We start from the raw sequence: 230686 nt of genomic DNA on the forward strand, positions 1-230686 counted from the left end.
TACTTATTACATAGAAATTTTGTCAATAGGATTTTCAATCCATTAATTAAACACTAGTGAAATTTTATACCATATAACGGTAAATATCAATATATATATAACCTTTTCATATATATGGTATAAAATTAGATAACCATATACAAAACTTCAAATTTATCTTTCACTTTCACGTTTTATGAGGATACAGGTGGATTCAATACCACTACTTAATGCAGAAATGCAGCGTGCATCTGGAAATGCTTTCTTTGCCATATTAGTAAGAGTTTCGCCTGAACCAAGCTCTACAAATAATCTAGCACCACGTTCGAACATTAATGTAGTAGCATCATGCCATCGAACTGGATTTGCAACTCCAATTGAAAGATCTTGCCCAATTTCCTCAGATTTTCTTAACACTCTTGCCCTACAATTACCTACAAATAATATTTTAGGAGATTTCAATTTTATGCTTATCATTTTAGCTTCTATTTCATTAGAAACATCTTTCAGTAATTTACAATGAGATGGTACACTTACCTTTAGGATTTTAGTCTTATGTGCTCCCATAGAAAGTGCCAATTTAAATACTCCTTCAATTGCCGATATGCTGCCTGCAATTGTAATTTGATCCTGCGCATTTAAATTTGCAATAAAAACTGGTGAATTTGCTTTATTTACTTTATCTAGTAATAAGCTTACATGCATTTCATCAAGTCCAAGAATAACTCCCATACCATAACCATTGGGATAACTATTTTCCATAAGTTTTCCTCTAAGTTTAACTAATGACAATGCATCTTTAAAATCTAATGCACCAGATACAACAGCTGCTGCAAAAGATCCAACTGAATGTCCTGCAACTATGTTTGGAACTGCTCCTTCTGATTTCAATACACGAGCTATGGCTACACCAGAAATAAGTAAACATAACTGAACCGAAACAGTAGATAAAAGAGATTCTTTAGAGTCTAATAAGAGTACATCCTTTCCTAATACCAAACTTGCTTCTTCAATAGTTTTTGTAACCATAGGATGTCTAGGAAGTTCATGAAGCATATTTTCTTGTTGTGAACCTTGACCTGGAAATAAAAATGCTACACTCATACTCTATCTTTAGCAAGAAAATACATTACACAGTCATTTAAACTCACTAAAATTCACTTCCTTCTTTTGTAAAATACTTGCTATAAATATTTTTTCATATTTTTGAAAATAACCGAATATGCATTTGCCCACATATGTATTCCTTCTATTGAAAATTCTTCTTTTAAGTTTCCTTCTTTATCCATTAATCCATCATTTACATTAATGAATTCATAATTATGTTTTTTAGTTAATTCTTCAACTGCTTCATTAGCTTCTAAAATAACAGCATTTGTGCGTGTCTTAAATCTATTTTCTTTAAATTCTTTATCTACTCCAGGAAAATCAGCTTTCGAATTTAATGGATAATAAGCCATTACATATACCTTACAATTTGGAAGTTTTTTGCCTATTTCAGTTAAAATCCTATCATAATTTTGGATAAGCTTTTCTTTCTTATAATCTGATGTATTCATATCATTTGTTCCTATATTAATAAATATTTTTGATGGTTCCAATTCAAAAATGCATTCATTCATAGATTTTAATAGTTCTTTTGTTACAACTCCTGCAATTCCACGATTATAAATTATATAGTCTTTTTCTAAGGTTTGCTGCATTTCATCAATTGGGAACCATTCCATTAATGAGGAACCCACAAATAAAATTTCACCTTTTTTAACATATTTATTAAGTATTTTATAATTTTTTAATCTGTTTTTCTTTCTTTTCTGTATATAATTAAATAGTACAACCTTAGCTGCACTTTTAATTTCTGTTTTTTTTAACATCTTCATGTCATTTTCATACATTGATTTAATCCTCCACATTCTCATCGATTATTTACTTAAATTTTTATTCTTCAAACCATGGAGTTTCAACTAACATTGGACCATCAACTGTTCTAATTAAAAAAGGAACATTACCTCTTGCATACTCAGCTAAGGCTACACTTCCTCTTGATGTTTCAAGTTGTGCATCTACTTTAGTAGGCATTCTCAGCAACTCTTTTATAATATCTTCAGCAGTTTTAACTGATAAAAAACTTGGTACTCTAATAATAATATCTAGATCACTAGCATCAGTTACAGTATCTACTCCACTGGATAATTCGAACCCAACACTACCTGTAGGTCCCCAGATCATATTATAACTTTTAAAAATATTATCTACAGCTTCAAGTGTTTCAAATATATGCATTTCCTTTATATGTTTAACATTTGTCCACAATTTATCTTGTACCAATTGCTCAGGTTTTATGATTTCAATTATATTACCACTAAATATAGTTGCAGCTAAACGCTGACTTCTATTATTACCACGTATTCCTACTGGAACCATATCATTTATTATTGGAGCACGGCGCACCACCACAAGTGGTGCCCGTTTTACTGCTTCACTAATCCATGGAGCATCTGTAAAATCTCCAATAAGATCATTTACATCATTAATCTTTAATAAATCATTAACCTTTAATCCCATTCTTCTTTTAATATTCTCCTAACTTTAATTCCAGCTGCTCTTCCTGTAATAGCTTTTTCTGAAGCAAGACGATTACTTAAATCTGTAATTCCAGAAGCACGAGTTACTTTTATAGCCTTAGATAGCTTTTCTTTTATATTTTCAACATCTTCTGCTTTTGGTTTGGCAGCATTAATTCCACTTACTAATTCCTCTAGAGATCCTAATGTAGAATATGAACCTATATCATAAGCCATAGAAGGAACTTTTTTAGCTGCTTCATCTAATTCCTCTATTGTACGCTTAGTAATTCTAGCAGCAGATTGTTTTGACATAGCATGTACCAATACTCCTGGGTCATCTAGTGCAATAATTCTATTTGCTTGATATCCATGCGTTAAAAATGCTCCTGATATAGCAGGACCAACTAGCAGAGAAATAATTGGATGACCAGCATACCTTGCTGTAGCATAAGCATCAACAGCTCCTGCACAAGACTGGAATATACCAAGTAATTCTTCTTTATATCCATAAGCCTGGCTTGGTACGTCTACAACTGCAATTATTGGACGTTTCTTTTCTTTATCTGCATCTTCTTCCATTGCTTCTCTTACATACTTAGCAATAGTCCAACCTTCTTCTAATCCAACCTCTCCTTTGCGAGCCCTTGGAAAACGGTTGTTTGGATTAGGTACTACAGCAATATAACGAACTAGTTCATTGCATAACTTAACATCATTACATAATACTGATGGCACATCTCCTATCATTGGATTCGATATACCTGTCAATTTTTCAAACCAAATTCTTCCTCTACTCATTACATTTTCATTTTGTCCAACTCCCTGTGTTTTTATATTTTCAACTTCTTCTAAAGTACAATCCTTTGACCACATTTCACGAACATCCATTGGAGTTAATGGCTTAGACGGATCAACCTTCTTAATGCGTGATAAAAATAGATCTATTTGCTTACTTCTAAGTTTAGAAGGCCTTCCTTCTTTTACTGCAACTTTAACTGCTGCAATAATATCAGTAATATCATCATCAACAAGTACGTCAGCAAGTCCTATAGCTTGACGTTGCTCTCCACCAATAGTCTTCCATATCATTCTCTTATCACTAGAATCAAATTCGGCTACTCCTGCTTCCTGTTCAATAACTTCAGGTCCATTTAGTGTCATTCTTCCTTCACGAGTAATAATAATTTTACTAAATAAACCTGCTGTCATAGACATTCCACCGAAACATCCTATCTTTCCAGGTATAACACCAATTACAGGTACATAATTACGTAATGCAACAATTGCAGATTGAATTTCAGAAATTGATAAAAGTCCATAGTTAGCTTCCTGAAGCCTAACTCCACCACTATCATGTACTATTAGCGCATTAGTTTTTATGCCTTTTTCATTATCCTTAACAGCTCTTTCTAATGCTCCAGCAATCTTTGCTCCTGAAACTTCACCAATACCGCCGCCCTGGAAGGCACCTTCTATAGAAATAACAACAGCTCTCTCTCCCAAAATTGTTCCACGAGCCACTACAACTCCGTCATCACATTGTGGCACTATACCCTGTGGTTCTAAGTGTGGTGATTCAAATCTTTCAAATGGTCCAAGTAATTCTCTAAATGTTCCTTCATCCAGTAATGCCTTTGCACGACCACGTGCCTTAAGTTCTACAAAGCTATCTTTGAGCTTTATCATCATTGCTCACCTCCAAAGCTTGTAATAATCTCATTGTAACCATACCTGGTGTTGCACCAAAGTCATTAATTTCAATCTTTGCAGCAATATCATTTACCTCAAAGAATTTATCTAATAAGCCTTTCCATACCTTTTGAAATCCATCAAATCTAGTTCTTATTACAACATAAGCCTTTTTTTCTTCTATTGGATCTAATAGAATTTCTAAATCTCCAGAACCCACTACCCCAACATATGCACGTTGAGATACAGACTTTGTTGCAGAATATTCAAAGGTTAATTTTTCCATATCAAGCTACCTCCAAATCTTAATTTATCATTATCTTACCAGCTTTGGAATTTAGCTGGTGGTTCATATAAACCTGAAGACCAATCAACAAGATCATCAATACTTCTTGCTGCAAGTAAAGAACGTTTAGCATCTGTACGTTTTATTTTAAGGTCTTCTGGAATAGCTATTACTCCAGCTTTTCTTAATTTATCCCTGAGTTCTACACTACTTTCTCTTCCAAGCTGAGTTACTCCAGCAACAGCAGCTAATGCCTGTTTACGTTCTTCTAAATTTTGTGCTTTATATAAATAAGCAATTCCTTCTTCAGTTACTACGTGGGTTACATCATCACCGTATATCATAACTGGTGCAATTGGTAACTTAGCATCTTTTCCTACTTTAATTGCATCTAATGACTCTACAAATACAGGCTTATTTCCCTGTTGGAAAGTTTCAACCATTTGAATAACTAACTTTCTACCACGCTGAATTGAACTTTCTCCTGTTATCATATTTAACCATGCATCTGAAGAGTGTCTTCTTCCATGAGGATCTGATCCCATGTTAGGAGCTCCTCCATAACCTGCAAGTCTTCCAAGTGTAACTGTTGATGAGTGACCTTCGGCATCCATTTGAAGTGTAGATCCAACAAATGCATCTACTGCATATTGACCCGCAACCTGACACATTGCACGATTTGAGCGAAGACTTCCATCTCTACCTGTAAAGAATATATCCGGTCTTGCTGCAACATATTTTTCCATGCCTACTTCTCCACCAAAGCAGTGAACACTTTCAACCCATCCACTTTCTATAGCTGGAATTAATGTTGGATGTGGATTAAGAGTCCAGTTTTTGCATATCTTACCCTTTAGTCCAAGCGATTCACCATAAGTAGGAAGAAGTAATTCTATTGCTGCTGTATTAAAACCTACTCCATGATTAAGAGATTGTACATTGTGTTTTTCATATACTCCACGAATAGTCATCATAGCCATGAGAACATGCATTTCAGTAATCTGCCTAGGATCTCTTGTAAATAATGCCTCTAATTGATATGGCTTGTTAGATACTACAACAAAATCTACCCATGAACCTGGTATATCTACTCTAGGTACTTCATCAACCAATTCATTAACTTGAGCAATTACAATTCCATCACGAAAAGCTGTAGCTTCAACAATAGTTGGTGTTTCTTCTGTATTGGCTCCAGTATAAAGGTTACCACTAGCATCTGCCTTATCTGCTGCAACCAAGGCTATGTTTGGTGTAAGATCAACAAATAATCTTCCATATAATTCAAGATAAGTGTGAATTGCTCCAACCTCCACGATACCATCTTCAATGGCTTGAGCCATACGAAGACTTTGAGGTCCTGCATAAGAAAAGTCTAATTTTTTTGCAATTCCTTTTTCAAAAATATCAAGATGCTCTGGCCTAGATACACTTGACATAACCATATGTAAATTATTAATTTTATCAGGATTTACATTATTAAGTGCATTGGAAAGAAAAGATGCTTGTTTTTGATTATCTCCTTCTAAAGCCACACAATCACCTGGTGTTATAAGTGTTTCAAGAACTTCTACAATTTTTTCTGTTGGTATAACCCGCCCATTTACTAAATTTTGTACTTTTGCAATTTGACTTGCCTTTTTGTCACGTCGAGTAGTCCATGAACGTTGTGAACCAACATTTAAACTAAATTGATTCATGATTTATTCCTCCATTTTCTTCTTTCTTTCATTATAAGCTTGATATATATATAACGTCTAATATATAATTATGTATAATATATATACATTTAAATGTATGAAAGGATAAAGTGATGGAATTATTGCAACTTAAATATTTTCAAACAGTAGCTCGTCTTGAACATATGTCAAGAGCAGCAGAACAACTTCGTATTCCTCAGCCATCCCTTAGTAAGACTATCTCTCTTTTAGAAAAAGATTTGGGTGTCTTATTATTTGATAGACGTGGAAAATATATTTTTTTAAATCAATATGGTAGAGCTTTCTTAAGAAGGGTAGATCAAGCACTAGCAGCATTAGAAGATGGAAAACATGAGCTTAACGACTTATCTGGAAAAACATTTGGAGATGTTAAACTAGCAGTTCTTGCAGCCTCCAATATTCTTCCTGATCTTTTAAGTTCATTTCGCAAACAATATCCACATATAAATTTTAATCTTATTCAGCATTTTTCAAACTCAATAGCACGACTTGACTTTGATTTATGCATATCATCTTCACCTGTAAAATTGAATGATATTGACAATATATCTTTAATAACCGAAGAAATTTTTTTAGCAGTACCAATAGAACATCCTTTAGCTAAACGAAACAGTATAAATCTAATTGAAGTTGCTAATGATTATTTTATAAGTTTAAGACGTGGTAAAAAACTTAGAGAAATAACTGACACTTTTTGCAACTATGCAGGGTTTACTCCTCATGTCATTTTCGAAAGTGATGATCCAGCAACTGTACGTGGTTTAATAAGAGCTGGTCAAGGTATAGCATTTATTCCTTCTGTATCCTGGGGAGGTTCCGAAGGTTCTTCTATGATTCTTTTACATATAGAAGAACCTGTATGTGAGCGCACTATATCTCTAACATATAAAGCAGATCGATATCTTTCCAAAGCAGCACGACTATTTCGTCAATTTACCATTGATTATTTTGCTAGACTTGCTTTTAATAATAAAACTCATGACTAGAAATATTCCGTATCTATAAAATAGTAAAAACTGATTCCTATACAATATAGGAATCAGCTTTTACTATTTTAATATTACTTTTTCAATATTCCTCACATGATATCATTTCAGAAATTACACTTTGTTATAAAATTAAATTGCATCAAAAAAGCACATTTGATTACTTTGAGGAAGACCTTTTAAACAACCAAATTTTTTAAGCAACTCTATAGCTGAATTACCAATCTTAGAACGTTTTTTCACATCATCTATAGAGCTAAATGGCTCTTCTTTTGCTGCATTATATATACTTTCTGATGCTACATTTCCCATTCCAGATATACTATTTATAGGTGGCCTTAGACCTTCCTCTTCTACTATAAATTTAGTAGCATTGGATTTATATAAATCAATTGGAAGAAACTTAAAACCTCTCTCATACATTTCCAAAACTATTTCTAAATCATCGTACATATCTTTATCCTTAGGGGTAGCTTGATTGCCCATCATTTCAATTTCCTTCATTTTTTCTCTAACTTTTTCTTTGCCAAATATCATAAATTCACTGTCAAAGGACTTTGCTCTAATGGTAAAGTATGCTGCATAATAAGCCTTAGGTATATGAACCTTAAACCAAGCTATTCTAAAAGCCATCATTACATAAGCTGCAGCATGAGCTTTAGGAAACATATATTTTATCTTTCTACACGAATCTATATACCATTCAGGAACATCATGTTCCCTCATTAAAGCTTCATATTCCGCCCATTTTGCAGGATCTTTTAATGCTTTCCCCTTACGTACAAGCTCCATTATCTTAAAGGCAGTATTGTTTGGTAAACCTTTTTTGATAAGATAAATCATAATATCATCTCTGGTACACACTGCTTCGCTTAAGGTAACTACTCCCTGATCAATTAAGTCCTTTGCATTTCCAAGCCATACATCAGTACCATGTGAAAGTCCTGATATACATATCAAATCTGAAAATGCTTTTGGCATTGTATCTAAAAGCATTCCTCGTACAAACTTAGTACCAAATTCAGGAATACCAAAAGTTCCTACCTTTGAATTTATCTGTTCTGGTGTTACTCCTAAAGCCTCAGTGGATGAGAATATGGACATAGTCTCCTTATCATCCATGGGTATCTCATGTGGATTCACTCCTGTTATATCTTGAAGCATTCTTATAACTGTGGGATCGTCGTGCCCTAGTATATCAAGCTTCAATAGGTTCTGGTCAATGGAATGATAATCAAAATGTGTTGTTATAATATCTGAATTAGAATCATCTGCAGGATGCTGAACAGGGCAAAATTCAAATATTTCACGTCCCTTTGGAACAACTATGATTCCTCCCGGATGCTGTCCTGTAGTTCTCTTTATTCCTGTACATCCTACTGCAATTCTGGTTATTTCCGCCTTATTTACTGAAACATTTTTTTCATCATAATATTTTTTCACATAACCAAAGGCTGTTTTTTCTGCTATAGTACCTATGGTTCCGGCTTTAAAGGTTGTGCCTTTGCCGAAAATAACCTCTGTATATTTATGAGCTTTTGCCTGATATTCTCCTGAAAAGTTTAAATCTATATCTGGCTCCTTATCTCCATTAAAACCTAAAAAAGTTTCAAATGGTATATCTATACCATCCTTAACCAATTTTTCTCCACAAACAGGACAAACTTTATCTGGTAAATCAAAGCCATTTTTAACTCCATAGTCTGAAAAATCCGAATACTTGCAATTAGGACACCTATAGTGTGGAGGCAGTGCATTTACTTCTGTTATACCAGTCATGTTGGCAACAAAAGAAGAACCAACAGATCCTCTGGAGCCTACTAAATAGCCATCGTCATTTGATTTCCATACCAGCTTTTGGGCGATAATATACATTACAGAGAATCCATTTTTTATAATGGATTCTAACTCTTTATCTAATCTAGTCTGAACAATCTCTGGCAGCGGATCTCCATACAACTCATGTGCCTTTTCATAAGCTATATCCTTAATGGTCTGTTCACAACCATCTATATGCGGTGGACATTTTTCTGGTGAAATAGGACTAATCTGTTCACACATATCTGCTATCTTATTAGTGTTTATAACTACCACTTCATAAGCCTTTTCTTCTCCCAAATAGGAGAATTCCTGAAGCATTTCTTCAGTGGTTCTTAAATATAAAGGTGCTTGATTATCTGCATCCTTAAAGCCCTGACCTGCTTCCAGTATACGTCTGTATATCTCATCTTCAGGGTCCATGAAGTGAACATCTCCTGTTGCAACAACAGGTTTATTCAACTTTTCTGCTAATGCTATAATTTTTTTATTAATTTTCTTTAGGTATTCCTTATTTGGTACCTGCTCTTGTCTTACCAAATAGTCATTATTTCCCAAAGGTTGTATTTCCAAATAATCATAATCCTTTGCAATAGCCTCTATTTGTTCATCAGATTTTCCAAGTAATATTGATTGATATAGCTCACCTTCACTACAAGCACTACCTAGAATTAAGCCTTCAGAATACTTTTTATACATACTTTTCAATATACGCGGCTTTTTATAAAAATAATCTAAATGAGAATAAGATACCAACTTATATAAGTTCTTTAAACCTACATAATTCTTTGCCAGTATTATTGCATGGTAGGTTTTTAACTTCTTGTATTCTTCCTTTTTAGCAGCTTCATCAGAACCATATACATCCACATCTTGAAGGGTTTGAGCTCCTCTTTCTTTTAACTTTTCAAGCATTACATTAAATATCTTAACAGTGGTATCTACGTCGTCTAAGGCCCTATGAGCAACCTCTACCTTTATGCCAAGATTTTTAGCAATTCTTCCTAATTTATAAGTTTTAAAATCAGGAAAAAGTTCTTGTGCCAAGGTCAATGTATCTAGATATGTAAAATCAAAATCATATTCTAAAACTCTAGAATTATGCTTTAAGAACCCTATATCAAATTCAGCATTATGTGCAACTAAAACACTATCTTTAATAAAATCAAGCATTTTAGGAAATACCTTATCTATTGTTTCTGCATCTCTTACCATATCATCCGTTATATTGGTAACTTCTACAACCCTTGGCGGAATAGGTTTCTTCGGATTTACAAAGCAGCTAAATTTATCTATTACCTTTCCATCTTTAATTTTCATAATTCCTATTTCAGTAATTTTTTCTATTACTGGAGAAAAGCCTGTAGTTTCCAAATCCAACACACAATATGTAGTATCAATATTCTGTCCCTTTATATTTGTTACAGATGGCTTTTTATCAGGCGCCAAATAAGCTTCCACTCCATATATAATCTTCATGTCTGGATTATCCCTTCCTAAAAGCTTATGTGCTTCTGGAAAAGCCTGCACTACTCCATGGTCTGTTATGGCAATGGATTTCATCCCCCAGCTCATGGCCCTTTTAATCAAATCAGTGGCACTAGTCATAGCATCCATTTGACTCATTTGTGTATGCATATGGAGTTCTACTCTCTTTAACTCTGCATTATCCTTCCTCTTAACCTTTTTCATGCCTTCTGTTTCAATTATAGTATTAGCAATGAGTTCAACTTCTTGAGAAAACTTGCTGTAACCTGAATTTCCAGCAAGCCTAACACCTTTAGCTTTTTTTAGTCTAGATAATACTCCACCCTCTTCACCAGGTTTACAGAATACCTTGCAAGTCATAGAACTTGAACCATCATACAAATCAAAAGAAATTAATGTTTTTCCACTTCTTAATTCCTTTGCTTCTATATTTGATATTTCACCTTCTATAGCTATTCTACCTTCATCAGGCGTGATGTCAGTAATTTTCACTATAGTTTCTTTAATATTAGGATTTCTACCTAATATCAAACATGAAGTTCCTTTTTTTGCAGCAACTTCTACTTTTACTTCCTGTTTCTTTTCTACAACTTTCTTAGGTAATTTAGGGGTTTCTTCATTAGCTATTATGCTGTTATTAATTTCTTTATTAATAAACAACATTTCACTTGCACGTTTATCTTCTGCCATTTTTAACAATTCTTCACTGGTTAATTTATCAACGAAACTTATTTTGTAATCTGTACCATAGAGATTTTTTATTACTTTATGAATCTTTTTATCGTAATCCATAGTTTTTAAAAAGCCTGCTACTGGAATTTTAAAATTAAAATTTATAGTATCCTCTGCAAATTCATATTCACTATTATTCATCACTGCCTTTAAAGCAGGATATCTATTTGCAACAAAAAATACAATATTCTTTAATTCTTTCTCTATAGGCTTTTTATTGGTTCCCTCTGCATACTTCACAGCAATTCTAGAATCATTTAAAGCAAATCTTTGTCTTATAAACTTATTAAGGTGCTCAAATTCTTCTATTTCAATATATTTATCTGAACTAATTTTCATATCCAGAGTTTTAGTTTTTTTGCTTAAAACTACAGATTCTACAATGGCAGTATTTATATTTCCCTCTAATCCACAATCACTAAAAATTTCATTTATTCTCTTCATACTTACTTTTAACCTTCTCCCCAAAATTTTTAGCATGCTATTATTATATAAGATAAACTTATACTTTGTCATGTAATAAAAAAGGTGTTTAATAGAATTGCTTTATAAAAAATTTATCTTTATCTTCTTTATTCAATTGCTATCATCCAATATCATATAAAAGTTAAATATAATTAATATTATTTATCTTCACAAGTTATTCTATGTAAAACTTGCTATTCATTATTCAATATTTCCAATAGCTTTTTCTTCCTAAGTAAAAATACTACTGGTATTAAATATATGAGACAGCCAAATAATTTTATATAACCATAACTGTTTATTTCACTAGCAATTGAATTAGTTCCAAAAAATCCTGAACTTATAAGAGCGCTAAAATCGATAAAGGCATGAAGAATAGCAACTACCCATATATTTTTTGATCTTACATAGATAGCAGCAAGTAATGCTCCTAAAACTCCAGCTCCTATTGCTTGTATAAATGCACTTTTAATCAATACACCAGAAAAAACATTGGTTATATGTGCAATTCCAAATATTGTACTAGATGAAATGATTGCAGCATAGATTCCTTTTGGTGTTCTCCCAAACTTATCAATAAATAAATTTAATATTGTTCCTCTAAAAATAAATTCTTCAGACATCCCCACCCCAGCCATAGCAGCAATAAACATTAAAATTTGTGATAATGGAAGTAACTGACTAACATTTTTGTTGTGAATAATATCTATTACACTTGAAAAAACCGTCAATGAACCTATAAAAACTAAAAATCCACCTATAAAAAGTCCTCTCAGAATTCCTACACCTTTTTCTTTAAAGATATTTTTTTTTCCAACCAAACTAATAATAATTATGGATATAGTAACTCCAATAAACTCTACTATTAATTCTAATCCATATCCATGGGATTTCATTGAAAAACTGATTATCCATCCAATACCTTTAAGTACAGCCAAATAAATAACAGTTATCAATATACATAATATAAATGTATGTTTCTCCTTTAGATAATCAATATTATTTTTCATATGCTTTACCTCTTAATATATCAAGCTTCAATTAAAACCACACTCTTTCACAATATAAATACTATGTAAATTATACCATTTAGCTACACATATTTGAATAAAAATTTGTATAGTTAATTATTGGGGTGTGATCCAGGTTATCTAGAAAACAAATAACAGATTACCAATTTTAACAAAGATTTTATACCCATGATTATTAAATGGATAAGATATAACAAAGAGATCTTATCCATTTATGTGTATAAGAAAAAATCTGATTTTAGCATCGCCCCAACCTAAATCCCAAGGTACATGATATCTGTCTGTAGTATGAGAATTTACTAATGGATAACCATGACTATCAAATCCTGTTATTATTGCAAAGTGATCTATATTCCCTCTACCTTTTTCATAAGCAACTAAATCTCCAAGCTGTAGTTTTCCAACTGCACCACTTGGAAGTCTTTCCGAAGATTTAGTTAAATCTTTAAATGTACCAACACTAATTACACTTCCTCTTCCACTACCTATTAAATAATTTTTTAAACCATCTGCATTAGACCAAGCCCTACTTCCTGGAGTCCAAGAACCACGAATAGGCATACCTCCGCCTTCTTTATCCCCTAATACTTGTGATGCAAAATTACTACAATCTCCACCTATACCATTGTAATCACTATATTTTTTATTATATTTAAAATTATTACTACTTCCCCAAGCAGCACCACAATACTTATCAGCATAAGCAACAGCCTTCTCTCTATCATAAAATGGTCTGCTATAACTTAATGTTTCATAACCATTATTGGGATTATGAATATTAGGGATCATTCTTAAAATGCTTTCAGCAACATTAGAATAACCACGTAGTGCATCTTCAAAACAATCAGTGTACCAATCATTATAAATAACCCATTTATCATTTTTCTTAATCAAACTTGTTGTATGTCTTATTCCAACTCCAAAAGAATTAATTGGAGAATTATCATCATTGTTGTAAACATAATCAAATTTATATGATTCTTGTAAAGCCATTTTTATTATATTGCCACGAGGATATATCTTCTTTATTCTCACTGAAGATGCTACCTTACCAAATGTTATATTTCTTTCATTAGACCAGTCATTAAGATATTTAACACGTTTAATTTCATGCTCCAATGCCCATTTACCATATCTTTGTGAAGTATCAAAAAGTGATTTTAAGGATGATACATCCCCAGATACAAAAGCTGCTGAACGTTGATTATATATTCTTTCAACTTCAGATTTTAATTGGTTCTCATCAATATTTTCAATTAAATTTTGTTTTTTTAAGTCTGTCTTATTTTCTTTCTTGTTATCTGGTTCAATATTACTATACACAATTTTATTTTTTTCTAGATTATTAACCTGTGTACTGCTTTTATTTAATCTACTTTCATTTGATTGTTCCACCTTAATATTCCTAATTTCACCCTTATAACCTAGAATAAAACTAATAATTATAGCTAAAATGGAAAAAATTATATAATTAAGTTTTTTTATCATTATTAACTAATCACACTCCTTTTTAACCTCTTGATATATAATTTTCCCTCCCATGACTAAGAGTTATTCAATTTAACTTAAACTTTATATATATTAAAAGCTGGTAAATAAAGCATATGCAAATAAAAAAGCATTATCAAATTTGACAATGCTTCTTGTAGTGCAAATATTCCTTTATGGATTTACAACTTTGAATAAATAATAATTATATTTTTTTAACTATTGAAGCTTTACTACATTTTTACAAATACTAACTTTTTCCCTATTAACCATCCATATACCTAAACATACCAATATCAGTGCAACAATATTTTTAATTTCAAAAATCGTTTCTCCCAAAAAAATGGCTGAGAGCACTGCTCCAAATATTGGAGTTAAAAAATTAAACATAGATACTGGACCTACCTTGTTGTATTTTAAAAGTAAGTTCCACAATGAAAATGCTACAGAAGATAGTAATGCCAGATAAACAAGCAATAAGGAAGACTCCACTGTAAAATTATAAACTCTTCCTTTAAACAAAATACCAATAAGTGTAAGCATTAATCCTCCTATAAAAAGGCTATAACCTGTTATTATAATTACATCCATACTTTTAGTAAGTTTTTTGCCATAAATAGAAGATGCAGAAAAGATAAAGGCTGCTATTATAACAAATCCTTCTCCCTGAAAACTAAAAGAAAAATTTAATAAATCACTACTAAAATTTACTATCATAACTCCTATAAATCCTGCAGTACATCCAATTATTTTTTGCATATTCAATTTATCATCTACATATATGTAATGTGCTAAAATAACACTAAAAAACGTTACTGTAGAATTCATTATAGAGCTTTTAACACCAGTAGTATTGGCGACTCCAATATAAAAAAATATATATTGTAATGTAGTTTGTGTAACCCCTAATAAAGATAGCTCCAATACGTTCTTCTTTGAAATATTAAATACTTTTTTTCCATACTTTTGAGCAATAATAAGTAATATTATACCAGCTATAGTAAACCTGTATCCTGCAAATACAAGTTCTGATGAAATATTAGATGAAGAAATATTAAACAGTTTATACCCTATTTTTATTGCAGGATAAGCGCTTCCCCATAATAAACAGCATATTGTTGCAATAATAGCAACAAATTTTGAGTTTGTAAAAATATTTTTGTTCTTCAAAATTACCAAGTCCCTTTCTTTATATAAGTCTTTTCAGCGAATATTATTTTTTCAATGTTAAAAGTTTTAATAACTAGTTTTTGTAATTCTTTATTCATTTTAATCAGCTTAACTTTTTCAATTATACTACAATATTAACATTCAATATTATCCCTTGCAAATGAATGGAATTTATATTACAAACCTTTATATATTCTATTACAAATTCTTATAATGCAAAAACAAATCAATAACAATTTTTTATATTTTTTGAATTGTGTGTCATATGCATGTATATTTAAAGTAGATAAGTATATTTTTTCTTATCTAAAAATATTAAGATGTGGGGTATTAAGGTATGGAAAAAAAAGTTTTGACTGTATGTCCTTACTGTGGTGCAGGCTGTAATTTGTACTTAGTAGTTGAAGAGGGAAAGATTAAAAGAGCAGAGCCTGCAAATGGCAGAACAAATGAAGGAGAGTTATGTTTAAAAGGATACTATGGATGGGATTTTCTAAACGATCCTCAACTTTTAACTGCTCGTATAAGAAAACCAATGCTTAGAAAAAATGGCAAACTAGTAGAAGTTACATGGGATGAAGCCATTAAATTTACAGCAGAAAAATTAACAAAAATAAAAAATAAGTATGGTGCAGATTCTATAATGGGTACTGGATGTTCTAGAGGTCCTGGAAATGAAACAAACTATGTAATGCAAAAATTTATGCGTGCTGTAATAGGTACTAATAATGTGGACAACTGTGCTAGAGTTTGTCATGGACCTTCTGTAGCAGGACTAGCTACAGTTCTTGGTAATGGTGCAATGTCAAACACTATTCCTGAAATTGAAAATGCAGATTTATTACTTATTTTTGGATACAATCCTGCTGAATCTCATCCTATAGTTGCTAGAAGGGTAGTTAAAGCAAAAGAAAAAGGTGCAAAAATTATAGTTGTAGACCCTAGAGTTACAGAGAGTGTAAGAATTTCAGATTTGTGGCTTCAACTAAAGGGTGGAACTAACATGGCTCTTGTAAACGGTTTTGCAAATGTACTTCTTAACGAAAACTTATATAATAAAGAATATGTTTCTAAATATACTGAAGGCTTTGAAGAATACAAGGCTATTGTAAATAAATATACTCCTGAATATGTAGAGAAAATAACAAATGTTTCTGTTGAAAATATTAAACAAGCAATGAGAATGTATTCCAGTGCAAAAAATCCAATGATACTTTATGGTATGGGAGTATGTCAATTTGGTCAAGCTGTAGATGTAGTTAAGGGCTTAGCTGGTTTAGCTTTGTTAACAGGAAATTATGGAAGGCCTAGTGTTGGTATAGGACCTGTAAGAGGTCAAAATAATGTACAAGGTTCTTGCGATATGGGAGCTATTCCTAACTGCTTCCCTGGATATCAAAAGGTTACTGATAAAGCTGCTCGTGAAAAATTTGAAAAAGCCTGGAATGTAAAACTTTCTGATAAAGTTGGATATCACTTAACTGAAGTTCCTAGACTGGTTTTAAAAGAAAATAAACTAAAAGCCTACTATATAATGGGAGAAGATACTGTTCAAAGTGATCCAAATTCAAATGAGGTAAAAGACGCTTTGGATAAATTAGAGCTTGTAATAGTTCAAGATATATTTATGAATAAAACAGTTTTACATGCTGATGTAGTACTTCCTGCCACTTCCTGGGGTGAACATGAAGGTGTATACAGCTGCGCAGATAGAGGTTTCCAAATATTCCATAAGGCCATTGAACCAACTGGTGATGTTAAACCTGATTGGGAAATAATTTCTGAAATATCTACTGCCATGGGATATCCAATGCATTACAATAACACAAAAGAAATATGGGATGAAATGAGAAGTCTTTCTCCAAAATTTGCTGGTGCATCCTATGAAAGAATGGAAAAACTAGGAGGAATAGTATGGCCTTGTCCTTCTGAAGATCACCCTGGAACTCCTGTACTTTATGAAAATAATATATTTAGCACACCAAGTGGAAAAGGCATTTTATTTGCTGCTAAATGGAGACCTACTGAAGAATCTCCTGATAATGAATATCCATTAAGCTTATGTACAGTTAGAGAAATAGGACATTATTCTGTAAGGACAATGACTGGAAACTGTCGTACTCTGAAAATGCTAGAAGATGAACCTGGTAAAATTCAAATGAATCCTGAAGATGCTAAGAAACTCAAAATCAAAGATGGAAATTTAGTAAAGGTTACTTCAAGAAGAGGTTCTGTAATGTCTAGAGCATTAGTTACAGATAGAGTTAGAAGTGGTGATACTTATATGACTTATCAATGGTGGATTGGAGCTTGCAACGAACTTACTTGTGACAATTTAGATCCTATATCAAAAACTCCAGAATACAAATATTGTGCTATTAAAGTAGAACCTTTCCCTAATCAAAAATCAGCTGAAAAGGAACTAGTACAAAAATATGCTGAATTACGCAAAAAAATGGGAGTAACAAAAGATATTTACGAAGTAAATGCTTAAATAATTTATATTTTTTTATTTAATACTATACTCCCTGAAAAATCACCATAAATATTTTATTTTTAAACGATGTAATATGAAAAATCGTTATCTTATTATTAGTATAACGCTTTTTCATATTATTGTAAACAGTTAAAATTAAAATTGCTAAAGCTTTTTAACTTCAGCATAAATATATAAACACAAAAAGCTATAAAACATAGGATTAACCTAATTTTATAGCTTTTTAAATTGAAAATGAAACTCACATTATATAAGGTTTTATACTCTTGATTTTATAAACAGAGCATTGAGGCCGCTATTTATTTTTTCCTATCTAAATTTTTTTATTATAGTTAAATTTGATAAAAAATAAATCATAATAAATATAACTGGAAATGCATAGCGCGGCTGTCCCTCAGTAATAAAATACATACAAGAAAACATATAAAAACAAATCAAATTGTAGACGCTGTATGAATTAACTTTTTCTTTATTAAACATGCTGCAAATTATCTTTTTACTATATATGATCATTACTATAATTGATATTGCAGCTACTAATATTGATATGATACTAGAATAAGCAGTCAAAATATTTTCCATAATTTTACTCATACCAGTTCCATTAAAACTATAAGTTATAGAATATCCAATAAGATATGTTTTATATAATCTTTTAAATCCAAGTTCTACAAACTGTATTGGATGTTCCTTTATCCATTTCTTAGCCGCATCACTTAACATCCTGTTTCTTTGTGTCATATTAGCTTTTATATATTCTTTTTTATTTACAATTGAATCCTCAACCTCACTTGCTGGCATCCATGCGCCATAATGATTTTGAGAATTATTATTTATGTATAGTACAATACCACTATTATTTGATACATATGTAAGCTGTCCTATTAACTTTGTATTTCTATATATCCATGGAGATATGACTAAGATACTAGTAACTAAAATTATTAATGAGTGTTTTACTACCTTTATAAATTTAAATTTTAAAATTATCTCTATTACAAATATAGCAAAGAAAAATATCATAAAAAATGGCTTAATCATTGTATTTAGACCTGTTAAAGCTCCAATAATTATATATTTATGCTTAATATTTTTATGATATATTAAAGTTATTAGAAGCAATATAGTTGTAAACAATATTTCTGTTGCTAATATACTATTATAAAAAATGTTATCAGGAAAAAAAACAAATAATGCATATACTAATCTTCTTTTACTTTCTTTTAACTCTACATTTTTTAAAATATTATATATAAGTATATAATTAAAAAATGTCAAAATTAAATTAAATATCTTTGCAATTACCATACTACTTCCAAATATTTTATATATTCCTCCTAAGACAATGGAATATCCAATAGAAGTATATGTATCGCCCCAGGCACCTCCTGCTGCAATATTCCTTGCAACTTCATCATAATATGCAAAATCTGAAAATGGTTTTGTGTCTACTACAGCAACCCATATAATACAGATTAGAATGCCTAACATTGTTATTAATTTGTAATAACTTTTTCCCAAATATAATTTGTTTTTAATGATTTTATATATACTTCTCATTGTAATGTCTCCTTCATTTCAATTTTCAAGGTGATTTCACATTAATTTTAATTTGGCATCTCAATATGTTAAATTATGTAAATGCATTATTGACATCATTGCTATACGTTATATAATTAAATTATATCAACTTATTAACAAAAGAGTAAAAATTATATATGGTAGGGGGGTAAATTATGCAAGCTCATGAAATAATGATTAATGAAGTGTACACAGCCAATGAAAATGACTTAGTAAGATCCGTTATAAAAAAATTCATTAAATATCGCATAAGCGGTGTTCCTATAATAAATGACAAAAATCAAATTATAGCCTATGTAAGCGATGGTGATATTATGAGATACATAGGAAAGCATGAAAACTTAGTTGTAGATTTTCTATATTATGTTTCTGCTGCAAAAGGTGATGATGATGAATTTGAAGACAGACTTCAAAAAATACTTAACTTAAACATCATGGATATAGCTCAACGAAAGGTTATTAAAGTAACTATAAATGAAGATATCGAAAACGTTGCCTCTATATTAGCTAAAAAGAGTATAAAAAAATTACCAGTAGAACATAATGGACTATTAGTTGGTATCATTAGTCGTGGAGATGTCATAAGGAATTGCTTTAAATCTATACTTTAACGTTATTCAAAAGCTAAATAACCGCACACTATTCAAATTTAAGTGTGCGGTTTATAAACAAATCCTTCTAATAATATTAGTTAAATTGAAGCAGCATACTTGTTAATTACATTATATACTCCATTTTTATTATTATTTTCCGCAATAAAATTAGCATGTTTTTTAACGTCCTCTGGAGCATTTTCCATAGCATAGCTGTAATATGCTGCTTTAAACATACTTAAATCATTATAATAATCTCCAAAAACCATTGTATTATTTTGATCTATATCAAACTTTTCTTGAAGTATTTTTATAGCATTTCCTTTGCTAGTACCCTTATTTATTATATCTATCCATTTATCACCTGATACTACAAACTCAAGATTTTCATTTAAATTGTTTTTTAAATGTTCAACAGTTTCTTGTTTTACACCATTTTTTATATAATAAGTTATTCTGTAGATTGGGCATTTTACCTCTTTAAAGGCTTTTACTATTACCCAAGGTACTTCAACGAATTTAAACTCCTCCAATATAACCTCTGATGGATCTATTATATATGCATCCTCTGCAGCTCCTAAAAATAACTCTTCTCCAAAATCTCTTTTTAAACTTGCTACATGCTCTATATCTTCTGGTGAAATACAGCTAGAATAGAGAGTTTCTCCTTTATTATTGTATTTTACTAGTGCCCCATTATGTGATATAAATATCATGCTTGTCTTTATTCTTTTAAAGTTTCTACTAAGCTGTGAATAAAATCTGCCGCTAGCTGCTGCAAATCTTATGTTTTTTTCCTGAAGATGATTTATTAATCCAAACATTTTTTCATTTATCTTTCCTTCGTCATTTACCAAAGTACCATCCATATCACTTGCTATAAGTTTTATCATTCAATTTCCTCCCACATATAACACTATAATTATTTCACTATATTATAATTAATCTTCAACCACTTTATATGTAATTTTCATACATCCAACTATTTATATTATATATATTATGTATAAAAACTCAACTCTTTTTATTCGAAGAAGAGGTAATAATCCTTTCTTCGATTTTAATTTTTTCATACTAGATAGTATTTTATATATTGTTTTAACTAGCTTGTCTTCCTATTACCTCTTCTGTTTTTTAGCTACTTACTAATGTTTTCTTGCTGGAGAATTTTATAATATTCATCCAAAATTGAATCTAACATTTGGCTTGCAATTATTACTTCTGAGTCCAGCAAATCTGATCTTTCTCTTATCAAGTCATTCATATAACTCCTAGTTTCTTCAATTTTCTTCAATAATTGTTCTACTCTATCCATAATATCGCCTCCTTTCATGACCAATATTATCATTTTTAGTAATATTATGGATAGAAATCTGTAATGTTTTATATTTAAAAATACTACATAATTAGTCATTATATTATGTAAAAATAAAAACTTATAATATAAATTTTTATTTTATGCAAATTTATAATAAAAAAGCTGTGGTTGTTTCCACAGCTTAAAAATACATCTTTATTTTCATTATATTCATATATATTACCAACTATTGCTTGACTATAAAAAAATTTTATCTCTAACTTCCATCAAAGCAAATCCTAAAAGATTTAATCCTTTCCAACATAAAGGATTTTCTATATTATGATCATCCTTAGACATACCTATTCCCCAAATTCTATCATATGGACTTGCTTCTACCAAAACTCTATCTTTTGTTTGAATTAAAAATTCTTTAAGATTTTCGTTTTGAGTAAACTTTGCATAATTGCCTTTAACTATGATAGAATATCGTGATTTTATCCACAATTCTTCATCAAAGTTTTTCACCTTTCTGCCTAAAGTCTTCATCTGTTTAGGATGACTACTCTTCATTATTTCATCTAAAGTTTCATTATCTTTAAAAAGTCTAGCCTTTTCTGCCATCATATATTGTTCCATACAGCAATAACTATTTTCATCAACAACAAAATTTGCCTTCCACCACTGGCTTAAACAAGTTTTTGTAATACTACCATCTTTAGAAGGCTGATGTCCCCAAAAAAATAAATATTTAATTCTTTTTCCTTTTTGAAAGTCCTGTTTTAAATTATCAATTGTATATTTCATTTTTATAATTTTCTCCTTTTACATATTTCTTTTCCATCCTGAATTATATTTAAATAATTTTGAAGGTCTATGCCCAGCATCTTTTGTAAACTGATTTGTTTCAATAACCATGTTTGAAACCTTTCTTCTAAAAGCTGCCGCTAAAAGTTCTTTTCCTTGTATGACTTCATAAACCTGCTGAAGTTCAGTTAGCGTAAATAATTCAGGCATAAGGTTAAAGGCTAAACTTGTATATTCAATTTTATTCCTTAGCCTTCTAATAGCATACTCAATAAACTTACCATGATCAAAAGCAATACCTGTAGATTCCATAATTTCTCTACTTACTTTACCATCTGGATTTTCTATAATTTTTATCTTGGCAGACAATTCTTCATTTTCATTCCAAAGTTTTATTTGTACTATCTGTTCGTAAATATATCCCTTTTCCACTACTTCCTTTTTTTCTTGAAGTAAATTATATCTAACATTAAACCAAGCTGCATCCTCTTCATCACTACCAGCTTTAATACTTAATGAACTGCTGTCCACAAGTGCCATATAAGAAGAACTTATTACTCTAGTCCTAGGATCTCTACTAACTTCTCCCCAAGTATATAACTGCTCCATATAAATATCATCAATATTGGTTTCAGCTCTTAATACACGTAAAGCCGCTTCATCTAAGCTTTCATTAACATCTACAAAACCACCAGGTAGTGCCCACTTACCAATACATGGATGATCTCCTCTCTTTACTAAAAGAATTTTTAAAGATTTTTCTGGAAGCTTTCTGTAATTTTCTTTTTCTTCATTCATCACTGTAAAAATCAACATATCCACAGTAAAAGATGGTTTTTGATATATTCCATCATCATATTGTTCTAAAAATTCTTCTTCAGTTAATCCTTGTTTATTTTTAATATTTATATCTTTCATTATCATCACCCTAAACCTATTTTTATACAAATGATATTATCACATTGATATTATCATATTATACTTTATTTTTTCTTTTGTCAATAATTATATTAGTTAAAAATTAAAATTGCAGCTGTTCCTATAACAAGAATCAGCTGCAATTTTATCAATTTGCTTATATACATCATTTAATTTCTAAACAAAAATTATTGCAATATAAACTTTTTAAAATTAGATATTTATAGACCTTAATTAGCTTAATTTTTCTTCCACTGGTTTTTTGAAAATTCCAAGCAATACTGCTGTTATTGCTGATCCGATCAATATTGCTAAAGCATATAATAAAGGGCTTCCTTTAACTATAGCAATTACGAATATTCCACCGTGTGGAGCTGGCAATCCTATATTGAACATCATACTAAGGGCCCCAGCAACTGCTGAACCTATAATCGCTGCTGGTAATACTCTACCTGGATCTGCTGCTGCAAAAGGTATTGCACCTTCTGTTATAAAACTTAATCCCATTACATAACAAGTTTTACCTGCATCTCTTTCTTGTTTTGTAAATTTATTTTTAAATATAGTAGTTGCAATAGCAATTCCTAGTGGTGGAACCATACCACCTGCCATAATAGCAGCGTGTGGATAAAAATTATTTGCACTTATCATTGCCAATCCAAATGTATATGCTGCTTTATTTATTGGGCCACCCATGTCAACAGCCATCATTCCACCTAAAACTAAACCAAGAATAACTTTATTAGTTGTACCCATAGAACCTAACCATGCTGTAAGTCCTGTATTAATTGCCTTAACAGGGCTTGCTATAACAAGTAGCATTATTGCACCAGTAATAAATATTCCAAATAAAGGATATAAAAGTACTGGTTTTATACCTTCTAAAGACTGTGGAAGTCCAACAAATACTTTTTTAAGTAATACTACTACATAACCACCAAGAAAACCTGCAATTAATCCACCTAGGAATCCAGCACCAGAAGTATTGGCAAGTAACCCACCAACCATTGCTGGAGCAAATCCTGGCCTATCAGCTATACTCATACCTATGAATCCAGCAAGTACAGGTATCATTAGTGAGAATGCCCCTGCACCTCCACCAATATCCATTAACAATTTTGCTATTGGGTTGAATGTTGGATCTTTTGGGTCAAAAGCCTTAATTCCAAACATAAAGGATATAGCAATTAATATACCACCGCCTACAACAAAAGGCAGCATGTTTGAAACACCATTCATAAGATGTTTGTAAAAGCCTGTTCTTTCATTTTTAGAAGAAGAACCCTCACCGCTTCCACTATGATGATATACTTGAGCTTCTCCATTTAATCCTTTATTTATAAGCTCTTCTGGTTTTTTTATTCCCTGTACTACAGGAACTTGAATTACCTTCTTGCCTTCAAATCTAGCCATTTCTACTTGCTTATCTGCAGCAACTATTATAGCATCTGCTCTTTCAATTTCATCTTCTGTTAATCTATTTTTCACACCTGTAGAACCATTGGTTTCTACTTTAATGTCAACACCCATTTCTTTTGCTTTATTCTTTAAAGAATCTGCTGCCATATAAGTATGAGCTATACCTGTCGGACAAGCTGTTACCGCCAATATAAATCCTTTTGATTTTGTATGACTTTCTTCTTTTTTTGGTTCTTGTTCTTTTAAATATTCTTTTTCTTGATTATCAATTAAAGTTAAAATTTCATCTTGCGAACTTGCTTCCATAAGTTTTTTTCTAAAGTCTTCATTCATAAGCAAACTTGATAATCTAGATAAAGTATCTAAATGATCATTATGTGCTCCTTCACTAGCTGCTATCATAAAGAATATATGTGCATCACTTTCGTCCAAAGATTCATAGTCTATACCTTGTTTTGATCTTCCAAAACATAATGCTGGAACTTTAACAGCTGAAGTTTTAGCATGAGGGATTGCTATACCGTCACCTATTCCCGTAGAAAATTGTTCTTCTCTTGCTAATATTGCTTTTTTGTATTCTACTTTATCATTTAACTTTCCTGCTTGATTTAACTTATTTACTAATTCGTCAATTACTTCAGATTTTGTATTAGAATTTAAATCTAAAATTATGGTATCTTTTTTCAATAACTCTGTTATTTTCATATGTTTTCCTCCCTCTTTTTTAAAGGTTTTCATCATTCACTTTTAAAATAATATGCATATTTTTATTTAATTATCAGACTTGTTAAATGTCTAAATGGCATTTAACAAGTTTGCTTAAAGATTAAATATATAATCTAAAATTACAACTAGCCTCTATTTTCTATAAGTAAACATCCTCTGAATTAAAAATCATTTTATATTTTTGTTATAATTATTTTCTTTAGCAAAGTTTCTACTTCTTGCTTTTTGCATAAATCCATAGAAAATGCTGTGGCACTTCCTGATGCTGCTCCATATTTTAAAGCTTCAACTAAATTCAAGTTTTGTGAATAACTTGCTAAGAAACCTGCTATCATTGAATCTCCTGCACCTACCGAATTTTTTACAATACCTTTAGGTGCTGATGCTTGATATACACCTTCTTCACATGAAAGTAATGCTCCCTTTGATGCCATAGATATAATTATGTTTTCTGCTCCCATATCTCTAAGTTTTTGTGCATACTTTATAATTTCTTCTCTAGTTTCAATTTCTACCCCAAATATTTCACCCAATTCATGATTATTTGGTTTTATTAAAAATGGTTTATATTTTAATGTTGAAGTTAAAGCTTCTCCAGTGGTATCCACTACTACTTTAACTTTTTTGCCTAAACATTTTTCTTGAATTAATGAATATACATTAGCTGGTAGTGACTTTTGCACATTACCTGCAAGCACTAAATAATCATCAGAATTTAAAGCTTCTATTTTTTCAAATAACTTATTTAAGTCTTCTTGTTTTATAATAGGTCCAGCTCCGTTTATCTCTGTTTCTTCTTTAGATTTAAGTTTTACATTTATTCTTGTGTCTCCATCAACCTCTATAAAATCAGTATAAACCCCTTCATTTTGTAATGAATTTTTTATAAAGTCCCCTGTGAAACCTCCTATAAAACCTAACGCTTTATTTTTTATACCAAAATTATTTAAAACTCTCGATACATTTATACCTTTTCCGCCAGGATATTTATTTTCACTAATCACTCTATTTACTGCTGCTGGTTTAAAATCATCTACTTTAATGACATAGTCTATAGATGGATTAAAAGTTACTGTACATATCATTTGTTATCCACCACCTTTTTTGATATCTATGTAGACATTATAATATAAAAATTTTTGAAAAACAATCATTTTTGTTCAAAAATAATCATTAATTTTTAAATTTCAGTCATAATCAATCATTAGCGGTAATTTTACATAGATAATAACTTTTTTTAGTTTAACTCATAAACTGATATTATAATCACAATTTTTCAACTCACATTAATAAGACCTATAAAAATTTGTATGAAAGGATATGATTTTATGAATGGTATAAACTTAAATCTTATGCCAATTTTACGTTGAGGTTACCAATGTACTTCACCTGTAGGTGATATGACTGGAAATTTTGTTTCACCTCCACCAACCAGTGCACCACCAAATTTTGTTCCTATGAAATCTAAAGGTATTAATAAAATTGATTTAAGTGGTTTAAACGTTCATGGAAATGTCCTAAAACCTCTTATGTTTAAGCATATATACATGTGGCTTAGGGATGGAAGTGAATTTTGGTGCTGGATTTCTTATATATCTGATCCACACCTTGGTGGTTTCAGGTGGGACGGTTCTCATTGGATTAGTTTTGAAGTTGACTTGAGAAAAATAGATGTTTATTCAACTTAAAATGATTTATCATGTATAAAATTTTTGAAAATCAAAAGACCGTATTAAATTCTCTTAAACACGGCCTTTGATTTTCAATAAAAGATTTGATTATATTTTATAGGTTGATAGTTCTTTTAGCTTTTTATAGTAAGTTTCAATTACATCCTTATGAAAGCATTTTAAATAACTTTCACCTTATTAACTAATTTCCCTATTTTCTCGATGGAGCACTCTACTGTATCACCATTTTTTAATACTTTTATAGGTTCAAATCCCAGTCCTACACCACTTGGAGTACCAGTACATATAATATCTCCTGCCTTTAATGTCATTCCTTTTGATAAATCACTTATAATATACGGAATATCAAATATTAGATTTTTAGTATTTGAATTCTGCCTTAATTCTCCATTAATGCTGCATTTAATATTTAATTCTACAGGAAATGGAATATCCTTTTTATGTACTATATAAGGTCCCATAGGACAAAAAGTATCTAAACTCTTACCCTTAAACCATTGTTTATGCTTTCCCTGCAAATCTCTAGCAGACACATCATTAACTATAGTATATCCAAAAATATGTTCTTCAGCGTCTTCTTTTTTTATATTTATCCCGTCTTTTCCTATTATAACTGCAAGTTCTACTTCATAATCAACCTGTTTTGTTACTTCGTATGAAAATTTTATTTCATCTTCATTTCCTATAGCCGGTGCTGCCATTTTTGTAAAATATATAGGTTCTTCAGGTATTCCAGTGCCAGCAATTCTAGTTATTTTTATTTCTCTTGCATGCTCAACATAATTTTTTCCCAAACACAAGACATTTCTTTTAGGATAAGGTATAGGAGCTTTTATTTTTACATTATCTAAAGACAATAGTTTAAAGTCTTCTTTATTTTTCAGTATATTTTCCACCTTATCCAGCATATCCTCACTATACTGTTCTATTAATTCAACCATATTTTTGGGATTTTCCAATGACATATATGTTGCAATATCTTCTATTGGAACTATCTTATCCCCTCTTACAATTCCTATACTCTCTTTTTCTTTAAAATCATATGTTATAAATTTCATGATAATACCCCCTTATTTCTTTACAAAATAATAAAAATACAATACAACCTTTTCAGAGGACAATAAAAATAAATTTTCGTAGTATAACGGAGAAAACTCCTCCTTCATTGTCCCCTGAAAATATTGATTGGCAATATTTTTAAATTACTAAATTAAATCGTTTATATTATTATAATATTTAAAATAATAATTTTCCACAAAGCATATAGTTTTATTATCAGAAAATAAAAATTAAAATATTTTTATTGACAATATCTCAAATTGTGTTACAATAACTTTAAACAATTTTATAAGTCACTATGATAAAGCATAGTAATATTAACTTTCTTTGAAGAGAGGTTGCATTTGCTGCAAGCAACTAAGAATTTATTATGAAGGGAACTTTGGAGTGATAACTGATAAAGCAGGGCTTATGCCAAAAAGGGTGGAACCGCGGAAATGATTTTCGTCTCTTAAGGTATGGTCTTTTTTTATACAATTGAAAATTTAATAATTTGCTATGATAGAGATTAGTAACAATTATTTTCTTTAAAGAGAGGTTGCATTTTGCTGTAAGCAACTATGAATTTATTGTGAATGGAACTTTGGAGCAATATTTTATTGAAAGATGGACTTATGTCAAGAAGGGTGGAACCGCGGAAAATATTTTTCGTCCCTTTACTTGGACACAAGTCTTTTTTTATATATCAAAATATTAAAATAGGAGTGGTGTTATTTATGAAAGGTATTATTACTGTAGTTGGAAAAGATAAGGTAGGTATTGTAGCAGGTATAAGCAGTGAGCTTTTACATCTAAATATAAATATTTTAGATGTTACTCAAACTATTATGGAAGAGTTTTTTACAATGATAATGTTAGTAGATCTGTCCAAAGCTAATGTGTCTTTTGACAAAACCAAAGAAGCTCTTTTATCAAAAGGAAAAGAATTAGGTGTAGATGTAAAAATTCAAAGAGAAGAAATTTTTAATTCAATGCATACACTTTAGGAGGAATAACAATGAATGTAAACAATGTATTAGAAACTATAAAGATGATAGAAGAAGAAAAATTAGATATTCGTACTATAACTATGGGAATATCACTTCTAGATTGCTGCGATTCTGATGGAGAAAAATCTAGAATTAAAATATATGATAAAGTAACTAAATGTGCTGAAAACTTAGTAAAAGTAGGTAAACAAATAGAAAATGAATTTGGCATTCCTATTGTAAATAAAAGAGTTTCTGTAACTCCTATTTCAATGGTTGCAGGTTGCTCAAGTGATACAGATTATGTTAAATATGCTGAAACACTTGATAAAGCCGCTAATACTTTAGGTATAGATTTTATTGGTGGTTTTTCAGCTTTGGTACATAAGGGCTATACCAAAGGTGATAGAATATTAATTCAATCTATTCCTGAAGCCTTAAGCCGTACAAAGCTTGTATGTTCCTCTGTTAATGTCGGTTCTACTAGATGTGGAATAAACATGGATGCTGTAAGGGAAATGGGGATTATAGTTAAAAAAACTGCAGAACTTACAAAGGATTCATCAGGATTAGGATGTGCTAAATTAGTAGTATTTGCAAATGCTGTTGAGGACAATCCTTTTATGGCTGGTGCTTTCCATGGTGTTGGAGAAGCTGACACTATAATAAACGTTGGTGTAAGCGGACCTGGAGTTGTAAAAAGAGCTTTGGAAAAGGTAAAAGGAGAAAGCTTTGACGTAGTCGCTGAAACTATAAAGAAGACTGCTTTCAAAATCACAAGAATGGGTCAATTAGTAGCAAAGGAGGCTTCTAATAGATTAAATGTTCCTTTTGGAATTGTAGATTTATCCTTAGCACCTACTCCTGCAATTGGTGATAGTGTAGCTCATATACTTGAAGAACTTGGACTTGAAAGTTGTGGAACTCATGGAACCACAGCAGCACTTGCTCTATTAAATGATGCTGTAAAAAAAGGCGGTGTAATGGCATGCAGTCATGTTGGAGGTCTTAGTGGTGCTTTCATACCTGTTAGTGAAGATGCTGGTATGATAGATGCTGTTAACAAGGGCTCCTTAAACATAGAAAAACTAGAAGCAATGACTTGTGTATGTTCTGTTGGACTTGATATGATTGCTATTCCTGGAGACACTTCTTCATCAACAATTTCAGCTATAATTGCAGATGAAGCAGCTATTGGTATGATAAATAATAAAACAACTGCTGTAAGGGTTATTCCTGCTCCTGGAACAAAAATAGGTGATGTAGTTGAATTTGGTGGACTTCTAGGCCATGCTCCTGTTATGGCAGTAAGCAAATTTTCTAGTGAAGCATTTGTAGCTAGAGGTGGTAGAATTCCAGCTCCTATCCACAGTTTTAAAAACTAAAATTTTTATACAAAATAAAGTGATTCTTAAACTCAGATGGATTTTGCCTGCGAGGAATACCTCTTATCTGAGCGAGCTCATAAAATGCTATTTAAGCATTTTACTCATCTGAGTCTTAGAAAAACTTATACAGGCACGTAGTAACGATTATCACCCAGTTTTGTTTATATTTCATTTTTACTTTTAACCATATTAATTATATGAATTTAAAAATAATTGTCTTAATTCATCTGCCGTATCACTTGCTTTATTCCCACATAAAACATTTATTAAAGGAAAAACATCTTCATTTAAATTTTCTTTTTCGCCATTACCATTTAAATAATATTCAAAAACTGAAGGAATAAGCATATTATCAGTATTAATCACATTTAAATTAAAATTAGCATAATCAAAAACTGATTCCTGTTTTGAAATCCTTTGATGAACTCTAAGAGCCATATTAAAAGCTACTACAAATTCTTGATAATTACATTTGCAGTACAATTTATTCAACAAAATTTTGTACTTTTCATGTACTACTTTATTCAACATAAAATTCACCTCCTAAGATATCATATATGTTAATTATAATACTTATTACAAAATCTTGAAAAATCCCCTTAAGTTCCAAATATCATTCCATGAACATCAAATATGAAATTATCTTCAATTCTATATTTTTTTCCCATTTTTGCACACATTTACTTAACAAAGTGCTGTATAACAAAAAAATCATTATCAAGCTTTATTGAAATTCAATAAATTTTGACAATGATTTTTAATTATGTATGAATAACTTTTTTTAAATCATAACTTTTGTTTAATTTATCAATCATGACGGTTTGCAATCAATCTTAAATATTCCTTGAGTTGTGTTTGTTGATCATCCGTAAATATTTCTAGAAAATACTTATTTACTTCTTCTATAATTTTTTCTACTGGTACTTGTAATTCTGAACCCCGTTCAGTTAACATTATTTTTAATGTTCTACGATCATCTTGATTAGCAACCCTCTTTACTAATTCCTTACTTTCCATTCTATCGAGAATTCCTGTAATAGTAGAACTATCTAAACTTAAAATTTCTCCAATTTGCTTAGGTGTTTGACAATCTTCAGTCCAAAGACATTTTAATATTCCGTATTGAACTGGTGTTACATCAAGCTCAACAAGATTTGATTTTACATGTTGAAATACTGTTTGATGCGCTCTTGTCAATAAAAAATTTATACATTCATTTAATTCCATAATTATGCCTCCTTTTTTGATACATTTACTTTTAGTGAATATTGTTATATCTTATTTCAACATTCTATTATAAAATGTAATTATATAAATAAGTTAATTGTTTAGAAAGTACTCTAGTACCTTAACCAATCATTTAAACTTTTAATATAATTTTAAAACACATATCCACTTTGAAAATTTATTTAAATAATGATTTTATACTTCAATACATATAAATAAAAAAAGATATAAAATCCACTTATACTCATGATTTAATCAAATACTGCATGTAATTTTTGACATAAAGCTTTACATAATACTTTTTATACACTTTAAATTAAGTAACAAAGCGTTCTTAAGAACGCTTTGTTTATTATGCTCCTAATAATTATAATCTTTATCTTGTAAAATAGTATTTAAACTTGCTTCTTTATATTTTCCATGATATTCCATTTTGAAAAGTAGTAAATCTAATTAACCTATCAGTCTATTCAATTTCCAAATAGTCTATATTTATATTCTATTCTAAATTCATTACTTTGTAAACATAGTTGAACTTAAATATTATATAATTGGTTTTAATAAAAGTAAATAATTACATAAAAATATATAATTATTTTATATTTCTATTAATGCTTTACATTAGATACATTAACTTCTATGTTTTGATCTTTTCAATTTTTGTTTCCATGTCCTTTGTATTGTCACTAAAACTTTGAGCCATGGAAGCTACTTCTCCATTAGATGCACTCATTTCCTCAGCTGATGCTGCAATTTCTTGTGCTGAAGCTGATATTTCTTCAGAAATAGCAGATACTCCTTCTAATTTTCCTAGTACATCATTTTTTTCTTTATTTATATTTGTAGATGAAACACTAACCGCCTCTATTTTAGGATTCATACCTTCTATAGCACTAATTATTTTATTAAATGAATCCATAGCAACTTGTATTATCGAAACCTGACTTTCTAATTCTTTATTCATTACTACTGTAGAATTAGTCATTGTTTCTACGCGACTGGAAATATTATTAATTAGTGTAGAAATATTTTCAGAAGAAACCTTTGATTGTTCTGCAAGCTTTCTTACTTCTTCTGCTACAACTGAAAAACCACCTCCTGCTTCTCCCGCTCTTGCTGCCTCAATAGCTGCATTTAAAGCTAAAAGATTTGTTTGATCAGCTATATTATTTATAAGCTCAGTTATTTCATTAATTTGTTTTATATCACTATGAAGTTCAACTATTTTTAAATTAAAATCATTAAATGATTTACTTATTTCATTAACGGATGTTATAAGTGGTTTCATTTTCTCATTACTTTCGCTTGCTAAGATATTAACATCTCTTGAGTTTAAGGTAACATCATTAATTGCTTTTACTATACTATCTAACTCATTTCCGAAATCATTTAACATATTTGTAATCTCAATCAAATTTTCTGTTTGATCTCCTGTACCATTTGCTACACTCTGTATGGAAGTTGCAACATTTTCTGATGAAGAAGCCATTTCCTTAGATACTAAAGCTAGCTTATCTGATTGCAAACTTATATTTTCTGAGCTTTTTTTAACAGCTCCTATTACATTTTTAATATTTTCAATCATGATATTAAAATTATTTGATAATTTACCAATTTCATCTTTTCTATTAATTTTGCTTTTAATTGATAAGTCTCCTTTTGATGCCTTGTCCATTAGACTCAATAATTTAATAATTGGCTTAGTAATACCTCTTGAAAAAAATATACCTATAGCTACAGAAATTACTACAAATATAATAAGCATAACTAAAATGAAATCACGCAGTGTTCTTGCTGATTCATTTAAATCATTTAACTCTTGATTGATAACAATTGTCCAGTTAACTCCAGATATAACATTGTATTCTTCAATTTGTTTAATACTATTTGAAGAATATTGAGTTACACTTTTTTCAACTTTATCACCTTTTTTAACCTTCGATGCAATTTCTTTTATTATTTCATTTTCAACAGGTTTAGCAATTTTATCTCTATTTGGATTAGATAACATTACACCATCTGAATCTACCATATATGCGTATCCAGTTTTTCCAAATTTCATTGATGATAAATGTTTTGTAAAATACTCAACATATACTGAATTAGCTACTACTGAAATTACCTTTCCATTTTCATCTACTACAGGTGCTGCAAACACTATTATAGGTTTTCCATTAATTTTTGATATAAGAGTATTGCTTATTGATAATTTTCCTTGCATAGCTTCTCTAAAATATGTTCTTTCTTTTAAATCAAATTTTAATGATTTTGGATCACTATCTGCACATATAATACCACTAGTATCTAATAAAAATAAATGTTCATGATTAGACTCTTTTTCAAATCTTTTTTTCAACAATATGTTAGCAGGATCTGTTGAATATATACTAAAAAAGCTTTCTTCCACATTGTGTTGTCTTACTTTTGATATTTCTATAATTTCTTTAGATTTAGCAAGAAGTTCAACTTCCTTTTTTTGATCATCAATTAAACTATAGATATTATCACTGATAATCATCATACTAGAATCTATTTGTTTTTTACCATTTTCTTGCATCATAGTTGAACTATAAAAATAAGCAATGGCACTGCTTAATGCCAATGGAATACAGACAAGCAAAGAAATAATTAATGGTAATTTTCTTTTAATAGACATTTTTTAACCCCCTGAATAATATAGTTAAAACTATAATAACCCTGAGAAAAAACTTATTATAAAATATATTAAATTTCATCTATTCTTTTGTTTATTATGTAAGCAATATAGATTTTTAATTACTTTTTACTTTAATACAAACTTCAACAGTAAATTATAAATTTCTTCAACATGTGTAATTAAACATATTTTGAAATTCTTCTATTAAACTTTCTCTAAAATCAGGATGAGCTATATTTATCAAAGCCCTTGCTCTTTGTTTTAAAGTTTTCCCTTTAAGTTGAGCAATACCATATTCCGTAACTATATAATCAATATCATTTCTTGATGTTGTAATTACAGAACCTTCATCTAATTTAGAAACAATTTTTGAAACTCTTCCATTTGCAGCTGTAGAAGGAATTGCAATTATTGATATACCATCTTCACACATATTTGCACCTCTAATAAAATCTACTTGTCCTCCTACACCGCTAATTTGCTTTTTACCTATACATTCAGAACATACCTGTCCTAATAAATCAACTTGAACACACGAATTTATAGATACCATTTTGTAATTTTTCATAATCACTGCAGGATCATTTACATAATTAACTGGATAGGTTTCAACCATAGGATTGTTATTCACAAAGTCATAAAGTTTTTTTGTTCCCATAAGAAATGTTACTACAATTTTTCCAGGATGAAGAGTTTTATTTTTATTTGTAATAACACCTGCTTCCACAAGTTCTAAAACTCCATCAGAAATCATTTCCGAATGTATACCTAAATCTTTTTTATCCTTTAAAAATAATAATACTGAATCAGGAATAGCTCCTATTCCCAATTGCAAAGTTGAACCATCTTCAACTAACGATGCACAATGCTGACCTATAGCCTTTTCAACTTCTCCAATTTTAGGTGGCGGTAGTTCAATTATTGGATATGATGTTTCTACAATATAATCAATATCAGCTACATGAATAAAAGAATCTCCCATGGTTCTAGGCATTTTATCATTAACTTCCGCTATAACTATTTTTGCACATTCTGCAGCAGGCTTTGTGTAATCATTAGATACCCCAAAGCTACAATATCCACGTTCATCTGGTTTGCTAACCTGAATCAATGCAACGTCTACAGGTAAACATCCTTTTTTAAATAGTTTAGGTACTTCATGAAAAAAGCACGTAGTAAAATCTGCTCTTCCAGATTCAACTGCTTCTCTAGTACTTCCTGCAATAAATATTGAATTATATCTAAAGTGCTTTTCCATACCAGGTTTTGCATATTCGCCTTTTCCCATAGTAAGCATATTGACTAGTTCCACGTCTCTATAATTTTCTTTATTTTTTACCATGGCATCTACTAACATCATAGGCTCTGAAGCTCCAAGTCCAATAACTACTCTATAGCCTGATTTGATATTAACTACAGCTTCTTCTGCTGTAACTACTTTACTTTTATAAATATCTTTCCAATTCATAAAATACATCCTTTCTAAGCAAAATCAAGCATTATGATAATTAAATAAAGTCAATAATATATAATTACTGTTTCTTATAAAAAAAAACATAATAATATTATAGAATTTTTATTCATAATATTATTATGTTTTTATATCTATAATATTAACATTGAAAAAAGGGAATTTTTTAATGTATATTAATTGTTATTCATTACCTTAATTTGAGCTATAAGTTCAGGAATAATCTTTTTATAGTCTCCTACTAATCCAAGATCAGCTGCCTTCATAATTGCTGCATCTGCATCTCTGTTTATAGCTATAATGTAGTCACTATCTTGCATTCCAGCTAAATGCTGTATTGCTCCTGATATACCACACGCTATATAAAGGTTGGGCCTTACTGTTTTTCCAGTTTGTCCAACTTGATATGCTTTATCCAACCATCCATTTTCTATAGCTGCCCTTGATCCTGCTACTGTTCCATCTAAAACATTTGCAAGCTCTTTTACTATTTCAAAGCCTTCTTTACTTCCTATTCCTCTTCCTCCTGCAACTATTACTTTAGCTTCTCCGATGTCCACAATATCTTTAACTGATTTAACTACTTCTATTACTTTTGTTCTAATATCAGACTCTGCTATATTTCCATCAACTTTTTCAATTTCTCCAGCTCTTGATGCATCTTTTGGCAATTTTTCAAATACTCCAGGCCTTACTGTTGACATTTGTGGTCTATTATCTGCGCATTCTATTGTTGCCATTAAGTTTCCTCCAAATGCTGGTCTTGTCATTTGAAGATGTCTTGTTTCTGAATCTATATCAAGTCCTGTACAATCTGCTGTAAGTCCTGTTGATAATCTTGCAGCTATTCTTGGTCCTAAATCTCTTCCTATAAATGTAGCTCCAACTAGTATAGCTTCTGGTTTTTCCTTGTTTACTAAATCACATATAACTTTAGTGTATCCATCTGTTGTAAAATGTTTTAAAAGCGGACTATCTGCATATATTACTTTATCTGCTCCATAAGCTATTAATTCCTTTGCCATATCATCTATATCGCTTCCAAGTAGAAGTGCTGTTAGTTTTACTCCTAATTTGTCTGCTAATTCTCTACCTTCTCCTAATAATTCCAATGATACTTTTTGTAGCTGTCCATCTCTTTGTTCAGCAAATACCCATACGCCCTTGTAATCTGCTATATTCATTATAAATACCTCCTATATTAGATGTAGTGTTTCTCTTTCAATTTTGAAATTGCATGTGCTGCTGCTTCTTTTGGTTGTAAAATTACTATTTCACCTTGTCCCTTTGGTTCTTTTGTTGATGATTTTTTAACTTTTGTTGGTGAACCAGCTAATCCAAGAAGAGCTTTATCTATATCAATGTCATTTGCACTCCATACTTTCACTTCTTTTTCAAATGTTTCAAAAATATTTGCCATATGCATATATCTAGGACTATTTAACTCTTTTATAGCTGTTAGGAGCACTGGTGTTTTAATACTTATTACTTCATATCCATCTTCCCATGCTCTTTGTACTTTTAAAGAACTTCCATTTACATCTACTTTTTCTACATAAGTTATTTGAGGAATTCCTAAATGTTCAGCTATTTCTGGTCCTACTTGTGCCGTATCTCCATCTATTGCTTGTCTTCCTGCAAACACTATATCATAATCTAATTTCTTTATTGCTGCAGCTAATGCATGTGATGTTGCTAATGTATCTGCTCCACCAAAAGCTCTATCTGACAATAATATTGCTTCATCTGCTCCCATAGCTATCGCTTCCCTTAATGCTGCTTCTGCTTGTGGTGGTCCCATACTTATTACAGTAACCTTTGCACCTGAACTTTCTTTTAATACTAATGCTTCTTCTAAAGCATTTTTATCATCTGGGTTTATTATTGATGGAACACCTTCTCTTATAAGAGTTCCTTTTTTTGGATCTATTTTAACTTCTGTTGTATCTGGAACTTGTTTTAAACAAACTACTATGTTCATATCTGTCAACCTCCCTAACTTTTTATCTAAATACATTCCCTGAAATAACCATCTTTTGAACCTGTGAAGTTCCTTCATAGATTTCTGTTATTTTAGCATCTCTCATCATTCTTTCAAGCGGATAATCCTTTGTATATCCATATCCACCTAACAATTGAACAGCCTTAGTTGTTACTTCCATAGCAGTCTCTGCTGCAAATAATTTAGCTGTAGCTGCATCCACAGAGTATGGAAGTCCACTATCTTTAGTCCAAGCCGCTTTATAAACTAAATATCTAGCAGCTTCTATTTTTGCTTTCATTTCAGCTACTGCCCAAGAAAGTCCTTGGAATTTATATAATTGCTTACCAAATTGTTTTCTTTGTTTCATGTAAGCTACTGCTTCATTAAATGCACCTTCAGCTATACCTAAAGCTTGAGCTGCTATTCCTATTCTCCCTCCATCAAGAGTTCCCATAGCAATACCAAAACCTTTTCCTTCTTTTCCAATCATATTTTCAACTGGAACTTTCATATCCTCAAATATAAGTTCAGCAACTGGCGAACCATTTATTCCCATTTTCTTTTCCACTTTACCTATTGAGAATCCTTCATATCCTTTTTCAATTATGAATCCTGAAATTCCTTTTGTTCCCTTACTTTTATCTGTCATTGCAAATATAACAAATGTATCTGCATGAGTACTATTTGTTATAAATATTTTTTGACCATTTATTACATAATGATCTCCTTCAAGAACAGCTATAGTTTGTTGTCCTGCAGCATCTGTTCCTGCGTTTGGTTCAGTTAAGCCAAATGCTCCTATTTTTTCTCCCTTTGCAAGTGGTGTTAAATACTTTTTCTTTTGTTCTTCAGTACCATGTTTATCTATTAATGAAGCACAAAGTGATGTATGAACCGAAAGTATAATTCCAGTACTTGCGCAAACTTTTGATATTTCTTCAACTGCTAATGCATATGAAAGAACATTTCCACCTGCTCCACCGTATTCCTTAGAAAATGGAATTCCCATTATTCCATACTTAGCCATTTTTTTCACAGTTTCTATTGGATACTCTCCAGTTTCATCAATTTCAGCTGCTAATGGCTTAACTTCATTCTCAGCAAACTCTCTTACCATTTGTCTTACTAATTCTTGTTCTTTTGTCAATGCAAAATTCATTTTTTCATCCTCCTATTAAAAAATTTAATTTTAACCATGAGTAAGTTTTTATGCATCTAAATATCATTAGGTCTCCAGCCTATTTATCATAGTGCAGAGCTCGAATGCTTTAGCTATAATATTAAAGTTAATATCCTTAACTTACTCATGGTTTATTATATTAACTAAAGAATTTTAAGTCTCCAGCCCATTTGATCGGTGCAGAGCTTAAATATTACTTTAGTACTTTGACTAACTAAATTGATTTAAAATTATCTTTCAATTATCAATGAAGTACCCATTCCACCACCTATACAAAGAGTGGCTAAACCTCTTTTGGCATCCCTTTTTTTCATTTCATAAAGCAGTGTAGTTAATATTCTTGCTCCTGAGCATCCTATTGGATGTCCAAGTGCTATTGCTCCACCATTTACATTTACTTTTTCCATATTAAACTTTAAATCTTTTGCCACAGCTAAACATTGAGCTGCAAACGCTTCATTAGCTTCTATTAAATCTAAATCATCTACAGTTAAATTGGCTTTTTCTAATGCTGTCTTTGTAGAATAGAATGGTCCATAACCCATTATTGATGGATCTATTCCCTTTGAGCCATAAGAAACTATTTTTGCCATAGGTTTTATTCCAAGCTCTTTTGCTTTATCTGCACTCATAATAATTAATGCTGTTGCTGCATCATTTAGTCCAGAAGCATTACCTGCTGTGACTGTTCCATCTTTCTTAAATGCTGGCTTTAATTTAGATAATACGTCTATATTTGCTTCAAACTTTGGATATTCATCTGTATCAAAAATAACTTCACCTTTTTTAGTTTTAATTACTACAGGAACTATTTCATCTTTAAATTTTCCTGCCTTTATAGCTTTTTCTGCTTTCTGCTGTGATGCTAGACCAAATTCATCCTGCATTTCTCTAGTTATTCCCCATTTTTCTGCTACATTTTCTGCTGTTATACCCATATGGTAATCATAAAATGCATCCCAAAGTCCATCTTTTATCATGGAATCTACAATTTTGCCATCTCCCATTCTTTGTCCCCATCTTGTACTTTGTAATACATATGGTGCTGCTGACATGTTTTCCATTCCGCCTGCTACTATTACATCTGAATCTCCTGCTTTTATCATTTGAGCAGCTAAGCTTACTGCTCTCAACCCTGACCCACATACTTTATTAATTGTAAATGCAGGTATTTCATTAGGTATTCCTGCTTTTATTGATGCTTGTCTGGCTGGATTTTGTCCTAAACCTGATTGCAATACATTACCCATAATAACTTCATCAATTAACTCTGGTTTCAAATTGGCACGATTCAATGCTTCTTTTATAACTAATGCACCTAAATCAACTGCTGGAACATTTTTTAATGTTCCACCAAATTTACCTATTGCTGTTCTTACAGCACTTACTATAACTACTTCTTTCACCATCACAGCCTCCTCCAAAATTATTTATTTCATATGCTATTTTGTATAATCAAAGAAGCCTTTTCCTGTTTTTCTTCCCAGCATTTTTCCTCTCACCATTTTTCTTAATAGAGGATGTGGTCTGTATTTTGAATCAGCAAACTCTTCATATAAAACTTCCATAATAGCTAAACATATGTCATTTCCTATTAGATCTGCTAATGCTAAAGGTCCTATTGGATGATTTGCTCCAAGCTTCATAGCTTTATCAATATGTTCTGCACTTGCAACATTATCAGCTAAAATTCCTATGGCTTCATTTATCATAGGTATTAATATTCTATTTACTACAAATCCTGGCGCTTCCTCTACTTCTATAGGATCTTTTCCTAATCCTTTCGATAATTCAACTATGATATTCTTTGTTTCATCTGAAGTAGCTATTCCTTTTATGACTTCCACTAATTTCATAACGGGAACTGGATTAAAGAAATGCATTCCTATAACTTTCTCAGGTCTATTAGTAGCACTTGCTACATCAGTTATTGATAAAGAAGAAGTGTTTGTTGCAAGTATTGTTTCCACTTTACATATACCATCTAGTTCTTTAAATATTTTCTTTTTTATTTCCATATTTTCTATGGCTGCTTCAATAACTAAATCAACATCTTTTGCTAAATTTATATCTATAGTAGGAGTTATCTTAGATAAAATCTGATTCTTTTCTTCTGCTGTCATCTTACCTTTTTGGACACTCTTTTCTAAATTTCTAGTTATCGTCAACATACCTCTTTCAACAAAACTTTCTTGAATATCTCTCATAATTACATCATTACCAGCCTGTGCAAAGGTTTGAACAATTCCAGACCCCATAGTGCCAGCACCAAGAACAAATATTTTCATATTTTATCCTCCTAAATTTTATGGTTTAATACTTTATATAGCTAAATTCGTCTATATTAAGCATCATGCATTATAGTAGTTATACAGGTTCTAATATACTTAAATCTATCTAAATAAACTTCCACTTATAATCAATTTCTGTATTTCATTTGTTCCTTCATATATCTGAGTTATTTTAGCATCTCTCATCATTCTTTCAACATTATATTCTCTCATATATCCATTCCCACCAAGCATCTGAGCTGCTTCTACAGTTACATGCATAGCTGCATCTGTACAAGCAAGTTTTGCTTTAGCTGCTGGAACTGTGTAAGATCTTCCTTCTTGTTTATCAATTGCTGCTTTATATAGTAAATATTTAGCTTGCTCAATTTCAAGCTGCAATTCAGCCATCTTAAACGCTAAATATTGATTTTTATACAAAGGCTTTCCAAATTGTATTCTTTCTTTCATATATTGTTTTGCTATTTCAAAGGCTCCTTCTGCTATTCCAAGTCCTTGCGCTGCAACTCCTATTCTTCCTCCGTCAAGAGTTTTCATTGCTATACCAAATCCTTTTCCTTCTTCTCCAATTAAATTTTCAGCTGGCACCTTACAATCTTTAAAAATAAGTTCTGAAACTTGAGCTGATCTTATGCCGCACTTGTTTTCAATTTTTCCTATTGAGAAGCCTGGAAAACTTTTTTCAACTATAAATGCTGATAGTCCTTTAGTTCCTTTACTTTTATCAGTTGAAGCAAATACTAAAAACGTTTCTGATAAAGGACCATTTGTAATAAAACATTTTGAACCATTAAGTATATAATAATCTCCTTTTTTCTCTGCTATTGTTACAACACCTGCTGCATCTGATCCTGCATTTGGTTCAGTTAAACCAAATGAACCAAATTTCTTTCCTGAAAGTACATCTGGAAGGTATTTTTTCTTTTGTTCATCAGAAGCACTATTAAATATGCCTCCTGAGCAAAGAGAAGTAGTTACTGAATATGCTATACCAACAGAAGCATCTACTTTTGAGATTTCCTCAACAGCTATAATGTAAGATAGATAATCTCCACCTGAACCACCAAATTCTTTTGGATAAGGAAGTCCTATTAGTCCCAATTCGCCCATTTTTTTATAGGCTTCTATAGGAAAGCTGCTATTTTCATCATTATCAATAACCATAGGTTTAAGTTCTTTTTCAGCAAAATCTCTTGCCATTTTCTTAATCATTTCTTGTTCTTTAGATAAAGTAAAATCCATTAAATACTACCTCCTAATTTATAAAAATTATTTTTACATCTATAAATAAGTAAATTTTAATTTTTACTTATTTATAGACTGTAATTTAGATAAAATTTTAACCTTTTAGACCCATTGCCTTATCATAAAAGATACGTTCATCCATAATTTTAGGCATACCTTCCATTTTAGGTTTAAATTCCATTAGACTTAATATATCCTTTTCCAAATCAATTCCAGGAGCTATTTCTGTAAGATAAAATCCATCTTTTCTAAGTTCAAACACTGCTCTTTCAGTTATGTAAATAGCAGGTTGATTTATTTTCTTTGCATATTCTCCACTAAATGTTATTTGTTCTACATTTTCAATAAACTTTTTGGCCTTACCTTCTTGCAATATTGTCAATTTTCCGTCTTTTATTTGTACTTTTAAACCACCTGCAGTAAATGTTCCACAGAACATTACTTTTTTTGCATTTTGAGTTATATTTATAAATCCACCACATCCTGCAATACGTGGTCCAAATTTACTTACATTTATATTTCCTACTTTATCAACTTGAGCTAAGCCTAAGAATGCTAAATCAACTCCGCCTCCATCATAAAAATCAAATTGATAAGCTTGATCTAAAATAACATCTGGATTTATACACGCTCCAAACGCTGATCCACCTTGTGGCACTCCACCAACAGGTCCTGATTCTACAGTCAATGTCATATACTCTCCAATACCTTCTTCATTTGCTACTAAAGATATTACTTCGGGTATTCCTATTCCTAAATTTACAACAGTATTTGCCTCAAGTTCCATGGCAGCTCTTCTTGCTATTACTTTTCTTTCATTTAATTCAGCTTTATCTATACTATCTAAAGGAACTTTAATCTCGCCTGTTAATGCTGGATTAAATTCACACCCAAAAGATTGTTCATGATCTCCTGGTTTAGCTATAACAACTGCATCTACATATATTCCTGGTATTTTTACAAGACGTGGATCAAGATTACCTGCAGCTACTATTCTCTCAACTTGAACTATAACAATTCCACCACTATTCCTACAAGCTTGAGCAATAGATGTCGCTTCAAGAGTAGCAACTTCTCTTTCTAAAGAAATGTTTCCATTTTCATCAGCCAAGGAACCTCTTATAAAACATATGTTAATTGGAAATGACTTATATAATAACTTTTCTTCACCTTCAATGTCTATAAGTTTTACTATATCTTCTTTTGTTTTCTCATTTAATTTTCCACCTTGAACTCTAGGATCTACAAATGTATTTAATCCTACGTGAGTTATTGTTCCAACTCTTTTTCCAGCAATATCTCTAAATAATTGTGAAATAGTTCCTTGTGGCAGGTTGTAGGCTTCTATCTTATTTTCTACAGCCATTTTTCCAATTGCAGGAGCTAAATTCCAATGTCCTCCAACAACTCTTTTAAGCATGCCTTCATGAGCAAAATGATCCGCTCCTTTTCCTTTTGCATCACCTTGAGCCGCTGCATATACTAAGGTTAAGTTATTAGGATGACCCGTTTCAAGAAAACGTTTTTCCAAAGCCTTGTTAAGTGTTTCTGGACAACAACTTCCAACAAATCCTCCTGTTACTATTAAATCTTCATCTTTAACCATTTCTGCAACTTCATGAGATTCTAAAATTTTAACCTTACCCATGTTAAACCATCCCTTTCAAATCAAAATCACATTTATAGTATTAATAAGGAACTTAACAACCTTTAAAATTAGGTTTTTTCTTTCCAACAAAAGCTTCCATTCCTTCTTTTTGATCTTCTGTTGCAAAACATAATCCAAATAGATCTGCTTCAAAGTTAAATGCTGATTCTGTATCCATATTTAAACCATTATTTATAGATGATTTAGCTAAGCTAACAGCATATATTCCTTTGCTCATTATTTTAGCAGCCATTTCTTTTGCTTTTATTATTAATTCTTCTGGTTCATAAATTTTATTAGCAAGACCTATACGATAAGCTTCTTGAGCATCTATCATATCTGTAGTGAATATAAGTTCTTTTGCAATACCTTTTCCAACTAATCTTGGAAGTCTTTGAGTTCCAGCAAATCCAGGAATTATTCCTAAGCCAACTTCTGGCTGTCCAAATTTTGCTTTAGTTGAAGCTAATCTTATATCACATGCCATTGAAAGTTCACAACCACCACCTAATGCATAACCATTAACAGCAGCTATAACTATTTGTGACATATTTTCAATATCTGAAAATACCTTTTGGGCAAGTCTTGCCATTTCTCGCCCTTCTATTGCATTTTTAGATTTCATTTCAGTTATATCAGCACCAGCAACAAATGATTTTTCTCCTGAACCAGTTATTATTACAACCTTAATATCTTTTCTTTCAGCTATATCTCTTATTACTACACCTAATTCTTTTAAAGTTTGGGTATTTAGAGCATTAAGAGCTTTAGGTCTGTTAATAGTAACCTCTGCTATACCATTTTCTTCTTTGAATAAAATATTTTCCATTATCAATATCCTCCCTATAATAATATTTATTTTGCTATTAATATTTAACAGCTTATTTTGATCATATTTTTTTACAAGTAATACCATCAAACATAGATATAAAAATTTATCAATCTAAAAATTCATAAATATCTTAAAATTAAAAGTATATCTATAATTCCATTTGAAACAATTTATAAATAATCAACTAAACTTCAAACAAAATTCAATTAACTATTCTCCATATAAGAAAAATAACCAGATATATTTTTAAAGTAGTGGATTTTTTTCAATTTATTGATGACTTAATTTAATAATCTACAAACAATATCATTATTTTCAGATAACCTTTTCAATAGTTTTGTTTATTCACCCTACACTTTTTCTCAATCCTTAATTCAATTCTACTTGCTAACAAACTATTTGTCAATAAGTATTTTGTACGCAAGTATTTTTTTAATATACTACTATCCTGTTTTAGACTATGCAATTGCAATTAACCTACTTTTTGAAAAATAATGAAAATTCTAATTAAAAATTAAAATCTGTTCATAGTTATAAAAAAAGAACTAATTTTAAATAATATTTCTATAAAGTTTATAAAAATTAGATACACATATTTTCAACAAAATTTTATTTATTTTTCTACTTATATCTTAATTTAACAAACTTTACACGACAATAATTTTAGATAACGTTTTCAAATTTTCATGATTCTATGTTATTTTTATATCAATATTTAATTTAATTTTAATAGTCAGCAAGTTATTTGTCAACAAGTATTTTGTATGCAAGATATATTTTTTAAAAAAATTTTACTGCAAATCTTAATAACTATGTCCATAAAATGTATATTTTAAGTATAAAAAATATTATTAAAGTTAATAAAAAAAATCTCTTCTCTTATCTAAATATTCTTTAACATTAATTTACGTGAACTTTGTTTCTATATTTTTTTAAAATCAACATTAATCACCATGTTTTGATAATATTTTTATTTTTATTTAGATCTTATAGTATGAAAATGATGATATATTATCAAAAAAAATATTATACAACAAAAAAATTTTTTATTCATATTTGCGATAAAATTCAATTTTTTTACAACAATATCATCTACTTACTTATTATAGAAAACTATGTAATCCTTTATTTTTAAGTGTTTGTAAAAAAATTATTATATAATACACTAAAAATATCTATATCAATTTCAATAAGAACAAATTTTCTCTATTTTCAAAAAAATGTACTTGTACGCAAAATACTTGTTGACAAATATCTGGTATGCTATTAAAATTAAATCAAACATTGATATAAAAGTAACATAAATCTACAAATTTTTGAAAACGTTTTTTACTTTTATTGATAACTTATAACTATTTCATCATTCTTTATAACTACAAACACATTTTTCTTTATTATGAATGTTAACTTTTTTTCACAAACCTAACTTATTTCAATGCTAATATAATTTAATATCTATTAAAAAAATGATTTGATTACACAATACATATTAAATAAGCATGCCATATAAATTCATATTACCATAAGCTAAATTTATATATGTAATTGTAAGATCACATCTAAATTTAAAAATTCACAAAAATAATCTCAAAGATATAATAATAATTTAATACCAAAAACACTTTAACATTAAATTATTTAAAAATGACTTAATTAATCTTTATAAAAATATTTTTGCAAAATATTAAATTCAGGCTGTTGGATAAATAATAATTGCAAAAAATAAAAAAGCCATCGCTTTGTGGGTATAATGTCTTCGCTAAAAAACACAAATAAACACCAACAATAGATGACTTATTATAATCATTATAACATTAAATATATGAAATCCAAAATATTTATTATAAAGTTTAAAATTTACTAACATTATATTTAATAAATTTTAGATCTGTTCTTGTAAAAGTTATTTATTCAACAACTTAATTAAATTATTAAACAAGGAGGATATCGATAATGGAAAATGTTTTATTCAAAGAAGAAAATGGTATAGCAGAGGTTACTATTAACAGGCCTAAAGCTCTTAATGCATTAAATACTCAAACTTTAAAAGAATTAGGTGTAGTAATAAGAGATATAGCTGAAAGAAAAGATATTAAAGTTGTAATACTAACTGGTTCGGGAGAAAAATCATTTGTTGCTGGTGCTGACATAACTGAAATGAAATCTAAAAATGCAATAGAAGGACGAGAAATGGCAAGACTTGCTCAAAAGGTATTTTCAGATATTGAAAATTTGCCACAAACAGTTATAGCTGCTGTTAATGGGTATGCATTAGGTGGTGGTTGCGAACTTTCAATGGCATGTGATATAAGATTAGCTTCAACTAAAGCAAAATTTGGACAACCAGAAGTTGGCTTAGGAATAATTCCTGGATTTGCTGGAACTCAAAGACTTCCAAGATTAGTTGGAAAAGGTATTGCAAAAGAACTTATATTTACTACAGATATGATAGATGCTCAAGAAGCTTATCGTATAGGTCTTGCTAATAAAATTTACGAACCAGAAGAATTAATAATAAAGGCAAAAGAAATGGCTGCTAAAATAATGAGCAAAGGAATATATGCCGTTAGCCTAGCTAAATCATCTATAAATAATGGTTTAAATATGGATACAGAATCAGCATTTAACTTTGAAGCCGATTTATTTGGATTATGCTTTGCAACAGAAGATCAAAAAGAAGGAATGGAAGCTTTTGTTGGAAAGAAAAAACCTAATTTTAAAGGTTGCTAAGTTCCTTATTAATACTATAAATAAAATCATTTAACGGAGGTTTTATAAATGGCAGTTTTGGGAATCGTACTAAGTTTAGTACTACTAATGTTTATGGCATATAAAGGTTACTCAGTTATATTATTTGCTCCTATTTTTGCACTACTAGCAGCTATATTTTCTGGAATGGCTATTATGCCCACCTATACAGAAATATTCCTTCCTAATTTAGGAAACTATGTAAAAGTTTATTTTCCCTTCTTCCTATTAGGCGCTGTATTTGGCAAAGCAATGGAACAATCTGGTGCAGCAAAATCTATTGCTAAGACAATTGTAGAAAAGTTAGGAAAAGAAAGAGCTATGTTATCTGTAGCTTTATCAACAGCAATACTTACATATGGCGGAGTAAGTATGTTTGTTGTAGCTTTTGCAGTATATCCTTTTGCAGCTTCAATATTCAAAGAAGCAGATATACCAAAAAGACTTATCCCAGTAACAATTGGTATAGGATGTTTAACATTTACTATGGATGCTCTTCCAGGAACACCACAGATTCAAAACTCAATTCCAATGAAATTTTTTAACACAGATCTTTATTCTGCCCCTGTTTTTGGCCTTTTAGGAACTATTATTATGTTCTGTGGCAGTATGGCTTATATAGAATGGCGTAAACGTAAAGCTCAAGCAGCTGGCGAAGGATATGGCACAAATCATATTAACGAGCCAGTTATGCTTCCAGATGATAGTTTACCAAATCCTTTCTTAGCAATATTGCCATTAGCCTCAGTACTCATACTTACCCTAATTTTACAAAAAGTAATTTTTCCACATTGGGATGTTATATCTTGGGTAAGTAATGCTCCTTATAAACTAGCTAAGGACAATGTAGTTGGATCTATGAATAACTGGGCACTTATTATTGCACTTATAGTCGGCATACTAATCGCTTTGGCTATTAATCCTAAACGTATGAAAGGTAACATGGCTCAAAGTCTTAATGCTGGTGCTATTGGTTCTTTACTTGCAGTTATGAATACAGCATCTGAAGTTGGTTATGGTAATGTTATAAAAACATTGCCAGGTTTTCAATCCATAGCTCATGCTTTAACAAATATAAATCCACATGGCACTCCATTATTGTCTGAAGCAGTTTCTATAAATGTTATGGCTGGAGTTACAGGTTCTGCTTCTGGTGGAATGAGCATTGCACTAGATATGTTTAGTAAAAAATACTTAGCATGGGCTGCTAGTACTGGTATTAGTCCTGAATTGCTTCACCGTGTCGCTGCTATGGCTGCTGGAGGAATGGACACATTACCTCATAACGGTGCAGTTATCACTCTTTTAGCAATTACAGGTTTAACTCATAAACAATCATATAAAGATATTTTTGTGCTTACTATGCTTAAAACTAGTACTTGCTTTCTTCTTATATTTCTACAAAGTATTTTTCACTTTATTTAATATAAAATTCAAAGAGACATTCTTTTCAAAGTTTGTCTCTTTGTTTATATTTAAAATAAAATTAATGCATTGTATTTTAAATATAATGCTTTTCTTTCAACTTTGCAGCAGCATATACAGCTGCTTCCTTAAATGATTTGTTTATTACCTCACCTTTAGAATTCGTTTCACTTATTACAGATTTCTTAATTTTCGTGAATGATCCTGTAAATCCAACAACTGACTTGTCTTCATTTATATTTTTCATTGTCCATACTTCTATTTTCTTTTTATGTGCTTCTAATATTTTTTCAATTCGCGGATACCTTGGTTCATTTAACTCTTTTACTACCGTTACTAACACTGGCATCTTTACATTTACTATTTCATATTCATTTTCTAAAGCCCTATTTACTTTTAAATATTCTTCATGTATTCTTATTTTTTGTACAAAAGTTACTTGAGGTATTTTTAATCGTTCAGCTATTTTAGGTCCAACTTGAGCTGTTCCACCATCTATTGTTTGTGCTCCAGTTAATATTATATCGTAATTTAACTTTTTTAAAGCACTAGATAACACATTTGCTGTAGCTAATGTATCTGATCCTATAAATGTTTTATCAGAAATTAATACAGCTTCATCTACTCCCATAGCTAAAGCTTCTCTTAAAGCTATTTCAGACTGAGCTGGCCCCATAGTTATTGCAATTACATTAGCCCCTATTTTTTCTTTTAATACTAATGCTTCCTCTAAAGCATTTTTATCATATGGATTTATTACAGCTGGAATTCCTTTCCTTATAATAATTCCATTTTTTTGATCAATTTTAACTTTAGATGTATCTGGCACTTGCTTCATACAAACAATTATATTCATCTACTTATTCCTCCTAATTAAAATTACTATAATTCTTATTTTTTTACATTATATAATTTTAATACCTAATTCAATTTTACTTGCATGCAAGATATTTGTCAACAAGCATTTTTTTATTTTCTAAAATAAACTAACAAAACAAATTCAGAATTATTTATAACTTTTTTGCATACAAATATTTAGAGGTGGTTTTTATATTGTATAATTTATGTTCATTTTATTGTCCATTCACTAATTATATGCGCATTCCAAACAATATCACAATAGATTCACAGCAAATAAATTCTACAGGAAAATATATTAAAGAAGATTTAAAAATACCTGTATTAAAAGGTATGAAAAATAAACATACAGAGAATCAAATCAACAATTCAATTAAAAGTGATATTATGGAGTTTAAAAATCAAATGGAAGAATCCGCTACTGAATATGGTATACAAGCTGAAAAAAATGGTAAAAAATTTATTCCTTTTATTATTTCTACCAATTACAGCATGACTTATAATAAAAATAATATTGCAAGCATTACTATTTTTTATTATGAGTTTATTAATGGGAAACATTCATATATTAAAACCTCTTACAATTTTGACTTAAATTCAGGAAAAATATTATCTCTAAAGGATTTATTCAAGCAAGGAGTTTCTTATAAACAAATCATAAATAAAGAAATAAAAAAATTTTTAATTCAAAACAAAAATCTATATCTTCCTGGTACTGTTACTAATTTTAAAAGCATCTCAGATGACCAGCCCTTTTATTTAGATAACGAAAATATTGTGATATATTTAGGTTTTAACGAAATTGCACCTAATATATCAGAAATACCTATAATTAAAATTCCTTTTAGTACTTTAAAAAATTATATAAAACCTATCTTTTTAAATTGATTTGAAATAATCTGGAAAGTATAAAATCTTTCTGGATTATCTTATTTTGTTATAAAAACTTATTGGTTTAATATTATTAAATGATAGTAAAAATTAACTCTTCCCACACAAATCTTTATGTAAACAAACTTATGAAACATATTCCAATAAATAATTATACACATTTGCATTATATTTACACTCATTTAACCTATAATATTGCACATAATACTTTTATATTTAAATTTGGTTTATACAAAAGAAGGTGAATGTATGCGTATATTAAGTACTGCTCTTGCATCAATACTTACTATTAATAGCTTAACTGGAATTAATTTAAGTAAAAATGCAACCAATTTTTGTTCAAAAGATCCTAACATGTATGCCGAATCAATTTATGAAAATAAAAGACATTCATTATTGGATATACCAAGATTTTTTAAAAATGCTATTAGCCATTCTGAAAATGGTCTTAGCACTAAAGAATATAATTGGTATTTCCAACCACGTAAAGATAAAAATCCACCACTGCCTCCTAAAGAAACATCAAGTTTTTTACCTAAATACTCCTGCTATCATTTAGGAGATACCTCAAAAAAAATTTTGTACTTAACTTTTGATGAAGGTTACGAGAATGGGTATACAGGACCTATTTTAGATGTGCTAAAAAAGCATAAAGTAAAAGCAGCATTTTTTGTTGTTAAACCTTATATTAATTCTAATGAAGATTTAATTAAAAGGATGGTCAATGAAGGTCATCTAGTCTGTAATCACAGTTCACACCACCTTTCCATGGCTTCTATAATAAATACCGAAAAATTCAACAATGAGTTTTCCGAAGTAGAAGAAGCTTTTGAAAAAGTCACTGGTGGCAAAAAAATGCCAAAATATTTCAGGCCACCTATGGGAAAGTACAGCGAATTATCACTATACAATACAAAACAACTTGGTTATAAAACCATATTTTGGAGCTTTGCTTATATGGATTGGGAAATCAATAAACAACCTTCTCATGAATTTGCAAAAAAACGCATAATGGATAAAACCCATAATGGTGCTATCGTACTATTGCATGCCGTTTCAAAAACTAATGCCGAAATATTAGACAATGTAATTACAGAATGGAAAAATCAAGGATATGAACTTAAAAGCTTAAATGAATTACCAAATTAAAAAAAGGAGTTGTTAAAAGATTTTCTATTAACAACTCCTTTATAAAAAAGGCTGTGGTACTAATAAAAATTTATTTTTATTTAAATCAATTTTTAACTACTTCTTCTAATTTATCTATAAATATTTTAGTTTGATCTATAGTCCCTGTACTTACTCTAATCCAATTATTCCAACCCCATAAAAATCCGCCTCTTATTATTACTCCTTTTTCTAATAGCTTTTGGAACACTATCTTTGAATCCATATTTACATTAACAAAAATAAAATTTGCATTTGATTTTATATATTCAAATTCATTTTTGTCAAAATATTCTTCCATTAAAGCTAAAGATTTATAATTCAATTCTACTGTTTTATCTATGTGTTCTTTATCCTCCAATGCTCCCAAAGCTGCTGCTTGAGCAAGTCTATTTACACTAAAAGTTAATTTTATTTTATACATAGCTTCACAGATTTCTTGTGATGTTAAAAGATATCCTAATCTTACAGCAGCTATTCCTGCCACTTTGGAAAATGTTCTCAAAATTATGGTATTAGGTCTTTCTTTTAATACATTTAAAGTTTCAGGATATTCATCATTTTTTATGGCATAATCATAATAAGCTTCATCAAACACAACGACTACATCCTGTGGTAAATTTTTTATTAAATACTCATGTTCTGATTTAGTCATTATATTTCCAGTAGGATTATTAGGATTACATATAAATATTAATTTAGTTTTTTCATTAACACTTTCAATAATCTTTTCAACATCCTGTTTGTACTCTTTATTAAGGGGAATATTAACCACAACTCCTCCTAAAAAGGATACATCTGTAGCATATTTACCAAAAGTAGGAGTAGCTATCATTACTTCATCACCAGGATTTATAAAGGTTTCTGCAATATTTTTTATAAGTTCTTCTCCACCACTTCCAACTACAATATTTTCAATTTTAACACCATGTTTTTCTGCTAATTTTTCTCTTAATTTTATTGCAGCAGAGTCAGGATACATATTAATATTTTTAATTTCCTTTTCAATGTATTCCATTGCCTTAGGTGATGGTCCTAGTGGATTTTCATTTGATGCTAACTTTTCAATTTTATTTATATTTAATTCTCTTTTTAAATCTTCAATTGGCTTTCCTGGAACATAAGCCTTAGCTGCGTATACTTCTTTTCTAAATAACTTTTTTAACATAACATTCTCCCCCCATGTTAAATTTAATCTAAATCATATTCATGTGCTTTTTCTTCTCCTTTTATAACTCTAAGTGCACCTAATGCAAGGGATTCCAATTCATTTTCTCCTGGCAATATTTCTACAGGTGCTATAAATTCTACTCTTTCTTTTACCCATTCTGTCATCATTTTTGAATAGGCAATTCCTCCTGTAATTACTACTGCATCAACCTTTCCTTTTACCACAGTTGCAAGTTCTCCTATTGATTTTGCAATTTGATATGCCATAGCTTCATAAACTAATTTAGCTTCAGCATCTCCATTTTCAATTCTTTTTTCTACATCCAATGCACTATTAGTTCCTAAATAGGAGATTAATCCACCATCTCCTCTTATTTTCTTTTTCATTGTGCGTTCATCATTTTTATAACACATTTCTATTAAGCGCTTACAAGGTACTCTACCTGATCTTTCTGGTGAAAATGGTCCTTCTTCATCAGTAACAGCATCTATCATTTTTCCACCTTTATGTACAGTAAGAGATATTCCACCTCCTAAATGAGCAACAACTAAATTACATTGTTCATAAGGTTTACCTAGTTTTTTTGCTGTTTTTATTGCTGCAGCTCTCATATTCAAAGCATGAATAAAACTCTCTCTTTTTATATCTGCAAGCCCTGATATTCTTGCAATATCCTCAAATTCATCTACAGCTACAGAATCATATATGAAAGCTGGTATATTTAAAGGTTTTGCTATTGCATATGAAATTATAGCTCCTAAATTTGAAGCATGCTCTACTACAGGTCTTTTAGAAAGTCTTTCTACCATAGAATCGTTTACTCTGTAAGCTCCTGACTTAACTGGAGGCAAAATTCCTCCTCTTCCAACTACTGCAGATAAATCTTTAACATCAAAATTTACTTCTTTTAAAAATTTCATTATAGCTTCATATCTCATAGCATATTGATCAGCTATGTTTTCATATTTTTTCACTTCTTCGCTAGAATGTTCTATACTGGTTTTAAATAATTCCTCTGTGTCATCATAAATAGCTATCTTAGTTGAAGTCGAACCTGGATTTATTGCTAGTATTTTGTACATTATTTTACCCTCCTGATTATAGCAATACTTGATAAATATTTTAATTAGCAAGTATCATGCCATATATTAAACATTACTCTTTTTTATTGTTTTTAATATTTTTCTTTCTAATTTAAAAATAAATGGTATTAATTATTTAAAAATTCAATCCCATTGATACCATTTATAATAAATATTTATTTAGAATCTTGCACTTATACTTTTAAATATTTAAGTACTTTTATTCCATACTCTGTTATTACACTTCCTCCTCTTCCTTTATATACTTTTGCCATAAGAAACTTTTCTAAATTAATCAATATTAATCTAGCCTCTTGTTCACTTATAAAAATGCCCTTTTCTCTTGCAGTTTTATATAAAGTTCTTCTTCCTATTCTAGTCTTATTAATATAGCTCTTTTTAAGTTCTTCCATTATAAATATATATTTATCAAGTTTTTCATCAGCTAATTCTAAAAATTCTTCTGCCATTTTTTCTTCATCATGGGTTAAAATATTTTCATGTAGAACAACTTCATCATTAAATGGCAAATCCTTTACATCAATAGAATCCAATTCTAAATTAGCAAGATACTCCACATAATTTTTAAGCTCCCTTATATTTCCTCTCCAATTATGATTAATTAACATTTCCTTTGATGCTTCTGTAAAATGAAAATTACTTTTAAATTCATTTTTCATTTTGTTAATTAGAAATAATATATCTTTTTTCCTATCTCTTAAAGGTGGTATTTTCAAAGGAAGTACATTTAATCTATAGTATAAATCCTCTCTGAATTCACCTTTTCTGACCATTTCCTTTAAATTTCTATTAGTGGCTGCTATTATTCTTATATTTACTTTAATTAGCCTATCACCACCTATTCTCATTACTTCCCTCTCTTGAATAACCCTTAAAAGCCTCATTTGAAGGTTTATTGGCATTTCTCCAATTTCATCAAGAAACAAAGTTCCATTATGAGCTAATTCGAAAAGTCCTGGTTTGCCTCCTTTTCTTGCTCCTGTAAATGCTCCTTCTTCATATCCAAACAATTCACTTTCTAGAAGACTTTCAGGCAAAGCTCCACAGTTTACCGCCACAAATTGATATTTCTTCCTTTGTGAACTATTATGTATAGCTTGTGCAAACATCTCTTTTCCAGTTCCAGTTTCTCCTGTGATCATAACGGAAGAATCTGATTTCGCCATTCTTTTTGCAATATTCTTGCAATTTTTTACAGCTTCACTTTCTCCTATTATATCTTGAAAGTTATATTTAGCTATATGACCTTTTCCGATAAGCTGCTGCCTCAATTTATGCTGATTTTTTTCTATATCACTAAATTTTCTAACTATAGCAACAGCTCCATAAAGCTTCCCTGAATGAATTATAGGATGTACCGATGCTACTATATCATATCCATTTATTTTTATAAGTTTTTCTTTAACTGCTTCTAAATTTTCTAATGCCAACTTAAATGGAATATCAGGCATTATCTCCAAACCATGCTTGTTCATGACTTGATTTTTCTTATAGCCTACTATATTTTCTGCCACTTCGGTATAGGTACGTATTATTCCCTCAGCATCAATTCCTATGATACCATCATCTAAAATTTGAAGTAATATATCCAACTCACTTTCAAATCTATTAGATAATCCCATTACATTGGATAACCCAATATTTGTAGTAACAATTTCCCTATAACTTTCTCTAATATTTTGTCTTTGTAAAATATCACTTAAATTTAGTTTTGTTCCAATATCAATTATAGTATTAAGCTCTAAAAGACTATTACCTACATTAATAACTTTTTTACAAGAATAGCTATTATATATAGATGTGCCTAATACAATAATGTAGTCTTTATTCATCTGATCATTATTCCCAGGATACCCTGGTTCTATATCCAAGTTTCTTATTCCCAATTGATACAATATTGAAATCATCTGCATTGCCATTTCTTTTGTTTCATCAAGAAATAATACAGAAGCTCCTTCCTCTATTTTCATAACTTTTTGTAAACCAGCTTTAGAAATTGTCCTAGTTGCTATGATTATGTCTGTTTTCTTCTGCATATAAGGCCTAATAAATCTAAAAACATCCTGTGATTGAACTAATACTAAATCTGCTTCTATACCATTTTTAATTTTTTCGTTATCAATACAAATCTTCTCCAAAATTATATTATCCGAAAATAAAGTCTTAATCTGTTCATAATAAGTATTTGCACTTGATTCACTGTAACTTATTACCAGTAATTTTTTTTTATCTATTTCTCTAAACATTATTTTCACCCTTTATTTATCATACATTTTATTCTTTACAATTAGTTATTTTACTATAGTTTTATTTAAATTTCTACTATCAGACAATGTTAAAGCATATAATTATATTACTGATATAGCTGCTAATTTATTATAATATATAAATTTGGCTTTAGTTGTAGGAGGTATTTATGAGTGATAACCAGATTGATAAACATATTCCAATAACAAATCCAATATCTGAATCTCCAATTGATGAAGAATCAGAATTTGAAAACATAGAATCATCAAATTCTATAAATAAATGTATTGATAAGACTGAAAATACCTTGAAAGATATAAATTCTATTAAAGATGAATTATGCAAGTTGCCCTTGAATCCATGTGAATCTCAATATATTAATAATAGTATAAATCCCTTATTAAATATTCTATATTTACTTGCACAAACTTCTTCAGGGCTGTCTAATTCAGCAAGATTCTTAACAACTTCCTCTATAGTTCATCCCAAAAATTCTGATATTAAGGATACTGTTCATTTAATATATAAAATTAATGATGAATGTGATGACATATACGATGTGTTGAAGAAAAGATTAGAAATTTTATTAGATAACTGTTAGCAATATCAACTGTTATACAATTTACATAAAAAGCATATTACGACGCAAAGGTGCAGTGGAAGTTTGGATTTTAACTTTTACTCCGTGATATATGATAAGTATTATGAAAGCTACGCTTTTTATTTAGAGTAATATATACACGGAATACAGTTGAAAGTTACTTCGCTTTACATACGCTTGAGTCACATTATTTTTATATCATTAAAATTTATTACTCATTTACTAATGAATACTTTTAGTTTTAAGATTTAAATATCTCACAGAAACTAGTGCTATATATAAATAGAACACTATTTGAATTATAAAAACATATTTAATATTTATTCCACCCGCAAAACCTATTATATAAGTTAAAAATGTGGCTCCAAGATAGTTAAAAATCATTATAATCGCTGAAGCTGAATATACATTTTCTTTTCCAACATGCTGTATAAGATATCCTTGAAGTGCTGGATACATTAATGCTATAGATATACCTATAATTGCAAGGCCCACTAAAGCTTGAATTTTATTTGTTCCAGTTAAAATGACAATCACACCCACAATAGATATTACTGGGGAAATTGCAAGAAATTTCAATTGACCTACTTTTTCCAAAAGCTTATCTCCTATGCTTCTTCCTATAGTAAACAAAATCCAGAAGCCAGAAAGAATATTAGGAACCTCTTCTTTGTTAACCCCATAGCATTTTTCAAGAAACCCACCTGTCCAATTGGTTGTTGATATTTCAGCGCCTACATAAAAGAAGATTGCAATTGAAAAAAACATAACCAATGGATTTTTTATTATATCAAAAGAAACTTTAGCATGATGCTTACTACCAGATGATGATCGAATATCCATTTTTCTTACAAGCATCAACAATAAACACATGCATAATATATGTATAATATATGTATAATTAAATTTTATTTCATTCTTTAATATAAGCCTATCTATTGGCAAAATCAAAATTCCACCTAATCCAAAGCATGCATTGGCAAGACTAAATTTTTGATATTTAGTTGGAAGTATGGATAGAATAGTGCTAAAAAATAAAGACATCATCCCTATTGCTAATCCTGATATGAAATATCCAAATAAAAGTGCATAAAATGACTTTGAAATTATAATTATTAAACTTGCAAATATAGTAAGACAAAAGCCTGTACTCAATCCTTTCTTAAGACCTATTTTTTGCATAAACCTAGCACCCAATATACTCATTCCAAATGATGCAAAATAAACCACTGATGGCAATATAGCAATAGTATTTGATGCTACATTATAATTATTTTTAATAGTAGTTATAAATGGCGATAATGTATTAGAAAATAATGAAGAAAAAAAGTATCCTATAAAAACAATTATCATATTTCTATAATCTTTATTCATGCGTATCCTCCCATTTTAAAATTACAACTTATTATACAACATAAGACATCATGGAGAAAGTATTAAATCTTTATATTTTATAAAAATTTGTCAGTATATTTTGCTTTATATAACTAATACTATATTTTGAAAACAAATAATAATTTTATCATATAAGGAGGATACATTTATGCCAACTCTAACACAAAAGGAAAATATGCTATTAAAGGATGAAAAATCACATGAAGAGTTATGTATAAAAAAGTACAATACATATTCTAATGAGGCACAAGACCCAGAATTAAAACAATTATTCACAACTTTAGGTCAACACGAACAGCAACATTTAAATAGTATAAATAGTATGCTAAATGGTCAAGTGCCAAATGTAAATCAGCAAGGACAACAAAATCAAACCCAAAATGTTAATATGAATACAAATAAATCAAATATGGCCTTTAATCAAAAGGATTGTGATCTTTGTCAAGATGCACTTACTACAGAAAAATATGTGTCTTCAACTTATAACTCAACAATTTTTGAGTTTAAAGACCCTAATGCTCGTCAAGTACTAAACCATATTCAAAAAGAAGAACAAGAACATGGTCAACAAATATTTGATTATATGTATAAAAAAGGATATTATACACCTCAATAAATATTTTTCATCAAAACTTTAACTCTTCATTAAAAGTTAGTAAAGATATTTTCCATTGATCTTTACTAGCTTTTTTTATATCCCTCATAAAATAAATCTACAGTTTAAATTTAAATTTAAATTTAAATAAAAAAAAACGCATAAATAAATTGTTTTTTTTCGTCAAACCTATTTAGAAATATAAAAATATCACGATAAACTATACATATATGTTATATATTACTAATTTAATTAGTAATATTATTAATTTAAATAATATTTTATTTAAATAGAAATTAGTAATATGGGGTGGATTATACTATGCAGAAAACAAAATTGTTATCAATTAATGAATTAAAACCAGGAATGATATCATCTATGGATATAAAAATTGAAGGTACAATATTATTAGCTAAAGGTTTCGTCATCACTCAACCTATTATAGACAAACTGAAAGAAACCTATATTATTGACAAAGTACAAGTTCTATTAGATAAAGATTCTGATGAAACTTTTATTTTCAAAGTAAAAACAGTAAAGGAGCTTCAAACTACCTTTAGCGAATTTTCATCAAATTTAGAACATATTTTCACAGATATATCATCTTTAAAAGTACCTAAGCTATCTGAAATAAAAAATTTCATAGATAAAATTGAAGAAGAATTCAAATCAACAGGTGTGGTTATAAAAAATATACTATTTTATGGCAGTGTAGGTGACCCCGTTTATAGACATACTGTAAACGTAACTGCTATTAGTTTTATATTAGGTAAATGGTTAGGCCTTGATGTACAGGATTTGGCTCTCTTAACTTATGCAGCAATACTACATGATTTTGGTAAAATTCAAATTGATAAGGATATATTGAACAAAGAAGGTTCTTTAACTCCTGAAGAATATGAAACTTATAAAACTCATCCTGTTATAAGTTATCATTTTATAAACCAGATTCCTTGTATAAATCCTTCTATAAGTCGCTCAATAATAATGCATCATGAAAAAATAGATGGATCTGGCTATCCTCTTCAAGTTAAAGGAAATAAGATTCCTAAATTTGCAAAAATAATAGCTATTGCAGATTTATTTGATACAGTTAGTTCCAATAGATATTCTAAAAAAATTACAGGTCCACTTGATGCTCTAAAAGTTATTAAGGAAGAAAGCCTTACAAAGCTTGATTCCAGTTATTGTAATATGTTTTTAAACCATGTAATGAATTTTTTCATGGGCGAAACTGTTCAATTAAATGATAAACGTTTGTGCAAAATTATACAAATTCAAATGGAAGACTTGACAAATCCTTTATTACTTGATGATGGAGAATTCCTTGATTTAAAAAAAGAAAAGGATTTATATGTTGAAAAATTAGTTGTATCATAATTAAAATAGAGCATTACACAATGCTCTATTTTAATTTACTATTTAGAAAGTAATGATTTTAAAATTAAATTTATATATATATTCCTAGTAGGCTTTTCACTATAATCAATGCCAGAAATTCTTTCAGTATAATTTCCAAGTAATAAAGGAATTTCTAAAGCGCCAAGAGCTTGAAAAACTTTCATAAGTAGTACCTCATCGCTTCCTTCTACTCCTACAGCTTTTAATGTATCTAAAATTTTCTTATATCCCGCATCTTTTAAAAACCTCATATAATCAGACTCAATATCACAATTACCTACACCATGATTTACAATATTTCTAAATACATCTGGGCATTCTAAAGTTGTATCTGAATAATTCTGCAAAAAATTTTTTAGTCTCTCCTCTGGTAAGACATCGTTATCTTCTAACAATTCAAAGCATTTAATAATTCTTTTAGAAAACACCTTCATAGCCTCATCAATTACATTGTCTTTACTGCCAAAATGATAATTAACTGCTGCTATATTCACTTCAGCCAAACTTGCTATTTTTTTAATAGTAATATTTTGAAACCCTTCATTACCTATTATATTTAACGTAGCATCTAATATTCTTTCTCTTGTAGACTGCTTACAACCCCATTTGCTATCCATTTATATCACTCCTATTGATAGCTTCTTTTAAACCACATTTATATTTAAAATATTCTTTAGATGTATATTGTTCTTCTGTAGAATCAAGTTCTTTTAAATTTTCAAATGCAGTGGAAAGCATAAGTTTTATTCTATTCAATTGATTTACTTCACTGGCACCAGGATCATAATCTATTGCAACTATGTTTGTTCCTTTATAAACCCTCTTTAATTCTTTCATGATACCCTTACCTGTTACATGGTTAGGTAAACATGCAAATGGCTGCATACAAACAATATTTTTAACTCCGCTTTGTATAAGCTCTACCATTTCTCCTGTCAAAAACCATCCTTCTCCAGTTTGATTGCCTAAAGAAACAATACTTGAAGCACCTTTTGCTATAGATTTTATAGATTCAATAGGAGTAAATCTTTTGCTTTTTCTTATGGCCTTTTTATAAGTCATTCTATAAAATTCCATGACAGCTATAGCTGCTTTTCCTAATAATTTAGGAAGTTTCTTTCCTGCTAAATATTTATATTTATACTCTGAATCACTAGCACAATATAATAGAAAATCCGTAAGATCAGGTACTACCACTTCTACTCCTTCTCTTTCTAATATATCTATTACATTATTATTGGCTGTTGGATGAAATTTTACAAGAATCTCTCCTACTAATCCAACTTTTGGCTTTAATCTATTACTTATCTTTAAATTATCAAATTCTTCTACTATAGATATAATATTATGTTTAAAGGTACTTTTATAAGCCATTTTCAAAGATTTTTTACATACTTCTACCCATTTTTCATAAAGCTGATTAGCTGAACCCTCTTCAATTTCATAAGGTCTAACTCTATATAAAACCCTAGAAAGTAAATCTCCATAAGTAAGCGCCATCATAGATCTATTAATTAAACTTAATGAAATTTTAAACCCAGGATTCTTTTCCATACCTTTAGCATTTAAAGATATTACTGGAATATTTGAAAACCCTGCATCTTTTAATGCTTTACGCAAAAAACCAATGTAATTTGTGGCCCTGCACCCTCCTCCAGTTTGAGATATTATAACCGAAGTATTGTTCAAATCATATTTGCCTGATTTTAAAGCCTCTATAATTTGTCCCACTACTATTATTGCTGGATAACAAGCATCATTATTTACATATTTTAACCCTTCATCCACAGCTTTTTTATCTTGAGATGGAAGTACTACTACATTATAACCAGATTGTCTAAATGCTTCCTCTAAAAATTGAAAATGTATAGGAGACATTTCTGGAATTAAAATCGTATGATTCTTTTTCATTTCTTTAGTAAATATTATTCTTTTATATTTATTTTCAACTTTTTTAAGCTTAAAACCACTATTTTCTCTTTCTTCTGCTGCTGCTTTAAGCGAACGAAGTCTTATTCTTATAGCGCCTAAATTATTTCCTTCATCAATTTTAAGAGATGTATATATCTTTGAGTTACCATTTAATATTTCCTGTACCTGATCTGTTGTAACTGAATCCAATCCACAACCAAAAGAGTTTAACTGAACTAACTCTAAATCCTTCTTCGTAGCAACAAAACTAGCTGCAGCATAAAGTCTAGAATGATATACCCATTGATCTACTACTCTAAGAGGTCTCTCAACATGTCCAAGGTGAGCTACAGAATCCTCTGTAAGCACTGCCATATCAAGTCCATTAATTAAATCTGGTATTCCATGATTTATTTCTGGATCTATATGATAAGGTCTTCCTGAAAGTACTACTCCCTTTATCCCTTTTTCTTTAATAAATTCTAAAGCATTTTCACCAGCTTTTCGAATATCTTCTTTAAAACTTTCCTGTTCTTTACATGCTTTATCTACTGCATAAGTAATCTCTTTTTCACTTAAATCAAATTCTTTAAGTTCCTCTAGTAATCTTTTCGCCAATACCTTTTTATTATGCAAAGGCAAGAAAGGCTTTATAAATTTTATATTTTGCTCTCTTATAGCATCTACATTATTTTTAATTACTTCGGGATATGATATTACAATAGGGCAGTTATAATGGTTGTCTGCTTCCTTTTGCTCTTTGCTTTCATAAGTAATACAAGGATAAAAAATAGTTTTTATACCTTTTTCTATAAGATTCATGATATGTCCATGAACCATTTTTCCAGGGTAACATACTGATTCTGATGGTATAGTCTCAATTCCCTTTTCATATATCCTCTTTGAAGATCTAGCTGATAATTCTACTCTAAAACCAAGTTCAGTAAATAGCGTAAACCAAAATGGATAATCCTCATACATATTAAGAACTCTTGGTATACCCAAAGTTCCCCTTTTAGCTTCTTCTTCTTTTAAAGGCTTATATTGAAAAAGTCTATCATATTTATATTTAAATAAATTTGGAAACAAATTTTTTTTCTTTTCCTTACCTGCTCCTCTTTCACATCTATTTCCTGATACAAATTTTTCTCCATTACCAAATTTATTTATGGTAAGCAAACAGTTATTTGCACATAATCCACATCTTGCCATACTTGTTTCTACACTGAGCTCATTCAATTCATGTATATTTAAAAGTTTAGTTGCATAACTGTCTTTATATTTTTCTTTAGCTATTAAAGCAGCTCCAAAGGCTCCCATTATTCCAGCAATATCTGGTCTAATAACTTCTCTCTCAGATAAAAGCTCAAAACTTCTTAATACTGCATCATTGTAAAAAGTTCCTCCTTGTACTACTATCTTTTCTCCTATTTCCTTAGGATTTCTTATCTTTATTACTTTAAACAAAGCATTTTTAATAACAGAGTAAGATAAACCTGCAGAAATATCTCCTACAGAAGCTCCTTCTTTTTGAGCTTGTTTAACTCTAGAATTCATAAAAACAGTACATCTAGATCCTAAGTCTACAGGCTTTTGTGAAAATATAGCCTCCTTTGCAAAATCCTTTATACCCATACCAAGTGAATTTGCAAAAGTCTCTAAAAATGAACCACATCCAGAAGAACAAGCTTCATTTAAAAGTATGCTTTCAATAACACCATCTTTTGTTTTTAAGCACTTCATATCCTGTCCACCAATATCCAATATAAAATCTACTCCTGGACAGAAAAAAGCTGCTGCTTTATAATGTGCTATAGTTTCAATTTCCCCTATATCAACCTTCAAGGCAGTTTTTAGAAGAGCTTCTCCATAACCTGTTACTGCAGAATTTACAATTTTAGCTTCTTTAGGCATAATTCCATAAAGTTCTTTTAATATTTTAACAGTAGATCTAAGAGGACTTCCTTCATTATTGCAGTAATAGGTATAAAGTATATTTCCTTCATTATCAATAAGTGAAGCTTTTGTTGTAGTTGATCCAGCATCTATTCCTAAAAAACAGTCTCCTTTAAAATCTGATAAATTTTTTCTTTTCACGGAATGGACATCATGTCTTTTTCTAAACTCTTCATATTCCTCATTATCCTTGAAGAGTGGTCTTAATCTATCTGATTCATCTATAGAAATATTCTTTAAATTCTCAAATCTACTCATAAGAGAATTTAAAGATATTTTTCTTTCATCAAATGAAGCTAAAGCTGCTCCTATTGCAATATAGAGCTGTGAATTTTCAGGAAAAACTACCTGATCATCTTTTAAATTAAGCATTTCTATAAATCTTTTTCTAAGTTCAGAAAGAAAGAATAAAGGTCCTCCTAAAAATGCTACATTACCTCTTATTGGTCTTCCACATGCTAGTCCACTTATAGTTTGAATTACAACAGCTTGAAGTATAGATACTGCAATATCTTCCTTTAATGCGCCTTCATTTAAAAGAGGTTGAACATCAGTTTTGGCAAAAACTCCACATCTTGCTGCTATAGGATAAATTGTTTTATAGTTCTTTGCTAATTCATTTAATCCTGAAGCATCAGTTTTAAGTAAAGAAGCCATCTGATCTATAAAAGAACCCGTTCCTCCAGCACAAGTACCATTCATTCTTTGGTCTATTCCATCCTTCAAATAAGTAATCTTGGCATCTTCTCCACCAAGTTCTATTACCACATCTGTTTGTGGATTATAAGTCTGTATAGCTTTTGTACTTGCTATAACCTCCTGAACAAAAGTTATCCCTACTGATTTAGAAAGAGACATTCCTCCAGAACCTGTTATCGTTATTGTTATTTCATTGTCTTTAAATTCTTTATAAACCCCAGCAATGATTTCTTTTACCGTTTTCTTTATATCAGAAAAATGCCTTTCATATTTACCATATACAAGTTCCATGAAGTTATTTAAAACTGCAACTTTAACTGTAGTAGACCCAACATCAATACCTACATGAAACAATTCATTCATAAATATTCCTCCAAATTTTACATATTTAATAACATTTTAAATTCAAATGTCATTTGAAATGCCATTTAAAATGCTATTTTATTCTATTTTAAATCTTAAAAAGCTTGCTGTCAATACAAGGTTTTATACTCAATATAATTAAAACATTTTCTATTTTTATAATTAACTGTAAATTGAAAATTTCTAGTTTTACAAGTTCATCAATGCTATTGTACAATTTTAAATTAACCAGTTATTTTCATATAATTTTTAATTATAACTTTCCTCCCTTGATTTAATAATAAATCTCTATCTATAACAAGCTCATTTACATTAAAGTAAAATTATTCCTATAATATGTATACTTATATTTCTTGAAATATATTAAAACTATAAAAATATATCAAATATATTATTTATAGTTTTAATATTTTTATATATACTATATAATGTTTATTTAATTTTAAAAAAGCCTTTAAAATATCAAGATATTATTTATACAATAAAGCATTTTAAAGTAAAATTTCTCTTGATTATTTATTTTTGTGCTATATAATTTATATTATGAGATTAATATTATGTGAAACTTCAATAACAGATGGGGTTTCAAATCCTATCTGAATTCTTACTTATAAAAATCCATAGATTATCTTCATAAGCATATATATTATGATAAATAATAATAAAATAATAAATGATTTAGAAAGGAATTATTAAATGACTACAAAATTTTTAAACAAGAATGATTTTATTGACTTTTTGTTTATTATACTAGGAAGCCTCGTAGGGGCAATCGGTGTAAATATGTTCTTAATTCATGCTAAACTTTTAAGTGGTGGGGTTACAGGACTAGCACTTATATTTCAATATCTATTTAAAATTCAAGCGGGTTATGTAATCATTATACTCAATATTCCTCTATTTATATTAAGCATTATCAAATTAGACAAAAAATTTACCATATTTTCCTTAATAGGAACATTAGCTTTTTCTTCATCACTAATACTAACTGAGCCCATATCCAATATTTTAAATATAAATGATAGTTTGCTTTTTTGTTTATATGGAGGTGTAGTTAGCGGAATTGGTAGTGGTTTAGTATTTGCTCACAGGGGTTCTACAGGTGGATTAGATATAATTTCTATGTTATTTAAAAGAAAATATACTAATTTTAACATAGGAAGAATATCTTTTTATATTAATTTAGTTATTGTAAGTATTAGTGCTTTTATATTTGGACTGCCTAGTGCTCTATATACTTTAATAGCTATGTATATAACTTCTTTTGTTATCGATAATATAGTAAAAGGTCTTAACCAATCAAAAGCTGTTTTTATTATTACAAAAAAAGAAGAAATAATATCTGAGCTTATAATGGTAAAACTTAATAGAGGTGTTACCTATCTCTATGGAGAAGGTGCTTATAATAAAGATAGTAAAAAAATACTATATTGTGTTGTAACACTTTCCCAATTGCCTGAATTGAAAAATTTAGTTACATCTATAGATGAAAAAGCTTTTATTTCCATTTCAGATACCTCTGAAATTCATGGAAAGGGATTTAAATCTGGCTTATAAATTTCAAATTAAAAGTACATTGCGACACAACTTTTTTAGAGGACAATTGTCTTCTGAAAAGTTGTGTCATATTATTTTTATGCAATGAAAATTCACTAGTTTTTCATATTATTCAAATCTCAATGCATCAATAGGTTTAAGCTTTGATGCCTTATATGCTGGAAATATGCCAAATATAATCCCTACTGCTAAGGAAAATGAAAATGCTACTACAACTACTGGTAAGGAAAAACTCATTGACATTCCCACGGCTTTAACACTCCACCCTAATCCCAATCCAAATAATACACCTGCTACTCCACCTAATGAACTCAAAACTAGAGCTTCAATAAGAAATTGAATTAATATATCCTTTTTCGATCCACCTAAAGCTTTTCTAATTCCTATCTCCTTTGTCCTCTCTGATACTGATACTAACATAACATTCATTACTCCTATACCACCTACAATTAATGATATTGCTGCTATTCCACCTAATAAATATGTCATGGTATTTGTTATTGAACTCATAGTATCTAATAATTGTTTTTGGCTCATAACTCTGTTGTTATTATCAGTAGACTTGAAGAAATTATTGAGATATCCATTTATTTCGTTAGTTAAAGTATCAACATTGTTTTGATCTAATGTCTTAATATATAGATTTTGAACATTTCTAGTTCCTGCCAGTCCTATAGCAGTAGTTGATGGTATAATTACCATATCATCAGTATTACTTCCCATAGAACTTCCCTGTGATTTCAACACTCCTACTACTTCATAAGTATTGCCTTTTATGTCAACACTTTTTCCTATAGGATCTGTAAATCCATAAAGCTCTGCAGCTATATTTGAACCTAAAACAGCTACTTTTCCTCTATAATCCACATCCAAGTCTGCAATAAATCTACCTTCACTAATAGTCATATTTCTTATATCAAGAAAATTGCTAGTTGTTCCAGTTATTGAAGTGTTTTGTGAATTTTTATCTACCTTAACTGTAGTACTTGTAGAAATAATAGGTGCAACCTTATCTATTCCCTGTATAGCTTCTACATTCTTCACATCATCAAGAGTAAACTGCTTAATTCCATTATTGTTAGATGTATTTGCTGAAATAAGATTTGTACCCAAAGATTGAACTTGAGAAGTTATTTGCTTTGTTGAACCACTTCCCATACCTACTAACACTATCACTGAAGAAATTCCTATGATTATGCCTATCATAGTGAGGGCAGACCTTAATTTATTGCTTCGTATGTTTTTAATAGCCAACTTTACCGTTTGAAAAAATCCCATTTAATTTCCCTCCTATGCATACAATTTTCCATCTTCAATAGTAATAACTCTTTCTGCTTGTTTGGCAACATTGGGATCATGAGTTATGATTACTATAGTTTGTCCCATTTTGTGCAGCTCTTTCATAAGTTCTATAATTTCTCTACTGGTTTTACTATCAAGTGCTCCTGTTGGTTCATCTGCCAAAAGAAGTTTTGGCTTACCAACCAAAGCTCTTGCAATAGCCACTCTTTGCTGCTGTCCTCCAGAAAGCTGATTAGGTCTATGATATTCCCTACCTTTTAATCCTACTTTTTCAAGTTGCTCCATTGCCAAATTTCTACATTCTTTTGCATTAATTCCTCTATATAAAAGAGGTACTTCTACATTTTCAACTGAATTTAATTTATTAAGCAAGTTGAAATTTTGAAATATGAAGCCTATTTGTTTATTTCTAATTTTAGTTAATTCAGATTCTTTTGCTTCGTCTACATTGATGTTATCAAATACATAACTTCCAGAATCTGAAACATCCAAGCATCCTAATATATTCATCAGTGTAGATTTACCTGATCCTGAAGGACCTATAATAGAAACAAATTCATTTTCCTTTATATTTAAATTTATATTATCTAAAGCTTTTACTTCTGTATCTCCCATAGTATAAGCTTTGCTCAAACCCTTAATTTCAATCATTAAACTTCTCCTTTCTTCAATCTCTAGTTTTCTTGTCCACTATTCTTCCCATTAACTTGATTATCTGATGATTTATTACTATTTTTTGTTCCTTCGCCTTGCATCATTTGAAAACCACCCATACCTCTCATCTTAGATGAGCTACTATTAGAAGTTTGTACTTGTGGTATTTCAACTTCTTGACCAGTTACTAATCCATTAGTTATTTCTACCATTCTTCCATTACTAATTCCCACTTCAACCTTTTGCAATGTAGTAGATCCATCATTTTTAGGTATAATTACATATTTTTGATTTTTAACATCCTTTACTGCTTCTACAGGCACTGCTATTACATTATCCTTAGATTCAGTTACTATTGTAGCTTCAGTAGACATTCCAACTTTAACATTATCTGCACTGTCAAAAGCTATTATTACATCAAAATTTGACACACCATTAGAATATGTGCCCTGCTGACTGATGTCCTTAATAGTACCTGTAAATTTTTTATCAGAGTAAGCATTAACTTTTATATCTGCCTTTTGACCAATTTTTAAATTTGGTAAATCTGTTTCATCAACTGATATAGTAGTATAAAAATTCTTGTTATCAAACACTGTTATAAGCTGCTGTGATGGATTTATACTATCACCTGCCGCTATACTTACATCACTTACAATACCATCAAAGGGTGCTAATATAGCATCACTTCCATTTTTAAATGTTATAAGTTCTTGCCCTTTAGTTACCACCTGATTTTTGCTTACTAAAACAGAATCTACAGTATCTTTATTAGCAGACTTAATAACTTGCGTTTCTGATGACTGAACACTACCTGACCCTGAAACTGACTTTTTAATACTTTGAATTGATGCTTTTACTTTAGAAAACTGCGAAGTTTTACTTACAGTCGATGCTTTAGCTGTAATATTTTTATACACTCCAACTCCTCCAACTCCTAAAATCGCTACTAACATTATACTAATAGTTATTTTTTTCATAATCATCTATCCTCTCTATACTAATTAATTTAATGTGCTTTACTATGAAATCAATTATGACATTGCAACCTTAACTTTTCCTTAATTTCATTAAATAAATAAAATCTACTTTTGTTATTTAATAGATAATTTGGGTTAAAGTATTAACAATGTCAAACGAAATATTATAGAGTACATATTTTCAAAATTGGTTATATTTAACTTAAATTAACAGCAAAATTATATTAGAAATTTTGCTATACTCTGATAAATTTCTAAATTAAAAGGAGTTGATATTATGATTTCAAAAAAATCATTAGATGATTTAAAGGTATTTACTGAATTTGAAGCAAATTTAATACCTGGAGGTGTTGTATATGGTATTATAGAAGGTGATACCATGACATGGGTAAAATATTCTGACAATCTTGACCTTAATGTATTTTATGTAGGACTTAAATTAGACCATAATAGTACAACTATGACTTCCATTCGCGAAAAAAGGCCCATATCTCAAAACATTCCCCGTTCTGTTTATGGTATGAGATTAACTATTTCTTCTATACCTATCATAGATGAAGAAGGTAATTCTATTGGTGCTTTTTCTATGGCAATTCCAAAATTGCACCCAGTAGTAAAGGCATTTCCAGATTTTGCACCAATGCTATCTGAAATGTTCGCTGAAGGTGTCCAACTTAGATTAACAGATTTAAATAAAATCGTACTTACTCAATCCTCACAAAAATTTGATATACCTTCTTTAAAAGAAGGGGTTTCTCTTAATGAAAATTCCATTGAAATTAAAGCAATAAAATCCAAAAAACCTCAGACAGAAGAAGTTAACTCTCTAGAATACGGAGTTCCAGTTAGATTATCAGCTTATCCATTATTTGATGAAGTTAGCAACGAAGTAGTAGCTGCTTTTAGTGTAACTACACCAAAAGAAATTGCTGTAAACCTGCGCAACATGTCTTCTAATCTTGAAAATAATCTTACTGGAATATCATCTACTATCCAGGAATTAGCCGCATCTGCATCCCAAATACATGCTAACCAGCAAAACCTTAACACCACTATCAACGAGATAACTGCTCTATCAGAAAAAATTAATGATGTATCACATTTTATAAAAGAAATTGCAGATGAAACTAAAATGTTAGGTCTAAATGCTTCCATAGAAGCAGCAAGAGCTGGAGAATTTGGAAGAGGCTTTGGAGTTGTTGCTAATGAAATTAGGAGGCTGTCTGATCAATCAAAGAGTACAATACCTAAAATTGCCAAATTAACAGAGGATATAATAGCAAAAGTGGATGAATCAAATAAAAAAAGTGAAAATTCTTTATCTGCTAGCCAAGAACAAGCTGCTGCTACAGAAGAAATTACAGCAGGCATAGAAGAAATAACCTCTACATGTGAGGAATTAAATAAAATTGCACATAGTCTTTAATACTTTTACTTAATGAAAAAACTTACAAAGCTAATTGAGCATTATCTTTTAACTTTGTAAGTTTTTTATTTTGACTTGTTTAATTATATACACTTTTTTCACATAAGTGTTACTATTAATATAGAAGCAACTATAAATATTAAAATAATACTAGCAATGCAATAAAACTACATTGTAGAAATATAGTTTTATTTCAAGGAGGTCAAAATGAGTTTAATTAAAGATTATAGAAGTGATGCAGCAACATTGCCAACATTAGAAATGCGACAAGCTATGGCAAATGCCGAAGTAGGCGATGATTTTAATGGTGAAGATCCAACAGTAAATCGATTGGAAAAAATGAGTGCTAAAATATTTGGAAAAGAAGATGGGATGTTTGTTATTTCAGCTACTATGGCAAATCAAATAGCTATTATGACATCTACTCATCCTGGTGATGAGGTACTGGTAGGTGAAGAATCTCACATTTATAATATGGAAACTGGAGCACTAGCTGCTCTTTCAGGAGTTCAAACTAGACCTCTTCGCAGCCAAAATGGACAGTTTGATTTTAAAAATGTAGAAAAATCAATTCATAAAAGTGGGTTACAATTTCCTTTAACAAAAGTACTATGTTTAGAAAATACTTACGATTTAAATCGTGGAATTCCACTCTCCCAAGAGTACATGTCTGAACTCTCCTTATTGGCTCACAAAAATGATTTACTGGTGTATTTAGATGGAGCTCGAATGATTAATGCTGCAGTTGCTCTTAAAGTTGATCCTGAAATCCTATGTCAAGGAATTGATATGATGCAATTTTCTCTTTGCAAGGGATTAAGCGCTCCTGTGGGGTGTGTTCTTCTTGGTACGAAAGATTTTATTAAACAAACACGAAGAATGAGGCAAAGAATTGGAGGCGGAATGGCACAAGCAGGACATATGGCAGCCGCAGGTATTGTTGCTCTTAAAACCATGATTCCCCAAATAAAAATTGATCACCTAAATGCTAAACGTTTAGCCGTTGGACTTGCCAATTTAAATAGCAATCTAGTTAATGTGGAAAATACTTTAACTAATATAGTACAATTAAATCTTAAAAATATTAAAAAAGATGCTTACTATGTATCTAGTGATCTGCAAAAACGTGGTATAAAAATAAAAGTAATTGATTCAACAACTTGTCGATTTGTAACCCATAGAGGTATTACAACAGAAGATATTGATGAGACAATTGATGTATTAAAAAATATATTACTGTAAAACATGCAATTATTATTTTAGCAGCTTCTTAGTAATAAACACATTCTAAGCATAAATATAATGTAAAACCTAAATAAAGGACAAAGTTTAAACATCAAACAAAATAATTATGATTTAATATTTTCTAACGTTAGAAAGTAAACTTTTTTATTTGAACTTTGTTCTTTATAATACTGTGTCTCATTCTTTTAATTAACTGGAAGTATTATGTCAATTATTGTTCCCCTAGGAACATTTTTTTCAGCTCTTATAGTTCCTCCATGCTTTAACACTATCCATTTAGCAATAGATAAACCTAATCCTGTTCCACCTGTCTCTCTTGCTCTGCTCTTATCTCCCCTGTAGAATCTTTCAAATACTAATTCTTTTTCTTTTTCTTTTATACCTGCACCATCATCTTTTACAATAATACTGCATTTATTATCCTTCCTTTTAACATTTATCTCAATATTACCCTGTTCACAAGTATACTTTAGTGCATTATCCAAAAGAATTACTAAAAGTTGATGTATTCTCTCTTCATCACAATTTATATTTAAACCTTTCATTCCCTCTATTTTTATATGTTTATGTTCTATTTCAGCTATTTCAATGTATGGTTCAGATACTTTTTTTATTAGTTCTGTTATATCTACAAGTCTTTTTTCTATTTCTATTGCATTGGAATCAGAACGAGCAAGTGTTAATAAATTAGATACTAATTTAGATAATCTTCTTGTTTCAGAAAGAACTGTACCTAAATAACTTGCATTTTCTATTACTCTACTATTTGGTTTTTGGAAAACTAATTGTACTTGAGATTGTATTATAGTTAAAGGCGTTCTCATTTCGTGAGAAGCATCTTCAACAAACTGCCTCTGCTTTTCCCATGCAGTAACTATAGGCACCATAGTTCTTTGAGCTAAAAACCATCCTGCTGATATAGAAACTAAAAATATTATTCCACCACCTAAGATTATAATTTTCAAAATATTATTCATAAACTCTTTCTCTGAGTTTGTGTTTCTAAGCAATTGAACCATAACAGTTTTATCATTTAATTGGTCACTAAAGGCTATTGTTCTAAAATTAAATTTTTTGAACTTAACATCATATAATTCATCTATTTTTACTGGCTTAATGTATTCTTCATTGCTTTTATAAAATATAGGCATATGTGTATCTGAAAGAATATTTCCTTTATTATCTCTTACTATGGAAATCACTCTAGGATCTAACATTGATAAATTAGGATTGTTGTTTTTAAGATTCATTTCAATTATTTTTCTAGAAATAGCTAAACTTCTATCTACTTCTGCATATAAGCTTGATTTTGCATAAAAATATATAACTACATTAAATATTAAAAAAAGTATAAAAAAAACTACAGCATTTATCAATGTAAGTTTAAGTTTTAATTTTTTAAACATTTATTCTCCTCATCTATTTTAAACATATACCCTACTCCTCTTATGGTCTTTATATAATTATGACAGTCATATTGTTCTAATATCTTTCTTAGCTTATGTATATATACTTCTACAATATTTATAGTAGTATCTGATTCAAATCCCCATATTCTATGAAATATTTGTTCTTTTGTGAGAATAGCACCTTTATTATTAATTAAGTACTCTAAAATATCAAATAATTTAGTTTGAAGCTCTATTTTTTCCACATTGATGAATAGTTCCCTAGACTTAATATTAAGCTCTAATATACCGTATTTTAATATATTTTCAGATACCAGTGCTCCAGATCTTCTAAGCAATGCATCTATTCTAATTTTTAATTCTTCTATATAAAAAGGCTTGACAATATAATCGTCAGCTCCCATTTTAAAGCCTTTTATTTTATCCTCTAAAGAATCCTTTGCAGTGAGAAACAATACTGGAGTATATATGCCTTCCTGCCTAATAGTCTTAAGTATTATATCACCACTCAAATTTGGAAGCATTATATCAAGAATTATTGCATCATATATATTTTGCTGTGCCATGTATAAACCCTCTTCGCCATCTGAAGCACTGTCTATAGTATAGTACTTATTTAGACTATTTCTTATAACCTGTAAAATTGATTTATCATCTTCTACCACAAGTATTCTCATAGCATATTACTCCTTCTATTTATTAACCTTCAAAACACTTTACTTATGATAGTTTTTCCTAAGAATGAAACTATATTCTTAACATATTTCTAAATAACTAAAATGCTCACTCTATGATTGACAGTTTAACTATCTTCCATAAAGTGAGCATATATAACTATAAAATACTTTCATTTGTATTTTAAACTATAACATTGAAACCACATAAGCTGTAAAAAGTTCAAAAAGTTCGATAAAATTTCTAGGATCTTTTCCCGAAACTTCCTTAATTCTTTCCAACCTATAATTTAATGTATTTCTATGTACATGTAAAGCTTGTGCAGTTGTTTGCATTTCTCCATTGTTATACACATAAGCTATAAGAGTGTTTAAAAGGTCTGCTTGATTTCCTTCCGATTTTAATATTTTAACTACTTTTTTCAAATTATAATCCTCTTTAATATTAGCAAGCATAGATATAAAGCATAGATCCTTATATAAATAAATACTTTTATCTTTTTGAAGATGCTTTCCTATGTGCAATGCTTTAAAAGCTTGATTCATAGAAACTGAACTATTGTGACCACTAAGTCCAATACCTACTTTTATGTTTCCATACTGCTCTTTTTCTAAAGATTTTCTTAGAATATTTAAAAACGGTTTTTGCAAACTAATAAATGCTACAATAATATTTGGATTAAGCATAAAACAATATTCACCATTTTGTAACAAAGAGTTAAAGTGATTTTTCAAGCTTTTTAAAGATTTTTCCTCAGAATTTATTACTATTGCTATATCAGGAACAGTTATATCTATTCCTAAAGAAAGCCCTCTTTCTATAAAACCTTGAGAATATTCTTCATTTAAATAAGCAAGCTCATATAAAAATTTCTCTTTTTCTTGTTCCTGTATACTTTGATTTTTTAAAACATATTCTTGATTAATTAAAAGTTCAGCAGTCACCCTCACTAGTTCACTAAAGGGCTTAACTATTTCAGGAACTCCAGTAATACCTATAACTCCTAATAGATTTCCTTGAAAAAAAATTGGAGAGTTCACTCCAGGTTTCATTCCTTGAGAATGATCACAATCAATTTCAACTATTTCTTTTATATTTAAAGCTTGCTTTGCACCTGAATGAAACTGATGGATTCTTTCAACATCTCCACTAGCTATAATTATTCCATTCTCATCAGTAATAATAACATTATAGGGTATTACCTTAATCATCCTATCTACAATTTTTTGTGCTAATTCTTCTGATAACTGAATCATGATTTACCCCTCTTACATGTTTGTTCATTTGCAATATAAAATGTATAATAATTAAAATTGTAACTTAATTTGTATAAATAAACATCAGTCAATAGTTTTATTTTTATCATAAATTTATTGTGCAAATGAACAAAGGCTTTAATTCAGACAAAAGATAATGATCTTACTCATGATATATATCCGAAAATTCTATTTTAGCCTTATCTATAAATCTAGAAAAGTTTTTAGATTTAATATTTTGATCCAATTCTTCATTTTCTTTTACAGTTACTGCTGGTAATTCAACAATAAACTCACTTCCATAACCCAATGTACTTTTGACATATATCCTTCCATTTTGCATTTTAACTAATGATTTTACCAAAGCTAAACCTATTCCACTACCTTCTAGCTTTTTTGATAAAGATGTATCTACCTGTGTAAACCTATCAAAAATGCTATCTAACTTATCTTCTGGAATACCTATACCTGTATCCTTAACTGAAATCTTAATCTTATCTTGCAAATCATAAATATTTACAAATATACTCCCACCTTCTTCTGTAAATTTAATTGCATTTGAGAGTAAATTAAGCATGATTCTTTCAATTTTATCTCCATCAAAAGCCATATATTTTTCTTCAACCTCTGTATCAAAAATTAATTCTATTCCTTGTGCTTGAATATAGCTTGCCGCAGATAAAGTTACTTCTTCTATTACATTTATTATGTTTCCATTAGCAAGTCTTAAAGACAAATATCCTCCCTCTATTTTTGTAGTATCAATTAAATTATTTATTAATCTTAAAAGTCTTAAAGTATTCTGGCTCATAATATTGAGGTATTTGTCTATATCATATTCTGTCGTTAACTTATTTTCATTTATAGATTGAATTAACTGTATAGTACTCCATATAACATTTAATGGCGTTCTTAGCTCATGGGACATATTTGTAAAAAATTCTGTTTTAAGCTGATCATTTTTTATTACTTGAGAAAGTATTTTCTTATTTTCTTCAAAATCCTCATTTAACTCCTCAACCTGCTTTGTAGTGCTTTGTACTTTACCTTGAAGGCTAGTTACCTCTCCTGCTAAATGCTTCAAATCTATAAGAGTTTTTACCCTAGCTAATAGTTCAGATTTTTCAAAAGGCTTTCTTAAATAATCATTAGCTCCATTTTTAAAGGATAGTACTAAGCTTTCTGTACGATTATCCCAAGTTGCAATTAAAATAGGTAAATCAAGTAAGGAATATTTGTCTCTTAATATACTGCATACTTCCCATCCTATCATATCTGGCAGCATCACATCCAAGATCACCATATCTATATTTTTATCATTATAAGCTATATTCAATGCTTCCTTTCCGCTTGTAGCAGTAATAATCGTATATTTTTCATCTGACAAAAAATTAACCATTACTTTTATGTTTACAGCCTCATCGTCTACAATAAGAATTTTACCCTTACTTTTACATTGTTCTAATTTTTTATTATACTTTTCATTGCAATAATAATTTTCTAATTCATCTATGGAATCAGCTTTTTCAATATTCATGGATAGTTTAGATAGATTAAAAGTGAATTCAGATCCCTCTCCTAATATGGATTTTACTTCTAATTCACCACCATGAAGTTGAACTAATTTTTTAGTTACATACAATCCCAATCCAGAACCATTATATTGATTGTTTATTCCATCAGCTTGATTGTAAGGTTGAAAAATTTTATAAATATCACTTTCATCTATTCCTATACCTGTATCTTTAATACTAATAAAAACATATTCACCTTTTTCAATAGCAGAGATTTCTATTTCTCCTTCATTTGTAAATTTTACTGCATTTCCTATTAGATTATATAAAATTTGTTGAATTCTATTTTCATCTCCATAAACATAAGAAACACTTTCTTCAACTCTGTTTAATATTTCAACTGATTTATTGCTCATAAATGACTTAAAAGATTTTGTAACCATATTTATAAGCTGTCTTATATCTACAGGTTTCATTATCAAATTTATATCATTACTTTTTATCTTTGAAAAATCCAATATATCATTTACCAGATTTGATAATCTATTAGCACTATTTTTAATTAAAGTCAATGTTTCTCTTTCATCATTCCCCAAATGCTTTGAATTACAATCTATAAGACTTTTGGAAAGCCCAACAATTCCATCTAGAGGTGCCTTCAATTCATGAGATGTAGTGGCAAAAAAATCATCTTTCATTTTGTCAACTGACTTAAGCTTCTCCGTCATTTCTTCTATCTTTGAAAAAGCCATTGAAAATTTATCAGATGCCACATATGACTGAGCAAAAATAAAAATAAGAATTCCTATTGGAGCATAAGACCCTGTATCAATTATCGAATATTCATATAAAATATCATTTATTCTTGTTCCTAAAAATATAATCATAGATATAATAACAATTACATTATTAGATTTTTTTATAAAATGCCCATAAAGCATTTTACTTACAATATATAGAATCATAAAATCTGATATTATTTCAACAGGTAATATTAAATTAATATAATATACTGGAGGTAATATTAATATAAGGAAAAAATAAGCTATACCTAAAATCTTTGAAAATTTAACTACCTTTTTATTTATAAGTTCACTATAAAAATTACTCATAAACAATATAAGTATTGGTATATATAAAAAGAAAGTCCATAAAAGCAATTTCACATTAATAACATAGTTCATATTAGGAAATACCCAATAAACTAGTCTTTCTCCCACCAATAAAGTTCTTAAACAAATTAAAACACAAACCACAGCAAAATATAAAGGAGCTTTGTCCTTTTTTCTTCTCATAAATAAAATAAAGTTATATGCAGCTGCTGCTAAAGTAATTCCAAATAGAAATAAATCAAATCCTACTTTTTTAGCTCTCTCTTCACTAATCTGAGAGTCACTGCCAAGTAATATACTATCAATTTCTGGCACACCATACTGAAAATTACTACTTTGAAGTACTATTTCAAACTCATTTGTATTATTGTAAAATGAACCTAGTCTTGTAGCAAGTTTTCCATTAGTTTCATTCTTAGTCTTTCCTACTTCTCCACACTGTATAACTACCTTATCATTTACCCAAAGCTTATGAGCTGCTTGAATAAACTGAGTTTTAAAAGCATATAAATTTTCTGAATTATTAACAATTACTTTTAATCTATAGGTTGCATATCCTTGAGAATCTAGTTTTTCATTTCCAAATTTATAATTTTTAAAGCTGCCTGGAATGTCAATTAATCCTGTTTTTACAGTCTTATGTTTTTCTTCAAAATCCCTAGGTGTCAACAATTGTTTATAATAAAATTCCCACTGTCCATCCAGTTTAACTATTCCTTGCTTTTTAAAATTCCAATCTCTTAAATCTAATACACCAGATTTAGCTACAGGCCTTTTATTTAGCTCTTCTTTATTTTTGTTAATAAAAGCCCCTAAAAGAACTAAACTTACAATCAATAACATAATCAAAAAAGTTATCCTATGAATAACTAATTTAAAATTTTTCATAAACTTCTCCCTTTGTTATAAATTTAATTTACATTAAAGATAAAAAATAAGTTTAATGCTATATAAATATATTAACAAAATTTTAGTTTTTTTTCCACATTTCGCTGGTATTTTAGCTCGAATTTTGAAGTTTATTTATATATTGATAAAAAAATTGAAAATATAGATAGAATCTTGTTAATAAAATATATTATAAAAAAAGAGGTTCTCACCTCTAATAATTTATAATTATATTTAATATTAAACTAATGTAAAACTTACAAAAATTACTTTTCACTTAACAATTTATCTAAATACACTGATTTCATTTGTTTACTAGCCATAGCTTTCTTTACAGGTGGAAGTTTTAAAATAGCTGATAAAACTGCAGCCATAGCTCTATGACTTAAAAGAGCTTTATTATCAAAAATAAGCTCTTGAAGCTTACCTTTCTCAATAGCTTGAAGTACAATTCTATGAGTTGTATTAGCTGGAGTTATTATCTGTTTTTCCCTATGTTTAAGATATATACTTTTTTTAGGGCAATTTCTAACACAAATACTACATCCAAGGCATATGTTTTCATCACTTCTAGCTTTTTTCGTTATAGGGTCAATTTTTATAGCATCTATAGGACATGCCTTTGCACATTTACCACATCCAACACAACTTTCCTCTATAAATTGTGGAAGAAATGCAGTAGTCTGAATAGGAGTCAAATATCCAAATTTCTTAATTGCCAGCATACCTTCACAGCAACATCCGCAGCAATTACATAGAAATACTGACCCATTTCTAACATTTTCCCCACATTGAACTAGATTATATTCATATGCCATATTTAATATTTCCAAAGCCTCAACTGAGTCTATGGCCCTACCATATTTATTTTTACTTAAAGTATATGCACTATTTCCAAAAGTTAAGCAAGTCTCCATAGGTGCATAACACTGTTTTCCTAAATGCTTCATCTTATGTCTACAAAAACACATACTTACAGTAATAAATCTAGCTTCTTTAATTATATTACTTGCTCTATCATAATCCATTATCTCCAGTTCATTTTCTCTTGAAAGGACTCCTTCTTGCACAAAAACTTTTCCAAATCTTGTTTCTGTCCCTAAGAATAAATCCTTAATAAAGTCTTCTTCCACATTTAAATACTGAAAATACAACTCTGATAATGTTTTTTGATCTATATCGTACCTAGTTCTCATAAGGGAAAATTCAAAAAATCCAATCATAGGTGGTGGAAGACAATATTCCTTTTTTTCATCATAGTCAATATCCATAAGAATAGCCTTTGAAGCAAGCTTTTGAAGTATATTTTCAGCACTAGCTTCACTCATTTTCCAAATTATACTTGCAGTTTTAACAGTAAAAGGCTTTATAGGTAGCATGGCCACCAATTCTGCTTCTTTTTCCGTAAAAAGCATACTCAGTATTTTGTACAATGTTTTTGAAGGGGGTGCACCTTGTGGAAACCTATTAATCCTTTCTTCCAATCTCTTATAAGCTTCTTTATTTGAAATATGAGACATATTTTCACAACCTTTATACACAATTTTATGATTTTATATATTTTAAAACATCAAAAAAATTATCAAAGTTATGGTAAGGTAATTCTTTATTTTGATAATATTCTTTTAAAAAGGACTTAGCAAAAACTACATCTGCATCTTTAGAAGCGCATATATCTGAATGACCATCTCCAATATAATAAACCTTATATCCTCTGTTTTTTAAATCAGCTACTATTCTTTTTTTACAATTTCCACAAAATCCACATTCTTGAGATGTATTTAAAAAAGATAATTTCCAACCATTATCATATTTTGCACTGTTACATACAACTCTCAAACCTTGAAAACTATATATTTTTAATATTTGGTTTATGTAAACATCATAGCCATCAGAAGCTATTATCATTTCATAGGAATTTTTATTTACCTCTTGCACAAACTCTCTAAATCCTTCATTTATAGGAAATTTTCCAACAAAATTTTTTATGTATTCCTCATCATGTTTGATTAAATCCCACTGCATGCTACCACACTGAGCAGTTCCTATTTTTTTGTTTAACCACAAGTTTCCTATTTCTTCCCAACCTTCATCTGCTAATTGTTTTATTATAGAAAATCCTACATCCTGTACTGTTATAGTTCCATCAAAATCAACTACAAAAGCTTTTTTCAATTAAATTCCTCCTTACATTACTAGCATTTTAACTCCAACTAGTAAGAGAATTATTTCAATTAATACTCTTATCCAATTAAATAGGACCAACATTTTTAATACTACTATATTGTTTAAAATTCCCTCCTCTTATACTATAGAAAATATAAAAAGAAATAACAAGTCAATATGCAATCTAGTTGCTATACTGACAAGTTATTTCTATATATCTTATATTTTTTTAACTACTCTACCTGAAAGAGCACTATAAGAGTACATGAGTATTGATATTGCATATGAACTTACAACAGTGAAAACTAATGCTTCTACCATCCTTGGAATCCATAAGATAACAAATCCTTTAGCTGCAACGGCTGGTGTAAAAATTAGTATAAAATAGGTATTTATAGTAGTTACTATAATTCCCGATATCCCTGTAGCAATAACTAACTTAAAGAAATTATCATAAACATAACTATAACTAATACTGCTACGCTTATTTATAATATTGTTTATTATAAGAAGAACAAATGCTACAGCCCCAATTAATATAAATCCAACTCCAAAATATTGTGATTTTTTACCAAAATGCATAAGCATTTTTCCTAAATAAGAATTTTGCATATTCATAATCACTAAAATATTAAACATTCCTAATAATGTCAATACTGCAAAGAAAGCAATATAATATTTCTTTAAACTTTCTATTGGAATATTTTTTATTTTTCTCCAAATTACAGCTGGTAAATAACCTGCTAAAATATTGGTTAAAGTAAGTACTGGTATATATACTCCCATAGGCATTAAAATATAACCAATTATATCTACTATTCCACCTGCTGCTGCACCATATAGTGGACCAAAAAGTAACCCCGGAAGTACATAAAAAATTGCGGCAAAACTTATTCTCATAGTAAGAGCACCACCAGCAGTAATCATTATAGAAAAGAATCTTAAAACTACAGATATACTGATACACAAAGCTGTCATTACAAGAAATTTTGTATTCATTTTACTTTTCATTTCACTTCTCCTATACAAAATATTAATAAAATGTATACGTTTTATTCCGTAAAATACAACACCTCTTTTCTCTTTAATGTATTAGTCACATTAAAGAGAAAAAAGGTATAAAATACAAAATCCCTTTAATGTAACAGCGGAAGCAATATTGTATCATAAGCTAAGCTGCTTTTCGTTTAGAGACAACCTCCCATTCTCTAACACTTGATGCACAATATTTACTCTGCTACTTCAATTATAAGTATACAAAATTTGGATAAACATGTCTATACATTTTTAAATTTTCTATTTTTTATTTTTAACATATAAATATTATTGTAACTCAATTTTTTGAGGAACAATGAATAAAAATCATACTAATACTTTCCGAACTCATTATCACTTAATGCAATCTTAGATTTTGTAACTGAAGCTTCTTCATATGAACTATTTGTAGCAAGTGATCTACTATTCTTCTTTTCAGCCATTTTCTCAATCATTTTTAATATCTCTGGATTTAATTCCTCTAGATCATTATAATATTTAATATTTTTCTTCAAATTAAACTTAGCAACCATCTCTTTAAGAAGTACAGCTTGACTAGAAAGTTCTTCACTTGCTGCTGCAACCTCTTCAGAAGTAGCTGAATTACTTTGAACAACTTGTGATACCTGCATAATTCCTTGATTAACTTGTCCAATACCTACAGCTTGTTCATTTGATGCAATAGCAATATTGTTTACAAGATTAGCTACCTTTTCAACACCATTTACTATTTCATTAAGAGCATCAGCAGTTTCTCTTGCAATCTTTGTACCACCTTCAACCTTATTTATTGAACCTTCAATCATATCTGTTGTTTCCCTAGCTGCATTTGCTGATCGTGCAGCAAGATTTCTTACTTCTTCTGCTACAACAGCAAATCCCTTCCCTTGCTGACCAGCTCTTGCAGCTTCCACAGCTGCGTTAAGTGCAAGGATATTAGTTTGAAACGCTATTTCGTCAATAACTTTAATAATCTTTGAAATATTACTAGAAGCATCATTTATATCCTCCATAGCTTTAAGCATTTCTTTCATCTGTGCATTGCCTTTCACAGCGTTTGCCTTTGCAAATTCAGACAATTCATTAGCTTGATTAGCATTTTCTGCATTTACTTTTGTCTGTGAAGATATTTCCTCAAGAGAAGCTGTCAATTCCTCAACTGAACTTGCCTGTTCTGTAGCACCTTGTGAAAGAGCTATACTTGAATCTGATACCTGCTTTGAACCTGAAGCCACCTGTTCTGCAGCATTGCTGATATTTGTTAAAACTCCATTGTTGCTTTCAACCATTTCAGATAGCTTCCTTCCAAGCAAATCATTTTCTGATTTAACTGAAACTTCAACAGTTAAATCACCTGAAGCTATTCTTTCGACAGCTAAAGCCTGACCTTGAATGCTTGCTATCATTCTTTTAAAGGATTCTGCAAGACTGCCAAGTTCATCTTTTCTATCTAATTCGATATTTACATTTACATCACCAACTGCAAGTTTGTCAGCAGCCTTAGCTATCATGTTTACCGGTTTACTTATAATTCGAGATATGAAGATTCCAAGTCCAATTGCTATAATTACACCAACAAGAATTATAATAATCATCATTACTGCAGCTAAATTAGCTGTAGATTTATTTGTATCTGCACTCTGCTTTGCAAGATTTATTTTATTTATTAGTAAATTGTCGCCAGCTGTTTGCAAATTATTTGCAATACTGACCCCATCAGTATATAAGCTTGCGATTGCCTGATCTACTTGATTTGCATTTACAAGCGTTATTTCTCTATCCCTATAGGATTTAAAATCATCTAATGCTTTCTTTAAATTATTAAAATTTTCAAGAACTTTTGGATCCTTTATTCCTGCTTGTAAAATAGATAGACTATCCGACATTTTTCTGTCTATGTCACTAAACTTACTAATAAATTTTTGTCTTTGCAAATTATCTTTAGCCAAAACTACATCTCTTAAATTCACACGTTCCATCTGATAATATTCTAATATCATTGCCATATCATCCATAGTTGCTGTATGCCTGTTATACATATCCCCATCAAGTGCCTGGATCTTTTTTATATTTACAACACCAACTACTCCAACCATACCTGCAATAATTGCAACAAGTATAAAACCTATCAAAAGCTTTGTAGCAACCTTTAAATTGTAAAACCATTTCATTTATTAATTTCCCCCTTACATTCATAATTATTACTTATGATTTATGATGTTTTTTTCTTAGTATTGGAGTTCATCTTCTGTAAATAACTTTTCACAATCAAGCAGCAGTTTTACATCATTTTCAACCTTAGCAATTCCCTTTATATATCTACTATTAAAACCGTTATTCATTTGTGGTGGTTCAACAATATTTTCATCACAAATTGCCATAACCTCTGCCACACTGTCTACTATGAGTCCTATATATATGTCATTAATATTTATAATAATTACACAGGTTCTATCATTATACTCTTTCGGTTCCTTTTTAAAGCGAATCCTTATATCCATGACGGGAATTATCTTACCACGTAAATTGATTATACCTTTGACATATTGAGGAAGTTCAGGAATTTCTGTTATCGGTTGAATTCCTATAATTTCTGTAACATGCTTGATTTCTATTCCATACGATTCCTTATCAAGCAAAAATATTAAAAACCTACCTTTTTGAGTATCTTCCTCAATTTCTAATCTTTCTTCAATTACATTCGTCATACTATCATCTCACTTTCTTACAAATAATCTCCCTGCAGTTCTTATTCAAATTTTTCAATCAATTTTTAAATATTTTTTCTAAACCGAATATTCTGACATCATTTGTTTCACAACCTTTCTTACAACAAATTCTTTATATAAAATAAAAAAGAAGCACTGCCATCAGTAATCCATGCGTTTTTCATACTATAACATCATTGAGGCCTTAAATTTATATTTATATAATTATACCTCCATTGTTATAATTTTGTCAATTAAAGGCGAAATATGTTAAAACATGTTTAGATAGTAATTTTTTATGTGCAACTATTATCTTCTTCATATACTACATGAAATAAATCATACAAAAAGGTAAAATTGAAATAATTTACAAAAAAATGCTTAGTGTCTCACCACTAAGCCAGTTTGTCCCTATTGATTTATAAACTTTTTAAAAATTCAAAAATAAATTTAATTCATACCATTATTTAAAATACTTCATACTACTCTTTTTAAGTTCTTCAGTACTATATAAAATTTTGTAGTCAGAAATTTTTATGGCATCAGAAATCTTTTTTATAATATCCTCACACTGTTTTTTATTTTGTCCATGAACCATAGTAAAAATATTATATGGCCATTTGCTACTAATGGGCCTTTCATAACAATGAGTTACTTCTTTAAATGAAGCCATAATTTCTCCAAGCCTTTGGACATTATCTTCTGAAATCATCCATACTACCATTGCATTAGCCTCAAACCCTGCTTCTCTATGATTTAAAATCCCACCGATCCTGCGAAGTACACCATTATTTTGAAAATCCTCTATTTTACCTAACAATTCTTCTTCTGCAATACCTATTTCCTCAGCTATTGACTTATAAGGTCTAGGTGTTAATGGAATATCTTCTTGAAGTTTCCTAATTATAGATTTATCAATAGTACTTAGCACTATCCATACCTCCAATTTTAATTATATAAAATTTACCAACTAGTACCTGATTCCTTTACTTCTTTTATAAGTGAATTACATTTATCTACATCACTTTGACTTTCAAACATTATCTTATTATTAATTAACTTGTAGCTTCCTTGTTTAGATTCCATAAATTCAAGATATTTATCCATCTTTTCTCTTAATACTTTCTTTTTGTTAAGATCCTCTATGTTATTATCATATTTTTCTTTTCTCCAAAAATTAAATTCATTTACTAGATTCTTTTCAAATATAGTATCTTGACCTTTATATTCTAACATCTTCTTATCAGAATTTGCTTTGTTATTATTTAAGTCAGATTCATATTTAACAAACAAATTATTCAATTCACTTAGGCTATTCCTAAATTTTTTAATTCTATCTTCACTTCTTAAAACATCATTAGAAGTTATCTGATTTTTTGAAGTTTTTTGTTTAAATTCACTTTTAAAATTTTTATTAATAGAGTAATTCTTATCTGCATATTCCTTTATAATTGCAATTAAAGAATTCAACTTGCCATAGTCACTTTTTTCTTTACTTTTAAATAGTGCAGTATCATCATTTCTACTATTTTCACACACTGCCATAACATACTTTTCAGCTGCTAATTCTTTTGAGTTTTCTGTTGCAGCATTTGTAAAATTACACAATGAAATAAATAAAAGTACAGAAGAAAAAACAAGCAATGAAGAATTTTTCTTCCCTTTAAAAGCTATTTTTTTTCTTATTAAACATACTATCAAAGCTAATAAATAAACTACAATAACTTTAGTAAAAAAAATCTTAATATTTTCATTATATCCTTCTTTACGCTGTGTAACTGTTGGATATAACATTAAAGTTCCCATTAAAATCAAAGCACCTGATAAAATTTTAGAAATGATTTTTTTTGCCTTTTCCTTTTTAATATACATGTTTTTTTGTTCATTAGTATTTTGTTCCAAATTTTTTCCCCCTTAATTTTTCGTTAATAAAAAAAATCAGTACTTAAATTATATTCTCTGATTTTTAAAATTAACTTGTTAAATTTATCCTAACTGTAAAGTATCGTATTTTTTATTAAAAAATGAATACAATTTACAAGCAATTAATGGATAAATGGGAGAAATTAAAGATTACAACTGTGGATTTGTTAATATATTAACTAAATTTTACAAATCATTTCTCAACTAATTATCATATACATTTAAAAATAATTCTTTTAATTCATTAGACACTATACTATCTTTATTCCCTGATAAAATATTTATCATTGGAAAAATATCTTCATTCAAATTTTGTTTTTGTCCATTTCCACTTAAATAATACTCACAAACTATAGAAATAAGTTTGTCCTCACACCTAATCACTCCTAAATAAAAATTGTTACGATAAAATATAAGGTCATTTCTGGAAATTCTTTGATAAGTTCTAACAGCAATATCAAAAGCTATTAGAAATTCGTTATAGGTACATTTACTATATAATTTATCTAATAATTTTTCACATTTATTATATTCTCGTTTATATAACATGGATTTTTCCTCCTAAAACTTACTATTCGATTTGATTTTAATTATAGTACCTTTTATTCAATTTTTAAAAATGCCTTAGTTCTTAAATAGATTATATTCTCTATTAAACCTAATTTAATCTCTATTTTATAGCCTTTTTCTAGTTTTTACTAAAAAAGCCTAAATATAAATTTAAATCACTAAAAAGTTTTGCTGCAACAAAAAATTGGAAAAGTATCGCAATCTTTTTATTTAAATCGCGATACTTTCCCAATTAATTATATATTACTTTTCAATTCAAATGGAATTTAATTATTTAATCATTAACTAAATAAAATGGAAGATACTCTGCATGAATATCAAAAAGAAACAGGTTCCAGCTTTAAGTAAAGTAATGACAAAAATGTCTTTATAAGATTGTTTATGAGTTAAACCAGCAATACCTAAAAGTGTAATAACTGCTCCATTATGAGGTAATGTATCCATACCACCAGAAGCCATAGCAGCTACACGGTGTAATAATTCAGGACTTATTCCAGAAGTCTTAGCCCACTCTAAGTAATGTTTACCAAACATATCTAATACAATACTCATACCTCCTGATGCAGAACCAGTTGTTCCTGCTAAAACATTTACACTAACTGCTTCAGATAAAAGTGGACTACCATGAGGATTAATATTTATTAAAGCATGTGCTATAGATTTAAATCCTGGAAGTGTTTTTATAACGTTTCCAAAGCCAACCTCTGAAGAAGTATTCATAACAGCTAATAGAGATCCTATTGCACCTGCATTAATAGCCTTTGCTACATTTCCCTTTATACGTACTGGGTTAATTACAAACGCAAGGATAGTACCAAAAATAAGTGCAATTATAAGTGCCCAGTTATTCATTGTACCTACGACTCCATCTTTTGCCATGCCATAAGGTTTTTGTGTTACCCAAGAAGTTATATCCCAATGTGGAAAAATAACTTTTTGTAAAATTAAAGTTACAACAAGTACTGAAATTAATGGTAGCGCTGATAAAAATGGATTTGGCAAGCTAGTCTCTTCAACAAGTACAGGTTCATTAGTATGACCTTCACCATATCCTTCTCCTGCTGCTTGGGCTTTTCGCTTACGGAACTCCAAATAAGCTATACCAACAACTAAAATAATTATAGTTCCTAGGCTTCCAAAGACTGGAGCCGCATAAAGGTCTGTATTAAAAAATTTCATTGGTATTGAGTTTTGAATTTGAGGTGTTCCTGGAAGAGCATCCATAGTAAATGAGAAAGCTCCCAAAGCAATAGTTGCTGGAACAAGTCTCTTTGGTATATCTGCTTCTTTAAAAATAGAAGCTGCAAATGGATATACTGCAAAGGCAACAACGAAAAGACTTACACCTCCATAGGTTAGGATTGCTGCTGATAGTACAACTGATAATATAGCATTTTTCTTTCCTAACTTTTCAACAATTGCCTTAGCAATAGATTTTGCTGCACCAGATTCCTCCATTGCTTTACCAAATACAGCTCCTAATAAGAAAAACGGAAAATATACCTTTGCATAATTGGCCAAGTTCGGCAAGAATATTTCTGTATATGTTGGCAAAAGTGCCATTCCAGAAAATAAAGCAGCTAATAATGCAAAAATAGGAGCAAAGAATATAACCGAAAACCCTTTATATGCCATGAACATTAATAATCCTAAGCTTAAGAAAATACCTAAAACTGCCATAAATAAAAAACCTCCATTAATTTATTTTTCTTATTAAATGATAATTTCTTAACTAATTTTCATTCCAATAAGTTCATCTTTAAAAATGTTTTCATCCATAAGTTTTAATCTTTGAGACATTATTGGTTTAAAATCCATATGATCTAGTATATCTTTTTCCAAATCTATTCCTGGAGCAATTTCTTCTAATACTAAGCCTTCCTTAGTTAATTTAAATACTGCTCTTTCAGTAATATACAAAACATTTTGTCCTACGTTTGATGCATATTCACCACTAAATGTAATTTGCTCTACAACATTCAAAAACTTATTAAACTTTCCATCCTTTTCTATTGTTAAATTACCATCTCCAACTTTAACTTTTAAACCACCAGCCGTAAAGGTTCCACAATATACAACCTTTTTAGCATTCTGAGTAATGTTAATAAAACCTCCACAACCTGCAATTTTAGGTCCAAACTTACTAACGTTTACATTGCCAGTTTTATCACATTGAGCTAGTCCTAAGAAAGCTACATCTAATCCACCACCATCATAAAAATCAAATTGAACTGCTTGATCCAATATACTCTCAGGATTTGTTGATGCACCAAAGCTTAATCCACCTGCAGGTACTCCACCTATTCCTCCAGCTTCTACAGTTAAAGTCATTTCATGACCAATTCCTTCTTCATTTGCAACTATAGCAACTCCTTCTGGTACTCCAATTCCTAAATTAGTAACTGAATTAGGTACAAGTTCCATAGCAGCTCTTCTTGCTATTACTTTCCTTTCATCAAGAGGTAATGAATCAATTGAGTCTACTGGTAATTTAACTTCTCCAGAGTAAGATGGATTATAAAATTCTCCAAAAGTCTGCATATGATTTTGAGGCTCTGCCACAACTATAGCATCAACATATACACCTGGAATTTTAACTTTTCTTGGATCTAGAGTACCTTTTGCAACAACTTTTTCAACTTGTAAAATTACTATTCCACCTGAATTCTTTGCTGCTTGAGCCATAGATGTTCCATCAAGTATTGCAGCTTCTTTTTCTAAAGTTGCATTTCCATTTTCATCTGCATAAGTAGCCCTTAAAATTACTACATCTATAGGAAAAGCTTCGTATAGTAGATATTCTTTATCTTCTATATTGACAACCTTTACAATATCCTCAGTAGTAGCTTTATTAAGCTTACCACCTTCAATTCTTGGATCTACAAAAGTTTTTAATCCAACATGAGTAAGTGTACCTGGTTTTCCAGCTGCAATATCCCTATATAAATGCGATATAACTCCTTGAGGCAAGTTATATGCTTTAACTTTGTTATCTAATGCTAACTTTTGAAGTTTTGGTGCTAACCCCCAATGTCCTCCTATTACTTTGCTTACCAATCCTTCATGTCCAAAATGATTTAATCCTTTATCTTGACTATCTCCTTGACCTGCCGCATAAACTAATGTCAAATTTTTAGGAGTTTGTCTTTCTAAATATCTTTTTTCTATTTCCAATGTAATTTCTTCTGGATGACCACATCCTATAAAACCTCCTATGGCAACAGTGTCTCCTTCTTTTATCAAATCAATTGCCTGTTCTTTTGAAACAATCTTTGACTTCATATTTTATCTCCTTTCATACAATCTTTATTTTATATTGTTATATAAAGCAACAATCATGCCAAATCCAAGCAATTTTGATTTATTTTTAATTTTTGAAAACCTTTAAATATCAACTACTTCACGAGTACTTATAGTTGAATTTAAATATGAAAAAAAATCAAATCATATTCAGTGTATATTTAATGTACACATATACGTTTTACTTACTCTAATTGTGGAATTATCTGAATCTTTTTTATGTATATATTTTTTACATGTTCATTTTTTTTACATTATTCTTCAAAAAATTCATTACTATTTTACATTTTTATAAAAATAAAACTTCTACGTACTCTTACATAGAAGTTTATTACAAATTTGAAAGTATGATTTTGTTGATTTAACTAACTTTCCAATTTATATTCTTGCAGCTTTTTATATAATCCAGCTCTACTTATACCAAGTAATTGGGCCGTTTTATTTTTATTCCAATTATTTTTTTCTAAACATTCAGTTATAATTTCCTTTTCCACTTCTTCAACTATATCTTTCAAATATTTTCCATCACTAATATAGCGTTTAAACTTGCATTTTGTCAATTTTTCTGGAAGATGCTCCAATTTTATTATTAAATCTGAGTCCAATAAATTTATTGCTCTTTCAACAACATTTTCAAGTTCTCTAATATTTCCTGGCCAATCATAATTGACTAAACATTGTAGAGCTTCTTTTGATATTCCTTCTACATATATTCCAAACTTTTTAGCAATTTTAATTCTTAAAGAATTTGCCAATATAGGAATATCTTCTTTTCTCTCTCTTAGTGGTGGCAAAACAACTCTCATAACATTAAGTCTGTAATACAAATCTTCCCTAAATTTTCCTTCTTTAACTTTTTCTTCAAGATCTTTATTGGTAGCAGCAATAATTCTAACATCAATTTCCTTTAGAACATTACCTCCTACTCTTTCAATTTCTCTTTCTTGTATTGTTCTCAAAATCTTAACCTGCATATTCATAGGCATATCACCTATTTCGTCCAAAAATATAGTTCCTCCATTAGCTAACTCAAACTTCCCTATTTTTCCACCTTTTTTAGCTCCAGTAAAAGCACCTTCTTCATAACCAAATAGCTCACCCTCTAGCAAATCTGAAGGAATAGCAGCACAATTAACTTTAACAAATGGACCTAACCATCTTTTACTTGTATTATGAATTGCATGAGCAAACAATTCTTTTCCAGTACCACTTTCGCCTGTTATTAAAACATTTGAGCTTGTATTTCCTACTCTTTTTGTTAAGGCTTTTAACTTATTAATTTTATCAGATTCTCCTATAATATTTTTAATAGAATACTTTGCTTTTCTCTCTTTTCCTAGTTGATTTTTATAAAATTCTACCTCTTTTTCTAAACTATTTAGTTTCTTACTCAATGTATAAAAATCACCAATATCTTTAAATATTACTTTTCCTACTGCTCCAATAACTTTACCATCCTTTTTCAATGGCACACGCATTGCAACCATTTTATTTCCATTTATTTCTTGTACATCACCTATTTCTAAATTCCCAGTTTGTATTACTTTATACATTCTTGTATTTTCTATTACATCTTCTACGAATTTTCCTTCAGAATTACTACAACCTAGAAACTCTTTATATGATTCACTCATCATTGTAATAATACCATTTCCATCTATCACAACTATACATTCATTAAGAGTTTCAAGTATTGTATCTAAAATGTCTATATATACCCTATCCTCAGTTAACTCCTTCTGCATCTTTTTATGATCAGTTACATCTCTAAAAATAGCTATTACACCTTCAACTTTTTCATCTATAATTACTGGAATCCTATTTGTTATAAATTCTCTTCCACTTGCTAGAAATTTTTGTGATAATTCAATTTTTCCCATTTGTAAAATTCTAATGAGATTCGTTTCAGGTATAACCTCTTCCACATGTTTCCCAATATCTTTCTCAGCATTAATTCCAAGAGAACATTCTGCCATTTTATTAATAACAATTAAAAGGCCATTATTATCAATTGCTATTACAGCTTCATCTATATTTTCAATTACTGCTTCAAAGCATTTTTGTAAAAACATAAATTTTCCTCCTAAATTAAATTATAGATTAAAATAACCACCTAAACAGAAATATATCATGCCATTTTATATTAAATGATTCATTTACTAAAACATCTGCTAAGTGGTTATTTTTATAGATTATCTACTAATAATAACTTTCCTATATTAAATTATATATAAATATTTGTATAATAACAAATAATTTTATCTTAAGCTATTATATCATCATTACAATTTCAATGTAAACAATAACATTATTTTGTCACTTTAGAAAAATATTATATAAAATAAAAATTTGTAGTATCTAATTTGGTAAAAAACTCAATTTTATTAACAAGTAATTTTAATCATTCATAAAAAAAACATAATAATACTATAAATAAAAATTTTATAATATTACTATGTTTTTATTATTTATATTAACATTGAAAAAAGGGAATTTTTTAATGTATTTTATATCATTTATTAATTATCGTTAATTGTTATTCATTGTTTTAATTTGATCTATAAGCTCAGGTATTATCTTTTTATAATCTCCTACCAATCCAAGATCAGCTACTTTCATAATTGCTGCATCTGCATCTCTATTTATGGCTATAATATAATCACTATCCTGCATTCCAGCTAAATGTTGTATTGCTCCTGATATACCACATGCTATATAAAGATTTGGTCTTACTGTTTTTCCAGTTTGTCCAACTTGATATGCTTTATCCAACCATCCATTTTCTATAGATGCTCTTGATCCTGCTACTGTTCCATCTAAAACACTTGCAAGTTCTTTTAACATTTCAAAACCTTCTTTGCTTCCTATTCCTCTTCCACCTGAAACTATTACTTTAGCTTCTCCAATATCTACTATATCTTTAGCCGATTTAATAACTTCTATTACTTTTGTTCTAATATCATCTTCCACTATATCTGCACTAATTTTCTCAATTTTGCCAACTCTTGACACATCTTTTTGTAATTTTTCAAATACTCCTGGTCTTACTGTTGACATTTGTGGTCTATTGGCTGCACATTCTATTGTTGCCATTAAGTTTCCGCCAAATGCTGGTCTTGTCATTTGAAGATGTCTTGTTTCTGAATCTATATCAAGTCCTGTACAATCTGCTGTAAGTCCTGTTGATAATCTTGCAGCTATTCTTGGTCCTAAATCTCTTCCTATAAATGTAGCTCCAACCAATAGTGCTTCTGGTTTTAATTTTTTTACCAAATCGTATATAACTTTAGTATATCCATCTGTTGTAAAGTGTTTCAAAAGCTTACTATCTGCATATAAAACTGTATCTGCTCCATAAGCTACTAATTCCTTAGCTATATCATCTATATCACTTCCAAGTAAAATTGCAGTTAATTCTACTCCTAATTTATCAGCTAGTTCTCTACCTTTTCCTAATAATTCTAATGACACTTTTTGAAGTTTTCCATCTCTTTGTTCAGCAAATACCCATACACCTTTATAATCTGCTATATTCATTGTAATTACCTCCTAAATTCTTTATACGGGACTTCTAGCAATTTACTATACATAAAATCAAAATTGGACACCTGCTTAAATATAGTGTTTCATTTTTAACTTTGAAACTGCATGTGCTGCTGCTTCTTTTGGTTGTAAAATTACTATTTCGCCTTGTCCTTTTGGCTCTTTTGTTGACGATCTTTTAACTTTTGTTGGTGATCCAGCCAATCCAAGAAGATTTTTATCTACATCTATATCATTTGCACTCCATATTTTTATTTCTTTCTTAACCGCTTCAAATATATTTGCCATATGCATATATCTAGGACTATTTAACTCTTTTATAGCTGTTAGAAGTACTGGCGTTTTAACACTTACTACTTCATAACCATCTTCCCATGCTCTTTGCACTTTCAAAGAATCTTCTTCTACACTTACTTTTTCTACATAAGTAATTTGTGGAATTCCTAAGTGTTCAGCTATTTCTGGTCCTACTTGGGCTGTATCTCCGTCTATAGCTTGTCTTCCTGCAAATATTATGTCATAATCTAACTTTCTTAATGTTCCAGCTAATGCATTTGATGTAGCTAATGTATCCGCTCCTGCAAACGCTCTATCCGAAATAAGTATTGCTTCATCAGCTCCCATTGCTATAGCTTCTCTTAATGCTGCTTCTGCTTGTGGTGGTCCCATACTTATTACAGTAACTTTTGCACCTACATTTTCTTTCAATACCAAAGCTTCTTCTAATGCATTTTTGTCATCTGGATTTATTATTGATGGAACACCTTCTCTTACAAGAGTTCCTGTTTTCGGATCTATCTTAACTTCTGTTGTATCTGGAACCTGTTTTAAACAAACTACTATATTCATTTCTATACCACTCCTATCTTAATAAACTACCAGCTATGACCATTTTTTGAACTTCTGAAGTTCCTTCATATATTTCAGTTATTTTAGCATCTCTCATCATTCTTTCAACTGGATAATCCTTTGTATAACCATATCCTCCTAAGATTTGAACTGCTTTTGTTGTTACATACATAGCAGTTTCAGCTGCATAAAGTTTCGCTTCTGCTGCATCTATGCTATATGGCATATCAGATTGTTTTTTCCATGCAGCCTTAAATACAAGATAATGAGCAGCTTCTACTCTAACTTTCATATCAGCAATATACCATTGTAATCCTTGAAATGCAGAAATAGGTTTCCCAAATTGCTTTCTTTCTTTCATGTAAGCTACTGCAGCATCTAAAGCTCCTTCAGCTATACCTAAAGCTTGAGCTGCGATACCAATTCTTCCTCCATCTAGAGTTTTCATTGCTATTCCAAATCCTTTTCCTTCTTTTCCAAGTAAATTTTCCTTAGGTACTTTAACATCTTCAAATATAAGTTCTGTAGTTGAAGATGCTCTTATACCCAACTTATCTTCTACTTTACCTATTGAAAAACCAGGCATTCCTTTTTCAATTACAAATGCTGATATACCTTTAGTTCCTTTACTTCTATCAGTCATTGCAAATACTACAAAAGTTTCAGCAACTCCTCCATTAGTTATAAATATTTTTGAACCATTCAATATATAGTGATCTCCTTTAAGTACAGCTGTACTTTGTTGTCCTGCAGCATCTGTTCCTGCATTTGGCTCAGTTAATCCAAATGCACCTATTTTCTTTCCACTTAATAAGTCTGGCAAAAATTTCTTTTTTTGATCTTCTGTTCCAAATGCATATATTGGCCAACAGCAAAGAGATGTGTGACCTGATAAAATAACAGACGATGTAGCACAAGCTTTTGCTAATTCTTCTACTGCTATTATATAACTTATATAATCAGTACCTGATCCACCATATTCCTTTGAGAATGGCATACCCATCACACCGTATTTTGACATTTTTTCAACTGTTTCCATTGGGTATCTTTCTGTCTCATCAATTTCTGTAGCTATTGGTTCAACTTCATTTTTTACAAATTCACTGATCATCTGTTTTACTAATTGCTGTTCTTTTGTTAGTCCAAATTCCATAATTGATCCTCCTTTTATTTAAGTAAAAATTTAATAAGATTTTTTTATTAATAACTTTATATAATTAAAATTACTATGCTACTTTCTTTTTAGGTGGCATAACTAATGCTTCTCCATCAATAACTACTTTGCCATCTTGATTTGTGCACACAGTTTTTAATTTAACTCTATTCTTTTCCACATTCATTTCTATAACTTCTACTTCTGCCCTTATTGTATCTCCAATATGAACTGGTGCTGTAAATTTAACCTGTTGACCCATGTATATAGTGCCTGGTCCTGGAAGATACATTCCTAAACAAGTTGAAATAAGCCCTGTTACTAATATTCCATGTGCTATTCTTCCCTTAAACATTGTTTGTTCTGAAGCAACTTGATTTATATGAGCTGGATTCAAATCTCCAGTAATTCCAGCAAAAAGGTATACATCTGTTTCAGATATAGTTTTTTCAACAAAAACTTTATCTCCTAATTTTATTTCATCAATACTTAAACCTTGCATAATATTTTCCTCCTCTGTAGTATATTTTTTTAACAAAGTCTATACATTAAAGTTTTAATGTTGTAATTTGTTAAAGGGTTATTGGTCCACAGCTTTTAAGAGTCCACAGCCTTGTAACCCTTTAAATATATAGCTAAATTATAATTTTTTATAAATTACAATTTATTCTATCTTTCAATAATGATTGCTGTTCCTTGACCTCCACCTATACATAAGGTTGCAAGACCCTTATTAGAATCTCTTTTTATCATTTCATGTATAAGTGTAACTAATATTCTAGCTCCTGAGGCTCCTATCGGATGTCCCATAGCTATAGCTCCACCATTTACATTTACTTTATTCATATCAAATTGTAAGTCCTTAGCCACTGCTAAACATTGAGAAGCAAAAGCTTCATTTGCTTCCACTAAATCTAAATCATTTACTGATAAATCTGCTCTTTCTAAAGCTTCTTTAGTTGACGCTACTGGACCATATCCCATAATTGATGGATCTATTCCCTTACTGCCAAAAGAAACAATTTTAGCTAATGGCTTTATTTCTAATTCTTTTGCTCTTTCAGCACTCATTATAACAAACGCTGCTGCCCCATCATTTATACCTGAAGCATTACCTGCAGTTACTGTTCCATCTTTCTTAAATGCTGGTTTTAGTTTATTTAACCCTTCAATGGTTGCTCCAAACCTTGGGAACTCATCAGTATCAAATACTTTAGGTTCTCCTCTTTTTTGAGGTATGGATACTGGCACTATTTCATCCTTAAATCTTCCTTCTTTAATAGCTTTTTCTGACTTTAATTGAGATTGCAGCGCGAATTCATCCTGCATTTTTCTAGTTATTCCCCATTTTTCTGCTACATTTTCTGCTGTTATTCCCATATGATATCCATTAAAAGCATCCCAAAGTCCATCTGTAATCATTTCATCAACTAATTTTCCATCGCCCATTCTTTGGCCCCATCTTGCATTGTTTAATAAATATGGAGCTCTAGACATATTTTCCATTCCACCAGCAATTACGATATCATTATAACCTGATATTACCATCTGAAATGCTAAACTAACTGCTCTTAATCCTGAACCACAAACCTTATTTATGCTAAACGATGGTACTTCTACTGGTATACCTGATTTTACTGAGGCTTGTCTTGCAGGATTTTGTCCAATCCCTGCTTGAAGTACATTTCCCATAACTACTTCATCGACCATTTCTGGTTTTATACCTGCTCTATTTATTGCTTCTTTAATTACTATAGCTCCTAAATCAACTGCTGAGATATCTTTTAAACTTCCACCAAAAGAACCTATAGCTGTTCTAACTGCGCTTGCTATAACTACTTCTCTCATTATTAAACCTCCAATTAATTTTCAATTAGTACTTATAATATTAAAATTCAAGAAATTTTCAATAACTTATTTATTATAATTGTAGAATCCAATACCGCTTTTTCTTCCCAAATATCCAGCTCTGACCATTTTTCTTAGTAAAGGATGAGGTCTATATTTTGAATCGCCAAACTCTGAGTATAATACTTCCATAATAGCTAAACAAACATCATTACCTATCAAATCAGCTAAGGCTAGAGGTCCTATTGGATGATTTGCTCCCAATTTCATTGCTAAATCAATATCTTCAGCAGTTGCAACGTTATCTGCTAAAATTCCTATTGCCTCATTTATCATTGGTATAAGTATTCTATTAACAACAAAACCTGGAGCTTCTTCAACTTGTACAGCATCTTTTTTTAGGTTTTTAGCTATTTCAATTATAGTATTATTAGTTTCTTCAGAAGTAGCAATTCCTTTTATGACTTCCACCAATTTCATTACTGGAACTGGATTGAAAAAATGCATTCCTATAACTTTATCTGGTCTCTTTGTAGCACTTCCTACATCCGTTATTGACAAAGATGATGTATTTGTTGCAAGTATAGTCTCTGACTTACATATTGCATCTAACTCAGCAAATATTTTTTTCTTAATTTCCATATTTTCAATAGCTGCTTCTACAACCAAATCTGCTTCCTTTGCCAAATTCATATCTGTTGTAGGTTTTATTCTACCAAGAATCTGACTTTTTTCCTCTTCTGAAAGCTTTCCTTTTTGAACACTTTTTTCCAAATTCTTGGTGATTGTTTCAACACCTCTTTGAACAAATCTTTCTTCAATATCTCTCATTATTACTTCATATCCTGATTGAGCAAAGGTCTGAACAATTCCTGATCCCATTGTTCCTGCGCCTAAAACAAATACTTTCATATTGATACCTCCATGTATACCTTTTAAATAATATTAAACTCATTACCTATATAGTTAACGTTTTTTATTGTATGTTTACTTATTTATTCTTAAAATTTGCTTTTCGTTTTTCTAAAAATGCTAACATACCTTCCTTTTGATCCTCTGTTGCAAAACATAAACCAAATAAATCCTTCTCAATTGACATTCCTGTCTCTATATCACTTTCAATTCCTCTATTTATAGATGTTTTTGAATACCTTACTGCTAATTGAGCTTTTGAAACAATATTTTCTGCTAAACTTATAGCTTCAAGCATTAAATGATCATGTTCTACAACTTTATTTACTAAACCTAACTTTTCTGCTTCAACAGCATTAATTAAATTACTAGTGAATATTAATTCTTTAGCTTTTCCTATTCCAATAAGCCGTGAAAGTCTTTGAGTTCCAGCAAAACCGGGAATAATTCCAAGTCCAACTTCTGGTTGTCCGAATTTTGCCTTTTCTGAAGCTATTCGTATATCACAACTCATAGCCAATTCACAACCACCACCAAGTGCAAATCCATTAACAGCTGCAATGATCGGCTTTTCCATAAGTTCTATTTTCCTAAATACTTTTAAACCCAATTCTGCAAATTTTCTACTTTCTTCTGGCGTCTTGTCTTTCATTTCTAATATATCTGCACCAGCTACAAAAGCTTTTCCATAACCAGTTATTATTACTACGTAGATGTCTTTATCTTCCTCAATTTCATTTAATACCTTATCAAGTTCATTTAATACATTACTGTTTAAAGCATTAAGCACACGAGGTCTATTAAAACTCAAAGTAGCAATATGACCTTGTTTTTCTAAAACAACGTTTTCATACCCCATTTTATCCCTCCTCACTTAAATTATTAGCAAGAAGCATACCAAACACACTTATTTTTTTATAACCTTTAAAACTCATATTATTACAACCATAATTCTTCTTTAAACGATAATTTTTACTGTATAATATTTTTACACTTTTTCTTCAATTGAGCTTTATTCTTATAATATGGTCAAATATAGATTGTTTATATATTTTACATGTATATAATTTTTACACTTTTTATAATTATTTTTTAACTAAGTTAAATTATTTTCTATTAAACACATTATATTGTATTTAAAATTTTGAAAATTAATTGAGTAACTATATACAAATATATAAATTGATAGTATTATACGTAATATAGGAATAATTTTCCCTTCTCAAATTTCATACACAATATTCCCCAATAAAATATAAATCCTATATTAAAATAATGATGAAAAGAGGAATGTTGATGACTATACAAAAAAAATTACCATTGTTTTTAGCTATACTAGTAACAATTTCTTTGATTGTTACCAGTCTATTTGTTTATTTTTTCACTTCAAAGATGCTAAAAAATGAAGCTCTAAACAAAGTTTCAATTAATTGTAACTTAGGCACTGACGATATCAATTCACTTATAATTTCTGAAAAAAAAGAAGTTGAACTGTTATCACAGCAAAAGGATATAGTAGATATATCTAAAATTAGAAAATCAAATTCAGACGATTCTTTTTTTTCTACTTATATAAATCATAAGTCATTTACAATTTTAAAAAATAGAGCTAGCACATTAAAAGATCATGAACATTTATTTGTACTAGATTTAAATGGTGAAATATTTGCTGATAGTAATACCTCATCACTAAAATTAGATTTAAAAAGCAGAAAATATTTTCAAGATGCGCTAAAAGGCAAAGCATCTATAAGTGATACTATAATATCTAAAGCTAATGGAAAAAGTATTATTGTTTTCGTTTATCCTGTTAAAGACGATTTTGGAAACGTTATCGCCGTTATGGCAAACTCAGTATATACAGATTATTTCACAAATAAACTCAAAAATATAAAAATAGGCAATACAGGATATGCATATTTAGTAGATAAATCTGGATTAATGTTATCTCATCCACTAAAAGAAAAAATAAATAAAAAAATAGAGAATTCTAAAATTCTACAAGTTGTATCAAGAATTAATAAAGGCGAAACAATTAAATTAGATACTGGATGCTACAATATCAATGGCATAACAGAAATTATGTCTTATAATGTGGTTCCAGAAGTAGATTGGGTATTTGCCGTAACACAAAGTGCCACTGAAGCAAATTCAGCAGCAAATCTATTACTCAAAATTATATTGGCTGCCACTGCTGTATCCGCAATAATATCTATTTTTTTAGGCTATGTTGCCTCAAAAAAAATTACTCTACCTATAAATGAATTAATGGGTTTAATGGATAAAGCAGCAAATGGTGATATAACTGTAATTTCACATTTTCATTCTAAAGATGAATTGGGAAATCTCAGTGCTAACTTTAATAAAATGATAAGTAATATAAAATCACTAATTATAGATATTGATGAAGCAATTTTAATTGTAATGAACGGTGCGGAGCTATTAACTAAAGCTTCAAAAGAAAATGTTGAATCAATTTCTCAAGTATCCTTTGAAATAGAAAATATAGCAAAAGGAGCTAACTATCAAGCAAAAGAAACTGATTGTACTTACAATTTATTTGAAAAATTTGGTGAATTAATTGACACTGCTTCAATAATGAATTTAAAAATAAATGAATATTCTTCCTCCATAAAAGAATCCAATAGTAATGGCAAAGCCATTGTCAAAGATTTACAAGAAAAAAATAATGCTCAAAGCAAACTTAGTAATAACTTAACTTATGCAATTGAAAATTTAGATAAAAAATCTTTGAATATTAAAGATATAACACATACTATATCTGATATAGCAGAACAAACAAATTTACTTTCACTTAATGCAGCAATCGAAGCTGCTAAATCTGGTAAACAAGGAAATGGTTTTGCAGTTGTTGCAGATGAAATAAAAAAATTAGCAAATCAATCAAAAAGTGCAGCTGAAGAAATATCACTTATAATTGGAGAAATACAAAACAAAATGCATTATTCTGTAAACACAGCTAAAAGTGTAGAACTTGCTATTGATAAACAAACAATTGCTGTATCAAATACTGAAAAAGCCTTTGATACTATATCTGAAAAAATATGTAATATAGCAAGCAAAATTGACGAATCTAGTAAATTGTTTTCTGAACTTAAAAACAATAAAAATGTAATGCTTAATTCAGTTCAAAATATATCATCCATTTGTGAAAAAACAGCAGCTTCATCAGAAGAAGTGTCAGCTTCCACAGAACAACAAACTGCTTCCATGGAATCTATATCTGTAGAATCCGAAAATTTAAAAAATCAAATTATTAAATTAAAAGAAGCTTCTAAGTTGTTTAAAATACGCTAATATATAATAAAGTAATTTTTAGACTAATGATAACGATTATATAAATTATGGGACTGTCGCATTAAAAATAAATACAACATATTGTATTTAAATTTCTTAATGTGACAGTCCCATTACATTCTAAACATTGTTTATAACATCTAAAGACACTTTAACTTTAAATACCTTACTTGAAGGTAAATTTAATATGTCTTCAATTGAAGTTTTTTTCTTAATGTTCTCTATAATTTCAATAATTCTATGTTCTGATGGAGCAATAATAGTAAACCACATATTGTACTCATCATTCCTTATATAATTATGAGTTATTTCATCATAACTATTAACTATTTTTGCTGTATAGTCTATACTTTTTTCAGGAACCTTCATAGCACATAAAGTACTAAAGTAGCCTAAATTTTTCGAATCAAAAATTCCTCCAAGTCTTCTTATATATCCTTGTGATTTTAGCTTTTCTATTCTACTTATAATTTCTTCTTCTGAAACACCTAACTTTTTACCTAATATTAAAAAAGGCCTATATTTTACTGGTAATCCTTCTTGTAACAAATTCAATAATCGTTTGTCTACGTTATCCATATATCCACCTCTTGTAATTAGGCATCTGAAATAATTAGTCCAGATGCAACGAATATTTTTCAAGATGCCCTAAATAAATTCAGCTATGATTTACTTAATATGCATGAATTTTCTCCCGACATATAGTCTCCATTATTATAATGTGCAGCTCTAGCTCTACATCCCCCACAACTTTCCTTATAGGAGCATTGTCCACAACTTCCTTTATAATCCAAAGATCTTAAATTTTTAAATATATTGCTCTCATTCCAAATATCATTAAAAGCTTTTTCTTTCACATTACCCGCTGTTTCCATTAAATAAGCACAAGGTTGAACATTTCCCTTTGGACTCACTATGCAATAGCTTATACCTGCCAAACATCCTCTTTTAAATCTAGTTTTAACTCCTAAACTTTCAGCAATTTTCACAAATTGAGGTGCACAGGTAGGTTTTAATTCAATATTTACTTCTTGCTGTTTTTTCATTATATTTTCCAACATTATCTTATATTCTTTATTATCTAATGCTTGTTCTTCTATTTCATTTCCTCTTCCTGTAGGTACTAAAAAGAAAATATGATGAGCTGATGCTCCTATTTTAACTGTAAAATCTGTAATATCTAATATTTCTTCCTTATTCCATTTCATAACTGTAGTGTGTACTTGAAATTTAAGTCCAGCTTCCTTACAATTTTTCATTCCTTGTACTGTATTCTTCCATGCATTCTCATGACTTCTAAATTTATTATGCTTTTCTTCATCTAAACTGTCCAAACTTATACCTACTGACCTTGCTCCCGATTTCTTTAATTTTTCAGCAATTTCTAAAGTAATTAAGGTTCCATTACTTCCCAAAACCGGTATCAACCCCAAATCTGAAGCATATTGTATAAGTTGAAAAATATCATTTCTCATTAAAGGTTCTCCACCAGAAAAAATCATCATTCTAAATCCTGCTTTTGCAATTTGTTCTATAAGTTTTTTACCTTGTTCTGTGGTCAATTCTTCCTTATATTCTTTTCCAGAGTCTCTATAGCAGTGACTACAATACATATTGCATTTATTCGTAGTATTCCATGAAACAATCATCATGTCTAAGCACCTCCATTGTTTATAATATAAAAGAGTGAAATATTAAATTAACCTTACTCCTTCTTCTACTCCTATTTCCTTATTTGTAAGATAGCATGCAGGGTCAGAGGCCCAAAAATCTCCAGTTACAGCTTCTGCACGACTTCTAAAATTTCCATTACACATGTTTAACCATTTACAACTCTTGCAACGTCCTTTTAATAGAGATTTTCTGCTTCTCAAGCCATTTAAAATTGGATGATTGGCATTTTTCCAAACTTCACTAAACTTTTTATCTCTTACATTTCCAAAGGTATACTGCCAGGTAAATTGATCTGAATGAATATTTCCCTGGAAATCCACATTAGCAAAAGCCATTCCTGATCTATTTCCTCCATTAATTTTTATCAAATTTAAAATTCTATCTGCTATTTCAGGATATTTTTCCTTGGCTCTCATATATAGATAAACTGCATCTGCATGATTATCTACTGTCAATATTTCCACTTTGGTTCCGAATTCTAAAGCTTTTTTTATAATTAAATCCATAGCAGCTCTAGTTTCTTCTTTGCTAATATCATTTTTTATCATTCCAGTTCCTCTTCCTGAATAAACTAAATGATAAAAACAAACTCTTGGTATATTTTCTTCTTTTATCAATGTAAAAATGTCATTTAACTGATTATAATTATAATTATTTATAGTAAACCTTAATCCAACTTTTTGGCCTATATCAATACAATTTCTAATTCCATTTAATGCACTATCAAAAGCACCTTTGGTCCTTCTAAACTCATCATGCTTTATTCCAATACCATCTAAGCTTACTCCTACATATCCTACCTTTAATCTCTTCAAATCCTTACAAATATCCTTTTCCAAAAGTGTTCCATTAGTAGACAAAGTACTTCTTATGTTATTTTTTTTCGTATAATCTAATATTTGAAATATATCCTTTCTAAGTAAAGGTTCACCACCAGAAAATAATATTACTGGGACTTTAAATTCTCCTAGATCTTCAATAAGATTTTGTGCTTCTTTAAGACTTAATTCTCCTTCATATTGTTTGTTATCTGATTCTGCATAGCAATGCATACATTTTAAATTGCAAGTTTTTGTACAATTCCAAACAACAACAGGTCCTCTACCAGGACTCACCCCAAACTTTTCTTCAGCTGCTCCTTTTACATAACGAATGCTATCGCCAAAATTTTGTGAATTGCATAATAGCTTAGTTATACCAATCATTTTTCATTACCTCTCTTTTTAGACTATACCATTTATTAATTTTCTCATTACCATTACAATTTTTTCACAATCATCTATTTCTTTTAATTTTACCATTTTATCATGGAATAATATAGGCAAACTTCATACTACTAGTTAAAAATCAAAGCTTTGCCTTATGTACTTTAACCTGTAATTATGGTATACTTCATATAAAAATTGGTAAATTGATTTTAAAATTTAAATATAAAATTAGGAGGATTGATATCTATGGATCATAAAAGTACAATAGTAGCTAAAGCTTCTATAAAAATGGCTATATCATCAAGATCTAGCGAAGATAAGCTTGTGGAAGCTTTTAAAGAAAAAGGAATACTTGTTACTGCAGTAGATATAGGTGGTGATTTTTCCCAATTTACTACCAAAATAATTGAAAGAGCTCTAGTAGCTTCTAAAAGAAGTGGTCTTATAAAAGACTGCCATGTACATGATGGTGCTGTAGCTGGTGCCACTAAGGAAGCTTTATGTGAACTTGCACCTAAAGCTAACGGATTAAATGTAGGAGGGAAAATAGGTATAGCAAGATCAGGTGAACATTTAAGTGTATGTATATTTTTGAGTATAGGATTACTACATTTAAATGAAGTTACTATAGGTCTTGCACATCGATCTATACCAGATATATATTAACTGATTTTTTGTTTTCAAAAACCATTATCATTGTATTTTTTAAAATTATTTTGAATATTCTAATTTCAAAATAACTTATTGACATTTAAAAAGATTTAATATATGATTATTTTTAATAATCGTCTTTATAATTATTTACTAAGTTTTGTTACAAAATGTTTGTAACAAATTTAGTAATAAATTCATAGTATAAATAATATATTTTGTGGTATTTATTGTGGTATGGTAGTATTTTTGTTTAATAAAGCTATATTTAATTGTAAAATTAGCTTTTATTTTTATAACTTAATATTTTAGGAGGATGGTAGTATGGTAGCAAAAAAATTATTGTGTGCAACTTGCGCACTATTTCTAGGTGTCTCTGTTTTTACAGGGTGCTCTTCAAACAATAGTAAAAGTGAAAACAAATCTAATAAGATGGTAAACATTGGTATAAGTCAACTTGTAGAACATCCAGCTTTGGATTCAACTCGTAAGGGCTTTATAGATGCTCTTAGTTCTAAAGGTTATAAGGATGGAGATAAAATCAAAATTGATTTTCAAAATGCTCAAGGTGATATACCAACAGCTCAAACCATTGCAAGTAATTTCGTTTCAAACAAAAAAGATTTAATATTAGCAATAGCAACACCTGCAGCACAAGCAGCTTATAACAGTACAAAGGATATTCCTATACTTATAACTGCTGTAACTGATCCTGTGAATTCTGGACTTGTAAAGTCTATGGATAAGCCTGGCACAAATGTCACAGGAACCAGTGATGCATCGCCTATTGATAAACAATTTGAATTAATAAAAAAATTAGTACCTAATTGTAAAAAGATAGGTATATTATATAACACTAGTGAAGCAAATTCTGAATTTCAAGTAAAAGCAGCGAAGGAACAAGCATCAAAAATGAATTTAGAGATAGTTGCTGTGGGTATTACTAGCTCTAATGATATATCTCAAGCTTTAAATTCTTTACTCTCTAAAGTTGATGTTTTATATACACCAACAGATAATTTAGTGGCATCATCAATGTCTATTATTAGTTCAAAATGTATTGAAAAAAAGATACCTTTAATAGGTTCTGAAAAAGCTCATGTAGAAGCTGGTGCTCTTGCCACTGAAGGTATAGATTTCTACAAACTTGGTTTCCAAACAGGACTCATGGCAGTTGACATTATTAATGGAAAAAAACCTGCTGATATGCCTGTACAAACTTTAAAGGAAACAAAACTCACAATAAATGAAAATACAGCTCAAAAACTTGGTATCACTATTCCAGAAGATTTAAAATCAAAGGCAGAACTGGTTAAAGGTGGTGCTAAGTAATGGATGGGTTCATTATAAACATATTGGAACAAGGTTTTATATTTTCAATAATGGCTATTGGAGTTTATATAACTTATAAAATATTGGATTTTCCAGATCTATCAGTGGATGGAACCTTTGCTTTAGGGGCGGCAGTTACTGCCTCTTCCCTACTAAAAGGTATAAATCCTTTTACATCATTAATTTTAGCTTTTATAGTAGGTTGTCTAGCTGGAGGGGTTACGGGAATACTTCATGTTAAACTTAAAATAACTAACCTACTTTCAGGTATTTTAGTGATGATAGGTCTTTATTCTATAAATTTAAGAATAATGGGTAAAGCAAATATTCCATTATTCTCACAAAACACTATCTTTTCCAGCAGAATTTCTCCAGTAATTATAATTTTTATATTTGCTATTTTAACTAAAGTTGCATTGGATTTATTTTTAAAAACTAAACTTGGTTTTGTATTAAAGGCCACAGGAGATAACCCTCAAATGGTAACTTCTTTAGGTATCGATATAGGAACTATTAAAATAATAGGTCTTATGCTTTCAAATGGTTTGGTTGCAATATCAGGTTCTATGATGGCTCAATATCAGAGATTTTCTGATGTAGGTATGGGTACTGGAATTATAGTAATGGGTTTGGCTTCAGTTATACTTGGCGAATCTGTTTTTAAAAAAGCTCACTTTTTACTTCCAACAACCACTGCAATTTTAGGATCAATATTATACAAGGCTAGTTTATCTCTTGCTTTAAAATTAGGCTTACCTCCAACAGATTTAAAGCTTATAACCTGCATAATTGTTGTTATCGCTTTATCTTTAAATGGCAAAAAATTAAATTTAGGTTTTAAAGCTTTAAAAATTTTTACTCCAGGAGGTGTAAAAATTGCTTCAAATAAAAAATCTGCAAAAAGTTTTCAATAAAGATACAGTAAATGAAAAAACAGTATTTAAAAATTTAAACTTCCACATAAATAAGGGAGATTTTATCACTATTGTAGGAAGCAACGGAGCTGGTAAATCCTCACTTTTGAATTTAATATCTGGTTCATTGCTGCCAGATAGTGGTTCTATTAATTTAAATGGAATGGATATTTCCAGACTTCCTGAGCATAAAAGGACAAAATTTATTGGTAGAGTATTTCAAAATCCTGCTTTAGGTACTTCTCCCTCTATGACCATATTAGAAAATTTGTCTATGGCTTATAATAAAGGTAAAAAATTTGGTCTAAGCTCTGGTGTTTCTAAGAAAAATATAAGTTTTTTTAAAGAGATATTATCTAATCTTTCTTTAGGACTTGAAAATAATATAAATACAAAGGTTGGTTTATTATCTGGTGGTCAAAGGCAGGCTTTATCTTTGCTTATATCCAACATATCGAATCCTGATTTATTATTATTAGATGAGCATACTGCAGCCTTAGATCCAAAAACCTCGGAAACTATAATAGAATTAACTAAAAAAACTATAGCTGAAAAAAATATAACTACCCTTATGATAACACATAATTTAAATCACGCTATAGATATAGGAAATAGACTAATAATGCTTCACGGCGGAGAAATAATCTTAGATATAAGTGGTGAAGAAAAGAAATCTCTAACTATAACTAAACTTTTAGATTTGTTCAACAATAAAAAGTGTGAAGATTTTATAAGTGACGAATTAGCTCTTTCTTAAAACTTTTAAGGTCTACAAATCAATTAAAGAGTCTTCTGTTATTAAGTAGCATAAGACTCTTTAGCTTTAATATTTTTTATATCTTTAATTAGTTATAACAATAACTTTATCAGCTATATTACAAAGTTTTATTAATATAGAAATCATAAGTTATTATCATAAATTCATCTCCTATTTACAAAATAAAAAGACCCTTGATAGGATCTACTCATTACGTACAAATTTTAGTGTTTTATATTTGGTACCCTTAAATAGGCTCAAATAGTTTACTACATCATCCCAACCACCTCCTGATTGTTCAATAGTAGCATCTGTTAATGACTCTACCACATGTAATTCAGCTATTTTAGTGGGTGGTGTAGAGTAATTAGCTGGATTTATGTCAAAGATATTTGTGCCTTGTTGTAACATAAATTTAGTAACTGTGACTACTGAAGCACTAGTATCTTCCACAAGCATTACTGGTCTAAAGTTTCCATAGGATAATCGGGTATCATTCGTAGCAACAAAGCTAAAGAAATCTACCATTGAGTTTCCTCTTAAAACCCTATGAGTATTATTAGAGGTTGACCCACCTACTATAATACCATTAATGGGTGTTGTTGAAGTTAAGCTATATGCCCCACTCCAATGCCAAATATTATTATCTCCAGGTGTAATAGTTCCACCAAGGTTAGATTCTACTAATATTTTATCCCACTCATTGTCTTTATCTGTGGAGGATATGCCTCCTGTAAGACAACGAACTAATTTATCACTAAACTCAGAGGAATACAATTGGATACTATTTATTATTAATACATTTGCCCCATTATTTGCATGAAATAATATTTTATAGTACTTATATGCCTGTGTATTAATAAAATGGTATGTTCTAGTTTCTCCTAAAGTCCAATTTATCTCATTACTATAAGAAGCTAAATTCTTCCAAATAACACCATCCACACTAGCTAGAATATCAAAGCTTCTAGGTGCATATCTTATACCCCCACCAGTTGGAATATTAAAATACATAGACATATAGTCTATAATCTTTGGACTACCAAGATTAATGGTAATAAATTCTCCATCTATTGCATTACTTCTACCACTAGCATAAGATGTAGTAGGGTCATTATCAAAAGCTCTAAAAGCCTCATAGCCTGTCTGCCAGGATAAACATGACAATACCACTTCATTTGAGTTATCTGCAGTAAGTGTAGGTATCTTATAGCCACTATTTAAGTTACCCTCTATAAAACCAGCATTATTTAAATTATCCCATGAAATTCCAGTCTGTATATTTCTATCAGCAATAAATTTCTTTCTACCTTGTGAATCATAACCCACCATAATAAGATAGAACTTTCCATCAGGTGTTGCTGTTCCAGTTACAGGTATTTCTGCGGCTGTACAAGTTCCTAACTCTGAGAATGTTCCAACTTGCCCTGCTGTTAATGCTGTATATCTGCAAGGAATACAATCTCCAAGATTCTTTAGGTCAAAGAGACTGTTTACAGGGTTTAAAAGTCCTCCTTCAAAGAATTTAATTTTCCAATACCATAATTGATTACTAACTCTGGTGGCATCTATCTTATAGGCCTTATAACCCTTAGAATTACTAAAATCAAAATAATTAAGTTGAGATTGCCCATACCAGGAATATTGTCCAGTATATGAAGCAAGTTTAGTCCAAGTACCATCACTTCCATTAGTAGTATCATCACTTCCATATATTTTAAAATCAACAGGACAACAAGCATTAGCATAATATGTAGAAATTCCAACACGTGTTACTTGTTTTGGGGAATCAAAAACTAAACATATCCATGAAGGCTCTCCACAATAGGGTTCCCATGAACCAGCTCCAAATACTCGGTAGGCTACGTCTTGCCTAGGACTTATATTACTTGCAAATACCCTATATGGAGTTGGAGTTGTATAGCCAGTCATATAAGGTGTAATATCTTTATACATTAGATCTCATCTCCTTAATACCACAAATTAGTTTGTTTAGAGTCTGATTCTATAAATTCAAGTACTGGTCTAAAACCACCTGTGCTTGCTATTTGTGAAGAAATGCCAAAACCAACTCCACTCCAAGTAACTGAATTATTGACATTTGCTCTAACTATTCTTCTTGTACTATCAATACTGCCAGAAGTTCCAGTCTTAGATGTAAATGTTGCAGTTAATGGGGTATCTTTTGTCCAGGATGAAAGTAGAATAGTATGCCATATATTATCATCCCCAGAAGTTATTTTGCCCCCAAGATCTGAGTTCACAATATATTTATCCCATTCGTTTGTAACTGGCCATGCACCTTTACTATTCTCAGTTAATGATTTATTTCCATTAGCATCTGAAAAAGCATAACCACCTGAAAGAGAACGAATCATATGTGGAAAATCCTTTAGAAAATAATTTTCAGAAGTCTTACTTGTGTAAAAATAGTCTAATTTTATATGCTGATAACTTGTTGAAGTAGTAGAAAAACTAAACTCAAGTAAGCTATATGCTATCCAGAAGCCAATTGGAAAAGTAGCAAGATTATTAACATACACTAACTGACCATCCACACTTAAACCAATTTTACTAGTTAACAAATTAGTAAAGATAACTATTTCTTTATTTATGATACTCCCAGTATAAACAGGGTTACCTCCATTAAAGCTATCTAAACTAATAGAGTTCTTCCTAAAGTTAAAATGATTATATGACTTCTCAGGCATATGTGAAATTGATATTAGGAAGTTAAGATTATCCCCTATATCAGATATTCTAAACTTATTTATTACTATTCCAGTAGTATAATCTGAAAATTGCCAATTTTGCATACAACTCCTTGTATTATCTGTACTCTTTATATTCATTTCATTTTTCATTACTTTTGAGTAACTACTATATCCATTTGTGTAACCAACCGTAGTAAACATATCAGTATCTACATAATCTGTAGGTTGAAAAGGGAGTATATTTCCCTCTATAAACTTTGCACTATTTAAAACATCCCAACTAATATTAGTTTGTAATACTCTATCAGCTACTAAAGTACCCTTAGCTGTCTTCACAAAGTAAAATAATCCATCTGGTGTAGCTGTTCCTGTGACTGAAATTTCATCTACAGTACAAGTACCAAGCTCTGAAAAATAGCCTACTTGTCCACTAGTACTTGCAGTGTATCTACATGGAATACAATCTCCTACAGCCATACCTAATAAATTAGAAACTTGATTTAATGTTGGATGTACTAAGTAACCAGTTGAATCTATGTCTATTGCATCAAAATTTATTTGTCCAGGAGTAGGAGTTAGTTCAACTTGATGTATTTCATTTGATAGTGTAAGATTTTCATATACAACTATTTGGTAGGTTGTAGTTGTTGCAGAAATATCAAAAGTATAAGATATTCCATCAATTTTAATAGTACAAATTCCATAACCCATTGCTTTCCAACAAATTATTCTTAGTTTGGTTCCATAAAATTTAAAACTTATCTTAGCTGTGGAATCACTGCTCCAAACACCACTACCTCCACTTTCACCTACAGAATGAACTACCCAAGTCCCATTGTATAAAAATCTACTATCAACATTATCATATCTTCTCCATCCTGTTTCTGGAGCTGTAAGTTGTATTCCTGTGCCCAGTAAGTCGCCACTATCATCTATATCAATAGCATCTATTCTAAGGTAATTACTTTGAGTATTATTTATTGTAACAGTATGTTGTTTATTTTCAAGAGATGTTTTTTCATAAACAAGTATTTGTTTATATTCCTTTGGATTAGATTCACTAAAAGTTTCTATAATATCATTATCTATGGTTATTTGAATTTTAGAACCACTACTTGAGTCTATTGAAGATATAATTCTAAATTTAGTACCATAGAAATTAAATGTTACTTTTGATATTGTATCAAAAATATATTTCTGAGAACCTTTGTAAAAAGCAGAATTATTATCTATATACCACGTACCTGTATATAAAATTCTATTATCCATATTGTCATATCTTTTCCATCCTATTTCGGGAGAAATAAGTTGTTGTCCTACTTGAGTAACTAAATAGCCAGTACTGTCAATATCAATGGCATCGAATACAAATGAACCTGGATTTATTACTGTAATGACTACACTGTGCCTAGTATTAGTTAAATTGATTTTTTCATAATCTAGAGATTGATAAATGATAGAACCATATTGGGAATAATATTCTTTTACTCCATCTATGGATATTTCTATTCTGTTTGATCTATCTGTGTAGATACATCCTATAATTCTTAGCTTTGTACCATAAAACTCAAAAGAAACTGTACCTCCATTACTGCCTGGACCAGTTCCAGTATATCCTCCATTGTAAAGTGAACCCGCGGAAAGCTTGGTAAGAAGAGTGTATTTAAAGTTACTATTAGAATCATCATATCTTCTCCATCCACTTTCGGGTGTGGTCAATTGTTGTCCTATTGTTGCCATATATTATCACCTGCCTTTATACATAATTCACAGTATAAACACCACTTGCATAGAAAGTAACTTGTAGTGTTTGTTTATCATCTAATAACTTGTAACTCCAATTAGCTTGTGGAGTTATACTATAAGTTCCAGACTCATCATACTTAACATCTGTCTGGTCCACATAGCAAGCGTCTGTGGAATAGGTTTGTTTACAGTAATAAGCTATTCTTAGAGAGTTTGATGAATTTCTTGCAGTTGCTAATTGAGCAGCTGTTAAGCCATTTAGAATACTCTGAGCCATAAAATTAGCTTTCACATCATCTATATTATTGACATCTACAGTCTTCCAACTAGTACCATCAAATACTTGATATGTGGTACCATTATCAAAGCTTAATGCAAATTTAAACCCAACAGAGTTTAGAACTATACCAGTTAGATTGACTATAGCAGAAATGTCTATATCATTCTTACTCAAAATTACTTGGTCCTTTGGAATTACTCCAATAGTAACTTGAGTATCATTTTGGGATATAGCATCTCTGGTCTTGTAGAGAGTCTCATCAATCTCCACCTCATAACACTTATTAATACCAACATCACTATCAGAAATCCAAGAGATATTAATATTATTGGCAGGATACATCTTTCCATCAAAATTAAGAGAGCCTGCTGCAAATGTATAATTAGCTCCAGAGTCAAATGTATCAATGTTCTTAACTAACCCTTTAGCTCCTTCAGTAAATGTTAATACTGCCAAAGCTAATAATAAATTATCAACAGTTCTACCCAAGTTTATATTCACAGAATATGGACTAGAAGAACTGGCAGTAACAGCTTGTTTTAATAGCTGTCTTATGTTTGATGTCCCCACAGTTAAGTTCTTAATAGCTGTGATTATATCGGGCCAATTACTATCTACAGTTACACTTGTGCAACCTTTGGCAATTAATGCTGTAACTATATCTGACTTAGCATTATTGCCACATTGAAAAACCTCATTTAGGGCATTTACACAGTCAATCGATTTACTCTCTGTGTTAAGAGCTTCTAGTAATTTAGTATCTAAATTGCCTAAATCCCCAATCTTTAAATCAACTTTTTCTAAGTCTTCTTGAAGTACTACTTTATTCAAAAGCTATCACTCCTTTAAAAGAGAGGAAGTATATCTCCCCATTTAATTAACCTATTGCTACAACTTTTATTGAATCAGCTGCTGGAACTGTATCAAATGTAAATGTTATTTTGTCAGTAGCAACATGTATTCCACAATCTACTTTATTGTCTGAACTATCATACGCTGAAACATCTAAATCCTTCGTTCCAAGAGTATTTGTCACATCTATGGAAGTAGCTGAACCATCACCAATAGTTCCTGTAACTTTACCAAGTACAGTCTTATTGAATTTAAGTCCACCTTCATCATCGAATGCCAATGAAGCATCTGAGGACAATTTAACTGCTAAACTGCCATCTCCATTTTGTGATATACCTTTGGTAGTATCAGCAACATCAGTACCTAATTTTTCTTTAGTAATGGCTTTATCCTTTACATAAAGTTTACCATTAACATCTATACCAATAGTAATATCATCATATTTAACATTGAAGGTACCTCCAACATTATCTAAACCAGTACCATTAGTAATAGTAGAGAAGCCTCCATAAGTCCAAGAAGTATTGAACTTGTAGAATTGACTATCACCCCTATTGAATACAAGAACACCAGGACCTTTAGCGGAAACATCATATGCAACCACAAATGATGAACCATTATATTCTACTATATCATTATTCTCTACTCCAGTGATTACACCAAAGTTAGCATGCAATTTAGTAATATCAGTTAAGATATATCTAGCACCTTGTGTAGTAGTTGGAGTTAAAGTAGCATCTGTCTGGATTCCTAATACATCAGCTTGATAGTCTAGTCCAGATATTGCCTTCTGTATTTCTGATAGTACATAACCTCTATTAGCAACATCTCCATTATCTACTGGTACTGGTAATCCCACTATCTTAGAAACTCCACCAAAATTTAAACTTACTAATACATTTTTACTCATTAACAACACTCCTCTTTAATATATTATACATTTTCCCATGAATGAGATTTCTGAACTAATGGTTAAGTTATCAGAATCCTCATAGTGGATATCCACAGAATCAGTTATTCTGTGATTGGAATTATCCACAATGTCTAATTTGGGGTATTGGAAATTCTTTTTGTGATTAATACTCCATGTAATAATTGGGGTACTTTGTACATATATGGATGGTTCATCTGAGCTTAGGGTTGGTGTAGTTCCACCCGATGTATTCCCCCCACCAAAGACTAATATGGTTACTGAGTATTTTTCAGATACATCTTCCACAAAACTTATATGTGTATTGTCTAATACAGTATAATCAGCATTCTTAGACATCTTTACACCCTCACGAAGTACCCACATCTCAATACCTTTACTAGAATCAGGTGTCTCAAATATCTTTTGGGGTGAGGCTCTAATATCTGAAGGATATTCTTTAAATTGTGGAGCTAGATATTTATTAATCAGCTCATTGATTTCATAACTACTATATGTAGTTTGTGTGGATATATTGCCATCATCTATAACTGCACTTCCATCCAATGGTGTATTGGACATTTTAAAAAATCTACTCAAATATACTCACCTCCTTTCGCTATTCTATGATTAGTTGAAAGTCTCTTACTTGGAAATTATGATTATTAATAGACTTATATATATTCACATATACAATTATTTCTTGTTTTGGTTTAATCTCAGGTAGAGCTAAAGTATCTGTAAATGTATTACCATCAAAACTTAATTGGATTAAGTCTTCAGACTCATCCTTAGTACTAATGGTAAGATTTGAATAAGTATCATTAGTTGAAGAGACATTTTTAATTGTGATAGCTTCACTTAAACTATCCAACATAGTAGGACTGGAAACTGGACTGTTATGATATATAATTTCTAATTCATATGGACTTATGATATAAATGTCCCCATATTGTAAGTCCATAATAGAGCTTGTATATATCACATTGTTTGATGGGTCTAGAAATATTAATTGGCCTTTCATGCATGAATCCAAAAAGATTTCACATTGTAAATTCTCATCAAAGATCCTCCTTCTAATCTCATTGCCATACCCATCCTTAAGCACAGCAATAGTATTTTGGGGAAAATTTAATACAGTAACATGGGATCTCTTATAAACTCTATAATCCTCTAATACAAATGGATTATCACTCTTCTTCTGAAATCCCTGACTTGTTATGGCTTCGGTGATTTTATCTCCACCTGAATTTTTCCATTGTTTACCATCTTCTGAGCTATATACTTGTATATAACCATCTTCTCTAAGTAACTTCCAATATGGATGTTCCCCCTGGGCATCATCTTTAATACCACATTTACTACTAGCAGTTCCAATATAACACTCATTAAAATCACCAGGTTTAAACATTCCCCAATTCTGTTTTTTAATCTCAATAACAAATTCCTCATAGGGAAATAGCCTTTCAATTTTAGTATTAGATATAAGTGACATAGTGTTTAATACTGGGTCTCTAGTAACTGTTGAACTTCCAGCATAATCGCTAAAACTAGAAGTGAGGTAGAAATTATCTACCTCTCTCTTTCCATCCTCCACTTTTAAAAGTATCATCTAATCACCTCTTAAACTGTAGGAGTTATTACAATGTCTATTGGTACTATTTCACAAACCATTATTCTATCTGGTCCTCCAAACATTCCACCTCGGTATATAATATCTTTAGCATAAGCTTGAGCTTCAAGAAAAGAAGTGGTTTGTAATTCTAAAGCCCAACCATAAACATTATGAAAAACAGCCCAGGTCTTTTGCCTAGGATTACCAAAGCTTGTATCACTTTGTGAAACTGGACTATATTGTGTAGAAGACATATAACATCATCCTTTCTAATTATTTTTCACTAGGTATACTCTCATTGAGGGTTCTATCTAATTTCTGAGCTTCAATATTTAAATGTCTCTTTCCTTTTATCTTGTCAAGTTGCAGAGAAATATCATCCCCTAGAGTGTTATCTCTATTGTATTGATTTCTCCAATAATCCATTCTACTAAGGTCTTTCCATATAGGAACAATGTTGAAGTGATGAAGTTTCATATACTCAATCAAGTTAGCTAACAATTGACCTCCAGCTTTTAGACCAGTAAATCTATTACTAGCTCTATCATCAAAGTACACTTTTTCAGCTTCCCAACGAACCCATCTATAGGTTCTATGATATTGTTCCTCTACATCTAGTCTATTAAGTTCTTCTATTGTAGATTCCATATTAAGCCAATCATCCAGCATTTCCATTATAAGCCACATAGCTTCTTGACCTGTACAATAGCACAATTGTGAAGCTTGGTGGTGAACTATTAGACCTACAAGGTTAACCATTTCCATCATGATATTAATAGCTAATGGTATCTCATATAACCCTACATTTCTATCATCATGCTCCATATAGGGATTCACAATGTTAGGGTGTTGGTTATATACTTGAGGTATAAAATCATATGGAACAGCTAAATTATTTTCATTAATATACTTGAGCTTCATACTTTCTATTTGAGTATCCACATCCTTAGATAATGTTCCTTTATAGCCTAATCCATAACTACCAATTAGAGGATAATTTTCATAGTCATAATCAGGCGGCAGTATTTTGCTATCATAATCATTACCCTTAGGAACTACCCACCACCTCTTAATTACCTTTAAACTATTGATTCTATTATTTAGGTCCATAGAAAATGGATTAGTCTTGGATATCCCTTTTTGTGAATCACAATATATATTAAAATTATTTTTATTTAGTGCTTTGTTAAACTTCTTATATATTGGGAATAATATATTTTTAGTTACACTTTTAGGATTTTTCAATTTACATAGTCTAGTAAGGTGAAATCTACCTAGAAATTTAGCTAGATTTATTTTTCCAATAGTAAGGATATTCTCTTTTTTAATGAATTTAATATTCTTAAATTTGTTAATTCTAAATTTATTTACTCGAGAAATAAGCCTTCCATTTTTAGTATGGGTAATACATACTAATGGTGTATATTTCAAAAGTTTAGAAAATCTATTCTTTAATATGCTAAATAAGTTAATTCTATTTAGTCCTTTAGATTCAAAAGCTTTAAGCATATTAAGGGAATTAGGCTTAGATAGTAATCTAAATTTAGATTTATCCATTAATCTAGAACTAATACACCCTAGTAATTTAGTTTGATTTCTATATATATCATGTAAATGGAAAAAGACCATATATTTTTCTATACTCCTGAAATTACAAGAATTTAGATTATTCCTTTTCATGCCAAATTTAATATTAGTTCTATTCATATACTTCATATTACTTCTATTAAGACAAAGGAAGCATTTTGCTCTATCCATATACCTTAAACTTTCACTATAAAGTAGGAATTTAAAAGATTTAAATAGTCCTCTTAATTCTGAGCTCTGTAAAAATTGATTTGAGACTCTAAATATTAATCTTTCACTGATAATTCCTAATTCCAAGGCATTTGACTTATTTAGGACATTGGAATATTTTCTATCTAAAACTTGGAATTGTTTAATCCATATATCTGTAATTTTGGAACATTCTAAACTCTGGCTACTTTGAATATTAACCAAAAGAGCATATCTATTATTAAGGAATATATTATCCTCTCTAGTTATATGTGAATTAAATGACTTTAGTTCTATATTGGACTCTAGCCACAATTGTGGTATAAATCTTCTAAGTAATTTAGATTTCTCAATTTTAAGATTTCTTAACCCCAATGCTAGCATATAGAATTTATCCTTCCATATAACATTATTAAGCTGAGGTTTTAACATTCTAGAAGTATTTGCTTTTTCCAATTGAAAAGAAGGTCTAGGATTTTTAATTATCTTAGTAGAACAATTTAATTCCATTGATTTAGGGGGATCTGATTCTAAATACCTTTCACTATTAGACTTATCCAAAAATACATTACTACTATATAGAAATGCAGCTGATCCATGAGTTATATTCTCCTTATACCTAAAAATAACTTTGGACTTAATTAAGCTTTTTGCCTTATATTCTAATCTAGCAGCATTATACTTAGGGTTATCCCCTGCATACCTTAGAACAAAGGATAATCTCTTAGGCTCTTCAGAATCATATTCGAATCCATTTGAGGTATGCAGTATCAATTTACATCACCTCTATTCTGAGGTAGTTATTGGTATTCTGATAGCCACACAGTACAAATTATTAGCTGAGTTATTAAGTAGCCAATATGGAGCCGATATTTTAAATTTACGATACATCTCTTCATCATCTGTATCTTTCTTATAGGATAATCTATCTGTATCATAGATAGAAGAAACATCCCCTACAAGAACATTCTGTAATTTACCTCTCTCCATATCTATTGGATGTATTAACGTAACATCACTAAATTGGTGTTTCTTTAGATTCCATCTACTGCCTTCAAAATTACATTTATCCATGAAAGCATGACTAGTATAAAATCCTGAGTAATGTGGTTGATAAGGCATTCCAACCTTATTACCTACCATACAAAAATCAGTTACACCTGTTCCTGTTCTTGGCCCGTACTTACGTGTTAGTGTAGGCGCTATATCAGATGATGTAGTAACACCGAAGTTATATATATCATCTGTATAGGCTGAGTCTGCCACAGGCTTAAGAGCTCCAATATATGCATAACTAGTTAAATAATTATTGTATGGATAATTATCTGCTGAAGGATCTCCTCTTAACACAAGATTTATAGAATCCACATTCTGGGTAATCCAATATTGCACAGGTAGCCAATTTCCAATATTGGAGTCTAAATTTTTATACCATGCTAGTCTAGCAGGTAATGAACATTCCTCCTCTACAAGATCTTTGATAGTAATCTGTTGGCCATTCTCCATAACTTGTACATCTTGTATAGCTGTGCCAATAGTAATCTCAATATGGTTTCTATTATCCATTCCAGCTTTTAATTGAGATAGTGCTAACATTTCAGTATTGGTTAACTCCATTGACTGCCTATAGCTAGCTAATGAGTTTTGGTCACTAGTACTTAATAGGTTTGGTGCTAAATGCTCCTTTAGAAGTATTATCACAATATTATCAGAGTAAAACTTTCTATTATTCTTCAAAGCAGTCCAATCAATAGCTTCATTAGAAGTAAGTTCATGAGATTCTTTAAATGTTTGATATCTATTCTGCTCATCTTGAGTCATTGCAATACCATTTAAATACTTATAGATTAGAGTCACCTCATAATCATCAGTAATATTTCTAATAGTTCTCACAAGTTGTATAAAGGTAGTTTCGTCAACATTTAAGCTACTTGAATCTTTCTTAAAGACTGTAGTCTCATAATAGGTAACCCCATTAATAAATGCATTTATTTTTCCAAAATCTAAACTCTCAACATAACTTGCCATTAATTTGTACTGTTCATCAGTTAATGGCTTGGAATTGTTGTACTTGTTTATAAGTTTTTGTTGGTCTGATGTTGGAATTGTAGCTGCACTTCTTTCAAATTTAGTATAGAATGTTCTATCACAATATAGATTATGAGTTGAAACAATTGCATGGTCAGTTATAGTTGAGGAATCAGTAGGATATACCAAAGTCCACTTATATGCTGCTATAGCTTTCTGAGTAATCTCATTAACTAAGGTCTTGATAATATCCTTAACTGAAGTACTTCCTTCACTATAGTATAAATTATCAGCCATCTATATCTCCTCCTTTATATAGGTTTAAATAAATTTAATTTCTTATACTTTAAATCCCAATAAGCTCTATCCCCATTACTTACTGGAAGACAAAAAATACTTTGATCTTGATGAAAAAATTTTTGAAGTTTCTGAATAAATTTAGTATCTGGGTTACTTTCTAAGGTTTGGTCAGTACAAAATATATAATTATCAAATTGGTCTAGTTTATAGTCCATAGCACTTTGCACTGTGACAATATCATAGTCTCCTCCTCCTTGATGAGGTATATTTGAGGACACAGATAAATATTCTATGGCTTTATATTTATTAACAAAATCTTTTCTTACAAAATAATAAGAGCCTCTGGTATATTTCATACCAATTCCAGAAACAAAACATACAGTTACTGGATCAATACCATATAAATTCTGTAAAAATATCATCATAAGTTTGGACATATTCTCTAGTATATCCCACATACTTCCACTAACATCAAGAAATAATATAGTGGAACCTGAAGATGGAAGATTTCCTAGAGTTAAATACTCTACATCCCAATATAATTGCCTAGAGTTTCCACTCTTATTGTGAATTCTAAATATTACATCATCCTCAGGACTTAGCTGAACATGTTTTTTACCAAATCCAAATGGATAAGCAATGGGCAGAATCTTATGTTCAGGTGATTCTTTGAAAGGCACATTAGTCATTAGAAATCTAGATTTATTCTTACGTCTAACTAATAAACTATATAAATCATGTGATTTCCATCCGGTAAGATCCAATTGAATACCTGTTAGAGTAATTTTTTCTGGGGGTTTCCATATGGTATCAAAATCAATTTTTAATGGTGGAACCTCTGACCTAATACCATGAATATGGAACTCACCTTTATACTTTATGCTAAAGACTATATCATCAATTTTTCTGGCAATATCTTTAAACTTATCTTCAGGTAAAAGGTCATAAATCTCATTCATGATCTCACAAGAATCTTTAAATATATCTAACTTATCATCCAAAGCTTTGTGTAAATATGGTTCTAATTCAGATTTAAATTGTTCTATAAATTCATCATAATTAAGCCATACTCTTGGCAAACTCATAATTAAACACTATCTATATTTGTTTGCAGACAATGATAGTCTACCCACAACACTTTATTATTTTGTGATTCATTTACATAATCTAAAACCAATTTATCACCTGAAGATACAGGTTTAGATACAGTTAAATATTTATACTCTCCAAAGCCTTTAGTATAGATGTTTTTAAATATTTGACTCTCTCCTGAAGATGAAACTAACTTTAAATTTATACAATCCTTAGAATTATAAGCTTGATTACTTTGTGAAAAGGTGATGCCAGTAATATATCCAGTAAAATCTATTGAAAATTCCCAGGAATAGCATTTATTAATTCCAATATCATAGAATTGACCTACAATATTGGTTATGCCATTTTGCCCTACCTGAGTAGCAAAATTGTCTAATTTAGCACCTAGAGCATTTAAAGCAGCAATGAGGTTTGAATAGTCCACACCTTGGATTTTATCTTTAATATCATTCAATAGTTGTTCCATAGTATGAGTATCTACACTTATAGATCCTAAGTTTACAACAATACCATTTTTGAGGTAATTAATTAGAGCATCTGCTAGTTCATCGAAGTTTAATACAACACTTGGTAGACTTCCAGTGTTTTTTATTGCTCCACCCATAATGTTATCACTCCTCTATTTCTACTAAATTATCTACTAAACTACTAACTCTATTAACTTGTATAGTTTCTGTGCTTGAATCAGGGAATGTAGTTTTGACCTGATATATTTTACTAGTACCATCTCTAATTAATTCTTGAAACCACTGGTCTTCCCCAGTTGCATATATAATTTTAGTTACTTTCTTACTGCTATCTCTGATTAATTTTATTGGATACTGTATAAGTTCTCCATCCCATCCAGGCTCAATTGAAACTTTATTTCTAAGATTTCTTTTTCTAAGTTCTTGATTAAGAACATAAACTACAGGATCTCTAAAATTTTTAAACCCTTTTTTAGCCATTAACTATCCTCCTTTTCTACTCCAGAAGAAAGTAGCACAGGTATTTCATAAATAGTTCTTTTATCTCTCATACCTTGTAATTGTAAACTATCCTGATAATTATCTGCCGATATATCAGTATCAACGCCAACAACTAAATAATATCCTGGTAATGTATCCTCTCTAAGCAATTTTACAACTTGACTTAAATCTATATTTTTATTTCCTAGTGCAGGTAAAGTTGTTAAAGGAGTACTATTTCTCCACATATCTAAAAATTTATATCCAGCTACAGCCCTTCTTTTAACTTGTGTATTAGCAAATGAATTTTCTACAGTATCGTACCATTTTTCACCATTAAGATAACTAGTCATGCTTGGGTCTTCAAATTTATCATAATTCTTATCACACTTTATCTTTAATATATTTCTCATAAGTGAAGCATCTCTGCCTGCATTAGTAGATGATGTATTTTTATAATCACTGTATGTCCAATCAAAATGATTTACATCTCCAGCACCTTCTGTATAATCTGGATACTGTTCCTCTAATAAAATTTCTCCATTCTTAGTGGCTCTTAAACTTGCTTTCATTGTTTCAAGTAAACTCTGTATAACATCTAAATACACTGTACCTTCTTCTATTTTCAATTTACTTATACTATAATCAGTTCCACCTTTTCTTATAAAAGTTAAATCCACTTTAGTAACTAAGCTTTGTATAACTCCTACTGCTGTAGTATTGGTAAATTCAATAACTTCATCAGTGGCATTTAAAAGCCTATAACTCATATCATGACAATTTAACTCCATAATTTTGCTTTCTTCATCGTAATTATAACTTTTTATTACTCCTGTAAATTCTACTTGTTCATCTACATATACTTTTATTAATGCAAAATTATCAACTATTCCCTCATTGCCCCCTTGATATTCTGCAAGTGGTAATCCTTGAAATTGTACTGATATATTAGCTTCCGAAGTTAAAGTACTTCTACTCTTATTTATTCTTACACTAGTTAAACTATTTTTTAATTTTACTGAATCTTCATCTTTTGTGCTATGACTTGAATATCCAGACTTTTTAAAAATCTCCACTCTACAATTCACTAGTATCACTCACCCATCCGCTTACATCATGATTGCATAACATTTCTGTTGATATATAATAGATATCTCCCTCAATTGTTGTATCCAAATCAAACTTATTTTGAAAATATCCTTTGTAAATCACACCAAATTCATTAATTAACAAAAATCTTTCAGAGAATCTTTTTATAAACTCTAAATATTTATTTGAATTTTCCTGTGTCTCTCTATCTGTCTCGCCTTTGATTTGAAATGCTACAGTAAATTCTAAAATACAATCACTTTTAACATTATGCTGAAATTTACTATAACCAGCTATTGTTCTAACTGATTTTCTAAAATAAGCAGGACGAGGTGGTTTATAATTAGTTATAACACCACCAGTATTAGCCCCATCACTATATTGTAGTTCCAAATTAAAAGTATCTAATCTTGTTGTATCAACCAATTAAACCACCTCCTAATCTCTTAAAACATCATTCATAAATAAATCTGTCATTGCATTTTTTAGTGCATTTTGTGTCATAGATTTAACTTCTCCTGCAAGTTTTGCAGTACCTTTTTCTCCTGTATCTGCTACTGTTACATATAAATTTATTTTAGGTTCAAAATTAAACAATTTAGAATTATTTTTTATGTCCTTTAATCCTTTACTTGAAACTTCTTCATAAGTTTTACTTAGCATAGCGTTATCAAGTTGTGTGAAATTTTTCTTAATAGATAAATTATTAGCACTATCCATTATTTTATTTATATGATTTTGTGATGTATTAACTCCAAGTTCTAAAAAAGCATTTGAAGATACATTTGTTTCCAATGCTTTTTTAAATCCATTTTTTAAACTTTCTCCTATAGATCTAACTTTATCTTCTGTTTTTTCTTCCATACTGCCTATTCCATTTATAAGTCCTTGACCTATGAATTTACCATATTCAGCAAATACTCTAGAAGGGGAATTTATCCCCATTATATTCTTGAACATGTTTAATATTCTATTTCCAAATTTACTCATTTTTTCCAACGCGTTTGGAAATGCATTTTCAAGCCCTTTTATAAGTCCTGAAACAATAGCACCACCAATACCAAAAAAGGCACCTGGCATTCCATCAAAACCATCTTTTAATCCTTTTCTAAATCCTTCCCAAAAAGCTCCTGCTTTTTTCTTAAATCCACTCCAATTTTTTAAAATAGTATAAACTATTAATCCTAACCCAGCTATTGCAGCTACTGTTATTAATACAGGCGGATTAATAATACCTGGTAATAAAGTAAAAATACTAGCGAATTTCTTTAATAAAGTTCCTGATTTTGATAACTTTCCAGTTCCTGTTGATATTTTTGTAAAAGAACTCAAGATGGATTTTGTAGATTTTTCTAAACCTGAACTTGCTTTAGAAAATGTACTATTTAATTGCTTAACACTTTTTCCTGTTCTTGAAAGACTTTTCGTTGTTAGATTTCCTGCTTTATTTATCCCATTAAAATTTCTTGCTAATTTACCTGCTGCTATATTTGCTTCCATTAAAGACTTCGTTAGTCTTTTAGCTTCCATATTCACTTTTGAAAGAGCTGCCACTGTTTTTTTACTTACTGAATTAATGTTAAGAAAAGCTTTTATAACATTTTTTGCTTCCTTAGCAAGTTTTGAAAAAGCCTTATTAACATTTTCTGCTGCTTTACTAACTTTCAAAAGTTGTACTGCTGATTTATCAGCTGCTTGCCCTATATTTTTAACTGAAGAACTTGTTTCATTTGGTGCTTTAGCATTTTTTAAAGTTCCACTTTTTGTCTTACTTGGCGATTTACTCACTGATGGAATCTTTGTTAATTTGTTGAAAGCTTTTACTACTAAATTTGTTGAAGATATAATTTTACCTAATGCCACTATTACTGGACCAAATGCAGCCGCTGCCACTAATACATTAGCTATAACTGTCTGAACAGACTTAGGCAAACGCGTAAAAGCATTAGCCAATTCAGTTATAACTTTAGTAACTAATTTAATTGTTGGTACTAAAGCGTCTCCTAATTTAATGCCGACGCTATCAATTGAACTTTTCATAGAATCAATTGATCCCTTAAGGTTACCCTTCATAGTGTTAGATATTTCTTTAGAAGCACCATCACAATTCTTAAGTTCCCTTGAAAAGTTCTTAAACTTATCAGGTCCTTGATCCACTATAGCTAACATTCCAGACATAGCATTTGAACCGAATAAAGTTTGATAGGCACTAGCCTTCTGTTGTGCTGTTAATCCTGAAGTTTTTTCTTTTAATTGTTGAAGCACATTACCTAATGGCAGCATTTTACCATTGGCATCAAAAAAATTTAATCCCAATTTTTTCATTAGCTGTGAAGCATCGTTCGTTGGATTTAACATATTAGTAAAAGCTTCTTTAAGAATACCTCCAGCTTCAGAACCCTTAATACCCGCTTTTGACAAAATCCCTATTGCTGCAGTAGTATCTTCAAAAGAAATTCCTAAGGCATGAGCAGCTGGTGCTGCACTTTTCAAAGCTTCGCCAGTCTCTTTAATTCCTGATTTTGTATTCACAGATTCCTTAGCCAATACATCTGTAATATGATATGTTTTATCAGCTTCCATACCAAAATCTCTCATAGCACTACTAGCTACATCTGATGCTGTAGCTACATCAGTATTACCGGCAGCTGCAAGATTAAGAATATTAGGCATTGATTCTATAACTTGTTTAGTCGTAAAACCAGAAGAAGCTATATTATTCATACCCTCTGCAACATTTGAAGCACTAAAACCTGTTTCACTTCCTAATTGAATAGCTTTATCTTTTAAATTTTCAAATTCATTACTTGTAGGTTTTAAATTTTCCTTTACTTTAGACATCTTTTCTTCAAAATTCATACTAGTTTTTACTGCTGATGTGCCTACATTAACTAAAGGTGAAGTTACTCCATCAATTGAAGTTCTTCCTGTAATTTGCATAGCATCTCCCAAACTTTTAATTCTTACTGCTAATGAATTTGTAGAATTAGTGAACTCTTTCATTTTTTCTCCAGCACTATTTAATCCCTCTGTAAATTTTGAAGTATCTAATTTCATAAAATTAACCACAGAACTTGCATCAATTGCCAAATTATCACCTCCCTTCTAATCATAAAAAATAACACTCTAGTTAGAGTGCTTTGTTATGTTTCATCATCCATTCTATTGTGTCATTATTAACTTTTTCATGTTTAGTAATATATTTTTTCTCATCAATCCAATTAGGAACTTTAGGATTTTCTTGAGATAATTCACATAAAATATACTCACATGCTTCATCTAAACAAAATGCATCATAATCATTAATTATGTTTAAAATTTTGCTTGGTCTTATCTTGTATCTTTTGGCCATCATTATCACTGAAAGTACTCTTTGTGATTGCACGAAAGGATTTTAAGCCTTCCACCCCCTGTTGACTATATGCCCATAATTCAAACCTTTGAGAGTCAGTTAATTCTAAACCTATTTCTTTAAGTTGCTCTATACTTGGCTCAACTAAAGTATTTTTACATATAATATCAATTATATTTCCATATTCTTTTAAATCTATTTGTTGAATATTTTCCTGATAAAATAATTTTCTAGCTACTCCTAACAATTGATTAGGCACTTGTCCACTATTGCATAACCCTAAAATTGAAAGTCTTTTTACTCTCACATAAAATGGGTTAGTTCCAGAAAAAGGACTTAATTCTATTATTTCTGTAGACATATTTTTTAGCTCTTCTAAACTTGTAATCTTTAATTCTTCCATCTAAATATTTTCCTTTCTATTTCACATTCCATATATTCTAAATAGTTGTGAAATCAACTGATATTGGTGTAGTATCTGCTGTTGAACTTCCTGCACTTCTTATTGCTAAAGCTTGTGCTGTATATGTTACTCCTGCAGCTATTGATGTTGGAACAAATATAACTATTTTTTTAGCAGTATCTATAGTTACATTTCCAGGAATTACTGTGCCATCTGACTTTTTTGTAACTTTAAAATTAGTTACAGTTGCATCTGCATCATTAATTGCATTTGTAAATGTCCATGTAACTTTACAATCTGATCCTACAGTTACACCTGGTGTTGTATCGCTTGGTAATGTTGGTTCTGGTGGTGTTGGTACTTTAGGTGATGTAGGTGTTAATTCTTCACCAGGAAGTGAACTTACATAACTAATATATACAGGCTTCTCTCCTCTTTTAGGTCTGCTATGACTTTCAAACTGTGGTACAAGAAATTTTCCATTTTGGAATTTAAAATCTACTGGCTTTCCTTTATTATGTTTGAAAGAAAATTTTACATATCTTAAAGTTGAACTATCATAATCTTTTTCTTCAGTGTATATATTCAATGTATAGGGATGTTTGTTTACTACTTTACCAATTTCAGGCCCTTCATAACCTGTTTCTGTCATTATCCCTCCATCTACTATACTCATTAATTCAGTAGTAAATGTATTGTTCTTAAGCTTTGTATCATATCCTATACAAATATCCTCTGTTCTATTCATTGCAATAATCCTATTTTTTACTCTTAAAATTTCCTCCTTTCCAGCTGACAAATCTGCTTTAGTATCCGCATCTTCGGCCGTATCAAACCTATATGCCTTTCCTGTTACCTCATCAATAATTTCTGCTAATACAATGTTTGCTATAGGCATGCCTTCTAATTGAGTTGATATTTCTTCTGCCATTTTAGTACCTCCTTAATTTTTGAAATCTTTCTTTTATAAATATTCACACATATGCTAGTAGCTTATTAACTACATTTAAATAGTATTTACTGTGAATTTATAAATTGTTGTAAAATCATTACTTACTCACCTCCTTATAAAAATTTAATTATATTTAATGCTATTTTAGCTATGTGTGCGCTATTAAAATATTTTTATTATTATATGTCTTGTACTTTTCTATTTTCATACCTCTCACATATCTTAAACTTAAGTAAGCACTAGTTCTATTAACTAATGCTTACTTAAAACAATATATATTTATTATATTTTTTAATTTCATCCTCAGATCTGTTTTCTTAAGACAATCATTGTAATATGTATTAATCGATATATTATTTTTCAAAGTTTGTTAATTAATTAGTACATATTTTAAACCATTCTATAAATCATCTAAAAAATCAATTGTTTTACTTTCCCTGTAAATATCTTTTCTTTTACTATTTATAGTTTACTCCAACTAATCGAAATCTTTCTATATATTTTTACAGAACTTTTACAGAATTTTTTAATAAACTTTTCAAAACTTCTTATATGGGAAAATAATTAGTACCATTTTTTTTATGGCAGCATTCTTTAAAGCCCTACATGTTACATCACAAAATCCCATTATTTCAGCGATTTTCAGCCAACCAAGCTTTCTATTGTTTCCAAAATACTTTAGCTCTATTACTCTTTTTTCATCATTACTTAAGCTTTCTAATGCATTGTCTACTTTTTCAACTTGAATCTCCTTACTTCGTTTTAGTTTCGTTAAAAATTTCAATTCTTTGTTTCTATGTTCTACTTCATTTTCTACCGAACTATTAAATGCATTAGTTTCCCCAGTCTTTTCTGAATATATTATAGACCCACACCCTCTATAATCATTTTCCAATTCTTCTATATCCAATTGAAGATTTTTCACTTCGTTTTTTAATGCAATATAATTCCATAACATTCCTTCTATTTTTGAATATAAATTCTTTATTTCTTCGCTTATCATAATCGTCCTCCTTTTTGTATAATGAATATAAAGTTTCTATTTTATAAATAATATTACATTTCATATCTTTATCAATGTGATTTATTAAATAATTCTAATCTTAAATTTGTTATATTTTCTGTGCCTTTTCCTTAATTTTTTCGTCATACTCTATTCTTATTCTCAATTGTTCATTATACCTTTCTAATATTCTATCTAATGCCTTCTCCGCTTTTTTAAAACTTATCTCTGCAATTATTGCTATAGCTTTTATTGTTGCAATCCTTTGTTTTTCTCTTTTTTCTATATAATTAATTGTTTCTTTACTCATATTCATTCCTCACATTAATATAATTTTTAAACTATAATACAAAAATACTTAATTCTATTAAATATAATGGTATTTACTCAACCTTTTTATTTCCTATCTTTTAAAAAAATTTTCATTTAACTTTAGCCAATAATATTGGTTTATCATATTACCATTTCCTTAATTAAACATAAATTCCCATTTAACTTTTCTTAATTAATTATTTGTTGCTTTTTACGTAACTAATGATTAAAAAAAATCCTCATTAGATCAGAAATTTTTAAAATTGTTACTATCTTCTGAATCTCAGCTTGTGTAAACTTCTCTGGTGATTTATTCAATCTAGTTGATAGTGTTTTTGTAGATATCCCCATTTCATTTGCTAATTTACCTATAGTATAATTATTTAATACCATTTGGGCCTTTAGCAATTTTACATTAACCATGCTTATCACCTCCAATCTTTAGTAACGTTTTCCGTAACTAAATACTATCATGTAGTATATTTCATGTCAATACGTTTTACGTAACTTTTTTTCTATCAAACGCGTTTTTTGTTGCGTATCAAGTAATTTATGATATAATATAAATAAATTGATTAATTTTTATTAGGGGTATATAAAATGAATATGAATGAAAAAATTAGAACTAGGCGTGAAGAATTAGGTTTTACTCTTCAACAAATTGGTGATTACTTAGGCGTTTCTAAAGCTACTATACAAAGATATGAGAGTGGAGAAATAAAAAACCTTAAATTAGAATCAATAGAAAAATTAGCTAATATATTAAAGGTTTCACCTTCATATCTTATGGGATGGGAAGAAAATACAAAAGAACAGTCTAATCAAATCGATACTATAGCTGCACATTTAGAAGGTAAAAATATAACACCTCAAAAAATGAAGTTATTAGAAAAATATATAGATGCTTTATTTGATGACGAAGAATAATTTTATGACATAAAGGTGGGGGAATTATATGACTTACGATAAATTACTTATTGAATCCGAAAACAATGGCTTAATTATTAAAGAAAAGCCACTTGCATATGGTTTCAAAGGATTATATAAGAATAAAAAAATAATTATAAACCAAAAAATAAATACATCTTCTGAAAAAAGATGTATTTTAGCTGAAGAACTTGGACATCACTATACGTCCTTTGGTAATATATTAGATCAATCAAATATAATCAATGTAAAACAAGAAAAACGTGCTAGAAATTGGGGATATGAAAAATTAGTAGGAATTGTATCTTTAATAAACGCATTTGAAGAAGGTATTAAAGGAAAACATGACCTAGCTGAATATCTAAATGTAACAGAAAAATTTTTAGAAGATGCTCTTAAACATTATAAAGAAAAGTATGGAATTTATTATGAAATAGATAATTATATAGTTTATTTTGAACCAAGCTTAACAGTACTAAAGATTTTTTGAATACTAAGCATTTTGGGCTATATAAAGTACTTTATATAGCCCTTTTTGAGTCTTTTATTCCAAAAGTTCTTTTATATCCTTATAAATTAAAGCAGCAGATATCCCACCATAATATCTTATTATATTATCAATAACCGTAATAGGTGCCTCAAATCCCCTATTTATAGTTTCATATATCCTTTCATATTCTTTTTCTATATCAATTTTATCTAACTCTATAAATTCTAGCTCTACATTATCTTTAACATCGCTGTCATTAATAAATTCCTTTAATTCTTCAAAAACTTCTCCTATATTTTTCGTTTTCTTATCTTCAATGGTTTTTGTACACCCTCCGCCACTGCATCCGCTGCAACTTTTATTTTCTCCACTGCCACAACCACTGCAAGAACTGTTTTTGTGACTGCATCCACAACCTTGAGAAATTTCTTTATATTTGAAGCCAAATATTTCAACTTTAATTTTATCGTTCATTATTATATATCCTTTCACCTAGCTAACTTTTTACTATTATATCACTTTTATCAGTATATTATCTATTTAAAAAGTTCAAATTTCAACATACATTATATAATAAAAATTCCTTATAATGCCCATACTATTTTGAGAATATAAAAAAGAAGGATGGTGAAAAACCTGCATAGCAGGGAAATTATGGATGTATGTAAATTAGACAATGAAAAATTAAAAGAACTCTCCTCCTATATAGATAATTTAGAAGAAAAGGAAGGTTCTCTTATAAATGTTCTTCACAAGGCACAAGACATATTTGGATATCTTCCTGAAGAATTACAAATATTTATTGCCAACAAGCTTGATATTACTGCTGCCAAAGTATTTGGTGTAGTCACTTTTTATTCATACTTCACTATGGAACCTAGAGGTAAGCACGTAATAAGCATATGTATGGGTACTGCCTGCTTTGTAAAGGGAGCAGAAAAGGTTTTAGAAGAATTTAGGAAGCAACTTAAAGTAAAAGATGGATTCTCCACAGAAGATGGACTATTCACCATAGATATTTTAAGATGTGTTGGTGCTTGCGGTCTTGCACCAGTAGTTGTAATTGATGGAATGGTTTATGGAAAAGTAAAGGTTGAAGACGTTGAAGGAATATTAAGTCAATATACTGTAGATTAAAATATTAAAACTTGATGTGGAGGTAAATATATGGATAAAATTAAATCCTTTGAAGAACTAACAGCTTTACGGGAAAAATTCAAAACTAAAGTTGAAAATCGTACCATTGAAAATGCAAATAAAAATATAAAAAAGAGCATACTTGTATGTGGTGGAACAGGATGTCATGCTTCAAAAAGTTTAGATGTAATCAAAGCATTAGAAAAGGAAATCAAAAATGCAGGTTTAGAAAATGAAGTTAATGTTGTTTCCACAGGCTGCTTTGGATTTTGTGAAAAAGGTCCTATCGTTAAAGTTGTACCTGATAACGTTTTTTACGTTGAAGTCACTGCTGAAAAAGCAAAGTTAATTGTATATGAACATATTTCAAAAAACATAATCGTTGATGAATTATTATATAAAGAGCCATCTTCAAACAATAAAATATCTAAACAAAGAGATATTCCATTTTATAAAAAACAAAAAAGAATTGCTCTTAGAAATTGTGGTCTTATAAACCCAGAAGATATTACTGAATACATAGCAATGAATGGTTATGAAGCTTTAGGTAAAGTTTTAACACAAATGACTCCTGATAGTGTAATTGATGAAATAAAGAAAAGTGGCCTTAGAGGCCGTGGTGGTGGTGGATTTCCTACAGGCATAAAATGGGAAATGACCAAAAAATCCAACTCTGATACAAAATTTATAATTTGTAATGCTGACGAAGGTGATCCTGGTGCCTTTATGGATAGAAGTATCTTAGAAGGAGATCCTAACGCTGTACTTGAAGCTATGGCTATTGCAGGTTACTGTATAGGTGCAAATAAAGGCTACATTTATATTAGAGCTGAATATCCTCTTGCAATAGGCAGATTAAGAATTGCCATAAAACAAGCTTATGATTTAGGTTTATTAGGTGACAATATTTTTGGCACTAATTTTTCCTTTCATATTGATTTAAAATATGGTGCTGGAGCTTTCATATGTGGTGAAGAAACTGCACTTATAAATTCCATAGAAGGTGGTCGTGGTGAGCCTACTGTAAAACCTCCTTTCCCTTCTCAGATAGGATTGTGGAAAAAGCCTACTAATATAAATAATGTAGAAACTTTAGCAAATATTTGTCCTATTATATTAAAGGGTTCTGAATGGTTTAGTTCTATAGGAACTGAAAAAAGTAAAGGAACTAAAGTTTTTGCATTGGCAGGTAAAATTAATAATGTTGGTCTCGTAGAAGTACCTATGGGAATAACTTTAAGAGAAATAATATTTGATTTGGGTGGAGGTATTCGAGGCGGCAAAAAATTTAAGGCCGTTCAAACTGGTGGACCTTCTGGAGGATGTATTCCTGCTGATCACTTGGATATTCCTATTGATTATGAAAGTCTTACTGAAATAGGCTCCATGATGGGATCTGGGGGAATGATAGTAATGGATGAAGACGACTGCATGGTAAATATATCAAAATTTTATCTTCAATTTAGTGTAGATGAATCCTGTGGAAGATGTACTGCTTGCAGAATTGGAAATAAGAGACTTCTAGAAATTTTAGAGGATATCACTAAAGGAAAAGGTACCATGGAACATCTTGAAGGACTAAAAGATTTATCCTATGTAATAAAGGATTCATCTCTATGCGGCCTTGGCCAAACATCACCTAATCCAATTATAAGTACAATGAAATTTTTCTGGGATGAATATGTAGCTCATGTAAAAGATAAACGCTGTCCTGCCGGAGTTTGCACTGCACTTTTAAAATACAATATAGATCCAGAAAAATGTATTGGATGTACAGCTTGCACAAGAGTGTGTCCTACAGAAGCTATTTCTGGTGCAGTTAAGAAAACTCATGTAATAAATAAAGAAAAATGTATAAATTGTGGTGGCTGCAGTACTGTTTGTAAGTTTTCTGCTATTACAAAGCAATAATAACTTTAAGAAAGGAGTTTGTAAAAATGAAAATGGTAAATTTAACTATAAATGATGAAAAAGTATCAGTACCAGAGGGCACTACAATTTTAGATGCTGCAAAAAAAATAAATATAAACATACCTACTCTTTGCTACCTTGATCTTCACGATATAAAAATGGTAAATAGAACTTCTTCCTGTAGAGTTTGTCTTGTTGAAGTTGAAGGAAGACGTAACCTTGCACCTTCTTGCTCTACTGAAGCTTTTGAAGGCATGATTGTTAGAACCAATAGCCCTAGAGCAATAAAAGCAAGGCGTACTATGGTAGAACTTTTATTATCAGATCATCCTACTGACTGCCTTGTCTGTGAAAAGAATACACAATGTCAACTTCAATTAATTGCTGCTGAATTAGGTATAAGAAAAATAAAATATAAGGGTGCTATGTCCAATTATAAAAAAGATTCCTCCAGTGGCGCTATATATAGAAACCTGGATAAATGTATAATGTGCAGACGATGTGAAACTATGTGCAATGAAGTTCAAACCTGCCAAGTTTACTCTGCAGTAGATAGAGGCTTCGAAACTGTAATATCTCCTGCATTTGGTCGTCCTATGCTTGATACACAGTGTACATTTTGTGGTCAATGCGTATCTGTATGTCCAACTGCAGCTTTAACTGAAGTCAGTAATGTAGCTAAAGTGTGGGAAGTACTAGCTGACCCTGATAAATATGTAGTAGTTCAAACTGCCCCCGCTATAAGAGTTGCTTTAGGAGAAAAATTTGGAATGGAGCCTGGAACCATTGTAACTGGCAAAATGGTTGCAGCATTAAGAAGATTAGGTTTTGATAAGGTATGTGATACAGACTTTGCAGCAGATGTAACTATTTTAGAAGAAGCCCATGAATTTATAGATAGACTTCAAAATGGAGGAAGGCTTCCAATACTTACAAGCTGCTGCCCTAGCTGGGTTAAATTTATAGAACATCAATTTCCTGATCTTTTAGATATACCTTCAACTTGTAAGTCCCCACATATAATGTTTGGCACTTTAGCTAAAACATATATGGCAGAAAAATTAAATATTGATCCATCTAAAATTGTAGTAGTTTCAATTATGCCATGTGTTGCAAAAAAATATGAAATAAGCAGACCAGAACTTGAACACGAAGGCCATAAAAATGTTGATCTTGTAGTTACCACAAGAGAGCTTTCAGATATGATAATGGAGGCAGGAATAGATTTTAATAAACTTCCTGATGAAGATTTTGATAATCCACTTGGAGAATCCACAGGTGCCTCTGTAATATTTGGAACTACTGGCGGTGTAATTGAAGCAGCTCTTAGAACTGCCTACGAATGGATTACTGGAGAAACTTTAAAAGAAGTAGAATTTCATAGTGTAAGAGGTCTTGATGGACTTAAAGAAGCTAGTATTAACATTGATGGCAAAGATATACACATCGGGGTAGCTCACGGTCTTGGTAATGCAAGAAAACTTCTTGAAGAAATAGCATCTGGCGAATCAAAATATCATGCTATAGAAATAATGGCCTGTCCTGGAGGATGTATTGATGGAGGAGGGCAGCCATATCACTTCGGAGATTTAGACATTGTGAAAAAAAGAATGGAAGCTATATATAGAGAAGATAGAAATAAACCTATAAGGAAATCTCATGAAAACCCTGAAGTTCAAGCTCTATATAAAGAATTTATTGGAGAAGTAGGAGGTAAAAAAGCTCATGATCTTCTTCATACTCATTATACAAAAAGACAAAAGTTATAGCATAAGTGATATTTAAACTTGAAAGTTATAAATAGTTGAAAATTGACAATGTAAAGTTAACAGTTAAGAAACTCATCCTTTAACTGTCAACTATCAATTGTCAATTCTCAATTTTTATACGGATAGTTAAACATAAACATAATCATTCATTACTGGTTGTAAACCTTGCTCCTTAATTGCCTCATATACTTCATCTACAGACCTTGTATCCGCAATTTCAAACTGGTCATCACCCTTATCCTCTACTTCTTCAACATGACTTCCGATCCCAGTACTAACACCAGCTGAAATTTTAGTAGCTGCTAGTCCAATTACATTGTTACGAAATCTTTCACACTCTCTTGTTGAAATAGTAATACTTGCAAAAGGCATAAAGAGACGATATGCTGTAATCACCTGTAAAAGCTGAGGTTCATGAACATCCTTAGGATTTATTTTATCATTGTTTATAATTGGTCTTAGCCTCGGACAGGAAAAAGCAATTTCTGCATGTGGATATTTTCTTTGCAGAAGATACGCATGCATTCCTGTGGCAAAAGCATCCTTACGAAAATCATCTAGTCCAAGCAAAGCTGCAAAACCAACCCCACGCATGCCACCCTTTAAAGCTCTTTCCTGAGCATTAATTCTATATGGGAATATACGTTTATGCCCTGCTAAATGAAGAGTTTCATATTTATCTGAATTATATGTTTCTTGAAATACAGTAACAAAATCTGCACCACATTCATGAAGATATTCATATTCATCAGAATTCATTGGATATACTTCCAAACCAACCATCTTAAAATACTTACGTGCTATTTTGCATGCTTCTCCAATATATTTTACATCTGACATTTTTCTACTTTCTCCAGTAAGAATCAATATTTCTTCTAAACCTGTTTTAGCTATAGCCTGCATTTCTCTATCTATTTCTTCAGAATTCAATCTTGCACGTCGTATTTTATTGTGACAGTTAAATCCACAATAAATGCAGTAATTTTCACAGTAATTGGCAATATATATTGGAGTAAACATATAGACAGAATTGCCAAAATGCTTTCTTGTTTCCTCCTTTGCAAGTCTAGCCATTTCTTCTATAAATTTTTCAGCTGTAGGAGATAATAATGCTGCAAAATCTTCTGGTGTACGGTATTCATGCTGCAATGCTCTTTTTACATCTTGTGATGTATATTTATTGTAATCATAAGCATTCATACTATTTATGACTTGATTCATAACATTTGACTCCAGTACTTCCATTCCTGGCACATATTCCATATGATTTGTACGTTGTTCATCCATAAATCCATTCCTCCTATTCTGCCAAAAATCCAGTTAATGGCGAAGATGCAGATGCACCCTTATCCAATACACGTCCTAAACCAGAAAGATATGCTGCACGTCCTGCTTCAATTGCTTGCTTAAAAGCTCCTGCCATAACTGGAATATCACCAGCAGTTGCAATTGCAGTATTAGCCATAACAGCTGCAACACCCATTTCCATGGCTTCACAAGCTTGAGATGGACGTCCAATTCCTGCATCAACAATAATAGGAAGATCAATTTCATCTACAAGTATCTTTATAAAATCTTTTGAACTCAATCCTCTATTAGACCCAATTGGTGATGCCAAAGGCATAATACAAGCTGCTCCAGCGTTGTATAAATCACGAGCTACATTTAAATCCGCATGCATATATGGCATTACTACAAATCCTTCCTTTGCAAGAGTTTCTGTAGCCTTAATTGTTTCGTAATTATCTGGAAGTAAATATTTTGAATCATGAATTACTTCAATTTTTACAAAAGTTCCACATCCTAATTCTCTTGCTAGTCTTGCTATTCTAACTGCTTCCTCAGCATTTCTTGCACCTGATGTATTTGGCAGTAAAGTTACACTTTTAGGAATATAATCTAAAATATTCTCATTACCTTCAGTATTGGCACGTCTTACTGCTAAAGTAATTATCTCTGCACCAGCATTTTCTATTGCTGCCTTAATTAAATTTAAATTATATTTTCCTGAGCCTAAAATAAATCTAGATGAAAATTCATGTCCTCCGATTATTAATTTATCATTTTCCATTATTTACATTCTCCTTTAAACTTCTTCTATACCTAAAATTAATCTCAAAATCATATTAGCTTGATGCCCAGCACAAATAGTTACTCTAGGAGCCATTAAACCTCTTCCTGGTTCTGCATTACTTTTTCCATCTCCACATAAATAGAAATTGTTAAAAACTTTTCTGGTATTAATGAAATTGCTGCTTTCATAGCCTGCCAAACCAGATGCTGACACCAATTTAATTTCCGACTGCTTTTCTAATAAAGTATTTATTAGCATTGCTTTATATTCAGCCCTATCAAAGGCTTCACAAACAATAGAATCATTTTCAAATAAAAAAACAGCATTTTCTTCTGTAACTTTTATATTATCAATAGAAACTTTAATATAGGGGTTAATATCTTCAATTTCTGATTTTAACGCTTCTGTTTTTTTCATTCCCAAATGTCTTATTTTATACGCTTGTCTATTTAAATTACTTGGCTCTACTATATCAAAATCTACTAAATGAAGATGTCCTATGCCAGTTCTTGCAAGAGCCACTGCAACATTTGAACCTAGACCTCCAAGACCTGCAATTGCCACTCTTGCTCTCTTTACCTTTTCATGTACAAATGGTGTATGTCTAGCCATCATCAATGCTTCTAATTCATCTTCTGAAGGCATAATACCTTTTTCTATAAAAGATACACTATCTCCATCATTAAGCGTAATATCATTTTCTGTTTGAAATCCATTGTAAATCATAATAATATTAGAAACTTCTGAAAATAACTCTTTCCTTAATGAACATAATGAACAACATTTTATTGTTCTATTCTTTCCATTTACATAAATATTCATATTAACCTCCTCCTACAAAACCAACTACCTGGATAGAGTCACCATCTTCAATCTTTTTGTTAACATACTGAGATTTTGGTATTATATCACCATTTAATTCAACAGCAATTCTTATTAGTGAATAGCCTTCACTAATAAGAAGCTTGTCCAAAAATATATCATTAGTACAATTTATTTTTTTTTCATTTAGTTTTATCACATAATCACCTCTTTTGCATAAGCAAAAAAGTCACACGAAGAAACTACACCCATGGTGGTGTACCCCTTCGTGTGACTCTCACACTCTAAATTCTATTATTTTATTATGTTTTTTATTATATCACTCTAGTAAATTATGGTCAATTTAAATTTAATACAGCACAATTTATTAAATTTTTTATTATATTTTATGCTTTTTTGTGGATTATATCTTATAATAGTTTTATAACATTATATGATTGCTAAAAAGCCATCATTGAAAAAGGAGGTAACCATTCTGGTACAAAAGAGAAAAAACAACTCATCTAAAAAATCATTTTTTATACTAGTTATGCTAATTTTTATATTTTTAGGTTTAATAGGAAGACTTTTTTATATCATGCATATTAAGTCTCCAGTCTATAAAGCCAAAGCTTTAGATCAATGGACAAAGGATTATGAGATTCCTGCCAGAAGAGGTAGAATACTAGATCGTAATGGTATGGAAATAGCTGTGAGCATGAATGCCTATAGAGTTGATCTTGATATGGTTACATTAAGAGAAACTTTAATAAATAAAAAAATTACAATGGATCAACTCGCTGAAAAGTTATCACCTATACTAAATGTAACCACTGATAAAATATCTACTATTTTAAACAGAACTTTACCTAATGGAAAACCAATACAATCTGCTATTCTAGCTAGAGGTGTTGATAAACCTCAAGTAGATAAAATAAAGGATTTAAATATCAGAGGTCTTATTATATCTTCTGATTCAAAAAGATATTATCCAAATAATAATTTTTTAGCTGGAGTACTCGGTTATGTAAATTTAGAAGGCAATGGTGTTTCTGGTGTAGAACTAAACTATAATAAGGAATTATCAGGAACTCCTGGACGCACTACCTTTGAAGGAGATAGAAATACATCTCAATTGCCCTATGGTAATTCAGATTATAAGGCTCCTGTTAATGGTAAAGATGTTGTTTTAACTATTGATGAGAACATTCAATCCATAGCAGAAAAAGCTGCTCAAAAGGCTCTAACTGATAACAAGGCTAAATCAGTTACCATAACTGTGATGGATCCTAAAACCGGTGAAATATTAGCCATGGTAAACAAACCAGATTTTGATCCAAACAATCCAGGAAAAGATTCAAAAGGGAATCCTGTAAAATCCGTGGGTGATGCTGTAAAAAACATTGCTGTACAAAGTGCTTTTGAACCTGGTTCTATATTTAAGGTAATTACTTCCTATGCAGCAATGAAAGAAAATGTAGCAAATGAAAATAGTTCATTTTATTGTAATGGCAGTGTGCAAGTGGATAAGCATCCTATTAACTGCTGGGATTTAAATGGTCATGGAGCAGAAAGTTTTGTTGACATAATTAAGAACTCCTGTAATGTAGGATTTGTCCAATTAGGACTTCAGTTAGGAAAAGGACGTTTAGGATACTATGTTTCTTTATTTGGATTTGGTCAAAAAACAGGTATTGATTTACCTGGAGAGTCTACTGGTATAGTTAAGAACCCTGAAAAATTAACTAATGTTGACTTGGCTACTTTAGCTTTTGGACAAGGTCTTTCAGTTACTGCCGTCCAATATTTAGCTGCTTTTAATTCTGTAGCAAATGGTGGTACTTGGATAAAACCTCATATTATGAAGCAAATAACTCATTCAGATGAAAACAATAATCCTGTAGTAGATAAAACCTTTACTGACCTTGGTAAAAAGTCAATTCTTGATTCTAATACTGCTGCTACTTTAAGAACTTATTTAGAAAAAGTAGTAAGTGAACGTAGTGGAGTTGGACATAATGCTTTTATTGAAGGCTATCATATTGCAGGTAAAACTGGAACTGCTCAAAAAGCAAATCCAAAAGGCGGTGGCTACGAAACTGATAAGTATTTTTCTTCTTTTGCTGGTATGGCACCTGTAGATGATCCTAAAATTACTTTACTAGTTTCAGTAGATGAACCTGACCCATCAAACTATTATGGCAGTCAAGTATCTGCACCAGTAGCTAAAGATCTTTTTAGCCAAATATTTAATTATATGATAATGAAAGGTCAATTATCACTGGATAAACCTGCTAACTAGTATATAAAAAGGGACTATTCTTAATATCACATAAAATGTGTTTATAAGATAGTCCCTTAATATTTAAATTAAATTCCAAATGAAATTTTATTTTTGACCAGAAACTAATTTAGCTACATCTGAAAAGAATTTACTTTCATTTTCTGGTAACCAAACTTTATCCTTTACCACAAATTTAAAAGTTTTTTCTTTAGCTTCTGATGGCTTGGTATTTTTTAATTCTGTTATTAAATTTTTGACAAAAGCATCTGTTAATTTTGTTTTAAGCTCTTTTTCATCTGTTATTCCTGAATTTTCAAATTCAGCAATAGCAGCCTTTGCAGCTTTCATAGAAATTGCTTCTAAATCAAAATAAGTTGATTTCAATTTTACATCAGCAGTTTTGTCATTTTGCGAAGCAACTTGTGCAGTTACTGTAACCTTTTTAAAGTCATCCATAATAGCATTGTAAATTGCATTCACCTGTGCATCTGTAATATTTAATCCTTGAGTTGTAAAAGTGCTTTTTATTTCTTTAAGAAACCCATTTTTTTCAGCCTTTACAGCATCATTAATTTCATTTTGAGATACTCCAATTTTTGATACACCACTTTGATCTCCTTTAATAGCAAATTCAACCAAAGTTTTCGCAGTTTCATCAGGACCTACCTTAGGCTTACATCCCATTAGCATTAAAGGAATCATTAGCAAACTCATGCATATTGCTAAATTTCTTTTTAAGTTTTTCATATTTACCCCCTGTAAATTATATATATTTTATTGCTATGTGAATATACCACATAATGTATATTTCGTCAATATTTTCTCAAACTTTACACATTTTTATGTAAATTTTATCATTATTTTCAGTATTAGATTTAATTTTAATCATTTATATATTAAAATACATTAAAATAGTACTTTTATATGTTAACATATGTATAATTTACTCATTAATAACTTAATTATTATAGGGAACAATAATTATAAATTTTTAAACATTTACTATGCAAAGGTGATATTTATGATTGTAGACAAAGTTAGATTAACTTCCCCTTATGCCGAAAATATAATAGTAAAATCACTAATAACTAATAATCTTATAAATAAAGATACCGCCATAATATGCTTAGGTACAAATGATTGTATAGAGGATCTAATTGGCCCCTTTACAGGTACTCTTATTGAAGAAAACAAAAAAAATTTAAATATTAAAGTATATGGTACATTAGATTTTCCCATTAATTCTCTAAATATTAAAAGTAAACTTACTCATATAGAGAAAAAGGAAAAGCATATTTTAACTGTAGATTCTATTTTATCCCTTAAAGATGACGTTGGAATGATATTATTAAAAAATGGCGGCATAAATCCAGGTTCTGCTTTAGGTAAAAATATGCCTTCAGTAGGTCACAGCAGTATTATGTGCAGCGTATCAGAAAAACTTCAATATCTGCTGCTTAATAAAAAGGTAAGCTTTAATGATATTTATAAATTTTCCAAGATTGTTTGTAATTCTATAATTAGGGCAAAAAACTTTGTCAATTAAAATAGAGAAGTTTAAGTTAACTCCTCTATTCTACTTATAATATTTCCAAAGCCTTTTCATACTGCTTTCTCAATATATTTTTGTCATCCTCAGAAGCAAAAGAAGCTTCTATTCCATTCTTTATTACCTTCTTTATATCTTCTAAAGTAAAATTTTGTTCTTTAACTAAATGATTAAACTCATTATTTAGAGATACATTAGAAACTGTCATATTGTCTGTATTTACCGTTACCACCAATCCTTCATCCAAATATTTTTTTATAGGATGAAATTCATAGGCTTTAACAGCTTTAGTATCAATATTACTTGTTATACACATTTCTAAAGGTATTTGTTTATCTTTTAAATATTCAACTATTTTTTCATCCTTAAAAGCATATACTCCATGTCCTATTCTTTCTGCATGAAGAATTTCAATTGACTTTATTATATTCTTCTCTATGCCTGTTTCTCCTGCATGTATTGTACAATGAAATCCATATTTTTGTGCTAAATCAAAAGCTTCCTTGTGAATTTCTGGAGGAAAATCATGCTCATTACCTGCTAAATCTACTGCTACTACTCCTTTTCCTAAAAATTTCTTACCTATTTCAACTAAACGCTTACTGCTTTCTACAGATTCATGCCTCATAGCACATAAAATCAGATTGGACATAACTCCATACTTTTTTCTTCCATCTTCCATAGCTTCAATAGCAGCTTCTATAACTTCCTCTGCTTTAAGTCCTTTTTGCATATGGTTAAAAGGAGCAAATCTTATTTCTATGTATCTTACATTATCTTTTGAAACATCTTCTAAGAGTTCACTAGTTATTCTATATATATTTTTTTTATTTTGCATAACTTTAATTGGTAATTCAAACTTATCCAGATAATCTTTTAAAGAATTGCATTCTCCAAAGACCTTTACATACTTCTCAAATTCTTTTAATTCTTTAGTTGGAATATCTATATTCTCCTTCACAGCAATGTCAATTATAGTTTGCGGTCTTAAACTTCCATCTAAATGACAGTGAAGATCTACCTTAGGGAGATTTTTAATTATTTTATTATAATCCATTTTAGTTCACCTCTTTCTAATATAATAACATTTATAATATAACAATTCTATAAAAGACGTCTAACTCTAAGTTATAAATATACAAATTAACGCGTTGTGCTAGATTTGATATTCTTAAATATTGAATTCTTTAGCTAATGAAACTTTAAAGCAAAATAAGTTTTTTTAGAAACACAATGCATTAAATTATAATAATAATATTGCTATAAATTACAGCAATATGCTATACTTAATTATAAATTACAGAAATTTAAGATTTCAATTTATATTTTCATTAATATAATATTTAAAAATAAAGGCATATAGTGTATAAACTTATCCAGGGTTTAGCCAACCTATGTACATTTAGAATTCTAACGAATTAAGTTGAAAGAATTCTAGTATACACAATATAAGAATTCTTGTCTAGTTAAAGATCAAGAATTCCAGCAGATCTCCTCTTTTATAAAGAGCGTAGGTATGCTTGTTGTTGGTACTATTAGATAAGCAAGATACATACTATATGTCTTTTTGTCATTTTTTAAGAGGAGTGAGTAGTATATGTTTCTTATGATTGATAACTATGATTCATTTGTATATAACCTGGTAAGATATTTAGAAGAATTAAAAGAAAATGTTATGGTCTACAGGAATGATAAATTAACATTGGAAGATGTAGAAAAAATGCACCCCAAAGGAATTATAATTTCTCCAGGACCTAAATCTCCTGAGCAATCAGGTATTTGTATAGATATAATCAAAAAATTTAGTAATAAAATTCCTATTTTAGGTATATGTCTTGGTCATCAATGTATTGGTTATGCTTTTGGCGCTAATATAATAAAAGGAAAAGAACCTGTACACGGAAAAGTATTCAAAGTGAATCATAAAAATACAGGAATATTTAAAGGTCTTAAAAATCCAGTTGGTGTTACAAGATATCATTCATTGATAATAGAAAAGGAAACACTTCCAAAATGTCTTAATATAACCTGTGAAACTACTGATGGAGTCATAATGGGTATAAGACATAAAGAATATCTTGTTGAAGGGGTACAATTTCATCCTGAAGCAGAATTAACAGAATGCGGACATGAAATGCTTAAGAATTTTATAGAAGAAGCAAAAAAGTTTACTAGGAGGTAATTATATGGATTTTTTGATTGAAGAAATACAAACAGATTTAGATGCTTTTGATATTTACTCATTATTTAAGGATGATAAAACAGTTACCCTTTTGGATAGTGGTATGGGGGCAGAAAACTTGGGAAGATACTCCTTTATAGGACTAAATTCCTTTACTAATTTTAAATATCAAGATAATATTTGTATTATAAATGGTAAAAAGTTTTATGGGGAGCCTTTTCAAGAGCTTAATAAACTTATTAACAAATATAAAATTGAAAACAATACCAAATTTCCATATGTAGCAGGTTCTATGGGTTATTTCTCCTATGACTTAGGAAGAACTATAGAGGATATTCCTATAATAGCTGAGGAAGAAGTAAAAATACCTGATTGTTATTTTTACTTTTATGACAATGCAGTGATAGTAGATAACTTAAAAAAGCGAACTTATATCACTGCCATTGGCATATTAAGATCAAAAAAAGACAGCATAAATAAAATAAAACATAAAATATTAAGTGGAAACAAGATCGAATATAGTGAAATACTTAGAAACAATACAAATTTTACATCAAACTTTATAAAAGACAAATACATAAAGACTATAGAAAAGGTTAAACATTTTATAAAAAGTGGAGATATTTACATTACTAACTTAACTCAAAGATTTTGTTGTGAAACAAAAAAAGAGCCCTATGAGATATACAAAGACTTAAGATACATAAATCCAGCACCTTTTGCTGCACTAATAAATGTTGAAGATTTCACTTTAATATCTTCTTCACCAGAGAGATTTTTAAAAATAAAAAATAACATTGTTGAAACAAGACCTATTAAAGGTACAAGACCTAGAGGTAAAAATGAGGATGAAGATTTAAAAAATAGACAAGAACTTATAAATAGTGAAAAAGATAAATCTGAGTTATTAATGATTGTAGATTTAGAGAGAAATGATTTAAGCAAAGTATGTAAACCTTACTCTGTAAAAGTAACAGAACTTTTTAAATTAGAAGAATACAGTACCGTATTCCATTTAGTATCAACTATTACAGGTGAATTAAAAGATGAATGCACATCAATAGACTGCATAAAAGCATGTTTTCCTGGTGGTTCTATAACTGGTGCACCTAAGGTTAGATCTATGGAAGTAATTGAAAAATTAGAACCTACTAAAAGAAATATTTACACAGGATGTATAGGATACTTAGGCTTTGACGGTAATGCAGATTTAAATATAGTTATAAGAACTATACTTATGAAAGGTAAAAAAGCGTATCTAGGGGTTGGTGGTGGAATCACTTGGGAATCTGAAGCTCAAGCAGAATATGACGAGACACTAGATAAGGCTAAAGCCTTAATGAAAGTGCTATAAAGGAGAGTTTTAATTATGATGCTTTTAAATGGAGAAATAATAAAAGATGATAAAATTTTTTTAGATAGTGGTTTTTATTTTGGAAGAGGACTTTTTGAAACTATGTTCGTAAACAACATACCACTCTTTCTTCAAGATCATTTATGTAGGATAAATGAAGGTCTTTCTATTATAGGAATAAATAAAAAAATTACTAAACATGAAGTTATGGATGCTGTAAAAAAGCTTCAGTGCAATAATTGTGTGTTAAAGCTAATGGTCTCAGAAAAAAATATATTGTTTAATACTAGAAAAAATAATTATACTGAAGAACAGTACAAGAAAGGTTTTAAAGTTAAAATAAGCTCTGTTAAAAGAAACGAGTCTTCTAAACTTACATATTTAAAATCTTTGAATCATTTAGAAAATATATTAGAACACGAAAAATGTATTGATGAAGGATATAATGAGGTATTGTTTTTCAATACTGATGATAAACTAGCTGAAGGAAGTGTTTCTAATGTGTTTTTTATAAAAAATGAAAAAATATATACTCCATCTAAAAAATGTGGATTACTTAAAGGTGTAGTAAGAAAATTTATAATAAATAATTTTGATATTACTGAAGGCGAATTCAGTAAGGAAGATTTAATATCTGCAGATAGCATTTTTTTAACTAATAGCGTTATGGGAGTAATGAAGGTGTCTAATATTTACAATAAAAGCTTTAATGAATATAACATGATTAAGAAAATAAGAATAGCTTATCAAGAGGAATTGACAAAACACTAAATAAACAAGGTTATATGCAAAAACTAGTCTATATCTTATTTTACCAAGCAATTTAAGATATAGACTTTACTTTATAAAATACAAATACCACTATATGCACTTAGCCTATAGCGGTATATTATCTGGCGGAAAGATAGGGATTCGAACCCTAGGTACGGTCACCCGTACGCCGGTTTTCAAGACCGGTGCCTTAAACCAACTCGACCATCTTTCCAAAGAACAGTTATAATTATATCAACCATATTATCAAATGTCAACACTTTTTTATTTTTTTATTTAATAAGAAATTTAGTGTAGAAAACATTAATAATGAAACTGTCACATTAAGAATAGATATTACAAAACCTTCTGCTAAGTTAAAATTTATAAAGTAACATATTTTATATAAATTTCTTAATGTGACAAGCCTATTTACATTCTAATTTCTCCACAAATTACATATTTAAAATAGCAATTCTTTTAATTTATATTTTAAAAATCTTTTCCAAACTCTTCTATTAAATAGTAACTTGATTTAATACCACGAATAAATACACATTTATCTATATTCTCATTAGGTGCATGATTTTTTTGATCTGCATTTGCATAAGGTATTGTTAATGTTGGCTTCTTTAAAATATCAGTCCACACAAAATTAGGTACAGCTCCAGCCATAACTGGCTCAACAATTACTTCTTCATTTGACGCAGATTTTAATGCTTTTATGGCTGAAGGTATATATGGACAATTTGAATCTGTCATAGTTGGCGAATATACTGAAAAATCTTTTATTGTTGCAAATGGTGAAGATTCTTCCACAATCCTTTTTATACTAGATAAAATTTCATTAGGATTTTGATTTCCAACTAATCGTATGTCAAATTTTGCAACAGCTTCATTAGGTATAATATTTTTAGTCCCTTCCCCTGTATATCCTGAATTAATTCCCGAAATGTTAAATGTTGGTTTAAACATAAGCAAATTATAATATTCTTGTTTGCTAAATTTAATGTTAGAAACACCAAATCTCTTTTCAACAATTGATTTATCATATGGTATTTCCTCTATCCATTTTTTCTGTAATTCAGTTGGTTTAATAACACCATCATAAAAATGTGGAATATTAACATAATCTTTATCAAACGAATACAACTTGTTAATAATTTTATTCAATATCATAATTGGATTTTCAATAATATTTCCAGCATTTCCAGAATGATTATCAAATTCTCCTGTTTTTACTCTAATTTCAAAACAAATTAAGCCTCTGTTTCCTAACCTCAAAACAGGTCGTCCAGATTCATGCATTGATCCATCAATAACAACTACAAGATCTGTATCTAAATGACTATCAGCATATTCTTTTACAACATCAGCTAGATGAGCACTTCCTTGTTCTTCTTCACCTTCAATAAGAAACTTTATATTAAAAGGAAACTCTCCATGTAATTTTAAGTAACTGTATATACCAAAAATTTGTGCAATTAACTGTCCTTTGTTATCACCAATTCCACGTGCATAAAATTTACCATCTTTTTCTGTAAGTTTAAATGGATCAGTATTCCACTTTTCAACTGGATCTGGAGACATTACATCATAATGTCCATAAAATAATACAGTAAATAGATTTTTTCCAGGTATACTTGCATATATTGATGGATATCCTTTTGTCTTCAAAATTTCAGTTTCCACATTTAATAGATCCTTAAAAAGTGATTCAACATATTCTATAGTATCTTGTATGCCTTCACCAGTAGAACTAATGCCTTTTTTCTCAATTAATTCTTTTAGACCTTTTTTAAAACAATCAAAATTTTCAGAAACAAATTCATTAATATCAGTCAATGTTAACATCTCCTTCGTTAAACTTTTCTATAAATATTAAACATACTTATGGTAAATAGTTATCATATAAAGCTTAGAATAGCTCTTACTAAAAGCATAACCATTACTGCATCAATTATTGGAATTAAAAGGAGTAGTGTATGCCACTTTTTATTAACTTTTGAAACGATAACATTTCTAACATAATTGCTAACTAAAGTTCCCATAACAATAGTAGCAGGAAAAAGGATTGTTGCCTGTTTAGCATTGATAACACCCGTAGCATATAAATTTGCTGTTGCTGCTGCTCCTGCAGCCTTTGCAAAGAATGCTGCAATTAATGCTATCATAGCTTGTCCTGGTAACCCAAATATCACCATTATAGGACTAAGCAATTTACCTATTATATCCATTAATCCAGTCAATTGGCAAAATTGAATTATTACATAACCTAGTACCATTGCAGGTGTAATTATTTCTACTCCAATATAAAAACCTTTTTTAGAACCTTCCATAAATGCTTCTATAACACCTTTTTTAACAATAACTTTATCAGAATTTTGCTGAATGCTAGCTTGCTGTGACATTTTCAATTCTCCTTTCATTATTCTTTTTAGAATCATATTTTAATATAACTCTCACAATATTTGCACCTAATATTTTTACAATAATTTCAACTGCAAATATTACTCCAATTGACAATTTTGAAATAGGGACTAATGGAGCTCCACAAGTAATTGTGTTTACAATTACAGCCGATGCTGCAATTTGATAAGATACAAAAATTGTTCGTTCATCATCTGTAATTAAGTTCTCCTCTGCTAACTCTTTTGTAAGTACAGCAGCAACATCTGTGCTAGTAAATGAACTTACAAAAACTAATCCTGCTGATCCTGGAATTCCAAGCAATGGTTTAAGTAATGGTGTAAATACCTTTTCTGCAGCTTTTAATGCGCCTAAAGATTCAGCCACATTAATAAGCCCCATTGCAAACATGACTGTAGGTATAAGTGTTAATGCAAATAAAAATCCCTCTTTAACACCAGTACCTTTACTACCATGAAAATCTATCTTTCCAGCTATCACTCCAAAACTTCCAGTAAGATTGTTAAAATCTAAAGCTTTAAGTGGTCCTTTAACACCACTTAGTGCTCCAGAAAACATAATTATGAGAATTATTAACGATAACCATCCTTTTAAGGATACTTTTTTATTTTCATCAGACATTTTAATCCCCCTCTTATAAGTGCAAATCTATACCAAATCTTCCTTCAAATCCATTACACAAGCGGCTATAAGTTTTGCTCTTTCAAATAATGATTCTACTACAGCATATTCTCTAGAAGTATGATTCCATTCACCTTTAACACCTATAGCACATACTGTTGGAACTCCACTAATAACAATATTAGCTGCATCTGAACCTCCTCCTGTTGTTTTATCATACACTTCTCCAAACCCTGCTTCTATAGAAGTATTTTTAATAAGTTCAAATAATTTCTTGACACCATCAGTAGTTTCCATAGGAGGCATAGAACTTTTAACTGTTAGCTTACTTTTTGTACCTTCTATATATACTTTGTTTGCAATTTCTTCTAATTTTTTTATAATCTCTGATCGTTTGTCGACTTCTTTATACCTTACATCAATTTCTGCCTTAGCATAATCAGGAATTGCATTTGGTACAGTACCAGCTTGTAAAGTTCCTACATTAAATGTAGTCCCCCCTTCCCAATCAGTTAAGTTCTGTATATCAATTACTTTATGAGCAATTTCTTCTATTGCACTTCTTCCTTTTTCCGGTGCATTACCTGCATGGGCAGAAACCCCTTCCACTTCTAAATCGCATTGAAGAACACCTTTACGTCCTACTATAACTCCATTATCAACGAATCCAGTCTCAAAGTTAAAAGCAGCTGTAAACCCCTTAGCTTCATTAATAAATAGTTCAGCTCCTTTAGAATTACAGTGACCAGTTTCTTCATCACCAGAAATAATTACCTTTATAGGCCTCTCATTATATCCAACTGAATTTAAAGCTTTAATAGCATAAATAGCAGTAACAATACCACCTTTCATATCCAGAACTCCTGGTCCATAAGCTTTACCTTCTTTAATTCTAAAAACATTATTTTTTGTAATACCTTTTTTAAAAACAGTATCCATATGTCCAGATAAAAGAATTCCTTTTTTCAATCTCTCTGTTCCTATTTCTGCTACAACAGAGTTTCCTGCATATTTATACTCAACTATTTTTGTATTCATTCCCATATCTTCAAGTATCTTTTTCAATTTGACTGCTAAATTATCTACTAAATCTTTAGTTCTACTATCACTTTCTGTGTTTACAAGTTCTTCCCATAAAGCCAACATTTCGTTTCTATGTAAGTCTATAAATTCAAAAGCCTTCTTTTTTTGATCCAATATCATTTACTTCCTCCATTCACAATCTTTTTATAAAAATAGATCTTAATATTAACAAAGATAAACCAATAATCTTTATTTTAAAGTAATATATACCAAAATAGCTATTTAGGTTAACATAATTATACTAAATATGATTTTGACTGTATATTGTCATTAACTTGTCATTAATAGAAATACATTTTTTATTAAAAAAATTCAGACATATTGTAAATCATAATAAAATGTTATTTAGCTAATCTAAATACATATTTTATTGCAAAAAAATAAATAACTTTTAAACTAATAATATTTATTAATTTAAAAGTTAAAAACAAATTATTTTAATAAATTTAAACCTCAATAAAAAAGTAATTTAATTAATCTACTAGGTCTACCTATATCAGATATTATTTTTTTGCCAATAACTTTAGCAAAACCATTTTGTTCTAATTTATTAATTATTCTATATATGGTTCTTGGTGTAGTACCAAAATATTCAGCCAATTCATGAGAAGTAAAGCAATCTTTTTTTTGCCGTTGTACAATATTATATAATTTGAATATTGTATTTACACTTATTTCACATTTTTCTGCAATGTTTAAAAACTTTTCATCAATTTTATTCGAATCTGTCTTAGTCATAGATTTTTTTAAATAATCTATTGGTCCAACTATCGTCTTAGAATCATATAAAATAAACGTTTTATTCCCACCATATTTTTTAGCTTTTAATAGGCCTAAATTAGCATGATATCTAGCTTCCCTTGCCGTTTTGCCATACCCTATACCCACACTTATTTTACTTAAAGTATTTTGATTTACCATTTCAAATATATCAAATTTTTGAAGATTTTCTGTTTCTATGTCCAAAATTTTCTTTGTAGAAAACAGCATAAAGCCTCTAAAATTGACTTCTTGTACTGCAGCTTCAATTTTCTTAGCAAATATATAAACTTGCTTAGAAACCTCCATATTTTCTAGAATTATTTGATACTCATCTTTATTGATTATAGACTCTTCATCTGGTAGGTCTATTTCTAAAGAAATAACAACTATTTGACTATATTCATTAACCTGTATGCAATGTTTTAATTGAAGTTTTAATAAAGTATTTTTTATAACATCTCTTGTAGGTTGAAACAAAAAACATGGAATATTATCATTAGAAAGTTTTTCATAAATATTTGATATTGCTGTGAAACAGCAAGAAACTTTTTTTTCATAAAAATTTTTCTTATGAAAAAAATATACATCTTCCGTATAGTTATTCCCTTGAAATATATACTTAGGGCAAATATGTATACTTTTATCTATATTTAATTCAAGTTCTTCATAAACTTCATCTACTAAATCCTTATCATAACTATCAATACTAATGTTAAAAATATCATATCCTTTATTCAAAGCTTGTAATAACATTTTTAAAAGAGAACCAGAATCTTTGTACACATAATCTGAAACAATATCATTAAACATTTTAGCACTAAACCATTTAAAAACAAGTTCTCCTGTAAATAATAAAGCATCTATTGACTTTCTATTATTTTTAACATATTTTAATACATCATTTGTTTCTGAATAATCCCAGTATTCCATATATTCTGCTCTAATTTCATTAAAATTATTTTTTAGTTCAGTTTTAATCTTTCGAAAACGAAGTGGATGACCTATAACCAATAATTTCATAGTTCCAATTCTCCTTTTAGAATATAACCTTTGTAAAAAATTTCTATAGAGTTAATTTTTATTTTTTTATCATATTTTCATAGCTGAAGACATAATAGCCACTCCATAAGCTTTAGTATTTAAAACCTTTTTTATGTTATCTTCTTTTATCCCACCTATTGCTATAACTGGTATAGTAACACTTTTACATATTTTTTCTAAAAACTCTATTCCTCTTCCCTTTAATCCTAATTTACAATCCGTTTCAAATATGTGACCTGCTATTAAATAATTCGCACCAAGCTTTTCTGCTTCCACTGCTTCTTCTTCTCTATGAACAGACACCCCTATAGCAATTTTTTTTAAAATATTCTCATTCCCCTTCATATTTTTAAAATTTTGAAATCCTGTGTGAAACCCATAAGCATTTATATCTAAAGCTACTTTAATATTCCCATTAATAATTAAAGGGATATTATACTTATCTGTTATAATTTTAATTTTTTCACCTAAATGTTTTAACATTTCATAGTCTAAATCTTTTTCCCTTAATATAACAGCATCTGCACCTTTAAATACACATTTTTCTATTACTTCACAAAGATTGCTATTTTTATCTATTAAACGCCTATTTGTAACTACATATATCTTTTTATTTTCCTTTAAATTAAACAAAGTTCATCCACCACTTTTCATTAAAATTTCTTTAATCTTCAGAATGTTTCATGCAATAATCACAATATTTATCATATATTTTTAATATTACTTAAATACTAGGAATTTTCTACATTTTTAGGCTCTTAAATTATTTCTGTTTTATGCCATTTAATAATAAGTCACAATACTTTTCTATAGTTTCATTTATAGATTTTTCATGCTTTTTATATGTTATATACCCTTTAGAAAATTCTGCTTCTGGTATATTTAACTTTTCCATAATAAAATCTCTCAAAAGTACCATATTCCTAAATATATAGAAAACTAGAATGCTTTTATCTAAATCCTTACGTATCAACTTTTTATTTTGAAACACATCTACTATATCTATAAATTCTTTGCGTTTCATTGGCAAATATGATTTAAATTGTTCACTTTTGCAAGCACGAAAAATAAAATTAGCATAATTGTAATACATAAAATCAAATTGCAACACATGAAGAACAAGTTTTTTTGCTATCAATATAGAGTCTAAATGCTCTTCCTCAGCTTCAAAATCAGTTATATAATCTAATTGTTTCTTTATAGTATAGTCAATAAGAAAAATATATAAATCTGTTTTATTATCAAAATATCTGTAAAAACTTCCTTTAGCAACTTCCAAATTATTTATAATTCTATTTAAAGAAGCCGAATCAAAATCATGACTTGCAAATTCTCCAATAGATACTCGTATAATTTCCTCCTGTCTTTCCTGCGGCAAATTAAAAAAAGTTTTATTTGGCAACATTACCACTCCTAATTTCATAGTTAATATAATTTAATCAATGAATTTCTCATCATATCAATAACAATTATAACATTTATGAAAAAGTTTTCTAGTATTGACACTAAAAATCATAATGGTATAATTTTTATATTGACCATGTAGTCGCGACCTATCATTCTCATATTAGGAGGTTTATTATGTCAAATAAAATTCTTAGCATTATAAAAAATAAAATATATGATTCTTCAACTAAAAGAAATTTATCTATCATATTTCTATCTACTGTAGCAATTTTAATTATTGTTGCATTAGCAGCATATTTTACAGTTTTTTCAAAGAATAATGAAAAAGAAACTGCTATCAAAAGTTATCCAGTAAAAATTATGGAAATTAAAAGTGGAAGTTATCCTATGTCATTACAATATCAAGGGTTAACTGGAGGCAGTGAAGTTAGAAAGCTTTCTTTTAAAAGTTCAGCCAAAATTTCAAAAATATATGTATCTAAAGGTCAACATGTAAAAAAAGGTGACAAGCTAGTAGATCTAGATAAAAGTGATCTTAATTTTGCAGCAGAAGCTGCTAATGCTCAAGTAGCTTCTGCTGCTGCACAATATGATAAAGCTGTAAATGGTACGCAGCAGGAAGATATAAACAAAGCGCAAATAGCAGTTAAAAATGCACAGAACAGTAATAATTATTACAAAGATTTGTATAATAAAAATCTTAAATTAAGTGAATCTGGTGCCATTTCAAAACAGCAATTACAAGATGTTAAATTGCAATTGGATAATTCTCAGAATGCTTTAAATAGTGCTGAGCAGAGTCTTCAACAACTGCAAAATGGATCTAGACCAGAAGATAAACAGGCAACTTTAGGCCAGCTAAATGAAGCAAAAGCAGCTTATGAATCAAAAGAAAATATGCTAAGTGATGCATCTATGACTGCCAATATGGATGGATATGTTGTTGATGTACTAGGTAAAGAAGGAGAAATGCAGCAAGCTGGCAGTCCTGTAATATTGTTTAGAAGTGAAAAACAAGTTATTACAGTAGGTCTATCAGAAGATGATGTAAAGAAAGTAAAAGTTGGAACAAAAGCACAAGTAAATATTGGCGATGATAAAGCAAAAGGAGAAATTATAAATATAGTTCAATTAGCAGACAGTAAATCTGGAACATATAGTGCTGAAATTAACCTTTCTACTCCAATAGATACTAGTAAATATTATGTAGGTGAAACTTCTACAGTATACATAGACATGGGTCAAGCAAATTCTATATCTATTCCAATTAACTGCGTTTTAAATGATGGAGAAGATTATGTTTATGTAGTTCAAAATGGACATGCTGTTAAAAAAAATATAACTTTAGAAGATAACAACGAAGATAAAGTTTCAGTAGAAGGTTTGAAAGATGGAGATAAAATTATAATTGAAGGAATGAAAAATATAAAATCAGGGTACAAAGTTATAATTAAGTAAAAAGGAGATATATAATATGGGATTAATTAAAGCAGCTATAAAAAATAAAAAAATTGTATTATTTTTAGTAGCTATAATTATAGTCAGTGGCTTTTACTGTTATAGTAGCATTTCAAAACAGGAAACCCCAGATGTTGAATCTCCAGCAGCTATGATTACTACAGTTTATCCAGGTGCTTCACCTAGTGACATAGAAAAATTAGTTACTAAAAAAGTTGAACAGAAAGCTGAGGAAGTTGATGGATGTGACTATGTACAATCTTATTCAGAAAGTAATGCATCGATAGTTATCATTAATTTGAACAATGACGCTGATGAAGATAAGTCATGGAAAGATTTAAGAGATAAAATAAAAGATTTAAAATCCGAACTTCCTAGCGGATGTAATGATAGTGAAATTAATACTAATCTTACAGAAACAGCTGGCACAATAATAAGTATATCAGGTAATAATTACTCTTATCAACAATTAGGAGATTATGCTGATGATATAAAGAAGCAACTTCGCGATACTAATGGTGTTTCTAGAATAGATGTAAAAGGCAAACAGGATAGACAAGTAAATGTCCAAATAGATTGGAACAAGATAAATAAATATGAAATATCTATAAAAGATATATGTACTATACTGAGTGCACAAAATATAGACATACCATCAGGATCTTTAAATCTTGCTACAAGTAAAATAAAGGTAAATACACCAGGTATGTTTAGTTCATTGCATGATATAGAAAATACTGTCATAGGAATTTCCAGTAGTACTGGTGAAACTTTAAGAATTAAGGACATAGCAAAAGTATATATGGACTATGATAATGATTCTACCTATAAGTTTACTGATAATGGACAAAATGCAGTATTACTGGCAACTTATTTTCAAAAAAATAAAAATATAATTCCAATAGGAAATGATATACAGAAAAAATTAGATACAATAAAAAAAGGAATGCCAACTGATCTTAAAATAGATGAAGTCACTTTTCAACCTAAAGACGTAAGTAATTCTGTCTCATTTTTTATGAAAAATCTTAGAGATGGAATAATACTTGTAATTATAACAGTACTTATAGGCATGGGTTTTAGAAATTCAATGGTAATTTCTACAGTTATACCTATATCAATATGTATGAATTTTATTATCATGTATGCACTTGGAATTAAGGTTGAACAGATGTCAACTACAGCACTCATTATAGCTCTTGGTATACTTGTTGATGATGCCATAGTAATAGGTGATGTTGTACAAGTTGGAATAGATGAGGGATTAAAAAGAAACGAAGCAGCATTCATTGGTATAAAAAAGCTATTTATACCAGTATTTACTTCCACCTTAATTATTGTAGGAGCATTTTTGCCACTCCTTTCCATATCAGGAGTAGTTGGTAAATTTTTAAAAAGCCTGCCTCAGGTTGTTATAATATGTGTAATCTGCTCATATTTATGTGCATTGTTTGTAACTCCAGCCATGTCCTCTTTATTCTTTAAAAAGAGTAAAGAAACCAAAAGAACAAATCCAGTTCGTATGATGTTTGAACATCTTTTAAAATATGGACTTAAGCATAAAAAGACTGTTATTTCGGCAGCTTTAGCTGTCTTTGCAGCAGCATTGATTTTAATGAAAACTCTTGGAATGCAGCTTTTCCCTTATGTAGATAAAAATATAATATATATAGATGTTTCAAATGAAAAAGTTACAGATATAAAAAATACTAGTAAATTAGTAAATCAAATAGAAGGAATATTAAAGCAGCAAAAAGAAGTTAAAAATTATACGTCAGCTATAGGTGGTGGTATGCCAAAGTTTTATGTAACATTACCTGCAATTGCACCTGCTGACAATACAGCTCAAATCATGGTAAAAGTAGATTTAAATAAATCAAAAAGATTTAAAACAAGACAGGAATTAGTAGAATATATACAAAATCAAATAGACACTAACATTTCAGGAGGTACAGCTACAGTAAAGCAACTTGAAGAAGCAATGCCTATAGGTGCACCAATACGTTTAAGACTTACTGGAGATGATTTAGATCAGATTCAAAAAGCTTCTGAAAAAATTGAGCAGCAGCTAAAAAATATGCCTGGAACTATGAATGTAAGAGATGATGCTGCACAAAAAACTTATGAATATGAAGTAAATATAGATGAAAATAAAGCATCTCAACTTGGATTATTGAAGTCAGATGTTCTACAACAAATTAATATTGCACTTAAAGGATATAAAACATCTACTTATAGAAAAAATGGTAGTGAATATGATATTATGGTCAAAACAAATATTTCATCTGTAGAAGACTTGAAAAATTTATACATTGAATCAAGTGTTACCAAAAACAAAATACCTTTGTATGAGGTAGCATCTATTAAACTTAACTCAGAAATAGATAAGATAACACATTATAAAGAAGAAAGAACTATAACCATTTATAGTGATGTTAAAAGTGGATATAATTCTGTTAATATAGAAAATGCATTGAAGCAAAAAATAAATGAAATGAATTTAGATCCAATAAAAGTTATATATGACGGCGAAAAAGCTCAAATAAGTAAATACTTTACAAGTCTTGGTGTTGCTGGAGTACTTATTTTGGTGATAATATATGTACTTCTATTCATTCAATTCAAATCATTTGTGCAACCACTTGTAATAATGTGTTCTCTGCCACTGTCACTTATAGGAGTTTCAATAGGACTTCATGCTTTTGGAATGAATCTGTCACTTACAGCTTTTATGGGTATAATAAGCTTAATTGGAGTAGTTATACGAAATGCTATACTTCTTATTGAATATATAAATGATTCTAGAAAAAATGGGTTTTCTATAGATAATGCTTGTATTCATGCTGTAAGCCAAAGATTTAGGCCTATAATATTGAGTTCTACAGCAACTATTACAGCACTTATACCACTAGCTTTTTCAGGAAGTGCACTATTTGGACCTATGTCAGTTGCTATGATGTGTGGACTTTTAACAGCTACATTTCTAACCTTTATAGTGGTACCTGTAATTTATTCTATGGTAAATACTAAATTGGAACAAAGAACAAAAAATAAAAAAATATTTCCAATGTAATTACATTGAACTGCACGGAAAATGGAACATAATTTCTATTTCCATGCAGCTCATTTTAAATTTACATATAGTTCTCTGCTTCATATCTTAAAAGTCCATAAAGATACATATCATATCTTTTTCCATCTCTATGTATAAATTCCCTATAAACTCCTTCTCTCTTGAAACCAAGACTTTCATAAAGCTTGATAGCTGCCTTATTATAAGATAAAACATCTAGTTGAATTCTATGTAAGTTAAGTTCTTGAAATCCAAAATTTAAAAGCATTTGCATAGCTTCTTTACCATATCCCTTTCCCCTACACTCTTCATCTCCTAATCCTATAAATACTACTGATGTACCATTGTTCCATAGTATATTTTCAAAACCTGCAACACCTATAAATTTATCTTCCTCTAAGGTCCTTATGGCAAAAATATAACTATTATTAGATTTTCTCTTCTCATTAAGCATTTCATATAATTGAGCTGAAGATTTTGGAAAAGCCATGGTCATATCATACAATCGCAAAAAATCCACATTATTATACCATTGTTCCATAGATAATATATCTTTTTCATTTAATGATGTAAGTCTTAATCTTTCAGTCTTAAGTAAACTTTTTAAATTTGTATACATTGTTAAAATCTCCCTGTATGTTAAAATATTTTTACAACCTTAATTTATATTTTGATTTTAATTAATACTTATTCCTATGTCAATTTTAAATAATATTAGGGGAAATAATATTAATCCCCTAATATTATTTAATAACAGTAATCATGTGTTACTTTTTAACAACATCTTTTCTTCTTTTTCTTATGGCATTTACATTTCTTTTTATCACAACATCTAATAATTATATTATATCTTACACAGCAACTATGACATTTATGACACTTATGATGTTTATGACACCTAGACTTTTTGCACATGTTAACCCTCCTTATCATCTTAAACGTTACTAAATTATAAAAAATCAACTTTTCATGATTTTTTAAATATTGAAATTAAATAAATTAATTTTAAATTCTTCCTATGCTTATTAACATACTATTGTTCTAAATAAAAAATGTTACTTTTTTGAAAAAAGTTCTTGCCCATTACCTTACGTAATGTGTTAAAATAATCTAGGTAGAGGTGATAAAATGTGCCAAAATGAAAATAACTTATTTACTATCGGTCAATTTTCAAAGAAGGCAGGAGTTACCTTAAGAACTTTAAGATATTATGATGAAATAGGCTTACTAAAACCTAGTTATCATAATGATTTAGGTCATAGGTTATACAGTAAGCAAGACTTTGGAAGTTTGCAAAAAATACTAACCTTGAAATTTATAGGTCTTTCTTTAGAGGATATATCAAATATAATAAAGTATGATAACAATGATCAAGATTTAAAAAAGCCTCTGGAAATACAAAAAACCATAATGGAAGAAAAAATACAACATATACAAATGGTTATAAAAGCCATTGATGAAGCAGTACATATGTTAGACAACAATAATATATTAAATTGGGATAAGTTTGTTAATATAATAAACGTAATAAATACTGATAAAAAATGGATTGAACAGTATGAAAATGCTTCTAATCTACGAGCAAGAATTAGAATACACGAACTTTTTAGTACCAACAAACAAGGATGGATGAATTGGTTTTTCAATAACTTATATGTGCCTTCTGATGCCTCTATACTTGAAGTTGGCTGCGGAGATGGAAGCTTATGGGAAAGAAATTTTTCAAACATCCCATGTAATTGGAATATAACTTTAACAGATTTCTCTAATGGAATGCTTAAAGATGCTAAAAAAAATTTAGCAAATAAAGCATCAAGATTTAAATTTAAAATAGCTGATGCTCAGAAGCTACCATTTGAAGATGATTCTTTTGATGTAATTATTGCTAATAATATGTTATATCATGTACCTGACATAGAAAAAGCTTTCTCAGAAGCAAATCGAATTTTAAAAAATAATGGTTTATTCTATGCCTCTACAGTTGGCAAGAACCATATGAAGGAAATGAGAGAAATCGTAGCAAAATTTAATTCTGAGAGTATAACTACTAAGAGTTGGGATTTAACAGAAAACTTTCAATTAGAAAATGGTTTTAAACAGGTTTCAAAATGGTTTAAAAAGGTAAAACTAAAAAGATATGAAGATAGTTTAATTGTAACAGACCCTATTCCTCTTGTAGATTACATATTTTCAATGCCTGGAAATACAAAAGATATTTTTACTGAAGATAAACTTCAAAATCTTATAAAATTTTTACAGGAAGAAATTAAAAAAACAGGAGGAATTTATATAACAAAGGACACAGGATTTTTTCAAGGAATCAAATAATTTAAGAAAGGATTGATATTTTATGAATAAAAAAATACCATTTTCACCACCAGATATAGGAGAAGAAGAAATACAAGCTGTAACAGAGGTTTTAAGATCAGGATGGATCACTTCTGGACCTAAAACTGCTGAATTTGAATTAAAACTAGCTGATTATTTAGAAACTAATAAAGCTGTAGCTTTAAATAGTGCCACTGCTGGATTAGAACTTGTTTTAAAAGTTTTTGATATAAAAGAAGGAGATGAAGTTATAACTACTCCTTATACTTATACAGCTACTGCCAGTGTATCTGTTCACAGAGGAATTAAACCTATATTTGTAGATGTTAAAAAGGATACTTTTTTAATAGATATTGATAAAATAGCAGATGCTATAACACCTAAGACAAAAGCTATTTATACTGTAGATATTGCAGGAGTTCCTGTAGACTATGATGCAGTTCGTGCAATGTTAAAAGCTAAGAATCGTGAGGACATAATTTTTGTATCAGATTCATCCCATGCTTTTGGTGCAAAATATAAAGGTAAAAGAGTAGGCGGCCAAGCAGATTTTCATATATTCTCTTTTCATGCAGTAAAAAACTTCACTACTGCTGAAGGTGGTGCTTTAACTTTTGGAAATAATAATTTTAAAGGTAGAGAGGATCTATATAAAGAATTCAAATTAGCTTCTTTACATGGTCAATCAAAGGATGCTCTTTCAAAAATGAAAGCTGGAGCATGGAAATATGACATAGTAACAGATGGTTTTAAATGTAATCTTACAGATATAGGTTCTGCTATTGGTCTTGTACAATTAACAAGATATGAAGAAATGTTAAAAAAACGTAAAGCAATCTTTGATGTTTATACTAAGCATTTATCTGAAAAGGATTGGGCTATAATCCCATTTGAAAAGGAAGGCGATACTGTAACTTCTTATCATTTATATCTTTTACGTATTAAAGGTTTTGGTGAAGACCAAAGAAATGAAGTTATAAAGCAATTAGCTGAAATGGATATAGCTACTAATGTTCATTTTATTCCATTACCAATGTTTACACTTTATAAAAATCTTGGATATAAAATAGAAGATTATCCAAATGCTTATGCACAATATGCAAATGAAATTTCTGTACCACTTTATTCCCTTCTTAAATTAGAAGATGCTGAATATGTGGTTAAAGAGCTTATTAAAGCTGTAGAAAGAGTTATAAAATAAGAATTAAGGAAAGGATTTTAAATTATGAAGGTTAATTTTTATACTTCTCTAAGAGAATACTCAGAAAAGAAAGAAGAATTTAATAAAGCCATCTTTGATGTTATAGAAAGTGGAAGCTTTATATTAGGGCCTAAAGTTACAGAATTAGAAGAAGCTGTAAAAAAATATACTGGAGCAAAACATGCAATAGGTGTGGCTTCTGGTAGTGATGCATTAATAATAGGTTCTCATATACTTGGATTTGAAAATGGAAAAGAAGTTATAACATCTCCATTTACTTTTCTTGCATCAACTTCTTGTATTGCAAAACACAATGCAAAGCCAGTATTTGTTGATGTAGACGAAGAAACTTTTGACATAAATGTAAACAAAATAGAAGAAAAAATAACTTCAAATACTGCTGGTATCATACCTATACATCTTTTCTCTCAAATGGCTAATATGGATAAAATTATGGAAATAGCTTCAAAACACAATATACGTGTTTTAGAAGATGCTGCTGAAGCTTTTGGTATGAGATGGAAAGGCAATGGTACTGAATATAGACACTCTGGAACTATTGGAGATTTAGGTGTATTTTCTTTCTTCCCAACTAAAACTTTAGGTGCATACGGCGATGCTGGTATGATAATAACTAATGATGATAATTTAGCAAGTAAAGCTAAAATGTTTAGAGTACATGGTGCATCTAAAAAATATCATTATGATTATATAGGTTATAATTCAAGACTTGACTCAATGCAAGCATCTGTACTTTTAGTTAAATTAAAATATATAGATGAAGCCATAAAGAAAAGAGAAGTTGTAGCAAATTGGTACAGAGAAAAACTTGCAGATTGTGAATATATAAAAACACCTGTAGTAAAAGGAGATCAAAAACCTGTTTACTATGCATTTAATACTTTAGCAGAAAAAAGAGATGAACTTGCTGCCTTCTTAAAGGAAAATGAAATAGGCACAAGCATCTACTATCCAATACCTCTTCATCTTCAAAAATGTTTTAGTTATTTAGGATACAAGAAAGGTGACTTCCCTGTTGCTGAAAAACTATGCGAAAAGGTACTTGCTCTTCCTATATATCCTGAAATAAAAGAAGAAGAAGTAGATTTTGTATGCGAAACTATTAAAAAATTCTATAGAAAATAAAACTTTGTGATATATGGTAAATGTGCTAAAATATTTACCATATATCACATTTTAATTTTTCTATCTTCTTTCCATCAAAGCTTGCTTAAATCTTTCAAAGTTTTCATTACCATCTGTTTTAAACCATAACTTTACTTCTTTTGATTTTCCATTAAAAGTGTTGGGAAATGCCAATTTTTTATTCAATGGCATAAGAAGATATCCTTGTATAAGCATAGATCTTGCTTGAGAACACTGAACATGATTTAAATCTATATCATTAAGCATTACTTCATCATAGAGTTCCTTACAATTTTTTGAAAAACCCTGATTTTTTTCTATTCTTATTCTATCTTCTAATAATGTAACTGTCATGTAAAGTCCCTTTGCACTTACATTTTCATCCATATATATCACACTCCCCAATGATTTTACTAATTAATATAAAGTACCTGTAGCTTTATTATATATAAAACTTCTATTCAATTCCAGTTCTTATATTATTTATGCAGCTTAAGTGTATTCCTTTTTCCTCCATAGCTACTGCAGTTTTTTCATAATCATACTCAAATTCTATGAACTCTACATTTAAATTATTATTTTGCATATCTAAAATAATGTAAGTACCATTTGGCCTTCCTATTTTAGGCTTACCTATGCTTCCATCATTTAATAAAATTTTATCTCCATAATGTTTTTCATAAGGTATATGAGTATGAGCACATACTAATACATCCCCAGAAAATTCTTTCATAGCTTCTTCTGCTTCCTTTGAATTCTCCTTTAAATATTCATTCATATCTCTATTACTTCCATGAACAAAAACTATCTCTTTATGTTGAAATTTAACTATAAAATTTTGTGGAAGAGACTTTAAATACTCCCTATTTTCTTCAGTTAGCTCATGTGAAGCCCATGGCATACAAAATTTGTTAACTTCATTGGGTCTTATACAATTAAACTTCTCCTCTACTACTGCCGCATCATAATTACCTAAAATACTTATTATTCTCTTTTCTCTTATAAAATCTATAACCTCATTTGGATATGGTCCATAGCCTGTTAAGTCTCCTAAACAAATTATAGTATCTGCATTTCTTTCCTCTATATCCCAAAATGCTGTTTTTAGCGCTTCTAAATTACCATGAATATCTGATATAACTGCTATTCTCATTTTTTCCTCCTGTGCTAAAACCTATTTAATTAATATAATATTAGAATATAACAAAATCTCAGTGGTTTCAATGATGAAAATTTACTTAATATATTTATCATATTTAAGAGCTTTGCCTTGCTCCCAAGGTTTATAACTGTTAGCAAATTTTACTCTTTCTTCAAAGGTTGGATGATCATAATTCCATAATTTATATATTATACCTGGAGAAGGCAGTACTAAACTAGTTTCATGCAATTTTATCATAGCAGATGCCGAAGCTTCATTATCTTTTGTAAGTTCTAATTCAAACCTGTCTGCTTCTCTTTCTGTATACCTAGTATAACTATTAATTCCTGGCTGTGCTATAAACATAAATATATTTAGCATTAATATCAAAAGTGGAAGTGATGCTATATCATATAACTTTGTAAATCCAAAAATTCCTCCCGATTTATCTATAACCCAAATTGAACCTTTATTTACAAGATAAAAAATAAATACACTCAATACTCCACCCAATACTATAGACTTCCATACATGTCCCATTAGGTAATGTCCCATTTCATGTGCTAATATTCCCAAAGTTTCTCTTTCAGTTAAATTCTTAATAGTAGTATCCCATAGTACTATTCTTTTTGTATTAAAAATTCCTGTCATATAAGCATTCATTTCTTTCGTATCTACGCTTTTATTTACTTGATAAACCTTACAATTTTTTATAGATGCTTTATCAAGCTCCTCATATATTTTTCTTTCCAATGTGGTATCTTGAATTTTTTCATATTTATTAAAAATAGGATCAATATACATTGGACTTATAAAAGTTACAAAAGCAATTATAGGGATTAATAGCAATCCTAAATTCAACCACCAGTAATTTGGAAATTTTTTTATAAATAAATAGGGTACAGAAATAAAGCAACCTCCAACCAAGGTATAAATAGCAAAGTTTTTAAAGTAATCCTCAGCCCATTTGATAAAACTTTGATTCGAAAGTCCATAAGAATGCTTCAGAGTAAAACTACTATAGTAGTCCAAAGGAAAGTTTATGATTGTATTAATTATAGAATATATCAAAAAATATAAGAACATAACTATAAGTAAATTTTTACTCTTGCCTGAACAATAATTTCTTGTAAAACTTGATAACCCTGAAAATAAAAAGACTATAGGAATTAATAGACTCATAGCTATATTAAAAATCCATAAATTCACTCTTTTATTATGATATTCTATAGCTTTCTGTGTTGGAGGTGCAATTGACGTATCAATATTTCCAACTGTTCTAGTTGAATATGTATATTCTTGAACTAACCTTTTATTATTAACATCTTCTGTAATCTTCAAAGATACAGAAAATATAGCCATTAAAATAGTCATCACTATTATGGATAACACTAATTTTCTTTGCATTTATATCTCCTCTCCCTTATAACTTAATAATTTTTATTATACTTTATAATCTATGATAATGAACTGTTTATTATTAATTTTGTAAATATTTTTTATTAGAAATGAATTCATAATCTCTAGAAAAATGTTGACAATTATCTAAAAAATATGTATTATTTACCCATATATATAAATACTATTCAACTGAATAATTAACAAAATATGGTGTAGTGTTATTTATAGTACATAACACTTTATAAGGAGATACTTAACTATGTTAAATTTAAATGTAAATTCTTATGAAACATATTTATTTAATAATGGAGAAAATTTTAGGTCCTATAAATTTCTCGGAAGTAGATTTATAAGATTAAAAGAAACTTCAGGAACTTTATTCAGAGTCTGGGCACCTAATGCTGTGAATATTAGTGTTGTTGGTGATTTTAACAATTGGAATGGGAAAAACCACCTTATGAAAAAACAACATAATACCGGATTTTGGAATCTATTTGTAGAAGATGTTATGGAAGGAGAGTTATACAAGTATGCAATTTTAATGCCTGATGGTAAATCTGTTTTAAAATCAGATCCATATGCTTTTTATTCAGAACTAAGACCTAATACAGCCTCAATTGTTACAAATATTAAAGATGATTATGTTTGGAATGATAAATCATGGCTGGAAAATAAAAAAAATACGTTTTCATCTCCATTAAATATATATGAAGTGCATTTAGGTTCTTGGAACTTAAATGAAAAAAATAATTTCTATTCTTATAAAGAAATAGCTGATTTACTCCTTCCTTATGTATTGAACATGGGTTATACTCATGTAGAATTACTTCCTATTACAGAACATCCACTTGATGCTTCATGGGGATATCAAGCAACGGGATATTATTCTATAACTAGCCGTTTCGGCACTCCATCAGATTTTAAGTACTTTATAGATAAATTTCACCAAAATGGTATAGGTGTCATTATTGATTGGGTTCCAGGCCATTTTTGCAAAGATGAACATGGGTTATTTAAGTTTGATGGTTCATATCTTTATGAATATGATAATGAAGATCTAAGAGAAAATTGTGGCTGGGGAACTGCTAACTTTGATTTAGGTAAAACACAAGTTCAAAATTTTTTAATATCCAGTGCTATTTTTTGGTTTGAAATGTATCACATAGATGGTATAAGAGTAGATGCAGTAGCAAGTATGCTTTATCTAGATTATGGTAAGCAGGGAAACCCAAATTTAAAAAATAAGTACGGCGGAATAGAAAATCTTGAAGCTGTAGATTTTCTACGAAAGCTTAATAGAGCCATATTTAAACACTTTCCAAATGCTCTTGTAATTGCAGAAGAATCAACATCTTGGCCTATGGTCACAAGTCCAGACTATGATGGTGGTCTTGGTTTCAATTATAAATGGAATATGGGTTGGATGAATGATATTTTACGATATATGCAATTAGACACATCACAAAGAAAATTTAATCACAATTTACTCACATTTTCAATAATGTATACATTCTCAGAAAACTTCATACTCCCTATATCTCATGATGAAGTTGTCTATGGTAAAAAATCTCTTTTAAATAAAATGCCAGGTACTTACGAAGATAAATTTTCAGGTGTAAGAGCCTTTTATGGATACATGATAGGTCACCCAGGTAAAAAATTAAGTTTTATGGGAAATGAATTTGCTCAATTTGATGAATGGAAATTTAATTCTGCATTAGACTGGAACCTACTGCTTTATCCTATGCATTCCAAAATGCAAAAATATGTTAAAGATTTAAATCATATATATATAAACGAAAGCTCACTATGGCAGCAAGACCACAATTTTCATGGATTTAACTGGATAGATGCCTCAAATAACAATCAAAGTATAATTTCTTTTATAAGACAAGGATTTAATGGAAATAACTTTACTATTATTATATGTAATTTTTCATCAAATTTATATGAAAATTATAAAATTGGAGTTTCAAGACTAACTCAATATAGAGAAATTCTTAATAGTGATAATAGCATTTATGGAGGTTCAAATAAATTAAATAATGAAATTATTAATCCAGTGATGGAAAAATGGAATGCCAAACCATTTTGCATAAAAATAAAAATACCACCACTATCAGTAATCTTTATTAAACCAGTATTTAAAAATGTTAAAAAAACAAAAAAATTATTAAAAAGTAAATACTCTATAAAGAAAATACACCTTAGCTTAAATGCTATTAGGAGGGGTTTTAATGATAAAAAAAGAAATTATCGCCATGCTACTAGCAGGAGGACAAGGTACTAGACTAAAGGACTTAACTAAATACAACGCTAAACCAGCTGTACCTTTTGGAGGAAAATATAGAATAATTGATTTCACCTTAAGTAATTGTACCCACTCTGGTATTGACACAGTTGGAATATTAACTCAGTATCAACCTTTAATTTTAGGTAATCACATTGGTATAGGCAGCCCCTGGGATCTTGATAGAATGAATGGAGGCGTAACAATTCTTCCTCCTCACGTAAATCAATCAGGAATGAACTGGTACAATGGCACAGCTGATGCTATATATCAAAATATCAGTTTTGTAGATTATTATGATCCCGAATATATAATTGTACTATCTGGTGACCATATATACAAAATGGATTATTCAGATATGCTCAATTATCACAAAGAAAAAAAGGCAGATGCAACTATAGCAGTTATAGAAGTGCCCTTGGAAGAAGCAAATCGTTTTGGAATAATGAATACTGATGAAAATAATGCCATAGTTAAATTTGAAGAAAAACCTAAAGAACCTAAAAATAATATGGCTTCCATGGGAATATATATTTTTAATTGGAAATTAATAAAGGAATTTTTAAAAGAAGATAAAAATAATCCAAGCTCTAGTAATGACTTTGGAAAAAATATAATTCCTGCTTTACTTAGGAAAGAAAAAAAACTATTTGCATATCCATTTGAAGGATATTGGAAAGATGTTGGTACTATTGAAAGCTATTGGGAAGCTAATATGGATTTATTAAAAGAAAATAACCAACTCAATTTATATGATAAAAGCTGGAAAATTTATTCGAATAATTCCACACTCCCACCACAATACATTGGTAATGGTGTTAAGGTTGAAAATTCTTTAATTTCTGATGGTTGCGTAGTGTTAGGAGATGTATTAAATTCTATTCTATTTCCTGGTGTTCATGTTGGTAAAAATTCAAGGATAATTAACTCCGTAATCTTACCTAATGTAATAATAGAAGATAATGTAATAATAGATAGAGCAATAATAGGAAATAACAGTATCATAAGAAAAAACAATATTGTAGCAAATTCAAATGAAATTATCCTTATTGGTGAAGAAGAAGAAATAGGTGCAAATTTATAACTATAAGAGGTGATTGAACATGATAAAAAACTCATATATGGCAATATTAATGTTAAACGAACATCAGCAAGACATTAGAAACTTAACTAAGAATAGACCTCTAGCGTCAATACCCATTTATGGAAGGTATCGTATCATTGATTTTATCCTTTCAAATATAGTTAACTGTGGTATAAGAAATGTTGGTATTTTTTCACCTAATAATTCTCACTCTTTAATTGACCATTTAGGAACTGGACGTTCTTGGGATTTAAATAGAAATGTAGATGGATTATTTATATTTAGTTCTTATTCAAAATACCGTTATCAGCAAAATGAAAATTTATTAAAAAATTTTATAGAATATATTAGTATAAGCAAACAGCAAAATGTTATATTATGTCAATCACATATGATATGCAATATCGATATTGATAAAATTATAAAAAATCATGAGGAATCTCAAAGTGATATTACAATAGTTTATAAAAATGTACAAAACGCAGAAACCTACACTCATGGCTGTAATATTATAAATATAAACAAAGAAGGTAAAGTTTCTAGCATACGAAATAACATCGGCTTAAACAAAGAAGCTAAGATTTCTATGGATATAATACTAATGAAAAAGGAATTGTTGTTTAACTTTTTATATGAGCTTGCTAAATCTGATATATATGAAAATTTATATGAATGCATATATTTAAATATAGATAGATATACTGTAAATGCCTATGAATTTAAAGGATATGTGAAATCCGTTAATTCAATAAATCAATACTATGATGCTAATATGGATATACTTAATCCTAAAGTGCTTAAAGAGCTTTTTTACAAAAATGGTTCTATATATACTAAACCTAAAAATGAACCTTCTACAAAATATGTAAAAAACTCATCTGTATCTAATTCATTAATTGCCAACGGTTGTGTCATAGAAGGTACTGTAGAGAATAGTATTATTTCAAGACAAGTACATATATCAAAAAATGCTATAATAAAAAACTGCATAATATTTCAAAATTGTACAATAGAAGAGGGTACCTACTTAAATAACGTAATACTGGACAAGGATGTTTTAGTACGAAAAAATGTAAAAATTCAAGGGACATCTGAATTTCCGTTAGTTGTAGAAAAAAATAGTGTTTTAAATTCTAACTAAATCTTTTATAGGGGAGGAAACAATATGTTAAAAATTTTATTTACAGCAGCAGAATCCCATCCTTTCATAAAGACAGGTGGTCTTGGTGATGTAGCTTACTCACTTCCTAAAGCCTTGAGAGAATTAGGAATTGATGCTAGAGTTATAATTCCCAAATATTCAAGTATATCTTCAAATTTCAAGTCAAAAATGGAACATATAAATAACTTCACTGTACCTGTTGGTTGGAGAAATAAGTATTGTGGACTAGACTATTATGAATTTAATGGAGTTCCTTTCTATTTTATAGACAATGAATACTATTTTAGAAGAGATAATCTTTATGGATTTTTTGATGATGGTGAAAGATTTTCATATTTTTGTAGAGCTGTTTTAGAATCTATGAAATTCATGGGTGATTTCGTTCCAGATATAATACACTGCAATGATTGGCATACCGGGATGATACCTGTTTTACTAAATGAACATTATAAAAAGGAAAATGAATTTATGAACACTAAAACTATTTTTTCAATTCACAATTTAAAATATCAAGGAGTTTTTGGCAAAGAAAATTTAGGGGATTTACTTTCCCTTGGAGAAGAATATTTTAACGAAGACGCAGTTAAATATTATGATGGAATTTCATTTATGAAAGCTGGTATTAATTTTTCAGATATAATAACTACTGTAAGTAAATCTTATGCAGAAGAAATAAAAACTCCTTTCTACGGAGAAGACTTAGATGGATTATTATGTAGTAAAAATTACAAACTACATGGTATTGTCAACGGAATAGATTATGAAATGTTTAATCCTAATACAGACAAAAACATACACTATAGATACAATTCATCAACTACTTATAATAAAGTAAAAAATAAAACAAAACTTCAAAAAATATTAAACCTTCCTCAAAATGAAAATATACCAATAATTGCTGTAATATCAAGGCTTGTAAAACAAAAAGGATTAGATTTAGTTGCTTCAGTAATTGAACAATTGCTTACTATGAATATTCAACTTGTAATATTAGGTACTGGTGATGAATGTTTCCAAGATGTATTCCAATATTTTTCACACATATATCCTTCGAAGCTTTCAACCAATATAAAATTTGATAATCATTTAGCTCAACAAATATATGCAGGTTCTGATATGTTTCTTATGCCTTCTCTATTTGAACCTTGTGGAATAAGTCAATTAATTTCTTTAAGATATGGAACAATTCCAATAGTAAGGGAAACAGGAGGACTAAAGGATACTATAATTCCTTATAATGAATATACAGAAGATGGTAATGGTTTTTCCTTTAAAAACTATGATTCTTATGAAATGTTAGACATAATAAAATATGCCCTAAAAATATATAATGACAAAAAAGCCTGGAATAAGCTTATGAAAAGAGCAATGCTTCAAGATAACAGTTGGAAAAATTCCGCAAAAACTTATATAGATTTATACAAAACATTGACATAGTAATCATATAATTTCACTGATGGTGAACAGCAGGTTTCACCTAATAACAAAAACTCTATTTATACGAGGTGATTAAAGATGTTTTTAGATAAAGAATTCATAAAATATACTTTTAAGCAAAAATTAATGAGTTTGTATGCAGAAGATATAAGTGAATTAAACAAGTATCATTACTTTACAGCTCTAGGTTATTTAGTAAAAGATTATATTTCTGAAGGCTTAATGAAAACAAACAAATATTATTTAAACAATAAACAAAAACAAGTTTACTATTTTTCAATGGAATTTCTTATAGGAAGACTTCTTGAAAGTAACTTAATTAATCTTGGTATAAGAGATGTTTGTAAAGAAGCCTTAACAGACCTTGACATAGATTTTAATGAAGTTTTATCTGTTGAAAAAGATGCCGGACTTGGAAATGGTGGTCTAGGACGACTAGCTGCTTGTTTTTTGGATTCAATGGCATCAATTGGCATTGCAGGTCATGGTTGCAGTATAAGATATAAACATGGACTATTTGAACAAAAAATTATAGATGGCTATCAAGTTGAAGTTCCTGACAATTGGTTAAAAGAGGGTTATGTCTGGGAAACAAAAAAACCTCATAAATCTGTTATAGTTAAATTTGGCGGAAATATTGATCTCATTGAAGAAAACGGTAAATTTAAAGTGATACACCAAAATTATGAGCCTATTCTTGCAGTACCTTATGACATACCTATTGTTGGCTATAATAACAATATTGTAAATAACTTAAGACTTTGGAGTGCAGAAACTGTTGGTGAAGATTTTGACTTTTCTTCCTTTAGTAATGGAGATTATTTAAAAGCTGTAGAATATAAATATTCAGTAGAATCTATTACTCAAGTACTATATCCAGATGATTCAAATGAAAAAGGAAGAATTTTAAGATTAAAACAACAATACTTTTTTGTAAGTGCAGGACTTCAAAGCATATTGAGAAGATATGAAAAAATGGGATTACCATTAAATAAGTTGGATGAATATATTGCTATACATATAAATGATACTCACCCATCTGTTGCCATTGCAGAATTAATGAGATTATTAGTTGATGAAAAATCAATGTGTTGGGAAGAAGCCTGGAAAATTACTACTAATGTCATGGCTTACACTAATCATACTATTTTAGCTGAAGCTTTAGAAAAATGGCCTATTGATATGTTTAAAAAGCTACTTCCTAGAATTTATATGATTATAGAAGAAATAAACAAAAGGTTTTGTGCAGAAGTTTTTGATGAATATAATGGAAATTGGGATAAAGTAAATGAAATGTCCATTATATCCAATGGTACTATAAGAATGGCTTATCTTGCTATTGTAGGAAGTCATTCAGTAAATGGAGTTGCACAGCTTCATACAGAAATATTAAAAAAACAGGAACTTAAAAGCTTCTATGATTTTTATCCTGAAAAATTTAATAATAAAACTAATGGTATAACTCATAGAAGATGGCTTATAGAGTCAAATCCTAAGCTTACTAATTTAATTAATGAAACTATAGGTACAAATTGGATTAAGCATCCTTTAGAGTTGAAAAAACTAGAAAACTTTATACATGATAGCTCAACTCAAGATAAATTTGCAAATATTAAAAGAGATAATAAAATAATTTTAGCAAATTACATAAAAAATAAATATAATATTAATATCAATCCAAATTCTATATTCGATGTCCAAGCTAAGAGACTTCATGCTTATAAAAGGCAAGTTTTAAATGTATTAAATATATTAGATTTATACAATAGATTAAAAGAAAATCCAAATTTAGATATAGTTCCAAGAACATTTATATTTGCTGCCAAAGCCTCACCTGGATATCACTTGGCAAAACAAGTTATAAAATTAATAACCAGCGTAGCTGATAAAATAAATAATGATACTAGTATAGGAGATAAAATTAAAGTTGTTTTTCTTGAAAATTATAGTGTTTCTTTAGCAGAAAATCTTATTCCTTGTACAGATGTAAGCGAACAAATTTCAACAGCTTCCAAAGAAGCTTCTGGCACAGGAAATATGAAATTTATGATGAACGGTGCTATTACCATAGCTACCTTAGATGGAGCAAATGTAGAAATAAAAGAAGCTGTTGGAGAAGATAACATTGTAATATTTGGCTTAACTGCTAATGAAGTAATTGAACTTTACAAAAATAATAACTACCACTCTAGAGATATCTTTAATAATGATACTAGAATCAACAAAATTTTAACTCAGCTTACAAATGGATTTTTAAATGTATCTAATTATGAATTTAATGATATATATGATAACCTATTATTTAAAAATGACGAGTATTTTGTATTAAAAGATTTTAATGCCTATGTAAATGCTCAAAATAAAATAAATCAACTTTATGCTGACAAATCAAAATGGCAAAAAATGAGTATAATAAATATTGCTAATTCAGGTGTTTTTTCCAGTGACAATACTGTAGCAAAATACGCTGATGAAATATGGAATATAAAAAAAGTGTATTTAAAAAGTGAAGCACTTGATTAAATTGGGGGGTCACTAAATGAGCTCAATTTCAATTTTACACAATTCCTGGGATTCCTTTTTTAGATATCCTTTTGGGGCAATTGAATGTGAACAAAACATTTTTCTTAGAATTGAAATAAGTACAAATTCTTATATAAATAATGTTAGCCTAGTACTATTTGATGATTTTAACAAAAATTATTATCCTATGAACTTTGAATTTAAAGAAAATGATAAAACTGTCTTTAATTTTAATTTAAAATCTCCAGCAAATCCTTCTTTACTTTTCTACTATTTTGAAGTGTGGATAGATAATAAAGCTATTTATTATGGAAATAACTCCTTATTATCTGGTGGAAAAGGAGATCTTTATGAAAGTTCTCCTCTTCCTTATCAAATCACAGTTTTCGAAAAAGGATATGCTACACCTAACTGGTTTAAAAACTCTACAATTTATCAAATATTTGTGGATAGATTTTTTAATGGTACTGATGATAACTCTATATTGAATCCTAAAAAAAATACTTTTATTTATGGTAATTGGTATGATGAACCTATGTATATACGAAACCCAGAAACAAATGAAATATTAAGATGGGATTTTTATGGAGGAAACTTGAAGGGTGTTCTTAAAAAACTTGATTATTTAAAGAATTTAGGAATAAACATTATTTATTTCAATCCAATATTTGAAGCACGCAGCAATCATAAATATGATACTGGCAACTATAAAAAAATAGATAGTATGTTTGGTGATGAAGCATTATTTAAACTTCTTGTAAAAGAAGCTTCTTTAAGAGGTATAAATATAATTCTTGATGGAGTATTCAGTCACACAGGTTCTGATAGCTTATATTTCAATAAATATGACAATTATGATTCCTTAGGAGCATATCAATCAAAGGATTCCAAGTATTATTCCTGGTATAACTTTAAAAACTATCCAAATGATTATGAAAGCTGGTGGGGAGTCTCGGACTTACCAAATGTCAATGAACTAAATGAAGATTACTTAAACTACATCATAAAAGATGAAGACAGTGTTATAAATCACTGGGTTAAGGCTGGAGTAAAAGGATGGAGATTAGATGTAGCAGATGAACTTCCTGATGAATTCATAAAAGAATTAAAAAAGGTGAGTTCTAATGCAAATTCAGACTCAATAGTTATAGGTGAAGTATGGGAAGATGCTTCAAATAAAATAAGCTATAGCAAAAGAAGACAATACTTTTTAGGAAAAGAACTGGATTCTGTAACTAACTATTTAATTAGAGACAACCTTTTAAATTTTCTGTGGAATAATATAAATGCTGAAACTTTGAGCAATAAATTTATGAGTTTATATGAAAATTATCCTCGTCATAACTTTTACTCTTTGGTCAATCTTATTGGAAGTCATGACGTTGAAAGAATCTACACATTACTCAAGCAAACTGCTAATAATTATATGGTAAATTCCTCTGATAATTTGGATGATATATGTTTTAAATTATTAAAAATAATGACATTAATTCAATTTACATTTCCAGGAGTTCCTCTCTTATATTATGGAGATGAAGCAGGACTTGAAGGGCTTAAAGATCCTTATAATAGAGCTACCTACCCTTGGGGATTTGAAAATAAAGAAATATTAAATTGGTATAAAAATTTAATTCATATAAGAAATGATAACAAAGCTTTGAGAACAGGAAAATGGAAACAAATGTACTTTTATGATAATGTATATGGTTATTTTCGTTATATAGATAATAATACAGATGAATTTAATATTTCTTGTGAAAATTCTTTCTGTCTTATAATAGTAAATAAAAATCCAACGAAAGACTATAATATTAAGATAAGTATGAACAATCTTAATTATAGCTTCTTAACTAATCTCCTAAATAATTCTGATAAAATAGAAATCCTAAATAATGAATTAAATCTTCATATAGAACCTTTAGATGTAAAACTATATATTGCCAATTAAATATCACAATTTATATAGTACTTTAATAAACTGTAATATAAAAGTTGAGTAAGCAATTTTAAGGAGATTTTTTCATTGTTTAAATTAGAGCCTATGAATTTTAATTTTTCTACTGTAAAAGGTATTACTGAAGATCAATTAATGCAGCATTATAAATTATATTCTGGATATGTAAAGAAATTAAACGAACTCTGGAACTTTCCTGTAGATGCTAGAAGCTATGGTGAAGGTAATTCAACTTATAGCAATATGAGAAGTCTTAAGTTAGGAGAAACTTATGCTTTAGATGGAATTACCCTCCACCAGTTATATTTTGAAAATATATGCAATAGTTTTAAAAAACCTTATGGTGAAATACTTAATTTAATAATGAGGGATTTTAAAAGCTTTGAAAATTTCAAAGAGTATTTAACGAATGTAGGGCTCTCCATGAGAGGTTGGGCTATTTTAATCATAGATCCTATAGATAATAAGCTCCATATCATAGGTTCTGATGCTCATGATGTTGGAGCCTTATGGAACTGTTATCCTTTACTTGTTATGGATGTATATGAACATGCCTATTTCATAGATTTTCAGACAGATAGAAAAAAATACATTGAAGTATTTATAAAAAATATAAACTGGAAAATAGTAAATGAACGACTTGAAAAATACTATTCAATTAAATCTACATTGAGCAAGCTTAGGTACTTTGGGAATAATCCTATATACCCTAGATGGTATATTTAAAAAAAGTGATACATTTTTGTATCACTTTTCTTTTAGATAAATAAATTTACATTAGAATCCTCTGCTTCTCCTAAATAATAGCCTACTCCTCCTATTTTTACTCCATCAATCAATTCTTCCCTTTTTATTCCCATAACATCCATTGACATCTGGCAAGCTACTATTTCTATACCAGAATTAACAGCTGACTGTATTAATTCTTCAAGGGAGTTTACATTTTTATCTTTCATAACTTTTCTAATCATTTTTGCACCCATGCCGCACATATTCATTTTGGAAAGTCCCAACTTTTTACTTCCTCTTGGCATCATCATACCAAACATTTTATCCATAATACCTTTATCTGCTTTAACCTTTTCAGGTTTTCTAAGTATGTTAAGACCCCAGAAGGTAAAGAACATAGTAACTTTTTTGCCCATAGAAGCAGCTCCATTAGCTATTATAAAAGATGCTATAGCCTTATCTAAGTCTCCACTAAAAACTACCATAGTTTTATTATCTTTTTGCAATACTTCATTATTTAGGTGTATATTATTAGTATTCACTAGTTTTTTTTTACCTTTTCTTATTAGGACCTCTATATTTCCTTTATCTCTTTTTCTGCTTATTAATTCATTATTTGTAGTTTTACACCAAGATTTTATATCCTCATAGAATCCAGGATCTGATGCAATAACTTTTAAAACTTCCCCTTCTTTTATATCTTCAATACTCTTACCAACCTGCATTAATGGTCCAGGACAGCATAACCCACAAGCATCTAAAGTCTTATTAAAACTTTCTTCTTTCTGTTCATTATACTCATTACTATCACTTTCCAAGCTTACTTCTTCCATAGCATTTGCTTTAAAGTTAATAAAGCTATCTTTATCATTCTTATTCATTACAACATCTGCAGGTTTAAATTTACTCATAGAATAAGTTTTATATCCTCCAGTTAAATTTTTTACATTAAATCCATGAGCAGTTAAAATTCTAGATGCAATGTATCCTCTAAGACCTACCTGACAGTATATTAATATTTCCTTATCTTTTTCCAATTTATTTTTTAATTCTCTTAAATCATCTACAGGTAAGTTTAAAGCTCCTTCAATATGTCCATTATCAAATTCTAAATCCGTTCTTACATCTACAAGCACACTGTTATCTCTATTTCTATTGTCTATATCTTCTGGAACTATTGAATTCATTCTTCCAGTTATTACATTTTCAGCTACAAAACCTGCCATATTTACTGGATCTTTTGCTGAAGAATATGGTGGTGCATAAGCAAGTTCCAATTCTTCTAAATCATAAATTGTTCCATGAAGTCTCATAACAACTGCTATATCATCAATTCTTTTATCAACTCCAGCATATCCAAAAGCTTGAGCTCCAAATATTTTTCCTTCTCCATTGAATATAAGCTTTATAGACATAGGAAATGCTCCTGGATAATAAGATGCACTAGATTGTGGATGAATGTATATAACTTTATAAGGTATGTTCTTATTTTTCAAAGTTCTTTCATTATTTCCTGTACTTGCACCTGTAATTCCAAATACTTTTATAATAGCTGTTCCCATAGTACCCTTATATTTTGAATTCAATCCACATACATTATCTGCTGCAATTCTTCCCTGTTTATTTGCAGGACCTGCTAATGCTATAGCAGTTTTACTTTCATTTACAAAGTCTACTACTTCTACAGCATCACCTACAGCATATACACTTTCTAAACTTGTTTCCATATTGCTGTTTACTACTATATGTCCTTTTGGTCCAAATTCTAAGCCCGAATCCTTTAAAAATCCAGTATCAGGCTTCACACCAATAGCAAGTATAACTATATCAGCATATAAGCACTTTCCACTGTTCAACATTACATTTATACCATCATTTTCTTCTTTAAAAGCCCTAACCCCATCATTTAAAATAACTCCAACACCGTTATCTTCTAATTCCTTTTCTGCAAAAGTAACCATATCAGAGTCAAAAGGAGCTAATATATGAGGAGCAGCTTCAACTAATGCTACATTTAGTCCTTTTTCTTTTAGGTTTTCAGCCATTTCAACACCTATATAGCCTCCACCTATAACTACTGCATTTTTAACTTTTTGATCATCTACATAAGCTTTTATCTTATCTGTATCAGGTACAGTTCTAAGTGTAAATATTTTTTTGCTATTTATACCTTCTATAGGAGGTTTTAAAGGTGATGCTCCTGGCGATAAAATTAAATAGTCATAGGTTTCATTGTACTCACCTTTATCCTTACTATATACTGTTACTTTTTTATTTTTAGAATCTATAGAAACCACTTCGCTATTTACTCTTACGTCTATATTGAATCTTTCCTTCATTGCTTCTGGTGTTTGAACCAAAAGTTTTTCTCTTTCTTCTATTTTTCCACCTATATAATAAGGAAGTCCACAGTTTGCAAATGAAATATACTGACCTTTTTCAAACATTATTATGTCTAAATTTTCGTCAAGCCTTCTAAGTCTGGCAGCAGCTGAAGCACCTCCAGCTACTCCACCAACTATTAATACCTTTTTATTCATACAAATTACCTCCTACATATTTTAGTTTTTAAATAATTCTTTTATTAATCTTACAACTTTTTCATTAGAAACACTGTAATAAATCTCAAGGCCATTTCTTTTTCCTTCAACAATTCCTGCTGCTCTAAGCTTTTGTAAATGTTGAGATATAGTAGATTGAGGTACTTGCAAACAATCTTGCATATGACTAACATTGCATCCACCATTTTCCAGCAACCCTTTAACTATACATAACCTAACAGGATGTGCTAGTACTTTTAATAATTCTGCTGATTCATTGTACTTAGAAAAATCCTTATCCATATCCATATATTTTTACCTCCATTATTAAGTTTAACTATCATCTATTCTCATATTCATTAATTACTATATTTATATATTATGATATACAAATACAAATGTCAATAATATTTTAATATTATATAATTATTTTTTTAATATAAAAGATCCTCTAATAATATCATCATTATTAGAGGATCTAATTTTAACATCATTGATCAAAATAGATTCTTATTTAACCATATTAACTTTTTCTCCATCACTTAATAAACTTTGTCCTTCTGTAATTATGTCATCATCTAATTTTATATTACCTGATACTTCAACTGACTTATCATTTGAAATTCCAGTAGTAACAGCTTCTTTTTTTATCTTTCCATTTTTAACTTCATAAATATAGCTTACTCCATTTTCTACCTTTACTGCTTGATTTGGAACAACTAGTACATTACCCTTATTTTCAGCCTGTAATGATACTTTAGTAAACATACCAGCTTTTAATTCACCACTTGCATTATCAATCTTAACTTTAACAGTATAAGAATTGTCCTTTGAATTGGTATTAGGACTTATGTTATCTATTGTACCTGTTATTTTTTTATCTTCTAGTGCAGTTATTATTACAGGAACTGATTGTCCTATTTGAATTTTTCCAATTATTTTATCTGGCACATTAATTTCTGCATTTAAACTACTGGAATCTATAATAGTAACTGAACCTGATTGTCCACCTGCAATTTGACCTACTTCAACATTTTTTACCGATACAATTCCTGAAATTGGTGCTGTAACAGTGGCATTGTTTATTTGTATTTGTGCTGTGCTCACACCTGCTTGTGCTTGTGTAACAGAAGCTGCTGCAACTTTAGTATCTTCAGCTCCTATCTGACTCTGGAACAAATTCAAATTTTGCTGCGCTGTTTCTAGATCCGCACTAGAAGTCTTGAATGTATCTGCCTTCTGATCAAAATCATTTTTTGATACAGCTCCTGCACTATACAACTTTTGGTAATTATCATAATCTCTCTGTGCAGCATTATATCTTATTTGTTTGTTAGTAAGGTCTTGTTCATAGCTTGTTAATTGCTTTTGATAATTTGAACCACCTGTTTGTTGGAACTTTGCATTTGCAGAATCTACCATTGCCTGCTGCTGCTGAAGATTAGCTCTAAGCTCCGAAGTATCCAATGTAAATAATGTTTGTCCAGCTGTAACCTTATCTCCAACATTAACATTTACACTGGCAACTTTACCACTACCTTTTGGCAAAACCTCTACCTGTTTTATAGGTTTTAAAGCTGATGCATACTGCACATCAGAAGATATTGAACTAACTTTTATTTTTTCTGTTTTTACATTTTTAACATTCTGCTTTATTTCTGCTTTTTTATTACCTTTACCTAGAAAATGAGAACCTACTGCTACAACAACTATCAAAACTACAAGTATTATTATATTTCTTTTGTTCAGTAAGCCTTTTAATTTAGCAGCATTAAATTTAATACCTTTAAACTTCATACTGTCCTCTACCCCCTACATTCTTAGATTTTCTTTTTCTTAAAATAGAGTTTTTAAAATCTTCCATTAATGTATAAACTACTGGTATTACAAAAAGGGTAAGTACCGTTGACATAAGCATACCACCTATTATTACTATGCCCATACTCTTTTTCAATTCAGCACCTTCTCCAAGAGATAATGCAACTGGAAGCATTGAAACTATTATTGTAGATGTAGTCATTACTATAGGCCTCAATCTGGTAATTGCTGATTCTACAAGAGCATCTCTCAAGCTCATTCCTCTATCCATAAGGGTATTAGTATAATCTATAAGCAATGTACCATTTTTAGACGACAATCCTTCAAGCATGATTATACCAATAAATGACATTGTATTTATACTTTGTCCTGTTAGTGCCAGTGCAATAAGTGCTCCCATTATAGCTGAAGGCAAGGACAACATTCTTATAGCTGGAGTTAAATATGATTGATAAAGTACTACCAGTATCATATAAACAAGAGCTACTGAAGCTGCTAAAGCTTTTCCAAGTGATGAAAATGAATCATCCATACTTTTTTGATCTCCACCAAAGCTTACAGTATAACCTGAAGGTATTGTAGTAGCCTTTATCTTACTATTAATAGCCTTTGACACTTCTCCCAAAGATTTTCCTTGGACAATATTAGCATTAACAGTAACTATATCCTGTTTATCTTCTCTAGATATTGATTGTTTAGTATCTGTTTTTTCAACAGTAGCAACTTGACTTACTGCTATTTGCTGTCCTGATTGATTTGCTATTTTCATATTTTTAATATCTTCTACACTTTTTATTTGTCCATCCATAAATTTAATATTTATATCATTTTCATCATCATTTGCTCTATATGTTCCTGCACTGCTGCCTGCCAATGCCACTCTAATAGTACTTCCTATCTCTGAAGTAGAAAGACCATATTGAGAAGCAGCCAGGTTATCTATATTTACTTTAATTTCATTGTCTGTTTGCTCTGCTGAACTTCCAACATCTGTAACACCTGGAACCTTCTTTATTATATCTTCAACTTCTTTTGATAATTCTTTTAATGTATCTGAATTATTACCTTTTATCTCAATAGAAATTGGCTTACTAGCACCACTTGAACCACTTTCTGCTTCTGATACATTAAAATCTACTCCAGTCAAGTTTTTACTTCCAAAATCACGAACTTGACTTACAAGCTCACTTTGACTTTTTTTACGCTTATCCTTTGGAACTAAATTAACGGTAATTTGTCCCGAAGCAGCTTGTGAGTTTCGTCCACTTGCTCCAATTGATGAATAGTAACTTTTTACTTCTTTTAGTCCATTTAAATAATTTTCTACTTGTGCCACCTTTTCATCTGTTTGCTTTAATGTAGCTCCAGCGGATAATTTTACATCAATGGTAAACTCACTTTGATCATACTTTGGCATATTCTCCAATTTTACTAATCCCATTGGAATAAGAGCCACACTAAATATCAAGCCTATAATAAAAGCAATTATAACTTTTCCTCTATGATGCAATGATTTTATAATCAATCCTCTATAAATCTCTATTGATTTAGTAAAGAATCCACTTTTTTCTTTAACACTTTCTTCTCTCTTTTTAAGCAATCTTGCTGACAACATTGGAGTTACTGTAAATGATACTATAAGCGAAAATATTGTAGCTACAACTATAGTTAAACCAAATTCTTTAAACATCTGGCCTATTGTTCCAGACATAAGTGAAATAGGTGCAAATACAACCATATCACAAAAACTTATTGCTATAGCTGCTAGTCCTACTTCTTTACGTCCACCAATAGCTGCTTCTATAGGAGGTTTTCCTAAATCGAAATGCCTCTGTATATTCTCTATTACAACTATAGAATCATCCACCAGAGTACCTACAACAAGAGATAATCCCATCATAGATAACATATTCATGGAAAAATGTAGTTCATACATCATAAAAAATGTGGCTATAAGTGATGTAGGTATTGCAACTAAAACAACTAAAGAAGAACGTAAACTACGGAAGAATAAGTAAAGTACTATTGCAGTAGTTATAATTCCTTCAATAAGATTATGTTTTATTTGAACCAATGAAGAAGTAATAAAAGTTGTAGTGTCCATTGCAATATCCATATTAATTCCACTTGGAATGTCTTTTTTCATTGATTGCAATTCTTTTTTTACAGTATTTGCTACTTCTACTACATTAGCATCACTTTGTTTACTAATTACAACAGCTAAAGTTTTCTTTCCCTTATATCTCATTATTGATGTATCTTCAGGAGCTTCTAGACTTACTTTCGCGATATCACCAAGACGTACAGTCCCACCAGCTGTTGTAGGGATCAACATATTTTTTACAGAGTCTATATTATTAAATTGTCCAATAACTCTAACTGATTGATTCATGTTATCCTGCTTAATTTGTCCTGCTGGTACACTGGTATTAGCAGCTTGAATTTTACTAGATATAGTATTTGTACTAACTCCATAATATTCCATAGCTGTTTTATCAATCCTTATAACCAGCTCTTTCTTTTGAGCACCCATTATACTAACTTGTCCCACACCAGATATTTTTTCTAATTTTTGCTTTAATGAATCTCCTTCATTGTACAATTCATCAGAATTGGCACTTCCATTTAATGAAACTACCAAAATTGGAATGGCATTAGTATCCATCTTAAATATAGTTGGTTTATCAGCATCCTTAGGAAGACTTCTAGATGCATTATCTATTGCTTTTTGAACATCTAAATATGCAGTATTTATATTAGCACTTGATTTAAATTTTATCATAACAGAACCGGTTCCCTCTTGAGAAGTAGAACTAATGGTATCAACACCATTTATTCCTGACACCGAATCTTCTATAGGCTTAACAATATCTTTCTTAATATCTTCAGCACTTGCACCATTATATGTGGTCACTATTGATAAAATTGGTATATTCATATCTGGTAATAAGCTTGACCCCATGCTTTTATAACCAAATACACCTAGTGCAAGTATTAATACTACAGCCATCCACACTGCAGTTGGTCTTTTTACTGATATTTCAGTTACACTCATGCTTTACCTCCATTAACAATCTTTACTATAATCTTTAGTATGTATAAATTCAAATACTAGTAAGTTAAAAAACTTTTACACAATCACCCCCATAAATCCATTATTAACAATACATAGATATCCCTAATTTAATCATTCTATATTACTAACTTTTACTGCTTTGTACTATTTAGTCATATTTACATGAATATATTAGTCTATAAGATGTCTTAATTATAGTTATTTTAGTTATAAAAATCACTATGACTTTTGTCACATATTTAATTTATTGAAAATAATTGAATTCATGATCACACCCATAAATTCAACATAAAATCTACTACCTTTTCTGTTTCATCAACATCATTTTGTTCACATATATCATGAATTCCCATATACTCCATTATAACTAAAGTTATAATAGTACTCATAAATTGATACGCTACCATCTCAAAATCTAATTTTTTCATTTCCCCTTTTTCTGCTCTTTTTTTGAAAAAATCTGCCAGTATATTAAGCTGTCTTTTAAAAATTTTTGAAAGAAAATCAATATCACCATTTTCTAGCAAACTTTTCTCGCGAAAAATAATAGATGCAAATTCATCATCTTTTCTATAATTCTTCTTGAAATTATTACCTAAATAAATCATTGCTTCTCTCAATGTCATTTCATCTTTTATCCCTTTTAATGTTTCGTACAAATGCTTATCTAAAGCTTCATTTCCTTCCTTCAATAAGCTTTTCAATATTTGCATTTTACCATCAGGAAAATAATGATAAATTAGTCCATCAGTCATGCCTATACTTTTAGTAATAGATCGAACAGATGTACTATAATAACCATTTTGTGCAATCAATTTTTTAGCTGTTTTAAGCAATTGTTGTTTTCTTTCAGCAGCTTGCAATTCTCTACTGGTCATTTTTTTCCTAATACTCATATTTCCCTCCATTTTATTCATTAAGCGTTCAATAAAGTTATTGTAATCCTAAATATTACTACCGTCAACATATTTTTACTTTATTTTTTACACTTAAATACAAGTCAAAAAAATCCGTAATAGCTAATGTAATCCAGAGTATAAAGCTCCTAAGAGAATAATAAAATTATAAGCATTATATATGTTAATTTAATGTTCAATTAATGTTTAAAGTTTGTTAACATTGATATATTAGATTTCTATTTAAAAAAATCAAAAAGTCAGTTAGAATATTCTAAAAAACATTCTAACTGACTTTTATAATATTAATAGATTTATTAAGAAATTTGTTCAAATTGCATATTATACAATGAAGCATACATTCCATCTTTATTAAGTAACTGCTCATGAGTTCCTGATTCTTCTATTCCATCTTCTGTAAGAACTAATATTTCATCTGCATTTTTTATAGTACTTAATCTATGAGCTATAACTATGGTAGTTCTATTTTTAGAAAGCTCATCTAAAGATCTTTGTATAAAATATTCGCTCTCGTTGTCCAGTGCAGAAGTTGCTTCATCTAATATAAGTATAGGTGGATTCTTTAAAAAGGCTCTTGCTATAGATATTCTCTGCTTTTGCCCTCCTGACAGTTTTACCCCTCTTTCTCCAACATAAGTATCATATTCGTCCTCTAAATTCATTATAAAATCATGAGCATTAGCTCTTTTAGCTGCTTCTACTATTTCTTCAAAAGAAGCGCCTGGTTTTCCATAAGCTATGTTTTCCTTTATGGATCCTGCAAACATATATACATCCTGCTGAACTATACCTATAACTTTCCTTAATGATTTTAATTTTATATTTTTTATGTTTATTCCATCTATATTTATGCTGCCTTTAGTAGCTTCATAAAACCTAGGTATAAGGCTACAAAATGTAGTTTTCCCGCCACCAGAAGGCCCTACCAATGCTATATTTTTACCTGCTTCTATTTTTACATTTATATTGTTTAAAATATTGTTATCATCATTGTATCCAAAAGATACATTTTTAAACTCTATTTGTCCCTTTGGATTTTTAAGTTCAACAGCCTTAGGCTCATCCTGTATGTCTGGCTCAGTGTTCATAACTTCTAAAAATCTTTCAAATCCTGTAATTCCTCTTTGAAACTGTTCAGTAAAGTTTACAAGTTTATCTATAGGATTTAAAAATACATTTATATATAATATATAAACAACTAAGTCAGAAACATTTAGTCCACCATTACTTATAAATATTCCTCCTAATAATATCACAGTTAAGTATAATATTCCTTGAAAGAATCCATTTCCACTAAAAAATTTTCCCATTATAAAATAGCTTGTCTCTTTAGTTTCTAAAAATTCCATATTTCCTCTTTGGAATTTAGATTTTTCAACACCTTCATTTGAAAAAGATTTTACTACTCTTATTCCTGATAAACTGTCCTGAATTTGAGCATTTACATTTGCAATTTTTTCCCTATTCTTTTTGAATATATATTTCATTCTTTTGTTATAAAAATATGAAAAATAAATCATCACTAAAGTTATAAAAAACAATATTATAGTTATTTTAGTATTAATGCTTAAAAGCACTATAAAAGATCCAAGTATTTTTAACATGGATATAAATATATCCTCTGGTCCATGATGTGCTAATTCTGATATATCAAATAAATCTGTAATAATTCTTGACATTAGTTTTCCTGTATTTGTATTGTCATAATATGAAAAAGAAAGTTTCTGCAAATGATTAAATATATCACTTCTCATATTTGCTTCCATCTTAGCTCCCATTATATGTCCCCAGGAAGTTATATAATATTGACAAAAATATCTTATTACATAAGTCAAAAATAATCCTAATCCTATAAACATCACATAATGAAGCAATTTTATCTTGTCTGTTAATGTATAAACATCATTTAAAAGATATCGTACTACAAGTGGAAATGCTAAATCTATAGTCGATAAAATAAGCGCACAAAACATATCCATGAAAAACATACTTTTATATGGCTTATAATAATCAATAAATTTTTTTAGTATACTCATATTTACCTCCTTTTTTAACAATTAATAATTTTAAATTAGCATAAAAAATATAATATATTTCTGCATTTATTGCTGTGAAACATTTTTAATTAAAATTTTAGTTATTCTTTTTCCATTACATTTGCTTATTATGAAATCATAATTTTCATAGGTAATTTTACTTCCAACTTGTGGAGGCAATTCAACTTTTGAATACAACCATCCTCCAATAGTATCAATATTCTCTGTTATCATAGGAATATCCAAAATATCTTCAATATCATCTAAAATAACTTTACCATCTACAATATAATTTCCATCATTAAGTAATTGAATTTCCTCTAATCCTTCATCAAATTCATCTTGAATTTCTCCAACAATTTCTTCTAAAATATCCTCAATAGTTACTAATCCTGAAGTACCACCATATTCATCAATTATTATTGCCATATGCTCTTTTTCTTTCTTGAATTTTTTAAATAGCACACTAATAGATGTAGATTCAGGTACAGATAATATATTTCGTGTAATTTTTTCTATACTTTGTTCATTTCCTTCAATTTTTTGTTTATACAAATCTTTTATATGTATAAATCCTATAATTTCGTCTTTGCTATTTTCACAAACAGGATATCTAGTTAATTGTTCCTCCATAGCCATTTCTAAAATTTCATCAAAAGAATCTTCTTTAAAGATACAAACCATATCAGTTCTTGGAATCATTATATCTTTTACGGTTTTTTCAGAAAAATCAAAGATATTATCTACAAAAGTCAATTCTGTTTTATCTATTAATCCATGTTTATAGCTTTCTTCTGCTAATAACTTAATCTCTTCATCAGTGTGTGCTACTTCATGTTCCTCAGTAAGAGAAATATTAAATATACCTAATATAGCATTGGTACTATGATTAAATAACCATATTATAGGATAGGTTATTTTAAAGAAAAATATAAGTGGTGCTGCCGTAATTAGTGCTATTTTTTCAGTATTTATAATTGCTAAAGATTTAGGTGCAAGTTCTCCAAGTACAATATGAAAAGCTGTTATTATAGTAAAAGCTATTATAAAAGATATTGAATGTGCAGCAACATCTGATAAGTTAAAAAGTTTAAAAAGCGGCATAATAATTTTAGATATTGAAGGTTCTCCTATCCATCCTAATCCCAACGATGCCAAAGTTATTCCCAATTGACATGCTGACAAATATGAATTCAAATTATTAACAATATCCTTAGCATATTTAGCACCTGTAGTTCCTTGTGCTAATAAAGTTTCTATTCTTGATTTTCTAACCTTCACCATAGAAAATTCTGCTGCTACAAAAAATCCATTCATAAAAACAAGAAAAAATATAATAAAAACATTAAGTAACATTATCATTCTTTAATTTCCCCTTTCTCGGTTTCAATTCATAAGTAAGAGTATTATATCACAAATTTAATATATAAATATACTTGTAAAGTTCTCTGTTTCTCAATTATTCCATAATATCAAATAGAGACTTCAGCATTAAAGTTAAATTTACTTTTCATACTGAATCACATTTTATCCGATGGCTACCATCCGTAACACTTCCATCTTCTTAAGATGGGAGATAACGGCTGATACGCCACTGGATAAGTTCTTCTAATACTCACTTGATACGAATTCATTACATTCATAATATAAGTCTTTCATAAATTTTAACTTTTTAAACAATTTATTAGATATTCAAATCATGCTTAATTACTAATAATACTTAATGTTATCTAGTATATTTCTAAATATATTTTTATAACATAAAATATACATTGGCAATAAGACAACTTCAAAGTATAATGTAATCAATAAGTTAGAAAATTGTAAATTTACATAGAAAGGAGATGCTAAAAATTAATAGTTTAAATTATTTTAATAACAGAGAGGATTGTAAAAAATTCTTAGATGGCTTTGATTTTAAATATTTTATACCTTATTTTCACGATTGGATTGGTTATAATAGGTATACTGTTCAATTAGATGAGGAATGTAATAAGGTAATATATTGTTCTTTAGATTCTATAGAGAATGAATTGGTCAAAGACTCATTTTCTTTTTTTAACATCGAAAAGCTGAAAACTAAAAATAGAGAAGGAATATTAATGAACACTTTTCCACTTGCTCAAGAAGGTGAATCACTGAGAAGGTATGTAAAAGGTAAAAAATATTTATAAGAATTACCTTTTTATTCCAAAAAGCAAAAATACCCTAGGCTAAAAGCCTAGGGATTGCATTATTGGATCATGTCCTAAATCATTCACTGCATTTTCTATAGCAGCGTTGATTAAATATTTCCTTGATTCCGTTATCTCTATATCAAGTTCTTCTAATATTTTATATATTACATCTTGAGCTACTTTTTTTCTTTCATCCTTACCTATATTTTCTGTATAATAAAGTTGTTGAGCATGTCCTACTGCAATTATTGCCCATTTCTCTATAACTTTTAATATATCTATAGCTTTGTTACCTGGTAAAATAGCATCAATGGACTTTATAACTGCATCCGAAGCACCTACTATCTCTTGAACCTTCTTTAAATTTTCCTCTCCATTTATACCATTCTTTTTTAATGCTGGAATTATAATCAACATAATTCCTAGAACTCCCACAACCACACCTAAAATTACTAAAATACTAATCTCTTGTGCATTTAACATTAATAATCCCTCCTTTAATTTCAAATTTTTTACAAATAAAAAAAGCCTTTAAGCTCTCAATTTTACTATTTACCACCATTTTTTATAAAGTCCAATACTGCTTGATTAGTTTGAAATCTGTCTTGACCTGATATCAATTTGGTAAGGTAACTTGTATACTGTTCTTTATTTCCTCCAACACCTATTATATTTTTCACACAAGTATAATCAAATTTTCTATCATTGCTTATAACAGGGCAGTTAAGATAATCAGCCAATATATTAGCGCTATTTTCATCTGCCCCTCTATTTGATACTACTAAATAATCCACTTTTTTCATACCTCCATCTTTTACAACTATATTATCCATAAAATAATCAAGATCTACATTTCCTATAATTCCATCTAAACTTCCCGATTCTGAATATTGCCATGAAGCTGTCCCATCTGTATATAAACTTGGTTCTCTGCCATAGCTGGCTAACCATAAAGGAACATTTGGTATATTGCCTTCTAAATATCTGTGGTAAAAGTTTTCACCTGTATAAATTCCAATTTGAAATCCTTGTTTTCCAATATAGTTTATAAATGTATTTGCATAATTTACAGCTGTTTGCTTGTCCCAATGTTCTTCAGCTTCTAAATCCAACCATAGAATTGTATCACTTTGAAAATTATTTATAGTATTCAAAAAATGTTGTGCTTCTCCTATTGGATTTTCAGAATTATATGAGGCAAAATGATAAAAGCCAATTTTAAGTCCAGCTGATTTTATAAGCGGATATCTATAATTAATAAGCTTATCCACATGTGCTGTTCCTTGGCTGGCCTTTTGAATTACAATTTCTACTCCTTCATTTTTAACAACATTCCAATCCTGAACATTATCACCCTCATATATGTCTATGCCATTTAGCATTGTTGATCCTCCCCTTATATATTTATTTTTTTAATAAAATTCCAATAACAAAAATAGAGACTGTAACAAATATTCCAAGTCCCCACATTATCACATTTATAAATGTATCCATCTTTTTTATTAAATTTTTAATTTCAGTATGATTTTCCCTGTCATTTTGTTCCAAAACATCAATTCTTTTAGAATGTCCGTTTAGTCTATCCTCATGATCTTTTAATGTAAGTTTTATGTTTTGATGTTTTTCATTGCATAATTTTTCGTCATAATTCATATGCCACCTCTGTTATAATAATTTTAAATAGAATGAGAATTCTTAAGTTATTAGGTCTATTTCTCTAATATTAAATCAAATTTTTCAAAAAACTCCTATTCTTTGGATTTAAGTTAGTTCGTATAAATTTTCTATTGTGCAACTTTTTCAAATCTAACATTTATGCCAATATCAAAATTGTAATTTTTAGTAATTTCTTTGATTCTATAATCATTAAGATTAATAATTTCAATATCATTATTTGTAATTGCAGCTTTTATTTCTTGTCCTACTAAATTAGTAAAATCACTTTTAGCACTATCTTGCAGCATAACAGTTAATAATTTTTCTTTTCTATTTTCAGTCCATGTAATTGATTCAAAACAATTAGAAACTTCATATTCTTTTTCTGCATTTTTCAATTTTAACATAAATAACTCACCATTTCCTTTTCTTAATTTTTTATTGTGTATTTAATATTTATTTTATATTTATAATAATTTATATATCCACCTTGGTATATATAACCTGTATATTTTTGTCTATAAGTTCTTGTATCACTGCCAGGTTTAGTTACTGTTCCTTGATAAGTTGCATTCCAATCTCCTAAAATAGCTCCACCATCAGCATTCATTCGTTTATTAGAGGTCGTATATGTGACTAAATTTAATGTTCCCGAATATCCATCTGAATTATAACTTATAGAAGATGGTGGCATGTTTTCCCAATTACCTTCTCCTCCTACACCATAAATCAACGCATAAGCTGTACCTGATTGAGTTGTTGTTATAGTTTTAGAATCAGAAGGTGTATAGCTTCCACTAGATACATAACTACTACCGCTCTCATAAAGCGTGCCACTATATCCACCACTAGAACAGGAGATACTACTTGCAAAAGAATTTGAAGAACTATCTCTATAGTCCTCTTTATACATACTATATTTTGTAGAATCATATGTACTTCTTGAAACAGTTCCATTATTAACACTTACAGTAACATTATCCTGATTTTTTGTGTAAGTTACGTTTCCGTTATCCACAGTAACTTCATCAACGCTTATCAAATTGGGAAAATTAAGAGTATTTGACATACTCTGTAGTGTACTTTCAGCAAAATCATAAGCTAATAATTTTTGAATAGTATATTTTATAAAATCTTTTATTTCTGATACTACTTTATTTTTAACAAGTAATCTCTTTACTTCATTTCCTACCTTATAATAAATGCTTTTTATTTGTTTAATTTCTGTTCCAACCTTAATAAGTATCATTTAATCACCACCTACTCATATACAAAATAAAGTGTTGCTTCCTCTGCTGTAGTCACTGTTGGTAATGTATTAGTTATTACCATTTTTTTTATTTGTTTGCTGTTTGTAAAATTATCTAAATTCTGAAAAAGTTGTTTTGTTTGTTTTGTTAAACATTTTCCTTTTAATTCTAACGGTAAGGTTGTATCATTTATATCCCCTATTTGCTTTGCATTATCTGCCAAATGTAAATTAAAATCACTTTTATTAACTTTTTCTTGAATAACACCGGTTCCATTTAAAATAACAATTTTATCTAATATTTGTTTGTTCTCAGGTTTCAATTTATTTCCTCCTTTTTTCTTTTTTAATTTAGTGGATTTTTGAATTATAATTCATTTAACTTTAAGACTTTTCTACACTAATACATAAGTTTTTTTCTCCAATTTTTATAAAAAATATCTTAAAATTCTTGAAATACTGTATTACTATTTCGCAAACATCTATCTTTTTTAATTTAAAAATATTAAAGAATTTGAACAAATAAATTCAAATTCTTATTTTCTATTTATATTTATTTTTTATAATTATGTCGCATAATTTTCTCATTTCTAAATATATACATCAATATCTATAAATAACTATTTATAAGGCTTAATAGAGATTAATAAATATGAATATTACATATTGCGACATAACTATTCTTCATCTTTTTCAGGAATTATTACAGTAAATTCTTTGCCTTCATCTTTCCCAAAGGTAACCTCTTGAATATCTAGTAACATAGAATCACTTTCCAAATAAACTTCACCTTCTTGATTTCTATTTTCTAAATTAGCTATCAAATCTTTAACGTTCATGTACTAAGCTCATTAATATAATAAATTTAAAAGACACCCTTAACTGAGTGCCTTATAGTTTATATTCACTTTCTAAACTTAAAAGAGCTCGAAAAACTCCAAGCTCTTTATAAAATAATTATAATTTCTACATAATATTATTGTAATTTATAATTTAGTTCTCATATTAAATTAGATTTTATCTAGGTGAACGAGCTAACATATATACAAAGCTAGGTTCTTCTGCAACTTTTGTAGCAAGTACTACAAGGTCTTCAGAATCACTAGTTACTGACATCCAATCCGTTTTATTAGTTAAAACAGTAGCAACATTGTATGCTTTTTGTTTATTTGGAGCTATGCCTTTGTCTAGTAAAAAGTTTTTCAATTGTTCTCTCACTGCATAATCATTTCTACCTAAACGAGCCAATTCTCCTTTTATAAGTTTAATATCAGAAGGAGTTAAGGTTACATATGCATCATATGCACGATTCTTTTCATATATTGCTAAAGTAAATGTTCCTGGATGGTCCTTTGATTGTAAAACTGCTAATGGCAATCGCATTTCTATTTTAAAAGGATCCATTTTACCATCCTGAGTTTTAGAAGCCGCCATTATAGAATATATACTATACCCAATTTCATTAGCAGTATCTCTATAGTAATTATTTCTAATTAAAATATCTCTTACACCAATAGCTGTTGGTGAAGGTGTGTTATTAAAATATCTGTTTAAATCATTCATAGTTTCTGTATCAAGCGTACAATAAACTGAAAAGCTATCATAATTATTTACCATTGCCATTATAGAATTATTCTTTTGCATAGTCTTATTTGAAGAAGCTGCTTGTACATTTCCTCCTAATACTACACTGCTTGACCCAATAATTGATAATGCCATTAAACTAGCTACTATTTTTTTTGATTTCATAATGTTTATCCCCCTTCATGTTTTGTAAAATATTGATATTTAATACAATTAAATGATAATGTATTTTTGGCAATTTGTCAAATTGTACTATTTTTGGTATTATTAAGATTTTATTTATTATATTACATTCATTTCACAGAATAATTTAACAAATTTTGTACTTTTATTTCGTATGAAAAATATCAAAGCAAAGCATTATTAGATCATATATCTACTCTACTTAATAAATATTTTAATATATATCTTTATAAACAAATTTACTATAAAAATTAAAGTTATTTTTTAATAATATTTAAAATATAAGGAAAAAACTACTCATTGTTAATTTTATCCAAAATATTTTTCACTATAATTTTTGTTATATTTCTAAATCACGATACTTTTAAAAAATTTTTCTATAATCTGTCATGTACATATTTGCCTATTGATATGACTAGGTTTATACCTATATTTATTAATATTTACTTATGTGAGATAAATTTAAATTATAAAATTTTATAGTAGGTGCGATAACACCCTGGCTATCTTTTTCATATTCTGAACTGCTGCTGTTAACAAACATTGTTCAGAAACTTTTTTAATTCCACGCATGCGACAATAGCACAAACCATGGAGATTTTTTCAATCTGCAAATCTAATCCCAATAAGTTCTATGACCTAAATAGAAAAATCCTTTTGGTTTTCCATCTCTATTGCATATAGCCACTATCATAGTCTGTAGTACTTGTCTTACTTTCTTTAGTTTTTCCTATTTTATTTTTTAAAGGTTGTTTTCCATGAGCTACTCTATCCTTATTAATGTCTTCTTCTAACTCATTAAAATAGTCTTTGATTGATTGTGCAATTTGTTCTTTTGTAAATTTGTTTTTATTAACATTAGCTTTTAAGTGTGTATAATCTGTATATAGAATTTTATGATCTATCGCTCTTATCTTATTGCAAATAAGTAACCTATAAACACATTTTAAATAAAACTACTGGCTGAATTGCTGGTCGTACATTATCAGGACAATAGAAATCCTTAGTTAAATCTCTTATAAATGAGAAATCTATACATTTATCAATTTTCCTTAAGATATGATCTTTAGGAACTAAATTTTCTATATATACTAACTCTAATTGTTGCTATGCAGAATTATTTTCTTTAATCATAATAATTAACTCCTTAAAAAATCTGATATTATACCAATTCTACACAAAATCTTAAAATCTTTTTTGAATTCAAAAAAGCCCTATCGGGCTAAAAATTTAGAAGGCTGCTGACATATAAGCGCCCCCATAGGAATGATTATATACAATAAATTAACACCTTTAAATATTAGTTTTCAAATATGAACTAACTAAAAGAACTTGGACTAGTTCCAAGCTCTTTTAATAATATTTACATTTAACTTTTTAATAATCTGTATGAGGCTTTAAACTATTAAAAGTTTTACCATCATAAATAAAAATAAAATTTATCATATGCTAAAATACGAGATTTTTCATCAAGTGCTCGTACATCAACCAAATAATTTCCAACGTCCTTAACATATTGGTAAAGATTAAGACTTAAATAATCTGCTCCACCACCAAACGCTACTATTTCTTTACCTGAAACTTTTGTCACTCTGATTTCATTTAAACGAGCACCTGAAGTCCTTGTCCAAAAAACATCCCCTCTTGAATTAATATCTGCATCTAAGTTTGTTCTATAAGAATTGGTAGCTATCATTGAAACACTGCTTGTACTATTTAAAGTTGCTGCTTTAGCAGTTCCACCAAATGTTAAACTACTTGCTCCAATGATTGATAATGCCATTAAACTAGCTATTATTTTTTTGATTTCATAATGTTTATCCCCTTTCATATTTTGTAAAATATTTATATTTAATACAATTAAATAGTAATTTATTTTGGTTTATTTGTCAAATTATATATATATTGGTATTAAAATAATTGTATTTGATATAATATATTCATTTTTGAAAATAATTTAGCAAATTTTGATATTTTTGTTTCATATAAAAATATCAAAATAAAACTTATTAGATCACATAACTACTACAATTAATAAATATTTCAATATACATTTTCATAAACACACTACCATGAAAATTGAAGTTATTCTTTAATAATATTTCAAATTTAATCCAAAGACTACTTATTAATAATTTTTATTAAAGTATCTTTCACCATAATTTTTTGTTATATTTTCAAATCACAATATTTAAGAAAAATCTTTCCAATACGACATAAAAAGCTATTATCAATAGGTATAGCTTTTTCATTGAAGTTAATTCATGTAATTTTGAAAAAATATAGGATAAGGTTAAAAAATAAAGCACCTTATCCTATATTTCATTTAAATTTAATTTTCTTTTGTTACAGTTCCCCCAAAAATATATTCTATGTAAGTACTGTAATACTTTCCTTCAGCATATGCTACCTTTAAGGCATTAAATTCAGAATCATGAACTACATCTAAACATCTAACTTGTCCACTATATCCCTCTGAATCAGTAAAATAAGGCACGGTATCACCATATTTATAAGTACCATATACTTTGCCATTGCTAGTATACACTGGTACACGAGCTCTTAAAGTTACATACTTGGTATTGGTTGAAGTTGTAACAGCTTTTGTTTCTAGTGCTTGTAGATTACCAATTTGTGGAGATGCTGCTAACGCAGTTGTTGATACACTAGAAAAAAGTACTAGTGAAAAAAAGAATGTCAGAATTTTTTTAAAATTTTTACCCATTTTTTATAATCCCCTTTCATAAATAGAAAATATTTAAATTTATTCCTAATTATATAATATAATACATAAAATATCAACATAAAATAAATATTTCCAATTATATTTTATGTATTTCGATTTAATTTCCTATAACCAAGTCTTTGTAATTTTTTAATAATCCTTCAGGTTTCTTTTCTCCAAAGAGCTTATATCTTAAATAATCATCTACATAGACACATGCTGGAACTAACAAAAACCACAATAATGCATAAGGTAAACAAACCTGTCCTAATAAATTAAACGGTTCAGTGGAATAATCCCAAATACCTAATCCTAACCATACATTTAAAATCATTCCACTTGTAAATTCTATCATTAAAATTATTAAAGTACCTATTACACACTCCTGCCACATCTTTTTATCATAAAATTGTGGATGCTCATTAAGTCGTCCTATAAAAAATGAAGCCAGTCCACCTACCAACAGCATACTTATATGTGTCCATCCACGCCAAAATCCTTCTAGTACCATATATAAAGCACCCATTATAAAGATTAAAAGTAAGTCCTTTTTTAAGTAATACTTGGAATTGCTATATCCCATGTTACTTTTTGTACCTCCTCTATAGAATTTAAACTATTAATATATATTTTTAAATCTTCATATTTATTTTTTATCCGATGGCTACCATCCATAGCGCTCCCATCCTGTTAAGGAGGGAGATAACGGCTGACACGCCCTGGATAAGTTCTTCTAATACTCAGATAAAGAAAGGTATTTCTCACAAGCAAACTTCATCTTAGTCTAAGAATCACTTGATAATTAAATCGTATAATTTTTCTAAACCTTTTTATGTATACCTATAACTATTGATACAGCTAAGTTTATACTTGTATTTATTAATAGTTACTTATGCAACATAATTATTTTTCATATCCTCAATATAATAAATTTTCAAATTTAAAAGACACCCTTTCGAGTGCCTTGCCTTAATGTTTGTTTTTATTATGCTATTCCTAATTCTTCATTTACTTTTTTATTTGTTCTATTTGAAGCTTCTAGTATTTTTCTATAAAGTAAATTACCATTATACCCTTGTTTTAAGTATTTCTTTTCATAATACTCAAATGGTAAATTAGAATGATTAGTATCTAGATATTCAGCTAGTTCTCTATCTTTCATTAATTTCCTAGCTTGCATTCTATACTTATTTCTTAACCAATGAGCCTTGATAGCTTGTTCCTTGATTGCTAACGATTTATCTATTTTGTTAACAATATTTTTATCATGGCTAATATACCATTCTCTCACTTCCAAATTACTTAATTTTCCAAGTAAACTTTTATATTTTTCAAAATTATTAGCTGCTATAACCTTCTAAACCTTTCTTTATATTATTTGCATCACTAATATAGTATAGCTGATATCCCAAAATTTATCAATCTAAAATAGAAAATGTTAATTTTAGATACTTTTTACTTTATTACATCTTTTTCATTTTTTAATTTTTCAATGATCTTTTCCTCTTCAATAAATTCCTTCATTTTAGCTTCTACAAGTAATATTAATCCTTACCGCCTTGTCTCCCATATATAAACACCCTATCAGGAATGAGTATATATCTTTAAATTCTACCTGTCATTTTTATACATATTAGCACTTATTAATGCGTACACATTACCTTTCTATTGTGACACAATAAAAGCACACCAAAATAGATGTGCTTTTACTTTATTATAATATTCAATTATTTCTATTTTGATTGAAGGGCTATTCTATAGTAATTATTATCATCACTTTTCAATACTAATAAATTTTGATTAAGATTTACTAAGTCATCAAGTGCGAACGGTGTAAAATTGAATAAATTCCATGAAAATTTATCAGCTACTGTAGGATCTGATACTATATTTTTCTCAATCATATACTTAGCCAATATCTGTACACTAGTACAATTACCTGACTTTACAAAATCTCTTACTAATGCTATGTCTTTAGGCTCTAAAATCCCATAAAATGAATAATTTTCTATTGGTTCATTTTCACCATCTATTGTCATAAGTGTATATGTCCCATCTTGTGCTTGTAAAATTTCTGCACCATATTGTATAATGCCTAATGCAATAGTAAACCCTCCTGTTTTTTTTGTTTCCATCTGCAAATCATAAATACTATATGAAATATTATTTGCAAGTGATCTATTTATGCCATTTTGAATTAGTATGTTTCTTATATCCATAATTGAAGGATTACTAGGATTGCTTTGAAAATAGTCTTCTAAATCTTCTATCGCATCATAACTAATTTTTCCACAGTAAGTATATTTCTGATTAGTTATTATTGAATTTACAGAAATATTACTATTAGAATTATTTTTTACAACTTTAGCTTGTACACTTGTTAATGCTAAACTAGAACTTAATATAGCTCCACATAAAACAGGTGTTAATAATTTAATTTTTTTATTCATAACAATACCCTCTTTCATATTTTGTAAAATATTGATGTTTAATACAACTACATACTATTACTATCTTACTTTTTTGTCAAATAACTCCATTAATGGTACTATTAAGAATTAATTCAGTGTAATATATTCATTTTTCAGAATAATTTAACAAGCTTGTATGTTTGTATTTAATTTCCTATAAATAAGTCTTTATAATTCTTTAATAGTCCTTCTGGCTTCTTTTCTCCAAATAATTTATATCTTAAAAAATCATCTACATAAATACATACTGGAACTAAGAAAAACCACAATAAAGCATATTGTAAGCATATTTGTCCATAAATATTAAAGGTTCTGAGGAATAATCCCATATGCCTAACCATAGCCATACATTTAAAATCATACCACTTGTAAATTCTAATATTAAAATTATTAAAGTACCTATAACACATTCTTGCCACATTTTACGATCATAAAATTTAGGATGTTGATTCAACCTACCTATAAAAAATGAAGCTAGTCCACCAACTACTAGCATACTTATATGTGTCCAGCCACGCCACAAACCTTCTACTACCATATATAAAGCACCCATTATAAAGATTAGAAGCAAGTCTTTCTTTAAGTAGTTGTTGTTGGAATTACTGTGTCCCATGTTACTTTCTGAACCTCCTCTACAGAATTTAAACTATTAATATATATTTTTAAATCTTCATAATGATTAGTATTTTTTTCTATGTGTCTTTTAATATCTAATCCCAAAGCAAGCATATTTTTAGGTTGCCATTCTGTACATTTAATAGCTTCTTTATTCTTATAATAGTTTATAGGTTCTGTAGTTAAATTTGCTAACCTTAATTGTGCTATTGTAACAAGTCCATTTATTCTGCTTTGGTCTGTAAGTTCACACGAATAATCTTCTATAGTTGTTCCATCAAAAGCACTAGATTTAAAAGTGTTTATTATAGCATTTTGACATACTAAATTCATTTCGTTTATCTTTTGAATTTTTGTATTTTCTAATGAACCAATTTGCATTGCTTGTTTTTCTTCTTCTGTGTAATCTTGCTCTATTAGTTTACCTGTTGAGCAATCTATTACTAATTTATCTGCCATTATTTGCACCCCCATAAAGTAAATGTTGAACCTATTGCAAATTTACCTGAACCAGTAGATAAGGATATTTTATTTATTTTATTTAATGTATTTCCCCATGCACCTGAGAAATATTTTCTTTGATTGACATTACTATAATTATATCTACCTAAGATTGATTTTCTTTCAGTTTGAATATTATTCATAAATATTTCGCCAAAAGTCATACCATAATTATAACTTGCCCCATAATTTAAAGTTATAGCCGATGATCCTGTAGTAAGAGTATCTTCACCATAATTATATAATGAACTCGAATCATCATTAAATTGTATATTAATATAAGAATTTGAAATCCCTTTAGCAGAATATATAATTTTAAGATAATTATAATCATTTGATATTAATGTAAAGTCTATTTGTTGTATTGAAGTTGCTAATATCACATTGCCTATTTTTTCCCAAGCACCATCTCCACTATATCCTTTACCTTCCCAAGTAACACTAGCATTACTTACAGTAGGGCTTGTATCACTTACACTATTTCTATTTAATATCCATTTGATTTTTATACTTGGATTTGCAGTAATATCTATATCTGATAAATCAGCAATTGAAGTAACATTAGATTTTAATACTGTAGTTCCAGCAGAATTCCATACATCGCATCTAACGCTTGTATTAGTAGGTGTAGTTTGTGTCCATTTTATATTACCCCATTTTTTTAGGTCGCTTGGTGTTACTGTTTTTATTGCTGTTCCTGTTGTAGCCTTATGATAAACCCCTAACCTGAAAGTTAAGTCCTTTCCTAATTCGCCATTAGAAACAAATCCATTGTTTGAATACTGACTAAAACCATTTACAAAAGTATCTGTGGCTGCAAAACTAATACTATAGGAATTAGTGGCTGAATTAGATACGCCATCATAAACTCTGATTATTATACCATGTTCCTTTATAACTGGTATAAGAGTATCAAAAGTAGCTCTACAAAATTTAGCATCAGCTGTAACACCTATAACATTAGCTGTAGCTAATGTCATATTAGTAATGGGATCATACAAACTAACAGTTAATGTTCCTATGGGACTATTGTGTTTGTTCACATATAATTCAACATATCCTATAGCATCAAAACTAATACCATCAGAAGTAATAGTTTGAGATACATAGTATGATGCCCATATATTAGCACCTCCACTTACTGTTTCATTCTTTATCATATCTTCAACATAACTCAATTTAGCTATACCATTTTCTAAAACACAATTATTTAAAACTGCATCATCCAATCCCCAAACACTTTGATACCTTCCATTATCTATATCTTTAGATGGTGGTAAATCTATTAATCCCCAACCAGTAGGTTGTTTTTGTACTATTTGCCATACAGTTCCGCCAGAAGGTAAATGCTTCGTATTATCTGCCAAATGCGACGTAAAATCTTCTTTAACTTTCTCTAAAGTCACCCCATCATTACCTTTTATATCTTCTGCTTTAATTTCTTTATTGATTTTACTCTGTAATGATTTGCTTAATTTACTTTCATTAACACTATTTTCTTCCAATAAAGATCCATCAGATTCATTTACCATACTAGTACATTTTTTTATTGTCTCAAAATAGATGGTTTCATCCTTTTCTAATACCCAATCTATTAGGTCAATACTTAGGTTATCTGAATTTATATTATAATTTACTTCTTTAGTCAAAATTTCATTTAAAAATTTAACATTTAAGATATCTTGTTCTGGATTAAAATTTGCATGACCTATGGGAATATGTCCAATATTATCTTCTTCAGCAGTGAATTTCGTATAAATATTAGTAAATACTGCTGCATTTTTTTCATCATCTACCTGCTTTTGTAAAGATTCTACCTTTTTTTGCACTGCTTCTACATCTTCCTTATGTGCCAACATGACACCTTGATCCACTTTTAAAGTTACTGCTGCGGTGTTGGAAACTTCTAATATCATTCTTATGGTTAAATCTTTTGTACTTCCATTACTTGCAATAGGTTTATAGGTCTCAGGGTATTTCCCAATAACTAATAAATTACCTTCATCATCTAAAATTCCAGCTTCTCTTATCATAAAATTTCCAATATCCGCAGGAATTAAAACTTCTGCAACTATCCAATTATTATTGCTTTTATCAATATTAAGATTGTTTACTGAACCACTCCAAACTTGATTTTTCAACGTTGTTTGATCCTCTATTGGGTTATAATAATTTCCTCCACCATCACCAAGTACAAAAGTAGTAAAATTTACTTTAGTTCCAAGTGCGCTTGCATTTGCTATTTTTGCCTTACCAACTTTAGTTAATATAGAATAAAATTGTTCTTCCATATTTATGCCTCCTTTCTAGGGTATATAGTTACTCTCTCATCAGCTGAATTATTTCCTGCTGCAATATGAAATTTCCCAACACTTTGAATTTCTTTTTTGCTCCAAGGATACACTGTTATTGTTTCTCCACATATCAAGCAACTAGTCATATAAAATTTTTTATTACTTATATTAAAATTCAAAGCTAAATCATAATCCAAATGTGCTGGTTTAACATATTCAATAGTTTCATACAGCTCTTTTAAATTTAATATTTTACTTTTTATTTGAAAATCAATAAAAAAAGAATACTGCGAAGTATCCTGAATTATCTTAACTATTCCATCAGTAAATTTTGAAATCATACTTTTCATTATATTAGGTGTAATTGGGCTAACTTGTGAAAGTTTAGCCATTACTTTACTTCTTCTTATATTTACATCTAAACCTTCAATTGTTATGATTCCACAAAATTCTTCCCATAATCTCAATGCCCAAGTTGCAGTTTGTGGGAAAACTTGAAGCAGCAAATCTTCTAAGGCTTCATCATATTTATCAAAATCATTTTTTTCTACACTTTCAATTAAATTTGAAAAAACTTTATTTTCAAGTAAAAATGGCGGTAAATAACCTTCAAAATCACTCATAGGTTATTACCCCCAATACTGGTTTTTCTTCATCTGTTGTGCCCATATTAACAATATCTCCATTTAATTTTACACTTGCAAAATCTTCAACACCTTGTGTATTGGTAATTATAGCAGATATATTTATTAATTTTACTGAACTCCCTGGTTTTAAAGTATTAATATAATTTTTTATACTTGTTTCCACATTGGATTTATCTCCCTTAAAATCCATTATGCTAACATTAATAACTTTGTTTGATACAGTAACTATAGATACATTAGCCCCAATAGGTGCCGTACCTTCTCCAGTTCCATTCTTTGGATCAATATGATGCTTTACATTATCTAAAATATTGCTATCAAGCGATTGTCCATTATCACCATAACAAATAACTTTTACAGTTCCAGGACCATTCCAAAGAGGAACTACTTTCACCCCTTTAACACCACTAACTTCTTTTGCCCATCTCTCATAGTCACTCTTGTTTCCGCTGGATGGAGGGTTTTGCACTCTTTGAAGTAATCTAGATAATAATTCACCATCAGTTTCAGGATCAGTTCCACCAGTTGCAGGGGTTTCATTTGTAACACTAATTATTCCATTTATAGTAACTGGAAGTTGAGTAATAGTATTTGAAGGAACATTGTATTTTGAACCAATATCTATTGCTCTTAAAGAGCTAATAACTTTTTCATCATCTCCAATTACAGAATCTGTTGTAGTTTTATATTTTAATCCTCCTGGAGTTTGTATCATAGTTCCTGCAGGTATTAAAGTACCTTTCTTGCCATTTATAGTTTCATTTACTACTGCATACTTAGCGGTTGTTTCATAAACTCCCCTTGAAGCAGCATGCATTTTTAAATATTTCCCTGAACTAAGCTGAGGAATAGCTTTATTTAATAAATCATCTAGCTTTTCATACCTTTTAGCACTTTCTTTTGATACAGGAGCTAGTGAATCATGTATAAATGAGCCTTCTAATTTATCTACATCAGAAGTTATATCTTCTTTTAATCTTTTTAATATTTCTGAATCAGAATTTCCATCAATATAATGATTAAACATTTATATTCACCTTCCCTTGATCAGTTATAGCTGTAAATTCAATTGATAACTTATCTTCCTCATAGTTTACTTTAAAACCTTCAATTCTAAGGATATGTAAGTTTGCACTTAAACACTCCCTTACCAATCTTTTAGCCTCGCTTTCTACTAAGCCATTGCTAAATCCTTGTCCTATAATACTATCTAAATCATGTCCATAGCTATTAGAATAAATACTATAAGTCATTTTCATAGTATGAAGTGCTTTCCACATCCATATTTTTAAAGCTTCTTTTCCTTCTACTACTTGAAACTTACCATCCTTTAATAAAAAATTATTTTTTTCAAAATCCCATGCATATTCTTTTGGAATACTTGAGGTTGCCATTGCTGAGCTTTCTGTTGCTGTATTTAAATTAGAAACATAATCAGGAAAAATACTCATGTATTCCCTCCTTTCTTACTATGAAAGCTTTTTATATTCTTTTAAACTTAAAGTAAATTCAATATCTCTACTCATTGCATTTTCTTTGTAAGTAAAGTTCTCAATAGAATATAAACTATTTATATTTGTTCCAGTTACAATAAACCGAATTGGCTTTCTCCAATGCATAAAAGTATCTAGTATCCAAACATAATCATAAGGGTCATCTCTTGGAGTACATACACAAAAATTGTAATTTTGTGCAGGAAAAAAGCTACTAAATGTTATAGTAGCTAATTTCTTTTCCCCTATGATATTAATTTCTCCTAATCCTTCTGTTTCAAAAGTTTCGTTATTTGCACCAACTTGTACTTCAAATGTTGGAGGATTAACAGGCAGCTGAAAAATCTGATTTTTATTAAGTTCGTTACCGTCTGTCCTTTCATCTTTAAACCAAAATTCCACAACATTACCCCCTACACTAACTTATCTATAACAAATAATTTTTGGTTGTCTTCAGTAGCAATACAAGCAACTCTTTCTCCAGTCTTAACGCCTTCATGTGTAATAGTTCCTGTAACTTGACCATCTGGACACGATAAACTAAAAGGTATATGATACTCCGTGACACTTTTACATATATATAAGTTATCACCTGTAAATAATCCTTCACCGTTGTAAATGCTTATGATAAGAGGGTTTTCTTTAGCTACAATACCCACGATCACGCCCATATAACTTTCATTATCTCTGCCCCTTATTTCTTTAGCAAAATCTATATCATAACTCATTTTATTTATACCTCCTAAAGAACCCTTATTGCTGCATTACAATCACCATAAGTAGAAAATTGACTTATTTTAACTACATCTCCTGTATGCGGACAATGGATAAACTGGTCATTACCTATGTAAATGCCCACATGGCCAGTGTTATGGAAAAATAAAATATCTCCTGCAGTTGCTTCTTGAATACTTATTCTTGTTCCTTGATTTATCATATCATAGGTATAGGCAGTTAAATTATATCCAAAATGATTAAATACATAGGCTACATAACTACTACAATCAAAGCTATTCGGAGGATTACCTCCCCCATTAACATACGGAACACCAAGAAACTGTTTAGCAAAGGCAATTATTTGATCAGCCTTACTACTTACGCTACTAGAATTATCACTATTATTAGTAGAACTACTGGCTGCTGTTAATTCTTCAGGATCTGCAAAAGTAACTCCACTAAAATCTATAACAACAGTTACTTTATGTATACCATTATTAAGAGAATGTTGTGCAGATTTTATCTTGTAATATCCTTGCAGCCCATATCTTGCAATACTAATATAAATACTTCTTTTCGCCCTAATATCTTCGCAATTTTCTATATCTACTAAGGTACAAGTTAATTCCCTTTTTGTTCCGTTGTAAGCATATAAATACTTATTAGCAACATTTTGTGCTTGTGCTGCATTGCCTTTTTCTATAGTTACCACCTTACTAAGCCTGCCGAATATTTTTATGCTATTATCATCATTTGCGTGAGCATATGAACCTGTATCACTTTCTTCGTTTGAAGCTACATCTACATAGTTTACCATCTCTTCCATACTTCTAGTTACTGAAAAATCAGTGCCTAATGCATACTTACAATCAAGTTTTAAATTACTTATTCTATCTATCCAAAGAACATTACCTCTCATTTCCATGCATACATCTTCGCCAAGTTCAAGTTTACATTGCTCCAAAATGTCCTTTATAATATCTGAAACTGCCTTTCCTTTGTAAAATTTGCTTATCTTTGTACTAAGTGCTGTGCAAGCTCCACCTATACCCTGTCTATTTAAAAGTGCATAAATAGCATCTTTAGCGTTTAAGCCGTTAAATTGGATTATATCTTCATTCTTATTAAGATAAAATGCATAATCCATAGCAGTATAACTGCTTGTTTTATCTTTATTAGTTTTATTTACAATAACGCCTTGAAACACTACCTTACTATCTTTTTTTAAAGTTAGATGACTTCTTCCTTCTGCCAGGTCTAATGTACTATCGAAGGTTAGACTTACGGCTAGTGTGTCAGAATCATCTGCCCAACTAAAACTACCACATCTATCGATTATATCCTCTGGTTGTGGAAGTTCACCTTTACCTATTATATGGTTAGTATACAAGGTCCACATTATTAAAAACGCTCCTTTTATTAAAATTACATAAAATAAAAACACCTTATTTCTAAGATGTTTCTACTAAAACTTTCTACATATTATTTAATGCAAGCCTTACTTTTTTAACTATATGTTCACCTGCCTTATCGAAAAATTCTTCTTCACCTACAGTTAAACCATTAAAATTAATTATTATCTTTACATCTTTCTTATCAGTTTCTTTTTTATCACTATTTATATAACTATCTGCTATATCTAAAAGTTGCTGAGAATGAGAACTATTTTTCTTCAACGGAATTGCTGCTTCTGCATATTGTCCTTCACCAAAAATTGATGCTCTATCTGCTATACCTCCATTAGAATATCCTACATATGATCGTCCTTCGGCTAAAGCACGAATACCTGGAACATTATATACAGTTCCATATCTGGATTTTATATATTGTATTCCTGCTGCAATATTAGATACTGGATCGTATATGTTCGTCATTCCTGGGAGGTGATAATCAGCCATATTTTCACCTGTTAATTGCATAAGCCCACGACTAGGATCACCATGCTGTGCATTATAATCCCATAAATTTATGTCCATTGGATTTCCGCTAGATTCATGTTCAATAATTTCTGATAAAGGTCCAAACCAATCACTAGGAGCTCCTGTTAGTGCCATAGCTGTTGCTATCCACATTTTTAAATTTCCACTTATTGCTCCACCAGCTGATGATGTAATACTTCCTATCCAATTTTCAATAAATCCACTTACATCCTTTGAAGACATACCATTTACAAGTCCTTGCATTAAAAATCCACCCATGTCAAACATAACTTTTGAAGGGGAATGAATTCCAAATCCTGTTTTAAACTGCTGTATAACCTTATCCGTAAGTGTTTTTACAATGCTAATTAAATTATTCGAAGAAGCTTGTACCCCTGTTCCAAGTTCTTGGATAACTTGTTTTCCATAACTATTACTTTCTGTAGATAATTGAGAATATACAGTTTTAACATTAGTACTCATATTAGTTGTTGGATCTGTTACTAATTTTGTATTATTCTTTATACCTGTGCCAAAATTCTTTAGCATATCAACTGAATAAGTATCGAAATCAGAAAGTGGCCCTTTGTCAGGAACACTAAAATGTATTAATTCTCTTACTTTACTAGCCATGAAAGTAACTGCATCAGTAACAGATTTGGTGTTATTTCTTATTCCTTTTGCTAAATTATCAGGAATATCTTTTCCCCATTTATTAGTTTCTGGAATCATTGATTTACTTTGACTTGCTATTGTAGATGAAAAAGTCATATTAGGTAATTGATTATTTTTAGGCTTTACCATATTCATGGATTCTCTATTACTAATTATCTTTGATCCACCTGGAAGCTTCAAAATTTCAGGTCCATTTTCGCCGACCCAAGTTTCTCCACCTTCAAAATAACTTGTTCCCAATGCATTTTTTTTAGTTGGGTCATTATTAAATACTTTACTTAAAGGACTTCCTTCTTTTGAAAATTTAATAATTGCATCTATAGGATGTTGAAAAAACTTTTTTAATTCTTCCCAAGCTTTTTTTAAATCTTCAAATACAAGTTTTAGTTCTTTAACAACTGCTTGCGTTTTTTCTTGTATTCCCCCCCAATTATGCTGCCATGCTTCATATAGTCCAACAACTGCCAAAACTATTAATCCTATAGCCACACCCCACGGATTATCTACAAATATTTTTCCAACAGCACTTAAAGCTTTTACAGCACCTCCAGAAAATTTACTAATAGCTACTCCAAGTATAGGGAATTCCGTTTTAAGTTTATCTACAGTTTTAAATATAGCTAAACCAGCTTGAATACCTTTCGTTCCCCCAAAAATTCCTATGAATAAATTAGCATGAGATGCTGCAAAGCTAACTATTGGCATTAATCCTTTTATTATGTCTCCCATAACTTTTACAAATTGTTTTGCTTCTTTCCAACCTGCTTGAATGTCTTTAACTAATTGTTTAAATGAATTTTTATATTTGTTAAGTTGCTCCGGATTTTTTCCTAAATCATCAAAGAATTTAACAACTTTATCTGCACCTTTACCTGCAAAATCCATTAGATCCTTCTTTAAATTAGCAAATGCTTTTGACTTACTTATTTTATCTAAGGAATTATTTATAGGTATTAAAACCTTACTTATAGCTGGCAAGAATGCTTCTCCTATACTTTTTTCCATACTCTTTAAATTATTTTTAACAATATTCCATTGACCTAATGCTGTTTTGCTTTGATTACTTGCACCACCAGCAAATGCTTTCCCTAAACTACCTTTATCATTTATTTGGGTCTTAAAATAATTGTCAATGCCTCCTGCCTTGCTTATATCATTTTGAGATATATTAACTCCAAAACCATCCATGCTTTTAGTTTCGCCTTTTTTTAAATCTGATAAAGCATTCATAGCATCCATTAAACTTTTTCCAGGGTTTAAAGCTGCCATGTTCTCGCTTAATTTTACTAAATCCATACCTTCTTTAGTATTACCATTAGTTATATTTACAGCTTTTCGACCTGCTGACATAAAGTCAGATGGTAAAAAAGGAGCTTCATTTATTTGTGATTTAAGCTGTGATATATATTCATTGGTCATTTTCTGTATATCTTGAGAACTTGACATTTGATTATTATTTCCTATAATATGCTTCATTACTACTTCTTCTTGTTCTGATTCAGCTGCTGCACCTATAGTATTTTTCCCAATTTTATCTGCTAAATCTTTTAAACTATTCACTTTATCCGTGATATTTTTTATAACTTTACTTACTTCATCCTTAGCCTTAAATACAACTTGAAAAGGTCTACTTACTAAAGACTTAACTTCTTTTCCAATATTTTTTATACTGTTACTTGCTGAATCTTTAGCTGCTATCATAATTTGAATATTCTTTTTAATTTCATTAAGTTGTTTCTTTGTTTCTGATATAGTATTAAGAGGCGCCTCTATTAATATTTGACTTCTCACATTCTTTTTAATTCCATCTAATTGTTTTTTCGTTTCTGCTATATTTTCTAAGGTTTTATTTATATTAACTTCAATTTTAACTTGTACTTTTGTCATACTAATTAAGTTTATACTTTGTTTTGCTTCTTCTACTGTTTTTCTAAAATTATCAGTGTATTGAATGCTTTGTTTAATTGCATTTATATACATACTAGTATCTAACGTCATTTTTGCACTTATTTCTGGCACTTTCTCACCTCCCATCTAAAAAATCTATAAAAATAAGACTATAACTCTTTTAATTTAAATTGATTCTGTTAAAAATACTGGGATTTTATTGCTTCTTATTTCTTTTCTTTCATTATTTTTATCCTCAATTTCTTTCTCATAAAAAGCTCTTAAAAAGATTTTATCCCCCAAACTTAAATTCCAATAGTCTGAGGGAACATTAATCCTTTTCTCTTTCCAGAGACAGTACATCAAATTTACTTCGCTGTCTCTGGTGATGAGTTTTTTATTTCTTTAACTGAATCTTTGCTAAATCCACTTAATTCATTTATTACATTGAATATTGCTGTTATTTCTCCAGGTAAAAATATATTATTTACAGCTTCTGCTGCATTAATTGCACCAAACTGTTCAATAATCTGTTGGTTGTTGAAATCTGGATCTTTTATTCCAGAAACTACATATTTAGCTTGAATATTTTTTTCAGATTCTACTTTTCCATCTGCATTTATTGACACTGCATTTTGAATATCTTCAAATTCATCTGCTGTAATTGATTGAACTGTAACTGAAAAAGGTTCTCCTAGAACCTCTGACAATCTCTTTATTTCTATTTCTTTTGTTGGTCTAACTAATTTTGATTTGTCTAATTTTAATAATAAATCTATCTTACTCATAACTTTCCTCCCAAATTAAAAATGTTATTAAATGATTTTACCCAGCATTTTTTAATGCTGGGTTTCTAAATTATTTTTACAATTATATAACTTTTCCTATTTGACTATGCTTGGATCAATAGTATCTAAAGCTTCCATATCTTCAAAAGTAAAAGGAATGGATTCAGTGCCTAATTTATTAGATGACCAATCTGCTACAGTCAATTCATCAAATTTGACACCACTAAGTTTAACTCTTGAAGTTCCTCCATTTCCTGGGTCACTTATTTTACTAATTAAAGTACAAACCGTTTCTATGCCATCTCTAAGATTATCCATTAAAAGTAATATCATTCTATCACTAACTTTATTTAAGGTCATCGTACCTGAACCATCCCATCCAACAGTCTTATGCTTTTTTGCATTAGTTCCACACATAGGTACTTCAACTTTATTTAATTTAGCTTTAGCTTGAAATGCTGTACATTCTGCAACCTGAGCATCATTTAAAAATAAGGTTCCATAGTTTCCATATATAGTTTTAGTTTCATCATAATATCCTTGTCTATTCATATATTTCACCATCCTTTAAATTGCAATTCCAAATTTAATATTTTCCATAGCATCTAAAATCTTAATTGAAGCAGCTATAAATACTTGATCTTCTGTATTTGCCTCTTTAATCTCATTTTCTGACATTTGATCAACTGTTCTTCCATCTGTTGTTTTATATCCAGAAGTTTTTAAATAAATCTTTTGAGCTGCTGTATCTATAAATACATTACTCTTACCTTTATCTAGTAAACCATCTAACTCAAGTCCATCAAAATAATTGCTGATAGCGCTCATAAGTAAAATTTTATGGTCATAATCATTTTGTACCTTTCCTATATAATTATCTTCTACAGTAGATTTGATATCGTCATGTATTTGATCCATAATATCTATTATTTTTGTTTTCTTAAATATCTTTCCTTTATCTTCAGTAGTTGTAATCAAACTATTTACTGATCTTGCAACCTTAACTTTTCTCCCATCATTCATTAAAATCAATTTTCCAGCGTCAATAGCAGTATCCATATCTGTTTTTGTAAGATGATCACAATCAATTAATTCTGGTAAAGGTGCATAAGTAGCACTTATAGATAATGGTGTTCCTGCAAGTAATCCAGCTATTCTTGCACAATATTCTTTAGCAGTATATGTTTTATTTACTGTCTTAATTGTAGAAGCACAAAAATCAATTATACCTTCATGATCTCCTGCTGTATTGGGAAGCACAACCTTAACCCTTCTATCGTTAAAATCTCTCAATTTTTTTATCCAAGTGGCAAATGCTGTAGTGTCTGCATCGGATATACCAGGTATTGCTAAATAATCCCAACTAATAGTTTCTAAGTAATGCTGAGCTTCTGTATAATCTGCAGCTGTATCAGCTTGAACATAAACAATAACTTGTTTAGGAGGATACTTATATCCTATAAAAGCAAGATTAATTTGTTCTTGGTTATCAGCTGTTAATCCACTTGGAATTTCCTCTGCTCCATTCAAAATCATAGGATTTACTTGAGGTACAGTTTTATCTCTCAATATTAATGCTACTATTCCTCTTGTACCTCTATCAATTGCAGTAGTACCTGTTTCTTTAAAAATTATATTTAATGATGGTAATCCCAACATAATCATCTCCTTTTTTATAATTACTTTTAAATATCTTACTCATGCTTTTTTAACAATTACTCTAAAAATATTTTCTAAATCATTTACCTATCCCCTCCTTAAAATGAAGCTTTCTCATAGGCTTAATATTTTCTTCAGTTTCAACCTCTTCACGAATTGAAACTAAATAATTTAAACTTATTTGAAAATGAAGTACAAAATCAACTATCTCATATTCTATTTTTATTATAGTTAGAACCCTGTCTTTCACTTGTATGCAAAATTTAAAACTTCTTTCCAAACTGTCAGCCATATCATAAAGTTCATCAGTATTTTCTTCTTTAGCAAAATACTGAACATCTACAATTAAAGTAGGATTTTTAGTGAAAAAATTTGTTCTAGTTGTATTTACAGGAATTAACTCAATAAAAAAAGCAGGTGGACTAAACCCCTGTCTTATCTCTTCATCATATACATTTATATTAGAAAACTCCGTACTTAATTTTAGAGTTACAGCATCTTTAATATCTTTAAATGTAATCATAAATCTAACTCCTTAATTGTTCTATCAAGCCATTCTGACAAATGTTCAGGCAGTTCTTTACTAAGCTGCTCTACACCTACTTTAAGCATATGTCTTCCAGGTATAAAAACCATTTTATTATGTGATTTATATTTTTCACCATTTCTAATTTTCTCTAATTTGGACCTATATCCATACTCAATATTTTCTGCATGAGGTGAGTTATTAAATACTTCTATATAGTATCCATTATCATCACTTACTAAATTACCTATCTTCCAGTTATCTATTAAACTTTCTTCTGAAGTACTATGCTTATAATTCACATTTGAAGACTTATTCTTTAAATTTTCTAAAAAACTATTTGAAAGTTCCAAAATTTCTTTTTCTAGTTCTCTAGGAAAATCAACATTTGTAAAATTCATTAAAGCATTTTGAAACTGATATAATTCATCTATCTCAAATCCCATTATGCTTTATCCTTTCTTAGAAGAGGTACTTCTAAATGACTTAAATAAGGAAAAAATTCTCCTGCTTCATACTTTCTCTTTATACCATTTTCAAAAATAATTTCTACATCATCACCTGCAGTTATAGGTGTATCTGTTGAACAGAACATAAGCACATTATATCGAATATTATTAGTGATATCTGTTTGATTTACATTGCTTGTATCTTTCTTTGAAATTGCACATTTAACATTTTCTGCCTTCATACCTGATTTAAATGCTTTAGCTCCATTAAATTTTTTATACTCTATTTGACCATATATTGCAGCTTTATCAAAATAAGTTAACTCTAATATTTCAGCTTCTGTCATATTACCAATCAACCCTTCTAAAAATATTTAATTCGAGAGTATCCTCATCTCCAAAACTTAATAAGGTTCTTTCATCTTTTTGGTCAATTGAATATTCTATCTTGGTATCACCTCTTTCTATGGATTTAATTTTTTTTTCATAGTCTATACTGTTATTGTGTAATCTATGTTGTATTATAGCTATTACTTTATCTTCTATAAATCCTTCTAATTCTTCTGGTAACTTTTTAATATGGCAATAATTAAGTGTCTTTTGGGTAAATTTATTTATATATTGATTAATAATTTTATCCTTGGAATCATCAATTATTCCTAAAGTATTTTTTATATTTTCTAACATAATTAATTCTCCTTAAACTAAGAAATGCTAAACTTTTTACTTCACTTTAGCAATATATATTTGATCAGCATAAGGGAATGATGGTAAACAAGTGGCAACTGCTTTTGTCCACCTAGCTACTGGATCTTTAGTACTATATATTTCAGCCACAATATTTCCAAAGGATTCTATTTTAGTATCACTCTTACCTCTTAGTTCTATTTCTTCTGCAGTGAGTCCATAAATAGTATCACCTAATTTCCCCTCTGGAAGTAATACAAATTTTCCATCTTCAAAATACCTTTTTACTACATACTTTCCATCGTTACCTTGTGTTCTATATTGTGAATCATAGGTTGCTACTTCTGGTAAATCCATAGATGATAATAATTGATTAAGCATATCTTTGGTTAATAATTTATCTGCATTAATCCCAAATACAGCCTTTCTTATTGCCATATTAGTTAAAAGCAAGTTTAATACTGACTTAGAAGTTACAGCTCTAGTAGGAGTACAGCCTACGTTTTGCACTACTTTATCTGTCCAATTATAAATATCCTCTAATATTTTTGCATCTGTACTAGTCCAATCGGTTGTACTTTGCTGTACTTTAGGTGTTCCATAATCTATAGAGGTTTTGACTCCGTTTTCATTTATGTTAAGTTTTCCAGTAGTTATAACCTCCATTCTCATAGCTTCAATTCTAGTTTTAACACTGTTTACCATGTTATCTACATCATTATAAATTTGGTTAATAGCTTGAGTTTCTTCTTGTGTGCTCCTTGGAAAATTTAATTGTATTATTAATTTTTCATCCATTTTAATTTTTCTTTTGATTAATGCTAATTCTTCTACACTATAAGAAATTCCATCTCTTGAACCTATTTCAGTTTCAGTATCAAACCCATGTATACTAGCACTTACAGGTAAGTTATTAGCTCCCTTTATCATTTTAAAATCTAATCCTTCTATTTTTGTTTCTGGAAATAATATATCTCCTAACATTGGTATTTGCTCTCTGTTCTTCACATAATTTAAAATTGCTTGTGGTGAAAATAATTCTTCTACTCTAGTCATTTATAATTCACTCCTATCTAAATTTTATTTCTTTTAATGCAGTTTTTGCTGTATCAGCAGGCTTAACAGGAAGTCTATCTTCTAATACATAACCTTCAACCATTAATGAGCCTGGTTGCGCTCCTTGTGTAACATCTACGCTAGAAAATAATATTCCTGCAGCAGTACTATCATTAACTACTTTTCCATTTCCATCTAGTATACTACCTGCAAAGACTATTTTTCTTCCAAACTCATCAGGTACTATACCTTCATCACTCACTGTAGTAGTAAAATTAACATACTTTTCACTAGCTAAGAACTCAATTTGATTATTAATGTTTATTGTTTTTACATACATATCTTATACCTCCTTCTATTTCCACATATTTTTATATGAATTTTGGACTTTTTTATTTCTCTCTTTTGCTATTTTAACAGCTAAGGAACTTCCTCCTGGCGTACTTGTTCCATCTCCTGGTTTAGGTGTAACTATTTTATTTTCTGCAAATAAATAAGGATCAGATGTTTTTAAATTCTTTAACTGTTCATCCAATCCTATAATAGATTCTCCCTCTAATTTAACTTTTTCAGTATCTATCAAAGCTTTTATTGCTTTGCTATTCTTAGCTCCTGACTTATTTAAAGCCTTTTCTAATGCATAATTAAATTGTATTTCACCTATTTTCTTTTCACTATCCTTTTTTAATTTTTCATAATCTTTTTCATACTTATCAAGCTTATTTTGAAACTCCTCAATAGTCTTATTAGCAATTTTAAGCTCATTTTCTATATCTGTTTTTAAACTATTATATTTTTCTCTAATTATATAGTTAGAACTATCAACCAAATCTACATCTATATACTTACTTTTTATTTCTTCTGGTATTCCCGAATATGCTTTTCCAAGTATTTCATTTAACTTTGGCATTTATAATAACTCCTTTCTTAATTTTTTTAATAATAATTACTATTTCATTATGTTATCAATATAATTAGAATTATTATACTTCGAGTTTTTATATTGATCTAATAATCTTTGTTCCTCTTCTGTTACATCGCTTACCCAAGGATGATGACCAATTATAGTTTTATCACTTACCATACCCTTTGAATTTTGACAATCTTGAATTGTTTCTGTTTCGTTAGTAATCATATTTCTGTTAAAATTCACTTTTGCCTTAGTATAATCAAAATTTCCTTCTCTCTTTATTTTTAAATACTCTGATATAAACCAAAATATATCTTTAAATGCCTTCCTAAGTTTTCTTTCAAAGTTATTACATTTAAGATCTAAACCACTATATAAAAATTTAAGTGATACTCCTGAAGGATTAGCTCCAAATTTGTCTGTATCCATATTTACACATTGCCCAAATTGATAAATATCTTTTTTAAGCCTATCTAAATGTTTCTCTGATGCATCAACATTTAAATTGGAATTAAGTGATTCTACTCCTCCATCACCTTCAACCTTTATTGCCTTATAATATCTTAAATCTTGTATAAATTCTCCAACATCTTGTCCTGCATAATTTTTCAGCACATATATAAGAGATTGCAATTCAGCAATATTATTACTTATATCACTAGTATTTAAATCATAATCATCGATCAAATATTTGACAAATGTTAAATCACTAAGCTCTTTATTATTATTCTTAACTACTATAAATGGAACTCTACCCCATCCATAATGATCTTCATCCTTTAAATAATGGCCTAATGGCTCTGTTGTTTCATTTGCTTCTACATCAGGAATAAGTCTTCCATTATAATCTGTGTAATACATAACGGTTTTATCATCCCAATACTCTACTTTAAGCACATCTTTCTTATTTTTACCTTCATATACAGTAACATAATAGTACCTAATCACTGACTGTAACTTAGAGTGATCTGTATCATCCCATATTGGAACTACTTGTTCACTTGGAATTAATTTAAATCTTAATTTTTCACTATCATCAATATATACCTGCAGATACGAAATTCCTTTATTACTTGCTTCAATTCCAGATTCATTCAAAATATCATCAAAATCCTCATCCAATATTTCATTCACTTTTTTTTGAAATTTATCATTCAAAGAAGTATATACAGGTGATTTACCTAAAAGATAACCAATCTTTTCATCTACTAAAAGTTTCATAAATGCATGGCTTAGCTTATTATTTACTTTAGTATGATCTACAATTTTTTGCTTATTTACATAACAGTATATTTCTCTACAATTTATGTCATTTCTGTTTTCATAATAAGCTTGACCAATTAACATATTTTTTCTTTTACTTGACTTATCAAATTCATCAATAAATTGCTTTATAATTTCTTCAAGACTCATTGCTGATACTTTAGGCTTAAAGTCAAATAACATAGTCTCCACCTCCTTATTTAAATACTGATACACCACAATTTTTATATAAAATTGTATTAACAAAATACCTTATGGCATCCATGGCATGATCCATTATTTTTACAGGTTTATCCTCTCCTCTTTCAATAGACTTTTCATCCCAAATATAAGAAAAAAATTCTTTAAATGTATTTATACACTTATCATTAAACTGTATTATTAAATCATTTAGCGCACTTGAAACATTTCTTATTCCTTCTAGCACATTATTTTTAGCTTGTTTAACTTTAAACTTACCATTTTTCCTTATAACTGCTATAAAAGATGCTGCACTTGGATCTATTACAACTGCTTTTATTTTTCTGTTTCCAACGAAATCAACCAAATCATCATAATATTCATTATCAGTTTTTTGTTTTCCTTTATCTCTACCAGAATAATAGTATTCATCTATTAAATACCACTTATCTAAATATTTACCCCACAATAAAAATACAGTTGCATTTTGAGTACCATAATCACAACTGATATAAAACTCTTTATAATCTCTTATTATTGTTTGTACTTTATGTTTAGATTCATTAAACATATCATAGATTAATCCTTGAGCCTGTACCCATAGACCTAAAATATATCGTTTAAAGAACACTCCACTAAACATGCGTCTAAATCTCTCTTTAACTTTCTCTGACAAACTTAAATTATCATCCATAGTAAAATGCATGTATAATATATTTTTTTCTTTAGCTTTATCTATAAACTCTATTTTAACAAAATGGTAAGGACTACCTGGATTACAATTCATGAAAATTTTAGCACCATCTACTGAGCAGCGTCCTATCATCTGATCTACAAAATTTTGAGGAAATAATGCTACTTCATCAGCTAATGCTCCTGCAGCAGTTAATCCCTGAAGTCTATCTTGTGATTTTTCATTATTAGCATCATACATATAATAAGTATTATCACTTATAGTTATACAATTTTCTGATCTATTATACTCATATTTAATTCCCCAAGAATTTAGTATTTGCTGCATGGGTCCTATTACATTCTTTTTAAGTGTTCCAATTGTTTTACCTGCAAGAATAAAGTTTTCATTATTAAAATGTTTCAATGTCCACCTTACAAAACTGCATAACATGGCTATAGTTTTACCTGATCTAATAGCTCCATCAGCTATTACTATATCTTTATTGGCAAAAGGTGATCCTTTTTCCCAAAAGAATAATAGTTTCTTTTGTTTTATAGAAAACGGCCGAAATTTAAAGCCCTTATTCTGTTTCTTTTTCCTCATTAGCATCATCCTTAAATAAGCTTTTTATCTCACACTCACTCATTGTTGTGGCCTTTATAAATTCATTAATTCCTTCTTTATTGCTATCGTTATTTCCACTATTAACGTTATTAATATCAATCTTTAACTTTTCAATTCTAAGTTTTTGTTCTTCTGTAGCAAGATTACTCCTTAGCAATTCATCATATTGTTTGATCATACTTTCCAAAGTCTTCATAGCTTTTGATTGAGCTTGTAAAAATGCAGCTTGTTTATCCCATGCGAACTGCAGCTCATATTCTTCTTCTAATCCTTCTGATGTATTTCTATTGAATTCTTTTTGCTTCTTAAGTACTTTAGTTAGATCTTCTTGATTTTTCACATTCATAATTTTTTGTGATCTTGCTATAGCTGTATACTGAATTATTATATTTTCCCAAAGCATATCTAACGGATTTTTAACTATAATATCTTGCACTATATCTAATGTCTCCGGTGGAAATATCTTAGAAAAAAAACCGTGTTTTTCAGCATTTTTATTTCCCTTTGGTGCTCCTTTAGCATATTTATCATTTATAGTAATACATTTAATTTTCATTTTTTCTTTTTCTAATACTTTATTTAATTTGTTATTCCATCTATATCTACTTTTCCAAGATCTTATAGTTCCATAAGGTATTTTTAATTTTTGGGCAATATCCAACAATTCCACCTTTCCATTGCTATTTATATACATTTGTTCTGCCCTTATACTGTTAGGACTTCTTTGCTTTGGCATGTCATTTCACCTACTTCAACTGCTTATTTATCCATTTTGCATTATTTTTGCCTTATAGCTCCTCTATGTCTATAATAACTATCATGCTTCATTAAATTTAAAATATCATGAAAAGAAAGTTGTTCTTCTTTAATTTTATTTTTACTTTTTTTAATATTTTTCTTATCTAATTTTTCATGTATATCTGATCGCTGAGACTTTACTATCTTTTTTACATTCACATCTCTCACCTCCTATAAATTAAATAAGCACTAGTGACGTAACACTAGTGCTTTTTGTAAATATAACAAGAACAACTTATTATACTCTTTAATAAATATCTACTACAGCAACCATATTTAAATTTTTTCTATGATACTATTATAACACCGATTTTTTTAAATTTAATGCATACATAATGCGTACCTAATGCATATTTAATGCATATTTTTAATATCTTTTATCTATCCCATTCTTGTCCAATTGCTATGTTTGAAATTATCTTCTGTCTTGTTCTGGTAACAGTGGATTGATCTTTTCCTATTTTCATACCTATTTGCCAATCTTTTAATTGTTCCTTATATTTCATACTTAAAAAATCTAAAATTTGTCTGTCTTCTATATAGTTTATATTATCTTCTATAGTTACATTATCAGCTTCTATATTTCTTAGCTCTTCCTCTAAATCCACCACTTCTTCTTCTTTTCTTGATTTTTCTCTTAATAACTTATCTGTGATCCTTATTAGTGCTTTTTCCGCATAGCTTTCCTCACAACTAGAAGTTTGAACTCTCTCCTCATACGTCATACTTCTTGACTCTTCTGGTATTTCAATATCCACATTTTTTAGTTTATCTTCTATAGATTTTATTTGATTTTTCAGCAAACTTATTTTTCTATTAATACTGCTAACCTTTTTATCCTTGCCATAATAATTGTATAATTTGTTTTCTATATGTTTAAAAGTGCTTTTATCTATCATGTTTTCCTCCTAAAATTATAAATTCTTTTTAATTGAAACCGTATTTAGTAATTTTAAGATTTTTTTCTTCTATAGCTTGTCTTCTTTTATTAAGCATTCTATCACCTCATTTTTAATTATTATTGCTATTTACAAATATATATTACCACTTTAGCGAACTAATATCACAATTCAAAATTACCTGTATACCGAACTTATTCTTTCAATAACCAGAACTTACGTTCTATTTCTTTGATTTTCATAAATTTTTAGTTTACTTTACCGAACCTTGTGTTACAATAAAAGTACGGTAAATAATACCGAATAAAAAATAAAGGTGATTTTTATGACTTTAGGACAAAGGATAAGATCTATAAGAAAAAAACACAAATTATCAATATTAGATTTGAAAAACATTACTGGTCTTTCAAAGTCTACAATAAGTGAAATCGAAAATGATAAAAGTAACCCAACTACTGACACTTTATCTAAAATAGCAAAGGCTTTAAATGTAAATATAGAAGAATTTTTTAGGGAAGATTTAGTGGAGGAACAAATAGATATACCTAAAGAATACTCTGATAAATTTAAGGTTACTAAAAGAGATAAAGATCAATATAAAGAATTTTTAAAAAAAGAAGCTCAAGGATTTTTTATGAATGATGAATTTGATGAAGAAGATAAAAAAGAAATATTGGACATTATGAATGAAATTTTTTGGGAAGCTAAAGCGCTCAATAAAAGAAAACCTAAAAAATAGGCAGGTGACTTATAATGATAAATATACGCGTTAGGGTTAATCACTTAGTAAAAAAATATGGTACTAGAGATCCTGAAAAACTTGCTAAAGAATTAAGCATTATAATTAAAAAGGTGCCCTTTAAATCACAAAAAACAAAAGGATTCTTTAAAAAACAATTTGGCAAAAAATTCATTGTAATAAACTCAAACCTTAGTGAGTTTTTACAAAAAATTGTTTTGGCTCATGAATTAGGCCATGCTACTTTGCATGTGAGTAAATCATCATATTATATCCACGAATTTACTTTATTTCCACGTGGTAAATATGAAAATGCTGCTAATAAATTTGCTGCAGAAATATTAATTAATGAGAATGATATTGACAAGTATTCTCTTAAAACTATGTCTATAAATGAACTAAGTTGTTATTTTGGAGTTCCTGAAAGACTCATTATGTATAAGTTTTTTGAATAAATATTAATTATAGCAAAATCTTATCATCTATCTACATACTCTTGCGATATACAACTCTATGTTTAATTTCTGATAGTAATTTTATTTCCATATCATTATTTCAATGTTTATTTGTATATATAATTAAAATAAGCATTAGTATTTTTACCAATGCTTATTTTAAAACTTATCTCAATTTATTTTTATTGTACTTTTTAATATCACACATTAATCATCTTCTCTTAAAACATTCAAATTTTTTCCTTCCATGACCTTGTTCATGTTTCTAACAGCACACATTTTCCCACACATAGTACATGTATGTTCATCTTCTGGTTTTGATTCTTCCCTATACCTTCTTGCTTTCTCTGGATCTATAGATAAATCAAATATTTTTCCCAATTTAGTTCTCTTCTGGCCTTGCTCATAGCATTATCTAAGTCTCTTGCACCTTTTATTCCCTTTGCAATATCTCCTGCATGAGCTGCAATTTTGGTAGCTATAATTCCTTCTTTCATATCTTCCAAGTTTGGAAGTCTTAAATGCTCTGCTGGAGTTACATAGCATAGGAAATCTGCTCCTGAAGATGCAGCTATTGCTCCTCCTATAGCTGATGTTATATGATCATATCCAGGAGCTATATCTGTAACTAAAGGTCCTAGCACATAAAATGGTGCATTATGACATAATTTCTTTTCTAACTGCATATTTGCTTTTATTTCGTCTAAACTCATATGTCCTGGTCCTTCTATCATAACTTGTACATTTCTCTTCCAAGCTCTTTTTGCAAGTTCTCCTAAAGTCATAAGTTCTTTAATCTGTGAAGCATCTGTAGAATCTTTTATAGCACCTGGCCTGCAAGCATCTCCTAAGCTTATAGTCACATCATATTTTTCACATATATCTAAAACTTTATCAAAATACTCATAAAAAGGATTTTCTTTTCCGTTTAGTTCCATCCATGCATATATCAAGGCTCCTCCTCTAGATACTATGTTCATAAGCCTTTCATTTCTCTTAAAAACTGCTGCAGTTTCTCTATTTATACCTGCATGGATAGTCATAAAATCTACACCATTTTGCGCATGTTTTTCAATTACACCTAAAAGTTCTTCTTCAGTTATATCTTTTAATTCTTTGTCATAGAATCCTACTGCATCATACATAGGTACTGTACCTATCATAGCCGGTGACATTTCAACTAATCTAGTTCTAAATTCTTCAGTTTTTCCAAAGCAGCTTAAATCCATTATGGCTTCTGCTTTCATTTTTAAAGCTACCTTAACTTTTTCCAATTCATCATCTACACAATTACAATCCTTTGAAATTCCTAAATTTACATTTATCTTAGTTTTAAGTCCTTGTCCAACACCTTCTGGATCTAATGCATTATGATTTTTATTAGCTGGTATTACAACTGCTCCCTGTGCAACTAATTCCATTAGCTGCAATGTTTCCATATTTTCTTTAGCAGCTACTATCTTCATTTCTTTTGTAATTATGCCTTTCTTAGCAGCATCCATTTGTGTTGTGTAATTCATTTTAAACATCTCCCTTAACATATTTTTTAAAAACTATGTTAAATAAAAAAGGAGGAGATTATACATCTCCCTCATATCCATCTTTAATATAATAAAAAATGCAACCTTATAAAGTTGCATCTTAAAACTATATAAAGCTCTTCCCTACGCTAGAATTATCTAGATCAGGTATGAGGGTCAGAACTAACAGTTCTATCTCAGCCTATTACATAGGCCCCCCTAGATTATTTAATTTTATATGTAAATTATATCATATATGTTTAATTTTTTCAATATTCAAGCTTCATCAAATTTTATGCAATTAAATTCCACATAATTATTTAATTTTTAAATATTTTTAATATAATAAAGTAATATTTAAATACTTAAAAATGAATTTTTGTAAATTTAATCATTTTTAATTTTTCTACTTACCTATTGAACTTTAAAGGATTACATTATAAAATAAATTATGACAAATTCTTTACACAAAAATAAAATTTATGAGGAATGTATTATGAAAAATTTTACTATCATTACAGATTCTTGCTGTGATTTGCCAATAAACTATATTAATGATTTAAAAATACCTTATGTTAGTCTGACTTGTAATTGCAAAGATGCAGAAGTATTAGATGATTTTGGCGAAAGTTATCCTTTTAAAGATTTTTATGAAGATATGCGAAAAGGTAAAATGCCTAAAACTTCTCAACCTAGTAGCCATGCTTTTTATAACTCTTTTAAAAAAATTTTAGAACTTGGAAATGATATACTCTATATTGGGGTTTCTAGTGGCTTAAGCGGAACTACTAGTGGTGCTCATATAGCTAATTGTATGTTAAAAGAAGAGTATCCTAATTCAAATATTCATATAATTGATATTTTAACAGCTTCTTTAGGACAAGGTATCATGGTTTTACAAGCTTATGAAATGCAGAAATCCGGTAAAACCTTAAAGGAAATTATAGACTATTTAGAAAACATTAAACAGCAATTAAATACTTATATTATTGTGGATGACATCAATCATTTAAAAAGAGGTGGGAGAATATCTGCAACTTCTGCTTTTGTAGGTATGCTATTAAATATAAAACCATTCTTGACTATAAGCAATTTAGGTAAAGTTTTACCTATAGGAAAAATTAGAGGTAGAAAAAAAGCTTTATCTACTCTCTTTGAAAAATTTATTGAAAAAATAGAAAACCCTGAACAGCAAATTATAGCAATTTCTCATGGCGATTGCATAGAAGATGCTTTAGCTCTAAAAACACTTATACTAAACAAATTTAAGATTAAAGATGTAATTATAAATCACATTGGGCCTGTGGTTGGCGCTTATGGAGGTCCAGGTGCTCTGGCTTTATTCTTTTTAGGTAAAAAAAGAGAAATTCATGTAAACTAAAATATTAAAATAAAGTACAGGTACTAAAACTTGCCTGTACTTTATTTTTTAGATTTTTATGTAATAAATAATTAATATTACATATTAGTCATCAATTTTCCTAAATAACCATGAATCAACCATAGATGTATTATCAAACTTCTGTTAAAATTAAAAACAAATTGTGCCGAATCTCTAAAATGAGTACGGGGGACTAATTATCTTGGGGTGAATCTTCTTTAAATAAGAAGTAGGGTGACTCTCAACCCGAACCCGTCAACTAACCTCGGAGGCAAAATGGAGGGATAAATTTTATGATTAATTTAAAAAAAATCAGAAACTTAGTATCAATTGCATCTTTATCTTTAATGATATGTACTCCAGTACAAGCTGCTAATTATACTGTAACATCTGGAGATTCTCTTTATACTATAGGAAAGCTTTTTAATACAACGTATACATCTATTATGAAAGACAACAATCTTACAGACTCATCAATATATCCAGGAAAAACACTTACTGTTCCTGGTTGCATTTACACTGTAAAAAGCGGAGATACTTTATATCTAATATCTCAAAAATATGGTGTGTCCATTTCCGATTTAAGACAAGCTAATAACAAATGGGATAACTATTTGAATATTGGCGATAAACTTAATTTGCCTGGAATAACTTCATCAAATACAACAGAAACTCCTGCTACAGCAGTTTCTAATACAACTGCCTCGTATACAGCAAGTGATTTAGATATTCTTTCTAGACTCATAATGGCTGAAGCTCAGGGTGAATCTTACAATGCTAAGGTAGCTGTAGGTGCTGTAGTGTTAAATAGAGTTAAAGATTCTCGTTTTCCAAAAACTATATCCTCTGTAATATACGAAAAATCTGGTGGATATTATCAATTTACTCCAGTTGTAAATGGATGGATTAATAAGTCTGCATCAGCAGAATGTGTACAAGCTGCTAAAGATGCTCTTAATGGTGTTGATCCATCTAATGGAGCCTTCTACTATTTTGATGATAGTGCCACTAATCAATGGCTTTGGTCCAAACCATTAGCTGCTAGAATAGGTAAATTAGTATTTGTCTATTAAAATTAAATATAATAAAACACTATTGGTTTACTAAAAGCTAATAAACCAATAGTGTTTATTTTTAGTTATAAAATATATTAAAATTTAGTATATTTTTTATATTATACTTTGGTTTTATATTATATAGCAACCTCATTTTATAATCCTAATTTAATCACTTTACATCCCTTGCTTAATTTCATTATATGAATAAATCAATAAGTTGACACAGAAATTTTTATTTCATTTTTATTTAAAAATTACAAATTTTCATTCATTTTTCTATACTACCTGCTTAAAATATTATTTACATTCCTTTAATTTAATTATATTATATAAGTGTAATCGTTTTATAGAAAATATATTAAATTAAAAATTATCAAAAAATTAAAAAAACAAATACTTAAAATTGAAAAGAGGTATTTTTAATGGACTTAAGTTCAATAGATTTTATGGATATGCATAATCATACTCTTTGGTCAGATGGAATTCACTCTCCAGAAAAAATAATCGAAAATGCTATAGAACATAACTTAACTGCAATAGGTATATCTGATCACTTTCAAACTGATAAGTGTAATTCTGTGCCTACTGAAAATTTAGAAAACTATATAAAAAACTTAGAAGATTTAAAATTAAAATATAAAGACTATATAGAAATATATTCTGGAATTGAAATATGCATGAACAGGGACTTATGTGATTTAAATAATTTACCATATGATATACTCAATAAATTAGATTATGTTCTTTTAGAATATATAGATTACTTTAAAAGTAGTGTAAAGCTTAGTGAATTAGAGACATATACAAAACATTTAAAATGTAATATTGGTTTAGCCCACACTGATTTACTTTGCTTGTATAAAAATTATGGATTGAATTTTTTGATAACCAAATTAAAAGAAAATAATCTGTTTTGGGAACTAAATGTAAATGAAGGTTATGAGTATTTTGATACCATAGTAAAATCCATAGATACTTGGAGAACTAAACGATTATTTAAATATTTGAAAAAAAATGATATAAAAATATCTGTTGGTTCAGATACCCATTGCCTTGATTATTATAATATAAGAAAGCTTAAAATAGGAAATATGTTATCTAAACATAAATCTATTAAAATTCTAAAATATGATTGTTCTATTTCAAGGGCTATGGAATTTGGAAATAATATAACAAGCCATTATGGTATATAAATCTTTTGTATATTCTTATTATTTTTCTCAGACTTTAAAGCTTAGAAGTTTTCTAAGCTTTTTTATTATCTTTTTTTTAAATGCAAAATATGCTATTATTATCGTACTTATAAGAAATGCAATATGTAATCAAGTCTAAATTAATATTTTAATTGTTCAAAATTGCTTGATAAATGAATATTTGTATTTATCAAATGATTATTATACATAAAACTCCTTGTTTTTTAAGATACTAATTAAATATTTACATAACTTTATAAATTAAAATACAATTCTTTTGATTTAGGAGGTTATTTTTTTGAAGCATATATTTCGTAAAAATAAAAAAAACGTTAATAAAGAAATAGTAACTTATAATGATGAAAAAGCTGAAGCATTTTTAAATGATTATAATATGAAAATTGGAAAAAACAAAACATTAAGTCGTAAACTATTAGATAAACTCACCAAAGAAACCTTAATTGCTAGATCTATGAGATGCGTGTATCTTGTAGATAATTTCATAATCAAAACTTCATCAGATGCTACTGGAACTAAGCTTCCTATAGGAGCAGATCAATGTCTTAATGAATTCAATATATTCCATTCAAATGACCATAGGCTTAAAATTTTCAAAGATATTCTTTGTCCTGTATATGCTATATATGAAAGTAAATTTATATATCTTACAGTTCATAAATACATAACGGCCTTATCTCTAAATAACAATTACCATGAAACTATATACAATTATATAAAAAATGGTCATAACTTTCCAAATGAAACTATTTTTTTTAATCTTCTTGAAGAATTCAAGAAACTTTGGGTAACAGATTCAGAGGAACTTCAAAATGAATATTGTAAAATAAGTACTTTTGGTTATGATGAAAATAAAAACTTACTAATACTTGACTATGGAATGTTGTAAAAATTATAGTATTATATGTTTATTTCATTAATATTTCTTTAAATTAGCTAATTTTATCGTTATATCATATATTTCTTACTTTTAAGACTACACCAAACACTGGGAAATGTGATATGATATTATATAATATGAAATTCTTATATCCATTAATTTTTAGTTGCTCAATTCAGAAATTAATTAAGCTATTACATTTTAGTACATTTGGTATTTGTGATGGGGGGGAGAATATCTTGAAAAAAGATATTATTAAAACATGGACAAGGAACTAGAAAGATTAATGAACGACTATGGTGATGATGTACTAAGAATTGCTTATATGTACCTTAAGGACAAGTATTTAGCTGAAGATGTTTTTCAAGAAGTATTTATAAAAGTCTATAAGAATTTTTACAAGTTTGAAAAGAGAAGTAGTGAAAAAACATGGATTATGACTATTACCATGAATGCCTGCAAAGATATATTAAGAAATTCATGGTTTAAAAGGGTATTTGCATTTGACTATACTGACAACCCTTCAATAGCTGACAATTATGTAGATGCCAATATAGATAATGAAGTTATTAATTCAATTCAATATGAAAAATTATTGAATGAAGTTATGAATTTACCTCATAAATATAAAGAGCCTATACTACTTTATTATTACGAGGAACTATCTACTACGGATATAAGTAAAATTTTGAACGTACCAGAAGCAACGATTCGTAGTCGACTTTTTCGTGCTAGAAAAATGTTAAAATTTAATATAGATGGGAAGATTGAATATGAAGGATAATATGGAATATTTTAAAGAGGCATCAAATTTGCTCCTTAAAGACATTCATGCTACTGAAAAATTAAAAAAAATGACTTTAGAAAAATGTAAAAGTCAAAAAAAGAATAGGATAAAACCTATACTTGCTACGGCGGCTTCTGTAGCTTTTTTAATAATTGGATTTACATATAATTACTTCTTTAATAATTCAACTATACCTCGTAATTATGTAGATAATAATGAACAACAATATAAAAATTCTAACGATAGTGGAAAAGTTAAAGAAGATTCAAAAACAAAAAGTACTAATGAATTAGCTAAATCTGTAAATGATTCTTCAAAAAATAAAGGTGAGTCTAGTACTTCTGCTATTAACAAAGTAGATGACAACTCAAACAAGAGCAATACCAATACTACAAGTTCAGTAGATAGTGCTGCTGGTTCGTTTAAGAGTCCAAATAGTACTTCTACATCTGTAAACTCAACACAAAGCTCTTTGGCACCAAATGAAAATTTTAGTGGTAAAGAATCCTATAAGGGACTTCAAGGTATAGCTTCACCACAGAAAAATTTAGATATGGTAACTGCTGAAAAATATTTTGAAAGTAAGATCATAACTCCATCTTATGTTCCAGATGGTTTTAATCTTACAGATATATCAATTCCAGATGCAAAATTAAAATGTATTAAATTAAAATACAGTTCAGATTCCTCATATTTTGAAATATATGAAAGTAAAAATTTATCAAATTTAGATGGATCTAAAACTGTATATATAAATGCTAACAAAGCTTATATTAATTATA

201 protein-coding genes, 1 tRNA gene, 3 pseudogenes, 3 riboswitches and 1 other annotated feature (1 of these 209 cut by a window edge) are annotated in these 230686 nt (G+C 29.4%); of the genes and pseudogenes, 52 read left to right on the top strand and 153 right to left on the bottom strand.

Annotated elements, in window-relative coordinates; all coding sequences use genetic code 11:
* Nucleotides 1–153: 153 nt before the first annotated feature.
* The 6 genes from mdcH to mdcA form a co-directional block, all read right to left on the bottom strand.
* Nucleotides 154–1083: a malonate decarboxylase subunit epsilon gene (gene mdcH / locus EG57_RS0211885; RefSeq protein WP_032077434.1), complete on the bottom strand. Its 930-nt coding sequence runs from the start codon at nt 1081–1083 to the stop codon at nt 154–156.
* Nucleotides 1084–1163: 80 nt separating this feature from the next.
* On the bottom strand, nt 1164–1874 hold the full coding sequence (locus tag EG57_RS0211890) for a GDSL-type esterase/lipase family protein (protein ID WP_242859844.1): 711 nt from the start codon (nt 1872–1874) through the stop codon (nt 1164–1166).
* Nucleotides 1875–1917: 43 nt separating this feature from the next.
* The gene (locus EG57_RS0211895) at nt 1918–2544 is read right to left on the bottom strand and encodes a malonate decarboxylase holo-ACP synthase (protein ID WP_032077435.1); all 627 of its coding nucleotides are present in this window, start codon (nt 2542–2544) and stop codon (nt 1918–1920) included.
* Nucleotides 2535–4235 (bottom strand): biotin-independent malonate decarboxylase subunit beta, encoded by a 1701-nt coding sequence (locus tag EG57_RS0211900; protein ID WP_200880552.1) that lies wholly within the window; start codon nt 4233–4235, stop codon nt 2535–2537. The genes EG57_RS0211895 and EG57_RS0211900 overlap by 10 nt, the downstream gene beginning before the upstream one ends.
* Complete coding sequence (locus EG57_RS0211905; RefSeq protein WP_032077437.1) at nt 4213–4521, bottom strand: malonate decarboxylase subunit delta; 309 nt, start codon at nt 4519–4521, stop codon at nt 4213–4215. Before EG57_RS0211905 ends, EG57_RS0211900 begins: the two co-directional genes overlap by 23 nt.
* Before the next feature lie 35 nt (nt 4522–4556).
* On the bottom strand, nt 4557–6218 hold the full coding sequence (mdcA, locus tag EG57_RS0211910; RefSeq protein WP_032077438.1) for a malonate decarboxylase subunit alpha: 1662 nt from the start codon (nt 6216–6218) through the stop codon (nt 4557–4559).
* 113 nt (nt 6219–6331) lie between these two features.
* Here mdcA and EG57_RS0211915 point away from each other — a divergent pair, with 113 nt between their 5' ends.
* Nucleotides 6332–7225: a LysR family transcriptional regulator gene (locus EG57_RS0211915; RefSeq protein WP_032077439.1), complete on the top strand. Its 894-nt coding sequence runs from the start codon at nt 6332–6334 to the stop codon at nt 7223–7225.
* A gap of 132 nt (nt 7226–7357) precedes the next feature.
* On the opposite strand, the gene polC is transcribed toward EG57_RS0211915, so the two are convergent.
* The 4 genes from polC to EG57_RS0211935 all read right to left on the bottom strand — a co-directional run bounded on the left by polC (nt 7358) and on the right by EG57_RS0211935 (nt 15417).
* Complete coding sequence (gene polC / locus EG57_RS0211920; RefSeq protein WP_032077440.1) at nt 7358–11707, bottom strand: DNA polymerase III subunit alpha; 4350 nt, start codon at nt 11705–11707, stop codon at nt 7358–7360.
* Nucleotides 11708–11922: 215 nt separating this feature from the next.
* Complete coding sequence (locus EG57_RS0211925) at nt 11923–12738, bottom strand: CPBP family intramembrane glutamic endopeptidase (protein WP_032077441.1); 816 nt, start codon at nt 12736–12738, stop codon at nt 11923–11925.
* Between the two features lie 225 nt (nt 12739–12963).
* Nucleotides 12964–14247: an amidase domain-containing protein gene (locus EG57_RS0211930; RefSeq protein WP_032077442.1), complete on the bottom strand. Its 1284-nt coding sequence runs from the start codon at nt 14245–14247 to the stop codon at nt 12964–12966.
* Nucleotides 14248–14466: 219 nt separating this feature from the next.
* Entirely contained in the window at nt 14467–15417 is a 951-nt protein-coding gene (locus EG57_RS0211935) for a DMT family transporter (protein WP_032077443.1), read from the bottom strand.
* Nucleotides 15418–15754: 337 nt separating this feature from the next.
* Between EG57_RS0211935 and fdhF the strand changes: the two genes are divergently transcribed.
* The gene (fdhF, locus tag EG57_RS0211940; protein ID WP_032077444.1) at nt 15755–17911 is read left to right on the top strand and encodes a formate dehydrogenase subunit alpha; all 2157 of its coding nucleotides are present in this window, start codon (nt 15755–15757) and stop codon (nt 17909–17911) included.
* Between the two features lie 312 nt (nt 17912–18223).
* Here fdhF and EG57_RS0211945 read toward each other — a convergent pair whose 3' ends face one another.
* The gene (locus EG57_RS0211945; RefSeq protein ID WP_052037885.1) at nt 18224–19474 is read right to left on the bottom strand and encodes a glycosyltransferase family 39 protein; all 1251 of its coding nucleotides are present in this window, start codon (nt 19472–19474) and stop codon (nt 18224–18226) included.
* 176 nt (nt 19475–19650) lie between these two features.
* Here EG57_RS0211945 and EG57_RS0211950 point away from each other — a divergent pair, with 176 nt between their 5' ends.
* On the top strand, nt 19651–20106 hold the full coding sequence (locus tag EG57_RS0211950; protein WP_032077445.1) for a CBS domain-containing protein: 456 nt from the start codon (nt 19651–19653) through the stop codon (nt 20104–20106).
* An 80-nt stretch (nt 20107–20186) separates the two neighbouring features.
* Here the strand turns inward: EG57_RS0211950 and EG57_RS0211955 are convergent, their stop codons facing one another.
* The 6 genes from EG57_RS0211955 to pfkB all read right to left on the bottom strand — a co-directional run bounded on the left by EG57_RS0211955 (nt 20187) and on the right by pfkB (nt 26340).
* Nucleotides 20187–20981 (bottom strand): HAD family hydrolase, encoded by a 795-nt coding sequence (locus tag EG57_RS0211955; RefSeq protein ID WP_032077446.1) that lies wholly within the window; start codon nt 20979–20981, stop codon nt 20187–20189.
* Between the two features lie 245 nt (nt 20982–21226).
* Complete coding sequence (locus EG57_RS0211960; RefSeq protein WP_029161687.1) at nt 21227–21403, bottom strand: aspartyl-phosphate phosphatase Spo0E family protein; 177 nt, start codon at nt 21401–21403, stop codon at nt 21227–21229.
* Nucleotides 21404–21643: 240 nt separating this feature from the next.
* On the bottom strand, nt 21644–22192 hold the full coding sequence (locus EG57_RS0211965; RefSeq protein WP_032077447.1) for an NADAR family protein: 549 nt from the start codon (nt 22190–22192) through the stop codon (nt 21644–21646).
* Between the two features lie 18 nt (nt 22193–22210).
* Nucleotides 22211–23110 carry an NUDIX hydrolase gene (locus EG57_RS0211970; RefSeq protein ID WP_032077448.1) on the bottom strand — a complete coding sequence of 300 codons (900 nt, stop codon included), beginning with the start codon at nt 23108–23110 and terminating at the stop codon, nt 22211–22213.
* Between the two features lie 234 nt (nt 23111–23344).
* Nucleotides 23345–25234: a PTS fructose transporter subunit IIABC gene (locus tag EG57_RS0211975; protein WP_032077449.1), complete on the bottom strand. Its 1890-nt coding sequence runs from the start codon at nt 25232–25234 to the stop codon at nt 23345–23347.
* Nucleotides 25235–25428: 194 nt separating this feature from the next.
* Complete coding sequence (gene pfkB, locus EG57_RS0211980) at nt 25429–26340, bottom strand: 1-phosphofructokinase (protein ID WP_032077450.1); 912 nt, start codon at nt 26338–26340, stop codon at nt 25429–25431.
* A 315-nt stretch (nt 26341–26655) separates the two neighbouring features.
* Between pfkB and EG57_RS0211985 the strand changes: the two genes are divergently transcribed.
* Nucleotides 26656–26943, top strand: a complete 288-nt coding sequence (locus EG57_RS0211985) for a hypothetical protein (protein ID WP_032077451.1) — start codon at nt 26656–26658, stop codon at nt 26941–26943.
* Between the two features lie 161 nt (nt 26944–27104).
* Here EG57_RS0211985 and EG57_RS0211990 read toward each other — a convergent pair whose 3' ends face one another.
* Nucleotides 27105–28004: a fumarylacetoacetate hydrolase family protein gene (locus EG57_RS0211990; protein WP_032077452.1), complete on the bottom strand. Its 900-nt coding sequence runs from the start codon at nt 28002–28004 to the stop codon at nt 27105–27107.
* 490 nt (nt 28005–28494) lie between these two features.
* Nucleotides 28495–28664: a binding site (T-box leader), on the top strand.
* A 57-nt stretch (nt 28665–28721) separates the two neighbouring features.
* On the opposite strand from EG57_RS0211990, the gene EG57_RS0211995 reads away from it, so the two are divergent.
* Nucleotides 28722–28991: an ACT domain-containing protein gene (locus EG57_RS0211995; protein WP_029161678.1), complete on the top strand. Its 270-nt coding sequence runs from the start codon at nt 28722–28724 to the stop codon at nt 28989–28991.
* Nucleotides 28992–29002: 11 nt separating this feature from the next.
* Nucleotides 29003–30358, top strand: a complete 1356-nt coding sequence (locus EG57_RS0212000) for a PFL family protein (RefSeq protein WP_032077453.1) — start codon at nt 29003–29005, stop codon at nt 30356–30358.
* A gap of 192 nt (nt 30359–30550) precedes the next feature.
* Here EG57_RS0212000 and EG57_RS0212005 read toward each other — a convergent pair whose 3' ends face one another.
* The 12 genes from EG57_RS0212005 to EG57_RS0212060 form a co-directional block, all read right to left on the bottom strand.
* Complete coding sequence (locus tag EG57_RS0212005) at nt 30551–30892, bottom strand: hypothetical protein (protein ID WP_032077454.1); 342 nt, start codon at nt 30890–30892, stop codon at nt 30551–30553.
* 276 nt (nt 30893–31168) lie between these two features.
* Nucleotides 31169–31588, bottom strand: coding sequence for a MarR family winged helix-turn-helix transcriptional regulator (locus EG57_RS0212010; protein ID WP_032077455.1), 420 nt, complete (start codon nt 31586–31588; stop codon nt 31169–31171).
* A gap of 637 nt (nt 31589–32225) precedes the next feature.
* Nucleotides 32226–34244, bottom strand: coding sequence for a methyl-accepting chemotaxis protein (locus tag EG57_RS0212015; RefSeq protein ID WP_032077456.1), 2019 nt, complete (start codon nt 34242–34244; stop codon nt 32226–32228).
* A gap of 166 nt (nt 34245–34410) precedes the next feature.
* Nucleotides 34411–35712, bottom strand: coding sequence for an acetyl-CoA hydrolase/transferase family protein (locus EG57_RS0212020; RefSeq protein ID WP_032077457.1), 1302 nt, complete (start codon nt 35710–35712; stop codon nt 34411–34413).
* A gap of 179 nt (nt 35713–35891) precedes the next feature.
* Nucleotides 35892–36899, bottom strand: coding sequence for an electron transfer flavoprotein subunit alpha/FixB family protein (locus EG57_RS0212025; RefSeq protein WP_032077458.1), 1008 nt, complete (start codon nt 36897–36899; stop codon nt 35892–35894).
* Nucleotides 36900–36916: 17 nt separating this feature from the next.
* Nucleotides 36917–37696, bottom strand: a complete 780-nt coding sequence (locus EG57_RS0212030; RefSeq protein ID WP_032077459.1) for an electron transfer flavoprotein subunit beta/FixA family protein — start codon at nt 37694–37696, stop codon at nt 36917–36919.
* A gap of 22 nt (nt 37697–37718) precedes the next feature.
* Nucleotides 37719–38858 (bottom strand): acyl-CoA dehydrogenase, encoded by a 1140-nt coding sequence (locus EG57_RS0212035; RefSeq protein ID WP_032077460.1) that lies wholly within the window; start codon nt 38856–38858, stop codon nt 37719–37721.
* A gap of 251 nt (nt 38859–39109) precedes the next feature.
* On the bottom strand, nt 39110–40285 hold the full coding sequence (locus tag EG57_RS0212040) for an acetyl-CoA C-acetyltransferase (RefSeq protein ID WP_032077814.1): 1176 nt from the start codon (nt 40283–40285) through the stop codon (nt 39110–39112).
* A gap of 36 nt (nt 40286–40321) precedes the next feature.
* The gene (locus tag EG57_RS0212045; protein ID WP_032077461.1) at nt 40322–41167 is read right to left on the bottom strand and encodes a 3-hydroxybutyryl-CoA dehydrogenase; all 846 of its coding nucleotides are present in this window, start codon (nt 41165–41167) and stop codon (nt 40322–40324) included.
* Nucleotides 41168–41272: 105 nt separating this feature from the next.
* Nucleotides 41273–42412: an acyl-CoA dehydrogenase family protein gene (locus tag EG57_RS0212050; protein WP_032077462.1), complete on the bottom strand. Its 1140-nt coding sequence runs from the start codon at nt 42410–42412 to the stop codon at nt 41273–41275.
* 97 nt (nt 42413–42509) lie between these two features.
* Nucleotides 42510–44063 carry an acyl CoA:acetate/3-ketoacid CoA transferase gene (locus EG57_RS0212055; protein WP_032077463.1) on the bottom strand — a complete coding sequence of 518 codons (1554 nt, stop codon included), beginning with the start codon at nt 44061–44063 and terminating at the stop codon, nt 42510–42512.
* A gap of 52 nt (nt 44064–44115) precedes the next feature.
* A complete protein-coding gene (locus EG57_RS0212060; protein WP_032077464.1) occupies nt 44116–44892 on the bottom strand; it encodes an enoyl-CoA hydratase-related protein in 777 nt (258 codons plus the stop codon).
* A 1956-nt stretch (nt 44893–46848) separates the two neighbouring features.
* Between EG57_RS0212060 and EG57_RS0212065 the strand changes: the two genes are divergently transcribed.
* Both EG57_RS0212065 and EG57_RS0212070 read left to right on the top strand, forming a co-directional pair.
* Entirely contained in the window at nt 46849–47625 is a 777-nt protein-coding gene (locus EG57_RS0212065) for an enoyl-CoA hydratase-related protein (RefSeq protein ID WP_032077465.1), read from the top strand.
* Nucleotides 47626–47673: 48 nt separating this feature from the next.
* Complete coding sequence (locus EG57_RS0212070) at nt 47674–49068, top strand: GntP family permease (RefSeq protein ID WP_032077466.1); 1395 nt, start codon at nt 47674–47676, stop codon at nt 49066–49068.
* A 76-nt stretch (nt 49069–49144) separates the two neighbouring features.
* On the opposite strand, the gene EG57_RS0212075 is transcribed toward EG57_RS0212070, so the two are convergent.
* Nucleotides 49145–49924, bottom strand: coding sequence for an electron transfer flavoprotein subunit beta/FixA family protein (locus EG57_RS0212075; protein WP_032077467.1), 780 nt, complete (start codon nt 49922–49924; stop codon nt 49145–49147).
* Nucleotides 49925–50121: 197 nt separating this feature from the next.
* Here EG57_RS0212075 and EG57_RS0212080 point away from each other — a divergent pair, with 197 nt between their 5' ends.
* On the top strand, nt 50122–50814 hold the full coding sequence (locus tag EG57_RS0212080) for a DUF3298 and DUF4163 domain-containing protein (protein ID WP_032077468.1): 693 nt from the start codon (nt 50122–50124) through the stop codon (nt 50812–50814).
* A gap of 252 nt (nt 50815–51066) precedes the next feature.
* A complete protein-coding gene (gene pdaA / locus EG57_RS0212085; protein ID WP_032077469.1) occupies nt 51067–51966 on the top strand; it encodes a delta-lactam-biosynthetic de-N-acetylase in 900 nt (299 codons plus the stop codon).
* Between the two features lie 85 nt (nt 51967–52051).
* Here pdaA and hisC read toward each other — a convergent pair whose 3' ends face one another.
* The 3 genes from hisC to EG57_RS0212100 all read right to left on the bottom strand — a co-directional run bounded on the left by hisC (nt 52052) and on the right by EG57_RS0212100 (nt 56504).
* On the bottom strand, nt 52052–53152 hold the full coding sequence (gene hisC / locus EG57_RS0212090) for a histidinol-phosphate transaminase (protein ID WP_032077470.1): 1101 nt from the start codon (nt 53150–53152) through the stop codon (nt 52052–52054).
* Between the two features lie 23 nt (nt 53153–53175).
* Nucleotides 53176–54237 carry a butyrate kinase gene (buk, locus tag EG57_RS0212095; protein WP_032077471.1) on the bottom strand — a complete coding sequence of 354 codons (1062 nt, stop codon included), beginning with the start codon at nt 54235–54237 and terminating at the stop codon, nt 53176–53178.
* 194 nt (nt 54238–54431) lie between these two features.
* Nucleotides 54432–56504 carry a sigma-54 interaction domain-containing protein gene (locus EG57_RS0212100; protein WP_032077472.1) on the bottom strand — a complete coding sequence of 691 codons (2073 nt, stop codon included), beginning with the start codon at nt 56502–56504 and terminating at the stop codon, nt 54432–54434.
* Between the two features lie 170 nt (nt 56505–56674).
* Between EG57_RS0212100 and EG57_RS0212105 the strand changes: the two genes are divergently transcribed.
* Nucleotides 56675–57106 (top strand): hypothetical protein, encoded by a 432-nt coding sequence (locus tag EG57_RS0212105; RefSeq protein WP_032077473.1) that lies wholly within the window; start codon nt 56675–56677, stop codon nt 57104–57106.
* 222 nt (nt 57107–57328) lie between these two features.
* On the opposite strand, the gene EG57_RS0212110 is transcribed toward EG57_RS0212105, so the two are convergent.
* On the bottom strand, nt 57329–58480 hold the full coding sequence (locus EG57_RS0212110) for an MFS transporter (protein WP_032077474.1): 1152 nt from the start codon (nt 58478–58480) through the stop codon (nt 57329–57331).
* Nucleotides 58481–58649: 169 nt separating this feature from the next.
* Between EG57_RS0212110 and EG57_RS0212115 the strand changes: the two genes are divergently transcribed.
* Both EG57_RS0212115 and EG57_RS0212120 read left to right on the top strand, forming a co-directional pair.
* Nucleotides 58650–59117 carry a spore coat protein gene (locus tag EG57_RS0212115; RefSeq protein ID WP_032077475.1) on the top strand — a complete coding sequence of 156 codons (468 nt, stop codon included), beginning with the start codon at nt 58650–58652 and terminating at the stop codon, nt 59115–59117.
* Nucleotides 59118–59417: 300 nt separating this feature from the next.
* A complete protein-coding gene (locus EG57_RS0212120; RefSeq protein ID WP_032077476.1) occupies nt 59418–60476 on the top strand; it encodes an HD-GYP domain-containing protein in 1059 nt (352 codons plus the stop codon).
* Between the two features lie 38 nt (nt 60477–60514).
* Here the strand turns inward: EG57_RS0212120 and EG57_RS0212125 are convergent, their stop codons facing one another.
* Both EG57_RS0212125 and EG57_RS0212130 read right to left on the bottom strand, forming a co-directional pair.
* Nucleotides 60515–61114: a TetR/AcrR family transcriptional regulator gene (locus EG57_RS0212125; RefSeq protein ID WP_032077477.1), complete on the bottom strand. Its 600-nt coding sequence runs from the start codon at nt 61112–61114 to the stop codon at nt 60515–60517.
* Entirely contained in the window at nt 61107–65426 is a 4320-nt protein-coding gene (locus EG57_RS0212130) for a 2-hydroxyacyl-CoA dehydratase (RefSeq protein WP_032077478.1), read from the bottom strand. Before EG57_RS0212130 ends, EG57_RS0212125 begins: the two co-directional genes overlap by 8 nt.
* Before the next feature lie 696 nt (nt 65427–66122).
* Between EG57_RS0212130 and EG57_RS0212135 the strand changes: the two genes are divergently transcribed.
* Complete coding sequence (locus EG57_RS0212135) at nt 66123–66983, top strand: YitT family protein (protein ID WP_032077479.1); 861 nt, start codon at nt 66123–66125, stop codon at nt 66981–66983.
* A 108-nt stretch (nt 66984–67091) separates the two neighbouring features.
* On the opposite strand, the gene EG57_RS0212140 is transcribed toward EG57_RS0212135, so the two are convergent.
* The 3 genes from EG57_RS0212140 to EG57_RS0212150 are packed head-to-tail and all read right to left on the bottom strand — an operon-like array spanning nt 67092 to nt 69919.
* Nucleotides 67092–68261, bottom strand: a complete 1170-nt coding sequence (locus EG57_RS0212140) for an ABC transporter permease (RefSeq protein WP_032077480.1) — start codon at nt 68259–68261, stop codon at nt 67092–67094.
* Nucleotides 68262–68273: 12 nt separating this feature from the next.
* Nucleotides 68274–68936, bottom strand: coding sequence for an ABC transporter ATP-binding protein (locus EG57_RS0212145; protein ID WP_032077481.1), 663 nt, complete (start codon nt 68934–68936; stop codon nt 68274–68276).
* A gap of 23 nt (nt 68937–68959) precedes the next feature.
* Complete coding sequence (locus tag EG57_RS0212150) at nt 68960–69919, bottom strand: efflux RND transporter periplasmic adaptor subunit (protein ID WP_052037887.1); 960 nt, start codon at nt 69917–69919, stop codon at nt 68960–68962.
* A gap of 277 nt (nt 69920–70196) precedes the next feature.
* Between EG57_RS0212150 and EG57_RS0212155 the strand changes: the two genes are divergently transcribed.
* Together EG57_RS0212155 and EG57_RS0212160 are read left to right on the top strand one after the other, a co-directional pair.
* Nucleotides 70197–71345: a methyl-accepting chemotaxis protein gene (locus tag EG57_RS0212155; protein ID WP_032077482.1), complete on the top strand. Its 1149-nt coding sequence runs from the start codon at nt 70197–70199 to the stop codon at nt 71343–71345.
* A 207-nt stretch (nt 71346–71552) separates the two neighbouring features.
* Nucleotides 71553–72587, top strand: a complete 1035-nt coding sequence (locus EG57_RS0212160) for a GntG family PLP-dependent aldolase (RefSeq protein ID WP_032077483.1) — start codon at nt 71553–71555, stop codon at nt 72585–72587.
* 188 nt (nt 72588–72775) lie between these two features.
* Here the strand turns inward: EG57_RS0212160 and EG57_RS0212165 are convergent, their stop codons facing one another.
* The 22 genes from EG57_RS0212165 to EG57_RS0212270 all read right to left on the bottom strand — a co-directional run bounded on the left by EG57_RS0212165 (nt 72776) and on the right by EG57_RS0212270 (nt 100310).
* The gene (locus tag EG57_RS0212165) at nt 72776–73996 is read right to left on the bottom strand and encodes a sensor histidine kinase (protein WP_032077484.1); all 1221 of its coding nucleotides are present in this window, start codon (nt 73994–73996) and stop codon (nt 72776–72778) included.
* Nucleotides 73981–74676 carry a response regulator transcription factor gene (locus tag EG57_RS0212170; RefSeq protein ID WP_032077485.1) on the bottom strand — a complete coding sequence of 232 codons (696 nt, stop codon included), beginning with the start codon at nt 74674–74676 and terminating at the stop codon, nt 73981–73983. Before EG57_RS0212170 ends, EG57_RS0212165 begins: the two co-directional genes overlap by 16 nt.
* Nucleotides 74677–74862: 186 nt before the next feature.
* Nucleotides 74863–75930, bottom strand: coding sequence for a CdaR family transcriptional regulator (locus tag EG57_RS0212175; protein ID WP_032077486.1), 1068 nt, complete (start codon nt 75928–75930; stop codon nt 74863–74865).
* 163 nt (nt 75931–76093) lie between these two features.
* Nucleotides 76094–79444, bottom strand: a complete 3351-nt coding sequence (locus EG57_RS0212180) for an ATP-binding protein (RefSeq protein WP_032077487.1) — start codon at nt 79442–79444, stop codon at nt 76094–76096.
* A gap of 266 nt (nt 79445–79710) precedes the next feature.
* Complete coding sequence (locus EG57_RS0212185; protein WP_032077488.1) at nt 79711–80964, bottom strand: 4Fe-4S dicluster domain-containing protein; 1254 nt, start codon at nt 80962–80964, stop codon at nt 79711–79713.
* Between the two features lie 25 nt (nt 80965–80989).
* Nucleotides 80990–81619: an MtnX-like HAD-IB family phosphatase gene (locus EG57_RS0212190; RefSeq protein WP_032077489.1), complete on the bottom strand. Its 630-nt coding sequence runs from the start codon at nt 81617–81619 to the stop codon at nt 80990–80992.
* A 210-nt stretch (nt 81620–81829) separates the two neighbouring features.
* Nucleotides 81830–82621, bottom strand: a complete 792-nt coding sequence (locus EG57_RS0212195) for an ECF transporter S component (protein ID WP_032077490.1) — start codon at nt 82619–82621, stop codon at nt 81830–81832.
* Between the two features lie 132 nt (nt 82622–82753).
* Nucleotides 82754–82849: riboswitch (THF riboswitch) on the bottom strand.
* Nucleotides 82850–82977: 128 nt separating this feature from the next.
* Nucleotides 82978–84816 (bottom strand): methyl-accepting chemotaxis protein, encoded by a 1839-nt coding sequence (locus EG57_RS0212200; RefSeq protein WP_032077491.1) that lies wholly within the window; start codon nt 84814–84816, stop codon nt 82978–82980.
* A 57-nt stretch (nt 84817–84873) separates the two neighbouring features.
* Nucleotides 84874–85353, bottom strand: a complete 480-nt coding sequence (locus EG57_RS0212205) for a chemotaxis protein CheW (RefSeq protein ID WP_032077492.1) — start codon at nt 85351–85353, stop codon at nt 84874–84876.
* Between the two features lie 463 nt (nt 85354–85816).
* Complete coding sequence (gene ahbB, locus EG57_RS0212210) at nt 85817–86284, bottom strand: siroheme decarboxylase subunit beta (protein WP_032077493.1); 468 nt, start codon at nt 86282–86284, stop codon at nt 85817–85819.
* Nucleotides 86285–86316: 32 nt separating this feature from the next.
* A complete protein-coding gene (locus tag EG57_RS0212215) occupies nt 86317–87255 on the bottom strand; it encodes a hypothetical protein (protein WP_032077494.1) in 939 nt (312 codons plus the stop codon).
* A gap of 225 nt (nt 87256–87480) precedes the next feature.
* Nucleotides 87481–87825 carry a hypothetical protein gene (locus tag EG57_RS0212220; protein WP_032077495.1) on the bottom strand — a complete coding sequence of 115 codons (345 nt, stop codon included), beginning with the start codon at nt 87823–87825 and terminating at the stop codon, nt 87481–87483.
* Between the two features lie 306 nt (nt 87826–88131).
* Nucleotides 88132–89526 carry a GntP family permease gene (locus tag EG57_RS0212225; RefSeq protein WP_032077496.1) on the bottom strand — a complete coding sequence of 465 codons (1395 nt, stop codon included), beginning with the start codon at nt 89524–89526 and terminating at the stop codon, nt 88132–88134.
* A 48-nt stretch (nt 89527–89574) separates the two neighbouring features.
* Entirely contained in the window at nt 89575–91128 is a 1554-nt protein-coding gene (locus tag EG57_RS0212230) for an acyl CoA:acetate/3-ketoacid CoA transferase (RefSeq protein WP_032077497.1), read from the bottom strand.
* 383 nt (nt 91129–91511) lie between these two features.
* Nucleotides 91512–93218 carry a sigma-54-dependent Fis family transcriptional regulator gene (locus tag EG57_RS0212235; protein WP_032077498.1) on the bottom strand — a complete coding sequence of 569 codons (1707 nt, stop codon included), beginning with the start codon at nt 93216–93218 and terminating at the stop codon, nt 91512–91514.
* A gap of 457 nt (nt 93219–93675) precedes the next feature.
* A complete protein-coding gene (locus EG57_RS0212240) occupies nt 93676–94683 on the bottom strand; it encodes an electron transfer flavoprotein subunit alpha/FixB family protein (protein WP_032077499.1) in 1008 nt (335 codons plus the stop codon).
* A 75-nt stretch (nt 94684–94758) separates the two neighbouring features.
* A complete protein-coding gene (locus EG57_RS0212245) occupies nt 94759–95538 on the bottom strand; it encodes an electron transfer flavoprotein subunit beta/FixA family protein (RefSeq protein ID WP_029161646.1) in 780 nt (259 codons plus the stop codon).
* Nucleotides 95539–95551: 13 nt separating this feature from the next.
* The gene (locus tag EG57_RS0212250) at nt 95552–96691 is read right to left on the bottom strand and encodes an acyl-CoA dehydrogenase (protein WP_032077500.1); all 1140 of its coding nucleotides are present in this window, start codon (nt 96689–96691) and stop codon (nt 95552–95554) included.
* 73 nt (nt 96692–96764) lie between these two features.
* The gene (locus EG57_RS0212255) at nt 96765–97193 is read right to left on the bottom strand and encodes a MaoC family dehydratase (RefSeq protein WP_029161644.1); all 429 of its coding nucleotides are present in this window, start codon (nt 97191–97193) and stop codon (nt 96765–96767) included.
* Between the two features lie 167 nt (nt 97194–97360).
* Entirely contained in the window at nt 97361–98539 is a 1179-nt protein-coding gene (locus tag EG57_RS0212260) for an acetyl-CoA C-acetyltransferase (protein ID WP_032077501.1), read from the bottom strand.
* A gap of 66 nt (nt 98540–98605) precedes the next feature.
* Nucleotides 98606–99451, bottom strand: coding sequence for a 3-hydroxybutyryl-CoA dehydrogenase (locus EG57_RS0212265; RefSeq protein WP_032077502.1), 846 nt, complete (start codon nt 99449–99451; stop codon nt 98606–98608).
* 79 nt (nt 99452–99530) lie between these two features.
* Complete coding sequence (locus EG57_RS0212270; RefSeq protein ID WP_032077503.1) at nt 99531–100310, bottom strand: short-chain-enoyl-CoA hydratase; 780 nt, start codon at nt 100308–100310, stop codon at nt 99531–99533.
* A gap of 437 nt (nt 100311–100747) precedes the next feature.
* Here EG57_RS0212270 and EG57_RS0212275 point away from each other — a divergent pair, with 437 nt between their 5' ends.
* Nucleotides 100748–102769, top strand: coding sequence for a methyl-accepting chemotaxis protein (locus EG57_RS0212275; protein WP_032077504.1), 2022 nt, complete (start codon nt 100748–100750; stop codon nt 102767–102769).
* A 120-nt stretch (nt 102770–102889) separates the two neighbouring features.
* On the opposite strand, the gene ahbA is transcribed toward EG57_RS0212275, so the two are convergent.
* The 3 genes from ahbA to nirJ1 form a co-directional block, all read right to left on the bottom strand.
* Nucleotides 102890–103348, bottom strand: coding sequence for a siroheme decarboxylase subunit alpha (gene ahbA / locus EG57_RS0212280; RefSeq protein ID WP_032077505.1), 459 nt, complete (start codon nt 103346–103348; stop codon nt 102890–102892).
* A gap of 83 nt (nt 103349–103431) precedes the next feature.
* Complete coding sequence (nirJ2, locus tag EG57_RS0212285) at nt 103432–104418, bottom strand: putative heme d1 biosynthesis radical SAM protein NirJ2 (protein ID WP_200880559.1); 987 nt, start codon at nt 104416–104418, stop codon at nt 103432–103434.
* A gap of 45 nt (nt 104419–104463) precedes the next feature.
* Nucleotides 104464–105648, bottom strand: a complete 1185-nt coding sequence (gene nirJ1, locus EG57_RS0212290; RefSeq protein ID WP_032077507.1) for a putative heme d1 biosynthesis radical SAM protein NirJ1 — start codon at nt 105646–105648, stop codon at nt 104464–104466.
* A 249-nt stretch (nt 105649–105897) separates the two neighbouring features.
* Here nirJ1 and EG57_RS0212295 point away from each other — a divergent pair, with 249 nt between their 5' ends.
* From EG57_RS0212295 to EG57_RS0212310, 4 genes are all read left to right on the top strand, one after another.
* Nucleotides 105898–106317, top strand: a complete 420-nt coding sequence (locus EG57_RS0212295) for a HutP family protein (protein WP_032077508.1) — start codon at nt 105898–105900, stop codon at nt 106315–106317.
* 309 nt (nt 106318–106626) lie between these two features.
* Nucleotides 106627–107634, top strand: a complete 1008-nt coding sequence (locus EG57_RS0212300) for an ABC transporter substrate-binding protein (protein ID WP_032077509.1) — start codon at nt 106627–106629, stop codon at nt 107632–107634.
* Nucleotides 107634–108548, top strand: coding sequence for an ABC transporter permease (locus tag EG57_RS0212305; protein ID WP_032077510.1), 915 nt, complete (start codon nt 107634–107636; stop codon nt 108546–108548). Before EG57_RS0212300 ends, EG57_RS0212305 begins: the two co-directional genes overlap by 1 nt.
* The gene (locus tag EG57_RS0212310; protein ID WP_032077511.1) at nt 108511–109305 is read left to right on the top strand and encodes an ABC transporter ATP-binding protein; all 795 of its coding nucleotides are present in this window, start codon (nt 108511–108513) and stop codon (nt 109303–109305) included. Before EG57_RS0212305 ends, EG57_RS0212310 begins: the two co-directional genes overlap by 38 nt.
* Before the next feature lie 204 nt (nt 109306–109509).
* Here the strand turns inward: EG57_RS0212310 and EG57_RS0212315 are convergent, their stop codons facing one another.
* The 20 genes from EG57_RS0212315 to EG57_RS0212415 form a co-directional block, all read right to left on the bottom strand.
* Entirely contained in the window at nt 109510–111261 is a 1752-nt protein-coding gene (locus EG57_RS0212315) for a discoidin domain-containing protein (protein ID WP_032077512.1), read from the bottom strand.
* Nucleotides 111262–111275: 14 nt separating this feature from the next.
* Nucleotides 111276–113759 carry a hypothetical protein gene (locus EG57_RS0212320; protein WP_032077513.1) on the bottom strand — a complete coding sequence of 828 codons (2484 nt, stop codon included), beginning with the start codon at nt 113757–113759 and terminating at the stop codon, nt 111276–111278.
* Nucleotides 113760–113775: 16 nt separating this feature from the next.
* On the bottom strand, nt 113776–114876 hold the full coding sequence (locus tag EG57_RS0212325; RefSeq protein ID WP_032077514.1) for a hypothetical protein: 1101 nt from the start codon (nt 114874–114876) through the stop codon (nt 113776–113778).
* Between the two features lie 46 nt (nt 114877–114922).
* Nucleotides 114923–115807, bottom strand: a complete 885-nt coding sequence (locus EG57_RS0212330; protein ID WP_032077515.1) for a hypothetical protein — start codon at nt 115805–115807, stop codon at nt 114923–114925.
* A 15-nt stretch (nt 115808–115822) separates the two neighbouring features.
* Nucleotides 115823–116407: a hypothetical protein gene (locus EG57_RS0212335; RefSeq protein ID WP_032077516.1), complete on the bottom strand. Its 585-nt coding sequence runs from the start codon at nt 116405–116407 to the stop codon at nt 115823–115825.
* A 19-nt stretch (nt 116408–116426) separates the two neighbouring features.
* Nucleotides 116427–117419, bottom strand: coding sequence for a hypothetical protein (locus EG57_RS0212340; RefSeq protein WP_032077517.1), 993 nt, complete (start codon nt 117417–117419; stop codon nt 116427–116429).
* 11 nt (nt 117420–117430) lie between these two features.
* Nucleotides 117431–117676: a hypothetical protein gene (locus tag EG57_RS0212345; RefSeq protein WP_032077518.1), complete on the bottom strand. Its 246-nt coding sequence runs from the start codon at nt 117674–117676 to the stop codon at nt 117431–117433.
* Nucleotides 117677–117695: 19 nt separating this feature from the next.
* Nucleotides 117696–119972, bottom strand: a complete 2277-nt coding sequence (locus tag EG57_RS0212350; RefSeq protein WP_032077519.1) for a hypothetical protein — start codon at nt 119970–119972, stop codon at nt 117696–117698.
* A gap of 12 nt (nt 119973–119984) precedes the next feature.
* On the bottom strand, nt 119985–121523 hold the full coding sequence (locus EG57_RS0212355; RefSeq protein WP_032077520.1) for a hypothetical protein: 1539 nt from the start codon (nt 121521–121523) through the stop codon (nt 119985–119987).
* Between the two features lie 14 nt (nt 121524–121537).
* Nucleotides 121538–122611 carry a hypothetical protein gene (locus tag EG57_RS0212360; protein WP_032077521.1) on the bottom strand — a complete coding sequence of 358 codons (1074 nt, stop codon included), beginning with the start codon at nt 122609–122611 and terminating at the stop codon, nt 121538–121540.
* 2 nt (nt 122612–122613) lie between these two features.
* Nucleotides 122614–123225, bottom strand: coding sequence for a hypothetical protein (locus tag EG57_RS0212365; RefSeq protein WP_032077522.1), 612 nt, complete (start codon nt 123223–123225; stop codon nt 122614–122616).
* 7 nt (nt 123226–123232) lie between these two features.
* Nucleotides 123233–123568, bottom strand: a complete 336-nt coding sequence (locus EG57_RS0212370) for a hypothetical protein (RefSeq protein ID WP_032077523.1) — start codon at nt 123566–123568, stop codon at nt 123233–123235.
* Complete coding sequence (locus tag EG57_RS0212375; RefSeq protein ID WP_032077524.1) at nt 123568–124656, bottom strand: XkdQ/YqbQ family protein; 1089 nt, start codon at nt 124654–124656, stop codon at nt 123568–123570. Before EG57_RS0212375 ends, EG57_RS0212370 begins: the two co-directional genes overlap by 1 nt.
* Complete coding sequence (locus tag EG57_RS0212380) at nt 124646–125083, bottom strand: hypothetical protein (RefSeq protein ID WP_032077525.1); 438 nt, start codon at nt 125081–125083, stop codon at nt 124646–124648. The genes EG57_RS0212375 and EG57_RS0212380 overlap by 11 nt, the downstream gene beginning before the upstream one ends.
* A gap of 12 nt (nt 125084–125095) precedes the next feature.
* On the bottom strand, nt 125096–127747 hold the full coding sequence (locus EG57_RS0212385) for a phage tail tape measure protein (protein ID WP_032077526.1): 2652 nt from the start codon (nt 127745–127747) through the stop codon (nt 125096–125098).
* Between the two features lie 212 nt (nt 127748–127959).
* Entirely contained in the window at nt 127960–128412 is a 453-nt protein-coding gene (locus EG57_RS0212395) for a hypothetical protein (protein ID WP_032077527.1), read from the bottom strand.
* 37 nt (nt 128413–128449) lie between these two features.
* On the bottom strand, nt 128450–129343 hold the full coding sequence (locus tag EG57_RS0212400; RefSeq protein ID WP_052037891.1) for an Ig-like domain-containing domain: 894 nt from the start codon (nt 129341–129343) through the stop codon (nt 128450–128452).
* 559 nt (nt 129344–129902) lie between these two features.
* Nucleotides 129903–130367, bottom strand: coding sequence for a hypothetical protein (locus EG57_RS0212405; RefSeq protein WP_052037893.1), 465 nt, complete (start codon nt 130365–130367; stop codon nt 129903–129905).
* A gap of 109 nt (nt 130368–130476) precedes the next feature.
* The gene (locus EG57_RS0212410; RefSeq protein ID WP_032077528.1) at nt 130477–130677 is read right to left on the bottom strand and encodes a hypothetical protein; all 201 of its coding nucleotides are present in this window, start codon (nt 130675–130677) and stop codon (nt 130477–130479) included.
* Nucleotides 130678–130898: 221 nt separating this feature from the next.
* A complete protein-coding gene (locus EG57_RS0212415; RefSeq protein ID WP_032077529.1) occupies nt 130899–131102 on the bottom strand; it encodes a hypothetical protein in 204 nt (67 codons plus the stop codon).
* 177 nt (nt 131103–131279) lie between these two features.
* Between EG57_RS0212415 and EG57_RS0212420 the strand changes: the two genes are divergently transcribed.
* Both EG57_RS0212420 and EG57_RS0212425 read left to right on the top strand, forming a co-directional pair.
* A complete protein-coding gene (locus EG57_RS0212420) occupies nt 131280–131606 on the top strand; it encodes a helix-turn-helix domain-containing protein (protein WP_032077530.1) in 327 nt (108 codons plus the stop codon).
* Nucleotides 131607–131634: 28 nt separating this feature from the next.
* Entirely contained in the window at nt 131635–132096 is a 462-nt protein-coding gene (locus tag EG57_RS0212425) for an ImmA/IrrE family metallo-endopeptidase (RefSeq protein ID WP_032077531.1), read from the top strand.
* A gap of 54 nt (nt 132097–132150) precedes the next feature.
* Here EG57_RS0212425 and EG57_RS0212430 read toward each other — a convergent pair whose 3' ends face one another.
* Nucleotides 132151–132570 (bottom strand): hypothetical protein, encoded by a 420-nt coding sequence (locus EG57_RS0212430; protein ID WP_032077532.1) that lies wholly within the window; start codon nt 132568–132570, stop codon nt 132151–132153.
* 180 nt (nt 132571–132750) lie between these two features.
* Between EG57_RS0212430 and EG57_RS0212435 the strand changes: the two genes are divergently transcribed.
* From EG57_RS0212435 to EG57_RS0212445, 3 genes are read left to right on the top strand one after another with little or no spacing between them, the layout of a single operon-like run.
* Complete coding sequence (locus tag EG57_RS0212435) at nt 132751–133233, top strand: NADH-quinone oxidoreductase subunit NuoE family protein (protein ID WP_032077533.1); 483 nt, start codon at nt 132751–132753, stop codon at nt 133231–133233.
* 30 nt (nt 133234–133263) lie between these two features.
* Nucleotides 133264–135144: an NADH-quinone oxidoreductase subunit NuoF gene (locus EG57_RS0212440; RefSeq protein ID WP_032077534.1), complete on the top strand. Its 1881-nt coding sequence runs from the start codon at nt 133264–133266 to the stop codon at nt 135142–135144.
* Nucleotides 135145–135170: 26 nt separating this feature from the next.
* Nucleotides 135171–136913 carry an NADH-dependent [FeFe] hydrogenase, group A6 gene (locus EG57_RS0212445; protein WP_032077535.1) on the top strand — a complete coding sequence of 581 codons (1743 nt, stop codon included), beginning with the start codon at nt 135171–135173 and terminating at the stop codon, nt 136911–136913.
* 126 nt (nt 136914–137039) lie between these two features.
* Here EG57_RS0212445 and thiH read toward each other — a convergent pair whose 3' ends face one another.
* From thiH to thiS, 4 genes are read right to left on the bottom strand one after another with little or no spacing between them, the layout of a single operon-like run.
* On the bottom strand, nt 137040–138200 hold the full coding sequence (gene thiH / locus EG57_RS0212450) for a 2-iminoacetate synthase ThiH (RefSeq protein WP_032077536.1): 1161 nt from the start codon (nt 138198–138200) through the stop codon (nt 137040–137042).
* Nucleotides 138201–138213: 13 nt separating this feature from the next.
* Nucleotides 138214–138984 (bottom strand): thiazole synthase, encoded by a 771-nt coding sequence (locus EG57_RS0212455; RefSeq protein ID WP_032077537.1) that lies wholly within the window; start codon nt 138982–138984, stop codon nt 138214–138216.
* Between the two features lie 15 nt (nt 138985–138999).
* On the bottom strand, nt 139000–139809 hold the full coding sequence (gene thiF / locus EG57_RS0212460; protein WP_032077538.1) for a sulfur carrier protein ThiS adenylyltransferase ThiF: 810 nt from the start codon (nt 139807–139809) through the stop codon (nt 139000–139002).
* A gap of 1 nt (nt 139810) precedes the next feature.
* A complete protein-coding gene (gene thiS, locus EG57_RS0212465; protein WP_032077539.1) occupies nt 139811–140008 on the bottom strand; it encodes a sulfur carrier protein ThiS in 198 nt (65 codons plus the stop codon).
* Between the two features lie 234 nt (nt 140009–140242).
* Here thiS and EG57_RS0212470 point away from each other — a divergent pair, with 234 nt between their 5' ends.
* Nucleotides 140243–142090: a stage V sporulation protein D gene (locus EG57_RS0212470; protein WP_032077540.1), complete on the top strand. Its 1848-nt coding sequence runs from the start codon at nt 140243–140245 to the stop codon at nt 142088–142090.
* A gap of 87 nt (nt 142091–142177) precedes the next feature.
* Here the strand turns inward: EG57_RS0212470 and EG57_RS0212475 are convergent, their stop codons facing one another.
* Entirely contained in the window at nt 142178–142819 is a 642-nt protein-coding gene (locus EG57_RS0212475; RefSeq protein ID WP_032077541.1) for a DUF5105 domain-containing protein, read from the bottom strand.
* 274 nt (nt 142820–143093) lie between these two features.
* Here EG57_RS0212475 and EG57_RS0212480 point away from each other — a divergent pair, with 274 nt between their 5' ends.
* Entirely contained in the window at nt 143094–143618 is a 525-nt protein-coding gene (locus EG57_RS0212480) for a DUF1256 domain-containing protein (protein ID WP_032077542.1), read from the top strand.
* 34 nt (nt 143619–143652) lie between these two features.
* On the opposite strand, the gene add is transcribed toward EG57_RS0212480, so the two are convergent.
* On the bottom strand, nt 143653–144678 hold the full coding sequence (gene add, locus EG57_RS0212485; protein ID WP_032077543.1) for an adenosine deaminase: 1026 nt from the start codon (nt 144676–144678) through the stop codon (nt 143653–143655).
* 540 nt (nt 144679–145218) lie between these two features.
* On the opposite strand from add, the gene EG57_RS0212490 reads away from it, so the two are divergent.
* The 3 genes from EG57_RS0212490 to EG57_RS0212500 are packed head-to-tail and all read left to right on the top strand — an operon-like array spanning nt 145219 to nt 147928.
* Nucleotides 145219–145803: an anthranilate synthase component II gene (locus EG57_RS0212490; protein ID WP_029161622.1), complete on the top strand. Its 585-nt coding sequence runs from the start codon at nt 145219–145221 to the stop codon at nt 145801–145803.
* A 4-nt stretch (nt 145804–145807) separates the two neighbouring features.
* Nucleotides 145808–147157: an aminodeoxychorismate synthase component I gene (gene pabB / locus EG57_RS0212495; protein WP_032077544.1), complete on the top strand. Its 1350-nt coding sequence runs from the start codon at nt 145808–145810 to the stop codon at nt 147155–147157.
* Nucleotides 147158–147172: 15 nt separating this feature from the next.
* The gene (locus EG57_RS0212500; protein ID WP_032077545.1) at nt 147173–147928 is read left to right on the top strand and encodes an aminotransferase class IV; all 756 of its coding nucleotides are present in this window, start codon (nt 147173–147175) and stop codon (nt 147926–147928) included.
* A gap of 123 nt (nt 147929–148051) precedes the next feature.
* On the opposite strand, the gene EG57_RS0212505 is transcribed toward EG57_RS0212500, so the two are convergent.
* From EG57_RS0212505 to EG57_RS0212540, 8 genes are all read right to left on the bottom strand, one after another.
* Nucleotides 148052–148142, bottom strand: a tRNA-Ser gene (locus EG57_RS0212505).
* A gap of 257 nt (nt 148143–148399) precedes the next feature.
* On the bottom strand, nt 148400–149752 hold the full coding sequence (locus EG57_RS0212510) for a M20/M25/M40 family metallo-hydrolase (protein ID WP_052037894.1): 1353 nt from the start codon (nt 149750–149752) through the stop codon (nt 148400–148402).
* 62 nt (nt 149753–149814) lie between these two features.
* On the bottom strand, nt 149815–150318 hold the full coding sequence (locus tag EG57_RS0212515) for a nucleoside recognition domain-containing protein (RefSeq protein ID WP_052037896.1): 504 nt from the start codon (nt 150316–150318) through the stop codon (nt 149815–149817).
* Entirely contained in the window at nt 150302–150958 is a 657-nt protein-coding gene (locus tag EG57_RS0212520; RefSeq protein ID WP_032077547.1) for a nucleoside recognition domain-containing protein, read from the bottom strand. Before EG57_RS0212520 ends, EG57_RS0212515 begins: the two co-directional genes overlap by 17 nt.
* Nucleotides 150959–150985: 27 nt before the next feature.
* The gene (locus EG57_RS0212525; protein WP_032077548.1) at nt 150986–152161 is read right to left on the bottom strand and encodes a M20 family metallopeptidase; all 1176 of its coding nucleotides are present in this window, start codon (nt 152159–152161) and stop codon (nt 150986–150988) included.
* Nucleotides 152162–152494: 333 nt separating this feature from the next.
* Nucleotides 152495–153823: an HTH domain-containing protein gene (locus EG57_RS0212530; protein ID WP_032077549.1), complete on the bottom strand. Its 1329-nt coding sequence runs from the start codon at nt 153821–153823 to the stop codon at nt 152495–152497.
* Nucleotides 153824–153892: 69 nt separating this feature from the next.
* Nucleotides 153893–154477 carry a thiamine phosphate synthase gene (locus tag EG57_RS0212535; RefSeq protein WP_032077550.1) on the bottom strand — a complete coding sequence of 195 codons (585 nt, stop codon included), beginning with the start codon at nt 154475–154477 and terminating at the stop codon, nt 153893–153895.
* Nucleotides 154478–154607: 130 nt separating this feature from the next.
* On the bottom strand, nt 154608–155249 hold the full coding sequence (locus EG57_RS0212540) for a TetR/AcrR family transcriptional regulator (protein WP_242859845.1): 642 nt from the start codon (nt 155247–155249) through the stop codon (nt 154608–154610).
* A gap of 248 nt (nt 155250–155497) precedes the next feature.
* Between EG57_RS0212540 and EG57_RS0212545 the strand changes: the two genes are divergently transcribed.
* Together EG57_RS0212545 and EG57_RS0212550 are read left to right on the top strand one after the other, a co-directional pair.
* Nucleotides 155498–156709 carry an efflux RND transporter periplasmic adaptor subunit gene (locus tag EG57_RS0212545; protein ID WP_032077820.1) on the top strand — a complete coding sequence of 404 codons (1212 nt, stop codon included), beginning with the start codon at nt 155498–155500 and terminating at the stop codon, nt 156707–156709.
* 16 nt (nt 156710–156725) lie between these two features.
* Nucleotides 156726–159782, top strand: a complete 3057-nt coding sequence (locus EG57_RS0212550) for an efflux RND transporter permease subunit (protein ID WP_032077552.1) — start codon at nt 156726–156728, stop codon at nt 159780–159782.
* 61 nt (nt 159783–159843) lie between these two features.
* On the opposite strand, the gene EG57_RS0212555 is transcribed toward EG57_RS0212550, so the two are convergent.
* Nucleotides 159844–160401: a GNAT family N-acetyltransferase gene (locus EG57_RS0212555; protein WP_032077553.1), complete on the bottom strand. Its 558-nt coding sequence runs from the start codon at nt 160399–160401 to the stop codon at nt 159844–159846.
* A 509-nt stretch (nt 160402–160910) separates the two neighbouring features.
* Between EG57_RS0212555 and EG57_RS0212560 the strand changes: the two genes are divergently transcribed.
* Genes EG57_RS0212560 through EG57_RS0212570 form a run of 3 tightly spaced genes read left to right on the top strand, consistent with a single transcriptional unit; the run spans nt 160911 to nt 164457 of the window.
* On the top strand, nt 160911–162110 hold the full coding sequence (locus tag EG57_RS0212560; protein WP_032077554.1) for a MerR family transcriptional regulator: 1200 nt from the start codon (nt 160911–160913) through the stop codon (nt 162108–162110).
* 22 nt (nt 162111–162132) lie between these two features.
* Nucleotides 162133–163311 (top strand): DegT/DnrJ/EryC1/StrS family aminotransferase, encoded by a 1179-nt coding sequence (locus tag EG57_RS0212565; RefSeq protein WP_032077555.1) that lies wholly within the window; start codon nt 162133–162135, stop codon nt 163309–163311.
* Between the two features lie 24 nt (nt 163312–163335).
* A complete protein-coding gene (locus EG57_RS0212570; protein ID WP_032077556.1) occupies nt 163336–164457 on the top strand; it encodes a DegT/DnrJ/EryC1/StrS family aminotransferase in 1122 nt (373 codons plus the stop codon).
* Nucleotides 164458–164517: 60 nt separating this feature from the next.
* On the opposite strand, the gene EG57_RS0212575 is transcribed toward EG57_RS0212570, so the two are convergent.
* The 3 genes from EG57_RS0212575 to EG57_RS0212585 form a co-directional block, all read right to left on the bottom strand.
* On the bottom strand, nt 164518–164844 hold the full coding sequence (locus tag EG57_RS0212575; protein ID WP_032077557.1) for a hypothetical protein: 327 nt from the start codon (nt 164842–164844) through the stop codon (nt 164518–164520).
* Nucleotides 164845–164914: 70 nt separating this feature from the next.
* Nucleotides 164915–165610, bottom strand: a complete 696-nt coding sequence (locus EG57_RS0212580; RefSeq protein WP_032077558.1) for a metallophosphoesterase family protein — start codon at nt 165608–165610, stop codon at nt 164915–164917.
* An 81-nt stretch (nt 165611–165691) separates the two neighbouring features.
* Nucleotides 165692–167005, bottom strand: a complete 1314-nt coding sequence (locus EG57_RS0212585) for a M48 family metallopeptidase (RefSeq protein WP_032077559.1) — start codon at nt 167003–167005, stop codon at nt 165692–165694.
* Between the two features lie 253 nt (nt 167006–167258).
* On the opposite strand from EG57_RS0212585, the gene glgB reads away from it, so the two are divergent.
* The 7 genes from glgB to EG57_RS0212620 all read left to right on the top strand — a co-directional run bounded on the left by glgB (nt 167259) and on the right by EG57_RS0212620 (nt 178175).
* On the top strand, nt 167259–169289 hold the full coding sequence (glgB, locus tag EG57_RS0212590) for a 1,4-alpha-glucan branching protein GlgB (RefSeq protein WP_032077560.1): 2031 nt from the start codon (nt 167259–167261) through the stop codon (nt 169287–169289).
* On the top strand, nt 169237–170373 hold the full coding sequence (locus EG57_RS0212595) for a glucose-1-phosphate adenylyltransferase (RefSeq protein WP_032077561.1): 1137 nt from the start codon (nt 169237–169239) through the stop codon (nt 170371–170373). The genes glgB and EG57_RS0212595 overlap by 53 nt, the downstream gene beginning before the upstream one ends.
* 19 nt (nt 170374–170392) lie before the next feature.
* Complete coding sequence (gene glgD / locus EG57_RS0212600) at nt 170393–171514, top strand: glucose-1-phosphate adenylyltransferase subunit GlgD (RefSeq protein WP_032077562.1); 1122 nt, start codon at nt 170393–170395, stop codon at nt 171512–171514.
* Nucleotides 171515–171538: 24 nt separating this feature from the next.
* The gene (glgA, locus tag EG57_RS0212605) at nt 171539–172972 is read left to right on the top strand and encodes a glycogen synthase GlgA (RefSeq protein ID WP_032077563.1); all 1434 of its coding nucleotides are present in this window, start codon (nt 171539–171541) and stop codon (nt 172970–172972) included.
* A gap of 78 nt (nt 172973–173050) precedes the next feature.
* Entirely contained in the window at nt 173051–175495 is a 2445-nt protein-coding gene (locus EG57_RS0212610) for a glycogen/starch/alpha-glucan phosphorylase (RefSeq protein ID WP_032077564.1), read from the top strand.
* Between the two features lie 16 nt (nt 175496–175511).
* Nucleotides 175512–177443 (top strand): glycoside hydrolase family 13 protein, encoded by a 1932-nt coding sequence (locus tag EG57_RS0212615; protein WP_032077565.1) that lies wholly within the window; start codon nt 175512–175514, stop codon nt 177441–177443.
* Nucleotides 177444–177518: 75 nt separating this feature from the next.
* On the top strand, nt 177519–178175 hold the full coding sequence (locus tag EG57_RS0212620) for a superoxide dismutase (protein ID WP_032077566.1): 657 nt from the start codon (nt 177519–177521) through the stop codon (nt 178173–178175).
* A 32-nt stretch (nt 178176–178207) separates the two neighbouring features.
* On the opposite strand, the gene EG57_RS0212625 is transcribed toward EG57_RS0212620, so the two are convergent.
* The 7 genes from EG57_RS0212625 to EG57_RS0212655 all read right to left on the bottom strand — a co-directional run bounded on the left by EG57_RS0212625 (nt 178208) and on the right by EG57_RS0212655 (nt 189927).
* On the bottom strand, nt 178208–180718 hold the full coding sequence (locus tag EG57_RS0212625; protein ID WP_032077567.1) for a DsrE/DsrF/DrsH-like family protein: 2511 nt from the start codon (nt 180716–180718) through the stop codon (nt 178208–178210).
* Nucleotides 180719–180739: 21 nt separating this feature from the next.
* Nucleotides 180740–181021 (bottom strand): ArsR/SmtB family transcription factor, encoded by a 282-nt coding sequence (locus tag EG57_RS0212630; RefSeq protein WP_029161601.1) that lies wholly within the window; start codon nt 181019–181021, stop codon nt 180740–180742.
* 207 nt (nt 181022–181228) lie between these two features.
* Nucleotides 181229–182515 carry an efflux RND transporter periplasmic adaptor subunit gene (locus EG57_RS0212635; RefSeq protein WP_032077569.1) on the bottom strand — a complete coding sequence of 429 codons (1287 nt, stop codon included), beginning with the start codon at nt 182513–182515 and terminating at the stop codon, nt 181229–181231.
* The gene (locus tag EG57_RS0212640; protein ID WP_032077570.1) at nt 182505–185591 is read right to left on the bottom strand and encodes an efflux RND transporter permease subunit; all 3087 of its coding nucleotides are present in this window, start codon (nt 185589–185591) and stop codon (nt 182505–182507) included. Before EG57_RS0212640 ends, EG57_RS0212635 begins: the two co-directional genes overlap by 11 nt.
* 290 nt (nt 185592–185881) lie before the next feature.
* Nucleotides 185882–186508 carry a TetR/AcrR family transcriptional regulator gene (locus EG57_RS0212645; RefSeq protein ID WP_032077571.1) on the bottom strand — a complete coding sequence of 209 codons (627 nt, stop codon included), beginning with the start codon at nt 186506–186508 and terminating at the stop codon, nt 185882–185884.
* A 317-nt stretch (nt 186509–186825) separates the two neighbouring features.
* Entirely contained in the window at nt 186826–188565 is a 1740-nt protein-coding gene (locus EG57_RS0212650) for an ABC transporter ATP-binding protein (protein ID WP_032077572.1), read from the bottom strand.
* A 66-nt stretch (nt 188566–188631) separates the two neighbouring features.
* Complete coding sequence (locus EG57_RS0212655; protein ID WP_032077573.1) at nt 188632–189927, bottom strand: hemolysin family protein; 1296 nt, start codon at nt 189925–189927, stop codon at nt 188632–188634.
* 482 nt (nt 189928–190409) lie between these two features.
* On the opposite strand from EG57_RS0212655, the gene EG57_RS0212660 reads away from it, so the two are divergent.
* The gene (locus EG57_RS0212660; protein WP_032077574.1) at nt 190410–190739 is read left to right on the top strand and encodes a hypothetical protein; all 330 of its coding nucleotides are present in this window, start codon (nt 190410–190412) and stop codon (nt 190737–190739) included.
* Nucleotides 190740–190778: 39 nt separating this feature from the next.
* On the opposite strand, the gene EG57_RS0212665 is transcribed toward EG57_RS0212660, so the two are convergent.
* The 41 genes and pseudogenes from EG57_RS0212665 to EG57_RS0212845 all read right to left on the bottom strand — a co-directional run bounded on the left by EG57_RS0212665 (nt 190779) and on the right by EG57_RS0212845 (nt 221873).
* A complete protein-coding gene (locus tag EG57_RS0212665) occupies nt 190779–191225 on the bottom strand; it encodes a phage holin, LLH family (protein ID WP_032077575.1) in 447 nt (148 codons plus the stop codon).
* 65 nt (nt 191226–191290) lie between these two features.
* Nucleotides 191291–192124 (bottom strand): GH25 family lysozyme, encoded by an 834-nt coding sequence (locus EG57_RS0212670; RefSeq protein WP_052037898.1) that lies wholly within the window; start codon nt 192122–192124, stop codon nt 191291–191293.
* Nucleotides 192125–192146: 22 nt separating this feature from the next.
* On the bottom strand, nt 192147–192395 hold the full coding sequence (locus tag EG57_RS0212675; protein WP_032077576.1) for a hemolysin XhlA family protein: 249 nt from the start codon (nt 192393–192395) through the stop codon (nt 192147–192149).
* 131 nt (nt 192396–192526) lie between these two features.
* Entirely contained in the window at nt 192527–192805 is a 279-nt protein-coding gene (locus EG57_RS0212680; RefSeq protein WP_032077577.1) for a hypothetical protein, read from the bottom strand.
* 23 nt (nt 192806–192828) lie between these two features.
* A complete protein-coding gene (locus EG57_RS0212685; protein WP_032077578.1) occupies nt 192829–193647 on the bottom strand; it encodes a hypothetical protein in 819 nt (272 codons plus the stop codon).
* An 11-nt stretch (nt 193648–193658) separates the two neighbouring features.
* Nucleotides 193659–193970, bottom strand: coding sequence for a hypothetical protein (locus tag EG57_RS0212690; protein ID WP_032077579.1), 312 nt, complete (start codon nt 193968–193970; stop codon nt 193659–193661).
* A gap of 354 nt (nt 193971–194324) precedes the next feature.
* On the bottom strand, nt 194325–194486 hold the full coding sequence (locus EG57_RS26545; RefSeq protein WP_161782712.1) for a hypothetical protein: 162 nt from the start codon (nt 194484–194486) through the stop codon (nt 194325–194327).
* A 178-nt stretch (nt 194487–194664) separates the two neighbouring features.
* Complete coding sequence (locus tag EG57_RS0212695) at nt 194665–195396, bottom strand: hypothetical protein (RefSeq protein ID WP_032077580.1); 732 nt, start codon at nt 195394–195396, stop codon at nt 194665–194667.
* Nucleotides 195397–195891: 495 nt separating this feature from the next.
* Nucleotides 195892–196005: pseudogene (locus EG57_RS27475) on the bottom strand (transposase); the annotation flags it as partial.
* Nucleotides 196006–196042: 37 nt separating this feature from the next.
* Nucleotides 196043–196500, bottom strand: a pseudogene (locus tag EG57_RS25860) (transposase); the annotation flags it as partial.
* A gap of 334 nt (nt 196501–196834) precedes the next feature.
* Nucleotides 196835–197245, bottom strand: coding sequence for a hypothetical protein (locus EG57_RS0212700; RefSeq protein WP_032077581.1), 411 nt, complete (start codon nt 197243–197245; stop codon nt 196835–196837).
* 501 nt (nt 197246–197746) lie between these two features.
* Nucleotides 197747–198139 (bottom strand): hypothetical protein, encoded by a 393-nt coding sequence (locus EG57_RS0212705; RefSeq protein ID WP_032077582.1) that lies wholly within the window; start codon nt 198137–198139, stop codon nt 197747–197749.
* 118 nt (nt 198140–198257) lie between these two features.
* Complete coding sequence (locus EG57_RS0212710) at nt 198258–198650, bottom strand: putative ABC transporter permease (RefSeq protein ID WP_242859846.1); 393 nt, start codon at nt 198648–198650, stop codon at nt 198258–198260.
* A gap of 41 nt (nt 198651–198691) precedes the next feature.
* Nucleotides 198692–198814 (bottom strand): hypothetical protein, encoded by a 123-nt coding sequence (locus tag EG57_RS27300; RefSeq protein WP_278246468.1) that lies wholly within the window; start codon nt 198812–198814, stop codon nt 198692–198694.
* A gap of 310 nt (nt 198815–199124) precedes the next feature.
* The gene (locus EG57_RS27385) at nt 199125–199319 is read right to left on the bottom strand and encodes a hypothetical protein (protein ID WP_032077822.1); all 195 of its coding nucleotides are present in this window, start codon (nt 199317–199319) and stop codon (nt 199125–199127) included.
* A 553-nt stretch (nt 199320–199872) separates the two neighbouring features.
* Nucleotides 199873–200589 carry a hypothetical protein gene (locus EG57_RS0212720; protein ID WP_032077584.1) on the bottom strand — a complete coding sequence of 239 codons (717 nt, stop codon included), beginning with the start codon at nt 200587–200589 and terminating at the stop codon, nt 199873–199875.
* 274 nt (nt 200590–200863) lie between these two features.
* The gene (locus EG57_RS27030; protein ID WP_242859847.1) at nt 200864–201148 is read right to left on the bottom strand and encodes a hypothetical protein; all 285 of its coding nucleotides are present in this window, start codon (nt 201146–201148) and stop codon (nt 200864–200866) included.
* 41 nt (nt 201149–201189) lie between these two features.
* The gene (locus EG57_RS0212730) at nt 201190–201684 is read right to left on the bottom strand and encodes a DUF4376 domain-containing protein (protein ID WP_032077585.1); all 495 of its coding nucleotides are present in this window, start codon (nt 201682–201684) and stop codon (nt 201190–201192) included.
* Nucleotides 201684–204017: a phage tail protein gene (locus EG57_RS25455; RefSeq protein ID WP_052037900.1), complete on the bottom strand. Its 2334-nt coding sequence runs from the start codon at nt 204015–204017 to the stop codon at nt 201684–201686. The genes EG57_RS0212730 and EG57_RS25455 overlap by 1 nt, the downstream gene beginning before the upstream one ends.
* 2 nt (nt 204018–204019) lie before the next feature.
* Nucleotides 204020–204643, bottom strand: coding sequence for a putative phage tail protein (locus EG57_RS0212740; RefSeq protein WP_052037902.1), 624 nt, complete (start codon nt 204641–204643; stop codon nt 204020–204022).
* Nucleotides 204636–205694: a baseplate J/gp47 family protein gene (locus tag EG57_RS0212745; protein WP_032077586.1), complete on the bottom strand. Its 1059-nt coding sequence runs from the start codon at nt 205692–205694 to the stop codon at nt 204636–204638. The genes EG57_RS0212740 and EG57_RS0212745 overlap by 8 nt, the downstream gene beginning before the upstream one ends.
* Entirely contained in the window at nt 205687–206118 is a 432-nt protein-coding gene (locus EG57_RS0212750) for a DUF2634 domain-containing protein (protein ID WP_032077587.1), read from the bottom strand. The genes EG57_RS0212745 and EG57_RS0212750 overlap by 8 nt, the downstream gene beginning before the upstream one ends.
* 18 nt (nt 206119–206136) lie before the next feature.
* Nucleotides 206137–206562, bottom strand: a complete 426-nt coding sequence (locus tag EG57_RS0212755) for a hypothetical protein (protein ID WP_084572226.1) — start codon at nt 206560–206562, stop codon at nt 206137–206139.
* A gap of 11 nt (nt 206563–206573) precedes the next feature.
* The gene (locus tag EG57_RS0212760) at nt 206574–206888 is read right to left on the bottom strand and encodes a DUF2577 family protein (protein WP_029161572.1); all 315 of its coding nucleotides are present in this window, start codon (nt 206886–206888) and stop codon (nt 206574–206576) included.
* A gap of 14 nt (nt 206889–206902) precedes the next feature.
* On the bottom strand, nt 206903–208276 hold the full coding sequence (locus tag EG57_RS0212765; protein ID WP_052037904.1) for a C40 family peptidase: 1374 nt from the start codon (nt 208274–208276) through the stop codon (nt 206903–206905).
* Nucleotides 208277–208352: 76 nt separating this feature from the next.
* A complete protein-coding gene (locus EG57_RS0212770; RefSeq protein WP_032077588.1) occupies nt 208353–211490 on the bottom strand; it encodes a transglycosylase SLT domain-containing protein in 3138 nt (1045 codons plus the stop codon).
* 236 nt (nt 211491–211726) lie between these two features.
* Complete coding sequence (locus EG57_RS0212775; protein ID WP_032077589.1) at nt 211727–212146, bottom strand: phage tail assembly chaperone; 420 nt, start codon at nt 212144–212146, stop codon at nt 211727–211729.
* Between the two features lie 96 nt (nt 212147–212242).
* On the bottom strand, nt 212243–212698 hold the full coding sequence (locus EG57_RS0212780) for a phage tail tube protein (protein ID WP_029161568.1): 456 nt from the start codon (nt 212696–212698) through the stop codon (nt 212243–212245).
* A gap of 15 nt (nt 212699–212713) precedes the next feature.
* Nucleotides 212714–213802, bottom strand: a complete 1089-nt coding sequence (locus EG57_RS0212785; RefSeq protein ID WP_032077826.1) for a phage tail sheath subtilisin-like domain-containing protein — start codon at nt 213800–213802, stop codon at nt 212714–212716.
* Between the two features lie 82 nt (nt 213803–213884).
* Nucleotides 213885–214328, bottom strand: coding sequence for a phage tail terminator family protein (locus tag EG57_RS0212790; RefSeq protein ID WP_032077590.1), 444 nt, complete (start codon nt 214326–214328; stop codon nt 213885–213887).
* Nucleotides 214325–214777, bottom strand: coding sequence for an HK97 gp10 family phage protein (locus EG57_RS25460; RefSeq protein WP_052037906.1), 453 nt, complete (start codon nt 214775–214777; stop codon nt 214325–214327). The genes EG57_RS0212790 and EG57_RS25460 overlap by 4 nt, the downstream gene beginning before the upstream one ends.
* Nucleotides 214777–215127 (bottom strand): hypothetical protein, encoded by a 351-nt coding sequence (locus tag EG57_RS0212800; protein ID WP_052037908.1) that lies wholly within the window; start codon nt 215125–215127, stop codon nt 214777–214779. The genes EG57_RS25460 and EG57_RS0212800 overlap by 1 nt, the downstream gene beginning before the upstream one ends.
* Nucleotide 215128: 1 nt before the next feature.
* Nucleotides 215129–215467: a phage head-tail connector protein gene (locus EG57_RS0212805; protein ID WP_052037910.1), complete on the bottom strand. Its 339-nt coding sequence runs from the start codon at nt 215465–215467 to the stop codon at nt 215129–215131.
* Between the two features lie 36 nt (nt 215468–215503).
* Nucleotides 215504–216523: a major capsid protein gene (locus EG57_RS0212810; protein ID WP_032077591.1), complete on the bottom strand. Its 1020-nt coding sequence runs from the start codon at nt 216521–216523 to the stop codon at nt 215504–215506.
* Between the two features lie 13 nt (nt 216524–216536).
* A complete protein-coding gene (locus EG57_RS0212815) occupies nt 216537–216863 on the bottom strand; it encodes a hypothetical protein (protein WP_032077592.1) in 327 nt (108 codons plus the stop codon).
* Nucleotides 216864–216878: 15 nt separating this feature from the next.
* Nucleotides 216879–217433 (bottom strand): phage scaffolding protein, encoded by a 555-nt coding sequence (locus EG57_RS0212820; protein WP_032077593.1) that lies wholly within the window; start codon nt 217431–217433, stop codon nt 216879–216881.
* A 39-nt stretch (nt 217434–217472) separates the two neighbouring features.
* Entirely contained in the window at nt 217473–218879 is a 1407-nt protein-coding gene (locus EG57_RS0212825) for a phage portal protein (RefSeq protein ID WP_032077594.1), read from the bottom strand.
* A gap of 13 nt (nt 218880–218892) precedes the next feature.
* A complete protein-coding gene (locus EG57_RS0212830) occupies nt 218893–220155 on the bottom strand; it encodes a PBSX family phage terminase large subunit (RefSeq protein ID WP_084572228.1) in 1263 nt (420 codons plus the stop codon).
* Nucleotides 220133–220912: a phage terminase small subunit gene (terS, locus tag EG57_RS0212835; protein ID WP_032077596.1), complete on the bottom strand. Its 780-nt coding sequence runs from the start codon at nt 220910–220912 to the stop codon at nt 220133–220135. The genes EG57_RS0212830 and terS overlap by 23 nt, the downstream gene beginning before the upstream one ends.
* 41 nt (nt 220913–220953) lie before the next feature.
* A complete protein-coding gene (locus EG57_RS0212840) occupies nt 220954–221133 on the bottom strand; it encodes a hypothetical protein (protein WP_032077597.1) in 180 nt (59 codons plus the stop codon).
* A 218-nt stretch (nt 221134–221351) separates the two neighbouring features.
* Nucleotides 221352–221873 (bottom strand): hypothetical protein, encoded by a 522-nt coding sequence (locus tag EG57_RS0212845; protein WP_242859848.1) that lies wholly within the window; start codon nt 221871–221873, stop codon nt 221352–221354.
* A gap of 325 nt (nt 221874–222198) precedes the next feature.
* Between EG57_RS0212845 and EG57_RS0212850 the strand changes: the two genes are divergently transcribed.
* Nucleotides 222199–222612 carry a helix-turn-helix domain-containing protein gene (locus EG57_RS0212850; protein ID WP_032077598.1) on the top strand — a complete coding sequence of 138 codons (414 nt, stop codon included), beginning with the start codon at nt 222199–222201 and terminating at the stop codon, nt 222610–222612.
* A 14-nt stretch (nt 222613–222626) separates the two neighbouring features.
* Entirely contained in the window at nt 222627–223067 is a 441-nt protein-coding gene (locus EG57_RS0212855) for an ImmA/IrrE family metallo-endopeptidase (RefSeq protein ID WP_032077599.1), read from the top strand.
* A gap of 207 nt (nt 223068–223274) precedes the next feature.
* Here EG57_RS0212855 and thiC read toward each other — a convergent pair.
* Nucleotides 223275–224587: pseudogene (thiC, locus tag EG57_RS25180) on the bottom strand (phosphomethylpyrimidine synthase ThiC).
* A gap of 124 nt (nt 224588–224711) precedes the next feature.
* Nucleotides 224712–224818, bottom strand: a riboswitch (TPP riboswitch).
* Between the two features lie 265 nt (nt 224819–225083).
* Here thiC and EG57_RS0212865 point away from each other — a divergent pair.
* The 6 genes from EG57_RS0212865 to EG57_RS0212890 form a co-directional block, all read left to right on the top strand.
* A complete protein-coding gene (locus EG57_RS0212865) occupies nt 225084–225968 on the top strand; it encodes a DegV family protein (RefSeq protein ID WP_032077600.1) in 885 nt (294 codons plus the stop codon).
* A gap of 154 nt (nt 225969–226122) precedes the next feature.
* Nucleotides 226123–226257: riboswitch (cyclic di-AMP (ydaO/yuaA leader) on the top strand.
* Between the two features lie 4 nt (nt 226258–226261).
* Nucleotides 226262–227041, top strand: a complete 780-nt coding sequence (locus EG57_RS0212870; protein ID WP_032077601.1) for a cell wall hydrolase — start codon at nt 226262–226264, stop codon at nt 227039–227041.
* Nucleotides 227042–227448: 407 nt separating this feature from the next.
* Nucleotides 227449–228219, top strand: a complete 771-nt coding sequence (locus EG57_RS0212875) for a CpsB/CapC family capsule biosynthesis tyrosine phosphatase (RefSeq protein ID WP_032077602.1) — start codon at nt 227449–227451, stop codon at nt 228217–228219.
* A 298-nt stretch (nt 228220–228517) separates the two neighbouring features.
* Nucleotides 228518–229126, top strand: coding sequence for a hypothetical protein (locus EG57_RS0212880; RefSeq protein WP_242859849.1), 609 nt, complete (start codon nt 228518–228520; stop codon nt 229124–229126).
* A gap of 253 nt (nt 229127–229379) precedes the next feature.
* Nucleotides 229380–229901, top strand: coding sequence for a sigma-70 family RNA polymerase sigma factor (locus EG57_RS0212885; RefSeq protein WP_029161549.1), 522 nt, complete (start codon nt 229380–229382; stop codon nt 229899–229901).
* A protein-coding gene (locus EG57_RS0212890; RefSeq protein WP_032077603.1) for a DUF4367 domain-containing protein crosses the window boundary here: on the top strand, nt 229891–230686 show its 5' portion. Its footprint extends 119 nt past the window's final position; 796 of the gene's 915 nt are visible here — the first part of the coding sequence; it begins with the start codon at nt 229891–229893; its stop codon lies off the right edge, out of view. Before EG57_RS0212885 ends, EG57_RS0212890 begins: the two co-directional genes overlap by 11 nt.

The organism is Clostridium drakei, from assembly GCF_000633595.2.
Classification (GTDB): Bacteria; Bacillota; Clostridia; order Clostridiales; family Clostridiaceae; genus Clostridium_AM; species Clostridium_AM drakei.

Coding starts and splice junctions, on each gene's coding strand:
- mdcH (WP_032077434.1), bottom strand. CDS start 1,083: ATGAGTGTAGCATTTTTATTTCCAGGTCAAGGTTCACAACAAGAAAAT.
- EG57_RS0211890 (WP_242859844.1), bottom strand. CDS start 1,874: ATGTATGAAAATGACATGAAGATGTTAAAAAAAACAGAAATTAAAAGT.
- EG57_RS0211895 (WP_032077435.1), bottom strand. CDS start 2,544: ATGGGATTAAAGGTTAATGATTTATTAAAGATTAATGATGTAAATGAT.
- EG57_RS0211900 (WP_200880552.1), bottom strand. CDS start 4,235: ATGATGATAAAGCTCAAAGATAGCTTTGTAGAACTTAAGGCACGTGGT.
- EG57_RS0211905 (WP_032077437.1), bottom strand. CDS start 4,521: ATGGAAAAATTAACCTTTGAATATTCTGCAACAAAGTCTGTATCTCAA.
- mdcA (WP_032077438.1), bottom strand. CDS start 6,218: ATGAATCAATTTAGTTTAAATGTTGGTTCACAACGTTCATGGACTACT.
- EG57_RS0211915 (WP_032077439.1), top strand. CDS start 6,332: ATGGAATTATTGCAACTTAAATATTTTCAAACAGTAGCTCGTCTTGAA.
- polC (WP_032077440.1), bottom strand. CDS start 11,707: ATGAAGAGAATAAATGAAATTTTTAGTGATTGTGGATTAGAGGGAAAT.
- EG57_RS0211925 (WP_032077441.1), bottom strand. CDS start 12,738: ATGAAAAATAATATTGATTATCTAAAGGAGAAACATACATTTATATTA.
- EG57_RS0211930 (WP_032077442.1), bottom strand. CDS start 14,247: ATGATAAAAAAACTTAATTATATAATTTTTTCCATTTTAGCTATAATT.
- fdhF (WP_032077444.1), top strand. CDS start 15,755: ATGGAAAAAAAAGTTTTGACTGTATGTCCTTACTGTGGTGCAGGCTGT.
- EG57_RS0211945 (WP_052037885.1), bottom strand. CDS start 19,474: ATGAGAAGTATATATAAAATCATTAAAAACAAATTATATTTGGGAAAA.
- EG57_RS0211950 (WP_032077445.1), top strand. CDS start 19,651: ATGCAAGCTCATGAAATAATGATTAATGAAGTGTACACAGCCAATGAA.
- EG57_RS0211955 (WP_032077446.1), bottom strand. CDS start 20,981: ATGATAAAACTTATAGCAAGTGATATGGATGGTACTTTGGTAAATGAC.
- EG57_RS0211960 (WP_029161687.1), bottom strand. CDS start 21,403: ATGGATAGAGTAGAACAATTATTGAAGAAAATTGAAGAAACTAGGAGT.
- EG57_RS0211965 (WP_032077447.1), bottom strand. CDS start 22,192: ATGAAATATACAATTGATAATTTAAAACAGGACTTTCAAAAAGGAAAA.
- EG57_RS0211970 (WP_032077448.1), bottom strand. CDS start 23,110: ATGAAAGATATAAATATTAAAAATAAACAAGGATTAACTGAAGAAGAA.
- EG57_RS0211975 (WP_032077449.1), bottom strand. CDS start 25,234: ATGAAAATAACAGAGTTATTGAAAAAAGATACCATAATTTTAGATTTA.
- pfkB (WP_032077450.1), bottom strand. CDS start 26,340: ATGATATGTACAGTAACTTTTAATCCATCTATAGACTATGTCATTAAA.
- EG57_RS0211985 (WP_032077451.1), top strand. CDS start 26,656: ATGACTGGAAATTTTGTTTCACCTCCACCAACCAGTGCACCACCAAAT.
- EG57_RS0211990 (WP_032077452.1), bottom strand. CDS start 28,004: ATGAAATTTATAACATATGATTTTAAAGAAAAAGAGAGTATAGGAATT.
- EG57_RS0211995 (WP_029161678.1), top strand. CDS start 28,722: ATGAAAGGTATTATTACTGTAGTTGGAAAAGATAAGGTAGGTATTGTA.
- EG57_RS0212000 (WP_032077453.1), top strand. CDS start 29,003: ATGAATGTAAACAATGTATTAGAAACTATAAAGATGATAGAAGAAGAA.
- EG57_RS0212005 (WP_032077454.1), bottom strand. CDS start 30,892: ATGTTGAATAAAGTAGTACATGAAAAGTACAAAATTTTGTTGAATAAA.
- EG57_RS0212010 (WP_032077455.1), bottom strand. CDS start 31,588: ATGGAATTAAATGAATGTATAAATTTTTTATTGACAAGAGCGCATCAA.
- EG57_RS0212015 (WP_032077456.1), bottom strand. CDS start 34,244: ATGTCTATTAAAAGAAAATTACCATTAATTATTTCTTTGCTTGTCTGT.
- EG57_RS0212020 (WP_032077457.1), bottom strand. CDS start 35,712: ATGAATTGGAAAGATATTTATAAAAGTAAAGTAGTTACAGCAGAAGAA.
- EG57_RS0212025 (WP_032077458.1), bottom strand. CDS start 36,899: ATGAATATAGCAGATTACAAGGGCGTATGGGTATTTGCTGAACAAAGA.
- EG57_RS0212030 (WP_032077459.1), bottom strand. CDS start 37,696: ATGAACATAGTAGTTTGTTTAAAACAAGTTCCAGATACAACAGAAGTT.
- EG57_RS0212035 (WP_032077460.1), bottom strand. CDS start 38,858: ATGAATTTTGCATTGACAAAAGAACAAGAATTAGTAAGACAAATGGTA.
- EG57_RS0212045 (WP_032077461.1), bottom strand. CDS start 41,167: ATGAAAATATTTGTTCTTGGTGCTGGCACTATGGGGTCTGGAATTGTT.
- EG57_RS0212050 (WP_032077462.1), bottom strand. CDS start 42,412: ATGGATTTTACTTTATCTAAAGAACAAGAAATGATTAAGAAAATGGCA.
- EG57_RS0212055 (WP_032077463.1), bottom strand. CDS start 44,063: ATGGGTAAGGTTAAAATTTTAGAATCTCATGAAGTTGCAGAAATGGTT.
- EG57_RS0212060 (WP_032077464.1), bottom strand. CDS start 44,892: ATGGAAAATATTTTATTCAAAGAAGAAAATGGTATAGCAGAGGTTACT.
- EG57_RS0212065 (WP_032077465.1), top strand. CDS start 46,849: ATGGAAAATGTTTTATTCAAAGAAGAAAATGGTATAGCAGAGGTTACT.
- EG57_RS0212070 (WP_032077466.1), top strand. CDS start 47,674: ATGGCAGTTTTGGGAATCGTACTAAGTTTAGTACTACTAATGTTTATG.
- EG57_RS0212075 (WP_032077467.1), bottom strand. CDS start 49,924: ATGAATATAATTGTTTGTATGAAGCAAGTGCCAGATACATCTAAAGTT.
- pdaA (WP_032077469.1), top strand. CDS start 51,067: ATGCGTATATTAAGTACTGCTCTTGCATCAATACTTACTATTAATAGC.
- hisC (WP_032077470.1), bottom strand. CDS start 53,152: ATGTTAAAAAAGTTATTTAGAAAAGAAGTATACGCAGCTAAGGCTTAT.
- buk (WP_032077471.1), bottom strand. CDS start 54,237: ATGTACAAAATACTAGCAATAAATCCAGGTTCGACTTCAACTAAGATA.
- EG57_RS0212100 (WP_032077472.1), bottom strand. CDS start 56,504: ATGTTTAGAGAAATAGATAAAAAAAAATTACTGGTAATAAGTTACAGT.
- EG57_RS0212105 (WP_032077473.1), top strand. CDS start 56,675: ATGAGTGATAACCAGATTGATAAACATATTCCAATAACAAATCCAATA.
- EG57_RS0212110 (WP_032077474.1), bottom strand. CDS start 58,480: ATGAATAAAGATTATAGAAATATGATAATTGTTTTTATAGGATACTTT.
- EG57_RS0212115 (WP_032077475.1), top strand. CDS start 58,650: ATGCCAACTCTAACACAAAAGGAAAATATGCTATTAAAGGATGAAAAA.
- EG57_RS0212120 (WP_032077476.1), top strand. CDS start 59,418: ATGCAGAAAACAAAATTGTTATCAATTAATGAATTAAAACCAGGAATG.
- EG57_RS0212125 (WP_032077477.1), bottom strand. CDS start 61,114: ATGGATAGCAAATGGGGTTGTAAGCAGTCTACAAGAGAAAGAATATTA.
- EG57_RS0212130 (WP_032077478.1), bottom strand. CDS start 65,426: ATGAATGAATTGTTTCATGTAGGTATTGATGTTGGGTCTACTACAGTT.
- EG57_RS0212135 (WP_032077479.1), top strand. CDS start 66,123: ATGACTACAAAATTTTTAAACAAGAATGATTTTATTGACTTTTTGTTT.
- EG57_RS0212140 (WP_032077480.1), bottom strand. CDS start 68,261: ATGGGATTTTTTCAAACGGTAAAGTTGGCTATTAAAAACATACGAAGC.
- EG57_RS0212145 (WP_032077481.1), bottom strand. CDS start 68,936: ATGATTGAAATTAAGGGTTTGAGCAAAGCTTATACTATGGGAGATACA.
- EG57_RS0212150 (WP_052037887.1), bottom strand. CDS start 69,919: ATGAAAAAAATAACTATTAGTATAATGTTAGTAGCGATTTTAGGAGTT.
- EG57_RS0212155 (WP_032077482.1), top strand. CDS start 70,197: ATGATTTCAAAAAAATCATTAGATGATTTAAAGGTATTTACTGAATTT.
- EG57_RS0212160 (WP_032077483.1), top strand. CDS start 71,553: ATGAGTTTAATTAAAGATTATAGAAGTGATGCAGCAACATTGCCAACA.
- EG57_RS0212165 (WP_032077484.1), bottom strand. CDS start 73,996: ATGTTTAAAAAATTAAAACTTAAACTTACATTGATAAATGCTGTAGTT.
- EG57_RS0212170 (WP_032077485.1), bottom strand. CDS start 74,676: ATGAGAATACTTGTGGTAGAAGATGATAAATCAATTTTACAGGTTATA.
- EG57_RS0212175 (WP_032077486.1), bottom strand. CDS start 75,930: ATGATTCAGTTATCAGAAGAATTAGCACAAAAAATTGTAGATAGGATG.
- EG57_RS0212180 (WP_032077487.1), bottom strand. CDS start 79,444: ATGAAAAATTTTAAATTAGTTATTCATAGGATAACTTTTTTGATTATG.
- EG57_RS0212185 (WP_032077488.1), bottom strand. CDS start 80,964: ATGTCTCATATTTCAAATAAAGAAGCTTATAAGAGATTGGAAGAAAGG.
- EG57_RS0212195 (WP_032077490.1), bottom strand. CDS start 82,621: ATGAAAAGTAAAATGAATACAAAATTTCTTGTAATGACAGCTTTGTGT.
- EG57_RS0212200 (WP_032077491.1), bottom strand. CDS start 84,816: ATGAAATGGTTTTACAATTTAAAGGTTGCTACAAAGCTTTTGATAGGT.
- EG57_RS0212205 (WP_032077492.1), bottom strand. CDS start 85,353: ATGACGAATGTAATTGAAGAAAGATTAGAAATTGAGGAAGATACTCAA.
- EG57_RS0212220 (WP_032077495.1), bottom strand. CDS start 87,825: ATGTTATATAAACGAGAATATAATAAATGTGAAAAATTATTAGATAAA.
- EG57_RS0212225 (WP_032077496.1), bottom strand. CDS start 89,526: ATGGCAGTTTTAGGTATTTTCTTAAGCTTAGGATTATTAATGTTCATG.
- EG57_RS0212230 (WP_032077497.1), bottom strand. CDS start 91,128: ATGAAGTCAAAGATTGTTTCAAAAGAACAGGCAATTGATTTGATAAAA.
- EG57_RS0212235 (WP_032077498.1), bottom strand. CDS start 93,218: ATGTTTTTACAAAAATGCTTTGAAGCAGTAATTGAAAATATAGATGAA.
- EG57_RS0212240 (WP_032077499.1), bottom strand. CDS start 94,683: ATGAATATAGCAGATTATAAAGGTGTATGGGTATTTGCTGAACAAAGA.
- EG57_RS0212245 (WP_029161646.1), bottom strand. CDS start 95,538: ATGAATATAGTAGTTTGTTTAAAACAGGTTCCAGATACAACAGAAGTT.
- EG57_RS0212250 (WP_032077500.1), bottom strand. CDS start 96,691: ATGGAATTTGGACTAACAAAAGAACAGCAATTAGTAAAACAGATGATC.
- EG57_RS0212255 (WP_029161644.1), bottom strand. CDS start 97,193: ATGCAAGGTTTAAGTATTGATGAAATAAAATTAGGAGATAAAGTTTTT.
- EG57_RS0212260 (WP_032077501.1), bottom strand. CDS start 98,539: ATGAGAGAAGTAGTTATAGCAAGCGCAGTTAGAACAGCTATAGGTTCT.
- EG57_RS0212265 (WP_032077502.1), bottom strand. CDS start 99,451: ATGAAAGTATTTGTTTTAGGCGCAGGAACAATGGGATCAGGAATTGTT.
- EG57_RS0212270 (WP_032077503.1), bottom strand. CDS start 100,310: ATGGGGTATGAAAACGTTGTTTTAGAAAAACAAGGTCATATTGCTACT.
- EG57_RS0212275 (WP_032077504.1), top strand. CDS start 100,748: ATGACTATACAAAAAAAATTACCATTGTTTTTAGCTATACTAGTAACA.
- ahbA (WP_032077505.1), bottom strand. CDS start 103,348: ATGGATAACGTAGACAAACGATTATTGAATTTGTTACAAGAAGGATTA.
- nirJ2 (WP_200880559.1), bottom strand. CDS start 104,418: ATGATTGTTTCATGGAATACTACGAATAAATGCAATATGTATTGTAGT.
- nirJ1 (WP_032077507.1), bottom strand. CDS start 105,648: ATGATTGGTATAACTAAGCTATTATGCAATTCACAAAATTTTGGCGAT.
- EG57_RS0212295 (WP_032077508.1), top strand. CDS start 105,898: ATGGATCATAAAAGTACAATAGTAGCTAAAGCTTCTATAAAAATGGCT.
- EG57_RS0212300 (WP_032077509.1), top strand. CDS start 106,627: ATGGTAGCAAAAAAATTATTGTGTGCAACTTGCGCACTATTTCTAGGT.
- EG57_RS0212305 (WP_032077510.1), top strand. CDS start 107,634: ATGGATGGGTTCATTATAAACATATTGGAACAAGGTTTTATATTTTCA.
- EG57_RS0212315 (WP_032077512.1), bottom strand. CDS start 111,261: ATGTATAAAGATATTACACCTTATATGACTGGCTATACAACTCCAACT.
- EG57_RS0212320 (WP_032077513.1), bottom strand. CDS start 113,759: ATGGCAACAATAGGACAACAATTGACCACACCCGAAAGTGGATGGAGA.
- EG57_RS0212330 (WP_032077515.1), bottom strand. CDS start 115,807: ATGAGTAAAAATGTATTAGTAAGTTTAAATTTTGGTGGAGTTTCTAAG.
- EG57_RS0212340 (WP_032077517.1), bottom strand. CDS start 117,419: ATGATACTTTTAAAAGTGGAGGATGGAAAGAGAGAGGTAGATAATTTC.
- EG57_RS0212345 (WP_032077518.1), bottom strand. CDS start 117,676: ATGTCTTCTACACAATATAGTCCAGTTTCACAAAGTGATACAAGCTTT.
- EG57_RS0212355 (WP_032077520.1), bottom strand. CDS start 121,523: ATGGCTGATAATTTATACTATAGTGAAGGAAGTACTTCAGTTAAGGAT.
- EG57_RS0212360 (WP_032077521.1), bottom strand. CDS start 122,611: ATGAGTTTGCCAAGAGTATGGCTTAATTATGATGAATTTATAGAACAA.
- EG57_RS0212365 (WP_032077522.1), bottom strand. CDS start 123,225: ATGGGTGGAGCAATAAAAAACACTGGAAGTCTACCAAGTGTTGTATTA.
- EG57_RS0212370 (WP_032077523.1), bottom strand. CDS start 123,568: ATGGCTAAAAAAGGGTTTAAAAATTTTAGAGATCCTGTAGTTTATGTT.
- EG57_RS0212395 (WP_032077527.1), bottom strand. CDS start 128,412: ATGGAAGAATTAAAGATTACAAGTTTAGAAGAGCTAAAAAATATGTCT.
- EG57_RS0212400 (WP_052037891.1), bottom strand. CDS start 129,343: ATGGCAGAAGAAATATCAACTCAATTAGAAGGCATGCCTATAGCAAAC.
- EG57_RS0212405 (WP_052037893.1), bottom strand. CDS start 130,367: ATGATAAGCGAAGAAATAAAGAATTTATATTCAAAAATAGAAGGAATG.
- EG57_RS0212410 (WP_032077528.1), bottom strand. CDS start 130,677: ATGAGTAAAGAAACAATTAATTATATAGAAAAAAGAGAAAAACAAAGG.
- EG57_RS0212415 (WP_032077529.1), bottom strand. CDS start 131,102: ATGGTTAATGTAAAATTGCTAAAGGCCCAAATGGTATTAAATAATTAT.
- EG57_RS0212420 (WP_032077530.1), top strand. CDS start 131,280: ATGAATATGAATGAAAAAATTAGAACTAGGCGTGAAGAATTAGGTTTT.
- EG57_RS0212425 (WP_032077531.1), top strand. CDS start 131,635: ATGACTTACGATAAATTACTTATTGAATCCGAAAACAATGGCTTAATT.
- EG57_RS0212430 (WP_032077532.1), bottom strand. CDS start 132,570: ATGAACGATAAAATTAAAGTTGAAATATTTGGCTTCAAATATAAAGAA.
- EG57_RS0212435 (WP_032077533.1), top strand. CDS start 132,751: ATGGATGTATGTAAATTAGACAATGAAAAATTAAAAGAACTCTCCTCC.
- EG57_RS0212440 (WP_032077534.1), top strand. CDS start 133,264: ATGGATAAAATTAAATCCTTTGAAGAACTAACAGCTTTACGGGAAAAA.
- EG57_RS0212445 (WP_032077535.1), top strand. CDS start 135,171: ATGAAAATGGTAAATTTAACTATAAATGATGAAAAAGTATCAGTACCA.
- thiH (WP_032077536.1), bottom strand. CDS start 138,200: ATGGATGAACAACGTACAAATCATATGGAATATGTGCCAGGAATGGAA.
- EG57_RS0212455 (WP_032077537.1), bottom strand. CDS start 138,984: ATGGAAAATGATAAATTAATAATCGGAGGACATGAATTTTCATCTAGA.
- thiF (WP_032077538.1), bottom strand. CDS start 139,809: ATGAATATTTATGTAAATGGAAAGAATAGAACAATAAAATGTTGTTCA.
- EG57_RS0212470 (WP_032077540.1), top strand. CDS start 140,243: ATGATTGCTAAAAAGCCATCATTGAAAAAGGAGGTAACCATTCTGGTA.
- EG57_RS0212475 (WP_032077541.1), bottom strand. CDS start 142,819: ATGAAAAACTTAAAAAGAAATTTAGCAATATGCATGAGTTTGCTAATG.
- EG57_RS0212480 (WP_032077542.1), top strand. CDS start 143,094: ATGATTGTAGACAAAGTTAGATTAACTTCCCCTTATGCCGAAAATATA.
- add (WP_032077543.1), bottom strand. CDS start 144,678: ATGGATTATAATAAAATAATTAAAAATCTCCCTAAGGTAGATCTTCAC.
- EG57_RS0212490 (WP_029161622.1), top strand. CDS start 145,219: ATGTTTCTTATGATTGATAACTATGATTCATTTGTATATAACCTGGTA.
- pabB (WP_032077544.1), top strand. CDS start 145,808: ATGGATTTTTTGATTGAAGAAATACAAACAGATTTAGATGCTTTTGAT.
- EG57_RS0212500 (WP_032077545.1), top strand. CDS start 147,173: ATGATGCTTTTAAATGGAGAAATAATAAAAGATGATAAAATTTTTTTA.
- EG57_RS0212515 (WP_052037896.1), bottom strand. CDS start 150,318: ATGTCACAGCAAGCTAGCATTCAGCAAAATTCTGATAAAGTTATTGTT.
- EG57_RS0212520 (WP_032077547.1), bottom strand. CDS start 150,958: ATGTCTGATGAAAATAAAAAAGTATCCTTAAAAGGATGGTTATCGTTA.
- EG57_RS0212525 (WP_032077548.1), bottom strand. CDS start 152,161: ATGATATTGGATCAAAAAAAGAAGGCTTTTGAATTTATAGACTTACAT.
- EG57_RS0212530 (WP_032077549.1), bottom strand. CDS start 153,823: ATGAAATTATTGGTTATAGGTCATCCACTTCGTTTTCGAAAGATTAAA.
- EG57_RS0212540 (WP_242859845.1), bottom strand. CDS start 155,249: ATGTTGCCAAATAAAACTTTTTTTAATTTGCCGCAGGAAAGACAGGAG.
- EG57_RS0212550 (WP_032077552.1), top strand. CDS start 156,726: ATGGGATTAATTAAAGCAGCTATAAAAAATAAAAAAATTGTATTATTT.
- EG57_RS0212555 (WP_032077553.1), bottom strand. CDS start 160,401: ATGTATACAAATTTAAAAAGTTTACTTAAGACTGAAAGATTAAGACTT.
- EG57_RS0212560 (WP_032077554.1), top strand. CDS start 160,911: ATGTGCCAAAATGAAAATAACTTATTTACTATCGGTCAATTTTCAAAG.
- EG57_RS0212565 (WP_032077555.1), top strand. CDS start 162,133: ATGAATAAAAAAATACCATTTTCACCACCAGATATAGGAGAAGAAGAA.
- EG57_RS0212570 (WP_032077556.1), top strand. CDS start 163,336: ATGAAGGTTAATTTTTATACTTCTCTAAGAGAATACTCAGAAAAGAAA.
- EG57_RS0212575 (WP_032077557.1), bottom strand. CDS start 164,844: ATGGATGAAAATGTAAGTGCAAAGGGACTTTACATGACAGTTACATTA.
- EG57_RS0212580 (WP_032077558.1), bottom strand. CDS start 165,610: ATGAGAATAGCAGTTATATCAGATATTCATGGTAATTTAGAAGCGCTA.
- EG57_RS0212585 (WP_032077559.1), bottom strand. CDS start 167,005: ATGCAAAGAAAATTAGTGTTATCCATAATAGTGATGACTATTTTAATG.
- glgB (WP_032077560.1), top strand. CDS start 167,259: ATGTTAAATTTAAATGTAAATTCTTATGAAACATATTTATTTAATAAT.
- EG57_RS0212595 (WP_032077561.1), top strand. CDS start 169,237: ATGATAAAAAAAGAAATTATCGCCATGCTACTAGCAGGAGGACAAGGT.
- glgD (WP_032077562.1), top strand. CDS start 170,393: ATGATAAAAAACTCATATATGGCAATATTAATGTTAAACGAACATCAG.
- glgA (WP_032077563.1), top strand. CDS start 171,539: ATGTTAAAAATTTTATTTACAGCAGCAGAATCCCATCCTTTCATAAAG.
- EG57_RS0212610 (WP_032077564.1), top strand. CDS start 173,051: ATGTTTTTAGATAAAGAATTCATAAAATATACTTTTAAGCAAAAATTA.
- EG57_RS0212615 (WP_032077565.1), top strand. CDS start 175,512: ATGAGCTCAATTTCAATTTTACACAATTCCTGGGATTCCTTTTTTAGA.
- EG57_RS0212625 (WP_032077567.1), bottom strand. CDS start 180,718: ATGAATAAAAAGGTATTAATAGTTGGTGGAGTAGCTGGAGGTGCTTCA.
- EG57_RS0212630 (WP_029161601.1), bottom strand. CDS start 181,021: ATGGATAAGGATTTTTCTAAGTACAATGAATCAGCAGAATTATTAAAA.
- EG57_RS0212635 (WP_032077569.1), bottom strand. CDS start 182,515: ATGAAGTTTAAAGGTATTAAATTTAATGCTGCTAAATTAAAAGGCTTA.
- EG57_RS0212640 (WP_032077570.1), bottom strand. CDS start 185,591: ATGAGTGTAACTGAAATATCAGTAAAAAGACCAACTGCAGTGTGGATG.
- EG57_RS0212645 (WP_032077571.1), bottom strand. CDS start 186,508: ATGAGTATTAGGAAAAAAATGACCAGTAGAGAATTGCAAGCTGCTGAA.
- EG57_RS0212650 (WP_032077572.1), bottom strand. CDS start 188,565: ATGAGTATACTAAAAAAATTTATTGATTATTATAAGCCATATAAAAGT.
- EG57_RS0212655 (WP_032077573.1), bottom strand. CDS start 189,927: ATGATAATGTTACTTAATGTTTTTATTATATTTTTTCTTGTTTTTATG.
- EG57_RS0212660 (WP_032077574.1), top strand. CDS start 190,410: ATGCTAAAAATTAATAGTTTAAATTATTTTAATAACAGAGAGGATTGT.
- EG57_RS0212665 (WP_032077575.1), bottom strand. CDS start 191,225: ATGTTAAATGCACAAGAGATTAGTATTTTAGTAATTTTAGGTGTGGTT.
- EG57_RS0212670 (WP_052037898.1), bottom strand. CDS start 192,124: ATGCTAAATGGCATAGACATATATGAGGGTGATAATGTTCAGGATTGG.
- EG57_RS0212675 (WP_032077576.1), bottom strand. CDS start 192,395: ATGAATTATGACGAAAAATTATGCAATGAAAAACATCAAAACATAAAA.
- EG57_RS0212680 (WP_032077577.1), bottom strand. CDS start 192,805: ATGTTAAAATTGAAAAATGCAGAAAAAGAATATGAAGTTTCTAATTGT.
- EG57_RS0212685 (WP_032077578.1), bottom strand. CDS start 193,647: ATGATACTTATTAAGGTTGGAACAGAAATTAAACAAATAAAAAGCATT.
- EG57_RS26545 (WP_161782712.1), bottom strand. CDS start 194,486: ATGAACGTTAAAGATTTGATAGCTAATTTAGAAAATAGAAATCAAGAA.
- EG57_RS0212695 (WP_032077580.1), bottom strand. CDS start 195,396: ATGAAATCAAAAAAAATAGTAGCTAGTTTAATGGCATTATCAATTATT.
- EG57_RS0212700 (WP_032077581.1), bottom strand. CDS start 197,245: ATGAAAGGGGATAAACATTATGAAATCAAAAAAATAATAGCTAGTTTA.
- EG57_RS0212705 (WP_032077582.1), bottom strand. CDS start 198,139: ATGGGTAAAAATTTTAAAAAAATTCTGACATTCTTTTTTTCACTAGTA.
- EG57_RS0212710 (WP_242859846.1), bottom strand. CDS start 198,650: ATGGTACTAGAAGGATTTTGGCGTGGATGGACACATATAAGTATGCTG.
- EG57_RS27300 (WP_278246468.1), bottom strand. CDS start 198,814: ATGGATGGTAGCCATCGGATAAAAAATAAATATGAAGATTTAAAAATA.
- EG57_RS27385 (WP_032077822.1), bottom strand. CDS start 199,319: ATGCAAGCTAGGAAATTAATGAAAGATAGAGAACTAGCTGAATATCTA.
- EG57_RS0212720 (WP_032077584.1), bottom strand. CDS start 200,589: ATGAATAAAAAAATTAAATTATTAACACCTGTTTTATGTGGAGCTATA.
- EG57_RS27030 (WP_242859847.1), bottom strand. CDS start 201,148: ATGGTAGTAGAAGGTTTGTGGCGTGGCTGGACACATATAAGTATGCTA.
- EG57_RS0212730 (WP_032077585.1), bottom strand. CDS start 201,684: ATGGCAGATAAATTAGTAATAGATTGCTCAACAGGTAAACTAATAGAG.
- EG57_RS25455 (WP_052037900.1), bottom strand. CDS start 204,017: ATGGAAGAACAATTTTATTCTATATTAACTAAAGTTGGTAAGGCAAAA.
- EG57_RS0212740 (WP_052037902.1), bottom strand. CDS start 204,643: ATGAGTGATTTTGAAGGTTATTTACCGCCATTTTTACTTGAAAATAAA.
- EG57_RS0212745 (WP_032077586.1), bottom strand. CDS start 205,694: ATGTTTAATCATTATATTGATGGAAATTCTGATTCAGAAATATTAAAA.
- EG57_RS0212750 (WP_032077587.1), bottom strand. CDS start 206,118: ATGAGTATTTTTCCTGATTATGTTTCTAATTTAAATACAGCAACAGAA.
- EG57_RS0212760 (WP_029161572.1), bottom strand. CDS start 206,888: ATGAGTTATGATATAGATTTTGCTAAAGAAATAAGGGGCAGAGATAAT.
- EG57_RS0212765 (WP_052037904.1), bottom strand. CDS start 208,276: ATGTGGACCTTGTATACTAACCATATAATAGGTAAAGGTGAACTTCCA.
- EG57_RS0212775 (WP_032077589.1), bottom strand. CDS start 212,146: ATGAGTAAGATAGATTTATTATTAAAATTAGACAAATCAAAATTAGTT.
- EG57_RS0212780 (WP_029161568.1), bottom strand. CDS start 212,698: ATGAATAGACAAGGATATTATGATGAAACTAAAACTATATATGGAAAC.
- EG57_RS0212790 (WP_032077590.1), bottom strand. CDS start 214,328: ATGATTACATTTAAAGATATTAAAGATGCTGTAACTCTAAAATTAAGT.
- EG57_RS25460 (WP_052037906.1), bottom strand. CDS start 214,777: ATGGGATTTGAGATAGATGAATTATATCAGTTTCAAAATGCTTTAATG.
- EG57_RS0212800 (WP_052037908.1), bottom strand. CDS start 215,127: ATGACAGAAGCTGAAATATTAGAGTTAACTTATTTTGATAAAGCTGCA.
- EG57_RS0212805 (WP_052037910.1), bottom strand. CDS start 215,467: ATGTTAGAAAATATAAAAAATACTTTAGGAATAATTGATGATTCCAAG.
- EG57_RS0212810 (WP_032077591.1), bottom strand. CDS start 216,523: ATGACTAGAGTAGAAGAATTATTTTCACCACAAGCAATTTTAAATTAT.
- EG57_RS0212815 (WP_032077592.1), bottom strand. CDS start 216,863: ATGTATGTAAAAACAATAAACATTAATAATCAAATTGAGTTCTTAGCT.
- EG57_RS0212820 (WP_032077593.1), bottom strand. CDS start 217,433: ATGCCAAAGTTAAATGAAATACTTGGAAAAGCATATTCGGGAATACCA.
- EG57_RS0212825 (WP_032077594.1), bottom strand. CDS start 218,879: ATGTTATTTGACTTTAAGCCTAAAGTATCAGCAATGAGTCTTGAAGAA.
- EG57_RS0212830 (WP_084572228.1), bottom strand. CDS start 220,155: ATGAGGAAAAAGAAACAGAATAAGGGCTTTAAATTTCGGCCGTTTTCT.
- terS (WP_032077596.1), bottom strand. CDS start 220,912: ATGCCAAAGCAAAGAAGTCCTAACAGTATAAGGGCAGAACAAATGTAT.
- EG57_RS0212845 (WP_242859848.1), bottom strand. CDS start 221,873: ATGATAGATAAAAGCACTTTTAAACATATAGAAAACAAATTATACAAT.
- EG57_RS0212850 (WP_032077598.1), top strand. CDS start 222,199: ATGACTTTAGGACAAAGGATAAGATCTATAAGAAAAAAACACAAATTA.
- EG57_RS0212855 (WP_032077599.1), top strand. CDS start 222,627: ATGATAAATATACGCGTTAGGGTTAATCACTTAGTAAAAAAATATGGT.
- EG57_RS0212865 (WP_032077600.1), top strand. CDS start 225,084: ATGAAAAATTTTACTATCATTACAGATTCTTGCTGTGATTTGCCAATA.
- EG57_RS0212870 (WP_032077601.1), top strand. CDS start 226,262: ATGATTAATTTAAAAAAAATCAGAAACTTAGTATCAATTGCATCTTTA.
- EG57_RS0212875 (WP_032077602.1), top strand. CDS start 227,449: ATGGACTTAAGTTCAATAGATTTTATGGATATGCATAATCATACTCTT.
- EG57_RS0212885 (WP_029161549.1), top strand. CDS start 229,380: ATGGACAAGGAACTAGAAAGATTAATGAACGACTATGGTGATGATGTA.